Genomic DNA, 227,114 nt, shown 5'->3' with positions numbered 1-227,114 from the left:
ACGCCTTCTACCGGGACCGCTGGAGCCACGACAAGGTCGTGAACTCCACGCACGGGGTGAACTGCACGGGTTCCTGCCGCTGGAAGGTGTACGTCAAGGACGGCATCATCACCTGGGAGACCCAGCAGACCGACTATCCGAGCGTCGGCCCGGACCGCCCCGAGTACGAGCCGCGCGGCTGCCCCCGGGGCGCCGCGTTCTCCTGGTACACGTACTCCCCCACCCGGGTGCGCTACCCGTACGTCCGCGGTGTCCTGCTGGAGATGTACCGAGAGGCGCTCGCGAGGACCGGCGACCCCGTGCTGGCCTGGGCGGACATCCAGGGCGACCCCGAGCGCCGGCGCCGCTACCAGCAGGCCCGCGGCAAGGGCGGCCTGGTCCGCGCCACCTGGGACGAGGCGGTGGAGATCGTCGCGGCCGCACAGGTCCACACGATCAAGACGTACGGCCCCGACCGGATCGCGGGTTTCTCGCCGATCCCCGCGATGTCGATGGTGTCGCACGCGGCGGGCGCCCGCTTCCACTCCCTCATCGGCGCCCCGATGCTGTCGTTCTACGACTGGTACGCCGACCTGCCCGTCGCCTCCCCGCAGGTCTTCGGCGACCAGACCGACGTCCCCGAGTCCGGCGACTGGTGGGACGCCGCGTATCTGATGATGTGGGGCTCGAACGTCCCGGTGACCCGTACGCCGGACGCGCACTGGATGGCGGAGGCCCGCTACCGGGGCCAGAAGGTGGTCGTGGTCGCGCCGGACTACGCCGACAACGCCAAGTTCGCCGACGAGTGGCTGCACCCGCATCCCGGCACGGACGGCGCCCTGGCCCTCGCGATGGGCCATGTGATCCTCAAGGAGTTCTTTGTCGACCGCGAGACGCCGTTCTTCGCGGACTACGTCAGGAAGTTCACCGACCTGCCCTTCCTGGTGACACTCGACGAGAAGGACGGCGGCTACGTCCCCTCGAAGTTCCTGCGCGCCACCGACCTCGGCCACGAGGGGGAGGGCGCGGAGTGGAAGACGGTCGTGCTGGACGCGGCGAGCGGTCGGGCCGTCGTCCCCAACGGCTCCCTGGGCTTCCGCTGGACCGAGTCCGGCAAGGGCCGCTGGAACCTCGAACTCGGCGCGATCGAACCGACGTTGACCCTGCACGGGCAGAGTATCTCCGCCGGCGTCGAGGTCCTCCTCCCCCGCTTCGACACCGAGGGCGGCGAGCACGGCCAGGGTCGCGGTGACGTCGTACGGCGCGGGGTGCCGGCGACCCGGCTGGGCGGGGCGGGCGGCCCCCTGGTGACGACCGTCTTCGACCTGCTGCTGGCGCAGTACGGCGTACGGCGCCCCGACCTGCCCGGCAGCTGGCCGGCGTCCTACGAGGACGCCGAGGCGCCCGGTACCCCCGCCTGGCAGGAGGTGCACACCTCCGTCCCGGCCGCCAAGTGCGTCAAGATCGCCCGTGAGTTCGCGCGCACCGCCGAGCGCTCCAAGGGCCGCTGCATGATCCTGATGGGCGCCGGCACCAACCACTGGTTCCACTCCGAGACGATCTACCGCGCCTTCCTCGCCCTGCTCCAGCTGACCGGGTGCCAGGGCCGCAACGGCGGCGGCTGGGCGCACTACGTCGGTCAGGAGAAGTGCCGTCCGGTCACCGGCTGGGCCACGTTGGCCGCCGCCTCCGACTGGTCCCGGCCGCCGCGCCAGATGATCGGCACGGCGTACTGGTTCCTCAACACCGACCAGTGGCGCTACGACCGGTTCACCGCCGACGTCCTCGCCTCACCGCTCGGTGAGGGCCGGTTCAAGGGCATGACGGGCGCCGACTGCCTCGCCCTGTCGGCCCGTTCGGGCTGGATGCCCTCGTACCCGACCTTCGACCGCAACCCCCTCGAACTCGGTGCCGCCTTCGGCGACCCGGTGTCCAGGGCGGTGGCCGAACTCCGCGCCGGGACCCTGAAGTTCGCCTGCGAGGACCCGGACGCGCCCGAGAACTGGCCGCGGGTGCTGACGTTGTGGCGGGCCAACCTGCTCGGCTCGTCCGCGAAGGGCGCCGAGTACTTCACCAGGCATCTGCTGGGCACCCACTCGTCGTTGAGCGCCGAGGAGGCCGCGGTGGACGAGCGGCCCCGCGATGTGACCTGGCGGGAGGAGGCCCCCGAGGGCAAGCTCGACCTGCTGCTGTCGCTGGACTTCCGGCAGACGTCCTCCACGCTGCTGTCGGACGTGGTCCTGCCGGCCGCGACCTGGTACGAGAAGCACGACCTGTCCAGCACGGACATGCACCCCTACGTGCACTCCTTCACCCCGGCCGTGGACCCGCCCTGGCAGGCCCGCACCGACTTCGACACCTTCAAGGCGCTGGCCGACCGGCTCAGCGAGATGGCGGTCGTGCACCTGGGTGTCCGCAAGGACCTGGTGGCGACCCCGATGCAGCACGACACCCCGGGCGAGATCGCCCAGCCCGGCGGGGTGGTCCTGGACTGGAAGCGCGGCGAGTGCGAACCGGTGCCCGGCAAGACCCTGCCGAACCTGACGGTCGTCGAGCGGGACTACACGGCGATCGGCGCCAAGTTCCGCGCGCTCGGCCCGCTGGTGGAGGAACTGGGGCTGCCGTGCAAGGGGATCGCCCTCAGGCCGGACGAGGAGGTGCGGCACCTGCGCGAGCTGAACGGCACCGGCTACCAGGGGCGCCCCTCGATCGACACCGCCGTGAAGGCCGCGAACACCATCCTCGCCCTGTCCGGCACCACCAACGGCCGGCTCGCCACCCAGGGCTTCCACACCTTGGAGGAGCGCACCGGCCAGGAGATGGCCCACCTCGCCGCCGAGCACGAGGGCAAGCGCATCACCTACGCCGACACCCAGGCGGCGCCGGTCCCGGTGATCACCTCGCCGGAGTGGTCGGGCAGCGAGGCCGGTGGGCGCCGGTACACCGCCTTCACCCTCAACACCGAGCACCTCAAGCCCTGGCACACCCTCACCGGCCGGCAGCACTTCTTCATCGACCACGACTGGATGCACGAGCTGGGCGAGGCGCTGCCCGTCTACCGTCCGCCGCTCGACATGAACAAGCTGTTCGGTGAACCGCGGCTCGGCCCGGACGGGGAACGGGAGGTGACGGTCCGTTACCTCACCCCGCACAACAAGTGGTCCATCCACTCCGAGTACCAGGACAACCTGTTCATGCTCGCCCTGTCCCGGGGCGGTCAGTCGATCTGGATGTCCCCGCAGGACGCGGACGCGATCGGCGTGCGGGACGACGACTGGATCGAGGCGGTCAACCGCAACGGCGTGGTCGTCGCCCGCGCGATCGTCTCGCACCGCATGCCGGCCGGCACGGTCTACATGCACCACGCACAGGAGCGCACGGTGAACGTCCCGAAGGCGGAGGCCACCGGGAAGCGCGGCGGCATCCACAACTCGCTCACCCGACTGATCCTCAAACCGTCCCATCTCGTCGGCGGCTACGCCCAGTTGTCGTGGGCGTTCAACTACCTGGGTCCGACGGGCAACCAGCGCGACGAGGTCACGGTCATCCGCCGCCGCAGCCAGGAGGTCGAGTTCTGATGAGGGTGATGGCTCAGATCGCGATGGTCATGAACCTCGACAAGTGCATCGGCTGCCACACGTGTTCGGTCACCTGCAAGCAGGCGTGGACCAACCGGCAGGGCATGGAGTACGTCTGGTTCAACAACGTCGAGACCCGGCCCGGACAGGGCTATCCGCGCCGCTACGAGGACCAGGAGAAGTGGCGCGGCGGCTGGGAGCTGAACCGGCGCGGGGCGCTCAAGCTCAAGGCGGGCGGCCGCTTCCACAAGCTGCTCGGCATCTTCTCCAACCCCAAGCTGCCGGAGATCAAGGACTACTACGAGCCTTGGACCTACGACTACAAGAACCTCACCGAGGCCCCGCTCGGTGACGACTTCCCCGTCGCCCGGCCGGTCTCGCAGATCGACGGCAAGCCGATGAAGATCGAGTGGTCGTCGAACTGGGACGACAACCTCGCCGGAGCGCCCGCCTACGGCGACCTCGACCCGATGGTCGAACGGACCCGCAGGCAGGCCGCGGACAAGGTCAGGTTCGAGTTCGAGCAGACCTTCATGTTCTATCTGCCGCGGATCTGCGAGCACTGCCTCAACCCGTCCTGCGTGGCGTCCTGTCCGTCGGGCGCGATGTACAAGCGGGCCGAGGACGGCATCGTCCTGGTCGACCAGGACCAGTGCCGGGGCTGGCGGATGTGCGTGACCGGATGCCCGTACAAGAAGGTCTACTTCAACCACCGCACCGGCAAGGCCGAGAAGTGCACGATGTGCTATCCGCGCGTCGAGGTCGGTCTGCCGACGGTCTGCTCGGAGACCTGCGTGGGCCGTCTGCGCTACCTCGGCGTGATCCTCTACGACGCCGACAAGGTCACCGCCGCCGCCTCCACCCCCGACGACCAGGGCCTGTACGAGGCCCAGTTGGGCGTCTTCCTCGACCCCGACGACCACGCGGTGCAGCGGGCCGCCGAGGAGGCGGGGATCCCGTACGACTGGATGGAGGCGGCCCGCCGCTCCCCCGTGCGCGCCCTCATCAGCACGTACCGGGTGGCGCTGCCGCTGCATCCGGAGTACCGCACCATGCCCATGGTCTGGTACATCCCGCCGCTGTCGCCGGTCGTGGACGCGCTCACCGAGACCGGGCACGACGGTGAGGACGCCGGCAACCTCTTCGGCGCCATCGACACCCTGCGCATCCCGCTGGAGTACCTCGCGGAGGTCTTCACGGCCGGTGACACCGCGCCGGTGCGGGCGTCCCTGGAGAAGCTCGCCGCGATGCGCGCCCACATGCGGGCGATCAACCTCGGTGAGGAGCCCGATCCGGCCGTCACCGAGGCGGTCGGGATGACTCCGGGCGAGATCGAGGAGATGTACCGGCTGCTGGCGATCGCCAAGTACGAGGACCGGTACGTGATCCCGACCGCGGCCGTCGGCGACGCCCGCCGGCTGGAGGAGTCGGCGCTGCCGCAGGAGTGCAGCCTCGAGTACGACGGCGGGCCGGGCATGGGCGGCGACGGGCCGTTCGGCCAGGACTCCGGCCGCAAGCTGCTGCCGGTGGTCTCGGTGGAGAACTTCCATGGTCTGCGCAGACGCCAGACCTCCGACGACCCGGCCGACGCCGAGGAGGTCTGATGCCGTCGTACGCCGTTCTGTACCAGGCAGCCGCGCTCTGTCTGACGTACCCCGACGACGACTTCCGCGCCCGGCTGCCGCTGCTGCGTGAAGCGGCCCCGCAGCTGCGGGAGTTCGTGGACCACGCGGCGCTCACCGCGCCGCAGGAGCTGGCCGCGCACTACGTCCAGGTCTTCGACTTCAAGAACCGGCACAGTCTGTACCTGAGTTGGTGGCAGGACGGCGACACCCGGCGGCGCGGTATGTCGCTGGTCCGCTTCAAGGAGGTCTACCGGGCGGCGGGCCTGGAGTTCACCGACGAGGAGCTGCCGGACTTCCTGCCCGCGGTGCTGGAGTTCGCGGCCCGCACCGGCGACACCGGTCTGCTCACCGAACACCGGGGCGGCCTGGAGCAGTTGCGCACCCGGCTGACCGACTTCGGGACACCGTACGCGTCCGTCCTGGACGCCGTGTGCGCCACACTGCCGACCCGCACCGGGGTGCGATCATGACCACACTGCTCTGGGGCGTGCTGCCGTACGTCACCCTCGCCCTGCTCGTCGCCGGACTCTTCTGGCGCCACCGCTACGACAAGTTCGGCTGGACCACCCGCTCCTCGCAGGTCTACGAGTCGAAGCTGCTGAACATCGCCTCGCCGGCCTTCCACTACGGCATCCTCTTCGTGCTGGTCGGGCACCTCATGGGCCTGTTCGTGCCGATGTCGTGGACGGAGACGTTCGGCGTCGACGAGCACACCTACCATCTGCTCTCGCTCTACGGCGGAACCGCGGCCGGCGTACTGGCCGTCGCCGGGATCCTGCTGCTCGTCTACCGCCGCCGCACGAAGGCGCCCGTCTTCCGGGCCACCACCGCCAACGACAAGCTGATGTACCTGGTGCTGCTCGCGGCGATCGCGCTGGGCATGATCGCCAAGCTCACCCATGCCTCCGGCGACGGCTACAACTACCGTGAGTCCATCGCCCCCTGGGCCCGCAGCCTGTTCACGCTCCGGCCGGACATCGACCGGATGTCGGGCGTGCCGGTGCTGTACCAGGTGCACGCGGTGATCGGCATGGCGCTGATCGCGTTCGTGCCGTACAGCCGGCTGGTGCACATGTTCAGCGCGCCGGTGCAGTACCTGTTCCGCCCGTATGTCGTGTACCGCAGTCGCGACCCCAGGCAGCTGGGGCCGCGTCCGGAGCGGCGGGGCTGGGAGAAGACGGACGCGTAGCCCGTGCGGGGCACCGCGAGCCGTCCTCACCAGGGGGACCCCGGCCGGGGTGGCCTCAGGCGGCTCCGCCCTTGTGGTCCTTGTCGTCGTCGACGATCTCCGCGTCCACCACGCCTTCCTCCTCCGGCGGCTCGGACGGCGTCGACTGCTCCGGCCCGGCGGCCGGTTCGGACTGCGCCTGGGCGTACATCGCCTGGCCCATCTTCTGGCTGACGGTGGCGACCTTCTCGACGGCGGTGCGCAGGGCGGCGGTGTCGGCGTTCTGCTCCAGCAGGGTCTTCAGCTCCGCGATCGCCGCCTCCACCTCCGACCGGGTCTCGGCGGGGACGCGTTCGTCGTTGTCCCGGATGAACTTCTCGGTCTGGTACACGAGTTGCTCGGCCTGGTTGCGGGTCTCGGCCGCCTCCCGGCGCTTGCGGTCCTCCTCCGCGTACTGCTCGGCCTCCCGCATCATGCGGTCGATGTCGTCCTTGGGGAGCGCCGAGCCGCCCGTCACCGTCATCTTCTGCTCGCGGCCGGTCGCGATGTCCTTCGCCGAGACGTGCATGATCCCGTTGGCGTCGATGTCGAACGCGACCTCGATCTGCGGGACACCCCGCGGGGCGGGCGGCAGGCCGGTGAGGTCGAAGACGCCCAGCTTCTTGTTGTACGCGGCGATCTCACGCTCGCCCTGGTAGACCTGGATGCCCACCGAGGGCTGGTTGTCGGTGGCCGTCGTGAAGATCTCCGAACGGCGGGTCGGGATCGTGGTGTTGCGCTCGATGAGCTTGGTCATGATGCCGCCCTTGGTCTCGATGCCCAGGGACAGCGGGGTGACGTCCAGCAGCAGGACGTCCTTGACGTCACCGCGGATGACACCGGCCTGGAGTGCGGCGCCGACGGCGACGACCTCGTCCGGGTTGACGCCCTTGTGCGGGTCCTTGCCGGTGAGTTCCTTGACGAGGTCGGTGACGGCGGGCATCCGGGTCGAGCCGCCGACGAGGATGACGTGGTCGACCGCGGCGAGCTTGATGCCGGCGTCCTTGACGGCCTGGTGGAAGGGGGTCTTGCAGCGGTCGAGCAAGTCGGCGGTGAGCTCCTGGAACTGAGCGCGCGTCAGCTTCTCGTCGAGGTGCAGCGGGCCCTCGGCGGAGGCGGTGATGTAGGGGAGGTTGATCGTCGTCTCCGACGAACTGGACAGCTCGATCTTGGCCTTCTCGGCGCCCTCCCGCAGGCGTTGCAGCGCCATCTTGTCCTTGCCGAGATCGACGCCGTAGCTGCCCTGGAACTTCTTCACCAGGTGCTCCACGACCCGTTGGTCCCAGTCGTCGCCGCCGAGGTGGGTGTCGCCGTTGGTCGCCTTGACCTCGATGACCCCGTCGCCGATCTCCAGCAGGGAGACGTCGAAGGTGCCGCCGCCGAGGTCGAAGACGAGGACGGTCTGCTCCTCGCCCCGGTCCAGGCCGTAGGCGAGGGCGGCCGCGGTGGGCTCGTTGATGATCCGCAGGACGTTCAGGCCCGCGATCTCCCCGGCCTCCTTGGTGGCCTGCCGCTGGGCGTCGTCGAAGTAGGCCGGCACCGTGATCACCGCGTCGGTGACGTCCTCGCCGAGATAGGACTCGGCGTCCCGCTTCAGCTTCTGAAGCACCCGCGCCGACAGCTCCTGCGCCCGGTAGCGGGTGCCGTCGACGGAGCCCTGGTCGGGGAAGCGCCACTCCCCGTCGCCCATGTACCGCTTCACCGAGCGGGCCGTGCGCTCCACGTTCGTCACGGCCTGCCGCTTGGCGACCTCCCCGACGAGCACCTCGCCGTTCTTGGCGAAGGCCACGACCGACGGTGTGGTCCTGGCCCCCTCCGCATTGGCGACGACCGTGGGGTCGCCGCCCTCCAGGACGGCCACCACGGAGTTCGTGGTCCCCAGATCGATCCCGACCGCGCGTCCCATCGCTGTCCCCTTCCGCCAGGGCACTTCCCGGACTCCAGCACAAAACTTGAGCGCGCTGTTGTCAATGCCGCCTGCCCCGAAAGGCGCGTATCCCTCGAAACCGCGTTCCCCTCGAAACCGCGCCCCCCGAAGGCTCGTACCCACCGACGCGTACCCCCAAGGCGCGTACCGCCGGGTACCCCGAAACGGCGGATGCCGCGCCCCTCGCGGGGACGCGGCATCAAGGCCGTGGGAACGGACCTCAGGCGAGCTTGGCCGACAGGGTGATCGGCACGGCCTTCAGGGCCTGGCTGACGGGGCAGTTCACCTTGGCCTGCTCGGCCGCGGCGACGAAGCCGTCCTCGTCGAGGCCCGGCACGGTGCCCTCGACGGTCAGGTGGATGCCGGTGATGCCCTCGCCCGGCTGGAAGGTGACGTCGGCGGAGGTGGTGAGCTTGGTGGGCGGGGTGCCGGAGCCCGCGAGGGCGTGCGAGAACGCCATCGAGAAGCAGCTGGAGTGGGCGGCCGCGATCAGCTCCTCGGGGCTGGTCTTGCCGTTCGCCTCCTGGGTGCGGGCAGCCCACGTCACCGGCTGCTGGTCGATGGCGCCGGAGGAGTCGAAGGAGACGACCCCGTTGCCCTCGAGCAGGTTGCCTTCCCAGACGGTGTGTGCGGAGCGCGTGGTAGCCACGGTCAGTCCTTTCATGGTGTCCCGGTTCCGGGTTGTCGGACCCATCCGATCACACTCGGGCTCACCGCACCCTGAAGACCGGCCCGCGGGCGCTGAACGGCAGCCTGGCCCCGTCCGGGATCAGATACGCGTGCTCGCGCCGCACCCGCAGCACGTCGCACCAGCCGTCCGTGATCACCAACACGGGCGCGCCGGGCGGGAAGTCGTCCGCGCGGTGCAGCAGGTCGACCCCGGGTTGCAGGACCGTGCCGCCCCGTCCGCGCACCCGGACCCGGCCCGCGATCTCGGTGACCGGCAGATACCCCGCGTCGTACGGGGCGGCGTCGCAGAACACCACGCGTGCGACCGGTACGTCCCGGGCCTCGGCGTAGGAGGCGATGGCGCCGAGCGCCTTGCCGAGGAGGGTGCGGTCCATGGAGCCGGAGGTGTCCAGAACGACACCGAAGGTGCCGTGGGCGATCTCCTCGGGCGGGAACCAGCGGCCCGCCGGGGGATGTCGGGGGTGGACGACTGGCGGCGGGAGGGCCGGGCGTACGACCGCAGCGGCTCGGGGCGGGGCACGAACTCGTCCAACCAGCGGGCCAGTCGGGCGTCCCAGGGCAGCGGAGGATGGGTGAGCGCGCGGATCTCCTCGACAAGCCCGCCCGGCAGGAAGCCGCGTTCCTGCCGCTCGTGCAGGTCCAGGCCGTGACCGAGGCCGCGGCGGTAGAACTCGTCGAGGTCGACGTAGTCGCGCGGCGAGCCGAGCGGGCCGCCGAGGGCATCACCGAGCCCCTTGCCGCGCAGGGTGGGCCCCCTTCCCGGGGCGCACACGATTTTCCGGGCGCTCGGCGGGAGGAGCCGTCCGGCGGAGCCGCCCACGGGTACGGCGGACCGGGCGGTCACGCCGCCTGTCGGTCCTCGCCCTGACGTACCGTCAGCGGGACCTGAGGGCCGTCCGATTCGCGCAGCCAGCGGCGCAGGACGCGGTGGACGTGCTCGGCGCCGACGAGTTCCTCGTCCTGCGCCACCGGCGCGGACAGGACCACGGGTGACAGCAGGAACGGCTTTCCCTGGGCCCCGCCGAGGCCGCCGTGCGAGCCGATCTGCTCCTCGAAGGCGAGGACTTCGCCCTCGGCCGGGTCGTACCAGGAGTTGACCATGATGTCGGCGGTGTGCGCGAAGCCGTGCGTACGGCGTACGGCGTCGGCGGCGCCCGGTCCGAAGGCGGCCAACGGGCCCGGGTTCCTGTCGAGTTCGTCGACCGGGATCTCGGTGTTGAACGGGCCGAGCACCACGCCCCCGTGCTGCTCGCTGCGCACGAGGAGGAAGCCGATGCCGGGATGGTTGGCGAGGGTCGTCAGCAGGGCGGGGTGCCGGGCGTCGATCTCCTCCTTGCTCATCCGGTGGTGGACGTCCGGGAAGGAGATCAGACCAAGGTTGCCGGAGGCGAGCACCAGGGGTTCCGATCGGCGGCTGGAGGGCCGGTGCTGCTCGCCGCCCTCCTCGACGGGCCGGCGCAGCGCGGCGCGCACGGCGGCGCGGGCCTCGGCTCCGCTGTGGGTGCGGCGCGCCCTGCGCGGCACGGGCAGCCCGCAGCCGGCCCGCACCAGGTCGCCCAGGGAGAGGCCGTAGCGGGTGCGGAAGGTCTCGCCGGGACTCTGGCCGTGGTCGGACAGCACGACGATCCGGTAGGGGCGCGGGGCGTGCTCGACGACGTTCTCGATCAACGCGAGGGAACGGTCGAGGCGTTCGAGGACCTTCTCGGCGTCCCGGCTGTGCGGCCCGGAGTGGTGGGCCACCTCGTCGTAGGCGACCAGGTCGGCGAAGATCGCGGTGCGGCCGGCGAGCATGTCGCCCATCACGGCGGCGACCACGACGTCCCGCTCGACGACGGTGGCGAAGGCGCGGATGAACGGGTAGAGGCCGCCACGCTTGACGCGCGGGCGGACCCGGCGCATACGGGCCCGGGTGGACTGGCCGATCTCCCGGCCGACCTCGGCGAGGAAGGACAGCGCGGTGCGCACGGCGTTGGCGGGGTCGGAGAAGTAGGCGAAGTATCCCGCGCGGGAACGGGTCTCGCGGCTGCGGCGCCGGGTGGCGATGGACAGCACGAGGGCCTGCTCGTCGGCGCCGCCGCTGAAGAGGTTGCCGCGGCTGGCCCCGTCGGCGCTGAGCAGCCCGCCGTCGCCGGTGCGCTCGACCGCCCGGCGCTGGAGTTCGGCGGCGCTGGTGGGGCGGTTGCAGACCATCACCTCCTGGCTGTCCTTCTCGTACCAGCGGAAGGCGGGCACGTCCTCGTTGCTGCCGTGCAGGATGCCGAGCTGGCTGGCGCCGGTCTGGCTGGACCAGTCGGTGCGCCAGGGGGTCAGGCGGTGGCTGCCGTCCAGCCACCGGGCGACGGTGGGCATCAGGCCCTTGTGCACCGCGGCCAGCAGGACGTCGTGGCCGACGCCGTCGAGCTGGAGGAACAGCGTTCCCGGGGTGGAGGGGCCGGCCGGGCCCGATCTGCGGCGGCGGTCGGCGAGCCGGTACAGGCGGCGCCGGTAGGCGTCGTCGTCCCGCACCGCCAGGGCGGCGCCGGTGGCGGAGGCGACGGCCGACATCACCGCGGCCACCACGACCGCGGTCTCCGGTGCGGCCGCACCGCGCTCGGCGGGGTTCAGGCCCAGCGCGACCAGGAGCAGCGCGCCGTTGAGGAAGAAGACCAGCAGCCCCAGGACGAGGGCGGGCACCAGCAGCAGGAGCCGTACCAGCAGCGGCCAGAACAGGGCCGACAGCACACCGAAGGCGCCGGCTCCGAGGGCCGCGGTGACGGCGATGTCGGTGGCGCTGTCGCCGTCCTCGGACCGGAGCCGGAAGTCCGGCAGGATCCCGGCGAGCACGAGCATGGTGACGGTGGAGACCGCCCACACCGCGACGCTCCGCCCCGCCTGACTGGCGACCCGCCGCCAACGCCCGCCTCGCACGCCCCGCACCTCACGTCCCCGGCCCGTCGCCGGTGCGGGCCTGTCCCCACCCTGTCACAACGGATCGAACCGGCCCGGTGTCCCCCAGGGGGTCAGCGCCCGTCGTACCCGGCCGTCGGCATCGACAGCCGGCGGTGGACCCGGGCCTTCATCTGGGCGTCGTACGACGGCTCGGCGCGCCCCACCGTCTCCACGCGCACCCCGCGACGTGCGCACTCGGCGGTGAACTCCTCCACGTCGGACAGGGCGCTCTCCAGGACCCGGCGGCTGGGCGCGACGAAGAGGTCGGTGCCCGGGCGGACGCCGTCCCACAGGACGCAGTGGTCGGCGCGCAGGCCGCGGACGAGCAGTTCCCGGCTGACGGTGTAGCCGCGCTCCGCCGCCCAGCGAGCGCACATCGCGTGCTGGCTGCGGGAGTCCACCAGGAACGGGTCGGCCTCCAGCTCCTCCAGCGGCGTCAGACTCGCGATCGCCGTCACGCGGACCGGTCCCATGGCGTCCCCTCACCTCCGGGTTTCGCCGCCGACCCTACTCCTGCCCGTAGGCTTCGGGGAGTCGCGCGAAGGAGGCAAAGAGGTGCCGGTGGAGATCACCTGGTGGGGTCACGCGACCTGTACGGTCGAGGACTCGGGCGTCCGTGTGCTCACCGATCCTCTGTTCGCCCGCCGGCTCGCGCATCTGCGCCGCCGCCGGGGCGCGGTACCACCGCCGAACGCCTGGCGGGCCGACGTCGCGCTCGTGTCCCATCTGCACGCCGACCATCTGCACGTCCCCTCGCTGCGGCGGCTGGCGCCGGGCACGCGCCTGCTGGTGCCCCGGGGCGCGCCACGGGCCGTACCGGGACTGCGCCGGCTCACCCATCTCCAGGTCAGCGAGGTCTCCCCGGGCGACGAGACGGTGGTCGGGGACGTGCTCGTACGGACCGTGCCGGCCCGGCACGACGGCCGGCGGCTGCCTGTCGGACCGCACCGGTCGCCCGCGCTCGGGTTCGTCGTCGAGGGCGAGGCACGCACCTACTTCGCCGGGGACACCGCCCTGTTCGACGAGATGGCGAAGGAGGTCGGGCCCGTCGACGTGGCGTTGCTGCCGGTGGGCGGCTGGGGGCCGTACCTCGGTGAAGGGCATCTGGACCCGGGGCGGGCGGCCGAGGCCCTGGCGCGGCTGGATCCGGTCAGCGCGGTGCCGGTGCACTACGGCACGTACTGGCCGATCGGGATGGACGCCGTGCGCCCTCATGAGTTCCACGCGCCCGGGGCGGAGTTCGTGCGGCTCGCGGCGGAGCGGGCGCCGGGTGTGGCGGTGCATCTGCCGGCGCACGGACAGACCGTGCGCCCCGGGGTGACGCGGTGAGCTGGCTGGCGGCGGTCCCGACGATCGTGCCGGAGTCCACGCAGCAGGCGCTCGGGTATCCGTCCTTGTTCCTGCTGGTGCTGATCGGGGCGCTGGTGCCGGTGATCCCCACGGGGGCGCTGGTGAGTTCGGCGGCGGTGGTGGCGTTCCATCAGACCGCGCCGTTCGCGCTGGCCCTGGTGTTCGTGACGGCGTCGCTGGCGGCGTTCCTCGGGGACGCGGCGCTGTACTGGCTGGGGCGGCGCGGGATGACGTCGAAGAACGGCTCGCGCTGGCTGGAGGCGATCCGTTCGCGGGCACCGGAGGACCGGCTGGCGCAGGCCCAGGAGAAGCTCGCGGATCACGGGGTGGGCGTGCTGGTGCTGTCCCGGCTGGTGCCGGCCGGCCGGATCCCCGTCATGCTGGCCTGCCTGATGGCGAAGTGGCCGATGCGCCGGTTCGTCCGCGGCAACTTCCCGGCCTGCCTGGCCTGGGCCGTCACCTACCAGCTGATCGGGATCCTCGGCGGTTCGCTGTTCCGGGAGCCCTGGGAGGGCGTCCTCGCGGCGATCGTGCTGACCGTGGTGGTCAGCACGGCACCGAGCGCCTGGCGCCGGGTACGCGGGACCGCCAAGGCCCAGGGGTGAGCGGCGGGCACGATCGGAACGGCCGGGTCGGGGCGCGCGGGTGCGCGTCGGCGGCAGGACCCGCCGGGCCCAGGGGTGAGCAGCGGGCACGATCGGGACCGCCGGGTCGGGGCGCGCGGGTGAGCGTCGCCGGCGGGACCCGCCGGACCTAGGGACGCGCGGCGCGCAGGTGTGCCCCGGCTGTGCGCAGGAGGGCGGCGGTGTCGGGGTGGGGGCCGTTGTCCGCCCAGTCCAGGGGGGCCCAGCCGGTGCCGTGGTCCTCGCGCACGTTCGGGTCGGCGCCGTGGGCCAGCAGTTCCCGCACGGCCTCGGTGTGGCCCCAGCAGGCGGCCGCGCACAGCGGGGTGCCCTGCGAGCCGTCTCCCGCGCTCTCGGTGTCGGGGCTTGCTCCTGCCTCGAGGAGCAGACGGGCCACCCCCGCCTGCCCCTGCACCGAGGCCAGGTAGAGCGGGGTGGCGCCGTCGGCGTACCGTCGCTCCGGGTCCGCGCCGCGCCTGAGCAGCGCCCGCACGCGAGGGAGGTCACCGGCGAGGGTCGCCGTGAAGAGGTGGCGGGAGAGCTTCTTCTGCCGGCGCTGCTTCATGGAGGGCGAGGCTAGCGATCACGGGCGCGGGGCGACCACTGATTTCCGCCCGACCAGAGCCCTCCGCCGCTACTCCAGGACGCGCGACCCGCCCACCGGCAGGTCCCACAGGTCCTCGCGCGCCAGCCCCGCCAGCTCCCACGCCGCCCGCACCCGGGTCAGCGGCTCCAGCACCGGCTCCGCCGAGAGCACGAACGTGCCCCAGTGCATCGGCGCCATTCTGCGCGCCCCCAGGTCCTGCGCCGCCCGCACCGCCTCCTCCGGGTCGCAGTGGACGTCGCTGAGCCACCAGCGCGGGTCGTAGGCGCCGATGGGCAGCAGGGCGAGGTCGATGCCGGGGTAGCGCAGGCCGATGCGGCTGAACCAGTGCCCGTAGCCGGTGTCCCCGGCGAAGTAGACGCGCTGTCCGTCCCGGTCGGTGAGGACCCAGCCGCCCCACAGGCTGCGGCAGGTGTCAGTGAGGGTGCGCTTGGACCAGTGGTGCGCCGGGACGAAGTCGAGGCGGACGCCGTCCAGTTCGGCCGCCTCCCACCAGTCCAGCTCGGTGACGCGGGTGAACCGGCGCCGGCGGAACCAGGCACCGAGCCCGGCGGGCACGAACACCGGGGTGTCGCGCGGGAGGCGGCGCAGGGTGGGGGCGTCCAGATGGTCGTAGTGGTTGTGGCTGATGACGACGGCGTCGACGCGGGGCAGGGCGCTCCAGGCGATGCCGACCGGGGTGATCCGGGCCGGGGTGCCGAGGATGCGGCGGGACCAGACGGGGTCGGTGAGGACCGTCAGCCCGCCGATGCGCACCACCCAACTGGCGTGTCCCGCCCAGGAGACGGCGACCGTGCGGGCGTCGACGCGGGGCAGCGGGCCGGGTTCGAACGGCAGCCGCGGAATGTCGGCGAGACCTTCGGGATCGGGCCGGACGGCGCCCTCGCGGGCGAACCGGGCCATGGCCTTCAGTCCGGGCAGCGGTGCGGTCAGCCGGTCGTGGAAGCTCCGCGGCCACACCCGGCGTTCGCCCAGCGGCCGGGGTTCGGACAGTTGCGGGGGTTCGGACAGCGGCGGGAACGAGGGCGCGAACAGGGGTGCCGGTGCCGCCGCCGGATCGCCGGCCTCCCGGGTGGTCGTACTCGTGCTGGTCGACTCGGACTGCTGCGTCATCGAGGAGGCTCCCATCGCTGAGCGTCGTCGCGGAGATCGTCGAACGCCGACTTCAGACTGATCAACGCACGGTGCAGGTGCGGCAGTTCCAACGGTGCGGGGGAACTGAGGCATTCCTCGAGTTCCGTGTCCGTACCCGCGAGCAACGCGCCCGTGGACAGCCGTACCCGCAGGGCGCCCAGGTCGTCGCCGAAGCGATGGCCGCCGGGTGCGGGCAGACCGAGCCGGGCGGAGAGGAACTCCTCCAGGTCCTGTGCGTCGCCCACGCCGTGCGCGCCGAGCGCGGCGCGCAGGGGGCCGAGGTCGACGTAGATATGCCGGCCGGCCTGCGGGGGCAGGGCGATGGCGCCCGCCGAGACGACGGCGGTGTGCGCGGCGGCGGCCACGCGCGCGTGCAGGCGTACGGTGGCCGCCACGCGCGCGGTGACCGGCTCGGGTTCGGTGAGCGCGTACCGGGCCGCGGCGGCGACGGGGGCCGCGACGCGGGCGCCGAGGGCGGTGAGGACGTCCAGCACGCGTGCGTGCAGGTCCTCGCCCGCCTCGCTCGCGGGGAAGCGGGCGACGGCCGCGGGCCAGCCCGGCGGGAGCAGCGCACCGGCCAGGTCGGTGACGACGGTGACGTGCTCGGGGAGCATCTCCGCGGGGCCGATCAGCACCGTGGCGTGCGGCGCGTGCACGGTGTCGCGCCAGGTCTCGTCGCTGACCAGGTGCAGCCCCTCGGCGGCTGCGGCCTCCACGGTCTCGTGCAGCACCTCGGGCGGTGCCACGGTGGCGGTGGGGTCGTCGGCGACGGACAGCACGAGCAACCGGGGGTCGCCGCCCTCCTCACGGACCCTGCGCACGGTCTCCAGAAGGGCGTACGGGTCCGGGACACCGCCGCACTCCGCCGGGGTCGGCACATGGAACACCGGTCTTCCCAACAGGCGCGCGTACGGCGCCCAGTAGGCCGCGCACGGCCGGGGCACCAGCACGTCACCGCCGATCGCGGCGGTCAGCGCGACCAGCAGCGCGGGCGCGCCGGGGGCGGCCACGACACGCTCCGCCCCGGTGGCCCGTCCGCGCCGGGACCAGTAGCCGGCGGCGGCCTCCAGCAGGGCGGGTCCGCCGCCCACGGGTTCGCTCCCGCCGCGGACGGCGGCCGCGGCGAGCTCGGCGGACAGCTCGGGAAGGACGGGCAGGCCGTCGTCCGGGAGCTGCGGCCCGTAACGGACGGGGCCGTGGCCTTCCGGGTCCGTCCGCCGCATCGGTACCTCCGGGTGAGCTGCTGTTGTCGCGGTGCCGTGGGGCGTGCTCCCCGGTGCCCCTGTGTACGACGGGACGGCGCCCTCGGGGTCCGCGTACCCAGGGTGGCGTACTCCGATAGGGGTCCGCTCGAGTTGCGCCGGTCACACGCCCCGGCTCAGGACTCGGCGCGCGGCCCCCGGCGATGCACCCGGTAGGCGGCCGCGCCGAGAGCGCCCGCGATCAGCAGACCGCCGGTGACGAGGGCGGGTACCGAATCGGTGAAGGCGCCGCCGGCTCCGGCCCGCACGCCGCGCTGGACCGGGGCGGCGGAGCAGTGCTGGGTGGCCGGGTCGGTGCAGGTGTGGCCCGCGTCGGAGCCGGGGCAGTGCTCGGTGCCCGGTTCGGTGCAGGTGTGGCCGGCGCCGGAGCAGTCCTCGCGGCGGGGTTCGGCGCAGGAGGGGACGGCGCCGCCGTGGGTCACCGTGAAGGTCGCGCTCCACTGCTTGCCCTCCCCGCCCGCCGCGCCGGGGCAGGTGCCGTCGACGGTCCAGGCGGAGTCCGGGCCGACCCCTTCGGGACCGGCCTCCAGGTCCTCGGCCGACGCGATGCGGGCGGTGCCGCGGTAGGCGGGCCCGGCCACGTCGTCCTCGTTTCCGGGGACCAGCTGGAGCGGTACGGCCACCTCGTCGAAGGCCTGCGAGGTCGCCTCGATGCTCGGGGGTGCCGCGCTGCCGTCCGGGTCGCAGGAGACCGAGACGGTGACGCTGCCGCCCGGACGGGCACTGCCGGGGCTGACCTCCGCGGCCGGGTCCGCGAAGGCGACCGGCACGGCGACGCCCAGGGCGAGACCGGCCAGAACGGCGACGGACAGGGCACGGGCGGTGCGGCGCATGGGTGGGCTCCTTGAGCCGTCGGCGGTAAGGGCACTCCGCCATCACAGCCCGCCGGGCCGGGGCCCGCGCGCGGCCGGGCCCCATTAGCGGGACCCGCACACCCGATCGGGTGACACCGGGTCCGGCCAGATCCGGCTAGACGACGTCCCTCATCACCTGCTCGCGCACCTGCCCGCAGGAGCGGCTGATCAGCCGGGAGACGTGCATCTGCGAGATCCCCAGCTGCTCCGCGATCCGTGACTGGGTCATGTCGCCGAAGAAGCGCATGTACAGGATCGCCCGCTCCCGTTCGGGCAGGGCGGCCAGCCGTGACCGCACGGCCTCCCGGTCCACCACCGTGTCCAGTGCCGGATCGGGGGAGCCCAGCGCGTCGCTGAGCGAGTAGCCGTCCTCGGTCCCCGGCAGCCCGGCGTCCAGGGACAGCGCCGTGAAGCTCTCCAGCGCCCCCAGCCCGACGAGCACGTCCTCCTCGCTCATCCCCGCGTGCTCGGCGATCTCCGCGACGGTGGGCCTGCGGCCCGAGACGGTCTGCGACAGGTCCTGGGCGGCGAAGCGGACGCGGTTGCGCAGGTCCTGGACCCGGCGGGGCACGTGCAGGGTCCACATGTGGTCGCGGAAGTGCCGCTTGATCTCACCCGTGATGGTCGGCACGGCGTAGCTCTCGAAGGCGTTGCCGCGCTCGGGGTCGTAGCGGTCGACGGCCTTGACGAGGCCGAGCGCCGCGACCTGGCGGAGGTCCTCGTAGCTCTCGCCGCGGCTGCGGAAACGTCCCGCGAGCCGGTCCGCCATGGGCAGCCACGCCTCGACGGTCCGGGCACGCAGGCTGTCGCGCTCCGGGCCGGCGGGCAGCGCGGCGAGCCGGCGGAAGTCCTCCGCGGTGTCGGGGGCGTCGTCGTGCGGGTGGTGCCTCGCGCTCGCTCGAGTGGACATCGTGCGTCCCAACTCCCTTGGTCGCGCTCTGGGTAGGACGGTCACCGTGGGAGCGCGGGCGCGGCCGGACAGAGACAGCCGGGGCGGCCTCACGGGCCTCTCCCACGGGTGTGCCTCCTGTCCGAAGCACTGTTCCTGCGCCTGCCCGCACCCCCCGGCGGCAAACCCGGTCCAGGTTTTCCCGGACCCCGTACGGTCACTCGGCAGGGGCCCATCCCCTGCGTCCGGGAGGTCCCCTTCATGAGCACCAAGGTCTCCGACCACGTCCTGCGACGACTGCGCGAGTGGGGTGTGGACCATGTGTTCGGCTACCCGGGCGACGGCATCAACGGCCTGCTCGCCGCGTGGGGGCGGGCCGAGAACGAGCCGCGGTTCATCCAGTCGCGGCACGAGGAGATGTCGGCCTTCCAGGCGGTCGGCTACGCCAAGTTCAGCGGCCGGCTGGGCGTCTGCGCGGCGACGTCGGGGCCGGGCGCGATCCACCTCCTGAACGGCCTGTACGACGCCAAGCTGGACCATGTGCCGGTGCTGGCGATCGTCGGCCAGACGCACCGCACCGCGATGGGCGGCTCCTACCAGCAGGAGGTGGACCTGCACAGCCTGTTCAAGGACGTCGCCTCGGACTTCGTGGAGACGGTGACCGTCCCCGAGCAGCTGCCGAACGTCCTGGACCGCGCGATCCGCACCGCGTACGCGCGCCGCGCACCCACCGCGATCATCCTCCCGGGAGACGTCCAGGAGCTCGAATACGCCGCGCCCACCCACGAGTTCAAGATGGTGCCCTCCAGCCTGGACCGCAGTTCCTGGACGACGGTGCCGTCCGAGGAGTCGCTGCTGCGGGCGGCGGAGATCCTCAACTCCGGTGACAAGGTGGGGATCCTGATCGGACAGGGCGCCGCGGGCGCGCGGGCCGAGGTGCAGCGGATCGCCGAACTGCTCGGCGCCGGGGTCGCCAAGGCGCTGCTCGGCAAGGACGCGCTCAGCGACGAACTGCCCTATGTCACCGGCGCGATCGGCCTGCTGGGCACCCGTCCCTCGTACGAGCTGATGCGGGACTGCGACACCCTGCTCACCATCGGATCCTCCTTCCCCTACACGCAGTTCCTGCCGGAGTTCGGCAAGGCGCGCGGCGTGCAGATCGACATCGACCCGCACATGATCGGGATGCGCTATCCGTACGAGGTGAACCTCGTCGGCGACGCGAGGGCGACCCTTCAGCGGCTGATCCCGCTGCTGAACGGCGAGGAGCGCGGGCGCGAGTGGTTCGACACGGTGTGCGACAACGTGACGCACTGGCGTGAGGTGACCGGGCGGCGGGCTGAGCTGTCGGCCGACCCGATCAACCCGGAGTACGTGGCGCGCGCCCTCGACCCGCTGCTGCCGGACAACGCGATCATCAGCTCCGACTCCGGCTCGGTGGCCAACTGGTACGCGCGGCACCTGACCCTGCGCGACGGCATGCGCTCCTCGCTCTCCGGCACCCTCGCCACGATGGGCTGCGGGGTGCCGTACGCCATCGGAGCGAAGTTCGCCCACCCGAACCGGCCCGCGATCGCCCTGGTCGGTGACGGGGCGATGCAGATGAACGGGCTGGCGGAGCTGGTCACGGCGGCGAAGTACCGGCATCTGTGGGAGGACCCGCGCCTGGTGGTGGGGATCTGGAACAACCGCGACCTCAACCAGGTGACCTGGGAGATGCGCGCCATGGGGGGCGCCCCGTCGTTCCTGCCCTCCCAGGAGCTCCCGGACGTGCAGTACGCCGCGTTCGCCCGCTCGCTCGGCCTGACCGGCATCCGGGTGGAGAAGCCCGAGGACGTCGAGGCCGCCTGGCGCGCGGGGCTCGAGGCCGACGGGCCGGCGGTGATCGAGTTCCTCACCGATCCCGCCGTACCGCCGATCCCTCCGCATGCCACCTGGGACCAGATGGAGGCCACGGCCGAGTCGATCCTGCGGGGTGACGCGGACCGCGGCTCCATGATCAAGCAGGGGTTCAAGGCAAAGATGCAGGAGTTCCTGCCGGGCCGGGGGAAGAAGTAGCCGGCAGCGCCGCCGGCTCCTCCCGCTCCTCGGGCAGCAGCAGCTCCTCGTAGCGGCCCAGTGCGAGCACCGTGCCGAGCATGAGGAGCGGGATGAGCACGGTGAGCAGCACCATGACGTTTCCCTCCCCGGGATCACGTGGGGGGTGTCCGCCGGGTCTCCTCGCAAGCGGCGCACAAACCCCTGTGTCGGGGTCCGGTCCTCGGGTACGCGGACGCCACTTCCGAAGATCTGGAGGAAGAGCAATGCAGCGAGGCAGTGACCGCCTGAGCGTCCACCGCGACGACGAGATGAAGCACGAGCTCCAGGGCCTGCTGAGGTCCGGGCACCCCACCCGGGCCGAGGAGTGGCACGACCCCGAGCCGACCGCCGACGACGATCCGGTGATCGCGGGCGGGCCGGTGGCACCGGGCCGTTCGGGGGCGTCGCTGGGGGTGGTCCGGCTGGAGCTGGCCCGGCATCTGAGCCGCGGCGCGTTCCCGGCGAGCCCGCGGCACCTGGCCGGGACGCTGCGCCGCGCGTACGCCCCGGACCCCCTGGTCGACGCGGTGGAGGAACTGCCCGACGAGCAGTACACGACCGTCCAGGAACTGGCCGAGGCACTGACCCGGCCGCAGCAGGCGTAGGGCCCTGCCGCACCCGCAGGGGCCGGGCCGGCGCTCGATCCGGCCGCCCGTACAGGGCGCCCGCCGGGCGGGCCCGGCCCCGGGGTGTGGCGGGCGGCTGTCCGGCCGACGTGGCCGGACAGCCCACCGGTCGGGAAGACCCGAGGAAGGGGCCGCGGTGATGGCCGAATTCGTGAAGGACGTCATGACTCCGGGCGTGGTCGCCGTCCGCCCGGACGCCTCGCTCGTCGAGGCGGCGCAGCTGATGCGGTTGCAGGACATCGGTGATGTGGTGGTGGCCGACGGTCAGCAGGTCGTCGGGATGCTCACCGACCGTGACATCACGGTGCGGGCGGTCGCCGAGGGCCTCGACCCGCAGACCGTGAGCGCCGGGTCGGTGTGCACCCGCGATCCGGTGCTGGTCGCCCCGGACGACCCGGCGGCGGCTGCGGCGGCGCTGATGCGGGCGCACGCGGTGCGCCGGCTGCCGGTGGTCGAGGACGGCCTGCCGGTCGGCATGGTCAGCCTCGGCGACCTGGCCGAGGCGGAGAGCCCGGGGTCGGTGCTCGCCGACATCAGCCGGGCGGCCCCGGACCACGAGGACACCGTCTGAGAGACAAGAGAGCCGCACAGGCCCCGGTGGGGCGCCACGGACCGACGTCGGGGCGCCCCTGACGGGCCGGCCACGAAAGAACGAGGAGGACATTCATGCGTATCGCATTTCTGACCGCCCCCGAGGGCGTCGAGCAGGTCGAGCTCACCGAGCCGTGGAAGGCCGCGGTGGACGCGGGTCACGAACCGGTGCTGGTGTCGACCAAGCCCGGAACCATCCAGGCGTTCAACCACCTCGACAAGGCCGACACCTTCCCCGTGCAGGAGGTGGTCGGCGAGACCACTGCGGACTCGTTCGGCGGCCTGGTGCTGCCCGGCGGGGTCGCGAACCCGGACGCACTGCGGATGGACGAGCAGGCGGTCGCCTTCGTACGGGACTTCTTCACCCAGGGCCGGCCGGTCGCCGCGATCTGCCACGCGCCGTGGACCCTGGTCGAGGCGGACGTGGTGAGCGGCCGGGTGCTGACCTCCTGGCCGAGCCTGGCGACCGACATCCGCAACGCGGGCGGCACCTGGGTGGACGAGCAGGTGAAGATCTGCGACCACGGCCCCAACAAGCTGATCACCAGCCGCAAGCCGGACGACCTCAAGACGTTCGGCGAGGCCTTCCTGGACGTGTTCGCCAAGGAGGCCGCCTGACGGACCCGCACCGGGACCGCCCTCCGGCGCGCCCCCAGCCCCTGTCACGCGCGGGCGGAACGTCCGGGCGCGAGGCGCTCTCGTAGAGCGGGCACGGTCGGGGGCGGACCGGGGGCGGGCGGGACCGGGGGCGGACCGAGTGCTCTCGGCGCGCGTAGAGGCACGGCGCGCGTAGGCGCACGGCGCGCGGGCCCTCTCATTCGCGGGGAGTCGCCGACTCCCCGCTTCCGCGTTCCCGGGCGCCTTCGCGGGTACGGCCCGCGGCGACCGGGCGCTGCGGGTTGCGGCGCAGGAACTCGCCCTCCAGTTCGGCCATCCGGCCGTTGTGGGCGCGCAGTGCGTCGTTCGAGCCGTAGAGCAGCGTGTCATGGCGCGTGCGGTGAATGGTCTCCAGCTCTTTCATGAGCTGTTGGTCGTCCAGCCTGCTGGGGTCGACTCCGGTCATGGCGGTGTCCCACTCGTCGTGTTCCTTCATGGCCCCCGAGTACCCGCCCCGGGGGCACCGCCCCGGAGCGGGACCCGGGAGAAGGCACCATGGTTCTCGCCTGTCCGCACCCACTCTACGAACATCCGGGCCCCGGAGCCTGTGCCTGTCACCGCCGGGTGAGCGCGCCCCGGTCCCCCGGCTCAGGCCGGTGGCTCCGCTACCGCGCCCGCTCCACCCGCCGCTCGTCCCACACCGGCTCCGGCGTCTCGCGGACGCGGCCGTCGCTGCCGAAGACCAGGTAGCGGTCGAAGGAGCGGGCGAACCAGCGGTCGTGGGTGACCGCGAGGACCGTGCCGTCGAAGGCCTCCAGGCCCTCCTGGAGGGCTTCGGCGGACTCCAGGTCCAGGTTGTCCGTGGGCTCGTCCAGCAGCAGGGCGGTGACGCCCTCCAGTTCCAGCAGCAGGATCTGGAAACGGGCCTGCTGGCCGCCGGAGAGGCGGTCGAAGGTCTGCTCGGCCTGCTGGGTGAGCTCGTAGCGGCGCAGCCGGGACATCGCCGCGCCCCGGTCCTGGGAGTGTTCCGCCCACAGGATGTCCAGGAGCGTGCGGCCCATCAGCTCGGGGTGGGCGTGGGTCTGGGCGAAGTGCCCGGGCACCACCCGCGCCCCGAGCTTCCACGCGCCGGTGTGCGCGACGTCCTCGCCGGCCAGCAGGCGCAGGAAGTGCGACTTGCCGGAGCCGTTGGAGCCGAGGACGGCGACACGTTCGCCGTAGAAGACCTCCAGGTCGAAGGGTTTCATCAGGCCGGTCAGCTCCAGCCCCTCGCAGGTGACCGCCCGCACCCCGGTACGGCCGCCCTTGATCCGCATCCTGATGTCCTGCTCGCGCGGCGGCTCGGGCGGCGGTCCGGCCTCCTCGAACTTGCGCAGCCTGGTCTGCGCGGCCTGGTAGCGGGAGGCCAACTCATGGCTGATGGAGGCCGCCTGACGGAGACTCAGGACGAGCTTCTTCAGCTGGGCGTGCTTCTCGTCCCAGCGCCTGCGCAACTCCTCGAAACGGGCGAAGCGTTCGCGCCGGGCCTCGTGGTAGGTGGCGAAGCCGCCGCCGTGCACCCAGGCGTCCGCGCCGGTCGGTGAGGGCTCCACCGAGACGATCTTCTCGGCGGAGCGGGCGAGGAGTTCACGGTCGTGGGAGACGAAGAGGACCGTCTTGCGGGTCTCCTTCAGCCGCTCCTCCAGCCAGCGCTTGCCGGGCACGTCGAGGTAGTTGTCCGGCTCGTCGAGCAGCAGCACCTCGTCGGTGCCGCGCAGCAGCGCCTCCAGCACGAGCCGCTTCTGCTCACCGCCGGAGAGCGTGCGCACCTGCCGGAACTGCGCCTTGTCGTAGGGGACGCCGAGCGCGGCCATGGTGCACATGTCCCACAGCGTCTCGGCCTCGTACCCGTGCGCCTCGGCCCAGTCGGAGAGGGCCTGCGCGTACTGCATCTGCGCGGCCTCGTCGTCCACGGTCATGATCGCGTGCTCGGCCTTGTCGACGGCCTTCGCGGCCTCGCGGATCCGGGGCGGCGCGACCGACACGAGCAGGTCCCGTACGGTCGTCTCGTCCCGTACGGAGCCCACGAACTGGCGCATGACGCCGAGGCCGCCGCTGACCGTCACGGTGCCACCGTGCGGCTTCAGCTCGCCGGAGATCAGCCGCAGCAGGGTCGTCTTGCCGGCGCCGTTGGGCCCGACCAGGGCGACGACGGCCCCTTCACCGACCCGGAAGGACACGTCGCCGAGCAGCGCCCTCCCATCGGGGAGGTAGTACTCGAGGTGTGCGGCTTCCAGATGTCCCATGAGGCCGCATTCTGCTGGGCGGCGACCGACCCGGGCAAACGCATATTCGCCACCGCCCCGGCCCCCGCCCTGCCCCGACCGCCGTCCCGAACCCCCGGGTCACCGGCCGCATGTGCATACCGTCGGCAGTCCGACGTACACCCCACCGCCCGGCACCCCACCCGGACACCCGGCCCCGGCCCGACCCAGGCGCCGACCCCGACCCAGGCGCCGGCTCCGCCCTCGGCGCCGACGCGACACCGCGCGGGCTACTCGACCTCGTCGAGCGGTCGTCCCGCGGGGCCGCTCTCCGGGCCGCGGCCCGTGGTCGACACGGCCGCGCCCGCCCACGACAGGGCCTTGAAGCCGTCGGCCGGGGAGCCCTCCAGGATCACCACGCCGGTGTTGTCGAGGGGGCGGGCGGCGGCGAAGTCGACGTCGACGTTGTCGGCACGGGCCGCGGTCCACATGCGGATCGCCGCGCCATGGCTGACCAGGGCGACCGTCCCGGCGCCGCTGTCGGCCGCCTCGGCGACCACGGCGTCGTAACGGGCCAGCGCCTCGGCACCGCTCTCGCCGCCCGGCATGCGCAGCCCGGTGTCGCCGGCCGACCAGGCGAAGATCGTCTCCATGTAGACGCGGCCCGCCTCGGAGTGGCCGTCCCGCATCTCCAGGTCGCCCGCGGAGATCTCCCGGATGCCGTCGCGGACGACGACGTCGAGGCCGCGCGCGGCGGCCAGGGGGGCGGCGGTGAGCTGGGTGCGGATCAGGGTGGAGGCGTAGAGGGCCTCGATGTCCTCGTCGGCGAGGGCCTCGGGCAGGGCGGCCGCCTGGCGTTCGCCGAGGGCCGTCAGACCGGGCCCGGGTACCGCCGTGTCGAGCAGGAAGTCGACGTTGGACGGGGTCTGGCCGTGGCGGACCAGGATCAGTCGCATGCAGCAAGCCTCCGGTGTCATGGCCGCCCCGCGGACAAGAAACGGCCACCTCAGGGTACTCGTCACCGCATGACGCCTGACGTGGACCTCACCGCCCCGCTGCCCGGCCGCCACGCCGTCCGCGACGCGCTGCTGGGGCTGGACTGCCGACTGTTCGAGTACGCCGCCGCACGGAACTGGCCCTTCGCCGAACCCGTGCTGCCGCGGCTGAGCCGCAGTGCCAACCACGGTGTGCTGTGGTTCGCGACAGCGGCCGCGATGACGGCGAGCCGCACCCCGCGGGCCCGCCGGGCGGCCGCCCGTGGTCTCGCCTCGCTGACCCTGGCCTCGCTGACCATCAACACCATCGGCAAGCGTTCGGTGCGCCGGACCCGCCCGGTGCTGGACCCGGTGCCGCTGGTGCGGCAGCTGAAGCGGCAGCCCATCACCACCTCGTTCCCCTCCGGCCACTCGGCGTCGGCGGCTGCCTTCGCGGCCGGGGTCGCACTGGAGTCCCCCGCGTGGGGCGCGGCGGTGGCGCCGGTGGCGTGGTCGGTGGCGCTGTCCCGGGTCTACACGGGGGTGCACTTCCCGAGTGATGTGCTGGCCGGTGCCGCGCTCGGCGTGGGCGCCGCGTACGTCGTACGGCGTCTGGTGCCCACGCGTGCCCAGATCGTGCCGCCCGCCCGGCCCCGGGCCGAGGTGCCCGCGCTGCCCGACGGTGAGGGTCTGATCGTGGTGGCCAACAACGCCGCGGGCAGCGTCGAGCGGGTGCGGGCCCTCCAGGACGCGCTGCCGGGGTGCGAGGTCGTGGAGTGCGAACCGTCCGACGTCCGCGCCGAGTTGGAGAAGGCGGCGCCGCGCGCCCGGGTGCTCGGCGTGTGCGGCGGCGACGGCACGGTGAACGCCGCCGCCGAGGTGGCCCTGCGGCACGACCTGCCGCTCGCGGTGCTGCCGGGCGGCACGCTCAACCACTTCGCCTACGACCTGGGCGTGGAGGACGTGCGCAAGCTGGCCGACGCCGTCCGCAACGGCTCGGGCGTACGGGTCGACGTGGGCCGCTTCAGCTGCGGCGACACCCAGGGCATCTTCCTCAACACCCTGAGCCTGGGCGTGTATCCGGAGCTGGTGCGCGAGCGGGACCGCTGGTCGCACCGGATCGGCGGCTGGCCGGCCGGGGTGCTGGCGGCGACGCGTGTGCTGCGCGCGGACCGGCATCCGCTGGAGGCCGAGTTCCGGGGCCGGGCCCGGCCGTTGTGGCTGCTGTTCGTCGGCAACGGCACCTACCACCGGATGGGGCTGACGCCGGGCCGCCGCCATGACCTCGCGGACGGGCAGCTGGACGTACGGGTGGTGCACGGCGGACGCCGGCCCGCGCTGCGACTGCTCGCGGCGGCCCTCGCCGGCCCGCTGACCCGCTCCCCCGCGCACGCCGCCGTCCAGGTGGGCCGGCTGCACCTGGACGGCGTGGCCCCGGGCTCGCTGCTCGCGTACGACGGCGAGGTCACCGAGGTGGGGGGCGAGGTGACCCTGGAGAAGCTCCCCCAGGCGCTCACGGTCTACCGCCCGCTGCCCGGGGACTGATCCGGAGACCGCTGACGGGCCGGCCGATGCTTGCCCCGCCTGCCCCCTGACGACCCGTCAGTCCAGATGGCAATACGCGAGTCTCATCATTCGACATGCGGGCGTACGCTGCGCTCACCGAGCCGACAGGACGTCGAACAGGGGAGTTCAGCCATGCCGAAGCCGCAGGAGACCGCTGTCTACACGCACGGCCATCACGAGTCGGTGCTGCGCTCGCACACCTGGCGCACCGCCGCCAACTCCGCGGCCTATCTGCTCGGGTCGCTGAAGCCCCACATGCGGATCCTGGACATCGGATGCGGCCCCGGCACCATCACCGCCGACCTGGCGGAACTGGTCCCCGACGGCCACGTCACCGGCGTCGACCACGCGCCGGGCATCCTGGAGCAGGCCCGGGCCACGGCCGCCGCACGCGCTCTGCCCAACGTGGACTTCGCGGTCGCCGACGTGCACGCCCTGGACCATCCGGACGACACGTTCTGCGTGGTCCACGCCCACCAGGTGCTCCAGCACGTCGGCGACCCGATCCAGGCGCTGCGCGAGATGCGCCGGGTGACGAGGCCCGGCGGGCTCATCGCCGTGCGCGACTCGGACTACGCGGCGATGACCTGGTACCCGCGATCCCCGGGGCTGGACGACTGGCTGGACCTGTACCGGCGGGTGGCCCGCGCCAACGGCGGGGAGCCCGACGCGGGGCGGCGGCTGAAATCGTGGGCGCTGGCGGCGGGCCTGACGGACATCACCGCCACCTCGGGCACCTGGACCTACTCCACCGCCGAGGAGCGGGCCTGGTGGAGCGGGCTGTGGGCCGACCGCACCGTGGCCTCGGCCTACGCCGACCGGGCCGTCGAGGGCGGCCACGCCACCCGGGAGCGGCTGGCGGCCGTCTCCGAGGCCTGGCGGGAGTGGGGGACGCACGAGGACGGCTGGTTCGCCGTTCTGCACGGGGAGATCCTGTGCAGGAAGAGTGCCTGAATCTCCGTTGTCGCCCGTCCGGCGCTTTTGTTTTTCGGCGCCGAATTAGCGGGGTATTCCCCGGAGCCTTTCCTTCCCGCTATGTCACTCCCGGGGAAGCAGCGGTCCGAGCGGCCCGAGATCCAGATTCAGGTCCTCGGGCCGCAGGCCGTACCGCTCGCGCAGCTCGGTCATCCGGTCGTCGAGCAGCATCAGGGTGAGCCCGATGCGCTCCTCCTGCTCCTCGCTCAGCCCGCCCTCGTCGAAGCGGCGCAGCGCCTGCCGCTCCATGAGCTGGCGCAGCAGCTCCACCACGGTCAGGACGAGCTTGACGAGGTCGCGCTCGACGGTGTCGGGTTCGAGGTCCAGCCGGTTGCGGGCCTGCGTCACGGCGAGTCTCCCCACGGCGAGGGTACTTGGGCGTTCACGGAACTGATCAGGGCCTTGAGGTCGATGCGGACGAGGTCGACGTCCGCGATGCGCAGGGTGATGTCGCCCGTGATGACGACCCCGCCGGCGAGCAGCCGGTCGAGCAGGTCCACCAGGGCGATCTCTCGGCGTTCGACGACGGTCACGGTTTCTCCCCCGCGAAGGAATAGGTGGCCCACGGGCCGGTGAGCTCCACCCGCATTCCGGGCACTTCTCCCTTGGTCCGGTCGACGAGCTCCACGAATTCCTCGGAATGGGCGCGCGGCACCAGATAGGCGGCATTGAGCACATTGCGGCCCGTCGCGCCGGAGAGCGCGGAATTCTGGGGCGCGTGCAGCCGGGAGTCCTCCGCGTAGTCGGACAGCGTCTCGTGCAGCCGGCTCGCGAAGGCCTCGGCGCGCTGCCAGGCGTCCTCGTTGGCCCGTACCCGCGAGCTGCGCCGGCGCAGATAGTCCCGGCCGCTCGCCGCCTTCTTCTGCGCCGGTGCGGCCTCCTCCTGGGGCTCGTCGGCCTCCAGGTACACCTTGACGCCCCACTCGACGCGGCCCTCCAGCCGGTCGAGGGTGCGCCGGAAGTCGGCCTCGCGGGCCTCCAGCATGGTGCGGACGCCGCTGTCGTCCCGGAAGACGGTGGCCATGCGGAGCGGCAGCGGGGAGGTGACCACGGTGAGGGCGTCGATCACGCTCTGGTGGGCGCGTGCGGTCTCGGTGAGCCAGTCCAGGTCCTCCAGGCGGGCCCGGAGCGGTCCTTCGGCGAAGTCCCGCTCCGGGACGTGGCTCACCACGGCCACGAGACCGTGGTGGTGCAGCAGCCGGGGCGGATCGCCCGCCACGCCCGTCAGCTGGGACTGAAGGGGCGCCTTGAACGGCCGGCAGACGGCGTACACGTAACGCAGTCCGGTCATCAGCTCTCCTTCTCGGTCCCGGCGGGCTCCAGGCGGGCGATCCGCTCGCGCAACTCGGCGTTCTCCCGGGCGAGTTCGTCACGACGGGCCCGGGTGGAGAGGGCGGGGTCGTCCTCCCACCAGTCGATGCCCATCTCCTTCGCCTTGTCGACCGACGCGACGATCAACCGCAGTTTGATGGTGAGCAGTTCGATGTCGAGCAGGTTGATCCGGATGTCGCCGGCGATGACCACGCCCTTGTCCAGGACGCGCTCCAGGATGTCGGCGAGGTTCGCGCTGCCGTCACCGCGGCCGTAGGGGTCGGGCAGCCGTCCGGGGGTCGTCATCGACGGCTCCCGCCCTCGGCGGGCTCGTAGTCCTCGTCGTCCGCCTCCGCCTCCTCGTACTCGGCCTCGGGCTCTTCGTCCTCGGGCTCTACGTCCTCGGGCTCTACGTCCTCGGGCTCCGCGTCCTCGGCCCGGGCCGCACCGTCCTCGTCCTCGTACTCGTCCTGCTCGTACTCGCCCGCTTCCTCGCCCTCTTCCTCGTCCTCGGCGTAGGGGCCCTCATCCTCAGCTTGCTCTTCTTCGCCGTCGTACGCCTCTTCGTCCTCGGAGCCGTCCTCGGCGACCGCGTCCTCGGCGCCCTCTTCCTCGGTGCCCTCCTCCTCGGCGCCCTCTTCCTCGGCGACCGCGTCCTCGTGGCTGCGCACGACCTCGCCGTCGCGGATCTCACCGCGCCAGCCGTCCTCGACCTCGCCCTTGAGCGTGACGAAGCGGACGTAGTTCTTGAGGTCGAGGCGGGCCCGGCGGCCCTGGGCGCGCCAGATGTTGCCGGTCTTCTCGAACAGGCCCTTGGGGTAGTACTCGATCAGCAGCACGACCCGCGTGAGGTTGTCGGTGACGCTGTGGAAGGAGATGACGCCCTTGGTCGTGCCCTTGGCGCCCTCCGAGGTCCACGCGATCCGGTCGTCGGGGATCTGCTCGGTGGTGTGCGCCTTCCAGCTGCGGTTGGACCAGAAGACCTTCATCTGCCAGTCGGACGTCGTGTCGTCGGCGCGGTTCGCGTTCTTGACGCCCTTGGCGAAGGTGCTGAAGTCCTGGAACCGCGTCCACTGGTCGTAGGCCGTGCGCAGCGGCACGCCGACGTCGACGTACTCCAGGATCACCGTCGGCTTCTTGCCGGCGCCCTTCCCCTTGCCCTTGCCGCCGCCCAGGTTCTTCAGCGCGCTGGTCACGCTGTCCTTGGCGCGGGAGGCACCCAGCTCCAGGGCCGTGCGCAGCGGGCCCTTGCCCTCGGCGATCTTGCGACCACCGTCGAGCGCGAGCTTGGCGAAACCGGGGCTCCTGCCCTCGGCGATGTCGTTGAGCTTGCCCGTGCCCTCACCGAGCTTGCGGCCCGCCCCGACGAGCAGGCGCTCGGCCTGCGCGGTGAGATACGCCTGCACCTCGGCCTTGAGCCGGTCGGTGGCCTCGCTCTGGGCGATCGAGCCGAGAGGGCCTGCGTTCTTGGTGGTGTCGCGCGTCGCGGAACCCACGGTGTCGGTCATCACTCACCGCCTTCCTTCGCCACCCGGGACCTGGTGCCGCGTGCGGCGGTACGGGGCGCGGCGGTCTTCTTGCCGGTGGTCTTCTTGGCGGCGGCCTTCTTCGCCGGAGCCTTCTTGGCCGGTGCCTTCTCGGCGGTCTTCTTGGCCGTCTTCCTCGCGGGCGGGGCCTTCTTCTCCGGCGCCTGCTTCCGGGCGGTCCGGCGGCGCGGCTCGGACTCCTCGTCCGGCTCCTGCTCCGGCTCCTCGTCCGCCTCCTCGTCGTAGTCGGCCGCGTACTCGTCGCGCGACTCGTCCTCGTCCTCTTCCTCGTCGTAGGAATCGAGGTCGGGGGCCTCGGGCGCCACGCCCGCGATCCGGTCGCGGACCTGGGCGGTACGGCCGTGCAGCCGGTCGGCGATCGCGTCGATCCGCCGTTCGACCATGGCGCCCGAGGCCGCCTTGCCCACTCCGCGCAGGTCCTCGCGCAGCTGGTCGCCGATCTCTTTGAACTGCGGGTTGTTCTGCAGTTGTCCGGACACCAGGTCCGCGACCGCGCGCGGGCTCAGGTTCATGCGCTTGCCGGCGACCAACGTGCCGACGGCGAACGCCAGTTTCAGCTTCTTGGTACGTCCGAGGACGTACCCGGCCCCTACCGCGAGGCCCAATCCCACTCGGTTCATCCTGATGTCCAGTCGTCCGTACCGGCGGCGTGCGAACGCGAGCCGATCTCCAGTCGGTCGAGGAGTTCGTCCTCCCGGCGGTCGAACTCCTCCTCGTCGATCTCGCCCGACTCCAACTGCTCTTCCAGCCGCCCGAGTTCAGTCCGGATCGCGGCCGGGTCGTAGTAGATCCGCTCCGCCTCGTGCAGCACCTGTCCGATGACCCACGCACTACCGCGCACCGGGGCGAACGGCAGCAGCAGGACCTCTGAGATCAGGCCCACGACCTCACTCTCCCGAACTCTCCGCACCGGCCGTGGCGCCCGCGGGCTCGGCGGAACCGGGCTCGACGAAGCTGTACGGCGGCAGCGGGCCGTTGACCCGCAGCTCCAGATGCGGATGGGAGGAGCGGACCTGCTCCACCGAGGCCAGGAAGGTCTCAGCCGCGTCGCGATCCACCAGGAACGACACGTTGGCGAGCCAGCCGGTGGACTCCGGGCCGGCGCTGACCGCGGCCGAGACGGCCGCGAGGTCGCGCTGCACCTCGGCGGCGTCCGCCGCTTCCCGGGCCTTCACGGCGGCGACCACCATCTCGCCGAGCCTGAGCTTCTCCTCGTAGGAGCCGCCGCCGGCCTGCCGGTTGGCCTCGGTCTGGGCACGCAGGTCGGGGTTCTCGGCCATCACGCGGTGCAGGACGGCCTCCTCGTCGTGCGTGGCCTTGACGTTGTACTCGACCTTGCCGTCCAGGGCCCTGAGCCGTTCCTTGTAGTGCTCGGCGCGCTCGGCGAGGACGTTCGTGACGGTGTCGTCGTCCGGCGCGATGCTGCCGAACCGCATCGGCAGCACACAGCCGCCGGAGCCGAACTCGGCGAGCACGTTCTGGTGCGCGAGCAGGTCCTTGCGCTTGGGCCGCAGCCCCTCGGGCGCGTCGCTGACGACGGCCGCGAGGTCGCCGGCCTTGAGGATGCGCACCGGCAGCGGCGGGTCGCCGACCCCGTCCATGCCGTCGGGCAGCTTGTCCCGGGAACCGTCGGTGATGCCGTAGACGTACGTGCTCATTCCTGCTCCTCCTTCCGGCGCGAGGTCGTCGTCTTGCGGGCCCGCGGCCGCCGTTCGGTCTCGCTGTCCTCGCGCGCCTGCTTGAACGCGTCGGAGACGGTCTGCGCGGCGCCGGACAGCGCGCCCTTGGACTTGCCGCGGGCGCCGGACTCGGTTATCTCGCCCACGAGATCGGGCAGGCCGGGGCTCTTGCGCGGGCCGGCCTCCAGGTCGAGGCGGTTGCACGCCTCGGCGAAGCGCAGATAGGTGTCGACGCTGGCGACGACGACACGAATGTCGATCTTGAGGATCTCGATGCCTACCAGGGAGACCCGTACGAACGCGTCAATGACCAGACCCCGGTCGAGGACCAACTCCAGAACGTCATAGAGGCCACTGCTGCCGCCTCCGCCGCCGCTCTGCTGTGCCGGAACAACGGTCATGCCGACCGCGCCTCCTTAGTCTGTGGGTGTGGCGGGAAGTGAAGGACGGGCCTAACGGCCCCGGTGCGAGTCGGCACGTCCGCGTTCGTAACGACGCACGCGCCGATAGCCGGTCAGCTGGCCCTCCGGGTCCAACTCGACCTGGTAACTGGCCATCAGGCTCATCGTGTCCGGAACCCTGGAGAGTTCCATGACCTCGATCTCCAGGGACCAGCCGTCCTCGCTCTGCTCGAAGGACGACACCGACTCGGCGACCATGCCGGTGAGTTCCTCCAGCTGGGTGCGCGCCTGGCGCAGCACCTGCATGGGGTTCGGCCGGTCCACCGCTGTGTCCTTTTCCGCCTTCTCGGGTGATTCCTGTGAGTCTTGTGTATCTGATGTGTCTTTAGTGTTCGTCATGGCCACCTCTTAACCTCGGGTGGCCGCAAGTCCGTTCGCCAAACCTCTCAGAGCTGCACGGATCATCCACGCAACGCGTCGAGCCTGCGCCGGGCGGGTCCGAGAGCGCGACCCTTGGTCAGCACACCGGCCCACGGCTGGGTGCGGGCCTGCTCGACGGCGTCCTCGATGCTCCAACGGCGGGCGTCGAGACCGGGATCGTCCAACTGGGCCCAGGCCATGGGGGTGGCGACGGGGGCGCCCGGCTTGGCGCGGACGGTGTAGGGGGCGACCGCGGTCTGGGCGTAGCCGTTGCGCTGGATGTCCAGGTAGAGGCGGTCGCCGCGGTCCTTCTTGCGGGCGGCGGTGGTGAACTTCTCCGGATGGGCCTCGACCAGGGTGTCCGCGACGTCCCGGGCGAACGCGCGCACCTCGTCGAAGTCGTCGTGCCCGTTCACCGGCACCACCACGTGCAGGCCGCGCGAGCCGGTGGTCATCAGCGCCGAGGGCAGCTTCAGCTCGTCGAGCAGCTCCGCCAGCAGGACGGCCGCCTCGCGCACCGGGGCGAAGTCGTCGCCGGAGGGGTCGAGGTCGAAGACCATCCGGTCGGGCCGCTCGAGGCGTCCGACGCGGGACAGCCAGCGGTGCAGGGTCACACAGGCCTGGTCGGCGAGGTGGACGAGGGTGGCGGTGTCGCCGCACACGGTGTGACAGACCGTGCCGCCCTCCTTGGGCACCTCGACGCGCTCGACCCAGTCCGGGTAGGACTCCGGGGTGTTCTTCTGCATGAACGTCGGACCGCCCACGCCGTCCGGGAGCCGTTCCAGCATCAGCGGGCGCCCGCGCAGATGGGGCAGCATGAACGGGGCGACGGCCCGGTAGTAGTCGACCAGGTCGGACTTGGTGTACTCCTTGCCCGCCCTGCCACCCGGGAAGAGCACCTTGTCCGGCCGGTGCACCTCGACGGTGCGGCGCCCGGCCCGCACCGTCCGAGCGGCGTCCGCGCTCACCGTACGATCGCCTCCTCCACCAGCAGCCGTACGGCGGCCGCGACGGACTCGGCGTCGATGCCCATGGCGTGCAGCTGCTCTGCGGGCGAGGCCGATCCCGGCATCGAGCGGACGGCCAGGCGCACCAGGCGCGGCACCGGTCGGCCGTCGCTGAACGCGTCGAGGACGGCGTCGCCCAGGCCGCCCTCCTCGTGGTGGTCCTCCACGGTCATCAGACAGCCGGTCTCCTCGGCGGCCTGGCGCAGGGTGGCCCGGTCGACGGGCTTGACGGAGTACAGGTCGACGACGCGCACGGCGATGCCCTGCCCGTCCAGCGCGTCGGCCGCGGCCAGCGCCTCGGGCACGGTGACGCCCGCCGCGACGATCGTCAGGCGGTCCCGGTCCGAGGAGCGCAGCACCTTGGAGCCACCGATCGGGAACTCCTCGTCGGGCCCGTAGATCGCCGGGCCGCCGCCGCGCGAGGTGCGCAGGTAGCGGATGCCCTCCAGGCCCGCCATGGCGGCGACGAGCTGTGCGGTCTGGTTGGGGTCGCAGGGGTAGAGCACGGTCGAGCCGTGCACCGCCCGCATCATCGCCAGGTCCTCCAGGCCCATCTGCGAGGGCCCGTCCTGTCCGATGGCGACGCCCGCGTGCGAGCCGACCAGGTTGATGCCGGCACCGCTGACGGCGGCCATGCGGACGACATCGTACGCGCGCGTGAGGAAGGCCGCGAAGGTGGAGGCGTACGGCACGAACCCGCGTGCGGCGAGCCCGACGGCCGCGGCGACCATCTGCTGCTCGGCGATGTAGCACTCGAAGAACCGGTCGGGGTGTTCCTTGGCGAAGGCCTCCGCGCGCGTGGAGTCGCTCACCTCGCCGTCGAGGGCGACCACGTCACCGCGCGCGGCGCCGAGGGCGGCGAGTGCCTGTCCGTAGGCGTCCCGGGTGGCGGTCTTCTCCTCGGATCCCTTCTCCCACCTGGGCAGTTCCAGGTGCCCGGCGCGTACGGCGTGCAGCATGCGGGTGGCGGGCGGTTCCTGGACCCGGACGCGGTGGTCGCGGGGGCCGCCGAGTTCGGCGATGGCCTGCTCGGCGTCGGGCAGCGGCTTGCCGTGCAGGCCCTCTCGGTCCTGGACGGCCTCGACGCCCTTGCCCTTGAGGGTGCGGGCGAGGATCGCGGTGGGCTGTCCGGAGGTGGAGGCCGCCTCGCCGTACGCGCGGTCGACGGCGTCCACGTCATGGCCGTCCACCTCGACGGTGTGCCAGCCGAAGGCCTGGAAGCGGCGGGCGTAGGCGTCCAGGTCGTGGCCGTGCCGGGTGGGTCCGCGCTGGCCGAGCCGGTTGACGTCGACGATCAGCGTGAGGTTGTCGAGGTGCTCGTGCGCGGCGTGCTCGGCGGCCTCCCACACGGAGCCCTCGGCGAGCTCGCTGTCCCCGCACAGCACCCACACCCGGTACCCGGTGCGCTCCAGCCGCTTGCCGGCGAGCGCGATCCCGACCCCGACGGGCAGCCCCTGCCCGAGCGACCCGGTGGCGGTCTCCACCCACGGCAGTCTGCGGGGCGTGGGGTGGCCCTCCAGTCGGCTGCCCAGCCGGCGGAAGGTGACCAGCTCGGCGTCGTCGATCGCGCCGACGGCCTTGTAGGAGGCGTACAGCAGGGGCGACGCGTGCCCCTTGGACAGCACGAAGCGGTCGTTGCCGGGGTGGGCGGGACGGTCGAAGTCGTAGCGGAGGTGATGGGCGAGCAGGACGGCCATCAGGTCGGCGGCGGACATCGACGAGGTGGGGTGCCCGGAGCCCGCGGCGTCGGCGGCGCGCACGCTGTCCACGCGCAACTGCTGTCCCAGGTCCACGAGTTCGGCGGTCTTCATGAGTCTCCCTCTACGGAGGCGGAGGTGGCGGAGCGGTCGGGGTGACGGGGACGGTCGGGACGGTCGGGGCGCTGGTCGGGACCGTCGGCGGGGCGGGCACCCGGACCGGGGTTCTCGGCGCCTTCAGCGCCGGGGCGGTTCCCGGCAGGCTCACCGCCGGGTCGGTTCGTCGCGGGCTGGTGGCCGGGCACGCGGGACTTCGGGGGACGCCGTGTCCAGCGGGACCGACCAGGAGCGGACGAGGCCCAACTGGACGGCCTGCCGGGGCAGTACGGCGTCCAGCAGCCAGTCCGCGGCGACCCGGACCCGGTTGCCGGGCATCGCGGCGAGGTGGTAGCCGCGGGTCACCGCGCCGGCCGCCCACCCGGACAGCGGGACGTGCAGCGGGTTGGCGGCGGCCTTCGCACCGCCCAGGTCCACGACGAACCCCAGGTCCCGGTGCGCGTAGGCCCGGCTGGTGCCGTCCCCGAGGGAGGCGGCGACGTTGTGGGCGACCGTGCGTCCCTGCCGCCAGGCGTGCTGGGCGGTCATCGGTGTGTACTGCCCCGGCTCCTGAAGATCCGGCACCGCGGCCGCGTCACCGCAGGCGAACACCTCGGGCCGGCCCGGCACCCGCAGCTGGGGGTCGACCAGCAGCCGACCGTGCTCCATCGGCAGCCCGAGCGATGCGGCGAGCGGATCGGGCCGTACCCCCACGCACCACACGAGGGTGCGCGTCTCGACGAACTCGCCGTCGGTCAGCAGCACCCCCCTCGACGTGGCCTCCTTCACGGACGTCCCCATGCGCACCTCCACGCCCCGCTCCCGGAGCGTGCGATCGGCGGTGCGGGAGAGGCGCTCGTCCAGTTCGGGCAGCACCCGGGGCGCGATGTCGAGCAGCAGCCAGCGCGGTCGCATGCCCTCCCGCTGCGGGCGCCCGCGGACCTGGGCGTCGGTGAACAGCTGCCCGTGCGCGGCGACCTCGGTGCCGGTGTAGCCCGCGCCGACCACCACGAAGGTGCGCCGGGCCGCGCAGGTCCCGGGATCGTCGGCGACGGCGGCGAGTTCCATCTGCCGGGTCACGTGGTCGCGCAGGTACAGCGCCTCCGGCAACCCGCGGAAGCCATGGGCGTGTTCGGCCACGCCGGGAACGGGCAGCAGCTTGTTGACGCTGCCGGCGGCCAGCACCAGCCGGTCGTAGGCCAGCGTGCCCTCGCCGCCCTCGGGGTCGGTGTAGTGGACGGTGCGCGCGTCGAGGTCGACGGCGTCGGCCTCGCCGAGCATCAGCCGCACCCGGGGCAGGGTGCCCGACAGGGAGACGGTGACCCGGCGTGGCTCCAGGATCCCGGCGGCGACCTGGGGCAGCAGGGGCAGGTACAGGAAGTAGTCGGTCGGGTTCAGCAGGGTGATCTCGGCCCTCCCCCGGGCCTTCCGGGAGAGTTCTCTGGCCGCTCGGTACCCGGCGAACCCGGCGCCGATGATCACGATGCGGGGTCGACTCACAGTGCGCCTCCGGGGCTTTCGCGTACCTCGGCAGCCTTCCGCGTCCCCCTGGCCGGGTGGCCCAAACGTCTGCCCCGGCCCCCCGCGCACTCGGCCCGGCGTCAGCCGGTTTCCGTCGCCGCCGCCGGGTACCCGGACTCGGCCGTCGCACAGCTGTTGGAGGTACCACCATGCCCGAGTACGGCTATTTCCTGTCCTGCGAGGAGTTCGGCCCCGCAGACCTCGTCGAGCAGGCGAGGATGGCCGAACAGGCCGGGTTCCGCTCCCTGTGGATCTCGGACCACTTCCACCCGTGGAACGACGCCCAGGGCCAGAGCCCGTTCGTCTGGTCGGTCCTCGGCGCGCTCTCGGAGGCGGTGTCGCTGCCGGTGGAGACGGCGGTGACGTGCCCGACCGTGCGCACGCACCCGGCGGTCGTGGCGCAGGCCGCGGCGACCACGGCGGTGATGACGGACGGCCGCTTCCGGCTGGGGGTGGGCAGCGGCGAGGCCCTCAACGAGCACATCCTGGGCCATGTCTGGCCGCCCGCGCACATCCGCCTGGAGATGCTGGAGGAGTCGATCCAGATCATGCGCCGGCTCTTCACCGGCGAGGAGGTCAACCACCACGGCACGCACTACACGGTGGAGAACGCCCGCCTCTACACCGTCCCCGACGAGCCCGTGCCGATCGACATCTCCGGCTTCGGTCCGGCGGCCACCGCGCTCGCGTCCCGGATCGGCGACGGGTACATCACGATGACCCCGGACGAGTCGATGGTGACCCAGTTCCGCAAGGGCGGCGGGGGCGCCAAGCTCGTCAGCGGCGGCACCAAGGTCTGCTACGGCACGGACCGCGACGAGGCGGTACGGACCGTGCACCGGCTGTGGGGGAACCAGTTCCTGCCCGGTGAGATGGCGCAGATCCTGCCCTCGCCGAGCCACTTCGAGCAGCTCCAGCCGCTCGTCACCGAGGAGATGGTGCGCGAGAAGGCGGTGTGCGGGGACGACGTCGACGAGCACGTGGCGGCCCTGTCCGCGTTCGCCGACGCCGGCTTCGACCGGGTCTACGTCAACCAGATCGGCCCCGACCAGCGCGGCTTCTTCGACTTCTACCGCACCAAGGTGCTGCCCCAGCTCCAGCAGGACTGACGTACGCGGTCTCGGCCGCCGCCGGGGCATCGCCTCGGACGCGATCCCGGCGCGGCCGTCTCCCTGGCGTGCCGGTCATGGCCGTCTCGTACGGTGGCGGTCATGGCATGCCGCATCAGTGAACTGGTCATCGACGCCGCGGATCCCGAACTGCTGGCCGCGTTCTGGAGCGGCGTCCTCGGCTACGTCGAGGTGGAGCGGGAGAGCGATGGGAGCATCGCGATCGGCCCGCCCGGCACCGGCTTCGGCGGTCCGCTGCCCACCCTCGTCCTCAGCCCGACGACCGACCCCCGGCCGGCGAAGCTCCGGTTGCACCTCGACGTCAGCGCCACCGACCGCGACCAGGACGCCGAGTTGGAGCGGCTGCTGGCGCTGGGCGCCCGGCGCGCCGACGTCGGCCAAACCGGCACCGAGAGCTGGCACGTCCTGGCCGACCCCGAGGGCAACGAGTTCTGTCTGCTGCGGGACCGTGTGAAGCCTCTGTGAGTCCGGTCGGCGCCTCGGTCAAACGGCCGTAGGCGCCGTCGTCGTAGCCCTACGGCCGGCCCCACAGGTTTGACCTCGTGCGACCCCGGGTCCGGGCGTTACCGCCGGTGGTGCTGCTCGGGGTCGATGTCGTCCTGCTTCGGCGCGCCGGGAGCCGGTGTGCCGGTCGCCGGGGTACCGACGGCGGGGGCGCCGGCCGCTCCGCCGGCCCCGCCGGGTGCGACGGGCGGCATCGGCGGGTACGGCATCCCGGTGCCGCCGGGCGGCATCCCCGGGGCCGAGCCGCCGATGACGTGGTCACGGCTCGCCTCGCCGCGTGCCCCGCGCTCCGGGGTGGGCCGGGACGAGGAGGGCCGGGCGGCGCCGCGCAGCACATAGGCGACGACCCCGAGGACCGCCGCGGTGATCAGGGCGGCGGCCCAGTCGGGCAGGACAAGGGCGAGGGCCAGCCCCAGGGCGAGGGCCACGGCGGCACCCGCGTAGAGGGCGACGGCGCCGGACGCGCCGTAGAGCATGGCCTTGCGGCGCTGCTTGCGCGTCTGCTCGCGCAGTTCCTCGCGCACGGTCTCGCGTGCCACCTGCGCCAACTCGTCGACGAGGTGCTTGTCCAGGTGCTCCAGACGATCCAAGCGGTCCATGCCCGCCGGGTACCCGCACACCCGTACGCATAACGCGCTCCGTGACGGCCGGGACACGCGGCCGAGGCCTGCCGCCGCCCCTCCCCCGCAGGGCCATGGGGATCGCGTGAAAACGATCTCCTGCCCCGCTCGCCCCTACTAGGCTCGTCCGCATGGACATTCTGGGAGCCACGCTGCGTGTCTGCGTCGACGACCTGGAGACGGCGGTCCCCTTCTACGAACGCCTCGCGGGCGGTCCGGCCCTCCGCTTCGAACGCGGCGGCGTCCAGGTGGCCGCCGTCGGCTGCTTCCTCCTGATGAGCGGCCCCGAGGCGGAGTTGGAGATCCTCCGCAAGGTCGCGGCCACCATCGCCGTCAAGGACGTCGACGAGGCCCACCGGGTGCTGACCGAGCTCGGCGCGCACATCGTCGCGGGCCCGGTGGGGACGCCGGTGGGGCGCAATCTGATCGCGATGCATCCCGACGGGATGGTGTACGAGTACGTGGACAAGCGGGGTTAGACCGCCGACGGCAGGAGAGCGCCAGGACGGGCCGCCGGTTGCCGGAGGCCGGTCACCGCATACGGAAGTCGTAGCGCGCCGGCAGCGGTTCGTCGCTCACCCGCTCCCACAGCCGCCCGACCGCCTCCGCCCCTTCCCGCAGATCGGCGACCTCGAAGCCCTCCTCGAACACGGCCCGCGCCTCCTCCCGCCGCCCCTCGGCGGCCAGGATCTGCGCCTCGAGGAACCGGAACCGTCCGCGCGCCCGCGTCCCCGGGTGCAGCCGCTCCCACACCGCACGCGCGTCCGCCGGACGCCGGGCCGTGAGCAGCGCCTCGATCGCCTCGCGCCCCAGCGCCGCCGTGGCCGCGGTCCACACCTCGCCCGCGTCGCGCCGCTCCCGGCACAGGTCGTCGAAGGCCTCGGCGTACCGGTCGGCGGCCCGCTCGTGGTTGCCGCCCTCCTGGTCGGACACGGCCAGACAGCGCAGCAACGGCCAGACGGACGGAGCGAGTTCAGTCGCGCGTTCCCAGCTGCGCACCGCCTGCGCCCGGTCGCCGGCGTGCCACTGGGCGACGCCGAGGTGGTACTCGGTGTGCGGGGTGGCGGGCGCGGTCTCCAGCATGTCCCGCCAGTGCGGGGCGACCAGCGTCCCGCCCGGTGGCCGCACCCGGCGCGGCTCCGGCAGCACCCCGGCGCGCAGCAGCGCCAGCCACGGCTCCTGCTCCTCGCCGAGGGTGTCCTCGGTGAAGGGGGTACCGGGCAACTTCCGGTCGGCGCGCAGCACTTCGAGGGCGCCCCAGCCGGATCCGGCGGCGAGGACCTCGCCGGGTTCGGTGTCGGCACACGGCTTCCACGCCTCGTACGCGGCCTCGACGTCGGCCCGGGGCAGCACCTGTTCCAGCCGCGCCTCCACCGCCCCGGCGTTCTGCGTGGGCGCCCAGAACGGCCCGTACGCCTCCAGCCACGCCACCTCGCTCTCCGCGTCCAGACGCACATGCTCCAACTGGGTGCGGGCGAGCCCCGCCTGGATCTCGCAGTAGCCGCCGCTGCCGGGTTCGGTGAGCCAGTCCTGCCAGCGCCGCCCGCCCGGACCCGCGCCCCACACGAACAGCTTCCGTCCGCGCAGCACGTCCGTGGACGTCTGCACCAGCCCGTACCCGTCGTCGTCCAGGGCGGCGATCCAGCGCCGTCGCCCGTCGGGAAGGTCGTAGAAGTAGTCCGCCGCGTGCGGGTGCCGCCGGATCTCGTCGTACGACGGGACGGGCACCCGGCGCAGGCGCCGCTCGTACCCGAAGTTCCAGGCCTCCTCGGCGGGGACGTGCACCCGGCGTTCCTCCGGCACGGCGGTGTTGGACCACCAGTAGGTCGGCACGGGCCGCTCGTGCGGATTGCGGATGCGGACGCCCGCGTACAGGAAGTCCGACCCCTCCGGCAGCCACAGGTCGACCTGGAAGGGCAGGTCGCGCAGCCGCTCCCACTCCCACAGCCGCAGCATCTCACCGCCGTCGGGGGCGGTCACCCGGGCGGCGTGCAGCGGTGCGCAGGCGAGGGTGGTGTGGCCGGTGGCGCCGATGTTCCATTCGATACCGCCGGAGAACCAGGCGCCGTTGAGGGCGAACGCGGCGGGCTGGAACACCGGGTTGCGGTACAGCAGTTCCCGGCCGGTCGGCTTGTGGTGCAGGGAGGCGATCCGGCCGCCGAGTCCCGGGAACACGGTGACCCGCAACCGGTCGTTCTCGATCACGAGGGCGGCGAGGGCACGCGGTGCACGGGCCCGTCCGTAGCCGTCCCTGAGGTGCACCGGCAGCAGGCTGCGCAGCGGCTCGTACTCGATCTGCCGGGCCATGTCCCGCGGCAGGCCGTCCCGTTCCTCGACGCGGTGGAGCGTGTCGAGCGGTCGCAGCGGGGGCAGCGGATTGTCGGGGCCCAACTCCGCTGCGGGCAGCGTCAGTACCTCACGTCGGATCGTCGTCACGATCGCCATGGAAGCCGCTCGCCGGGGAGCTGAACAGGGGAGCCACCGGTCAGGATTGGGCAAAGGCGGACACCACGACGTCGGCGAGGAGCGCGCCGGCGGTGCCGTCCGGGTCCAGGTCGGGGTCGTAGATGGTCACGTTGAGCCCGACGCAGTGCGGTGATGCGAGCAACGGGCGCAGCAGGGCGACGAGTTCGTCGGGCAGCAGGCCGTTCGGGTCGGGGCTGTCCACGGCGGGCATGACGGACGGGTCGAGGACGTCGGCGTCCAAGTGCACCCAGAATCCTGCGAGTTCGGGGATCTCGAAGGCCTGCGCGGTGGCCCGGGCGAGGGCGTCCGCGCCCCATTCGCGGATGTCGCCGACGGTGACGACGGGGATCTTGAGAGCGGCGAGTTCGGCGCGGTCGTCCTCGAACTCGTCCCGGTTGCCGAGGAGTCGTACGTCCTCGTCGAGCAGATAGGGCTTCAGCCCCTCCAGGTTCGTGAGGTCGTCCTGGCCGCGTCCGGTGGCCAGGGCGACCTCCTCCCCGCCTGCCGCGCCGACCCGGTCGGAGTTGCCGGGGTGGCGGAAGTCGGCGGAGGCGTCCACCGCGGCCAGTCCGTAGCGGCCGAGGCGCCGCAGGGCGAGGGAGGCGCCGAGCTGGATGGAGCAGTCACCGCCGAGAACCACCGGGAACTCCCCGGCCCGCACATGCCGCTCGATGCGGTCGGCGAGACGCACGGTGTACGCGGCGAGCGCGGCCGCGTTGAACACGCCGTCGCCCTCCTGCCAGTCACCGAGGTCGTAGCGGGGCGGCACCACCACCCCGCCCTCCAGGGCGCCGAGCCGCTGGACCAGCCGCTGCTCGCGCAGGGCGCCGGCGAGCTTGTAGACGCCGGGGACGGTGCCCGGCGCGGGCGGGCGCAGCCCGAGGTTGGACGGGGCGTCCAGAACCACTCGCGTACGCATCGGCCTCACTTCCGGATCATCTCGGCGGTGATGGCCCACCGCTCGTGGTCCCGCCACGCCCCGTCGATGTAGAGCATGTTCGGCGAGAAGCCCTCCAGCCGGAAGCCGCAGGAGCGGGCGAGGGCGATCGACGCGGCGTTGCCGGGCTGCACGTTGATCTCGAGCCGGTGCAGCCGCATCCCGCCGAAGGCGTACCGCACCACCATCCCGAGCCCCTCCCGCATCAGGCCGCGCCCGGCGGCGTGCGCGAAGGCGCCGTAGCCGAGCGCCCCGCACAGGAAGGCGCCCTCGACGATGTTGTTGATGTTGATGAACCCGGCGATGGCCCCCGCCCCCCGCTCCCCGTCCTTCTCGCAGACCAGGAACCCGGCCTTGGTCGGGTCCTCGATCAGCCGGCCCGCGTACGCGGCGAACGCGCCCGCGCTGTCCGGCGGGAACAGCCACGGCTGGTGCAGTTCCTTGCTCTCCCGGGCCCGCGCGGTGAACTCGGCACCGTCCTCGTAGGTGATGTGGCGTATGCCCACGCGGGGCCCCTCGACGAGATAGTCGGATGCGGTGTGCGCCATCCGGCCACCTTACGACGGACGGGGAGCGGGCGCGGGGGGTCGGACGCTGGTGCGGGGGCTCCGGCACTGGGTGCTGCGGCTCGGGGCTGGTGCGGCGGCTCCGGCTCTGGTGCGGTGGCCTCGGACCCTGGGCGGTGACTCCGGCACTGGGTGCGGCGACTCGGGAGCTGGGTGCGGCGACTCCGGCGCTGGGGCGGCGGCTCGGACGCTGGCGCGGCGGCTCCGGCGCTGGGTGCGGCGGCAGGCGGCGCTGAGTGCGGCGGGCTCCGGCGCTGGCGCGACGGCCGGCGGCCTTCACACCTCGGCCCGACGCCCGGCCCGCCCTCGCGCCGCACCGGGCGCCGCTCCCGGGGGAGCGGATGCCGCCCGGCCCGGCCCTAGCTCCGGCGCCTCATGAAGTACGCCCCGCACAGGGCGCCGATGACCCCCGTGGCGAGCAGCGCCATCCACAGGGGCATGGTCACCTCGGGGATCAGCAGTCGGATCCTGGTGGCGCGGGTGTTCTCGAAGATGAAGACTAGGGCGAGGAGGGCGAGCAGCAGGACGGCCACCCGGGCGGGCGTCACCGCGCCGCCGCCCTTTTCGCCGGTGGTGGTGCCGCTCTGGGAGGTCTTCGGGCTCATGCGACCAGGGTGAGCCCGAAGCCCCCGGCCCGCGCGACGGAGACCGCCCTGCGGGTGAACGGCGGTCACTGCTCCCGGACCAGCCACCGCCCACGGACGGCTTTCCGTACCCCGGTCCCGCCGAGCGCGCGCTCACGACGGTCACCGGCCTGGTCCGACGGTCCTACAGGCACGCACCGGCTCACCGAGCCGTCAACGCAGCGCCGGTTCCGCCAGCGTCAAAGTGCCCCGGTCCGCGTCGAGTTCGGCCGCCACCCCGAACGGGATCGTCAACGCCCCTTCGCAGTGCCCGAATCCGAACTGCTCCGCCACGGGCACGCCGAGGCCGCCGAGCCTGTCGAGCAGCAGGGCGCGCACCCTCTCGTACGGATCGCACTCCTCCCACGAACCGAGGAGCACCCCGCGCACCCCGTCGAACCAACCCGCGCGCAGGAGTTGGGTCAGGGAGCGGTCCAGGCGGTAGGTCCCCTCCCCCACGTCCTCCAGGCACAGCAGTCCGCCTCGCGCGCCGGGACGGGCGTGCGGGGTGCCCCGGTCCGCGGCGAGCAGGGAGAGACAGCCGCCGAGGGTGACGCCCCGGGCCCGCCCGGGGACCAGCGCGGTACCGCCGGAGGCGATCGTGCGGACCGTCTCCGGCGCGAGGAGGGTGGCCCTGAGGTGGTCCTGCGCCCGCGCGTTCTTGAGGAAGTCGACGGCGGCCGTCATCGGCCCGTGCAGTGTGACCAGGCCCAGCCGGACGGCGAACGCCTCGTGCAGCGCGGTGATGTCGCTGTAGCCGACGAACACCTTGGGACCGGCCGCCCGCATCGCGTCCCAGTCGAGCAGGTCCACCATCCGCTGCGCGCCGTACCCGCCCCGTGCGCACAGCACCGCGTCCACGGAAGGGTCGCACCAGGCCGCCTGGAGGTCGGCGACCCGGTCCGCGTCCGTGCCCGCCAGGTAGTCGAACTCCCCGTGCCGGTCCAGCACATGGGGTGCCGGCACCGGATCGAGGTCCCAGCCGCGCAGGATGTCCAGGCCGGCCTGCAACCGCTCCTCGGGCACCGGTCCACTGGGGGCGACGACGGCCACCCGGGCGCCGGGGGCCAGCCGGGACGGCCGTACGAGTTCCTTCACTTGCTCAGCTCCAATGTCGAGACGCCCGGCGGGGTGAGGCCGAAGACCTGTGCGTACAGGGAGAGTTCTGCCTCCAGCGAGCGGATCATCGTCTCCGCCCGCCGGAATCCGTGCCCCTCCCCCTCGAACGCGATGTACGCGTGCGGCACTCGCCGCCCCGCCATCCGGGCGAGGAACCGCTCGCACTGGACGGGCGGGCAGATCACGTCGTCCAGGCCCTGCAACAGCAGGAAGGGCGCGGTGACCCGGTCGGCGTGCTCGGTGGGCGAGCGCTCCGCGTACCGCGCGGGCACCTCGGCGAGCGGGCCGACCAGGGTCTCCAGGTACTGCGACTCGAAGTCGTGGGTCTCCCCCTCGCCCCAGCCGGTCAGGTCGAGGACGGGGTACACGATGGTGCCGCAGGCGTAGACGTCGGTCCCGGCCAGGGAGGCCGCCGCGGTCCAGCCACCGGCGCTGCCGCCGCGGATCGCGAGCCGGTCCGGGTCGGCGGTGCCTTCGCCGGCGAGGGCCTGCGCGACGGCCGCGCAGTCCTCGACGTCGACCACGCCCCACTGCTCGCGCAGCCGGTTGCGGTACTCCCGGCCGTACCCGGTCGAGCCGCCGTAGTTGACCTCGGCGACGCCGATGCCCCGCGAGGTGAAGTAGGCGATCGCGAGGTCGAGGACGAGCGGGGCGCGGCTGGTGGGTCCGCCGTGCGCCCAGACCACGTAGGGCGGCAGTTCGTCGCCGGGCGCCACACAGGCCGGGTGGTGGGGCGGGTAGATGTGGGCGTGGACGTCCCGGCCGGCGGGGCCGGTGAAGGTGCGGATCTGCGGCTCGGGGTAGTACGCCGGGTCCACGGGGTCGTCGTGGCCGGCGCCGATGACCCGGGCCCGGCCGGTCCGGGTGTCCAGCTCCACCAGTTCGTGGGCGCTGCGCGGACTGGCCCCGACGCCGACGACCCGCTCTCCGTGCACCGCGAGCGTGGGGGCGAACTCGGTCCAGGGGCCCGCCGCGTCCACGACCTCGGCCGTCTCGGGGTCCAGGATCCCGAGTGCGGTGGCGCCGCGGCCGTGCACGACGGCGATCAGTCCGCTGTCCAGCGGGGCGAACCAGCGATGGCCCAGCTTCCACAGCGGGCCGCCGAACTCCTCCTCGCGCGGGCACAGCGGCTCCCCGTCGCGGTACAGGTTCCACCAGCCGGTGCGGTCGCTCGCGTACAGCAGGGCGCCGTCGTGGGCCCAGTCCACCTGGGCGATCGCCTCGTCGGGTCCGCCGGCGACCGTCCGGGCCCCGCCGAGGGTGCCGTCGTCCCGGACGTCCGCGAGCACCAGCTCGGTGCCGTCCCACGGCATCCGCGGGTGGTCCCAGGCCAGCCAGGCCGCGCGCCGCCCGTCGGGGGCGAGCCGGGGGCCGGTCAGGAACCGGTGCCGGTCGGGGGCCAGTTCGCGTACCGCGTCCCGGTCCTGGGCGGCCGAGCCGTCCAGCGGAACGGCGGCCAGGACGCGCCGCACGTCGCTGGGCCCGTCACCGGTGAACTCCTCCAGTACGCACCACACCTCGCCGCGGTCCTGGACCAGCACCGGGTCCGCCCAGCGCAGCCCGCCGCCCACCGGGGAGACCGGGGTGAGGGGTCTGGGGTCGCCGCCCGGCGTGTGGCGGTACAGACGCTGGTCGGCGAAGTCGACGAAGACCACCAGGGGTTCGCCGGCCACGACCGCGCCCGCCCAGGGCTGTCCGCCGTACTCGATGACCCGGCTGCGCACGTCCCACGGCGCGGGCAGCACCGGCTCGACCACGCCGTCGACACGGCGCCGCAGCAGCGTGCGCCGGCCGCCCTCGGCGGGGCGTGGCTCGGTCCACCAGACCTCGTCGCCGACGAAGCCCGCGAACTCGGGGTGCCCGTCGTGCGCGGCGGCCAGGGCCGCGTCGATCGGTGAGGGCCAGGACCCGTACGGCAGCGTCTCCACTTCTCCCCCAGTCGCTCAGGCCGTGCGCAGGAAACGGTCGAGGACCCGGACGCCGAAGTGCAGTGCCTCGACCGGGACCCGCTCGTCCACCCCGTGGAAGAGGGCCTGGTAGTCGAAGCCCTCCGGAAGCTTCAGCGGCGAGAATCCGTAGCCGGTGATGCCGAGCCGCGAGAACTGCTTGGCGTCGGTGCCCCCGGACATGCAGTACGGCACCACGTGTCCCTCCGGCGCGAACTCCTCGACGGCGGCACGCATCCTCGCGTACGTCACCGAGTCGAGCGGCGCCTGGAGGGCCACCTCGCGGTGGTGGAACTCCCAGGTGACGTCCGGCCCGGTCAGCCGGTCGAGGGTGGCGCCGAACTCCTCCTCGCCGCCGGGCAGACAGCGTCCGTCGACGTAGGCCACGGCCTCGCCCGGGACCACGTTGAGCTTGTACCCGGCCTCCAGCATGGTCGGGTTGGCGCTGTTGCGCACGGTCGCCTCGACGAGCTCGGCCGCCGGACCGAGCTTCTCCAGCAGTCCGTCGACGTCGTCCAGGTCGGGCTCGATGCCGTACAGGGCGGCGAGTTCGGTGAGCGCGGCCCGGACGGTCGGGGTGAGGCGCAGCGGCCACTCGTGCTCGCCGATGCGGGCGACCGCGGCGGCCAGGCGGGTGACGGCGTTCTCCGTGTTGACCTTGGAGCCGTGTCCGGCCCGGCCGCGCGCGGTGAGCTTCAGCCAGCTGGTGCCCCGCTCGCCGGCCGCGATCGGGTAGATCTGCCGCCCGGCGCCGTCGTGGAAGGTGAACGCCCCGGACTCGCTGACGCCCTCGGTGCAGCCCTCGAAGAGCCCGGGGTGCCGGTCGGCGAGGAACCCGGAGCCGTCCTCGGCGCTGGCCTCCTCGTCGGCGGTGAAGGCGAGGACGATGTCCCGGCGGGGCCGCACCCCTTCGCGGGCCCAGGACCGGACGACGGCGAGGATCATCGCGTCCATGTTCTTCATGTCGACCGCGCCCCGGCCCCAGACCACGCCGTCGCGGATCTCGCCGGAGAACGGGTGCACGCTCCAGTCGCGCGCCTCGGCGGGCACCACGTCCAGATGACCGTGGACGAGCAGTGCGTCCGCCGAGGGGTCGGTGCCCTCGATGCGCGCCACGACGTTGGTACGGCCCGTGGTGCGTTCGAGCAGCACGGGGTCGAGGCCCGCCTCGGTCAGCCGTTCGGCCGCGTACTCGGCGGCGGGCCGCTCCCGGCAGTCGCCGCCGCCCCGGTTCGTGGTGTCGACACGGATGAGGTCGGAGGTGTAGGTCACGACCTCGTCCAATGCCTGTGCGTCAGCCATACTGCTCCTCCACCGCGGCCGAGGCGATCGTGGTGACCGCCTTGAAGGTGCGAATGCCCTCGTACATGGTGGCGCTTGTGTACCCCACCTTCCGTTCGCCGACCCGGTCCACGCCCGGGACCACGGTCGCGGCCAGGGCCAGATGCTCGGCGTCGAACTCCAGGACGATCGTGAACGGCCCGCCCCGCACGGGTGGGTGACGCACCGCCAGCCCGGCCGCCTCCTTGGCCGCCGCACGGATGTCGGCGGCCGTCCGCGCGGGTGTCCGGCACACCGCCGCGTACCGGGAGACATGGTCCTTGACGGCGACCTTCAGCGCCTCGGGCGCGTACCCGAGGGCGTCCTCGCAGGCCACGTCGTCACCGGTGACGAGGACGACCGGGACACCGTACTCGGCGACCACGTGCGCGTTGAGCAGGCCCTCGCTCGCCCGGACGTCGTTCAGCCACACCCCGGTGATGGAGTTGGCGAGGTAGGTGTGGGCGAGGACGCCCTCGGCGCCCGCGCCCGCGTGGTAGCCGACGAACGCGATGCCGTCCACGTCGCCGTGCTGCACGCCCTCCACCATGGACAGCGACTTGTGCCGGCCGGTGAGCATCTCGGCCCGGTCGTCGAGGTGCTCCAGGAGGAGGTTGCGCATGGTCCAGTGCGCCTCGTTGACCACCACCTCGTCGGCGCCGCCGTCGAAGAAGCCCAGCACGGCGGCGTTCACGTCCGAGGTGAACATCGAACGGCACCGCTCCCACTGCGGCGTCCCCGGCAGCACGTCGGCCGGCCAGGTGACGCCCGTGGCGCCCTCCATGTCGGCGCTGATGAGGATCTTCATGCCGACTCACGCTACGCGGTTCCGCCGCATCCCGGCAGGCCTGTGGATAACTCTCACCGGCCTAGACCAATGCCGGGCGCCCCTCAGGCCGTACGCCCCACCACCAGCCACTTCGAGGGCAGCTCGATACGAGTGCCGTCGGGGGCGTGATCCGTGGTCGCCAGCGGCAGTTCACCGCCGGCGAGGACGGTGAGCCCGGCGGCGCGCACGTAGTGCGGCACCGTGTCGTCGGAGACCTCTCCGGGCGCGATGCCGTGCCGGAAGATCGGTGCCAGCTTGGGCGGCGGGCCGTCGGCCCCCTGGGCGAGGCCCAGCAGAATCGGCTTGGCGGCCTCGGACAGCTCCACGAGGAAGCCCCGGCCGCGCTCACCGAGGAGGGTGGCGACCCCGTCCATCAGCGGCTGCCGGTCGTCGGGCTCGCACTGGTGGAGCACCCCTCGCATGTAGACGTTGCTGTCGCCGAGCTCCGCGTGCAGCGCCGCCGCCTCGTCCTTCTCGACGGCGTCCAGCACCCGGTAGGCGGCCTGTCCGGCCGGATCGGCCTGCCGGGCACGGTCGATCGCCGCCTCCGACAGGTCGACGCCGAGGACGTGGGCGAACCGGTCGGCGAGGAAACGGGTCTGGGTGCCGTTGCCGCAGCCCAGGTCGACCAGCGGCAGGACCGGGTCGCTCACGAAGGGCTCGAACAGGGCGAGGTGCAGACCGGCCGTCACCGTGGGCTCCGCGTCCCAGAGCACCGCTCCCTGCCCGCCGGGGGCCTCCCGCCAGAAGCCCTCCCAGGCCTCCCGGTACCGACTCGTGATGCTCATGCCCAACTCCCCAGGATGCGACCGCGACCCGCCGCGTGTGACGGGCCAGTACGGTCTATCGCGCCCTGGTCGCGCCTACAAGCGTGCGGCGCATACCTTCACGCGGCGTGCGCCTCGGCCACGCCCTCGCCCCCTGTGTGCCCCGGGATCGGTCAGCGCCGCGGCAACGTCAGTTCGAACCAGACGGTCTTGCCGGTCTTCGTTCGGCTCGTGCCCCACTCCCGGGCGAGCGTGGTGACGACGCGCAGACCGCGCCCGAACTCGTCCTCGGGGCCGGCGCTCAGCAGGGTCGGCAGGTCGTGGTCGTCGTCCTCCACCTCGCACAGCAGGGTGTCGCCCCGCACCAGACGCAGCTCGACCGGGCGGCTGTGGGAGTGCCGCACGGCGTTGGTGACGAGTTCGCCGACCATCAGCTCGGCCGTGTCGACCAGCCGGGCCAGGCCCCAGTCGTGGAGCTGCTCACGCACCACGGAGCGCGCCCGGCCGACCTCCAGGGGGTCCAGGGAGAGCCGCCACTCGGCGACGTCGTCGGGCTCGATGCCGTTGAGCCGGGCCATCAGCAGGGCGACGTCGTCCTTGCGTCCGCCGCGGCCCTCTTCCGAGAAGGTCGCGGCGAGGGCGCGGATGATGGTGTCGCAGGCGTCGTCCATGGAGGCGGCGGGGTGAGCGGCGGACTCGCACAGGGTCGCCAGGCCGACGCCGATGTCCTCACCGCGCACCTCGACCAGGCCGTCGGTGCACATGACCAGCCGGTCGCCGGGCCGCACGGGCACGCGCACCGACTCGAAGGCCACCCCGCCGACGCCGATGGGCGCGCCCGTGGGCAGGTCGAGGAGCTCGCTGCGGCCGTCCCCGGCGTGCACGATCACCGGCGGGATGTGGCCGGCGTTGGCGATGTCCAGTTCGCCGGCGATCGGGTCGTACACGGCGTACAGGCAGGTGGCGAGGTAGGTGTCGCCGAGCCGCTGGGCGAGGTCGTCGAGGTTGCGCAGCAGCCGGGCAGGGGGCAGGTCGAGGGCCGCCATGGTCTGTACGGCCGTCCTCAACTGGCCCATCATGGCGGCCGAGTTCAGGCCGTGGCCCATGACGTCGCCGACGACGAGGGCGGTGCGGGCGCCGGGCAGCTTGACGGAGTCGAACCAGTCGCCGCCGACCCGGCCGAGCAGGGTGCCCGGCAGATAGCGGGTGGCGATGTCGCAACCCGCCATGCGCGGCGGAATGTGCGGCAGCATGCTGTCCTGGAGGGTCTCGGCGACCGACTCCTGGTAGGTGTACATGCGCGCGTTGTCGAGCACGAGGCCCGAGCGGGCGGCGAGTTCGGCTCCGGTGACGCGGTCCATGTCGTTGAACTCGACGCGCTCCGGGTGCCTGAGCAGGATCATGAAGCCGAGGACGACGTTGCGTGCCTTGAGCGGTACGACCAGCATCGAGCGGCCGGTGATCAGCGGCCGGATGTCGCGCTTTTCGAACTGTGAGGCGATGGCGTGCCCCATCTGCTCGCTGATGCGCGGCACGAGGACGGGTTCGCCGCTGGTCATGCACTGGAAGAACGGGGTGTGCGCCGGGAACGGCATGGCCTCGCCGACCGGCACGACGTCGTCCCAGCGGCCGGGCTCGTCGGTGTGCTCCAGGGCGACCCGGTGCCACATGGTGGTGGTGTCCGGCACGCCCTCGGGGAACCCCTCGCCGGCGACGACCTGTTCGCGCAGGTAGGTGCCGGCGACGTCGGTGAAGCGCGGCACGACGGCGCGGCTGACCTCGACGATGGTCCGCGACAGGTCGAGGGAGGTGCCGATCCGGCCGCTGACCTCGTTGAGAAACTCCAGCCGCTCGCGGACCGCCGCGTACTCGAGGTCCTCCACCTCGTCGGAGAGTTCCCGCGGGACGGGCAGCCCCTGGGCCGCGGCCCGCGCGGCCCGCTCCCGGCGCGCCTTGCGCTCGACACGGCGCGGCACGCCCCAGTCGGGGGTGACGGGCACCCGGTCGCTCTGGCTGAACTCCAGGACCGGATAGCCCAGTTCGAGGACCTGGGCGACGATGCGCGCGCTTTCCTCGACGCTCATGCTGGGCAGGATCTCGGGCAGGCGCCGGGCCAGCTCCTCGGCGCCCGGGAAGTCGGTGTGCAGCGCGAAGGCGGGCGCGATGCGCTCACCGGGGATCTCCTCGCCCGGTCCGCCGGCGTGCAGGTCCGCCGCGTCGGCGGCGAGCACCAGCAGCCGCTCGCGCCCCGGGCCGACCAGGGGGTACGCCCACCACAGCACGTCCAGCCGGTCGGGCTCGGCGACGGTCAGGCGGGCGCGGCCCGCGGCCGGGTAGGACAGCCCGCCGTCGAGGGACGACTCCAGGTCGGGTCCGAGTCCGTCGTAGGCCGCGTACACGCCGTACGGCGCGGGCTCGTCGGGCTCGGGCAGGGCACCGGAGACGGGCAGCAGGTCGATCGCGGGGCGGCCGATCGCCTCTTCCTTGCCGACGCCGAACAGCCGTCGCGCGCCCGTGCTCCAGTGGGACACGAGAGCGCCGCGGTCCACCACGACCACGGCCAGGGGAATACGCCCGGCCGCGACCTGCTCCACCGCGCCGTTCCCGGCTCCGCGGCTGGGAGGTGCTTCCCTCTCGGTGCCACGGTCGTTGCCGTTTGCCATGGCCCAGGCCCTTTCTCCCCACGGCTCCGCAAGATCTGTGCCGCTCGGTCCACCGTAGGGCCACACGCAGTGGGGATGTGCGGCAATAGGCGAATTGGCCGCGCCGATCACACCCGCGTACGCCCCCGCGCTCCTGGTCCGGACGGGAACCTGCCGGTTGGGGGCGTGTTGGGGTTACTGACGGGTTTTCAGTCCTCGTGTCCGAGTTGCAGATCCCGCTCGGTGCGGCCCCCTCCCGCCATCCGCAGGACCGTGGCGACGGGCGGGTAGCCGGCCGCGATGACGGTGTACTCGCCGGAGGACAGGTCGACGAACCGGAAGGCGCCGTCGGCGCCGGTGGTGAGGGTGTCGACCACGTTGCCGGCCGCGTCCAGCAGCGTCACGCGCGCGTCCTCGACGGGGCGCCCGCCGCCGGCCCGCACGGTGCCGCGCAGCACGGCGCCGCCCGCGAGTTCGACGTCCTGGCGGGTCTCCCGGGAGGCCTGCACGGTGACGGGCAGCGCGGCCGGGCGGAAGGCGGGGGCGCTGGCGGCGAGGGTGTACTCGCCGGCGACGAGTTCGGTGATGACGTAGCCGCCCTCGCGTCCGGTGCGGGTGGTGGCCACGACCTCGCCGTGGACGTTGGTGAGGGTGACGGTGGCCTCGCGCACCGGGGTGCCGTCCGCGGTCCGCACGCTTCCGGCGAGGCGCCCGGCGCCGCCGAGGACGACGTCGAGCTCCACCGGCCGCTCGCCCACGGTCACGGACACGGCCTGCGGCTGGTGTCCGCCGGCCGCCGCGATCAGGACGTACGCCCCCGAGCCGGGCGTCGACAGCGCGTACCGCCCGTCCTCACCGCTCGCCCCGCGTCCGATCTGCTGCCCGACGACGTCGATCAGGGTGAGCGCCGCGCGCGGGACGACCGTTCCGTCGGGGTGCTGGACGGTGCCGCACACCGGGATGCCGGCGACGTGGTGCGAACGAGGCGAGAGGGGGGTCCCCCCGCCCGAAGGGGCCTGCGGGATCCGGGTGTTCACGGGCGCGGGCTCGGTTTCGGCGGCGTTGTGGGACACCAGGGGTCTCTCCTTGAGGAAGAAGGCGATGAGCAGGCCGAGGACGAGGACCGGCACGAGGTAGAGGAAGATCCGCGGCATGGCGTCGGCGTAGGCGCGGATGTAGGCGTCGCGCAGCTCGGGCGGCAGCGCGTGGACGAGCTGGGGTGTGATGGACTCGGCGTCGGGCAGTCCTGTCGCGGTGGGCAGGCGTTCGGCGAGGGCGTCGGTGAGCCGGTCCGCGAAGAGGGTGCCGAAGACCGCGGCGCCGACGGATCCGCCGATCTGCCGGAAGTAGTTGTTCGCGCTCGTCGCCGTGCCGAGGTCGGCGGGTCGTACGGAGTTCTGCACGGCGAGGATGAGGACGGGCATCACCATGCCGATACCGGCGCCGAGGACCGCCATCCAGAGGCTGTAGTGCAGCCGGGGCGTGTCGATCTGGAGGCGGGAGAGCAGCCACATGCCGAGGACGGACAGGGCGCCGCCGAGGACGGGGTAGACCTTGTAGCGGCCGGTGTGGCTGATGAGCTGCCCGGAGATCACCGAGGCGCCGACGATGCCGCCCATCATGGGCAGCATCAGCAGACCGGACTCGGTGGCGCTCGCCCCGTCGACCATCTGCAGGAACGTCGGCAGATAGCTCGCGGCCCCGAAGAGCGCGACGCCGATCACCAGGCCCACGGCAGCGGTGATGTTGAAGACGGAGTCCCTGAACAGCCGCAGCGGGATGAGGGGTTCGGCCGCGACGTGCTCGGCGACCAGGAAGAGCGCGGTGGAGACCACCGCGCCCGCGCCGAGCCCCAGGATGACGCGGGAGTCCCAGGCGTGTTCGGTGCCGCCCCAACTGGTCAGCAGCACCAGGCAGGTGGAGGCGGCGGCGAGCAGCAGCGCGCCGAGGACGTCGAGGCGGGGCTTCGCGGTGGGCTTGGGGAGCTTGAGGACGACGGTGACGACGGCCAGGGTGACGAGGCCGAAGGGGACGTTGACGTAGAAGCACCAGCGCCAGGAGAGGTGGTCGGTGAAGTACCCGCCGAGCAGCGGCCCGGCGACGGAGGCGAGGCCGAAGGCGGCGCCGATCAGTCCCATGAACCGGCCGCGCTCCCGGGCGGGCACGATGTCGGCGATGATCGCCTGCACGCCGATCATGAGTCCGCCCGCCCCGACGCCCTGCACCGCGCGGAAGGCGATCAGCTGGTCCATCGTCCCGGCGCGTCCGGCGAGGGCGGATCCGACGATGAAGACGACGATCGCGAACTGGAAGACGCCCTTGCGGCCGAGGAGGTCGCCGAGCTTGCCGTAGATCGGCAGACCGATCGTGGCGGTGAGCAGATAGGCGGTGATCGCCCAGGACATCCTGTCCAGGCCGTGCAGTTCACCGACGATCTTCGGCAGCGCGGTGGCGACGATCATCTGCTCCAGCGCGGCCAGGAGCAGCGCGAGCATCAGCGCGAAGAAGATCAACCGCACCCGGCGGGGGCCGGGTTCGCCGGCCTGGACGGGTTGGGGGGCGGGAAGTGGCGGGGGTTGCTCGGTGGCCGCCTCCCGTAGCCCGTCCCGCACCGCAGTGGTCCCGCCCATGTGCCGCTCCCCTCGTCGCGCTCGCACAATTCCCGCGTAAAGCGACAACTACGAGCAAGCGCGACGAGTTACGGCAGACCGACCGGGTCCGAGGAGATCCACCCGATCCGGTGAGGGGGTCAACGGCCCCCGCGCACCGGGGACTTACTTCTCGACCTCGGTGGCGAGCCGGTCCAGGACGAGGTCGTAGATCCGGGCGAGGCCCTTGGGCGCGAAGGTCCTCTCGAAGAACCCGCCGATGCCGCCGGCACCGTTCCAGACGGTCGTCACGACGACGCGGGACCTGCCCTCACCGGCCGGGGTGACCCGCCAGGTGGTGACCATGGAGGAGTTGCGGTCCTTCTCGACGAGCTCGCCGTCGGTGGGCTCGGTGACCTCCAGCAGGCAGTCACGGACCCGCTTGCTGGTGGCCTGGAGCTTCCAGTGGACGAGGGTGCCCTCACCGTCGCCGCCCTCGCGGACCTCGTACTCGCTGAAGTGCTCGGGCAGCAGCTTCGCGCGCGTGCCGCTGTAGTCGGCGAGGGCGTCGAACACCTTCTCCGCGTCCGCTGCGACGACCCGTTCCGTGGTGGCCTCGACCTGCGCCATTGCTTCCTCCAGGACCTTGGTTCTCGGGGGCTGGGGCAAGCCAACCACCCCGGTCCCCGGCGGCCCAAATCGGGGTCTCGCGCCTTGCCGAAAACACGCTCGCACGATCAAGGGAACATGTGTTCTATTCTGTGGGCAGTGCTACCGAGGAGGCCACATGCGCTGGGAGAACCTCACGACGGACTCCGGCCACGGCCGGGCCGACGACACCGCGCTGTTCGGCGCGGACGCGGTCGTCACCCGTACCTTCGACACCCCGGAGTTCAGCGGGATCACCTTCCACGAGGTCCGGGCCCGGTCGATCATCAACCGGGTGCCCGCGGTCTCCCGCATGTCGTTCCAGTGGACGGTGAACCCCTACCGGGGCTGCACGCACGCGTGCGTGTACTGCTTCGCCCGCAAGACGCACAGCTACCTGGACCTCGACACCGGGCTCGGCTTCGACTCCCAGATCGTCGTCAAGACCAACGCCCCGGAGCTGCTGCGCCGGCAACTGGGCTCGCCCCGCTGGCACGGCGAGCACATCGCGATGGGCACCAATGTCGACTGCTACCAGCGCGCCGAGGGCCGCTACCGCCTGATGCCGGGCATCATCGGCGCCCTGCGCGACCACGCGAACCCCTTCTCGATCCTGACCAAGGGCACGCTGATCCTGCGCGACCTCGATCTGCTGAAGCAGGCGCACGAGGTGACCGACGTCGGCATCTCCGTCTCGGTCGGCTTCACCGACCCCGATCTGTGGCGCACGGTGGAGCCGGGCACCCCCGCGCCGGAGCGGCGCCTGGAGGTCGTACGGACCCTGGCCGAGCACGGCATCGCGTGCGGGGTGCTGATGGCGCCGGTGATCCCGTTCCTGGGCGACCAGCCCGCCCAACTCCGGGCCACGGTACGGGCGATCGCGGCGGCCGGGGCCACGTCCGTGACGCCGCTGGTGCTCCATCTGCGGCCCGGGGCGCGGGAGTGGTTCATGGCCTGGCTCGGCGAGCACCACCCCCACCTGGTGCGCCGCTACGAGCGGCTGTACGCGGACGGCTCCTACGCGCCGAAGTGGTACCAGCGCCGGATCACCCGCCAGGTCCACGAACTGGCCCGGGAGTACGGCATCGGCCCCGCCGACGGGGGCATGCCGCGACGCCTGCCCGAGCCCGGGCCGGTCACGCCCGATCTGCCCGAAGGGACCCAACTCACATTGATCTGAGAGCATTCGAGGGCATCCCACGCCCCAATCGGGTCAAGTATTGCCAGAACGCGTTCTTCCAGGCGCACTTTCCGGGACGATGCCGCGTGGACCGTGACACTCGCGGCCCGAAACCTCCGTCCTGGGAGGACTCCATGAGAAAACGCGCAGCCGTGCTGTGCGGCGTCTCCGTCGTCGTGGCCGGATCGTTCACGGCCCTGCCCGCCGACGCGAGCACCCCGCGTACCGCGCAGACCGCTCAGGCCGCGAAGCTCACCTGGAAGAGCTGCGGCACCACGAACTACCCGACGCTCCAGTGCGCGTCCCTCAAGGTCCCACTCGACCACCACCACCCGCGCGGGCGGCAGATCACCCTCGCGCTGTCCCGCGTCCCGCACACCGCCAAGAAGTCCCAGGGCCCGCTGCTGGTCAATCCCGGCGGCCCCGGCGGCAGCGGTCTGACGCTGGCCGGATTCGTCGCCGGCGCGCTGCCCGAGGCGGTCGCGGCCCAGTACGACGTCATCGGCTTCGACCCGCGCGGTGTGGGCAAGAGCAAGCCGGCGCTGGACTGCAAGCCCGGTCACTTCAACCCGGTCCGTCCGGACTCGGTGCCGAGCACCCCGGCCATCGAGAAGGCCAACCTCCAGCGGGCCAAGTCCTTCGCGAAGGCCTGCGGCACGAAGTACGCCGATGTGCTGCCGTACATCAACACCGTGCAGGCCGTACGGGACATGGACTCGATCCGCGCGGCCCTGGGCGCGAAGAGGATCAACTACTTCGGCTACTCCTACGGCACCTATCTCGGCGCGGTCTACGCCAAGCTCTTCCCGGAGCGCGTGCGGCGCCTGGTCCTGGACTCGATCGTCGACCCCACGGGCGTGTGGTACGAGGACAACCTCCAGCAGGACCACGCCTTCAACGACCGCCACCGCGCCTTCATGGCCTGGGTCGCCAAGTACGACGCCACGTACAAGCTCGGCACCGATCCGGCGAAGATCGAGGCCACGTGGTACAAGATGCGGGCGGCTCTGTCCAAGACCCCGGCCGGCGGGAAGGTGGGCGCCTCCGAACTGGAGGACACCTTCATCCCGGGCGGCTACTACAACGGCTACTGGCCCTATCTGGCGCAGGCGTTCGCGGCCTACGTCAACGACAAGGACGCCGACCCGCTCGTGGAGGCGTACGAGAACTTCGGCGCCGTCGACGCCTCCGGCGACAACGGCTACAGCGTCTACACCTCGGTGCAGTGCCGTGACGCCGACTGGCCGCGGCACTGGAGCCAGTGGCGCGACGACAACTGGGCGGTGTACAAGAAGGCGCCGTTCATGACCTGGAACAACGCCTGGTACAACGCGCCCTGCGCGTTCTGGCCGACGAGTTCGCTCCAGCCGGTCGACGTGGCCAACGGCCAGCTGCCGCCGGTGCTGCTGTTCCAGGCGACGGACGACGCGGCCACCCCGTACCAGGGAGGCGTGATGGTCCACCGTCTGCTGCACCGCTCCAGCCTGGTGGTGGAGCAGGGCGGCGGGAACCACGGCATCACGCTGAGCGGGAACGCCTGCCTGGACAAGCACCTGGCGGCGTACCTGACCGACGGCACGGTGCCGCGCGGCGGTGGCGAGGCCGACGCGGTGTGCGACGCGCTGCCCGACCCGAAGCCGCTGAGTCCGGCCTCGGCCTCGTCGCGCGGCTCGACGCTGCACGGCATGCTCGGCTTCCGCGGCTGAGCACCATCCGAGAGCCCGTCGGGGGCACTCGGGGCACTGTCAGTGCCATGGTCCACCATGGACGCATGAGTGAGCTGACCAGGATCCCCGCCCCCGACGGGCTCGCCCCCGCCCCCCAGTACGCGCACGTCGTCATGGGCACCGGCACCTTCGTCGCGATCTCCGGCCAGCTCGCCCTCGACGAGGACGGCAAACTGGTCGGCGCGGGCGACCCCGCCGCCCAGGCCCACCAGGTCTTCGAGAACCTGCGCCGCTGCCTGGCCGCCGCGGGCGCCACCTTCGACGACGTCGTCAAACTCACCTACTTCGTCACGGACATGGCGTACATGCCCGCGATCCGCGCGGCCCGCGCCCGACACATGTCCCCCGACCGCCTGCCGGCCGCCTCGGCGGTACAGGTCGCCTCGCTGGTACGGCCGGAGTTCCTCATGGAGGTCGAGGCGTTCGCGGTCGTGGCCCCATGACCGAGGTCCGCGGGATGACCGCGGCCGACTGCCCGCGCGTGGCCGAGATCCGGGTCGGCGGCTGGCGAACGGCGTACCGCGGACTCGTGCCCCAGCCGTACCTGGACGCGATGGACGTGACCGAGGAGACCGAGCTCCTGCGGACCCGGCTGCGGCAGGGCGACGGCAACGTGGTGAACCTGGTCGCCGAGCGCGACGGCGAAGTGCTCGGCTGGGCCGCCCACGGACCCTACCGGGACGGCGAACGGCACACCCCGGACGCCGAGTTGTACGCGCTCTACGTCCACCCCGGGCACCACGGGGCGGGCCTCGGACACGCCCTCCTTCAGGAGTCGATGCGCCGGTGCACGGCCGCCGGTCACGCCCGGATGTACCTGTGGGTCCTCGAGGGCAACCACCGCGCCCGGCGCTTCTACGAGCGCGGCGGCTTCCACGCGGACGGTGCCCAGGCGCCCTTCGAGGTCGCCGGGGTGGCCGTGCCCGAGGTGCGGTACGTGCGGGCGATGGCGGTTCAGCGGCGCTGAGCCGGGATCCGCGCCAGCGCCCGCACCGCGGCCTCCGCCAGCACCGGGTGGGCGAGCGCCTCGTTCAGCACGGTTCGGGCGCGGGCGTCCCCCAGGGCGCCGAGTCCCTCCACGCAGGCGAGCGCCACCCTGCGGTAGGGGTCGTGGGGGCGCAGCCGGCGCTCCAGGGTGGTGATGAGCGCGGGCACCGACTCGGGCGCGCCCAGTTCGGTCAGCAGCCGGACCGGGTGCAGGGCGTAGGCGACGCGCAGTTCGTTGGTGGCGAGGGCGGCAGCCGCGCGGGCGGTGCGGGGGTCGCCCAGGCGGGCCAGGGCGTGGGCGGCGGAGGCGCAGCGCTGCGGGTCGCGGTGGTTGAGCAGCAGGACGAGGGACTCGAAGGCGCGCCGGTCCCCGGCCACCCCGAGCCGGAAGGCGGCGAGCTCCCTCGCCCACAGCGGCTGCCCGGGTTCGGTCAGCACGGCGGCCAGTTCGTCGATGTCCTCGGTCCGCGCCAGCCGCTCGAACGCCGCCGAGGCTCCCGACTCCTGCCGTAAGCGCTCCGTGAGCGATCGCAACTCTTCGTCCATGACACGCAGCCTAGGCGGGCCGCGAGCGGCTCGGGACGTACATCACAAACACGGGGACTGGCGCGCTCGTTACCCGCCGGTTAAGCTCAGACGAGCGAGTTACCCACTCGTGGAACTCCTTGCGGTGGCCTGGTGACGCAGCCGCCGTGAGAGCAGTCGGTTCGGTACCTCAGGTACCTGCACTTCAGTACGGCGTGGCCCCGGGACAGGGCCGGTCGGCTCCACCGTTCGCCGGGCGTGTGCGCGCCCGTGACGACGGCATCGCAACACCGGGCGTGTGCGCTCGCAGCCCGGCCACACCCGCACCTTCCACGCACCCGGTGCGCCGTCGGCGTACCGGGTCGCGCTCCCAGTCGTCACCTCTTCCAGGAGTCCCGCGATGGCCACTCCCCTGTCCGACACCCCTCTGTCCCCGCTCCAGACCATTGCCGTGGTCGGCCTCGGCACCATGGGCACCGGCATCGCCGAGGTCCTCGCCAAGGCCGGCCGCACGGTCGTCGGCATCGACATCAGCGAGGCCGCGGCCGCCAAGGCCGTCGCCGCCCTGGAGACCTCGACCGCTCGCGCCGTGCAGCGCGGCCGGCTGACCGAGCAGGAGCGCGCCGACGTCCTCGCCCGGGTCCGTACCGCCACCGACCTGCGGGCCGCCGCCGACGCGGACCTGGTCATCGAGGTGGCGCCGGAGTCGTACGAGATCAAGCACCAGATCTTCCGGGAGCTCGACGGCATCGTGCGCCCCGAGACGATCCTGGCGACCGGCACCAACGCGCTCTCCGTCACCCGGCTCGCCGCCGACTCGGCCCGCCCCGAGCGGGTGCTCGGACTGCACTTCTTCAACCCGGCCCCGGCGATGAAGCTGGTCGAGGTCGTCTCCTCGGTGCTGACCGCGCCGACCGCCGTCGGCGCGGTCACCGACCTCGCGCTGGCCCTCGGCAAGGAGCCCGTGGCGGTCGGCGACCGGCCCGGGTTCGTCGCCGACGGGCTGCTGTTCGGCTACCTCAACCAGGCGGCCACGATGTACGAGGCGAAGTACGCCTCCCGCGAGGACATCGACGCCGCGATGCGGCTCGGCTGCGGACTGCCGATGGGCCCGCTGGCCCTGCTCGACCTGATCGGCATCGACACCGCGCGCACGGTCCTGGAGGCCATGTACTCCGAGTCCCAGGACCGGCTGCACGCCCCCGCCCCGATCCTCAAGCAGCTCGCCGAGGCGGGCCTGACGGGCCGTAAGGCGGGCCGGGGCTTCTACGCGTACGAGGCGCCGGGCAGCGCGACGGTCGTCCCGGACGCCCTGACCCCGGCCGCCGGCGGGTCCGGCACCGCGGGCCGTCCGGTCCGTTCCGTGGGTGTCGCGGGCTCGGGCACCATGGCGTCCGGCATCGCCGAGGTCTTCGCCAAGGCGGGCTACGAGGTCGTCCTGGCCGCCCGCAGCGAGGAGAAGGCCGAGACCGCCAAGGCCCGGATCGGCAAGTCCCTCGCGCGCTCGGTGGACAAGGGCCGGATGACGGCCGAGGCCGCCGCCGAGACCCTGGAGCGGATCACCGCGGCCGGCTCCTACGAGGCCTTCGCGGACGTCGACCTGGCCGTCGAGGCGGTCGCGGAGGACCTGGAGGTCAAGCAGCAGCTGTTCGCGGCGCTGGACAAGGTCTGCAAGCCGGGCGCGGTCCTGGCGACGACCACCTCCTCGCTGCCGGTGATCGCCTGCGCCCGGGCCACCTCGCGTCCCCAGGACGTGATCGGCATGCACTTCTTCAACCCGGCGCCGGCGATGAAGCTGGTGGAGGTCGTCCGTACCGTCCTGACCACGGAGGACGTCCACGCGACGGTCCGCGAGGTCTGCGTCAGGATCAAAAAGCACGCGGTGGACTGCGGCGACCGCGCCGGCTTCATCGTGAACGCGCTGCTGTTCCCGTACCTCAACAACGCCGTCAAGATGGTCCAGGAGCACTACGCCTCGCTCGACGACATCGACGCCGCGATGAAGCTGGGCGGCGGCTATCCGATGGGTCCCTTCGAACTGCTCGACGTGGTCGGGCTCGACGTCTCCCTGGCGATCGAGAAGGTCCTGCACCGCGAGTTCCGCGACCCGGGCCTGGCTCCGGCGCCGCTCCTGGAGCACCTGGTGGCCGCGGGCTGCCTCGGCCGCAAGACCGGCCGTGGCTTCCGCGAATATGCCCGCCGCTAGCAGGCGTCTCGTGGATCCGGCCGGCCCTGAGGAGCGGCCCGTCTCGAGCGACCCGAGCGGGGTCTGGCGCGTGCAGCTGCAAGGCGGAGGAGGGAGTCGACGCGGAGCCTCGGCGACCGACGACAACGCCGCAGATGCGCGCGCCAGACCCCGCGACGCCGGCAGGATCCACGAGGGGCCTCCTAGGCCGTCCGGCGACTGGTTCAGGGACGCCGAGGACTGGGGCGGACTGCTCGACCCCCAGGGAACGCCCCTGCCCGCACCGGGCGGGGGGTCCCTGGGACAGGAGCGCCAACCTGCGCACATGCAGTACGTTCGGGTCATGTCCCAGTCCGCCAAGTCCTCACGTACACCAGCCACGCCCGACGCACCGGAAAGTGCCGCAGGCAGTCGCGCGGCCGCGCAGCGGCTCAAGATGCGCCGAGAACTGGCGGCCGCGGCGATGGAGCTGTTCTCGACCAAGGGGTACGAGGCGACCACCGTCGACGAGATCGCGGCCGCGGCCGGAGTCGCCCGCCGCACCTTCTTCCGCCACTTCCGCTCCAAGGAAGAGGCGATCTTCCCCGATCACGACGACACCCTGATCCGCGCCGAGGCCGTCCTCAACGCCGCGCCCCCGCACGAGCATCCGCTCGACACGGTGTGCAACGGCATCAAGGAGGTCATGCGGATGTACGCGGCCCGGCCGGAGATCTCGGTCGCCCGCTACAAGCTGACGCGCGAGGTGCCCACCCTGCGTGAGGCGGAGATCGCCTCGGTGGCCCGCTACGAGCGGTTGTTCACCCGCTATCTCCTCGGCCACTTCGACGAGCACGCGCACGACGACGACGCCAACGACGACCCGCTGCTGGCCGAGGTCGCCGCGTCCGCGGTCGTCACGGCCCACAACCACGTGCTGCGGCGCTGGCTGCGGGCCGGCGGGCAGGGCGACGTGGAGGCCCAGCTCGACCACGCCTTCGCGATCGTCCGCAAGACGTTCGGCTCCGGCATAGGAGCCGGCCGCAGCACCGCCGCGAAGCCGGCTGCCGCGACGGTCTCCACCCACGGCGAGGTACTGGTCACGGTGGCCCGTACCGACGCCCCCCTCGACCAGGTCATGCGGACCATCGAGGAGGCGCTCAAGGAGCGCTGAGCCTTACCGCACCGCTGTGACGACGGCCACCCCTCGGGGTGGCCGTTTTCGTCTGTCTCCACCCGATTTCCAGCTGTTCTCCACCCGCGTTCGATCGATCATCGCTCATGTGTTACGTAAAGATTTCACTTGAGAGCAATTCCTGGCACTCAGTGCCTTGCGACGTGACACGCGGTGTCATACGTTGAAGGTGTCCGGGCGGCCGGCGTGCAGAGACCTTTCGCACGTCGGCTGTCCCAACAAGTCATCGACTTGCCCGCCCGGACGCCTGCGTCACAGGCACCCTCCCGCGCCACAAAGCGCTGCCGAAGCACCACCCGCCGAACCGACGGCACCTCTCGACACCACCCTCAGCAGCACCGACGTAACCCTCAGCGTCCCTCCCTCAGGACGCTTCCCCCGTTCTCGGCTCCGCTCGAACCGGGGAAACCCAGACCGCCGGAGGCAACACCGTGACCGTGAAGGACATCCTCGACGCGATCCAGTCGCCCGACTCGACGTCGGCCGACTTCGCAGCCCTGCCGCTCCCCGAGTCGTACCGCGCGATCACCGTGCACAAGGACGAGACGGAGATGTTCGCGGGCCTTCCGACCCGCGACAAGGACCCGCGCAAGTCGATCCACCTCGACGACGTGCCGGTGCCGGAGCTCGGCCCGGGCGAGGCCCTGGTCGCCGTCATGGCATCGAGTGTCAACTACAACTCGGTGTGGACCTCGATCTTCGAGCCGCTGTCGACCTTCGGGTTCCTGGAGCGCTACGGCCGCACCAACGAGCTGGCCAAGCGGCACGACCTGCCGTACCACATCATCGGCTCCGACCTCGCGGGCGTCGTCCTGCGCACCGGCCCCGGCGTCAACGCCTGGAAGCCCGGCGACGAGGTCGTCGCGCACTGTCTGAGCGTCGAGATGGAGTCTTCGGACGGCCACAACGACACGATGCTCGACCCCGAGCAGCGCATCTGGGGCTTCGAGACCAACTTCGGCGGCCTGGCGGAGATCGCCCTGGTCAAGTCCAACCAGCTGATGCCCAAGCCGGGCCACCTCAGCTGGGAGGAGGCCGCCGCTCCGGGACTCGTCAACTCGACCGCGTACCGCCAGCTGGTGTCCCGCAACGGCGCCGGCATGAAGCAGGGCGACAACGTCCTGATCTGGGGCGCGAGCGGTGGACTGGGCTCCTACGCCACGCAGTTCGCCCTCGCGGGCGGCGCCAACCCGATCTGTGTCGTCTCCAGCGACCAGAAGGCGGACATCTGCCGCTCCATGGGCGCCGAGGCGATCATCGACCGCAACGCCGAGGGCTACAAGTTCTGGAAGGACGAGCAGACCCAGGACCCCAAGGAGTGGAAGCGCTTCGGCAAGCGCATCCGCGAGCTCACCGGCGGCGAGGACATCGACATCGTCTTCGAGCACCCCGGCCGCGAGACCTTCGGCGCCTCCGTCTTCGTCACCCGCAAGGGCGGCACCATCACCACCTGCGCCTCGACCTCGGGCTACATGCACGAGTACGACAACCGCTACCTGTGGATGTCCCTGAAGCGGATCATCGGCTCGCACTTCGCCAACTACCGCGAGGCCTGGGAGGCCAACCGGCTCATCGCGAAGGGCAAGATCCACCCGACCCTGTCCAAGGTGTACTCCCTGGAGGAGACCGGCCAGGCCGCCCACGACGTGCACCGCAACGCCCACCAGGGCAAGGTCGGCGTGCTGTGCCTGTCCCCCGAGGAGGGTCTGGGCGTGCGCGACGAGGAGATGCGTGCCAAGCACCTCGACGCCATCAACCGCTTCCGCAACATCTGAGACACCCGGGGTCATAGATGACTGAGCGTCAGCCCGCCGCGGACCAGCGGGAGAAGGACCGGCCGTGGCTCATGCGCACGTACGCCGGCCACTCCACGGCCGAGGCGTCCAACGAGCTGTACCGGCGCAACCTCGCCAAGGGCCAGACCGGCCTGTCGGTCGCGTTCGACCTGCCGACGCAGACCGGCTACGACTCCGACCACATCCTCGCCCGCGGCGAGGTCGGCCGGGTCGGTGTGCCGATCGCGCACCTCGGTGACATGCGCCGGCTGTTCCAGGACATCCCCCTGGAGCAGATGAACACCTCGATGACGATCAACGCCACCGCCATGTGGCTGCTGGCGCTCTACCAGGTCGTCGCCGAGGAGCAGGGTGCCGACATCACCCAGCTCCAGGGCACGACCCAGAACGACATCGTCAAGGAGTACCTGTCCCGCGGCACGCACGTCTTCCCGCCGGGGCCGAGCCTCCGTCTGACGACCGACATGATCGCGTACACGGTCTCCCACATGCCGAAGTGGAACCCGATCAACATCTGCAGCTACCACCTGCAGGAGGCGGGCGCCACGCCGGTCCAGGAGATCGCGTACGCGATGTCGACGGCGATCGCGGTCCTGGACGCCGTCCGGGACTCCGGCCAGGTGCCGCAGGAGCGCATGGGCGACGTCGTCGGCCGTATCTCCTTCTTCGTGAACGCGGGCGTCCGCTTCATCGAGGAGATGTGCAAGATGCGCGCCTTCGGCCGCATCTGGGACCAGGTCACCCGCGAGCGCTACGGCATCGAGAACCCCAAGCACCGCCGCTTCCGGTACGGCGTCCAGGTCAACTCCCTCGGGCTGACCGAGGCGCAGCCGGAGAACAACGTCCAGCGGATCGTCCTGGAGATGCTGGCCGTGACCCTCTCGAAGGACGCACGCGCGCGTGCCGTCCAGCTGCCGGCCTGGAACGAGGCCCTCGGCCTCCCCCGGCCCTGGGACCAGCAGTGGTCGCTGCGGATGCAGCAGGTGCTGGCCTACGAGAGCGACCTGCTGGAGTACGAGGACATCTTCGAGGGCTCGCACGTCGTCGAGGCGAAGGTCGCGAAGCTGGTCGAGGAGTCCCTCGCCGAGATCGAGCGGATCCAGGAGATGGGCGGCGCGATGGCCGCCGTCGAGTCGGGCTACCTGAAGTCGCAGCTGGTCTCCTCGCACGCCGAGCGCCGGGCCCGGATCGAGTCCGGCCAGGAGAAGATCATCGGCGTCAACATCTTCGAGACCACCGAGCCCAACCCCCTCACGGCCGACCTGGACACCGCGATCCAGACCGTGGACCCCGCCGTCGAGGCCCGGGTCATCGAGGGGCTCCAGCACTGGCGCGACACCCGCTACCAGCCGCCCTTCAACCACCCGCGCCCCTGCAAGGCGCTGGAGAAGCTGAAGGAGGCCGCGCGCGGCACCGGCAACCTCATGGAGGCCACCCTGGAGTGCGCCCGCGCCGGCGCCACGACCGGCGAGTGGGCCGGGGCGCTGCGCGAGGTGTTCGGCGAGTTCCGGGCGCCGACCGGGGTCTCCTCGGCTCCGGTGGCGGTCCCCGCGGAGGAGGGCTCGGCGATGGCCGACGTCCGCCGCAAGGTCGACCTGACGGCCAAGGACCTGGGCGTCGGCAAGCTGCGCTTCCTGGTCGGCAAGCCGGGTCTGGACGGGCACTCCAACGGGGCCGAGCAGATCGCCGTCCGCGCGCGTGACGCGGGCTTCGAGGTGGTCTACCAGGGCATCCGGCTCACCCCGGAGCAGATCGTGGACGCGGCGATCGCCGAGGACGTGCACGCGGTCGGGCTGTCCATCCTGTCCGGCTCGCACGCCCAGCTGGTGCCGGACGTCCTGGACCGGCTCCGTGTGGCCGGTGCCACAGATATACCGGTGATCGCCGGTGGCATCATCCCGAATGGTGACGCCGAACAGCTCAGGGCCGCCGGCGTGGCCGCGGTCTTCACCCCGAAGGACTTCGACATCACCGGAATCATCGGCCGGATCGTCGACGAGATCCGGAACGCGAACAAGCTCGACCCCCTGGAGGTCCCCGCATGACCACGCCCGTCAACCGTCTGCGTCCGCGACGCTCCTGTCTCGCGGTCCCCGGGAGCAACCCCCGCTTCCTGGAGAAGGCGCAGGGCCTCCCGGCGGACCAGGTCTTCCTCGACCTGGAGGACGCGTGCGCCCCGCTCGCCAAGCCCGAGGCACGGCACACCATCGTCAAGTTCCTCAACGAGGGCGACTGGACCGGCAAGACGAGGGTCGTACGCGTCAACGACTGGACGACCGAGTGGACGTACCGCGACGTCGTCACGGTCGTCGAGGGCGCCGGTCAGAACCTCGACTGCATCATGCTGCCGAAGGTGCAGACGGCCGAGCAGATCGTCGCGCTGGACCTGCTGCTGACGCAGATCGAGAAGACCATGGGCTTCGAGGTCGGCAAGATCGGCATCGAGGCGCAGATCGAGAACGCGCAGGGCCTCAACAACGTCAACGAGATCGCGACCGCGTCCCAGCGCGTCGAGACGATCATCTTCGGCCCGGCCGACTTCATGGCGTCGATCAACATGAAGTCGCTGGTCGTGGGCGAGCAGCCGCCCGGCTACCCGGCGGACGCCTACCACTACATCCTGATGAAGATCCTGATGGCCGCCCGCGCCAACAACCTCCAGGCGATCGACGGCCCCTACCTCCAGATCCGCAACATCGACGGCTACCGCGAGGTCGCCCAGCGCGCCGCGGCCCTCGGTTTCGACGGCAAGTGGGTGCTGCACCCGGGCCAGGTCGAGGCGTCCAACGAGATCTTCTCGCCCTCCCAGGAGGACTACGACCACGCCGAGCTGATCCTGGACGCGTACGACTACTACACGTCCGAGGCGGGCGGCAAGAAGGGCTCGGCGATGCTCGGCGACGAGATGATCGACGAGGCCAGCCGCAAGATGGCGCTGGTCATCTCCGGCAAGGGACGCGCGGCCGGCATGCAGCGCACCTCCACGTTCGAGATCCCGGAGGCCTGACATGCAGTTCGGACGCACCTACGAGGAGTTCGAGGTCGGGGCGGTCTACAAGCACTGGCCCGGGAAGACGGTCACGGAGTACGACGACCACCTCTTCTGTCTCCTCACCATGAACCACCACCCGCTCCACATGGACGTCAACTACGCCGAGAAGACCACGGACTTCGGCAAGAACGTGGTGGTCGGGAACTACATCTACTCCCTGCTGCTCGGCATGTCCGTCCCGGACGTCTCCGGCAAGGCGATCGCCAACCTGGAGATCGAGTCGCTCAAGCACGTGGCGCCGACCTTCCACGGCGACACGATCTACGGCCAGACGACCGTGCTCGACAAGTGGCCGTCCAAGTCGAAGAACGACCGCGGGATCGTGTACGTCGAGACCAAGGGCTACAAGCAGGACGGCACGCTGGTCTGCGTGTTCCGCCGCAAGGTCATGGTGCCCACCGAGACCTACATCAAGGAGCGCGGCGGCGAGCAGCCCGGCCGCCCGGAACTTCAGGAGGGCTGAGCCCGATGGCACGCCTCGCCCAGACCGCCGGTCTGACCGACATTCAGCAGGAAATCCTCGCCACCGTCCGCGACTTCGTGGACAAGGAGATCCTCCCGGTCGCCACCGAGCTGGAGCACCGCGACGAGTACCCGCAGGCGATCGTCGACGGGCTCAAGGAGTTGGGCCTGTTCGGCCTGATGATTCCCGAGGAGTACGGCGGCCTGGGCGAGTCGCTCCTGACGTACGCGCTGTGCGTCGAGGAGATCGCCCGCGGGTGGATGTCGGTGTCCGGCATCATCAACACCCACTTCATCGTGGCGTACATGCTCAAGCAGCACGGCACGCAGGAGCAGAAGGACCACTTCCTGCCGCGCATGGCGGCCGGCGACATCCGCGGCGCGTTCTCGATGTCGGAGCCGGGGCTCGGTTCGGACGTGTCGGCCATCACCTCCAAGGCGGTGAAGGACGGCGAGGAGTACGTCCTGAACGGCCAGAAGATGTGGCTGACGAACGGCGGAACGTCAAGTTTGGTCGCCGTTCTCGTCCGAAGTGACGAAGGACTCACTCCCGAGGAAGCGGCCGCCAAGCCCCACAAGTCGATGACGACGTTCCTCGTCGAGAAGGAGCCCGGCTTCGGAGAGGTCCGCCCCGGCCTCACCATCCCCGGGAAGATCGACAAGATGGGCTACAAGGGCGTCGACACCACCGAGCTCATCATGGATGGCCTGCGCGTTCCCGCCGACCGGGTGCTCGGCGGCGTCACCGGCCGGGGTTTTTACCAAATGATGGACGGCGTGGAAGTGGGCCGCGTCAACGTGGCGGCGCGTGGCTGTGGCGTCGCTCAGCGTGCCTTCGAACTCGGCGTCTCGTATGCCCAGCAACGCCACACTTTCGGGAAGCCCATCGCCCAGCACCAGGCGATCCAGTTCAAGCTGGCCGAGATGGCTACCAAGGTGGAGGCCGCGCATGCGATGATGGTCAACGCGGCACGCAAAAAGGACTCCGGGGAGCGAAACGACCTTGAGGCTGGGATGGCGAAGTACCTCGCCTCCGAGTACTGCAAGGAGGTCGTGGAAGACGCCTTCCGGATCCACGGCGGCTACGGCTTCTCCAAGGAGTACGAGATCGAGCGCCTCTACCGTGAGGCCCCGATGCTGCTGATCGGCGAAGGTACCGCCGAGATCCAGAAAATGATCATCGGTCGCAGGCTGCTCGAAGAGTATCGATTCCAGGGCTAGATGTCCGGATACGGGGTGTTTTCTTGGAGAAGAAGGTCACACCCCGTCAACGCTCTTCAGCCGCCGACTCGGCTTCCTGGCTTGCCCAGTTGTGGTCAACGACCGGTACGATCCCGGGAAAGCCGCCGTCCCCCGTTACCGCGCGGCGCCATCCGCTACGAAGGTCATCCATGCCCCACAGCCAAACCTCTGCACCACGCGACAGCCAGGTCGGCGGCGTACGCCTCGCGCGCGGAGCATCGCCGTGGCTTCTCCCGACCGTCGCCACCGCAGCCCTCAGCCTCGTGCGCGCGCGCAAGTCCGGCGCCGCCAAGGCCGTCGCCGTGCCCGCCACCGCGCTCGCGGCGGGCATGCTGTGGTTCTTCCGCGACCCCGAGCGCGAGATCGCCACGGGCCGGGTCATCTCGCCCGCGGACGGTGTGGTGCAGAGCATCATGCCGTGGAAGGACGGGCGCACCCGCGTCGCGATCTTCATGAGCCCGCTCAACGTCCACGTCAACCGCGCGCCGCTCTCCGGCACGGTGACGTCGGTCGAGCACATCCCCGGTGGGTTCGTCCCGGCGTTCAACAAGGAGAGCGAGAACAACGAGCGCGTTGTCTGGCACTTCGACACCGAACTCGGCGACATCGAGATGATCCAGATCGCCGGCGCGGTGGCCCGCCGCATCGTTCCCTACGTTCCGCAGGGCACGAAGGTCGAGCAGGGCGACCGCATCGGTCTGATCCGCTTCGGCTCGCGCGTCGACATCTACCTGCCGGAGGGCGTGGACGTCGCGGTCGAGGTCGGTCAGAAGACCGTGGCGGGGGTGACTCGCATTGACCGTGATTGATCCCGAGACACAGGCAGGCTGGGTGCCCGAGGCCGCGGACGTGGACGACGAGGAGGAGATGCCTCTTTCTCTCCGCCTCTCGATAGCGGACACCCTCACCCTCGGCAACGCCACGTGCGGCTTCATGGCGGTGTACTTCACCACCACCGGCATCCTGATCCCGCATCTCACGGACACCCAGGAGTCCGGCATGGCCCGCAACAGCGCGGCCACGGCGGTCATCCTGATGCTCTGTGCGGCGGTCTTCGACCTGTTCGACGGCCTGGTGGCGCGCAAGCTGCGGTCCTCGCCGATGGGCGCGGAGCTGGACAACCTCTCCGACCTGGTCAGCTTCGGCCTGGCACCGGCGTACTTCGTCCTCGTCTACGGCATGGTCGCCGCCGACGCCTCCCAGCGGGTGGCGGCGGTGGGGGCGATCGTGGTGCTCCTGGCGGTGGTGCTCAGACTCGCGCGGTTCTCCTGCGTGACGGTGAAGGACGGCACCTTCCAGGGCATGCCGTCCCCCTTCGGGGCGCTGACCGTGGTCTCGATCGTGCTGCTGGAGCTGCCCTTCGAGGCGACGCTGATGGCGATCCTGGGGACGGCGTGGCTGATGGTGAGCCGTGTCGAGTACCCCAAGCCGCGGGGCATCCTCGCGGTGGCGATGCTCGGCTGGATCGTGTCGGCCATGGGGCTGCTGGCGGCCTGGGCGTTCGACGCCCCGGGCGGACAGCTGCTCCTTCAGACGGGCTGCGCGCTCCAGCTGGTCATGGGCGCGGTCATCCCGCTGTTCGCCACGGCTCGCCGGGTGAACAACTTCCGGGACAACCGTCGTGAGTCGCGGGCGGCACAGCTGCCGTAGGCGCCTGGTGGAAGACCTTCGAGAGGGCCCGAACCGATCTCCCGGTTCGGGCCCTCTGTCGTTGCCGCGCGCCGCCTGGCTCAGGCCTTCGGCGTGTACGCCTCCGCCACCTCGGAGGCGGTCGCCTCCTGCACGACCTTCATGCCGCCGGTGACGCTCTTGTCCGGCTGGAGGATCACGCTCTGCCGGGAGGAGGGGGACTTCGGGTCGGTGAAGTCCTGCTCGGGGCCGAAGCCGACGCTGAAGGAGTCGAGGGTCAGCAGGGCCTTGCCGACGCCCTGCCGGGTGAGGTCCTTGCTCGCGCAGGCCTTCTTCAGGGCCTCGCCGAAGGCCGACGCGGCGGTCCAGCCGGCGACGATCCCGTTGTCGAGGGAGTCCTTCGGATAGGCCGCCCGGTAGTCGGCGACGAGCTTCTTCGCCTCCGGGGTGTCCGCGCCGATGGGCAGCGAGGGCGAGGCGACGTAGTAGTTCTTCATCAGGGCCGGTCCCGCCTGGGTGGCCAGCAGCTGGGGCGCGAAGGCGGAGTTGTTGCCGATGATCGGCACGTCGAAGCCGCCGGCCGCCGCCACGCCGACGAGCGAGGCCGCCTGGCGCGGGCCCGCGCTGATCACGATCGCCTTCACGCCGGCCTGCTTGAGGGCGGCGACCTGGGCGGTCATGTCGTTGTCGGTGGGCTTGATCTTCTGCTCGACGACGGTCAGCCCCTCCTCCTCGCCGATGTGCCGGGAGCCGGCCAGCGCGCTCTCGCCGTAGTCGCCCTCGAAGTACACATGGCCGAGCTTGTCGCCCTTCTTCAGGCCCTTCTCCTTGATCAGGAAGTCGACGGCGTTCATCGTCTCGATGTCGTACGTGGAGCCGATGACCCGGATGTAGGGGCTGCCCAGCAGTGCCGAGGACCATCCCTGCGGGAGCACCAGGCCCTTGTCCTGGCCGTCGACGCGCTGCTTGACGGCGGCGACGAACGGCGAGCCGATGAACTGCGCGAAGCCCAGCACCTTCGGTTCCAGCTCGGTGTAGCCGGAGACGGCCTTCTGCGGGTCGTAGCCGTGGTCGCGGACCGTCAGCTGGACCTTGTAGCCGCAGACGCCGCCCTCGGCGTTCAGCTGCTTCACATACAGCTGCTGGGCCTGGGTGACGCTCTTGCCGAGGGTGGCGTAGACGCCGGTCATGTCGGTGAGGGCGCCGAGAGCGATGGTCTTGCCGGAGACGCCCTCGCCGGTCTTCACCCCGCCGGTGGCCTTGTCGCCGTCGTCGGAGTCCTTGGCCTTGGAGCTGCATCCGGCCAGGACCAGCAGTGCGGCGAGTGCGCCCGCGGCGGCCCTGGCCGCGTACGTCGTGTTCATCGTTCCTCCCCTGAAGGGTTTTCCCCTGAATGGGTTGTGCGGCGCCGGGCGGCCGGTCTGACCAGGCCGCCCGGCAGGAACAGCACCACCAGCACGACGGCGGCGCCGTAGAGGTACCGGGATGCCTCGCCCGGTGCGATCCCGCCCGTACCGGGGGCGGAGACCAGCGGGAGCGCATCGCTGTAGCGGGTGAGCAGTTGGGGCAGCAGCGTGACGAACACGGCCCCGGCGACCGCGCCGGAGACCGAGCCGAGCCCGCCGATGACGATCATGGCGAGGTACTCGAGGGACAGCGTGATGCCGAAGTAGTCGGGCACCGTGCGCTGGAAGACCAGCGCCAGCAGGACGCCCGCGAGACCCGCGTACATCGACGACAGCACGAAGACGGCGGCGCGGTGCCGGGCGACCGGCACGCCGATCACACCGGCGGCGATGCGGTGGTCGCGGATGGCGTTCATGGCCCGTCCGGGCCGTCCGCCCAGCACGCCGCGGGCGAACAGCGCGCCCGCGAGGAGCAGGACGAGCCCGGCGTACCAGAGCTTCTCGGCGGAGCCGAAGGGCACGGCGGCGACGAGGAGTTCACGGTCGTCGAAGGTGAGGCCGAACAGGCTGAGCGGCGGGACGTCGCGGCCGTTGGCGCCCCCGGTCAGGTCGTGGGCGTTGAACATCACGTGCTGGCCGATGAAGACCAGCGCGAGGGTGGCGATGCCGAGGTAGGCGCCGCTGAGCCGCCCGGAGATGGGGCTGAACAGGCCGCCCGCGACGCCCGCGAGGAGGACCGCGAGGGCGGCCGCCAGCCAGGTCGGCAGGCCGAGCCCGGTCAGTCCGTCGCCGCCGTCCGCCGCGAACACGCAGTAGCCGTAGGCGCCGACGGCGAGGAAGAAGGAGTGGCCCATGGAGAGCTGGCCGGTGGCGCCGGTGAGGAGGTTGATGCCGATCGCGCCGATGGCGGCGGCCATGGCGAAGAGCCCGGCCTGGAGCCAGAAGCGGTCGAGGTAGAACGGCAGCACCAGCAGGAGCACGGCGCCGGCGGCCCACAGGGCGGTACGGGTGCGGATCAGCCGCAGCGGTTTCACCAGGACGTCAGACACGGGCGGGCTCCTTCGTGCCGAACAGGCCCGCCGGACGGATCAGCAGGATCGCCACCATCACGAGGTACGGCGCGAGATCCCCGAGACCCCGGCCGAGGAACGTCAGATCGCTCTGGTAGCCGGTCGCCAGCGACTCCGTGACGCCGACCAGCAGTCCGCCCACCAGCGCGCCGGTCGTGGAGTCGAGGCCGCCGAGGATCGCCGCCGGGAAGGCCTTGAGGGCGGCCAGCGAGGTGGCCCGTTCCAGCCCCGGCGTGGGGAAGACGGTCAGGAACAGCGCCGCCACGGCGGCCAGTCCCCCGGCCACGGCCCAGGCGCCGAGCGAGACCCGTCCCAGCCGTACGCCCATCAGGGCGGCCGTCTCCCCGCTCTCCGCGGCCGCGCGCATCGCCACGCCCCAGGAGGTGTACCGGAAGGCCAGCAGGAACACCCCGATGAGCAGGGCCGCCGCCACGAACGCGGCGATCCGGGTGTGGGCCAGCGAGATCGGGCCCAGCCGGAGCACGGAGTCGCCCCACGGGTCGCCGAGGGTCAACACGTCGGTGCCGATACGGCGGGTCAGTTCGGTGGTGAGCAGGATGTCGACGCCGATGGTGACGATGGCCAGCACACTGTGGTCCGAGCCCCGGTACCGCCGCATCACCAGGAACTCCACCGCCGCCCCGACCACTGCGGCGCCCGCGATCCCGACGAGCAGCGCCGGCCAGAACCCGAGGTCGTCGTGGAGGGTCGCGGTGACGTAACCGCCGGCGAGCAGCAGCGAGGCGTGGGCGAAGTTGACGACCTCGGTGGCCCGGAAGATCACCACGAACCCGAGCGCGATCAGCGCGTACACCGAGCCCAACGAGACGCCGTTGAGAAGGATTTCAGCGAAGGTGCTCATGACGCGTCCCCCAGGTAGGCCCGGACGACGGCCGGATCGTTCTGTACGTCGGCGGGGACCCCGTCGGCGATCCGGCGCCCGAAGTCCAGCACGGTCACCGCGTCCGCGAGCCGCATCACCACCCCCATGTCGTGTTCCACCAGCACGATCGAGATACCGAGCCCGTCGCGGACTCCCGCGATGACGGCGGCCGTTCGGCGCCGTTCTCCGGCGGTCATCCCGGCGACGGGCTCGTCGAGGAGCAGCAGGCGCGGCTCCATGCACAGCGCGCGGGCCAGTTCCGCGAGCTTCTGCTGCCCGTACGGCAGGGAGCCGGCCGGGCGGTCCAGGCAGTCCGCGATGCCGACGAACTCGGCGATCTCACGGACGCGTTCACGGTGTGCCCGCTCCTCGCGGGCGGCGGAGGGCAATCGGAGTCCCGCCGCCAGGAAGCCGGTCCGGGTGAGCCGGTGGCGGCCCAGCAGGAGGCTGTCCTCGACCGTGGCGCGGGGCGGCAGGGCGAGGTTCTGGAAGATGCGGGCGACACCGAGGCCGGCGATGCGGTGCGGAGGCATCCCGGTGAGTTCGTGGTCGCCGAAGCGGACGCTGCCCCGCGTGGCCCGGTAGACGCCGGACAGCACGTTGAAGCAGGTGGACTTGCCGGCGCCGTTGGGCCCGATGAGGGCGTGCACGGTGCCGGGGCGGACGGTGAAGCTGATGTCGTCGAGGGCGGTGAGGCCCGCGAACCGGACGGTCAGGCCGCGTACGGCGAGGGTGTCCATCGGTTCACCCCTTCCAGCGGGTCAGCGTGCGGCCCACGACCTGGTCCGCGTCGGCCGCCGCGTCCTCGTCGACCACGCCGAGATAGCGGCGGCGGACCTCGTCGGAGGCGGCCAGTTCGGAGGCCGGCCCGGACAGGGTCACCTCGCCGACCTCCAGGACGTAGGCGCGGGTGGCGAGGCGCAGGGCGAGCGCGGCGTTCTGTTCGACGAGGAGGACCGCGGTGCCCTGTTCGTTGATCTCGCGGACGGTGTCGGCGATCCGCTGGGCCATGAGCGGGGCCAGGCCCAGGGAGGGCTCGTCCAGGAGCAGCACCTTCGGGGCGGCCATCAACGCCCGGGCGACGGCGAGCATCTGCTGTTCGCCGCCGGAGAGCAACCCGGCGCGCTGGTGGGCCCGTTCGGCGAGGACGGGGAAGAGTTCGTGCACCCGGGCGAGGGCTTTCGGACGGCCGGAGCGACTGCCGCCGAGGGCGCCCGCGCGCAGATTGTCGGCGACCGTCATCCGGGCGAACACCCGCCTGCCCTCCGGCACCTGGGACACCCCGGCCGCCACCACCCGGTCCGGCGCGAGCCCGTCCAGGCGGCGGTCGCCCAGGCGTACCTCGCCCTCGGTGACGGCGCCGCCGTGGAAGGACAGCGTGCGGCTGATCGCCCGCAGCAGCGTCGACTTGCCCGCGCCGTTGGAGCCGAGGACCGTCACCACCGTCCCCTCGGGCACCTCCAGGGACACCCGGCGCAAGGCCCGCACGGGCCCGTATCCGACCGACAGCTCCCGCACCACGAGTCCGGGACCATCCATGGACTTCCCCCCTGTGTTCACTCTGTGTGGCGCTCACCCCAGCACCGGTCCGAGCGCGCGTCCACGGCCCCCGGCGATGTCGCTGCGGGTGCCCAGCGGCCCGGCGCCCGCGTTGTGCGTGCGCACAACACCGCGTGTCAGGGGCCTGTGCGCGGGCCTGTCCCGATGACATCCTCCGGTCATGGGTGGGCGAAGGCTGCGGACCGGCCATGACTGGAAACTGCTCGCGGAGTCCTGCACGGCTCTGCTGGAGGGGGTGCCCGAGCTGGTCGACGAGCACCTGCGGCAACTCGCCGAGCACTCCCCCGTCTACGCGGGGGTGCTCGCTCCCGACCTCCAGTGGCGGGAGGCGGAGGAGGCGATCCGGATCGGCATCGAGACCCTGGCGGCGCCACGGGAGTCGCCGCGCCGCGACCTGGAGCACGCCGAGGACCTCGGCCGGCGCCGGGCGCATCAGGGGCTGCCGCTGGACCTGCTGGTGCACGCCTACCGCAACGCCGGCTATCTGGTGTGGGACGCGCTGGTGGAGGGTGCCTCCGGGCGGGAGCCGGAGCGGCTCGCGGCGTTGATGCGCTCGGCGACGGTGGTGTGGTCGGCGGTGGACGCGCAGACCCAGACGGCGTCGGAGGCGTACCGGGCGACCGAGGCGGACCTGCGACGGCGTACCGACGAGCAGTTGCAGGCGCTGCTCGACGCGCTGCTGGAGGGGCAGGCGACACCGGGGCTGGCGGCGCGGGCGGCTGCGGGACTCGATCTGCCGGAGCACGGCCCCTACGCGGTGGTGGTGCTGCGGGCGGTGCGGCGGGACGCGCACGGGCAGCCGCTGCGGGGAGCCGGGTTCCGGTTCATCTGGCGGATGCGGGCGGACTGCGAGATCGGGGTCGTCGCCCTCTCGCCCGGTCAGGGTCTGGACGGGGTGGCCCGGGCGCTCGACGGCCGCTGCTCGGGACCGGGCGGCATCAGTCCGGTGGTGCCGGGACTCGCCGAGCTGGGGCGGGCCCGACGGCTGGCCGAGCTGGCGCTGCGGACGTGCCCGCCGGACGCGACCGCCGTCGTACGGCTGGACCAGCGCATGCCGACGGCGCTCGTGGTGAGCCAGCCGGAGCTGGCCGACCGGCTGGTGGCGGACGTGTTCGGCGCGCTGCTGGAGCTGGAGCCCGCCGACCGTGCGGTGCTGCTGGAGACCCTGGATGTGTGGCTGGCGTGCGAGGGGTCCGCGGGGCGGGCCGCGGGACGGCTGTACTGCCACCGCAACACGGTCTTCAACCGGCTGCGGCGGCTGGAACAGCTGACGTCCCGGTCGCTGGCCCGGCCCCGGGACCTGATCGAGATGACGCTGGCGCTGGACGCCTACCGGCTCTCGGGCGCCCGGCGGTGATCAGGTCAGGAAGTCCCGCGCGATCTGCTCCGCCACCCGCTCCAGGATCGGGCCCGCGTCCGCGATGCACTTGGCCACGTCCGGCTCGACCTCGGTGAGGGGGTACGCCCGCCGGATGCCGGCCTTGCCGAGCGCCTGGGGCGGCAGGGCGAGCCGCCCGCACACCGCGACGACCTCCTTGTCCGCGGCACGGGCCGCGGCGGCGACGCCCGCGGGGGCCTTGCCGTGCAGGGTCTGCTCGTCGAGGGAGCCCTCGCCGGTGATGACCAGCGTGGTCCGTTCCAGCGCGGGGGCGAAGCCCAGGACGTCGAGCATGACCTCGATGCCGGCGCGGAACCGGGCACCGACCAGCAGCGCGCCGTAGCCGATGCCGCCCGCGGCGCCGGCGCCGGGAGCCGCCGCGTACTCGGCGGCCTTCGCGCCGACGGCGGACTCCAGCACGCGCGCGTAGTGCGCGAGCGCCTCGTCGAGGGCCGCCACGTCGTCCGGGGAGGCGCCCTTCTGCGGGCCGTAGACCGCGGGCGCGCCCTTCGGGCCGGTCAGCGGGTTGTCGACGTCGCTGGCGAGGACCAGCTCGACGTCGGCCAGGCGCGGGTCCAGGTCCGAGAGGTCGGCCGTGGCGAGGTCCGCGAGACCGCCGCCGCCCGGGGCGACCGGCTCGCCGTCCTTGTCGAGGAACCGCGCGCCGAGCGCGGTCAGCATGCCGGCGCCGCCGTCGGTGGTGGCGCTGCCGCCCACGCCGAAGACGATCGTGCGGGCGCCCGCGTCGAGTGCGGCCCGCAGCAGCTCGCCGGAGCCGTACGTGGAGGCCGTGAGCGGGGCGAAGACGCCCTGGGGCAGGCGCTGGAGGCCACTGGCCTCCGCCATCTCCACCACGGCCGTGTCGCCGCGCAGCGCGAAGGCGGCCGTGACCTCCTGGCCGAGCGGCCCGGCGGCCTTGATCTCGTGCCGCTCGAAGCCGGCCGCGACCGCCGCGTCCACGGTGCCGTCGCCGCCGTCGGCCACCGGCAGCGCCTCGACGTCGAGCCCCGGCACGATCCGGCGCAGCCCGGCCGTCACCCGCTCGGCGACCTGCACGGCCGTCAGCGACCCCTTGAACTTGTCCGCGGCGATGAGCACCCTCTGGGCACCGTTGCCTGCAGCGTCCGCCACCTTGCATTCCCCTTGCTCTTCGGGCCTGGACGATGTCAGGCCGGTCGCGCCGCTGTGACCATAACCGCAGGCACCCCTCGCCGTCATGCCCCGCCCGGACCGTGAGAACGCGCCGTGACCCCGCTGTGCGCGCCCGTGAAATCGGGTAGACCGGTCCTATGACCCCTGTGGGCACCGCGCCAGAGCTCGCCGACCGCGTCCTCGGAGGCTGGCTGGGCCGGATCGCGGGCAACATGCTCGGCAAGCCGGTCGAGCAGGGCGAGGTGTGGACGCGGGACCGGATCGACCGCTATCTGCGGCGGGCCTCCGCCCTGCCGCTGACCGACTACCTGCCCGAGCCCGTGAGCGAGACCGACGGCTTCGAGCTGCGCCCCGAGTGGCGCAGCTGCGTGCGCGGCCGAATCCACGGCAGCTGCCGCGACGACGACGTGGACTACGCCATCCTCGGCCTGGACCTCCTGGAGACCCACGGCTTCGGCTTCAGCACCGAGCAGGTCGGTGACCTGTGGCTGAGCAGGCTGCCGTACCTCCAGACGTTCACCGCGGAGCGCGCCGCCTACCGCAACCTCGCGGGCGGGCTGAAACCACCGCTGACGGCGACGTACGACAACCCCTACCAGGAGTGGATCGGCGCCCTGATCCGGGCCGACATCTACGGCTGGACCCGCCCCGGCACCCCGCGCCGTGCCGCCGCGCTGGCCCGCCGGGACGCGGTGCTGTCGCACACCGGCAACGGGGTGTACGGCGCGATGTGGGCGGCCGCGCTGGTCTCGGCGGCGTTCACGGCCCCGACGGTGCGCCGCGCCCTGGACGAGGCGCTGGCCGTCGTACCGGCGAGCAGTCGGCTCGCCCGGACCGTGCGCCGGGTGATCTCGCTCCACGACACCCGGATGAGCTGGGAGGACACCCTCGGCACGGTGTCAGAGGAGACCGCGGGGATGGGCTGGATCCACACCGTCCCGAACGCCGCTGTGCTCACCGCCGGGCTGCTGTACGGCGACGGCGACTTCACCCGGACCGTCACCCTCACCGTCCGCGGCGGTCTGGACACCGACTCCAACGGGGCCACCGCGGGGTCCGTGGCCGGCGTGCTGACCGGGGCCGAGGCGATTCCGGCGCAGTGGAAGGACCCGCTGGAGGACACGGTGCGCAGCGCGGTGTTCGGGTTCGACGGGGTGCGGATCAGCGAGCTGGCCGAGCGGACACTGCGGCTGGTGGACGCGGAGTGAGCGGCCCCGGGGCCCTCCTTCGGCCTCCCGGGAGCTGGTTACCCTTCCTGGATGACCAGTGCTCAGGACTTCGCCACGTACATCGCCGGCCTGCCCCGCGTGCTCGCCGGTGCCGCCGCCCTCTTCCGGGACGAGGCAGGCCGGGTGCTGCTCGTGGAGCCCAACTACCGCGAGGGCTGGGCGCTCCCGGGCGGCACCGTCGAGTCCGACGACGGCGAGAGCCCGCGCCAAGGCGCCCGCCGGGAGACCGCGGAGGAGATCGGTCTGGACCGGCAGCTCGGCCGGTTGCTCGCGGTGGACTGGGTGCCCGGGACACCGGCCCGGCCGCCGCTGGTGGCGTACCTCTACGACGGCGGTGTGCTCGGCGAGGAGGACTTCAAGGCGATCCGGCTCCAGGAGGAGGAGCTGCTGTCCTGGCGGCTCGTGCCGCGCGAGGAGCTGACCGCCTACCTGCCGGACGGCCTCGGCCGCCGGGTCCTGGCCGCGCTGGACGTCCTCGCGGGCGGCGCCGGGACGGTAGAGCTGGAGAACGGGCACCGGGTCTCCTGAGTCCGCCGCCGGTGCGCCTCAGTCCTTGCCGCGGGAGTTGAGGCGGGCGGCCTGCCGGGTGAGATGGTCGCGTTCGGCGAGGTCGGAGGCCTTGCGGGCCGCCTCGGCGTACAGCCGTGCCGCGGTCCTCAGGTCGCCGGCGCGCTCGTGGAGGTAGGCGGTCGCCGCGGTGTGGCGGGGCAGGGAGGCGTCCAGCTCGGCGAGCGCCGCGAGGCCCGCCCGGGGTCCGTCGGCCTCGCCCACGGCGACCGCGCGGTTGAGGCGGACCACGGGGCTGTCGGTCAGCCGCGCGAGTTCGTCGTACCACTCGACGATCTGCACCCAGTCGGTCTCCTCGGCGGTGGGCGCGTCGGCGTGCAGGGCGGCGACGGCGGCCTGGGCCTGGAACTCGCCCAGCCGGTCGCGGGCGAGCGCCGCCTGGAGGATCTCGACGCCCTCGGCGATCAGGGCGGTGTCCCAGCGGCCGCGGTCCTGCTCGGCGAGCGGCACCAGGCTGCCGTCGGGCGCGGTACGGGCGGCGCGGCGGGCGTGGTGGAGCAGCATCAGGGCGAGGAGCCCGGCCACCTCGGGGTGGTCGATGACGGCCGCGAGCTGCCGGGTGAGCCGGATCGCCTCGGCGGCGAGGTCGACGTCGCCGGAGTAGCCCTCGTTGAAGACCAGGTAGAGCACGCGCAGCACGGTCGCCACGTCGCCGGGCCGGTCGAACCGTACGCCGGAGACGGTGCGCTTGGCGCGGCTGATGCGCTGCGCCATGGTCGCCTCGGGCACCAGGTAGGCCTGGGCGATCTGGCGGGTGGTGAGACCGCCGACGGCGCGCAGGGTGAGGGCGACGGCGGAGGACGGGGTGAGCGAGGGGTGGGCGCACAGGAAGTAGAGCCGGAGTGTGTCGTCCACCTCGGTGGCCGGGCCGGGCGCGGGCTCCTCCTCGACACGCTCCTCGCGGCGGCGGCGTGCGGTGTCCGCGCGAGTGGCGTCGAGGAACTTCCGCCAGGCCACGGTGACCAGCCAGCCCTTGGGGTCCCTCGGGGGGTCGGCCGGCCATCCGCGGACCGCCTCGACCAGAGCGTCCTGGACGGCGTCCTCGGCCGCCGCGAAGTCTGCTCCGCGGCGGACGAGGACGCTCAGCACACTCGGCGTGAGGCTTCTGAGCAGCGCCTCATCCACCGGCGTGGCAGTCCGTGACGGTGGGCGACGCGGAGAGGAACGGGCGCAGCTCCAGCCACTCGTGGATCGGCTTGCCGCCGGCGCCGGGGGCGGCCGACAGCTCGCCGGCCACTTCGACGGCCCGCTCGTGGCTGTCGACGTCGATCACCATCCACCCGGCGATGAGGTCCTTGGTCTCGGCGAACGGCCCGTCGGTGACCGGCGGGCGGCCCTCCCCGTCGTAGCGCACCCACGTGCCCTCGGGGGCGAGGGCCTGTCCCTCGACGTACTCCCCGGTCTGCTCCAGCCGCTCCGCGAAGTCCCGCATGTACTGCACGTGCGCCGAGATCTCCTCCGGCGTCCACTGCTCCATGGGCACGTCGTTGGCCGGGGCCGGGGCGCCGCGGTAGTGCTTCAGCAGCAGGTACTTGGCCATGGTGGGTCTCCTCGGTCCTGGTGCGACCCATTGTGGTCGCGTTCACTGCCGGGACGGAGCCGGGCGCGCGTTCTCGACATCACCGGCGGAATTTCTTTCGGGAGCCGCGGCAGGGGGTGGCGCCGGCGCGCGTCGGGCGGCTTCAGAAGAGGGCCGCGCCCCGCTCCAGGTCCAGCAGCCGCTGCTTGCGTTCCAGGCCGCCGCCGTAGCCGGTCAGGCTGCCGTCGGAGCCGACGACGCGGTGGCAGGGGACGATGATGCCGATCGGGTTCTTGCCGTTGGCGAGGCCGACCGCGCGGGAGGCGCCGGGCCTGCCGAGGGCGGCCGCGAGGTCGCCGTAGCTGCGGGTCTCGCCGTAGGGGATGCGCCGCAGCTGCTGCCAGACCTCGCGCTGGAACGGGGTCCCACCCAGGTGGAGTTCGAGGGTGAACTCCTTCAACTCCCCCTCGAAGTAGGCGGTCAGCTGGTCGACGGCCTCCCCGAAGGGGCGGTCGTCGCGGGCGCCGAAGTTCTCCTCGGGCGGGCGGTGGCGCTGCTCGGTCATGTAGAGGCCGCTCAGGGCGCCGTCCGTCGCGACCAGCGTCAGCGGGCCGTACGGGCTGTCGATCACGGCGTGCTGTTTCACGGTGCTCACGGAACGTCCTTATACCGGGAGGAAGTTGATCGGGTGGTTGTCGGTCGCCCACAGGTACTGGACCGCGTACGCCCGCCAGGGGCGCCAGGCCGCCGCCCGCGCGGTGAGCGCGGCCGGGGTCGACGGCAGGCCCAACTCCCGGGCCGCCTTGCGGATGCCGAGGTCGGTGGGGAGGAAGGCGTCGGGGTCGCCGAGGGCGCGCATCGCGATGACGTCGACGGTCCAGGGGCCGAATCCGGGGAGGGCGAGGAGACGGGCGCGCGTGTCCGCCCAGTCGGCCTCGACACCCAGGTTGAGCGATCCGTCGGCGAGTTGGGAGACGAGGGTGGTGAAGGTGGCGCGCCGGGTGCGGGGCATCGCCAGGGTCCCGGGGTCGAGCGCGGCGAGCGCCTCGGGTGCCGGGAAGAGGTGGGTGAGGCCGCCCTCGGGGTCGTCCACCGCCTCGCCGTGCGCGGCCACCAGGCGGGCGGCGTGGGTCCGCGCCGCCGCCGTGGACACCTGCTGCCCGAGGACCGCCCGGACCGCGAACTCCGCCTCGTCCACCGTCCGTGGCACCCGCCGCCCGGGCGCCTTGTCGACCAGCGGCGCGAGGACCGGGTCGGCGCGCAGCTGGTCGTCGACGGCGACCGGGTCGGCGTCCAGGTCGAGCAGGCGCCGGCAGCGGCTGATGGCGACGGTCAGGTCGCGCAGGTCGCCGAGGGTGAGACGGCAGGCGATGTGGTCGGGGTTCGGGGTGAGCGTCACGACGCCGTGCCCGTACGGCAGTCGCAGGGTGCGCCGGTAGGCGCCGTCCCGCCACTCCTCCACCCCCGGCACGGCGGTCGCCGCGAGGTGCCCGAAGAGGTTGTCGGGGTTGAGGGGGGCGCGGAACGGCAGTCTCAGGGTCAGGGCGCCGGCCGTGTTCCTGGGTGCGCCGCGGGGCGTGCGGGCGCGCAGGTCGGTCGGGGAGAGCGCGAAGACCTCCCGGACGGTGTCGTTGAAGGTGCGGATCGAGGAGAACCCGGCGGCGAAGGCGATGTCGGCCATCGGCAGCGGGGTCGTCTCGATCAACAGCCTTGCGGTCTGGGCGCGTTGGGCGCGGGCCAGGGCGAGCGGGCCGGCGCCGAGCTCGGCGAGCAGCTGGCGTTCGACCTGCCGGGTGCTGTAGCCGAGCCGGGTGGCGAGCCCGGGCACGCCCTCCCGGTCCACGACACCGTCGGCGATCAGCCGCATCGCCCGGGCAACCAGGTCGGCGCGCTGGTTCCACTCCGGGGAACCGGGGCTGGTGTCCGGGCGGCAGCGCTTGCACGCCCGGAACCCGGCCTGCTGACAGGCGGCGGCGCTCGGGTAGAACGTCATGTTCTCGGGCTTGGGCGGCACCACCGGGCAGCTGGGCCGGCAGTAGATCCGGGTCGTCAGGACCGCCGTGAAGAACCACCCGTCGAAGCGGGCGTCCTTCGACTGGACGGCGCGCACGCAGCGCGATGTGTCGGTGTGCATCCCCTTCTGCATGCGTCCAGCATGGGCCGTCCGCCGGGATCGGGCTGGCGAGAATCCGACATCAACCTCGCGCTTCCTGCGCCGCTCCGGATCGCCATGCCGACTCGCGCAGCAGCCGCAGCCCGTTCAGGCCCACCAGCACGGTGGAGCCCTCGTGACCGGCGACGCCGAGCGGCAGCGGGAGGTGGCCGACGAGGTCCCAGACGACGAGGACGGCGATACAGCTCCCGGCGATGGCGAGGTTCTGCACCACCAGCCGCCGGGCCGCCCGCGACAGCCGTACGACCGCCGGTACGGCCGCCAGTTCGTCCCGCACGATCACCGCGTCCGCCGTCTCCAGCGCCAGGTCCGAGCCCGCGCGGCCCATCGCGACACCGGAGTGCGCGGCGGCCAGGGCGGGCGCGTCGTTGACCCCGTCACCGACGAACAGCACCTTGCGGCCCGCGTCCTGCATCTCGCGCACGGCGTTCACCTTGTCCTCGGGGAGCAGGTCCGCCCGGACGTCGGTCAGCCCGGTGGCCTCGGCGACCCGGGCCGCGGCGTCGGCGTTGTCCCCGGTGAGGAGAACGGGGGCGGCGCCGGTCAGGGCGGTGAGCGCCGCGGTCGCGACGGGGGCCGCGGGACGCAGCCGGTCGGCGAGGGTGAGGGTGCCTACGGGGGTGCCGTCGCGGGTGACGAGGACGATGGTGGCGCCGGGGGTGGGGGCGGGGGGCGCCGGGGTGGTGCCGGGCTCCGTGTCGGGGGTGGCCGTCTCCGCCCGGCCGACCCGGACCAGCCGGCCCTCGACCCTCGCCGTCACCCCACGGCCCGGCTCGGCCACGAACTCCTCCGCGCCCGCGATCCGCAGCCCCCTCCCCCGCGCCGCGCTCACGACGGCCCGCGCCAGCGGGTGTTCGCTGGACCGCTCGACCGCGGCGGCCAGCGCCAGCACCTCGTCCGCGTCCAGGCCGGAGCCCGGCAGCGGCCGTACGTCCGTCACCTCCGGCGCGCCCTCGGTGAGCGTGCCCGTCTTGTCGAGGGCGGTCGCGTCGATCTCGCCCAACCGCTCCATCGCGACGGCCGACTTGACCAGCACACCGTGCCGGCCGGCGTTGGCGATGGCGGACAGCAGAGGCGGCATCGTCGCGAGCACGACCGCGCACGGGGAGGCGACGATCATGAAGGTCATCGCCCGCAGCAGCGCGTCCCTGAGGTCGGCGCCGAACAGCAACGGCACGGTGAACACGGCGAGCGTGGCGGCCACGACGGCGACCGAGTAGCGCTGTTCGACCTTCTCGATGAACAGCTGGGTCGGCGCCTTGGTGCGGGACGCCTCCTCGACCAGGGTCACGATCCGGGCGATGACCGAGTCGGCGGGGTCGCGCTCGACGCGGACGCGCAGGGCGCCGGTGCCGTTCAGCGTGCCGGCGAAGACCTCGTCGCCGGGGCGCTTCGGCACCGGCAGCGGCTCGCCGGTGATGGTGGCCTGGTCGGCCTCGCTGACGCCGTCCAGCACGCGTCCGTCGGCGCCGATGCGCTCGCCCGGGCGGATCAACAGGACGTCGTCTACGGCGAGTTCGGCGGTGGGCACGGTTTCCTCGGCGCCGACCGAGTCGTCGTCCGCGCCGGTGCCGCCCGGACCGCCGTCGCCCGGGACGCGCGTCGCCGTCGTCGGCGCGAGGTCCAGCAGACCCCGTACCGAGTCCGCGGTGCGGGCCGTGGCCAGGGCCTCCAGGGCGCCGGAGGTCGCGAAGATGACGATCAGCAGACCGCCGTCGAGGACCTGGCCGATGGCGGCGGCGCCGAGTGCCGCGGCGATCATCAGCAGGTCGACGTCGAGGGTCTTCTGGCGCAGGGCCCGCAGCCCTTCCAGTGCGGGCTCCCAGCCGCCCGCCGCATAGGCGATCGCGTACGCGGGCCCGTACACCCACGCCGGAGCACCGACGACGGTGTCCAGGATCAGGCCGATCAGGAACGCGGCCGTCGCCACCGCCGCCCAGCGGGCCTCGGGCAGGGCGAGGACGCGGGTGCGGCGGCGGGGGGCCGTCGGGGCGGGCGCGGGGGCACGGCTGGGGGCGAGAGTCGCTGACACCCGGCCCACCATACAGGAACACATGAAGACTCATTCATCTGTTCATGTGCGATGGGTAGGATGACCGCATGGGTCATGGAGCCGTCACCACCACCGCCGAGGAACGCGTACGCCTCGACGCGGGCAACGTCGCGAAGGTCGCCACCACGCTCCAGGCCCTCTCCACCCCCTCCCGGCTGCTGATCCTGGCCCGCCTGCGGGAAGGCCCGCTGCCGGCAACCGAGTTGGCGGCCGAGGTGGGGATGGAGCAGTCGGCGTGCTCGCACCAGTTGCGGCTGCTGCGCAACCTCGGTCTGGTCGTCGGGGAACGGCGTGGCCGCTCCGTCGTCTACGCACTGCACGACCACCATGTCGCCGAGCTGCTCGACCAGGCCGTCTACCACGTGGAACACCTGCGCCTGGGGCTCAGCGACGCCACCGACTGAGGCGCCCGCGCCGCACGTCGGACCGCGGGCTCGCGTGGGCGTTCGTGGAGGGCGGTGGAGGGCGTGCTGTCGCTGCTGCCGCTCGTTCCGCCGGTGCCGCCGTACGGCTGACCCGGCCCCCCTGACGGCGCAATGCCCCGCCGGTATCCGTGAGGAGCCGAGCGCGGCGGAAGGGCCTGGTCAGCGTCGCCGCGGCGGGGCGGGGTGGCGCGCGCCGGGCGTGGGACCGGTTGCGGGGGCTCGGGGCCGTTTCCACCGTGGGCGCATGAACAGCGGCTGACAGCAGCAGCTGGCGTTTCGCGTTTCGGAAGGAATTCAATGCGCGCCCTCGTCTCCCGCGGCCTCCTCGTGCCGCCCCTGGTCTGCGCCGCGCTGGTCTTCGGCCCGGCCGGCACCGCCGCCGCCATCGGTGACTCGGGGCGCGAAGTCCCGGGCCTGAGCGTCACCGAGGCCGCGCCCCGGTCCGGCGCCGCCACCACCTCTCTCGATCACGACCGCGTCCTGGCGCCCCTGCTGGACACGGTGGCCGGGCCGGGCGCGGTCGCGGGCACCCGGCTCGACCCGGACGCGGCCGCCGCGTACGCCGAGGAACTGCGGGCCTGGCACGCCTCGGTCCAGGAACGGCTCAAGGACGCGGCCGCCCAGCGGTCCCTGGCCGCCGACCCCGTCGGTGACCTGCTGACCTCGCTGACCTCCGCCGTGCAGAGCCTGATCGGCTCACTGACCTCGCTCGACCTGGGCGGAGTACTGAGCTCGGTGACCGGCCTGCTCTCCCCGGTACTCGACCTGGTCACCGGCCTGCTCGGCGGCGGCCTGCCTCAGATCCCCGCACCGACGCTGCCCACGACGCCGTAACGACGACAGCACCGCCTGGGCCGCCGGGGGTGGCCCAGGCGGCTCGGCTGCTCGGGGCGGCCCTGGCGGCTCGGCTGCTCGGCGCTTCGGGGCGGCCCGGTGCGGTGGGTCGACCGACGCCTGCGGGGCGAACCGGGGGTGTCAGGCGACGTCGGCGGCCCCGCGCGCCGCCCCCGTCCCGAGGCTCAGTCGGTCTCCGAGGCGAACGTGTCGTACGACCGCTCGTCGAACAGGACGAACCTGACCTCCTCAACGTCCGTCTTCGCGGCCCGGACCGTCGCCACGGCGATGCGGGCGGCGTCCCGCATGGGCCAGCCGTAGACGCCCGTGGAGATCGCCGGGAACGCGACCGTGCCAGCGCCGAGTTCGTCGGCGACGCGCAGGGACTCGCGGTAGCAGGAGGCCAGCAGCTCGGAGCGGTCCTCGTCCGGGCTGAACACGGGGCCGACCGTGTGGATGACCCAGCGGGCGTCCAGGTCGCCCGCCGTCGTCGCGACCGCCCGCCCGGTCGGCAGGCCCTTGCCGTAGTGGGAGGCGCGGAGCCTGCGGCAGTCCTCCAGGATCGCCGGGCCGCCGCGCCGGTGGATCGCGCCGTCCACTCCACCGCCGCCGAGCAGCGAGGAGTTGGCCGCGTTCACGATGGCGTCGACCGACTCGCGGGTGATGTCGCCCTGGACGAGCGTGAGGGTGGTCATGTCTGTCGCAGCCTCCTCCAGACCGCCTTCGCCGCGTTGTGCCCGGACATGCCGTGCACGCCCGGGCCCGGCGGGGTGGCGGACGAGCAGATGTAGACGGCCGGGTGCGGGGTGCCGTAGGGGAACAGGGAGAGTTTCGGGCGCAGCAGGATCTGTAGTCCGGTGACCGCCCCGGTGCCGATGTCGCCGCCGACGTAGTTGGCGTTGCGGACGGCCATCTCGGGCGGCCCGGCGGTGGCGCGGGCCAGGACCCGGTCGCGGAACCCCGGGGCGAAACGCTCCAGTTGGCGCTCGAGGGCGTCGGTGAGGTCCCCGGTCCAGCCGCTCGGGACATGGCCGTAGGCCCAGAAGACCTGCTTGCCCTCGGGCGCCCGGGTGGGGTCCATGACACCGGGCTGCACGGTGATCATGAACGGCTTCTCGGGGGCCCTGCCCTCACGGGACGCCGCGCGCAGGGCGGTGCCGATCTCGGCGGCGTTCGCACCGATCTGCACGGTGCCGGCGGCGCGGGCCTCGGGCGCGGTCCAGGGCACCGGTCCGTCGAGGGCGTAGTCGACCTTGAAGACGCCCGGGCCGTACCGGTAGCCGTCGTAGTAGCCGCCGAAGCCGGCGATGCGGGCCAGGGCGGTGGGTGAAGTGTCGAAGACGTACGCGCGGGCGGGCGGCAGGTCGTCGAGACGCTTGACCTCGTAGTCGGTGTAAATGGCGCCGCCCAGGTCCTTGAGGTACGCCGCGAGCGCGTCGGAGATCGCTTGGGAGCCACCGCGGGCGACGGGCCAGCCGCGGGCGTGTGCGGCGAGGGCGAAGACCAGGCCGATGGCACCGGTGGCGAAGCCGGACAGGGGCGCCATCACATGGGCGACCAGACCGGCGAACAGGGCCTTGGCGCGCTCGTCGCGAAAGCGCCGCAGCAGCCAGGTCGACGGGGGCAGACCGACGAGGCCGAAGCGGGCGAGGGTGACCGGGTCGCGGGGCAGCGCGGTCAGCGGCAGCGACATGAAGTCCCGTACCAGGGCGTCCCACTTGGGCAGGAACGGCTCGACCAGTCTGCGGTAGGTGCCCGCGTCGCGCGGTCCGAACGAGGCGGCCGTCTCGGCGACCGACCGGGACAGCACGGCGGCGGTCCCGTCGGTGAAGGGATGCGCCATGGGAAGGTCGGCGTGCAGCCACTCCAGGCCGTACCGCTCCAGGGGGAGGGCCCTGAACGCCGGGGAGTTGATGCCGAGGGGGTGCGCGGCGGAGCACGGGTCGTGCCGGAAGCCCGGCAGGGTGAGCTCCTCGGTGCGGGCACCGCCGCCGACGGTGTCACGGGCCTCGAAGAGGGCCACGGAGAAGCCGCGACGGGCCAGCTCCACGGCAGCCGTCAGTCCGTTCGGTCCCGCACCCACCACGCACGCATCGAGCATCGACGGCACCTTCGGACTCCTTCGTCAGCCGATGGCCACTGGATCAGGATAGGACGGGGCACGGACGGCACCGGGTCGCGGGGGACTCGAGCGACGGTGGGTGTCCGGGCGGTCACCGCCCAGCGGCCCGCCCGTGCCCGCGCTGTCACCGTCCGAGCCACGGCCGTACGACCGCCCGTCCCTCGGTGCCCTGCCGTACGGCACCCCGCCCCCGACCGCCGCCTCAGCCTGCGCGACCCGGCCCGCGCGCCCGCCTCAGACGCCGCCCGCCAGCAGCGTCATGATCCGCCGCGCCGTCGCCGCGTCCCGTGCCGTGGTGAAGGGCAGGGTGTTGCCGCCGGTGATGCGGAACGGCTCGCCGGTGACGGTCAGATGGGCGCCGCCCGCCTCCTCGACGATGAGCAGGCCGGCCGCGTGGTCCCAGGCCGCCTCCCAGGAGAAGGCGGTGGCATCCGACTGACCGCGCGCGATGGCGAGGTACTCCAGACCGGCCGAGCCGCAGGCGCGCGGCGCGATGCCGTCCGTCCACAGAGCCAGGAGGGCGCGCTTCTGCTCGTCCGTCGTGTAGTCCGGGTGGGAGGTGGCCACTTCGAGGTCCCGGCCGGGCTCGGGCGGACCGGCGAAGAGCCGCTCGCCGTCGAGGAAGGCGCCCTGGCCCCGTACGGCCGTGGCGAGTTGGTCGCGGGCGGCAGCGAAGATCCACGCGGCGTGCACCACACCGCCCTGCGCGAGCGCGACCAGGGTGCTGAAGCCGTCCTCGCCGCGTACGAACTGCCGTGTCCCGTCGACCGGGTCGACGATCCAGACCGGGGCGTCGCCGCGGATCGCCTCGTAGGAGGCCGGGTTGGCGTGCACCGCCTCCTCGCCGACGACGACGGAGCCGGGCAGCAGGCGGCCGAGTTCCTCGGTGAGGTGCTGCTCGGCCAGCCGGTCGGCATCCGTGACCAGGTCGTGCGGGCCGGCCTTCTGGTCGACCTCGTGCGCGGCGAGCCGGCGCCAGCGCGGCATGATCTCGGCCGCGGCGGCCTTGCGGATCGCCTCCTCCACGTCGGTCGAGTGGCGGGCGAGAAACTCGTCGATGGTTTCCGTGTCTTCGATCATGACTCCATGAGAGCACGCGCCACTGACAATCCCCACCCGGTGGGTGGATCCCGGGTGGAATCGGCGTGAACAACCGACAACCCGACCGGCACCTCGACCGATGGCTGGGCGAGTATCCCGCCCGGCACCCCGACCGGCACCTCGACCGATGGCTGGGCGAGCATCCCGACCGGCACTCCGACCGCCAGCCCGACCGCCAGGTCAGCGGCCCACCGCATACCCCTGCATCCCCCGCGGATTGGCCGCCGCCGACAGGATGCCCGTCTCCGGATCCCGGGCGACCGCGCACAGGCGCCCCTCCGACCAGGCGTCCCCCACGATGACGTCATGTCCCCGCCGCCTCAGACCCTCGACGACCGCCGGGTCGGTGCGGGACTCCACCGTGACGCTGCCCGGCCGCATGCCGCGCGGGTAGAAGGAGCCCGGGAAGCTGTCGTTGTGCCAGTTCGGGGCGTCGATCGCGCCCTGGAGGTCGAGGCCGCCGCGGACCGGGGAGCGCAGCGCGACGGCGAGGAAGAAGTGCAGCTGCCACTGGTCCTGCTGGTCGCCGCCGGGGGTGCCGAAGGCCATGACGGGGACGCCGTCGCGCAGGGCGATGGAGGGGGTGAGCGTGGTCCGGGGACGGCGGCCGGGGGTCAGTGAGTTCGGCAGCCCCTCCTCCAGCCACGTCATCTGGAGCCGGGTACCGAGCGGGAAGCCCAGTTCGGGAACGACGGGGTTGGACTGGAGCCAGCCGCCGCTGGGCGTGGCGGCGACCATGTTGCCCCAGCGGTCCACGACATCGAGGTGGCAGGTGTCGCCGCGGGTGCTGCCGTCGTCGCTCACCTCGGGTTCGCCGGGCACCGGGGAGGCCGGGCTCTTGGCGACGGTGGGCTCCCCCGCCCCCATGGGGCTGAACCCGGGCTCCGCCGGGGCCACCACGTGCGCGTTCGCGCTCAGGCGGGGCACGCGGCCGCCGGGGCTGCCGGGGCGCAGCTCGTAGGAGGCCCTGTCGCCGACGAGGGTCCGCCGCTCGGCGTTGTACGCGGGTGACAGCAGGTCGTCGAGCGGTACCTCGGCCGCGTCGCCGTACCAGGCCTCACGGTCGGCCATGGCGAGCTTGCAGCCCTCGATGAGCAGGTGGACGTAGTCGGCGGACCCGTGGGCGGGCAGTTCCGGCGGCAGCAGGGCGAGCTGCTGGAGGAGCGCCGGGCCCTGGCTCCAGGGGCCGGCCTTGCAGAGCGTCCAGCCCTTCCAGTCGTACGTCGCCGGGCTCTCGTACGTCGCGGACCACCCGGCGAGGTCGTCGGCCGTCAGCGTGCCGGTGTGCCGTTCCCCGCTGGTGTCCAGGGTCGGACGTGCCGCCTGCCGGACGAGCGCCTCGCCGATGAACCCGGAGCGCCACACCTCCCGCGCGGCGTCGATCTGCGCGACCCGGTCCCCCGCGTCCTCGACCTCGGCGAGCAGCCGCTTCCAGGTGGCGGCGAGGGCGGGATTGCGGAACAGCTCGCCGGGTCGCGGGGCCTTCCCGCCGGGCAGGTAGATCTCGGCCGAGGAGGTCCACTCGGTCTCGAACAGCTCCCTCACGGTCTCGACGGTCGCCCCGACGTTCTCCACGGGCGCGTGCCCGTTCTCGGCGTAGTCGATGGCATGGGCGAGCACGTCGGCGAGGGTCTTGGTCCCGTGGTCGCGGAGCAGGAGCATCCAGGCGTCGAAGGCGCCGGGGACGGCGGCGGCGAGCGGTCCGGTCCCGGGGACCAGGTCCAGGCCGAGCCCCTTGTAGTGCGCGACGGTGGCGCCGGCCGGGGCGACGCCCTGACCGCACAGCACCCGGACCTCGCCGCCCGCCGGTGCGAGCAGGATCGGCACCTCGCCGGCGGGTCCGTTGAGGTGCGGTTCGACGACGTGGAGCACGAACGCGCCCGCCACGGCGGCGTCGTAGGCGTTGCCGCCGGCCTCCAGCACGGCCATCGCCGACTGCGAGGCGAGCCAGTGGGTGGAGGACACCATGCCGAAGGTGCCTTGCAGGGTGGGGCGGGTCGTGAATTCCATCTCTGACCTCGGTGTGTACGTGTGTCGGTCGGCTCGGAAGGGTCCGTGGTCCGTGGGGAGAACCCGGGGAGGCTGAGCGCGGGGCCATCTGTCCCCAGGTGGACCCCTTGCCGTCTCTTTCGTGGTCGGGTTCTTGCCCGGGGGTGCAGCCCCGCCTCATGGTCAGGTGTCAGGGCCGCAGGGTCAGCACGAGGACGTGGGAACCGCGGTGGCGGGGCTGCGGCCGTCGCCGCCGGGGGCGGGCCGGGTGAAGCGGTAGCACTGGCCGACCGCCGGCCTCGAGCTCGACACGACGGCGGAGACGGTCGTCGTGTCCCCCTCACGCACCACGCGCCTGACGTCGAAGGAACCCCGCCCGGTGGGGTCGAGGGCCTGCTGTACCCCGGCGCGCGTCAGGTCCTCGGCGTACAGGTTCGAGATGCGCTGCAGCGCCAGACGGGCCAGGTGGCCGATCTCGGTGCCCGGACGGCACACGTCGTCGTCCCGCTCGGAGATCCTCGACGTCCAGGCCTGGCCGGGGCGATAGGTGTAGGTGAAGACGAAGCACCGGGTCACCTCGACGGGCCCGCCGCCGGGGAGCAGGAGTTTGTTGTCGTACTCGGCGGTTCTGGCGTCCGTGGCGGTGAACTCGCGACGGGACGCGTCGTAGGTGATCACGGGAGCCTCGGTGTGCCGCCAGACCACCTCGGCGAGGGCGTCGGCGTCGGTGGTGCCGCTCGTACCGAGTGCGCGGGCCGTGTCGTGAGCCGTGGCACGGGCCTGCTTCCCGATGGCGGCGAACGCCTTCTCCTCGCGCTCCCTGTTGACGTCCCCGTCATGCCCGGCCCGGTACCACAGCCAGGAGACGACGATGCCGAGAACGACGATCAAGGCCATCAGGGTGGTCAGGCAGCCGGTGGTCACGAGGCCGTTCGCCCGCCTCGTGACCACCGCACCGCCGGTTGTGTCAGGTCCCACTAGCTGCCTTTGTATCCGATGTCGGCCAGTGCCTGTTCCATGACTCCGGCGTAGCCCGCGGTGCCGGCGTTCTTCGGATGGAACGACTCGAGACTGGCACAGACGTTCTCCCCGGGCCAGGGCAGGCAGGGGGCCTGGTTGGCCGGGTCGCCGTCGTGGAAGTCGCCGTCACCGTTCGGGCCGGCGACGACACGGTTGATCCACTCGTCTTCACAGATCCCGTGTCCCCGGAAGGCGGGTATCGCATCGGCGAACGCCACCCTGGTTCCGACCTGCTTCAGCTCCGCCACCTTGGCCTTCTGCTTGTCCCGGAAGTAGTCGGCCAGCTGGTTCAGGGCATCGAAGTCCGCTGTCAGGCACGGCTGTTCACCGACCAGGCGCGGGTAACCCATGAGGACGATCTGCGCGTTCGGCGCGGCGCTCGCGATTCCCTGGAGCAGCCCCCCGGTGTCCGCGACCGCCTGGTCGACTCTGCCCGTGTAGTCGGCCGCGTCACACGTCCCGAGGACGTAGCAGTTCGTCACGGCTTTGGTGAAGTTGTCCCCGTCGTTGCCACCGATGGTCAGCACGACCAGGGTGGTGTCCGGACTGAGGACACCGGAGTCGAGCTGGCTCTTCTCGTGGTAATTGCCCATCTGTCCCCAGGACGTGGGGTCTCCCGGCGTCATGTGCGATGTCTTCGCGCCGGAGCAACTGACGTCCAGGAAGTCGACGGTGGCGCTCCTGTTGTTCGACAGCTCACCGACGCTGGTGCTCTGACCGGGCAGCTTCATCTTGCGCGGCCAGGAGTTGTCGCTGCGTCGGCAGGCGTTCCAGCTGCTCTTGCCGTGGTCCCTGTTCGACTCGGGCGAGTAGGACCCTGACCCCTCCCCGGAGGTGTAGGAGTCGCCCATGGCGACGACCATGTGCTTCGGCTTGCCCGACAGCGGCTGGAAGGCGACGGCGTCCCAGGCGATGTCCTCGTCCGCGGTGCCGTCGTTGGTGGTGTTCGTCAGCTCCACCCGTGGGGTTCCGGTGAAGCGGTAGACGCCGAGTTCGACCCAGGTGTTCTTGCCGAAGTGGGTGTTGACGTAGCGGTCGCGGTCTCCGCCCGCGACGCCCCTGATCACGTAGTGGGCCTGCTGGGTGTGCGCCCCGGTGTCCGGCATGTGGGCGAAGACGCGCGCCCACTCGACGGTGCGGCCGAGGGTCCAGGTCCCGTCGATGGTCATCCGTGCCTTGGGGCCGCCGAGATGAGCGTTGTCACGGGTGTGCGTGTACCAGAAGTGGCCACCGTGTCCACCGCCGATCTGGTGCAGGTCTCCCTTCGCTTCGTACGGGCCGAGCCCCGGTCCGGTCGCCTCCGGGTTGGGGTGGAAGGTGAACTGGAAGTTCCCGGCGTCGGTGCCGGACGATCCGCAGGAGCTGTAGGTGTCGGTGTCGTCGGGGACGGATTCCACGATCAGCGCCCCGGCCGGGGCAGCGCCGCACTCCGGCGTGCCGTACTGCAGCCGGGTGCCGCGGCCCGGTTCCTCGCGCAGCGTGACGTACTTGATGTTCTCGTTGCCGCAGTCGGCGTCGCAGTTCGGCTTCCACGTCACGTTCGAGCCGCGCCACCAGTACTTCTCGTAGCACGCGGCGTCGGGACAGTCCGGCGGGTTGGCGGCGTCGCAGTTGTTGGTGGCGTTGCAGAACGCGTCCAGCGGCGGCTTGACCCGGTCGCGCTGCCCCGGGTTGTTCCACCAGGCGGGCCGGAAACCGGCGCTGGAGAACCCGGACTCGCCGGGCCAGTCCTGGCGTCCGTCGGTGGCGTAGGAGTAGCCGGTGTCCATGGACCAGGCCGACCAGCCCATCACCTTCTCCTGGTAGGGCCAGTTCTGGGGCTTCGCCGCGTCGCGCGGGTCGGACATGAACGGGTGCCGCGAGGGCGGGTAGACGGGGTTCGCCGGGTTGTTGTACCAGCCCAGGCCCCACGGCTTGCCGTCACCCTTGTTCTCGTTGAAGCCGAGGTTGTAGTTCCACAGCGCGGCGAACCAGTTCTCCGGCTTCGACGGGTCGTCGTTGTTGATCGTGATGGTCTGCCCAGCGGTGTGCACCTGGTTCCACTTGTCCGCGAGGATGTACATCGACGCGGCGATGTTGACGGAGTAGTCCAGGGCCACGGCCTTCTGCTTCGCCGGAGACAGGGACGTCTCGTTGGGCTTCTCGAAGCCGGCCAGGCGCATGCCGTCGGTGACCTGGCCGACCCCGTAACCGCAGTCCGACAGGTTCCAGTTGATCCGCCAGTACGCTTCGGACGTCTCCCCCTTGTGCCCGTAGAACCCCGCGATCGCCGCCTGCGGGTTGCCCATCTGACCGGGGATGGCACCCCCTTCGGCCTGCCACAGGTTCGACTCCTGCGCGAGCACACCCAGCAGCACCTGAGCGGGGATGCGCGCGCCGGTTTTGCCCTTCAGCGTCGGGGGCGGGAACATGCCCTGCGGGTCGACGGTGCCCAGGCCTGAACGCCAGCCGCCCTGCTTGATCCACTTGGACCGCAGCTCACCGCGGATGGCCATGTTGACGGCCCACTCGACCTGGTTCGGTGTCGGTTGCAGCGCGAGCGCTTTGACGTCGTTACGGGGGATGGAGCACCAGCGGTCCGTGTCGACCGGATTGTTCGGGTCGGCCGCCTGCACGGCTCGCGCGCTCTTCCCGGGCGCCTTCCCCGTTCCGCCGGCCGCGCGCAGGGCGGGCGAGAAGGAACCCTTGCCCGTGGCGCCGGTCGTGTCGGTGACCGACTGGGTGAGCTTCTCGCCGGTAGCGGTCACGACACTGCTGACGGTCAGCGCATCGGCCCCCTCACCCGTGGGGTCCTCAGAGGTGTCCGTCCGGGGCGAGGGTTCCGCCTTGGTGAAGCCCTTGCCCGCGTCGCCGATCCGCTCCAGGCCCGCGCGGACGCCGGGCATCAGCACGGGGTCGACGGCCAGCAGGCCGAGGCTGGACACCTGCGTGTCCGCCGCGACGTCCAGGTGAGCCACCGCGGTACCCGCGAGCTTCGTGTTCGTGGCCTTGCCGGTGAGGAACGCCCGTCCTCCCGTGCCCTGTTCGAGGGCCAGGTCCCCGAGCTTCCCCGACGCGAGCGCCGACGGCTCGCCCTGACCCTTCCACAGTTTGGCGTGCGCGGTCTCGCCCTTGCGGTCGAGGAAGGCGATTCCCTTGCCGGTGGGGCGCAGGTCGAAGGGCACGCCGTCCGTGGCAGCCAGCTTCCGGAGCGTGCTGCCGGCCGGGTCGACGTGCACCAGGTGACGGCCGTGTGCGGCGACGAGGCCGTCCTTCGTCGGGACGGCCGAGGTCACCTGTCCGGTGACAGTCGTGTCGGCGGTTGTCCTGCCGCTGGTGTCGACCGTGACGAGCCGGGTCCTGCTGTCGCGGAAAGCGCTGAACGCGGCCGTCCGGGTCTCGGGATTGCAGGACGGGTCGAAGTAGGCCAGCGAGCCGGTGAAGGGCAGTTTCGTCACCCGGCCGGACTTCAGGTCCACGACCGCGGTGAACGCCCCGCCCTGCATCAGGTCCGGCTTGTTCGTGAACGTGCGCGGCGCGTACACGACCGCAGCGTGATCACGGTCCATGACACAGGAGTTGCCGATCCACGTGTCCGCGGGCATGCCGGGCTCCGCCAGTGTGGCAACCGTCCGCCACTCGTAGGCGTCCTTCCTGTCCGCCACGAGGAGCTTGAAGCCGTCGTTGTCCGCCGCGGTGGTCACGGCCCGGTCCGCCGAGGTCTTCCAGTCCTTCCCGAGCCTCTTGCCGGGGCTCTGCACACGTGCCGGCGGATCGGACGACGGACGACCGGAGGGCTTCGACGACGACTTCGGGTCGGGAGGGCTGGTGTCGGCGAACGCCGGCGCGGCTTGTACGAGCCCGGCCAGCACCGCGGTGGCCGCAAGGCCCGCGATCCCAGTACGAGTTAATCTGTGGACTCTCAATTGCCTACTCCACTAGTGGGTTTCAGGGCGCGAGGGAGTGAACCGCCGTGGCCTCCATGGGGCTGAGAGACTGCGGAGGTCGACTCGAGAGTGACGGCGCGGCATCGGCGAGGACTGCCCGCGCGCCCACCGGAAGGTCGGGGCGGGTGACACGGTCGGCCACAGGGGTTGGGCTGATCGCCCCGGGCGGCAGTGCGGGCCCCACTTGTGGCAGTAGCGGGCTGCCAAGGTCATGTACGGGACTGGCAGGCGTGTTCGGGCCTCGTAGGCCAACTCGCCCCCTGATGACGGGTCACGCAGAAGCCGACCAGAGGCACCCCACCGCTTGGCAGCGCAGCTCTGCGGCGACCGGGACGAGAACGCGTGTAGGGCACATGCTGTTGCTCCAGTGAAGCTTGCGTGTCGATGTGTCACAGGGATCCCACAGCAGGATCTGGAGTTCGAGTGCCGATGTGATCGAGAATGTCGAATTCCCGATCACAACCGTCCTAATGTCGGCCTTGCATGCTCACTGCCATCGATGTACTGCGCTGTGTTGCGGAACCTTCCGATCCGCTGGTTGGTTCGCCCGCCTCGGCGAGCAGAGCGCCGGGGTCCGCCGGCAGGGCAGCCAGGAAGCTGCAGGTGCGCCGCAGAGTCCGTTCACTGCCGTCCACCGGCGTGACGGGACCGGATCACCGTGCACAAGCGCCGCCGACGGCCGTCCGCGTGCCCCCGCCCCCGGTCATTCGCGAGGCCGCACCAGCCCCGACTCGTAGGCGAACACCACCAGTTGGGCCCGGTCGCGGGCGCCGAGCTTCGTCATGGCTCGGCTGACGTGCGTCTTGACGGTGAACGGGCTGATGACCATGTGCGCGGCGATCTCCTCGTTGGTCAGTCCTCGCGCCGCCAGGGCCGTGACCTCGATCTCGCGGCGGGTGAGGCACTCCAGGCCGGGGGCGGTGGCGCGGTCCGGGGGTCTGGAGACGAACTCGCCGATCAGGGTGCGGGTGACCGCCGGGGACAGCAGGGCCTCGCCGCCCGCGACCACCTCGATCGCCTGCAACAGGTCCGCCGGATCGGTGTCCTTCAGCAGGAAGCCGCTGGCGCCCGCGCGCAGTGCTTCGAACACATAGCTGTCGAGGCCGTAGTTGGTGAGGATGACCACGCGCACGCCCGTCAGGTCGGGGTCGGCCGCGATGTGCCGGGTGGTCTCGATGCCGTTCATCACCGGCATCTGGACGTCGACCAGGGCGATGTCCGGCACCTCGGCCCGTACCAGCGCCAGCCCCTCCTCGCCGTCCGCCGCCTCACCGACCACCTCGATGCCGTCCTCGGCCTCCAGCAGGGCACGGAAGCCGGCCCGCATCAGCGCCTGGTCGTCGACGAGCGCCACCCGGATCACGCGGCGCCCCCCACCGGCAGTTCGGCCCGCACCGCGAAACCGCCCTCCGCGCGCGGGGCGGCGTGCAGGGTGCCGCCGAGGGCCGTGACGCGTTCGCGCATGCCGGTCAGGCCGATGCCCGGCGCGAAGGGCCGGTCGGGGGCCGCGCTGCCGTCGTCCTCCACGGTCACCGTCACCCGGCCCTCGTCGTAGGCGAGCCGCACCCGCACCTTCGCCGGTCCGGCGTGCCGTGCCGCGTTCGTCAACGCCTCCTGGACGGTGCGGTAGACCGCCTTCTCGACGGTGGCGCCCAGGGCGCGCTCCTCGCCGCTCACCGTGAGGTCCACCGCGAGCCCGGCCGCCCGCGCCCGCTCCACCAGCAGGGCGGGGGTGCCCATGACCTCGTCGGTGCGCAGCACCTCCAGCGTGGAACGCAGCTCCCGCATCGCCTCGCCGCTCGCCTCCTGGATGGCGAGCAGGGCGGGCGGCACCTCCTCACCGCGCTTGCGGGCGAGGTGCACGGCGACGCCCGCCTGGAGCTTGACGATCGAGATGCTGTGGGTGAGGGAGTCGTGCAACTCGCGGGCGATGCGCAGGCGTTCCTCTCCGGCCCGGCGCAGCGCCGCTTCCTCACGGGTGCGTTCCGCCTCCAGGGCGCGCTGTTCGGTCTGGCGCAGATAGGCCTGCCAGTTGCGGTCGGCGAGGCCGGTGACCGCCGCGAACAGGAACCAGCCCGTGAGCAGCGCGGCATTCTCGACGATGTCCCGGGTCGTCGGTCCCGTCACCAGGTACGCCGTCAGGTACAACGCGCTCGCCAGGAGCGCCCAGCCCCGGTGTCCGACCCGGGCGGCGGTGTGCACGGCGGCCAGGACGGGGAGCGCGGCGGGCAGTCCGGGCTGCGCGTGCAGGACATGGGCCGCCCCGAAGGCGGTCGAGACGGCCAGTACCGCTCGGGGGGCCGCCCGGTGGAAGGCCAGCGCGGCGGAACTCACCGCCACCAGGAGGTAGTCGAGGAAGGGCGTGTCGCCGTCGAGGGCGATCGTGGTCATCGCCAGAGCGCCGACCGCGACCGCCAGTGCCGCGTCGGAGAGTTGCCTGCGTGTGACCCTGTGCCCGCCCATGTCCGCACAGTAGAGGCCCGCGCCGACAGCCGCGTCCCCCCTGTGGACAACTCTGCGACTACTCCCGGCGTAGTAGGGGGCGGGCGGGTCCGGCCCGACCGGCGCAGCGGCGACTGCCTTCGGCCGTACGACGACCGCGGGCCGCGGCGCGGGGCACGCTGCTGCCCATGTCCACACCCTTCCGCTACACTTCGCCCCTGCCGCCCAGGGCGGCCACCGGTCACGTCGCCGAGGTCTACGCACAGCTCGCCCGCGACTTCGGCATCGAAGAGCCGGTCACCTTCGTGGTCCTGTCCTCGGCCCCCGAACTCCTCGCCCCCACCTGGGCGCTGATGCGTGAGTCGCTGATCGCGGGCCCCGGCGACCGCACCGGCAAGGAGCTGGCTGCGCTCGGGGTGTCGCTCGCCAACCGGTGCCCGTTCTGCGTGGACGCGCACACCGTGCTGCTGCACGCCACCGGCGACCACGCCCTCGCCGAGCGCCTCGCGCGCGGGGAGCGTCCGGGGAACGAGGTGCACGCGCGCGTGCTCGACTGGGGCGAGCGGACCCGGGTCCCGGGCAGCCTCGGCCATGAGCCGTACCCGTTCCCGGCCGAGCACGCCCCGGGCTATCTCGGCACCGCGCTCGCCTTCCACTTCATCAACCGGATCGTGTCCGCGTTGCTCACCGAGAGCCTGCTTCCGGCCGGCGCGCAGCGGTTCCGCGCGGTCCGCAGCATCGCGGGGCGCGCCCTGTCCCGGACGGTACGCCGTCCCGCCCGGCCCGGTGCCGCGCTCGCCCTGCTCGACCTCCCCGACCCCGGCGAGTCCCCGGCGTGGGCGGGTGGGACATCCGTCGGTCCGGCGTACGCGGCGCTGCTCAGGGCGGCCATGGCGGGGAGCGGCCTGCTCGACGCCGACGACCAGGACCTGGTGGAGGAGGTCCTCCTGGACTGGGACGGCACGCACCCCGACCTCGGCTCCTCGGTCTTCCCCGACCGGCGCGAACGGCCTGGAGCCCGGCTCGCGCTGCTGGCCGCACTCGCGCCGTACCGCATCACGGACGAGGATGTGGCCGCCTGGCGCCGCCCCGAACATTCCGACCGCTGTCTGGTGCAGCTCGTGGCATACGGGGCGTTCCTGGCGGTCGACCGGATCGAATCGGCGTTCACGCGCACCTCCGTGCGGACATGATCCGTGCGGACATGATCCGTGCGGACATAACAGGACACACAACCCGTCAGGACCGGGCCGCAGTCACCGCACATGCACGGAGCGAGTTGGCACTACCGCCCCACAGGGAGTCGTGTGACACTGGCGTCCCCGTCCGCAGTGCGGACACCTCCTCCGCACCGTCCCCCACGGAAAAGTGCGCCCGATGCGTTCCCTGCCTCTGCCGCTCGCCCTGACCGCACGGCTGTCCCCGGTCGTCGTGCTCGCCGTCGCGGGCTGGTCGCTCTCCTCCGGCCCCGCGCCGAGCGCCGACCGCGCCTCCGCGGCGAAGGAGGGCGGCGGCACCCGGTCCGCCTCGGCCCCGGCGACGGCCGCGGCCTCGAAGACGTACGCCTCCGCCCCCGCGCCCTGCGGCAGCGTCTCCGCGAAGACCGTCAAGTCGCTGGTCCCCGGCGCCAAGACTGCCGGCAAGGAGATCCCGTCGACGGACACGAAGCTGCGCCGCACCTGCTCCTGGAACGCCCTCAAGGGGTACGACTACCGCTGGCTGGACGTGTCCTTCGAGATCATGGACTCCGACGACGCGGCGCAGTCGTCGTTCAAGGAGCGCGTGCGGGAGAGGAGCGGCGGCGGGGACGTCCCGGGCCTCGGTGACCAGGGCTACTCCGTCGTGAACCTCACCACGGAGGACAAGCAGCAGACACGTGAGGGCGTGGTGCTGGTGCAGGCCTCCAACGCCCTGGTGGTCGTCACCTACAACGGCAGCGACTTCGAGTCGAAGCAGGCGCCGAGCACCGATCTGATCAACAAGGGCGCCATCAAGGCGGCGAAGGACGCGGTGGCGGCCCTGGAGGGCGGCCAGTAGCACGGACGGCCCCGGAGGGGCGGTCAATAGCGCCGACGGCCCCGGAGGGCGGTCAGCAGCACCGACCGCCCTCCCATTCGCGCGGGTCAGACCTTGACGCCCTCCTGCTCGCGGCCCTTGGGCAGCATCAGCGCGACGTAGAGCAGCATCGAGGCGCCGAGGCCCACGGCCCAGCCGTAGTCGGCCAGCGGCTTGAGGAACGGGATGAGTCCGTCCGTCGGGAAGGGCCCAGACTTGTTCCCGTCCGCGCCGACGGCCGAGTAGGACCCGCCGACCGCGAGCACCCCGCCGACCACGAAGGCCGCGATCGCCCGCCAGTTCCAGCCGTTGGTGTACCAGTAGCGGCCGCCGGGCGTGTACAGGTCCGCCAGGTGCAGCACCGTCCGCCGCACGATCCAGTAGTCGGCGATGAGGATGCCCGCCACCGTGCCGAGCAGACCACCGACCACGCCGAGCCAGGTGAAGATGTAGAACTCGGGCGTGGAGATCAGCTTCCACGGGAAGATCAGGATGCCGACGACACCCGTGATCAGCGCGCCCGTACGGAAGTTGATGAGTTTCGGGGCCAGGTTCGCCAGGTCGTACGCCGGTGAGACGACGTTCGCCGCGATGTTCACGGAGACGGTCGCGACCAGCACGATGACCAGGGCGAAGAGCAGTCCGAAGGCGTTGTCCGTCTTGGCGGCGAGCTCCACCGGGTCCCAGATGGCGGTGCCGTAGACGACCTCGGAGCCGGAGGTGACCAGCACGGCGAGGACCGCGAACAGCGTCATCGTGGTGGGAAGTCCCAGGGTCTGTCCCCAGGTCTGCGCCTTCTGGCTGGCGCCGAAGCGGGTGAAGTCGGGGATGTTGAGCGACAGCGTGGCCCAGAAACCGATCATGCCCATCAGCGACGGGAAGAAGACCGGCCAGAAGTCCGGCCCCCAGCCGAGCTTGGAGGGCTGGTCGAGCAGGGCGCCGAAGCCGTCCGCCTTGACCGCGATCCAGATCAGCAGCACGAGCGCGCCGACGATGACGAACGGCGCCGCCCAGTTCTCGAAGTGCCGCAGAAAGTCCATGCCGCGGTAGATGATGGCGATCTGCACCGCCCAGAAGAGCAGGAAGCACAGCCACAGCGGCCACGGGTTCCCGGCGATCTTCCCCGCGTTCTCCCAGTGCCCGCCGGTGAGTTTGGAGCCCAGCGCGAAGATGCCGCTGCCGCCGATCCAGGTCTGGATGCCGAACCAGCCGCACGCCACGGCCGCCCGGATCAGCGCCGGGATGTTGGCGCCGCGCAGCCCGAACGAGGCACGGGCGAGGACCGGGAAGGGGATGCCGTACTTGGGTCCGGCGTGCCCGGTGGCGAGCATCGGCAGCAGCACGATGACGTTGGCCAGGGCGATGGTGAAGACGGCCTGCTTCCAGTCCATGCCGAGCGCGACGAGGCCGGAGGCCAGGGTCCAGCTGGGGATGCAGTGGGCCATGGAGATCCACAGGGCCGCGAAGTTGTACGTCGTCCACTTGCGCTCGGAGACCGGTACGGGGCGCAGGTCCTCGTTGGCGAAGGGACTGTCGGCGGGGTAGGCGCCGGCGGTGAGTTCGATCCGGCCGTCGGGGCCGGCGTACTGGGATATGGGCGACCCCGTGGGGACTGTGTCGGTCATGGGCAGGCCAATCGATCAGAGCGGGACGGGAAAGGCCGTGCGGGGGCCTTGGGCGGAGCCGGGGCGGGCAGGTGCCCCGGCTCCGCCACCCCTCCCCGGGACGGCGGGAAGGGGGGACAAGGTGTGGGGGGGCGGGGGGAACGGACGGACGGGGCTCAGGAGTTGACGGCAGGAATCACCTTCGAGCCGTAGGCGTCGATGACGGTCTCCTGCGCGTCGTGCATGTCGTAGACGGCGAACTGGTCGACGCCCAGCTCGCGCAGGGCGTTGAGCTTCTCGATGTGCTTCTCCACCGGGCCGATGACACAGAACCGGTCGACGATCTCGTCGGGCACGAAGGCGGTGTCGGGGTTGTCGGCGCGGCCGTGGTGGGAGTAGTCGTAGCCCTCGCGGGCCTTGATGTACTCGGTGAGTTCCTGCGGGACCACGCCGCCGCCGGAGCCGTACTTCGAGACCAGGTCGGCCACGTGGTTGCCGACCATGCCGCCGAACCAGCGGCACTGCTCGCGTGCGTGGGCCAGCGCCTCGGGCGAGTCGTCCTCCGTGACGTAGGCGGGGGCGGCGACACAGATCGTGACCTCGTCGGGCGAGCGTCCGGCGGCGACGGCCGCGTCCTTGACCGCCTTCACCATGTACTCGGTGAGGTACAGGTCGGCCAGCTGGAGGATGAACCCGTCGGCCTCCTCGCCGGTCATCTTCAGCGCCTTCGGGCCGTACGCCGCCATCCATACGGGGAGTCGGGCGTCCTCCTTGATCCACGGGAACCTGACCACCGTGCCGCCGAGATCGGCCTCCTGGCCCGAGCCGAGCGCCCGGATGACCTTCATGGCCTCGCTGATCCGCGCCAGGGTGTTCGGGGTGCGGCCCGCGACGCGCATCGCGGAGTCACCGCGGCCGATGCCGCACACCGTGCGGTTGCCGAACATGTCGTTGAGGGTGGCGAAGGTGGAGGCGGTGACCTCCCAGGTGCGGGTGCCCGGGTTGGTGACCATGGGCCCGACCGTCAACTTGGTGGTGTTCGCGAGAATCTGACTGTAGATCACGAACGGCTCCTGCCAGAGCACGGCGGAGTCGAAGGTCCAGCCGTACGTGAAGCCGTTGCGCTCGGCCCGCTTCATCAGGCTGACGACCTTCGAGGCCGGCGGGTCGGTCTGCAGGACGAGTCCGAAGTCCATGGGCGCCACTCCTAGTTGAGGTACTGACAGGTGGAGCGCGGGGTGTACGTGCCGTGCCCGGCGTGCCCGGTGTACTCCCGCTCGGTGATGACGAGTTCGCCGCGCGAGAGGACCGTCTCGACCCGGCCCGTGAGGCGCCTGCCCTCGTACGCCGAGTAGTCGACGTTCATGTGGTGCGTCTCGGCGGAGACGACCTGCTCGGCGTGCGGATCGTAGATGACGACGTCGGCGTCGGCGCCGGGGGCGATGGTGCCCTTCTTCGGGTACATGCCGAACATGCGGGCCGGGGTGGCGCAGGCGATCTCGATCCAGCGGCGGCGCGTGATGTGCCCGTCGACGACGGCCTGGTGGAGCAGATCCATGCGGTTCTCCACGCCGGGGAGGCCGTTGGGGATCTTGGAGAAGTCGCCGCGGCCGAGTTCCTTCTGGCCGACGAAGCAGAAGGGGCAGTGGTCGGTGGAGACGACCTGGAGGTCGTTGGTCCGCAGGCCTTGCCACAGCTTGGCCTGGTGCTCGCGAGGCCGCAGAGGCGTGCTGCACACGTACTTCGCGCCCTCGAAGTCCGGCTCCGCGAGGTTGTCGGTCGACAGGAACAGGTACTGCGGGCAGGTCTCGCCGAAGACGTTGAGCCCCTCGTCGCGCGCTCGCGCCAGTTCGGCCACCGCCTCCATGGCCGAGACGTGCACGACGTAGAGAGGTGCCCCCGCGACCTGCGCGAGCTTGATGGCGCGGTGCGTGGCCTCGGCCTCCAACAAGGCCTTGCGCACCTCGCCGTGGTAGCGCGGATCGGTCTCGCCGCGCGCCAGCGCCTGCTCGACGAGCACGTCGATCGCGATGCCGTTCTCGGCGTGCATCATGATCAGGCCGCCGTTCTCGGCGGAGCGCTGCATGGCGCGCAGGATCTGGCCGTCGTCGGAGTAGAAGACGCCGGGGTAGGCCATGAACTGCTTGAAGGAGGTGACCCCTTCCTCCACGAGGAGGTCCATCTCCTTGAGCGTCTCCTGGTTCACATCGGAGACGATCATGTGGAAGCCGTAGTCGATGGCGCAGTTGCCCTCGGCCTTGGCGTGCCAGGCGTCCAGGCCCTCGCGCAGGGAGTGGCCGACGCTCTGCACGGCGAAGTCGATGATGGTCGTCGTACCGCCCCAGGCGGCGGCCCGGGTGCCGGTCTCGAAGGTGTCGGAGGCGAAGGTGCCGCCGAACGGCAGCTCCATGTGGGTGTGGGCGTCGACACCGCCGGGGATGACGTACTTCCCCGTGGCGTCGATCGTGCGGTCCGCGATCCAGCTCTGGGTACCGGGCACGGCGAGGGCGGCGATCCGGCCGTCCTCGATCAGCACGTCTGCGTGGATCTCGTCGGACGCGGTGATGACGAGACCGCCGCGGATGAGGGTCCGGCCGACCATGGGTTCACGCTCCAATCGGTTGTCGGAAAGGTGCCGGTCGTCGAGGGCTGGTCGCGCGGTCCCCCGCGCCCTGCGGGGGCGCGGGGGTGCCGGTCGCCCTCAGGGAGCCGTCAGCGGCCCGTACGCGTCCGGACGGCGGTCGCGGAAGAACTGCCAGCGGTCGCGGACCTCCCGCAGCTTGGCCAGGTCCAGGTCGCGGACGACGAGTTCGGTCTCCTTGTCGGAGGCCACCTCGCCCACGAACTGGGCCTCGGGGTCGACGAAGTACGTCGTCCCGTAGAAGTCGTTGTCGCCCAGCTCCTCGACGCCGACCCGGTTGATCGCGCCGACGAAGTACTCGTTGGCGACGGCCGCCGCGGGCTGCTCCAACTGCCACAGGTAGGCCGACAGACCGCGCGAGGTGGCCGACGGGTTGAAGACGATCTCGGCGCCCTCGAGGCCCAACGCCCGCCAGCCCTCCGGGAAGTGGCGGTCGTAGCAGATGTACACGCCGATCCTCCCGACCTTGGTGTCGAAGACCGGCCAGCCCAGGTTGCCGGGGCGGAAGTAGAACTTCTCCCAGAATCCGGGGACTTGGGGAATGTGGTGCTTGCGGTACTTGCCGAGGTACGAGCCGTCCGCGTCGATCACGGCGGCGGTGTTGTAGAGGACGCCGGGCTGCTCCTCCTCGTACATCGGCAGGACCAGGACGATGCCCAGCTCCTTGGCCAGCGCCTGGAACCGCCGGACGATCGGCCCGTCCGGGATCGCCTCCGCGTACTCGTAGAACGCCTTGTCCTGGACCTGGCAGAAATACGGCCCGTAGAAGAGCTCCTGGAAACACAGGACCTGAGCACCCTGCGCGGCCGCGTCCCGCGCCGCCTGTTCGTGCACCTGGATCATCGATTCCTTGTCGCCCGTCCACGCGGTCTGGAAGAGGGCGGCACGGATCACTCTGCTCATCGGGACCTCCGGTCGCTCGGTGTGCGAGAAGGCTAGAAAGTCCGAAAGCAGGCTTTGAGTGGCACGGTGTCACGTCTGCGGGCGTGCGGCGTGGCACGGTGTCACCCTGTCGTGGGCCCATGTTTCACCGCCGTTTTCCCAGGTCGTAGCGTGTTTCAGCTCTGTTGCGCGTCATGCGCGAGGAGCGCGATGTGCACGGAGGCGGCCTGCTCGAAGTCGTCGAGGTCGACACCGAGCCGGGTCTGTATCGCCTCCAGCCGCCGGTAGAGCGCGGGCCGCGAGACGTGGTGGAGCTGGGCGGTGCGGGACTTGTTGCGGCCGGTGGCCAGATACGTCCGCAGGACAGCGAGCAGGTCCTCGCCCGCCCCGCGGAGCAGTCCGTCCAGTTCCCGCTCCGCGAAAGACTGGACCTGCGGGTCGTCGCGCAACAGCCTTATGAGGCCGCGTAGATGAACGTCCTTGAGGCGTACGACGGCCGGGAGGTCGAGCACTCCGGAGGCGACGGCGTCCGCGACATGCCGGGCCTCCCGCATTCCGGCAGGGACGTCGTCCCAGTCCGTGCGGGGGTCGGCCGCCGCCACCACCGTCTCCGTCAGCCGGGCCGCGAAGTTCGCCGTGAGGACCGCGGCGTCCTGGTCCCGGGCCAGGCTCAGCAGTACGGCGGTCGCCCCGTCGGCGAGCTCGGCGACGATGCCGGGCAGCCCCAACAGCCGCAGTACGCGGTCGAGTTCGGCCGGGTCGCCGTCCCGTACGACCAGCGGCACGAACGTCCGCCGGTTCACCGGCAGCCCCGCTGCCCGCGCCCTCGGCAGCAGCTGCCGCGCCGGTACGACCCCGCTGACGAGGTCGGTCAGCAGGCTCTGCGCGGACTGCTCCTCCCAGGTGTGGGCGGAGTTCCCGGCGAGCATGCGGTGCAGGACGAGGGCCTCGGCGGCCCGGTCGGCGAGCAGCCGTCCGGCGGCGGTGTCCCCGCGGTACCCGCACAGCAGGATCTGCCCCCACCGCTCCCCGCGCCCGCCCAACTCGGCGCGGATCCAGCCGTCGCCCTCGCTGCCGCCGGCCTGCCGGGCGATGCGCTCCCAGTCCCGCAGCACGTCGTCCACGGCCGGCCGCTCCCCCGCCGTGGCGAGGACGCGGTGGGCGAGGTTGGTGACGACGACCGGACAGGCGCTGTGCTGGGCGACCTCGTCGAGCAGCCGTTGCAGCGGTGCGCCCGCGGTGATGAGGCCGGTGAGGGTGGTGCGTACGGCCTCGGAGAGGCTGACGGCGGCGAACTTCCGCCGCACGAGCCGGGACTGGACCTCTTCCGTCAACTCCGCGAAGGGGAACGGGCGGTGCAGCACGACCATGGGCAGCCCGCACCGCTCGGCCGCGCGGCGCATCACGTCCGGCGGGGCGGGGAAAGCCCGCCCGAGGCCCAGGACGACGGCGGCCGCCTCCGCCCGGTGCAGGGACTGGATGTACTCGGCCTGCGCCGCCTCATCTCCGGCGAGCAGCACCCCGGTGGTGAGGACCATCTCGCCGCCGCTCAGCATGACGCCGACGTCGGCGGCCTCGGCGACGTGCACCCAGCGCACGGCCCGGTCGAGCTGGGCCGCTCCGGCCACCACCTCGGGCTCCCCGGCGAGCACCCGTTCCAGGGTCAGGACCTGGCGGACGGACAGGGCCGGTTCCAGGTGGTCCAAGGTGGTGGTCATGGCGGTCGTTCCCTTGCTCAGGGTGCTGCTACCGGATGCTCCTCAGAGCGTTCTCGAGGATCGCGGCGCCTTCCTCGGCCTCCGCGACGGTGAGGGACAGGGGCGGCGCGATGCGCAGGGCGCTGGTGTTGTGGCCGCCGCCCTTGCCGAGCAGCAGCCCGCCCTCACGGGCCGCCTCCAGCACCGCGGACGCCGCGTCCGGGTCGGCCTGGTCGGTGCCGGGCCTGGTCAGCTCGACGCCGATCATCAACCCGCGTCCACGCACCTCCCGTACGCCGGGAACCTGCGCGGCGACCGCCCTCAGCCGTTCGATGAGGAGCCCGCCGACCCGCCGGGCGTTGCCCTGGAGGTCGTGCTCCAGCAGGTACGTCAGGTTGGCGAGGCCGGCCGCCATGGTCACCTGGGTGCCGCCGAAGGTCGAGATGCTGTTGGCGTCCAGGCAGTTCATGATCTCGGCGCGGGCCACGACCCCGCCGATGGACATGCCGTTGCCGATGCCCTTGGCGAAGGTGAGCAGGTCGGGCGGGCCGTTGCGGTCGTGTGCCTGCCAGCCCCAGAAGTGGTCGCCGGTGCGGCCCCAGCCGGTCTGCACCTCGTCGGCGATCCACAGGATGCCGTGCTCGGCGAGCACCTCGCGGAAGGCCGCGTACAGCCCGTCCGGCGGTGAGGTGAAGCCGCCGACGCCCTGGACGGGTTCGGCGATCAGGGCCGCGGGCGGCCGGGTGTGGCCGAGCAGGTCCTTGAGGTCGTCGACGCAGGCCGCGATGAACTCGTCGTCGCCGAGGGAGGCGTACGGGCCGCGCGTCCGCACACCGCCGTGGACGTAGAGCGTCTGCAGCGGCGACAGCGAGGTCGGCGACCAGCCGCGGTTGCCGGTGATGCCGACCGCGCTGAAGGAGCGGCCGTGGTAGCTGTTGCGCATCGCCAGGATCGTGTTGCTGCGCCGGTATGTCGTCGCCAGCATCAGGGCGGTGTCATTGGCCTCGGTGCCGGAGGTGGTGAAGAAGACGCGGGCGTCCGGGACGCCCGACAACTGGGCGACGCGCTCGGCGAGTTCGACCATCGGGCGGTTCAGGTACAGGGTCGACGAGTGGATGATCCGCCCGGCCTGCTCGCTCACCGCCTTGGTGACCTCGGGCAGCGCGTGCGCGGTCATCGTGGTGAGGATGCCGCCGAAGAAGTCGAGGTACCTGGTGCCCGCGGCGTCCCAGACGTACCGGCCCTCCCCGTGCGTGATCTCCAGCGGGTCCTGGTAGTAGAGGGCGAGCCAGTCGGGCAGGACGGCCTGGTGGCGGCCCAGCAGGTCCTTGTCGGTCACGGCTGCACCAGCCCTTCGTAGGCGTCGGGCCTGCGGTCGCGGTAGAAGGCCCACTGCTGCCGTACCTCGTCGATGAGGTCGAAGTCGAGGTCCCTGACGACGAGTTCCTCCTCCTTGTCGCTGGCGGTGTCCCCGACGAACTGGCCTCGCGGGTCGACGAAGTACGAGGTCCCGTAGAAGTCGTTGTCGCCCAGCTCCTCGACGCCGACGCGGTTGATCGCGGCGACGAAGTACTCGTTGGCGACGGCCGCCGCGGGCTGTTCCAGGCGCCACAGGTAGGAGGAGAGCCCGCGGTGGGTGGCGGAGGGGTTGTAGACCAACTGGGCCCCGTTGAGGCCGAGTTGTCGCCAGCCCTCCGGGAAGTGGCGGTCGTAGCAGATGTAGACGCCGACCTTGCCGACGGCCGTGTCGAAGACCGGCCAGCCGATGTTGCCCGGCTTGAAGTAGTACTTCTCCCAGAACCCCTTGACCTGGGGGATGTGGTGCTTGCGGTACTTGCCGAGGAAGGTGCCGTCGGCGTCGATCACGGCGGCGGTGTTGTAGTAGAACCCGGACTGCTCGACCTCGAAGACCGGTACGACGATCACCATGCCGGTGTCACGGGCGAGCTGCTGCATACGGACCACGGTCGGCCCGTCGGGCACGGGCTCGGCCCAGCGGTAGTGCTCCGGGTCCTGGACCTGGCAGAAGTAGGGGGCGTTGAACACTTCCTGGAACCCGATGATCTTCGCGCCCTGCCGGGCCGCCTCCCGGGCGTGCTCCTCGTGTTTCGCCACCATGGACTCGGTGTCGCCGGTCCAGGTGGCCTGGACCAGGGCGGCACGTACGACGTTGGCCATGAGCTGCTCCTTCGACGGGACCTCAGAGCCTCTACGCCCGTAGACGCAGGTCGTAGAGGGTCGAAAGTAAGCCTCCCCGGCGGCCTTGCCAAGACCATCGTCGTTAACCCGCTGAGTCGATCACGTTTCACACTCTCGTGGGTGAGCGGTCGGGCCGCCGAGAGGCCTGGCGGCACACCGGTCCGGGCGGCTCAGGCGCTGAATCCGGCGACCCTGAGGGCGTGGACGAGATCCCAGTGGCGCTCCTCCGAGACGCCCCGGGCCGCCTCCAGCAGCAGCGGTACGAGGGTCCCCGGACCGCAGGCGGCGCTGCGGGCGGCCTCCTCGGGGGTGCGGACCCGGACGTAGGCGTCGAGCAGCGCGCGCACCTCGCGGCGGCGACCCTCGGCGGCCAGGGCCATGACGGCGGCGCCGATCTCCTCGGCGGGCCGGGCGACACCCTGGCGCAGGATCTGCTCCCCGTCGGCGCCGCGCCCGGCCTCGACCAGCGCGTCCGCCGCCGCGACCAGCCGCTCGGCGGGCAGCGAGGCGGCCTCCCAGAGCAGGGTGGCCCAGTCGTGCCCGAGCCCCGCGCGCTGGAGTTCACCGGCGAGCAGCGGGAAGCGGGCGGCGGGCCAGTGGGCGGCCTCGACGAGCAGCGCGTGCGCCTCCCCGCTGCGCCCCTGCGCGCGCAGCCGCACCAGTGTCTCGACGACCCGTACGACCTCCTGCCCGGCCCCCGCGTCCACCGGTTCTGCCTGCGGCCGGGGCCCCGCTTCGACCGGCTCGGCGGCACCGGCGAACCGGGCACCGCGCGGGGTGCGGCGGGTCCGGGCGGCGGGCGCGGGCAGCGTGGGCATGACGGCGGGCGGTACGACGTCGGGGGCGGCCTCCTGCGTGGCGCCACCGGCGAAGCGGGCACTGCCGCGGCGACGCTTGCGCTGCTTGGGGGGCTCGGGGGCGGGAGCGGGGCCGGCGCCGGGTTGGGGACCGTCCTCGTCGGCGGGGCTCGCAGCGTCGGCGGGACTGTACCCGCGTGTCACGGCCCACTCGGGGGCGTCGGCACGCGCCGGTCCTGCCCACCCCGCCCCTTCTGCCGCTCCGGCCGATCCCGCCGGCTCCCCGGCCGCCGTGACTCCCCCAGGGCCCACGGGTCCCCCGGGCCCCGCGTGTCCCGTCCGGGTGTCATCGCGCCCGGTGTCCTCACGCCAGGCCGCCGCCTCCGCCGCCGCACGCGTGTCGCGCTGCTGCGGCACGCTCGGGGACCAGCCGTCGCCCCGTCCTGCGCCGCCCGAGGCATCCGCACCGGGCGCGTCCTCGGCGGCAGCCGCGTCACCCGCGTCGCCCGGCCCGTAGGCGCTCTCGATGCGGAACACCCCGCCGCTGCGGCCGCGTTGGATCGCCCGCGCCTGGCCCTCCACCGAGCGATCGTCCAACTGCCTCATACGACTGCGGAGTTCTGCGCACCGCGCGGTTGCCCGCTCGTGGTCGTCGCGGGCCCAGGCGAGGTCGAGGCGGAGGGCGTCGGCCTCCTCGCCGGAGGTGGCGGCGGCCAGGGCGTGCCCCAACTGGGCCTGGCGTTCGGCGGCGTACCGCTGTTCGCGGAGCATCACGTCCAGCCGGTCACCGAGGGCGTCCCGGCCGCCGGGCCGGGCGTCGAACGCGGCCAGCGCCTCGGTGTGCAGGGCGCGGGCCCGACCGGCCTCGGCGGCGACCTCGCTCACGCCGTGCTCGGTGGCCAGGTCCTGCAGCAGCGCCTCCACCACGTCCCAGGGCGGCATCTCACGCCCTTCGAGGCAGGCCCGCATGCCGTCAGGGTCGCGTTGCCAGAACACGGCGCACCAGCCGCCGCCCTGGTCGAGGCGCGCCAGCAGGCCGTTCAGATAGTTCGCGAACTCCCGTACTCGACCTGGGAGTTGATCCACTGCCATCGTTCAACTCCCGCCAGACCGGAGCACTCCGGTCCGTAGAAAACACCAGTTGTGTTACGGCGCGGCTACGGAGGCTTTTCGAACCGGACGCAAAGATCCCTTCCCGCTCGGCGCGAGGATGTGCGCCGTCGCGGTGCCGGGCCCCCCGGCGGGCGGGGTCGGGTCAGACGGGCGCCGGCGCGCACCGGACGACCAGGTCGTCCATGGAGAGTCCGAGGGCTGCCGCCAGGGCGGCGACCGTGAAGAAGGCGGGCGTCGGCGCCCGGCCGGTCTCGATCTTGCGGAGGGTCTCGGCGGAGATGCCCGCGCGAGCCGCGATCTCGGCCATGCTGCGGTCGCCGCGCGCCGCACGCAGCAGCCGGCCGAGCCGTTCGCCGCGTTCGCGCTCTTCCGGGGTCAAGGGGGTACGCACCATGACCCCATTCTAATACCGGTATAGTAATTGGCATGGTGGAGCTGAAGACAGACACATCGATCGACGCCATGTACGAGGCCGGACAGGTCGTCGCACGTGCCCTCACCGCCGCGCGCAAGGCCGCCGACGTGGGCGTCTCCCTGCTGGAGCTGAACGAGGTCACCCACGAGGTGTTGCGCGAGGCGGGGGCCTCCTCCCCCTTCCTCGGCTACCGCCCCTCCTTCGCGCCGACGCCGTTCCCGGCCGTCCTCTGCGCCTCCGTGAACGACGCGATCGTGCACGGCGTCCCGACCCGTTACCGGCTGCGCGACGGAGACCTCGTCTCGCTCGACTTCGGCGCCGAACTCGGCGGCTGGGTCGGCGACTCGGCGCTGAGCTTCACGGTGGGCACCCCGCGCCCGGCCGACCTGCGCCTGATCGACACCGCGGAGCGCGCGCTGGCCGCCGGCATCGCGGCCGCCGTCGTCGGCAACCGCATCGGCGACATCGCGCACGCCATCGGCACGGTGTGCCGGGCCGGCGGCTACGGCATCCCGGAGGACTTCGGCGGACACGGCATCGGCCGCCGCATGCACGAGGACCCGGGGGTCCCCAACGAGGGCCGTCCCGGCCGGGGCATGAGGCTGCGCCACGGCATGGTCCTGGCGATCGAGCCGATGGTGATCGGCGGCGGCACCGACGGCTACCACGCGGACGCGGACGGCTGGACCCTACGCACCAACGACGGCTCCCGCGCGGCCCACGCCGAACACACGGTCGCCATCACGGACGCCGGCCCCCGCATCCTCACGGCCCGGGCGGACTGAGGGCTGCGCGGGGGTCGGGGGGGTGGACGGGGTCGGGGCGCATGTTTCGGGGCCGCGGGCTTCGGGGGTCGCATCGACTTCTGCGGACGCATGGGCTTTGGGGGCCCCACAGACTTCGACGGGCTGACGGGCTTCGGGAGCGCATGCTGCGAGGCCGCACGGGTTTCCGGGGGCGCGCGGACTTCCGCAGGGGGATGCTTTGGGGGCCGCACGGACTTCCGGGTTCGCATCGACTTCCGCGGGCGCACCGACTTCGGGGGAACACCGACTTCCGCGGGCGCATGGGCTCGGGGTGCCCGGACTGCGAGGGTCGCCCAGACCGCAAGGACCGCCGGAGCGGCGAGGGTGGCCGGGACGGCGAGGCCGCCCTGACCTCTAGCGCCGCGGGGATCGAGACCGCCCGCGATCTCAGGGGGCGCCGCGAACCCTCAAGGATCTACACTCCCGTAGCGGCACGCCTCGTAGCAGCACGCACCGCCGGACGGCCCGCCCCCGTAGCGGCAGGCAACTCCGAGGAACCGCCGCCAACCGCCGTACCGCGCCCGGCAGGCACCATGCCCAATGCCCGCATGCCCGCCCAGCTCCTGCTGACCGCGCCCCAGGACGGCCCACCGCGCCGCGTCCGCGCCTCCGCCAGCCACCTCGGACCACCAGGTCCATGTCGCCACCCGCACGGCACCGGCACCCGCCTGCCCGCCCCGCCGCCCACGTCCGCCCGGACCGCCTCGACACCGGACTCGGTCGCCGGATGCCCGCGCCGCCCCCGGCTGCGGCCGAGCGGCCGGCGCACCCCGGCCAGGGCGTCCTCCCGGCCGGAGGTGCTGTGGACCAGCGATCGTGCGATCGTGTTCTACGAGCGCCAACGCGGCCTGCGCACGGCCGAACGCCCGATGCGGCCGGCCCGGGACCTCGTGGCGGACGGGCACCCGCCGCACAGGTGGACGAGTGCCCGCCGCACAGATGGGTCCGCTGGGCGAGGGTGGGCCAGAGGTGTAACCGGCTCCCCCTCGGGTTACCCGGCCCCGGCACGTCGATCGGCGAGGGCGTCCCCCGGGCCCCGCGGGAACGCCGGATGGGAACGGTCATGACCAGCGGCTTCAGCGGACCGGAAGACTACGACGCCTTCGGCGAGTTCCTCGCCCGCTTCTTCGGCGGGCCCCGCCCCGGACCCCGGCAGATCAACATCGGCCGGCTGCTCAGCCAGCCCGCCCGGGAGCTGGTCCGGGGCGCCGCCCAGTACGCCGCCGAGCACGGCAGCCGGGATTTGGACACCCAGCACCTGCTGCGGGCCGCGCTGTCCGCCGAGCCGACCCGGACGCTGCTCAGCCGGGCCGGCGCGGACCCCGACGAGCTGGCCGAGGAGATCGACGAGCGCTCCGGACCGGTGCAGCACCCGCCGGGCGAGGCGCCGCCGCCGACCTCGCTCTCCCTGACCCCGGCCGCCAAGCGCGCCCTGCTGGACGCGCACGACCTGGCCCGGGTCCGCGGCAAGGGGCACATCGGCCCCGAGCACGTCCTGAGCGCGCTGGCCGCCAACCCCGACTCGGCGGCCGGGCACATCCTCAACTCGGCCCACTTCGCACCCGCGAGCCTGCCGCCGGAGCCGGCCTCGGACCCCGGGCAACCCCGTCCCGAGGCGCCCCGCGGCACCGGCACCGGCACCGGCACCCCGACCCTCGACACGTACAGCCGCGACCTCACCGAACTCGCCCGGCAGGGCCGGATCGACCCGGTGATCGGCCGTGACGAGGAGATCGAGCAGACCATCGAGGTGCTCTCGCGGCGCGGCAAGAACAACCCCGTGCTCATCGGTGACGCGGGCGTCGGCAAGACGGCCGTCGTGGAGGGCCTCGCGCAGCGGATCGCCGAGGACGACGTGCCGGACGTGCTGACCGGGCGGCGCGTGGTGGCCCTGGACCTGACCGGGGTGGTCGCGGGCACCCGCTACCGGGGCGACTTCGAGGAGCGGCTCAACTCCATCGTGGGCGAGATCAGCGCGCACTCCGACGAGTTGATCGTCTTCATCGACGAACTGCACACGGTCGTCGGCGCGGGCGGCAGCGGCGAGTCCGCGTCGATGGACGCCGGCAACATCCTCAAACCCGCCCTGGCCCGAGGCGAGTTGCACATCGTCGGCGCGACCACCCTCGAGGAGTTCCGTCGGATCGAGAAGGACGCGGCACTGGCCCGCCGCTTCCAGCCGATCCTGGTGCCCGAGCCGTCCGTCGCGGACACCCTGGAGATCCTTCGCGGGCTCAGCGACCGCTACGAGGCCCACCACCAGGTCCGCTACGCCGACGAGGCGCTGGTGGCGGCCGTGGAGCTGTCCGACCGCTACCTCACCGAGCGGCGCCTGCCCGACAAGGCCATCGACCTCATCGACCAGGCCGGCGCCCGGGTCCGGCTGCGCGCCCGCACGAAGGGCACCGACGTACGGGCCCTGGAGCGTGAGGTCGAGCAGCTCACCCGGGACAAGGACCAGGCGGTCGCCGACGAAGGGTACGAGGAGGCCCTGCGCCTGCGTGACCGCATCACGGAGCTGAAGCGGCGGATCGACGAGGCCACCGGGCACGACGAGGCCGACGAGGGGCAGCACCTGGAGGTGACGGCGGAGGCGATCGCCGAGGTGGTCTCGCGTCAGACGGGCATCCCGGTCGCCAGCCTCACCCAGGAGGAGAAGGAACGCCTGCTGCACCTGGCGGAGCACCTGCACGAGCGGGTCGTCGGCCAGGAGGAGGCGGTGAGCGTGGTCGCCGAGGCGGTGATGCGCTCCCGCGCCGGGCTCGCCAGCCCGGACCACCCGATCGGCAGCTTCCTGTTCCTCGGCCCGACCGGCGTCGGCAAGACGGAGCTGGCCCGCGCCCTCGCCGAGGCCCTGTTCGGCAGCGAGGAACGCATGGTCCGTCTGGACATGAGCGAGTACCAGGAACGGCACACCGTCAGCCGCCTGGTGGGCGCCCCGCCCGGCTATGTCGGCCACGAGGAGGCGGGCCGGCTCACCGAGGTGGTCCGCAGGCACCCGTACGCGCTGCTGCTGCTCGACGAGGTGGAGAAGGCGCACCCGGACGTCTTCAACATCCTGCTCCAGGTCCTCGACGACGGCCGGCTCACCGACTCCCAGGGCCGCACGGTCGACTTCACCCACACGGTGGTGGTGATGACGAGCAACCTCGGCTCCGAGGCGATCGGCCGCCGCGGCGCCGGGATCGGCTTCGGTCCGGGTGGCGCCGAGGCGGACGAGGAGGCGCGCCGCGAACAGGTGTTGCGCCCGCTGCGCGAGCACTTCCGTCCGGAGTTCCTGAACCGCATCGACGAGATCGTCATCTTCCGGCGGCTGACGGAGGAGCAACTGCGGCAGATCACCGACCTGTTGCTGGAGCGCACCCGGCGTCTGCTGCGCGCGCAGGGCGTCACCGCCGACTTCACCGGCGCGGCCGTCGACTGGCTCTCCCGCCGCGGCCACCAGCCGGAGTACGGCGCCCGTCCGCTGCGCCGCACCATCCAGCGCGAGGTCGACAACCGGTTCTCCCGGCTGCTGCTCGACGGCCGGGTGGGCGAGGGCGGCCGGGTGACGGTGGACGTGGTGGACGGGCGGCTCACCTTCGACACCGAGGATCCGCCCGCCCCGGAGTTGTGACTACGGCGCCGGGTGCACCACCTGCGCCGAACCACCCCCGCGCCGCACGGTCTCGGCGGCCGCCAGCCACTTCCCGCCCGGCAGCCGCTGCACACCGGTCGCCGCCCCGATCTCGGCGTTCAGCTTGAACGAGTGCCCGATGGCCTCCAGTCGGGCCCGCAAACCGTTGGGGCTGGTGTCGTTGAAGAGCGCCGGCTCCAACTCCGTCTGCGCGGCGTTGCGCTGGCTGGCCCGCGGCGCGGCGATCGCGTCCACGAGCGGCGTGCCCCGGTCGAGGAACTCCGTCAGCACCTGGAGCACCGTCGTGATGATGGTCGCCCCGCCGGGTGAGCCCACCGCCACCACGGGCTTGCCGTGCCGGTCCAGCACGATCGTCGGTGAGATCGACGAGCGCGGCCGCTTGCCGGGACCGGGCAGGTTCGGGTCGTGTACGGCCGGGTTGGCGGGCACGAAGGAGAAGTCGGTCAGCTCGTTGTTGAGGATGAACCCGCGTCCGGGCACGGTGATCCCGCTGCCGCCGGTCTGCTCGATGGTGAGGGTGTAGGCGACGACGTTCCCCCACTTGTCCGCGACCGTCAGGTGCGTGGTGTTCTCGCCCTCGTACGTCGTCGGCGCGACCGTCCCCCCGGCGCCGCAGCTCGCCGGGTGCCGCGGGTCGCCGGGCGCGACCGGGCTGGTCAGCACCGCGTCGTCCTTGATGAGGCAGGCACGGGAGTCGGCGTACTTCTGCGACAGCAGTTCCGCCGTGGGTACGTCCTCGAAGGCGGGGTCGCCGACCCAGCGACCGCGGTCGGCGAACGCGATCCGGCTCGCCTCGATGTAGCGGTGCAGGTACTGGACCTCGCTCGCCTTGGAGAGGTCGGTTTTCTCCAGGATGTTGAGGGCCTCACCGACCGTCGTGCCGCCGGAGGAGGAGGGTGCGATGGAGTAGACGCCGAGTCCGCGGTAGGAGGTCCTGGTGGGCGCCTGGAGCTTGGCGCGGTAGGCCGCGAGGTCCTTCTCCGACAGGTCGCCGGGTCGGGCGTTCCAGCCGGAGGCCGGGTCCACGGGCGGGTGGTTGACGGTGTCGACGATCTCGTCGCCGAGCCGGCCGCGGTAGAGCGTGTCGACGCCCTTGCGGCCCAACTCGGCGTAGGTGCGGGCGAGATCGGGGTTCTTGAAGGTGGAGCCGACGACGGGGAGGGCGCCGCCCGGCAGGAACAGCTTCGCGGTGTCGGGGAAGTAGCGGAACCGGGTCTCGTTGAGCGCGGTCTGGGCGCGGAAGGTGTCGTCGACGGTGAACCCGTCGCGCGCGATCCGCTCGGCGGGCTTCAGGACCGTGCCGAGTCGTTTGCTGCCCCACTTGCCCAGCGCCGTCGCCCAGGTGGCGGGCGTGCCCGGGGTGCCGACGGCGAGCCCGCTGCTGACGGCGTCGGCGAAGGGGAGTGCCTTGCCGTTCTCGGTGAACAGGTCGGGGCCGGCGGTCAGCGGGGCCGTCTCGCGCCCGTCGATGGTGTGCACCGTGCGCGATGCGGCGTCGTAGTAGACGAAGTAGCCGCCTCCGCCGATCCCGGAGGAGTAGGGCTCGGTGACGCCGAGGGCGGCGGCCGTGGCGACGGCGGCGTCGACCGCGTTGCCACCCTTCCTCAGCACCTCGATGCCGGCCGCGGAGGCGTCGGCGTCGACGCTCGCGACGGCGCCGCCGTACCCGACGGCCACGGGGACCTTGTCCGGGGCGCTGCGAGCGGCGGGCGGCGCCGCCCCCACCGACACCACGGCGGCCGAGACCGCCAGTACCGACAGTTTCCGCGCGACAGGGCGACGCATGCGTACCTCCAGGCCGGGACCGTCCGCGCAGCGTAACCAGAACACCGAGGGCCCGACAGCCCCCTTCCGGGCACCTGCCATGAGAACGCCACACTTCGAACACCGGTACGTACCAACCGTGTCGGCCCGCTAGCATGCGCGCCCATGAACGACGACGTGCGCAACATCGTCCTGGGCGTGATGGCGGCGGGCATCAGCGCCGCACTCGGCTGGGTGGCCCGCACCTACCTGTGGAAGCGCAAACTGCGGCGCAAGCAGGCCTTCTTCGGGCTGCCCGACAACTCCGAGTCGCTGCTCGTCGTCAACCGCGACGCGGGCGGCCCCGACCTGTCCGTGCACCGCTACGACGTCTTCGCGCTGCTCGAGCTGTCCGCCCTCATCAAGGACTGCGGCGCGCACGCCGAGGTGGTCGCCCAGGACGCGGCCCGGCAGGGCTTCGGGGAGCGCACGGAGTTCTGCGTGGGCGGGCCCGGTTCGAATCGGCGCATGGCCGCGCACATGCACGCCATGCTGCCCGGGGTGCGAGTCAACACCGACCCCGAACCGGGCCCGGACCGGCTGGCGTTCCAGATCGGCAGCGAGCGCTACCGGATGGAGAAGGGGCTGTCCGAACACGTACTGCTGGCCCGGCTCACCGCCGGAATGCCCGGCCAGGACCGGCCGGTCTTCCTGTTCTGCGGCCAGACCGCGATCACCAACCAGGCCGCCACCCGCTATCTCGCCCGCAACCACGAGCGGTTGGCCCGCAAGTACGGCAACAACGCGTTCGTGCTGCTGTTGAAGGTGGTCAACTCCCAGGCGTACGGCCCGGACGTGGCCGAGCTGGTCGCGGACGTGACCCGGGCGGCCCAGGCACCCCTGCCCACCCCCGCGGCTCCCCGCAACTCCCACCGCGCCTCCTGACTTCGTTCACATACCAACAATCGTTACTCCCACGTAACTTACCGACGGGTTACCCCCGGTAAAGGCGCGAGGTTACCGTCTGGTCACTTTGCACTGACACGAGTGAGGAGCGACCGATGAGTCCAAGGGGCGCGGAGCACCTTCGAACAGGGGGGTGGCGGGCGACGAAGGCCCTGCGCACCACCGCCGTGGGCGCCGTCTCCGTGACGCTGATCGCCGGTGGCGTCCTCGGGGCGGCCCCCGCCGCGCAGGCCGCCACGGGGAACGTCCGGTTCGTGGACATCTCCGGCGAGGGCGGCACCGTCCTGAAGGCCAACGTCATCACCCCGGCCGGCTCCGACGGCAGCCGCGCCTACCCCCTGCTCGTGCTGCCCACCAGCTGGGGTCTGCCCCAGGTCGAGTACCTCGCGCAGGCCCAGAGACTCGCGAACTCCGGCTATGTGGTGCTCAGTTACAACGTGCGCGGCTTCTGGCAGTCGGGCGGGGAGATAGAGGTGGCGGGCCCGCCCGACATAGCCGACGCCCGCAAGGTCATCGACTGGGCCCTCGCCAACACCCCCGCCGACGCGCGCAAGGTCGGCATGGCGGGCGTCTCCTACGGCGCCGGCATCAGCCTGCTCACCGCCGCCCATGACAAGCGCGTCAAGGCGGTCGCCGCCCTCAGCGGCTGGGCCGACCTGATCGACTCGATCTACTCCGGCCGCACCCAGCACGTGCAGGCCTCGGCCCTGCTGGACGGCGCGAGCGTCGTCACCGGGCGCCAGAGCGCCGAACTCCGGTCGATCTTCAACCACTTCTACGCCTCCGACCTGTCCAAGGAACAGGACATGATCGACTGGGGGAAGAAACGTTCAGCCGATACATACCTGGACCAGATCAACCAGAACGGCGCCGCGGTCATGCTGGCCAACGCCTGGGGCGACTCGGTCTTCGCGCCCAACCAGTACGCCGACTTCTACGAGAAGCTGACCGGCCCGAAGCGACTGGAGTTCCGCCCCGGCGACCACGCGACCGCCGAGCTCACCGGACTGCTGGGCCTGCCCAACGACGTCTGGACCGACACCGAGCGCTGGTTCGACCACTACCTCAAGGGCGAGGACAACGGCATCAACCGCGAACTGCCCGTCCAGCTCACGTCCCGCTCCGGGGGCGCCTACGAGGGCTACCCGGACTGGAAGTCGGTGGGCGCGACCACGAGGAAGCTCGACCTCGCCGGCACCACCACGATCCACACCAACGTCGACTCGGGCGCCAACGGCGGTGTCGTCTTCCTGTCCAGCATCCTCGACCAGATCGCCCGGCTGCCGCCGATCGCCTCGATCCCGCTGCTCCCGCGCACCTGGGCGGCCGTATGGCAGTCGGGGAAGTACGCCACGGCCCAACGGGTGCGCGGCACGGCCACGCTGCACACCACCCTCACCCCGACCAAGGAGAGCGGCACCCTCGTCGCCTACCTGTACGACGTGGGGCCGCTCGGCCTAGGGAAGCTGGTCAGCAACGCGCCGTACACCTTCCACGGGCGGACGCCCGGCGAGCCGTTCGGCGTCGACCTGGAGCTGTACTCCACGGCCTACGACGTCCCGGCAGGGCACCGGCTGGCCCTGGTGGTCGACACGGTCGACCCGCTCTACATCGAGCACAACCCGTCCGGCGCGCGGCTGACCTTCTCCTCGCCGGCGAACGACCCGTCGTACGTGTCGATACCGCTGCGCGAGCAGTGATCTCCGGCCGGCGCCGGGCGGGCAGGGCTCTGTGAGCTGCCACCCCCCTACGGTCTCGGGGCCGTGGGGGGACCCCCACCAGGCAGCAGCGTCCCGGGGTCGGCCGTGGCGACGTCCACGGCCTGGGTCGTGGGATCGTGCCGCTCACGCCCGGCTGACCGGGCGAGCGGCCTGCGCATCCCGGTGCGGATCGGTGAGGTCACCGTCACCACCGGGATGAACGGCACATCGTAGTCGAGGTCCGCGGCGACGGGCCCGCCGGCCTGGCACAACTCCGGGCGGGGGACCCGGCGACGGCGGCTCCGGAACGGCCCTTCGTCCACTTCCGGGCGGTCGGGCCGCGGCCCTGAGGCATGCGATGGTCCTGCGGCCCGGTGGCGGCCGGACGTGGGTTGCCGAACATGGTCGCGCTCCCCCGGTCAGTGCTTGAGGATCTTGGAGAGGAAGTCCTTGGCACGCTCGCTGTCGGGGTGGGTGAAGAACTCCTCGGGGGTGCGGTCCTCGACGATCCGGCCGTCGGACATGAACACCACGCGGTGGGCGGCCGAGCGGGCGAAGCCCATCTCGTGGGTGACGACGACCATGGTCATCCCCTCCCTGGCGAGCTGCCGCATGACCTCCAGGACCTCGTTGATCATCTCGGGGTCGAGGGCCGAGGTCGGCTCGTCGAAGAGCAGGGCCTTGGGCTCCATGGCGAGGGCGCGGGCGATGGCCACGCGCTGCTGCTGGCCGCCGGAGAGCTGTGCCGGGTACTTGTCCGCCTGGGAGGTGAGGCCCACCCGGTCCAGAAGTTGCCGCGAGTGCCGGTCGGCCTCGTCCTTCTTGCGTCCGCGCACCTTGATCTGCGCGAGGGAGATGTTCTGGAGGACCGTCTTGTGGGCGAAGAGGTTGAAGGACTGGAAGACCATGCCGACCTCGGCGCGGAGCCTCGCGAGACCCTTGCCCTCCTTGGGCAGCGGCTGTCCGTCTAGCTGGATCTCACCGGACTGGATGGTCTCCAGCCGGTTGATCGTCCTGCACAGTGTCGACTTTCCCGACCCTGACGGGCCGATGACCACGACCACCTCCCCCTTGCCGACGGTGAGGTTGATGTCCTGCAGGACATGCAGCTCCCCGTAGTACTTGTTGACGTCACGCAGCTCGATCAACGGATCGACGGCCATGCCCAGCCCTACCCACTCTCAGCTGTGTCGCGATTGCCGCAAACTATCCACACAAGACTGGAGTTAGTACACGACACGCACTTTTCGGGCATTAGCCGTATTTACGCCCCGCTTATGTGTGCGCTAGGACTCCGCCACCTCGGCGTACAGCTGGGAGAGTTCGGGCACTCCGCTCGCCGCCCACTCGTGCCCGTCGGCGACGACGTCGAACTCCCGGCCGGAGGCGAGCCTGATCACCGGCTGCCCGTCGGGGCGGATCTCCCACCGGGCCCCCGCCACGGTCCGCACGATCACCGTCCCGAGGTACAGCCCGGCGTCGTTGCCGAGCCAGTCCAGCGCCTCCGCGTCGTCCCGCCAGCGCGGCACCAGCTGGTCGAGCGCCTCCAACGAGTCGACCGTGTCGTTGAGTTGGACACCGTCGCGGTACGCCTGGTGGCGCAGCAGCTCACACTCGGCGAGGAGTTCGGCGATGCCCTCGGCGTCGTGCGCCTCGGGTTCCTTGCGCCGGCTGCCCAGAAAAGGGATCTTCATAGGACCAGCGTGTCATTGGCATGCGCCCCCGCACCACAGGCGCGCGCGGACCGCCGATCCGGGGCGACTTCACGCCGGGTCCGGGCATGGCGCGTTGACGCGTCCCCGGCGCCTCCCTACCTTCACGGAGCGTCTTTCGTCTCGTGGTGAGCAGTGGTGACGGTCGTGTACGGAGTCCTGTACGGGGGGAGTGAGTCGTGCGCCGAGGTGTGCGGATGCCCGCGGTCGTCCTCGCCGTGTGCACGGCACTGGCGCCGGCCGGCCCCGGGCGGGCGGCGGCACAGGCCCCGTCGCGCGCGGAACCGCTGCCGCTGGAGCGGCTCTTCGACAACACGGCGGTCAGCGACGACGCCCGCCCCGGGGAGGCGGACCTCGACGGCTCGGGCGCCTCGCTGTCGGCCCGGGACCTCGCGGCCGCGGGCTGGACGCCCGGCCGGACCCTGACCGTCCAGGGCGCCCGGCTGACCTGGCCGCGCGGCCGGGCGGGCGCGCCGGACAACGTACGCGCCGCCGGTCAGTCCGTGCGCGTCCACGGCCGTGGCGACGCGCTCGCCTTCCTGGTGGCGGGCACGGCGGGCACCGAAGTCAGCGGCTCGGGACGGGTGTCGTACGCGCGGGGCGGCAGTTCCTCCTACCGCCTGACGGCCCCCGACTGGCGCACGGGCCCGCTCGCCACGAAGGCGGTCGCCCTGCCGCATGTGAACACGCCTGGTGGCCAACTCATCGAGACAGTACGGCTGTACGTCGTGACCGTGCCGCTGGCGCGTGGGCGCCGGGTCACCTCGGTACGGCTGCCCTACGCGCCCTCACTGCATGTGTTCGCGGTGTCCGTGCGGGCCGACACGCCCGGCTGGAGCGGGAGTTGGGCGACCGCGACGGGCGGCTGTCCGGCCGTCGGTCCGTGGCGCGACCGGACGCTGCGGCTCGTCGTGCACACCTCGGTGGGCGGGCCGCGGGTGCGCCTGCGCTTCGACAACACCTTCGCGGCGGCGCCGGTACGGATCGGGAGCGCGACCGTGGCAGTACGGGGGACGGGCGCGGCGGCCCGGGACCTGCCCGAGCCGGTGACCTTCCGTGGCGCGACCGCGGTCGAGCTGCCCGCCGGGGCACAGGCGTTCAGCGATCCGCTCGGCCTCCAGGTGCCCGCGGACGCCGACCTGCTGGTGAGCTTCCATCTGCCGGGCACGGTGACGGCGGCTCCGGTGCACCGGCTCGCGCGGCAGCGGTCGTACATCAGCGAGCCGGGTGACCACACGGCGGACGCCTCGGCGACCGCGTACACCACCGTGATCACCAGCCGGCCGCTCCTGACCGGTGTGGACGTGGGCGGCGGGCCGGGGTCCGTGGTGCTGCTCGGGGACTCGATCACGGACGGGGAGCGCTCGACGGTGGACGCGAACCGGCGATGGCCCGACATGCTGGCCGACCGCTTGCTCGCACAGGACGCGGTGCCGCACTACGGCGTGCTCAACCAGGGGATCTCCGCGAACCGTGTGGTCTCGGACCGCTACCCCGGCGACGGGGTCCTGACCGACACGGGCGGGGTGAGCGCCCTGCACCGGTTCGACCGGGACGTCCTCGCGCAGACGTCGGTGCGTACGGCGGTGGTCTTCGAGGGCGTCAACGACCTGCGGTGGGGGACGCCGGCGGACGAGGTGATGGCGGGGCTGCGGAAGCTCGCGGACCGCGGACACGCGCGCGGGGTGCGGATGCTGGCGGCGACGATCCTGCCGTGCGAGGGCGAGGCTCGCTGCACGGCCGCCGTGGACGCCGAGCGGGTCGCGGTGAACCACTGGATCCGGGAGAGCGGCGCGTTCGACGGCGTCCTCGACCTCGACGCCGTGGTGCGCGACCCGGCCCGCCCGGCGCGGATGCTGCCCGCCCTCGACAGCGGGGACCATCTGCACCCGGGGGACGCGGGTCTCGCGACGCTCGCCCGGTCCGTGGACCTGGGGCTCCTGTAGCCCCCTACACGTCCAGGTCGACGACGACCGGCGCGTGGTCCGAGGCACCCTTGCCCTTGCGCTCCTCACGGTCCACGTACGCGTCGGAGACGGCCTTCGCGAAGGGCTCGTTGCCGTACACCAGATCGATGCGCATACCGCGGTTCTTGGGGAAGCCGAGCTGGCGGTAGTCCCAGTACGTGAAGGGGCGGTCGTACTTCAGGGGGCGCGGGACCACGTCCGACAGGCCCGCCTCGCGCAGGGCGGCGAGGGCGGCGCGCTCGGCGGGGGTGACATGGGTGAGCCCCTCGAAGGCGGCCACGTCGAAGACGTCCTCGTCGGTCGGCGCCACATTGAAGTCGCCCAGGACCGCGAACGGGCGGCTGCCTGCCGCGTCGCCCGCGACGGCCGCCCTGAGAGCCTCGAACCACTGGAGCTTGTAGGCGTAGTGCGGGTGGCCGACCTCACGGCCGTTCGGCACGTACACCGACCACACCCGGACCGGGCCGCAGGTCGCCGAGATGGCCCGGGGCTCGGGGGCGCCGTCGTAGCCGGGGTCGCCGGGCAGGCCCTTGACGACGTCCTCCAGGCCGACCCGGGAGATCACCGCCACCCCGTTCCACCGGCCGGTGGCGTGCACCGCCGCCTCGTAGCCCGCCTCGCGCAGCTGGTCGAACGGGAACTGCTCCTCGGCCAGCTTGGCCTCCTGGAGGCAGAGCACGTCGGTGCCGCTGCTCTCCAGCCAGGCCAGGAGCCTCGGCAGGCGGGCGGTGATCGAGTTGACGTTCCAGGTCGCGATGCGCATGTCCGACAACCTACCGGGCCCCACTGACACTCACACGGACGCACTCTCCCCGGGCGCCAGACGCAGGTGCTCGGAGCCGCCGAGGGCGCCGATCTGGTTGTCGTAGATCGGGCGGGCGAGGTCGGTGAGCAGGGCGTCGTGGATGTCGTAGGCCCGCTGCGGCCCGACCTCACGGACGTACTCGATGACCTCGGAGATCTTGCTCCAGGGGGCCATGACCGGGAGCATCAGCGTCTCCACGGCGTGGTCGGGGACGGTGAGGGCGTCGCCGGGGTGGAAGACGCGACCGCCGTCGATCAGGTAGCCGACGTTGGTGATGCGCGGGATGTCGGGGTGGATGACGGCGTGCAGTTCGCCGTGGACCTGGACGTCGAATCCGGCCGCCGTGAAGGTGTCGCCGTGGCCGACGGTGTGCACGCGGCCGGGGAAGGCGGCGGAGACCTTCTCCGCGACGGACCTCAGCGTCCAGATCTCGGCGGCCGGGTTCGCCTCCAGGGCCGCGCGCAGCCGCTCCTCGTCGAAGTGGTCGGGGTGCTCGTGGGTGACGAGGATGGCCTCCGCGCCGACCGCGGCGTCCGCCTCGCTGAACCCTCCGGGGTCCAGGACGAGCGTGCGGCCGTCCTTCTCGAGGCGGACACAGGCGTGCGACTTCTTCGTGAGCTTCATGGGCTCCATCCTGCCGTTCGGGCCGGGCGGGTGCTCACTCCTGCGGGGTCGTCTCCTCGCGGACGACCTGCTGGGCCACCGTGAACGCGCGGCCGGCGGCGGGCATCCCGCAGTAGACGGCCGTCTGCAGCAGTACCTCCCTGATCTCGACCGGGGTCAGACCGTTGCGCAGCGCCGCACGGACGTGGACGGCGAGCTCCTCCAGGTGGCCGCCCGCGACGAGGGCGGTGAGCGTGACACAGCTGCGGGAGCGGCGGTCCAGACCCGGGCGGTCCCAGATCTCACCCCAGGTGTAGCGGGTGAGGAACTCCTGGAAGTCGCCGGAGAACTCGTCCGCCTGCGCCAGCGCGCGGTCGACGTGCGCGTCCCCGAGGACCTCGCGGCGCACCTTGAGCCCGGCGTCGTACGGGTCGGGCCGTCCGCCGCCCGCGACCGGCACCGGGGCGGCGGGGGCGATCTCGGCGATCGGCGCGGGCTGCTGCGGCCCGGCGGGTACCGTCCTGGCCGGGGCCGCCGGGACGGCCGTCTGGCCGGGGGCGGGGTCGAACGGGGGCTGCCAGGCGGTGGAGAAGTGCCGCACCAGCAGGTCGGTGACGGCCGCGGGCTGTTCCACCGGTACGAGGTGGGAGGCGCCGGGCACCACGGCGAGCCGCGAGTCCGGGATGCCGGCGACGAGGGTACGGGCCTCCGCCGGGCCGGTGACCTGGTCGTCGGAGCCGACGAGGACGAGGGTGGGCGCGCCGACCCGGGTCAGGTCGACCCGTACGTCGAAGGCGGCGAGGGCCTCGCAGGCGGCGATGTAGCAGCCCGGGTCGGTGGTCCGGACCATCTGCACGGCCCAGTCGGTGATCGCGGGCTGCGCGGCGGCGAACCCGCCGGTGAACCAGCGGTCCGGCGAGGAACGGGCGATCGGGTCGAGCCCGTTGGTCCGGACGATCACACCCCGCTGCCGGAACTCGTCCGGGGTGCCGAAGCGCGGCGAGGCGGCGATCAGCGCGAGCGAGGCGATCCGCTCCGGGTGGCGCAGGGCCAGTTCGAGACCGACCGCGCCGCCGAGCGCGCATCCCGCGTAGCCGAAGCGCTGGATGCCGAGGTCGTCGAGGGTGGCGAGCAGCCGGGCGGCGAGGTCGATGACCGAGCCCGCGGGGTACGCGGGAGCGCCGCCGTGGCCCGGCAGGTCGTACCGGAAGACCCGCCACTGCTGGGCCAGCTCGGGGACCTGGCGGTCCCACATGTGCCAGGTGGTGCCCAGGGACGGACCGAGGACCAGGACCGGGGCGTCCTCTGGCCCGTCAACGCGGTATTGCAGGGTGTTCGGTGGTGTCTCGCTCACCCGTCCGATCCTCTCATCCGTCATGGGCGGCCCCATGACGTGGGCGAGGGAAGCCGGTCTGACCAGGTCGGACTCCGCGCGGGCCGGGTATCGCCCTCGCCGGCCAAACACCCACCTGTGCCTACTAGTTCGGCGACCCGGGCTGCCCCGCTCTCACCGGAGGTTGGCGGACGGCCCTGCACGTCACTTCGGACCACCGGGCTCAGGAGTGTCCGCATCGGGATCGACGAGGGCCAGGTGAGAGGCCAGGGCGCGGGCGGTGTCGACGAAGTACTGCTCGTCGACACCGTGGGCGAGGCCGAGGAGGACGCCCTGGTTGAGGCCGACGAACAGCGCCCGGAGCGCGGTGACCAGGCGTTTCGCCTGATAGGGCGTGATGACGTCCCCGTGGTGCGCTCTGCCGGTGAACAACGTGACCAGGTGGTTCTCCTGTCCGCCGACGGACGCGGCAAGCCGGGAACCCGTCTCGGGGTCGTGCAGGGCCATGTCCAGCAGGGTGATCTGCAACGACAGGCCGGACAGCGCGTCAGGCGCGTCACAGCTGCGCCAGTAGTACCGGGCGAAGGCGTCGACCGCTTCGAGGAGGTCCATCTCGGCGGAGATCTCCTGTTCGATCTCCGCGTAGTGCGGCCGCAGGTAGTCCGTCACCAGGGCGACCATCAGGCCGCTCTTGCTGCCGAACAGCGAGTAGATGGCGCCGGTGGTCAGTTCCGCGCGCTCGGCGATCTCCTCGAGCCTGGCGCGATACCCGTCTCGGGAGACGACCTGCAACGCGGCCTCCAGCAAGGCGCGACGGTTGCGTTCCTTGGTCTGCGCTCTCGTCATTCTCATAATGACATTACTGTAGTAATCGCGTTACGGAAGAGCAGTGAGACACCCGACAGGGAGGAACGCTCATGACACAGGCCCAGGCTGAGACATCGTCAGGGACGCGCCGGTGGGCGGGAGTTGTCGCAGACGGCGTGGTCAAGGTGTTACTCGGCGCCTCCTTCAGCGCGGGCGCCGCCCCCCTTGGTGATCTGCTCGGTGTGCCCACCTGGCTGATGATCGTCGCGGGCGTCGTCCTGCTGATCGGCGGAGGGATCGAGATCCGGTATGTGCGCCGCCGCCCGCTTCCCACCTACAGGCGGCTCATGGTCGCCTACGACGGCGGCTGGGTGCTGGCGATGCTCGCAGGCCTGCTGGTGGCCTGGCAGGGGGGCACTGCCGGAGGTGAGGTGTGGATCGGATACCAGGCGGTGGCCCCTCTTGCGCTTGCGGCGATGCTGATGGCCGCCGCCCCCGCGCCGTCGGCCACGGACACTCGCGCGGAGAACTCCACACCCTGACCCGGATGCCACGATCGCGTGCCTCGTGGACGAGTTCGAGCGGCGTCGGCTCCGGCGCGGGCCGCTCCCCCGGCACGGCCGGTGCCTCTCACGCACGGCCCGCCTCCCCTCACCCGGCATCGGTGTCCGGGGCGGGCAGGGACTTGCGCAGGCGGTCCAGGAGGGCCCTGGCCGCAGGGCGGGAGGGTCCGTCCGTGCGCCAGGCCAGAGCGATGCGGCCGCGAGGCTGCGGGCGGACGAATTCCATGATCCGCAGGCCGAGGGCCTCGGCGGCGGCCGGCGAGGGAGCCGGCAGGACGGCCACGCCCAGTCCGCGCGCGGCGAGTTGGGCGAGGAGGACCGGGGAGGCGGCCTCGAAGGCGACCCGCGGCGGGATGCCCGCGGCCGAGAAGGCCCGCTCCAGGACGCCGCGCAGACCGGTGCCGCGCGGCAGGCTGATCAGCGGGCGGTCGCGGAGCGCCGTCAGTGGGATGCCGGTGGGTCCGCCGGACTCGAGCAGGGGGTCGTCCGAGGCGACGACGGCGACCAGGGGTACGTCGACCACGATCTGCCAGGAGATGGCCGGGGGCAGGTCCTCGTCCGTGAGCCCGAGCAGCGCGATGTCGAGTTCGCCGTGCTGCAGGGCGCTCAGCATCTGTTCCGAGGTGGTCTCGGCGAGCTCTATCTCGACCTCGGGATGGTCGTCGTGGAAGTCCGCGATGATCGAGGCCACGTCGAGTTCATGCGTGGCGGCGCCGGAGACGAGCCCGATTCTGACGTGCCCGCGCAGCAGCCCGGTGTACTCCTCCACGATCTGCCGTACACCCTCGACCGCGGCGAGCGCGGCGCGTGCGTACGGCAGCACGGCCTCCCCCACTTCGGTGGGGACCACCGACCGGGCCGAGCGGTCGAGCAGGGGCTGGCCCAGCTCCCGTTCGAGCTGCCGGATCTGCGCGCTCACCCCGGGCTGGGCCAGACGCAGCCGGGTGGCGGCCCGGGTGAAGTTCGCCTCTTCCACCACCGCGACGAAGTACTGCAGCTGCCTGAGCTCCATAAGCGACAATGCTAGCAACGAGACGAATTATCTCTTGGACTTCTGATGAGGCCACTGCCAGCCTGAATGCCATGGGGAACGACGCGCACGAGACGCTGCAGAAGGTGCCCTCTTTCACCGGCCCCGCCCTCCGGCCCGGTGACCAGGGCTTCGACGAAGAGGTGGCCGGCTTCCAGGCCGCCTACACCCACCGTCCTGCCCTCGTGGTCGGCGCCGCCGACGCGGAGGACGTCCGTACGGCGGTCGCGTACGCGGCCGGGCGGGACCTGCCCGTGGCCGTACAGGCGACGGGGCACGGGCTGTCGGTGGCGGCCGACGGCGGCGTGCTCATCAACACCCGGAGACTGGACGAGGTGCGGGTCGACGCGGCCGCCGGAACCGCCCGCGTGGGCGCCGGCGTGCGGGCGGGCGCGCTGATCGAGGCGGCCGCGGCCCACGGGCTGGCTCCGCTCAGCGGCTCGGCGCCGACCGTCGGCGTGGTCGGCTACCACCTCGGCGGCGGGATCGGTCTGCTCGCCCGCCAGTTCGGCTACGCGGCCGATCATGTGCGGGCCGTCGAGCTCGTCACCGCGGACGGCCGGTTGAGCCGGCTGACGCCGGGTGACGAACTCTTCGGCGCGGTGCTGGGCAGCGGCGGCAACTTCGGCGTCGTCACCGCCCTGGAGGTGGCGCTGTTCCCGGTCGGCACGGTCTACGGCGGCCAGCTGGTCTTCGACACCCCGCTGGTCGAGGAAGCGCTGGAGACGTGGCGGCGCTGGAGCGCCACGGTCCCCGACGAGCTGACCTCCTCCGTCACCTTGCTGAACTACCCGGACCTGCCGATGGTCCCGGCCCCGCTGCGCGGCCGGTACGTCGCCTCGTTCCGCATCGCCTACAACGGCCCCGAGGAGAAGGGCGAGCAGCTCGTCGCAGCCCTGCGCAAGGTCGGCCCGCGGCTGCAGGACGACCTGCGGACCATGCCGTACACGGAGACCGGCACCATCCACGGCGAACCCGACACCCCACACCCGTACACCGCGACCAACGCGCTGCTCGGCGAGCTCACCGAACAGGCGCTGCGCTCGGTGCGGAAGGTGGCAGGACCGGATTCCCCGGTGCCGTGCATGGTGGACATCCGCCACCTCGGGGGCGCGCTGCGCACGTCCGGCCCGACCGGGGTCGCCGTGGATCACCGCGAGGCCGAGTTCGTCGTCCGCGTGCTGTCCTCACCCGGCTTCGGCGGCGTCGAACCCGAGGCGATCCGGGAGCGGCACGCCCTGCTGCGCGAGGCCCTGGCCCCGTGGACGCTCGGACACAGCCTCGCCTTCCTGTACGGCGACGGTGACCATGCCGACGAGGCGCAGACCCGCGCCGGTTACGAGCCGGGGACGTATGCCCGGTTGGCCGCGCTCAAGACGGTCCACGACCCCGGCAACCTGTTCCGCTTCAACCGCAACATCCGACCCGAGCCGACAAGCTGAGCCGGGGCAGGCGGCCCCGAGGTCCCGCTCGAGTGCGTGACAGCTGACGGCCCGCCCCTGAGAAAACGACGCGCTCACCTGTGTCGATGGGCTTCACCCCGGGCCACACGGCCCCCCGTGCTCCGCGCCGTCCGTGTTCATCCCCCGTCCGCGGGCGGCGCGGTGTCCAGCTCTCGGTGTTCGCGCATCGCCCGGCCGCCGCCTGGGCCCGGTCCGCTGAGCCGGACCGGGTGCCGTCAGCCCGAAGCACCCTGTCGCTCGCGTCGGCGCAACTGACAGGAAGTGCAGGGCCGCCGTGCCGACGAACCGCAGTCGGGAAGCTCCACTTCGTGGAGGAGAGGGGCTGCGACACGAGAGCCGCCGCCCGGGCGGACAACCATGGGAGCCGGCGGGCCCGGCCGCGTCACGCCAGGACGGTGCGCGCGTACTCGATCAGGGCCTGGGCAGCCGGGCTCACCGGGCCATCGGCCCGCCAGGCGAGGGCAAGGCGTCCGCGCAGCAGCGGGCTGGGGATCTCCACGGCATGGAGTCGGCCGGCATTGGCTCCGACGAAGGGTTCGGGAAGGATGGCCATGCCGAGACCGCGCGAGGCGAGTTGCGCCAGGACGCGCGGATCGCTCGCCTCGAACGCGACACGGGGTTTGATGCCCGCGGCGGCCCATGTCGCGTCGGCGACACTGCGCAGGCCGCTTCCCACCGGCAGGCACATCAGCGCATGGGGCTCGATCTCCTCGACGGCGATGCTCCGGTACCGGGCCAGCGGATGCTCGTGGCTGACGGCACCGACGAGCGGCTCGTCGGCGACGATCTGGAGGTCGAGGCCCGCCGGGGCCTTGGCGGACACCCCGATGATGGCCACGTCGATCCGGCCGGAGCGCGCCTCGGCGATCAGCTGGTCGGTGCTTCCCTCGGACAGGGAGATCTCCACGGAGGGGTATTCCTCGCTGAAGTCCGCGATGAGCTCCGTGAGGCTGAGCGACAGGGACGACGGCACGGAACCGATGGCGACCTGTCCGCGCACCAGGCCGGTGAGGTCGTCCACCGCGTTGCGCAGGTGGTCCAGAGCGGCCAGTACGGCCTGGGCGTGCGGGAGGGCCGCGGTTCCCGCGTCGGTCAACCGGACCGAGCGGCCGCCCCGGTCGAGCAGTTCCTGACCCAACTCCCGTTCCAGCCGCCGGATCTGCGCGCTCACACAGGGCTGGGTCACGTGGACGCGTGCTGCGGCCTTGGTGAAGCTGCCCTCTTCGGCAACGGCGACAAGGTACTCCAACTGACGCAACTCCATGAGCCGACCGTATCCGCGCCGCTTCTTCGAACTCCCTTCTCGTATAAGGAATTGACATGCAGCTGACCTTGCTCGGACGAAGTCCGACACAGGCGGTTCGTGCGGGGCGCCGGCCGGGTGCCGCGGCGGCGCCCTCGCCGCGCAGTCGCGGGCACCGCCCTCGGTCCCAGCACGGCCCTTACACCTCGACCGGGTCGCGGTGCGCGCCGAGGCGCCGCAGCGTGCCGGACTCGAACTGCTCGCGGCAGGGGCGGCGCCGCACCTTCCCGCTGGTGGTCTTCGGCAGCGTGCCACGGCGGATCAGCACCACATGCTCCGCCTCGATGCGGTGGTCTCGGCGTATGGCCTCGCGCACCGCGACCACCACATCCTCCTCGGCGTCCAGCCGTAGCACGCGACTGTCGGCCTCGATCACCACGACCAGCGCCTCACCGCTGCCGGTGTCCACGGGGAACGCGGCGGCGGAGGCGGGGCGCAGCAGAGGGTGGCTGTTCTCCGCCGTGTACTCCAGGTCCTGCGGATAATGATTGCGGCCCCTGACGACGATCAGGTCCTTGAGCCGACCGGTGACATACACCTCGCCGTCCCGAACGAAGCCCAGGTCACCGGTGCGCAGGAACGTCTCGTCCGCCGTCTCCCCCCGGATCCGGGCCCGGAAGGTCCGCTCGCTCTCCTCCGGGCGGCGGAAGTAGCCGGAGGCCACACACGGCCCCGACACCCAGATCTCCCCGACCTGATCCTCCGGAACGGCCTTCAAGGTGCGCGGGTTCACGATGCGCACCCTGGTCGCGCCGACGGGGATCCCGCAGCTCAACACCGTGGTCCGGGGCCTGCCGGAATCGCCGTCCGCTCCGGGCACCGGCACGACACGACCGTCGGCCAAAGAGTCGGCGTCCAGGCAGAGGGCGCGCGCTCCGGTCACCGAGGAGGCCCCGCTGACCTTCAGGGTGTTCTCCGCGAGACCATAGGCCGGGACGACAGTGCGCGGACCCAGACCGTACGGGGCGAACTTCCCCGTGAACTCGCGCACCGTGTGCGCCCGCACCGGTTCGGCGCCGTTGATGGCCACCCGCCAGCGCGACAGGTCCAGGGGAACTCGCGGAGCGGCGCCCTGCACGCACAGGTCGTACGCGAAATTGGGCGCGGCCGTATGGGTGCCGCCGAATCGGGACAGTGCCTCCAGCCAGCGGGCGGGACGGCGGATGAACGACTCCGGGGTCATCAGGTACGCCGGCCGTCCGGACCACAGCGGCAGGACCACCCCGAGCATCAGGCCCATGTCGTGGAAGAACGGCAACCACGACACGATGACGCCGTCGTCCCCGACCGGCCACAGCTCGTCCGTCTCCGCCGCGTTGGCCCAGAAGTTGGCGTGGGTCACCATCACACCCTTGGGCCGGCCGGTGGAGCCGGAGGTGTACTGGAGCAGCGCCACGTCCGACAGCTCCGCTGCGGGGAGCGGGGCGCCCGTGACCGGGGTGAGCTCCTCGGTGGCGACCAGGTCGAGCCCGGCCAGTTCGGGCAGTCCGCCGAAGTCGGCGAGCAGCCGGTCGCGGACGGGCCGGGTGGTGAGCACCAGGGTGGTGCCCGCGTCGTCGGCGATGCCGCGCAGCCGCTGCACGGCGTACCGCCGGGTCGGCACCTGCACCGGTGCGGCGGCGATCCCGGCGGTGGCACAGGCCAGCCAGCCCCGGACGAACTCGAGGCAGCTGGGGTACATCAGTACGGCGCTGCGGACCCCGCGGTACCGTTCGGCGAGCGCGTCGGCCCTCGCCGCCACCGCCGAGCGCAGTTCCGCGTACGTGGTGCGCTCGCCGGGTTCCTCCCCGTCCCGGAGATGGGTGTAGGCGATCCGGCCGGGGGTCTCGCGGGCACGCAGCGCGAGCAGCGCGGGCAGGGACAACGGGCGTCGATCAGAACTCATGGCCGTCCGTTCATGGTGGGTGGCACGGATTTCCTCCGCAGGCCCGGTGCGGAGGCGGCGGTGGCTCTCAGGCCAGGTCGGTCAGGCCCGGCCGCAGCGCGTTGACGAGCGCTGCGGCGTTGCCGGGGCGCTGCCGGTTCTCGTGCATCCTCTGGTGGGCCTCCCCTATCTGCTCGAAGGTGAAGGGCTCGGAGAGGCAGGGGTCGACGAGCCCGGACGCCACCAGGTGGATCATCTGCCGGCACTGCGCGGGGTTGAAGCCGTGCGAGCCCTGGAGACGCTTCTGCCGCATCCACAGGAAGCGCAGGTCGACGTCCGCGGCGTAGCCGGACGTGCCACCGCAGATGACGACCATGCCGCCGTTGTCGCACAGGTACATCGACGTGGGGATGGTGTCCTGGCCGCTGTGCTCGAAGACGATCCGCGGCGCCCGCCGCTCGCCGAGGGCCTCCCAGAAGGCCCGGCCGAACGCGCGCACCTGGCTTATCCAGGCGCCGTACGCGGCCAGGTCTGCGGGGTCGGGCATCCGGCCCCAATGGCTGAACCGGGTACGGTCGATGACCCCGGCCGCGCCGAGTCGGCGGCAGTACTCCGCGCGCTCGTCGCTGGAGACCACGGCGATGGGGATGCCGCCCGCGTTGCGCACGAGCTGGATCGCCATCGACCCGAGACCACCCGCGCCGCCCCAGATCAGCACCGGATCCCCGGGCCGCACCGTGTTGCCGTCCCAGCCGAAGAGCTGACGGTAGGCGGTGGCGCCGGTGAGGATGAAGGCCGCCGCGGCCTCCCAGGTCAGGTTCCCCGGCTTGGGGTGGCACTGGAAGTCCTGCACCAGGGCGAACTGGGCGAAGGAGCCGTAGTTGGACTCGTACCCCCACGCCTGCACGCTCGTCGACATCGTCGGGTCGACGCCCAGGCGGATGTCGGCGGCGCGTTCGTCCCACTGGCCGCCGGAGAGCACGACGTGGTCGCCCACGGAGATGCTGGTGACGCCCTCCCCGACGGCGTAGACGACACCGGCGCCCTCCGAGCCGCCGATGTGGAAGTCCTCGGGCTCGCCCCGCTTCTGGCGGGCGGCGACGACGTCCAGCGGACGGCCCAGCCCGGCCCACACGTTGTTGTAGTTGATGCCCGCAGCCATCACCCAGACGAGCGCCTGGCCCGGTCCGGGCCTGGGCACGTCCACGACCTCGGTCGCGAAGGCCTTCGCCGGTTCGCCGTAGCGTTCCGGGCGGATCACGGATGCGTACATCTGCTCGGGAACATGACCGAGAGGAGGGGTTTCCCCGATCTCGTACAGGCGCTTGCCCATCGTCCATGCCTTTCTGTCCAAGTGGCTCTCGGGTGTCTGCCGTCGGCACGCGGTCCGGAAGGGGCGTGCCGGTTCCCGACTCGGGGGAACCAGGGCGTCGTTCAGCTCGTGGGGACGAGGTGTTCCGTGCGCTGGAAGGCGTATCCGGGCAGGCCGGTACGCCGCGGCGTCCGCTGTGGGTGGAGCGCCGGCCAGTCCACCTCGACGCCCGCCGCCCACAGCGCGCCGAGGGTGCTCAGCAGGATCTTCACGTCGGGTGTCGGGTCTGTCGGGTGCGGCAGCGACTGCAGGATGGCGTGGTCCCGCCGCAGCTCGGGGTGACGGCGGGCCAGGGCGGACAGGGTCGAGCCCGGCCCCACCTCGACCAGCGCACTGCCCGGGACGGCCGCGAGCGTGTCGAGGACCTCGTGGTAGCGCACCGCCCTGCGCATGTGGTCGCGCCAGTAGGCCGGGGTGGTGACGGCCTCCGGCCGGGCCCAGTCGCCGGTGGTGTCGGAGATGACGGGGATGGCCGGTTCGCCGAGGTCGACCGTCGCCACGTACGCCTCGAACTCGTCGAGGACCGGTTCGACCAGGGACGAGTGCCCGGCGCCGGGGATCTTCAGCAGACGGGCCTCGAGGCCTTTCCCGCCGGCCTCCTCGACGAACCCCTCCACCAGGTGTTTCGGTCCGGAGATGGTCACCTGGTCGGGTCCGGAGATCGCGCCGATGTCCACCCCTTCGGGCAGCAGCGGGAGCAGGTCGGCCTCCGGCAGCCGTACGGCTGCCATGGCACCGGGCGCGAGGCCGGCGAGCAACTCCGTTCGTTTCACGACGAGTCCGACGCCGTCCATGAAGGAGAAGACTCCGGCGACGCAGGCCGCGGCGTACGCGCCGAGGCTGTGGCCCACCACCGCGGAGGCCCGGACGCCCCACCGCTGGAAGGCGCGTGCCAGGGCGTACTCCACGACGAACACAGCGGTCTGGGCGATCGGCCCGAACGCGAGGTCCCGCTGCGCCTGGGCCTGCGCCTCCTCGCTCACGGGATTGACGACCGTGCGCGGGTCCAGCCCCTGCCGGTCGAGCACCTGCTCGGAGAACTCGTCGACGTCCGCCCGGAAGAGCGGATCGGTCAGGTACAGCTCCCGTGCCATCCCCGGGTGCTGGCCGCCGTGTCCCGGGAAGGTGAAGACCACCGGGGGCGCCTCACGCGACCTCCTGGTGACCGGGCGGCGGGATCGCAGGCCCTCCAGTTCGGCGACGGCGTCGTCGGTGCTGCGGGCCACCACGAAGCGCCGGTGCGGATGCGCCGCACGTCCGGTCTGCAGCGTCCAGGCCGCGTCGGACAGCGCCGGGGCGTCGGCGCGGCGCGGCCGGTCGAGGAAGCGGCTCAGGCGCCCGGCCCACTCCTGCGCGGCCTCCGGGGACTTCGCGGAGAAGGGCAGCAGCTGCCAGCTCTCCTCCCCGGTCCCGTCCCGGGCCACCGCCTGTTCGACGACCACGTGGGCGTGCGTGCCGAAGGGACCGGACGCGCTCACGCCGACCCGGCGCGGATCGGACGCGCCCGGCCGGTCCTCCCCGACCGTCAGGACCGCCTCGACGAGCGCGGCCATGGCGGGCGCGACGTCCGTGACCCGGGTGCCCGAGGCGGTGAGCGTCGCCTCGACGCTGTCCGCCGCCACCCCGCCGGCCGCCAGGGCCGCCCGGACGACCCGGTCGCGGGCGGCGGCCTCCGGCTCAGCGGGCCGCGCCGTGGCGACGGCGGTGGCGCGCACCAGTGCGTACACCCGGTCACCGTCGTCGTGGGCCGCCCGCAGCGGCTTCAGTACGAGGACACCGCAGCCGCCGGTCGCCCCGCCCTGCGCACCGTCGGCTTCCTCGGCCGTGTCCACGCAGACCGCTCCGGCCAGCGCGATGTCGCACTCGCCGCTGAGCAGCGCCTGAACGGCCGTGTGCACGGCCACCGGCCCGGTCGTGCTCGCTGCCTGGACCGTCACAGCGGGCCCGGTGAACCCGAGCTTGTACGCGACCCGTGAGGCGAGGAAGTCCGCCCCCGTGCCGGCCCGGATCTGCCTGTCGTCGACATGCGCCAGCAGATCGCCCCGGCGGCGCAGCCGTGCCGCGTGCGTCGTGGTGCCGCCGCCCGCGTAGACGCCGATGACCGCGTCGTCGCGGGCCGGGTCGTGGGCGGCGTCCTCCAGCGCGTGGTACGCGCACTCCAGGAGCATCCGCTGCTGCGGGTCCATGACGACGGCTTCTCGGGGCGAGATGCCGAAGAAGGCGTGGTCGAACGCGAACGGGTGCCGCAGCCGCTCACCGGCACCGGTCGCCCCGAGCCGCTCCCGGAAGGCGTGGAGATCGTCGGCCTGTCCGAACCGGGCTGCCATCCCGACGACGGCGATGTCCACGTCGCCGTCATCCGCTGCTACGTCCGTCATGACTGTTCGTTCCTGTCCTTCCGTGGGGTCTCGGCTCGGACGGCGGGTTCACGCCGCCGGCGTGCCGGGGCGGACGAAGCGGTCGCTCGCACAGCCCAGGACCGACTCCTGATGCCCGGCGATCAGCTCGTAGGGCTGGCCGAGGCGGGGAGCGCTGACCTGGTCGAGCCGGGCCACATGGGCGTCGTCGAGGGTGATGTCGAGCGCCTGGAGATATGCGTCGAGCTGGTCGACCGTGCGCGGCCCGATGATCGGCACCAGCGCCGTGGCGGACCGGGCGGCCCGCGCCCGGATCCAGGCGGTCGAGACCTGCGCGGCGCTCAGACCGGTCTCCTCGGCGATCGCCAGGACGGTGTCGACGGTCTCGGTGCGCTGCTCGCTGTCCTCGGTCCGGATGGCGAGACCGTCCCAGTCGCTGAGCCGCCCGGTCCGGCTCTCTCGGTACTTGCCGGTGAGCAGACCACCACCGAGCGGGGCCCACAGGGCGGCGCCCAGCCCGAGCGCCTCGGCCATGGGCAGCAGTTCCCGGTCGGCGCCGCGCTCCGCCAGGCTGTACTCGAACTGGACCCCCACGAGCGGCGTCCAGCCGCGCAGTGCGGCGATCGCGGCCGCCCGGCTGACGCGCCACGCGGGGAAGTTCGACAGCCCGGCGTACAGCACCTTGCCCTGGTGGACCAGATCGTCCAGCGCCAGGAGGATCTCCTCGACGGGGGTGACGGAATCCGGCAGATGGGCCCAGTACACGTCGATGTGGTCGGTCCCCAGCCGCTTCAGGCTGGCCTCGAGGGACCTCCTGATGTTCTTGCGGCTGTTGCCGGTGCCCGAGACGCGGGGCCGGCCGGTGCCGAGTGAGAACTTGGTGGTCACCACGAAGTGGTCGCGGTCGGAGGCCAGGAACTCGCCGAGCAGCTTCTCCGCCTCGCCGATCTGGTAGTTGTCGGCCGTGTCGATCAGCGTGCCGCCGGCGTCCGCGAAGCGGTCGAAGATCTTGCGGGCGTCGTCGCGGTCGGCCCCGCCGCCCCACAGGGTGCCGAAGTTGGCGGTCCCCAGGCCGTACTCGGACACCCGCAGGCCGGTGTTGCGGCCGAAGGTCGTGTAGCGCATCGCGATTCCCCTATGTCTCGGCGCACTTGTCGGCGGTGTCTTCCGCGTGCTGCTCCGCGCTCAGGGACCGGGCGACAAGCCGCGTCAGCTCCCGTCGCCGGTCCGGGTCCCGGAAGTAGAAGTGGCCTCCCGGCAGCACGTGGCGGTCCAGGCCGGCCCGGGTGTGGGCCTGCCACTCGAGCTGGCCGGGGTCCTCCTGGTCCCCGCAGAACGCCGTGACGGGGACGTCCAGGGGCTCTTCGGGCACGTACGCGTAGCTGTCCGCCATCTCCGCGTCGGCGCGCAGGTATCCGAGCACGATGCCCCGGATCTCCTCGTCCTCCTGGATCGGCTGCGGCAGTGCGCCCCACCGGTTCTCGATCTCGGCCAGCAGCTCGTCGTCGCTCAGCCGGCGGACCGACTTCCGGGTGGTGATCGGCGGGGGCTGCATGGAGGAGAGCAGCAGCCGCCGCGGCAGCGCCCGGCCCGCCCTCCGCAGAGCCCTGGTGACCTCGAAGGCCACCAGGGCGCCCAGACTGTGCCCGAAGAAGGCGAAGTCCCTGCGGCCGAACTCGATCTCGCCGACCAGGTCGGCCACCAGATCGGTCATCCGGGTGTACGGGGCCTCCGTCTCGCGCGGGGCACGCCCGGGCATGCGGACGGCCCACAGCCTGATCCCCGGCAGGTCGTCGGACCAGCGCAGGAACTCGCTCGCCGAGCCGCCCGCGTGCGCGAAGCAGTACAGATCCAGCGAGGTCTGGGTGCGCGGCCGGCGACCGGAGAGCCAGCGCTGCTCGGACGGGCCGGCCGCTGTCGGCACGGGGTTCGTGGTGCTGCTCATGCGGATTCCTCCTGCGTGCCGTGCGCGTCGTCGTGGCCCTGGAGCTGACGCTCGATCAACTCCGCGAGTCCGGCGGCGGTGGGCGTCGCGAACAGGGCGCGCGCCTTGATCTCCACCGGGTGGACCGCGCGGATCTCGGCGAGCAGCTTCGTGGCGATGAGGGAGTCACCGCCAAGGTCGAAGAAGCTCTCGTCGGGCTCGATGTCCTCCAGGCCCAGGGCCTCGGAGAAGAGCCGCAGCACCAGGGCGAGAGGGGTGCCGTCGGCCGCCCCGTCCCCGCTCCGTGAACCGACGCCGTCCGCGGAGGGCGCCAGTTCGGCGGCGGGGACCGGGCCGTGGTCCTGCGCGGGCGCCGTCGGCTGCGGTGCCCGCCCCTCGCCCCCGCCCCACGCCGCCTCGTCGTCCGGGTGCCGCAGCAGGTAGGGCAACCGTTGGAAGGGATAGCCGGGCAGCGGCACCTTGAAGCGGCGTTCCCCGTCGTGGACTCCCGGCCAGGAGACGGCGTTGCCCGCGAGCCACAGCCTGCCGAGCGCCGTGTAGAGCGCGGACAGCACATCGGTGCCGACCGAGTCGCGCTGGGGGAAGGCGGCGACCAGACGGTGCGCGGCGGCCGGGGTGAGATGTTCCCTCGCCCGCGAGAGCAGCGCCGGCCCGAACCCGACCTGGAGGAGGATCCGGTCGGGATCCTCCAGCAGGGTGGGGAGCGCGAGGTCGGTCGCCATCCGGTCGCCGCCCGGTGCGGCCCACTGGTCCGCGTCGATCACGGCCCCGGCGGCGTGCCGGCGCCCGTCGCCGAGGATCACCGGCACCCGCAGCGGGTGGGCGCGCACAGTGGCCGGCCGTGGTGCGTCCGCGCCGTCCCGCGCCCGCCGCACCACCAGTGCCAGCGCGTCCGGCAGTGTGAGGGCCCCGGCCACCGTGGCCGCGACCAGTGATCCCACGCCGGTGCCGTGCACGACGGCCGGCTGCACGCCCCAGCGCTGCCAGAGCGCGGCGAGGGAGTACTCCAGGGCGAAGACGTACACGTCCCGTGTCGCCGGCTCGTCGGCCCAGGTGAGGCCGCGCGCCACGCGCCGGACACGGCCCGCCAGTTCGGGGCCGACGGTGTCCATGCAGGCGTCGAACGCCTCGCGGAACGCGGGCTCGGTGGCGTGCAGCCGCCAGGTCTCCGCGGGGCCCACCTCTCCGGGGAAGAGAAGAGCCACGGGCCGCTCGCGCGGCGGTTCCACAGCGCGGATCACCCGCACGGCACCGTCGTCGGTCCGGGCCAGGCCTGCCGTGCCGTCCTCGCCGACGACCACGAAGGCGCGGTGCTCGTACTCCCGTCGGCCTGTCTGCAGGGTCCACGCGACGTCGGCCGGCGGCAGGGCGGGGTTGCGCTCCAGGTGCTCGGTGAGCTGACGGATCCGCGCCCGCAGGGCCGGTTCGGTTCGCGCGGAGAGGACCAGCAGCTGGGCGGAGCGCGCGGAGTCACGCGCGGGCCGGGGCGGTGCCTGCTCCAGCACGAGATGGGCGTTGACGCCACCCACCGCGAACGAACTCACGCCGGCCCGGCGCACGGACCCGTACGGCTCCCAGGGTTGCAGGCGGGCGGCCACCCGGAACGGACTGGTCTCGAAGTCGATCTGCGGGTTGGGCTCGGTGTGGTGGAGGCTGGGCGGGATCGTCCCGTGCTCCAGGGCCAGCACCGTCTTGATCAGTCCGGCGGCCCCCGCGGCGGCGTCGGCATGGCCGATGTTGGTCTTCACCGATCCGACCAGGCAGAAGCCCTTGTCCTCGGTGTCGGCCCGGAAGGCCTCGGTGAGCGCCGTGATCTCGATGGGGTCGCCCAGCGGGGTCGCCGTGCCGTGCGCCTCCACGTAGGTGATGGTGCGGGCGTCCGTGCCGGCCGCCAGCTGGGCCTCGCGCACCGCCGCCGCCTGCCCCTGCACGCTGGGGGCGCCGAAGCCGATGCGGTGCGCTCCGTCGTTGGTGACCGCCGATCCCCGCACCACCGCACGGATGTGGTCGCCGTCGGCCAGGGCGTCGGACAGCCGCTTCAGTACGACGATGCCGACGCCGTTGCTCGCGACCGTGCCCGCGGCGCGGGCGTCGAAGGCGCGGCACACACCGTCCGGGGACAGGGTGCCGTCCGGCCCGGTCCAGACGATCCGCTTCGGCGGTACGTGGACGGCGACGCCGCCCGCGAGGGCCAGATCGCAGTCGCCGGCGAGCAGGCCGCGGCCGGCGGTGTGCAGCGCGACCAGCGCGGTGGCGCACGCGGACTGGACCGTGACGGCCGGCCCGCCGAGCCCCAGCCGCTGCGCGGTGCGCGCGGTCAGGAAGTCCGGAGCCGTACCGAGCAGGATGTCCTCGGCGGTGACTCCGGGCAGCCGGTCGCGCTGGGCCCGCAGGGTCTGCTCGTACCGGGTCTCGGTGCATCCGCCGTAGACGCCTATGGCGCCGGGGAAGCGTTCGGGGTCCTGCCCGGCGTTCTCCAGGGCCTCCACCGCGCACTCCAGAAAGACCCGGTGCTGCGGGTCCAACAGAAACGCTTCTTTCGCGGAATAGCCGAAGTGGTCGGCATCGAACCACTCGGCTGCGTCCAGTCGGCCGCGGGCCGGAACATAAGTGTGCGAGGCATTCCCACCGGGGTCGGGAACTTTTTCGGAAGGCCCACGGGAAATCGAATCGATTCCCTCGGTGAGGTTGTGCCAGAACGCGTCGAGGTCGGCGGCCCCCGGAAAACGTCCGGCCATGCCGATCACGGCTATGAACCCGTTGTCGTCCTTGTGCTCGAGGTCAGTCACCGATATCTCCCGAAGCCGTACGGGCGTCGGTGAGGTCCTGACCGCTCAGCTGTGCCCTGCGCCGCCCCAGACGGCTGGTCCCTCTCGTCCGCCCCGCTGCGCGGCCGGTACCAACCGCCGTGCCCGCCGCGCCGTCCAGGAACCGCGCGAGGGACGAGACGGTCGGATGGTTGAAGAAATCGATGAGCTCGACGCTCTTTCCGAGCCGCTCCTGAACACGGTCCCGCACCAGCTGCAGGAGAATGGAGTGGCCGCCGATGTCGAAGAAGTTGTCCTCGATCCCCACCTCCGGAAGTTCCAGCACTTCGCACCAGATCTCGCTGATGACATCGGTGGTCGTCGACCCTTGAGAGTTCTGGTCGGAAATCGGCACGGCAGGAGATTTCTGCCCTTCCTGCGGATTCCGACGGGATGCGTGATCCACTCCACTCCTCCCCGCGAAGCGGGCGCTTTCTCGTGCGTCACCAGAATCATCCGTGGCCCTCGGCCGGGAGTCCAATAAAAAGACTCCCTGATCGGCAGAATGGTCCTTTATGCAAGCGGGCCGGAAGTATGCCGTGGCGGATCGGCGACCAACGGCCGCAGGCCCGGACCGAATGGACGGTCCGGGCCTTTCCGCGGGCGAAAAAGGGGTGTGGCCGGGCGGCGTCCCGGGGACGCGTGCCGCCGGGCGGTCAGATGCGGACGAACGTCTTGCTGCGCATCAGGAACTCACCGAGATAGCCGTCGTGCGGCAGTCCCGGCCGGTGCCAGTGGGTGGCCCGGCTCCCCACGTGCACGTTGCTGATCGTCGGCTCGGCCACGAGGGCGTCGACAAGTTCCTCGTCACGTGTGAGGGCCGTCAGAACGAGTGTGTCGCGCAGCGGCTCGATGCCGTCCTCACGGCTCCAGGGCGCGACCCACACGCAGGGGAAGGGCAGTTCGGCGCCGACCTGCGGGGCGTCCGCCGCATCCACTTGGTGGACCGTCGGGCGCAGCACGGCGCTGCCGTCGCCGAGCGCGTCGACGAAGCCGGTGCCGCCGAGCCAGGCGCGGGTGCCCCGGGCCCGTTCCAGCACGTACTTCTCCGTGGCGCGCGCGGCCTTCTCGTGTTGCACGGGCAGGCACGCCTTCTCGTCGTACGGCGGCAGGCTCGGCAGGGCCGCCAGTCGCTCGGCGAGGGCTCCGGCCACCGGTGCGGGATCCCCCTCGACCAGGACGGCGGTGGCGTTGACGCAGCCGCTGCCGGCGTGGCGGGTGATCGAGTCGACGATCATGTCGATGTGGTCGCGCCATTCGGTGTCGGCGGTCAGAAGGATCTTCGAGCGGCCGGGCTGAAGGGAGAGCACGCCCGGGTCGTCGGCGTACTGGCGGATGATCTCGTCGCCGCCGTAGGCCAGGTCCGCGTTGCGCACGATCGCGTCGGCCGCGTCGTGGCCGCAGGGCAGCAGCACGACGTGGTCCTCGCCGAAACCGGCCGCGCGCAGCGCGAGCACCAGCCGCTGCGCGGTGAAGGGCTCCCGGCGCGCGGGCCGCACCGCGACGCGGTAGCCGACCGCGAGCGCCTCCGGCCAGAAGCCGTGGGTGCCGGGGTGGTTGCCGGGCACGTGCACGGCGAGCACCTCACCGCGCCGGCTCCACACCGCCTGCCCGGTGCGGGCCAGCGGGTCACGCCAGTCGGGCACGTCGCCCTGCGGCCGAGCGAGCTGGACGCTCCGGTAGGACTGGGAGACGCGCTCGGCACAGGTCCGCGCGGCGGTGCGGACGACGTCGATCGGGAGCCCGGAGACCCGCGTGACGGTGGTCTCGTACTCCTGGAGGGTCATACCGCCCAGTTCGGCGGAGAGGAACAGTGCGGCGGCGCGGGCCAGTGCGGCGGCCCGCTCGGTGGCAGGCAGCGGCCGGGCGGCACGCAGCGCCTTCATGGTGCGGTTGACGAACAGCGCGGGGACGAGGCTCAGTTCGGCCAGCAGTGAGCCGGTGACATCGGTGACCTGCTCACGGTTGTGCGTCCGGTAGGGCCCCGAGGGCCCGAGCGCGTCCACCACGCGTGTCGCGGACCCGTCCGCCGTCTGCGGCGCCGTTGCCATCAGTAGACCCCTTCGATGACGGTCTCGTTGTCGAAGCGCGCGACGGGCGCGATGCCGGCGGCCGAATCGCCGACGCGGCCTTCGGGCGCGGGGATCCGGATCGCGGTGTCGCGCTCGAGGTTGTTGGGCAGCAGCAGGGCCTTGCTGACGTGGTGCATGACGACCTGGCCGCGCTCGCCGTGGGCGACCGGACGGCCCGTCGCCGGGTCGACGACCTCGAAGGTGATGTACGGCGAGAAGGTGTCGAAGACGCACGGTTCGTCGAGCGGGGTGCCGTACCGCTCGCCGGCGATGCCGAGGATCATCGTGCTGCCGTAGTGGCCGTAGAGCGCGGTGCCGGGGAAGATCTCGGTGCGGTACAGCTGCGCGGTGTCGGCATCCATCTGGGTGCCGCCCCAGCGGATCGCCCGAACCTTGTCGTTGACGAGGTCGACCAGTTCCTCGCGCTGTGCGATGCGCTCCAGCAGCGGTGGCGTGACCGTCATGACGCCGATGGGCTGGGTGCGCAGGATGTGCGCCGCCTGGTCCACGACGTGCTCGGCGTAGGCGTCGGCCTGGGCGCCCTTGCCCTCGGAGATGAGCCGCTTGACCCAGCGTGGGTCGAGATCGACCTGGAATCCGTACCGGCCGTGGGTGAGCGCGGAGCGGCGGAAGATCTCCCCGACGATGTGCGGTCCCGAGGGGGTGATGCCCAGCCAGTCGACGCCTCGTGGGAAGCCGTGCCTGTCCAGGTTGGCGTTGCTCCAGGCGACGAGCTTGTCCATCCAGTCGCGGGGGCACACCACGCGCTTCGGGGCGCCGGTGGTGCCGCCGCTCTCGTAGACGCCGACGATGTCGGGTGCCGTGCCGTATCCGCGCGGCACGAGGTCGGCGGCCGGTACGTCCCGCAGTTCGTTGGCGACGTTCGGGAACAGGCGCAGGTCGTCGTAGCCCTTGATGTCCGCCAGGGGGTCGAAGTCCAGCGACTCGGCGCGTCGCAGCCAGAACGGGGATCCGGTGTCGGGGTTGAAGTGCCACTCCATCGCGGCCCGAACGACTGCGTCGGGATCCGGGCTCGCATCGTGGGGCAGGTCCAGGATCGACAGATCTGCGCGCGCCACTCGTCCTCCTCAGACGATCAGCCGGCCGCGGGTGGCGGTCCGGCCGTCCCGCTTGCCGGGCTCGGTACTGGATTGACGGACATCTGGTATCTGATCAACGGAAGGAGGCCGGGCACATGAGTGGTTGGTACTCAACTACCCCTGCTTCCAAGGGACTTATCGAGACTTGCACTCCTCGGTCGTCGGATCGGTTCGTACACTGGCGCCATGAAGGCAATGATCGCCTGGTGGGATCTCGACGGGTCCGGACACAGTGTGGAGTCCCTTCGGGGCTTCCTGCGCGAGGAGGCCGAGCAGGCCTGGTCGGACATCCCGGGTCTGCTGCTGAAGGTGTGGGTGGCCGATCCGGAGCACAACCGATGGGGTGCGGTCATGATCTGGGAGTCCGAGGAGGCCGCCGCCACCGCTCAGTTGCCGCGCAGCGCCGGTGAACTGATCGGCCGTCCCCTCGCGTTCCGCGAGTGGTTCGACGTCGAGGCCACCGTCGAAGGCGCCCATGATCTGCCCTCCCTCGCCGGACTCGGCCTGGCCCTGCGCAAGCCGCCGGAGTAGCCGGTCGCGGCCACAACCGTCCACGTCAACCCCCTTCGGACGGCGGGATGTTGCGGTTGCAGCGGAACATGTTGGCCGGGTCCACGGTGTCCTTCAGGGCCGTCAGTCTCCGGTGATCGGCCGGCTCCCAGTAGTCGTCGGCCGCATGGTCGGAGGGGCCCTCCGCGCATCCTCCGTAAACCAGGTTCTGAAAGCGGCCCACCGGCTCGGGTCCGGCCGCGTCGAGCAGCTTGCGGTGGGCGGCCCGCGTCTCCTCCGGGTCCGCGAACTGTGCCGGCGTCAGGACGCGCACGAGGTACCGGGCGTCTCGATGTCCGACCGCGTTCGGCACCCGGGGCGGTCGGCCGAGGGCCCCGCCCAGATGTCGTATGTCGACGACGCACGGCACGGCGGCACCGGGACCGGTGAGCTCCAGGACGAAGGCGGCCAGTTCGACGTCGAACTCCCGCACCAGCACGTTGTCCCCCGTGTAGGCGTGCGGCAGTTTCGGGTCGTCGTAGATGGCACCGCACTCGGTGTACGGCATCTCCGCGACGGTGTCCGCCACCGGCGGGCCCGCCGCGCGCAGCGGCGCCACCAGCTCCGCACCCCGCCGGGAGTCGCCCGTGTAGGCGATCCGTACGTGGGCGAGGTGGCGGCCGCGCAGCCGGCCGGGGACCATCGGCACGTCCGGATACCCGATCAGCGACACGGAAGACGTCAGCTCCTCCGGGAGCGTCACGGTCCACTGCCGGTAGGCGTCCAGGATGCCGGGGGTGCGTACGGCGTCGAAGACGAGCTCGCCGCCGTAGATCCGGCTGACGGGTACCAGGCCGATCTCCATGCCGGTCACCACGCCGAAGTTGGCGCCGGCCCCGCGCAGGCCCCAGAACAGCTCGGGCTCGCTGTCGGCTGTGACGTGCCGCACCCGCGCATCCGCCGTGACGACCTGAAGCGAGGTCACGTGGTCCGCCGCGTAGCCGAACTGCCGGGCCAGCAGCCCCAGTCCGCCGCCGAGGACGTAACCGACCACCCCGACGTCGGGCGCCGAGCCGTTCAGCGGGGCGAGTCCGTACCGTGCGGCGGCGTCGACGACCTCGGCGAAGCGTGTGCCCGGCGCGATCCGGGCGGTGCGGCGCACGGCGTCCACCCTGACCCCCCGCAGCCGGTCGGTGGTGACCAGTACGCCGCCGTCGGCGGGTACGGACAGACCGTGTCCGGTCGCCTGCACGGCCAGGGGCAGCCCGCGTTCGGCCGCGTGGGCGACGGCCGCCACGACGTCCGCGTCCGCTTCCGCCCGCACCACGAGGGACGGGCGATGGCGGTAGGCGGTCTGGAATCCGGCGCACGCGGTGTCGAACCCCTCGTCGCCGGGGGCGAGCACCGCGCCCCGGACCTGTGCCCGGAGCGTGCCGGGCGCTGTCGGCCCTGGGGCCTCTGGGACGCCGTTCATGGTGAGCGTTCCTCTCTCCTGCGGCTCCTTGCCCGGATCGCCGCCGGTCGGTTCACGGGGTGGGGGGACGGCCGGGCCGGCGGTGCGGCCGGTCACAGCGGGAACGGCGCGAGGTCCCCGGACACCACGCGCTCGCGCAGCGTCTTCCGGTCGACCTTGCCGTTGGAGTTCAACGGCAGATCGTCCAGGGGGTGGTAGGTCAACGGGATCATGTACGGGGGCAGGCTGTCGCGCAGCCCCTTGTCCACCGCCGCGATGTCGACGTCGTCGCCGGAGACGACCGCGGCGAGCATCGTGGTGCCCTCCTCGACACCGGGGACCGCGAGGACCACGGCCTGCGCGACCCGCTCCTGCCGCAGCAGGTGCGCCTCGACGTCCCCGGTCTCGATCCGATGCCCCAGGACCTTCACCTGGGTGTCGAGCCGGCCGAGGTATCCGTACTCCCCCGACTCCGTCCTGCGGGCGAGGTCACCCGTGCGGTACCAGCGGCGGGGCGCACCCCCGCCCGGTGCCGTGACGTGGAAGGCACGCGCGGTCAGTTCCGGGTCGTTCCAGTACCCCTTGAACACCTGTGGCCCGTGCAGGCACAACTCGCCGACCTCGCCGACCTCGACGGCGGTGCCGTCCTCGTCCAGGAGGGCGACCTCCATGCCCGGGTACGGCACACCGATCGGCACGATGCCGTTCACGGAGCGTTCCGGAGAGGTCCGGTCGTCCCAGCGGTGCACCATGCAGGCGACCGTCGCCTCGGTGGGGCCGTACAGGTTCTCGAGCACCGAGTCGGCCGCTGCGGCGGCCCAGGCCCGGGCCACGGGCGCCGGGAGGGCTTCGCCGCAGAACAGGCTCCAGCGCAGGGTCGGCAGACTGCCCGGTTCCAGAAGCCCCCGGCGGTGCTGCAGCACCGCCACCGAGGGAACCGAGAGCCAGACCGTGAGGCGCTGTTCCCGGACGAAGTCCAGCGGGGTCAGCAGGTCGAACGAGTCCATGGGCACCAGACACGCCCCGCTGCCCCACGCCATGAACGGGTCGAAGATGGACAGATCGAAGGTCTGGTCGGCCGTGTGCGCGAAACGGTCCTCCTCGGTGAACGCGTACCGCTCGGCGTTGACCCGCAGGAACCAGCCCACGTTGGCGTGCGAGATGGGCACGCCCTTGGGACGGCCCGTCGAGCCGGACGTGAAGAGCACATAGGCCTCGGCGTCGGGGTCCGGGAACACCGGTTCGGCCAGGGGTGCTGCGCGCCGGACGTCCGCGCGGGTGAGGACGGTGACGTCACGGGGCAGGTCCCGGGGTGCCTCATCTGTCTCGGGCAGGACGACGGGCGGAGCCTGCCGGAGCTCGCCGAGCAGCCCGCCCAGTTGTCCGGCGGATCCGTCGTCGGCCAGGATCACGTCCAGCCCCGCGCGTTCCGCGATGTCCTTGTTGCGCGAGACGGGATACCTCTTGTTGAGCGGTATCGCGGTCGCGCCGGCGAACAGGGCTGCCAGGAAGCCCGCGTAGGTGACGAGGCTGCGGTGGCCGAGGATCCCCACCCGCTGGGGCCGGCCGGCCGTGCTCTGAAGCGCCGCGGCCCAGAGCCGGACCACCTCGTCCAGTTCGGCGTAGGACCACGTGTGCCCGTCGAGACGGAGCGCGGGCCGGTCCGGAAAGCGCCGCACGCTGGTGTGGAAGCCGCTGTGGAGGAACTGTGGGTGGGATTCCTGCATGGTGTTCTCGCGATCCGCTCGGGTGTCTCAGAGGTCGGTGGGGAGCAGTTGTCACACGGACTCGCCCCGGTTGCGATCCGTCACGGCTGCAGCCGCACGACGTTCCAGTCGCCGCCGGACCGCTCGTAGCGCAGCCGCTCGTGCAGCCGGTCGGTGCCGTTGGCCCAGAACTCGACCGTGGCGGGCCGCAGTTCGTAGGCGGTGAACGAGTCCGGGCGGGGCAGTGGCTGTCCGCTCCGCCCGAGCTCTTTCGCCCGTTCGCGCAGCATCGCCACGTGATCGAGGCCGTCCAGCGGCTCGCTCTGCCGGGAGACCGCCGACATGGCGTGCGTGAAGACGGGGCGGGCGGCCCACAGGGCGTCGGCCTCGCCGTCGGAGAGCTTCTCCACGGGACCGGCCACGGTGATCTGCTGGCTGGTCTCGCGCCAGTACAGCACGCCGGAAGCCCAGGGGTTGGCCGCCAGTTCGCGGCCCTTCCGGCTGCCCTGGTGGGTGACGAAGACGAGACCGGAGTCGGTCACCCGGTTCAGCACGACGATCCGCGACGAGGTCCGGCCGTCGGTCCCGGCGGTGGCGAGCGCCATCGCCCGGGGCTCGCGGACCTCCTGCCAGGACGTGTCACGCAGCCACTCGACCAGCAGGCCCATCGGCTCCGGCGGCGGGGTCAGGAACTCGGGGAAGTCGATGTCCACGGTCCCGGTGAGGGTTTCGGACCTGTTGCCGTTCACAGGGTCAACCTTCCTTCGATCACGATGACGCCGTCGCCGCCCACTTCCACCGAGCGGACCTCGTCCCCCTCACCCTCCGCCAGCGCGTACATCGGCGACGGACGGCCCATCTCGACGCCCTGGGTGATCCGGATCCGCTGTCCGTACCTGGCCAGCCCGTGCCGGGCGAGATGGATCGCGATGGGGCCGGCCGCGGACCCCGTGGCCGCGTCCTCGACCACGCCGTACGCGGGCGAGAACATCCTGCTGCGCCAGTGCGTGCCGGACCCGGCGAAGCAGTTGGCCGCCATGTCGGGGAACGCGCCGAGCGCCCGGTGGTCGGGGGTGAGAGCCGAGAGCTCCTCGACGCTGCCCAGCGCGACCAGGACGTGGCGCGGCCCGTTGCGGTAGATGTCGACGGGGAGGACGGTCTGCGCCACGCCGAGCGCGGCCAGCAACTCGTCGCGCCGGTCGAAGCGCTCCCAGGTGGGCAGGGGCTGCTGCATGCGCGCGCCGGTGACCACACCGTTCGTACGGACCAGTTCGAAGGGCACCGGCCCCATGGCCGTCTCCAGCTTGAGCTGGTCCACCGGCCCGCGGTTGCCCAGCGCGATGGCGGTGCCGAGGAGCGGATGCCCGGCGAACGGCAGCTCGTTGACCGGGGTGAAGACCCGGACGTGGGCGTCGCCGCCGGACTTGGGGGCGAGCACGAAGGTGGTCTCGGAGAGGTTCATCTCCCGGGCGATGCGCTGCATCTGCTCGGTGGTCAGGTCGTCGCAGCCGAAGTAGACGGCCACTGGATTGCCTTGGAGGGCCTCCGTCGTGAAGGCGTCCACGACGACGTAGGGATACATCCGGTGCTCCCGTTGCTGTGGTGTCATGCGCCCAGCACCGTCCGCACCGCGGTGGCGAGGATGCGTGGGCCCTCCTGGGTGAGGACGGACTCGGCGTGGAACTGCACGGACAGGAAGTGCGGGCCGCGCAGCGCGTACACCTCGCCGGTCTCCCGGTCCCGGCTGATGTCCACCAGGCCGATGTCCTGGACCTTGTGGGTGTCCTGGTCGCTGTGCGCGGCGAAGGTGTTGTAGAAGCCGACACGCTCGCGGACGCCGAAGAGATCGATCTCCTTCTGCACGCCCTGGTGGGGCGCGGGCAGGCGCCTCATCTCCAGGCCGAGCGCCAGGCTCAGCACCTGGTGGCTCAGGCAGACGGCGAGGAACGGGCCGCCCCGCTCCAGAAGCGTGCGCACCGCCTGGTGCAGATGGGCCATCTTCGGATCGTCGGTGTCGGTCGGGTCGCCCGGACCCGGCCCCATCACGACGAGGTCGTGGCCGTCGAGGGTGTACTCGGCGTCGAAACGACGGACCGACACCTTCAGTCCCATGGACCGCAGTTGAAGGTCGATCATGGAGGTGAAGGTGTCCTCGGCGTCGACGACGAGGACCCGTCGGCCCGCGAGTTCGGACAGCGGCGCCGCGCGCCCTTCGCTGTGGCGCAGCCAGAACTCCGCGATGCGCTCGTTGCGTTGTTCCAGGGCGGCCCGGACCCGCGGGTGGTCGGCGAAGCGCCGGGGACCGGCAGGCTCCAGGGCCGCCAGGAGTCCGGATGCCTTGGCACGGGTCTCCGCGGCCTCGGACGCGGGGTCCGAATGCCGTACGAGGGTGGCGCCGACCCCGATGGTCACCCGGCCCGCGCTGTCGATGTCCGCGGTGCGGATGAGGATGGCGGAGTCCATGGCCCGGCCACCGTGCTCGTCGCGTCCGATGAGGGCGACCACACCGCTGTAGTAGCCCCGCCCCTCCGGCTCGTAGGCGTTGATGATCCGGCAGGCGTTCTCCAGCGGCGATCCGGTCACCGTCGGCGCGAACATGGTCTCGCGCAGGATGTCGCGCACGTCGCGGGTGGTGTGCCCCTCGATGAAGTACTCGGTGTGCGCGAGCCGGGCCATCTCCCGCAGGTAGGGGCCGACGACTTGTCCGCCCGACTCGCAGATCCGGGCCATCATCTTCAGTTCCTCGTCCACGACCATGTACAGCTCGTCGGCCTCCTTGCGGTCGGCCAGGAACTCCATGACCTCGGGCAGGGTCGGACCGCCGGGCGGATAGCGGTAGGTGCCGCTGATGGGGTTCATCACGGCCAGGCCGCCGTCGAGGCTGACGTGGCGCTCGGGCGAGGCGCCGACGAAGGTGCGTTCGCCGGTGTGGACGAGGAACGTCCAGTACGCGCCGACTTCCCGCTCCAGCAGCCGGGAGAAGAAGGACAGCGCACTGCGGGGGGTGTAGTCGGTGATGTCCGCGACGTAGGAACGCCTGATGACGAAGTTGGCGCCCTCACCGGTGCCGATCACCTCCTTGACGACGCGGCGGACGATTTCCTGGTAGGTGTCGTCGTCCACGTCGAAACGGCCGTCGCGCAGTGTGGTGGGCACGTCCGGGAGGCGGGGCAGCGCGTCGGAGAGCGGGAGCCGCTGCTGCTCGGTGACCGTCAGAGCGACCAGGGGCGCGCCGTCGTCGGGGGCGAGGAAACCGCGCTCGGATATCTGGCGGTACGGCATGACGACGAGCATCTCGTGGTGCGCGCCGGCCGATGCCGCCTCGTCCGGGAGCGGCAGGTCGGACAGGACGGCGTGGGTCGACACGGTCCCGGAGAGCACGTCCAGGACGCCGGCCCCGGCCGAGCCGGGGCGGTGCAGCAAGGCGAAGGGAGCCTCGCGGTCCGCGAGGACACGGCCGAGCAGGTCGCCGTGGACCTGGTCCGTGGGCTGTCCGCTCACTCGAAAACCTCCTTGACCAGGACGACCTTTGCGCACCGCTCGGCCGCGTAGCTGACGGCCAGTCGGTGGTAGTGCTCGGAGAAGTCGGCGACGGCGTCGGCGACGAGGAACGGCTGGATGTCGTTGGTGAACGCCTCGACCGCGCTCATCAGGACCCCGACGTGCGCGTAGACACCGCAGAGGATCAACTGGTCGCGGCCGGCTTCACGCATGCGCTGCAGGAGCGGGGAGTTGAAGAAGGCGCTGTAGCGCCACTTGGTCAGCCGCCAGTCATGGGCCCGGGGGGCCAGCGCCCCGACGACCTCCCGGTCGGCGGGGTCGGGGCGCATACCCGGACCCCAGAAGTCCTTGAGCAGACCCCGCTGTTCGTCGTTCATGCCACCGGGCTGCGCGGTGTAGGCCACCGGCACCCCCAGGTCGGCACATCGGTCGCGCAGCGCCGCCGCGTTGGCCACCAGCTGTGCGCGGACGACATCGGGGAACGGCTTGAGGAAGTAGCGCTGCATGTCGTGGACGAGCAGCACCGCGCGGGCCGGGTCAGGGGTCCACTGGACGATGTTGGGGGGCAGTTGGCCCGCGGTGGGAAGGGAGTAGGGCTCGATGGGGGGTATGCCGGGCATGGCTTTGCCTTCCAATGCCTGCTTCGGTCGCTTTCGCTCGTGCCGGAAGCCGGGGCGCCGCCGGGTCAGGCGGTCCAGACGGAGACCACGGAGATGGCCTGTTCGGGGTTGAGCCGCGGATCACAGAAGGTCGTGTACTTGTCGCCCACGTGCGCCAGGTCGGCCGCGCCGTGGACGCACTCGGTGACGTCGTCGGGGGTGGTCTCCAGGTGCAGCCCGCCGCAGACGCCGCCCGCGTCGGTCACGGCCTCCTGGAAGCGCACCACCTCGCGGGAGACGGTCTCCACGAAGCGGGTCTTGATGCCGTCCGGTGCCCTGACCGTGTTGCCGTGCATCGGGTCGGTCAGCCAGATGACGGGGTGGCCCGCGACCCGCACTGCCTCGACCAGCCGTGGTAGCCGCTTGGCGACGAGGTCGGCTCCCATCCGGGCGATGAGTGTGAGCCGGCCCGGTTCGCGGTCCGGGTCCAGCCGCTCGCACAGGGCCCGCAGCTCACCGGGCTCCATCGTGGGGCCGACCTTGCACGCCACCGGGTTGCTCACCTGGGCGAGCAGGGCCACGTGGGCGCCGTCCAGTTGACGGGTGCGCTCGCCGATCCACGGCCAGTGCGTGGAGCCGAGATACAGCCTGCCGTGCTCGTCCCGGCGCAGCATGGGGATCTCGTAGTCGAGCAGCAGTGCCTCGTGACTGGTCCACACCGGCGGTGCGATGGGCTCGCGCCCGTGGGGCCACTCGCGCCAGCCCAGGTGCTCCATGATGTCGTCGGCGGCCAGGTAACCACTCAGCAGGCGCAGGGGGTCCGGTCGTCGGGCGTCCGGGGTGGGCTCGGGACCGTTGACCATGTGGCCCCGGAAGGTGGGCAGCACCATGTTCCGCACGGTCTCGGTGGTGCTGGAGCGGGGCTTGGCGAACTGGCCCGCGATGCGCCCGACGCGGAGGACCGGCTTGTGCGCGTTCATCCGCAGCGCCCCGGCGAGCAGGTCGAGGAGCGCCGCCTTCCGCGCCACGTCGCCGGCGGTGCGCTCCTCGGGATCCTCGGCACAGTCGCCGGCCTGTACGACAGTGGCCTCACCGGCGGCCACTCGGGCCAGGACGTCGCGCAGTCGGCGCAGGTCCGCGGGCCGGACCAGGGCCGGCCGGGAGGCCAGCACCTGTGCCACGTAGGTCACCTGGGACACGTCGGCCCACTCCGGCTGATGCAGTGCCGCACGGCTGCGGATGCCGCGCAAGACTTCGTCCACGAGGATCTCCAATGCGGCGATCGGTAGTGCCGTGTCAGGTGGGTATGCCCGCGCGCTTGATCTCCGGGACGGGAATGCCGAGCGCACGCAGCTGCTCGAACGGGTTCATGAACTCCCGCTGCAACGTGATCTTCCCGTTCTCCAGCTCGAACGAGTGCAGGAAGTGGTTCTGGTAATAACCCTCGGGGTAGTCCGCGAAAAGGATCTTGCCCCGGCCGTCGCATTCCACCCAGAATCGGTTGGGGTCCTGGGTCTCGAAAATCTCGACGTTGTACCACTCCCAGTCAGGGAAGGTCTTCAGGGACCACACCGCGTGCTCGCCCAGGCGATCCCGTCCGTTGATGCTGATCGGCTCGCCGGTGTCGGTGGTCCACAGACCACCCCGGCCGTCCTCGGTGAACAGCAGGTGGCGCTCCAGCCGGGCCTGGCCTCTGGCCGCCATGTACTTCTCGACCGTCGCCCGGTTGATTCGGCGGAGTTCGGCGTCGTCGGTGAACTCCTGGGACTGAGCGGCTTCGGGCATACCTGTCCTCCATATCGTTTGACACGGATACCGAAAAGACCTGCTGAAATGTGCGTGAATCTCAGCCCTCAGCTTTTCCGCTCGGCAGCCTCCAGCGCAAGGCCAAGAACGTCAGACCAAGGTCAGATAACCTCAGGGCAGATAACATTCACGGGAAACCGACTGTTCTTTGTGAACCACAGGTCAATCGACGGTCAAATCTTGCGGAAACGCTTCGCAACAGCCGGTGGAAGAACTCAGGATGGCGTTTACGCGCAGAGGGTCAGCAAACGGACGCCTGAGGGACTTGGAATTGCAATCCGACACCACGCACCGTCACGATCCACTCTCTGGTGCCGAGCTTGTTGCGGAGACTGTTCACGTGGGTGTCGATGGTGCGGCGCGACCAGACGTCGCCCCAGACCTGCTCCATGATCCGCCTGCGCGGCACGACCACCCCGGGGTGGGAGGCGAGCAGGTGGAGGAGGTCGAACTCCTTGCGCGTGACCTCGACGCGCCGGCCGTCGAGCGTGACCTGACGCGTGGTCACGTCGATTCTCAGGGCACCGTGCGAGACGACCGACGGCTCGGAAACCGTGTGGGGCCGCACGCGGCGCATCACCGCTTCCAGACGGGCCATCAACTCGCGGAAGCCGTACGGCTTGACAACGTAGTCGTCGGCGCCGGCCTGCAGGCCGAGCACCCGGTCCAGCTCAGTGCCCCGTGCGGTGACGACGATCACGGGGGTGGGTCCCGCCGCGCGGATCCGCCGGCAGACCTCCAGCCCGTCGAGATCGGGCAGGTCGATGTCGAGGAGCACGACGTCGGCGTGCTCGTGCGCCAGTTCGACAGCACTTCCCGTGCCGACGCGAACCACGTCGTGGCCGTTCCTCTCCAGACCACGTGCGAGTAACTCGGCGTCCTCGGCGTTGTCGTCCGCGACGAGCACCCGCCAGGTGCACGGTTCGCTCTCCGCCGCACGCGCCGACCGAGCCACCCTTCTGCCCGGCGCGCGGCGCCCCTGGGACGACACCACCGACGATATGCCACCAGGCCTTGCATTCGATCCTGCCATGGCTCCCCCATCCATCGGTCCATGCAATCTCGGCCCGTACGGAGCGCAGGCATCGCCCTGGCATGCAGCACTTCGGCAGATGGTCAGTCGCAGTCAGGCCACGACACAGCGCACGATGCATGTCCCCCGTCATCAGGCAACGGGGAGACTAACAGATTTTCATGTCCTGTTCTGTGGTATATCCCTGACACCGAAGGCCGAACATCGACCCCCGCATCGGGCCGGACGACCTGCCGGAGCTCGCATTGACGCAGGTAGTTGAAAGACGAGCAGGTGACTGAAGATGGGACCCACAACCATCCTCTGGCCGAATCCATGCGACGGAAATGTTCACGTTCTGGTGTTCCATGGGTCGGCTGTCAAGGAAAGCCCTGCTGATTACCCACGACTTCTCTGCGGCACGCGCAAACTGAGTAGTCATTACTCAGGCATCTCCGCGCCACCGTGTGATCCGCTGGTACTGGAACCCAATAGTGCGCACACTGGGCTGTCCCGGCTTCACGCGGGGCGCCAGAAGGGGGATGGCGATGAAAGCAGAAGGTATCTACCTCTCGAGCATAGGAACGTACATACCGGACCTGGTCACCACGGAGCAGGCCGTGCAGTCCGGCTGGTACGACGCGGAGACCCGGGAAGCCTCTGGCCTCGAGTCCGTCGCGATCAGCGACATCGCGGCCCCGGACATGGCGGTGAAGGCTGCCAGGGTCGCCCTGGAGCGTTCGAGCCACCGGCCGGAGGACTTCGGCGCGCTGATGCACAGCGCCGCGTACCACCAGGGCCCCGACGGTTGGTCGTCGCAGCACTACATCCTCCAGAACACCCTGCGACAGCCGATCACGGCGATGGAGATCCGCCAGGGGTGCCAGGGCATGCTGTCGAGCCTGGCGATGTCGGCTCACCGCCTTGCCTACGAACCGGACAAGTCGGCGGTCCTCATCACCGGTGCGGACAACTACTCGACGCCCCTGGTGGACCGTTGGCGCACCTCGCGCCTCTCCATCCTCGGGGACGGGGCCGCCGCCGTGGTGGTCTCCCGCGTCGAGGGATTCGCCCGGCTGCTCTCCGTGGGGACGCATTCCGCGCCGGCCATGGAGGCGCTGCACCGCGGCAGCGAGCCCCTGTTCCCACCGGCGGTGACCGTCGGACGCCCCATGGACTTCGAGGCCCGCGTGCGGTTCTGGATGGACGAGTGGGCGAAGGGCAACGTGCCGCCCATGGAGCACCCCGGCGAAGTCCTGCAGCAGGCGCTGGACAAGGGACTCAAGGACGCCGGAATCACCTTGGACGACATCAGCCGCGTCTGTCACCCGAGCGCGGCCCTGGGCGCGCTGCGGGACCAGTTCCTGGAGCCTCTCGGTATCGAGCTCGAGCGCGGCATCTGGGACCACACCAAGCGGGTCGGGCACATCGCCTCGGCGGACGTGTTCATCGGCCTCGAACACGTCTGGCGGACCCGGCAGGTGGGCCCTGGGGACAAGGTGCTGCTCTTCACCGGCAGCCCCGGCTTCGAGGCCGGTTGCGCGATCCTGGAGATCATCGCCGCGCCCGAGGACGACTGAGCGGACTCCGCCCCTTGCGCGCCCCTCTTCCGGCGGCCCCTCACGGGCTGTCCGCTCACGCCATCCGCTGTTGCCGCGCCCGCGGCCAGAAGGGACGAACAGGAGCATGAACCCCACTGAACCCACAGTCGAAACGCCTCTCGTCGGCGAGCACTTGAAGGCGTACCTGGCCGAACTGATAGGCATCAGCGCACAGGAGATACCGGACGACGCCAACCTCATCCGCCTGGGCCTCGAGTCCCTCCAGATGATGCGCCTGGTCACGAAGTGGCGCCGCGCGGGCATTCCGGTGAGCTTCGGGGAGATGGCCCAGACCCCGACGTACGCGGCGTGGAACGAGCGGCTGGCGCAAGCGCTGGAGGCCCAGCGGACAGATCCCGCGGCGGGCTGAGGCCGTGAACGTCATCGGCGCCCGCACCCCGAAAGGTGCGGGCGCCGGGACAGCCGCCCTCGGCGTCATCGAGCCTCACAGCCCGATGGCGCCCATGGAGGTGGGGACTTCGAGGGCCTCGGGCCCCATCGGCAACGTGCGCGCGCCCAGCCGCCGTGCGAGTTCCGTGCGTGTGGTGACGCCCAGCTTTCCGTAGGCCCGGTACAGGTGGTTCTCCACGGTGCGTACCGAGAGCACGAGTTGGCGGGCTATCTCCCGGTTGGACAGCCGGGAGACGGCCAGGGTCACCACCTCGCGCTCCCTGGCCGTGAGTTCGCTCCCCTGACCCGACTCACGTCTGCCGCCCTGGACCGCCCACTGCGGCAGGCCGGTACCGCAACGGGCCGTCAGTTCTCTGGCCACCAGCCGGGAGGCGCGGCTCTTGTGGAGGCTGCCGCACGCCTGGTGCGTCTGGGCCGCCTGAGCGGACGCCTCCGCGGCCAGCGGCAGGTACCCCAGGGACTCGAAGCGGGCAGACACCGAGTCGAGGGCGTCACCGTCGTTGTCCACGAGGGCGCGCACGTGGCGGATCCTGGCCTCCGAGAGGCCGTCAACGGTGTTGTGCGGCGTCAGCCGTGCGACGGCCTTGGGCGCGGCCCCGGCCCGGGCGGCCAGGTGCAGGGCGGCCAGGGCAGACGTGCGACGGCCGGAGACGGCAGCTCGCTCCGCGAGCCTCAGCGCGTCGCGGGCCGCCGCGGCCCGGTCGCCGAGACAGGCCCGGACCAGTACGTGTTCCAGCTCATCTGCGTCCGCCGCCGGCGGACAGGGCATCTCACCCTGCCGAGCGACGCGCGCCTCGTCCAGCACGTACATGGCCTGGGCGGTCTCACCCGCCTCGGCCAGGGCGCCGGCGAGCTGGGAGAGGCGCCTCGCCTTCGTCGTGAGCCATTCGCCGGGCGACTGCCGGGCGGCGGCGGCCTCGCGCAGCAGGACGACTGCCTCTGCGGCGCGTCCAGCGCTCCGGTGGATCTCGGCCTCCAGCAAAAGCAGATGGAGCCTGCCCCGCGGCCGGCCGGCAAGGCCGCGCGTCTTCAGGTCGTTCAGCAGAGTCGCCGCGGCGGTCTCGCCCTTGAGGTGCAGAGTGATCCGCGCCCGTACGAGCCACAGGTCGAGCATCCCGTCGTCGTCCCGGGCCGCCGGCGTCACTGGGCCGCCCGGGAGGAGAGCCAGCGCACCCTCGCTGTCGCCCGACTCGTGACGGACGAGCGCACGGGCGGCCAGGCCCCGCCGCTCGCCAGATGTCCGGGCCTCCGTGAGGGGCACGGCCGTATGCTCCGCCTCGGCGAGCCGATCGGTCATCAGCAGCAACACGGAACGCACGCCTGCCAGCGCGCGTCCCTCGTCGGCCGAAGCCGCCCGGGCCGCCTCCACCATGGCGGCCGCCTTCTCCGGTCGGTGCAGTCCGAAAGCCAGGTTGAGCGCCCGCGCCTCGATGAGTTCGGCCGGTGCGGTCGGTCCGGCGGCGCTTCCGGCGGCCTCGGCGTAGTGGGCCTCCGCCTGGGCGTAGTGGGTATCCGCCTCCGCGTGTCGGCCCTGTCCCGCGATCGCCTCGCCCAGCACCAGCATCAGGTCGGGGTCGGGTGGGGTGTCGTGCACAGTGGCTACCCGGCACAGTTGCTCGGCGAGCGCGAAATCCTGGTCGCGGAGCGCCCCGATCGCGGCGGCGCAGGCCTGCTCCGGTCGCGGAATCCATCCCGTGCCGAGCCGGAGTCGCGCGATCCGCGCCGCGTCGTCGGAGCTGCGTGCCCCGGTGTGTTCCAGCGCGTCGGCGATCCGGGTGCGGAGCCGGTGGCTGGTCAGTTCCGACAGCATGCCCCGACGGACGGCGGCGCACAGCGGATGGGCCAGGCGCAGCAACAGGTTGAAGCCGTGCCGTTCGACCACGACGACGCCCCGCCGGTTCAACGATTCCGCCGCGTCGGACAGGTCCGCGACCGGCGCGAGTCCTGCCGCAAGCGGCTCGGCGACGGCCAGCAGGTCGACCAGCTCCTGCTCATCGGGGCTCAGGTCGCCCAGGAACAGCTCGGCCAGCGCGACGAGGCGGTCGTCCGGTGGGCCGCACAGTCCGGGCCAGTGCCAGCTGCCCCGCAGCTTGCGCAGACTGCCTTCGGCAGCACCGTGGTCCACCAACGCCCTCAGGGCGAGGGGGTTCCCCTGCGCGAGGTCCCAGAACCGCTCGGCGGTGTCGGCCGTGACCGGTCCGCGCAGAAGGGCCGTCAGCGCCTTCACGGAGCCCGACCGGTCGAACGCACCGACCTCCAGCTTCTCCATCATCTGTTTGACCAGCATCTGCCGCGCGCCCTCGGGCACCGGCGCCTGGGACGGCACGGCGGCGAGCAGGATGGCTCCCTCGGCCACCAGGCGCCGTATGCGTGCCAGCGGACGAGGGCCGAGGAGATGGAGGTCGTCGACCCCGACGACGCGACGACCGCCACCGTCGGACGGGCCACCCGCCGACGGGCCGACGGGCCGCAGCGGAGCGGGGCCGGCCAGGTCGGCAAGCCGGATTACGTGCGCCCCGCGCTGCTCGGCCCGGGCCAGGGCGGTCCGCAGGAGAGCACTCTTGCCGACCCCCGTGCCCCCGGTGAGGAGAACCCCCACGCCTCTCTGCCACGACCACGCGACGCGGGCGAGTTCGGCCTCCCTCGTCGCCACGACCACGTCGGTGATGTCGGCTGCCGTCATCCCCGTGTTCACGATGCCTGTACCCCCTCGGTCGGTCATGTCTGAGGGGCGCGGGCGCGTATGTACGTGATCGGCACCGGCGTGGTGATGGTCCCGTCCTCGCCCTTCAGGGCGTCGACCCGGCGGGCGACCTCGTCGGCGAGGCCGGGTCCTTCCGTCTGCTCGATCCTGTCCCACAGCCTGCGCATTCCGGTGGTCCTCGTCCATTCGACCCATTGGGCGCCGGACTCGACGACGAGCCGGAACTCCTCCTCGTGGACGACCGCGTCCCGGTATCCGGCCTCGGTCAGCACCTTCTCGATCGACCCGGGTGTCACCAGCCAGTTGTCGGCGAAGTCCGCGAACGGATAGGCGGGACCGGCAGCCTTCTTCGCCGGGGTCATAAAGGGAATGAGCAGGTCGTAGATGCTCTCCGGCAGGAGACCCCACCTGCCGTCGTCCGTGGGGAAGAAGGACGGAGCGCTCAGCGCAAGTACGCCGCCCGGCCGCAGCAGACGCGCGTAGGGGGCGAGGTCGGCCGCGCCACGGGTCCAGATGAAGACGCTGAGACTGCCGATCACGGCGTCGAAGCGGCCAGGGGGGAAATCGGGCTCCTGACCATTCATCACGGACACGGTCACATGGGAGAGTCCGCGTTCGCGAGCGGCTTCCGCAGCGTATTTCGCCATTTCCTCCGAGAGGTCGATGCCCAGGACCTCACCGTCCTCGCCGACGGCCTCGGCGGCGGCCAGAAGGGCGGCGCCCCGCCCGCAGCCGACGTCCAGCACCGAGGCAGCCCGGGAAATGTCCGCGAATTCGACGAGCCTGCGGGCGATCGGCACAAAGAAGGCGACTCCGCTCTGGTCGTACGCTTGGGCCGTTCTATTGAAAAGGCGGTGCATTTCTTCCGCGGTCTCGACATTCGCCATCCGAAATCTCCTCGGGCTGGAACGGAGTGGGGCGCATCGACTTTCCAGTCAGTCAGCTGTCAATACCAACACGCATTCCAGCCACCTGTCCAATACGGATGGCTTCTTCCTGTCAGTAGGAACCGTTATGCGTGACACGACGCGGCAGTGACCAGGCTCGCGGGACTCATGTCCGTCCGACTCCGCTCGATGCGGTCCAGGCACGCCTGGCGGGTGTCCGCACCGAAGCCTCGAGCCCAGCCGGCCGGCACGTCGGCGGCGGACGGCCAGAGCGAGTACTGCCCCTTTTCCGCTCGAAGGCGGCTCGAAAGCGACGATCGGCTGCCACGCCGAGATCAGGCCACTCGCTCGTACGCTTCCCGAGCAGGGCAGGCCCGGATGCCAGCACCGCTCCGACTTTGAGCTGCACGGCCGTACCGCTGGGAATGTCAGCGGATCCGCGGCGAATGTCAGCGCTAGGTCACGCATTTCCGCATGAACGTCAGACAGGTCTTCACACATAAATTCCCCGGGGTATTCACCCCGCCCGGAGGCAGGCCGGGGATACAACGGTTCTGCCGCCGGTGAAGCCTCACGCCGCCTTTAGCGCGCGACGGGCACCGGTGTCGTCGGTTCGGCCCGTACGGTCACCCCGTAGCGGGTTCGCATCCTGCGCATCTCCCACAGCGAGACGGCCGTCACCGAGAGAGGGCCGCCGAGCAGGGAGCAGTACTGCACGGCCGGCGGGCCCTGCGGCATGCCGCTGTCGATCAGGTTGAAGATCGCGAGCACCCACACCAGGGCCACGGTCACCACGGGCGGCAGCATCGGATGGACGTGGGCGGTGTTGAAGGCGCTGCGTGCGGAGTACAGCGACGCCAGGAGGAAGAACGGGATGCCCCAGCCCAGCACGGCCAGCCCCCCGATGCCCACCAGGAAGCCCTGCCAGCCCCGCAAGCCGGCCTGGGAGGCCTGACCGATGCCCAGGAGGGTGCCCGCGAGGACGAGCACGGTCAGCAGGTACCAGCCGACCGCCTTCAGCGGGGCCCGGAGCCTGGAACGCAGGTGGGGCCGCAGGTGCGGGGGCGCGTAGTAGAAGAACCCGAGGACGACCAGCGGGCCGCCGACGATCAGCAGGACCGGGGCGATGATCATGTTGGCGACGCCGCCGGTCGCGACGTCCTCCCAGCCGTCCCGTTCCACGCCGTAGGCCAGGAACAGCCCGACCGTGGCGGCGGCGCCGAGCACCGTGCGGGCCACCTGGACGCGGTCCACGGTGCGGTCCTCGATCCGGCCGTACCCCTCCTGCACGAAGAGGCGGGTCGCGACGCGGTGCGCGGAGCGGATGACGGCGGTGACGAGATAGGGGGCGGAGAGGAACCACAGCCGACTGCGACGGCGCGGGGCCCGCGCGGGCACGGGGGTCGGGGGCACGTAGGGATAAGGGTGCTGGGGCGGGTACGGGTGCGGCGTCTGCGGAGGTACGTACGGGTTGCCGGGCGGCGGGCCCCAGCCCTGTGCCCCCGGTCCGGTGCCGTCGTGCCGGCCCGTGTCCGGACCCCATCCCCCCGTTGCCATACCGCTTCCCCCGTTCGTCCTCGGCCGGTTGTCGTGCCGCAGAGCGACATCGCGGCATCTTAGTGGCTCATGAACCGCCTGCCGGCGCGGTCACTGTGCGGACTGTGTGTGGTCGTCGTGTGAACCGCGCCCTGTGCACCCGGTCAGCCTTCCGGCGAGGCCCCCAGGCCGGTCAGGGCGCCGACCGGATCGAGGTCGGGGGTGCCACGGGGCCACCAGTCGTCGGCGCCGGGGTCCGACTCGTAGGCGTACCACAAGCCGTCGCGGCCCAGGCGGAGTTGGACATGACCGCGGGGGTGGGTCAGACGGTTGCGCCAGGGCCGGAAGGCCGGCAGATCGGCGGCGAGCAGCAGCGGGCGGGCCCGGTCGAAGCGGCCGGCCGGTGGGTCCCAGGGCTCTTCGAGGACGGCGAGGCCCTCGAACCCACCCTGCCGCCAGGCGGCGACGGCCCGTGCCAGGTCGGCCGGGGTGCGATCGGCCGCGGCGGCGAGCGCGGCGTAGAGCGCGCGGGTGGCCGCGGTGAGACCTGATCCGGGGCGGGCCGCGGCCAGCCGCACCGCGTCCTGCCACAGCGTCAGTTCGGCGACCGGGTCACGGCCGGTGACGAGCAGCGCGTGGGCGCGTCCGGCGGCGTCCGTGGCCAGCTGGTCCAGCGCGAAGGGGTCCGGGCCGCCCGGGGCAGCCGGGTACACCGGGGGCTGCTCGGGGTGCGGGGGCGGCGGCAACGGGGCGGGCAGGGGCGGGAGTCGGCGGGGCGCGAGGGCCTCGGAGGCGCGTACGCCGGGCAGCGGCGCCGGTCCCTTCTCCTGGGCGGCGCGGGCCGCGCGGGCGGCGCTCAGCCTCGACAGCGCGTCGAGCAGCTCGCGTTCGCCGCGGCCGCGCAGCAGGAGCAGGACGAAGGGGTCGGCGTCGAGCAGGCGGGCGGTCTGGTAGCAGAGGGCGGCGGCGTGCTTGCAGGGGTGGCCGCGGTCGGGGCAGCTGCACTGCGGTTCGAGGTCACCGGGACCGGGCAGCAGGCGGACGGCGCCCTCGGCCAGCGAGTGCGGCATCTCCTTGTCGAGCAGGGCAGCGATGTGCCCGGTCCGCTCCGCTGCGGCGTCCAGGAACCGCGTCCAGTCGGCGTCGTCCAGCGTCCGCAGCCGCACCTGCACCCGGTACGGGCGGGGGCGGCTGCCCTGCACGTACGCGAGGACCAGGCCCGGCGTCACGGTGATCGCGTCGACGTGCCCCTTCTCCGCGTAAGCGCGGCCGCGCGCCAGCCGCCCGGCGTCCAGCGCGCCCTCCTCCAGAGCCGCCACCCACGCGTTGCCCCACCACGTCTCGGCGAACCCCTCCCCCTCACCGCCGGCCCGCGCGGCGAACGCCGGGAAGGTACGGCGCAGCTCACCGTCCCGACCGGGGGCGGCCATGGAGCGGGGGTGACGAGGGGCGGCGGGTGTGGGCGCGTCCGAGGGGGCGGTCGCTGGAGCGGGCCAGGGGGTGGGCGCGGGTGGGGTTGGCGGGGTGGATGCGGGTGGGTTCGACGGGGCGGTTGCTGTCGCGGGCCAGGACGCGGTCGCGGGCGCGGGCGTGGGAGTGGCCGCCGGTGGGTTGGCGGTAGAGGGCCGCCCGTCCGAGCTGGGGGTCGCGGGTGGGTTCGGGGCGCCCGGGGTCGTGTGGTCCTGGGGTCCCGGGGGCGTGGAGGGCCGTTCGGTCGGGCTCGGGTGGTTCGTGGCGGGGCTGGTGTCCCGAGCCGCCGGCTCGCTCTCGTCGCTGGGCATCCGGAAGGCGTCGGCCGTCAACTCCCGTACGGCACGGGCTCGCTCGGTGGCGGTACGGCCGTGCGTGGCGCCACGCACCGGGGTGACCGGTGCCGTACGGCGTGGCCGGGCCCCGCCCTCCTGTCCCGTGCCGGTGCCGTCCGTCCGGGGCTGCCGCGACTCCTGACGAGCGGCGCGCAGGGCCTCGCGCACACGGTCCGCGGGCCGCGCGCCCTGACGGTCGCCTCCGCCGTCGGTCTCCCCGCCGGCCGGGGCGGGCTTCGTCTCGTCGCCGGGCGCGCCGGTCTCCTGACGGGATTCCACGGTCGCCGGAGGTCGGGTTCCACCGGGTCCACTCGACGACGTCGTGTCGTCATCGCCGGACGCCTCGGCCGACGCGCGGTCGCCGGTGTCCGGGGCGCCCGCCTCGCCTCCGGCCCCGGCCCCGCGCCGCTCGGCCAGGGCACGCCGCAGTGCCGCGCGGGCGACGTCGGCCGGGCGAGGCTCGTGGCGCTCCGGACGCCGGTCATCCGAACCCTCGCACCGACCTGCCTCGGGCTCGGCCGCACCACCCGCCACGCCACCCTGGGACTCCGGGCCTGCGGGGCGCGCCGGATCCGTCCACTCCCGCTCGGCCCCTGCCGCAGACTCCGTACGCGCGGAAGGGGTCCGCTCCTCATCCGACGCGACCCCGGACCCCGCTGCCGTGGAACGCGCCGGACCTGTCCGCACCTCCTCAACCCCTGCCCCGGACTCCCCACGCACCAAAGGAGCCCCCTCCCCCTCCGACACACCCCCGGACCCCGCGCCGGTGGAACGCGCCAGCCCCGTCAGCTCCTCCTCCGCCCCTGCCCCAGACCTCGCGTCCTCGTGGAACCTCTGCTCCGCCCCCGCCGATCCCGCGTCCCGCCCCTGCTCGTCGCGTCGTTCCAGCGCCTCGCGCAGGGCCCGGCGTGCCTCGTCCGCCGGGCGGGGGGTCATGACGTCCTCCGTAGGGAGACCAGGTCGGACAGTTCGCGGTCCGTCAGTTCGGTGAGCGCGGCCTCGCCGGAGCCGAGGATGGCGTCGGCCAGCGCCCGCTTCGCCTCCAGCATCTCGGCGATGCGGTCCTCGATGGTGCCCTCGGTGATGAGGCGGTGCACCTGGACCGGCTGGGTCTGGCCGATGCGGTAGGCGCGGTCGGTGGCCTGTTCCTCCACGGCCGGGTTCCACCAGCGGTCGAAGTGGACGACGTGGCCCGCGCGGGTGAGGTTCAGGCCGGTGCCCGCCGCCTTCAGCGACAGGACGAGGACCGGGGTCGCGCCGCTCTGGAAGCGGTCCACCATGTGCTCGCGCTCCGGCACCGGTGTGCCGCCGTGCAGCAGTTCCACCGGGACCGCGCGGTCCGCCAGGTGCGCGGTGATGAGGCGGGCCATGCCGACGTACTGCGTGAAGACCAGCGCCGAACCGTCCTCGGCGAGCAGGGTGTCCAACAGCTCGTCGAGGAGGGCGAGTTTGCCGGACCGGACAGCCAGGCGGTCGGGCGCGCCGACGCCCTCCTTGAGGTACAGCGCGGGGTGGTCGCAGATCTGCTTCAGCGCGCCCAGGAGCTTGAGCACCAGGCCCCGGCGCGCGATGCCCTCGGCCGTCTCGATGGCGAGCATCGACTCGCGCACCACCGCCTCGTACAGGGAGGCCTGTTCACGGGTGAGGGGGACCGGGTGGTCCGTCTCCGTCTTGGGCGGCAGTTCGGGGACGATGCCGGGGTCGGACTTCTTGCGGCGCAGCAGGAACGGGCGGACCAGGCGGGCCAGTCTCGTCACCGCCTCCTCGTCCTCGCCGTTCTCGACCGCGCGCGCGTGGCGGGCGCGGAAGGACTTCAGGGGGCCGAGGAGTCCGGGGGTGGTCCAGTCGAGCAGGGCCCACAGTTCGGAGAGGTTGTTCTCCACGGGGGTGCCGGTCAGCGCGACGCGCGCGGGTGATGGGATGGTGCGCAGCGCCTTGGCCGTCGCCGAGTAGGGGTTCTTCACGTGCTGGGCCTCGTCCGCGACGACCATGCCCCAGGGCTGCTCGGCCAGCCGCGCCGCCGTCGACCGCATGGTGCCGTACGTGGTGAGGACGAAGCCGCCGTCGAGGTCGTCCAGGGTGCGGTCGGGGCCGTGGAAGCGGCGGACGGGGACGCCGGGGGCGAAGCGGGTGATCTCCCGCTGCCAGTTGCCGAGGAGGGAGGCCGGGCAGATCACCAGGGTCGGTTCGCGGCGGGCCCGCTTCAGGTGCAGGGCGATGACGGTGATCGTCTTGCCGAGGCCCATGTCGTCGGCGAGGCAGCCGCCGAGGCCGAGGGAGGTCATGAGGTCGAGCCAGGCCAGGCCGCGGAGTTGGTAGTCGCGGAGCGTGGCGTGCAGGCCTGGGGGCGGCTCGGCGGGGCGGACGCCTGCCGTCAGCCGGTCGCGCAACGCCGCCAGCGCGCCGACCGGTACCGCCTCCACCGTCTCGCCGTCGACCTCCGCGGTGCCCGAGAGCGCGACGGACAGCGCGTCGACCGGGTCCAGGAGGCCCAGTTCGCGCTTGCGGGCCTTGCGGACGAGCGCCGGGTCGACCAGCACCCACTGGTCGCGCAGCCGGACGACCGGGCGGTGGGCCTCGGCGAGGGCGTCCATCTCGGCCTCGGTGAGGGGGTCGCCGCCGAGCGCCAACTGCCAGCGGAACTGGAGCAGTTCCTCGCTCTCGAAGAAGCCGGTGCCGTCGGTCGCCGAGCCCGGTGCGGGGCGTACCACGGCGGCCGCGCTGAGGTCCTGGGCCAGGTCCCGGGGCCAGTGCACGGCGACCCCGGCTGCCGCGAGCCGGGTCGCGGCGATGCCGAGCAGGTCCCCCAACTCCTCCTCGGACAGGGCGAGTACGTCGGGTACGTCCTGCTCGCAGAGGCGGTCCAGGGGCGGCCAGACGCGGGCCGCGCGGCGCACCGCGAGGGCCGCGTCCACCTGGGCGCGTGGACCGAACACGGCGTCCGCCTCGCCGGACCACAGGGCCGCGGCGTCGGCCACGAGGGTGGGGTCGGCGAGGCTGTGCACCTGGACGATCGCGGCGCCGGCGGCGCGGGTCCCGCGGCCCTCGTCGAACAGGGCGTACGCCGACAGGTCGAGGCGGAGCGAGATCCGCACGCCCGCGTCCATGCCGGCGGCGACCTCGGCGGCCCACTCGTGCGCGTGCGGCAGGCGCTGGGGGCGGCGGTCGGCGAAGGGGCGGCCGGAGGCGAGGGGGGCGGCCGGGGTGCGCGGGAGGGTGTCGGCGACGGCGTCCAGGAAGGAGCGCATCAGCGCTTCCGGCTCGGGCAGCCGCAGCGGGCCGGGGCCGGGCAGCGGGACCGCGTGGCCCTCGTACGGCAGGGCGGCGGCGATCGCGCGCAGGTGCGCGATGTCGTCGGGGTCCAGGGGGCCGGCCCGCCAGGCGTCGTGTCCCGCGGGGGTCAGGCCGGGCAGCAGCCGGCCGCGCGCGGTGAGCCGCAGTGCGTGCAGGGCGGCCGCGCCCCAGCAGGCGGTGGCCGGGTGGGCGGCGGGGTCGCGCCGGGCCCGCACCAGCAGGGGCAGTGCCTCGACCAGGGGCAGTTCGAGGGCGGGGGCGGTCCTGCGGCGCACCTGGGCGCCGTGGGGTCGTACGACGGTGAGGTCCGTGTGGCCCTCGGGCGGTGGGCCGCCTTCGGGGTCCCAGAAGGCCATCCGGCCCTCGCGCGGGAGGGCCGCGGGCAGGAAGACGGCGGCGAGGCGCACGGAGACCGCCTCCGTCGCCCGGTCGGCCGCCACGGCCGTGTCACTCATACGTCCTGCCACCTCCCGTCCCGCGTGTCGGATCAGACGTCTTCGACTCTACGGGCGGGGTCTGACAATCGGCTCCGGCGACGGGCCGGGCCGGTCCCTCGCGGGCCGCGCTCTACGGGACCGTACGGGAGACCACGTACACCATCGGGCCGGCCGGGTCCGCGGTGTTGACCACGATGTCCTGGGTCGGGGCCGGGTTCTTCTGCTTGTGCACGAGGCCGGACCAGGGGCCGGGGCCGGAGAAGTTCCAGCCGGTGATCTTCTGGTCCCGGGTGCCGATGGTGATGTCGCCCGCCTTCAGGGCGTCGCGGTTGACGCCGACGCCGGCGAGGAAGGTGTCGAGGCCCGCGTCGGAGGTGCGGAACTGCACGTAGAGGCGGCTGGTCTTCCAGTTGTTGGTCTCGTAGTAGGCGATCCGGTCCGCGGGGTGCGGGACCGGCACCTGGTAGAGGCGGCGCTGGACCTTCGAGGGCCAGCCCGCGCTGAGGCCGGTCGCGGAGTACTTGGCCTCCTTGTCCTTGCCGCTGCTGCGGCTCTGGTTGGCGGAGATCACCAGATAGCCGGCCGGGACGCCGATGAGCAGGCCGATGATGAGCAGGGTGAGCGCCCGGCGCCGGTTGCGGTGGCGGCGGTCCTCGGCCGGCGGCCTGGACGGCTCGTCGGGGGCATCGCCCTGGCGGGGTACGGAGGGCGTCATGGACGGGCTCACGGCTGCCCCTGGGTCGTACGGCGGGACTCCGTGTACTTCGCGTAGCGCTCGTACCGCTCGACGCGCCGCCGGTTGGCGCGCCGGAAGCGGCGGGCGACCAGCCGGGCGAGGTCGGCGGCGCCGACCATGCCGGCCTCGGGGCCGAGCTGGGCACGGGCGATCCGGGCCTCGGGACGGTAGCCGCGGCCGGTGAGCTGACGCTTGAAGGCGTCCCGCGCGGGGCCGATCAGCAGGTCGTCGGCGGCCGACACACCGCCGCCGATGACGAAGCAGGACGGGTCGAGGGCGGCCGCGAGGTTGGCGATGCCGACGCCGAGCCACTGCCCGATGTCCTGGAGCAGCTCGATGCACATGGCGTCGCCCTCGCGGGCGAGTTCGGTGATCATCGGGCCGGTGATGTCGCCGATCTGCCCCTTGACGTGCTCGATGATCCCGTACGCCACCGGGGAGTCGGCCGCGGCCAGCTCCTTGGCCTCCCGGACCAGTGCGTTGCCGGAGCTGTACTGCTCCCAGCAGCCGCGGTTGCCGCACGGGCAACGGTGGCCGCCGGGGACGACCTGCATATGGCCGAACTCGCCGGCGACACCGAACTTGCCGCGTTTGACCTGGCCGTCCTCCAGGATGGCGCCGCCGATACCGGTGCCGAGCGTGATCATGACCAGGTGGTCCTCGTCGCGGCCGGCGCCGAAGCGCCACTCGGCCCAGGCCGCGGCGTTGGCGTCGTTGTCGACCAGGACGGGCACGGCGAGGCGGCCCGCGAGGCGGTCGCGCAGTGGCTCGTTGCGCCAGGACAGGTGGGGGGCGAACAGGATGCGGTTGCGGTCGGCGTCGACCCAGCCGGCCGCGCCGATGCCCACCGCGTGCACGTCGTGCCGGTCGGACAGGTCCAGGACCAGCTCGCAGATGGTGTCCTCGACGACCTTGGGGCTCTTGGACTTGTCCGGGGTCTCTGCGCGGAGCTTCTCCAGGATGTTGCCGTCGGCGTCGACGACGCCCGCCATCACCTTGGTGCCGCCGATGTCGATGCCGACGGTCGGCACGCGCGGTGCGGTCAGGTGCGAGCGGCGCTCCCTGGTGCCGACGGTGCGCAGGACCGGGGCGCGGCGGGAGCCGATGGGGGCGGTGAAGGTGCCGTAGGTGCTCATCACCGCCCGATTCTGCCGCACCGCGGGTAAGGGTGCTGTGCAGGGGATCGCCGGGGCCGCGCGATCGTCGCCGGGAGCGGGCGGTTTGTGGCTTGTCTCACGCACAAGGCGCCCGTGGAGCACCCTCGGAGCACCCCTGGGTGAGCCTCTGGGGTCGCCCTTTCGTCGCCTGCGGGCCCCGCCCGTTCTCCGCAAGGGTGCGTGCGTCCCGTCTCGCCACAGGCGCATGCGTTTCATTGTCCGGACATTGGGACCAACTCGGCGTCCCAGGCCGACCGCTCAGGGCCGCACGAGCAGCTGGAACTCGAAGGAGTAGCGGGTGGGCCGGTAGGTGTGGGTGCCGAACTCGACCGCGCGGCCGGTGTCGTCGAAGGTGACGCGCTGCATGGTGAGCAGCGGGGCTCCCTCCTCCTCGGCGAGCCGTTCGGCCTCGGCGGCGGTGGCGCCGCGGGCGCCGATCGACTGGCGGGCGCTGTGCAGGGTGATCCCGGCGGACCGCATCATCCGGTACAGGCCGGTGGCCTCCAGCTGACCGGTGTCGAGGTCGAGCAGGTCGGGCGGGAGGTAGTTGCACAGGTACGCCATCGGCTCGCCGTGCGCGAGACGCAGCCGCTCGACGCGGTGCACGTCGCCGCCCTCGGTGACGGCGAGTGCCGCGGCGACCTCGGCGGAGGCCGGGACGACGGTGTTGACGATCACCTTGGTGGCGGGGCGCTGACCTGCCGCCTCCAGGTCGTCGTAGAGGCTGCTGAGTTCCAGCGGGCGCTTGACCTGGCTGTGCACGACCTGCGTGCCGACGCCGCGGCGGCGTACCAGCAGGCCCTTGTCGACGAGCGACTGGATGGCCTGGCGGACGGTGGGCCGGGACAGGCCGAGGCGGGCGGCCAGCTCGATCTCGTTGCCCAGCAGGCTGCCGGGTGTCAGCGTTCCGTGCTCGATCGCGGCCTCCAACTGCTGGGACAGCTGGAAGTACAACGGCACCGGGCTGCTGCGGTCCACACTCAGTTCGAGCGACACGGTCGGGTCCCCATCTGGTTTCGGCACGGGCCCGAGCGTAGCTCCGCGCGGTGTTGACGGGAAGTTGTGTAGTCAGATTGTCCGGACATACGCATTGACAGGGGCGGGTTCCCGGCCACATTTTGGTCCCATGCGCATCGGGGTCATCGGTACCGGCCGGATCGGCACGATTCACGCGAACACGCTCAGTCGCCATCGTGACGTCGGCTCACTGATCCTCACGGACGCGGACGGTTCGCGGGCCCAGGAGCTGGCGAACCGGCTGGGCGAGACCGCGGCGCCGGGCGTGGACGAGATCTTCCGGTGGGGCGTGGACGCCGTGGTGATCACGGCGTCCACCTCGGCACACGCCGAGCTGATCGGCCGGGCCGCGCGGTCGGGGCTGCCGGTGTTCTGCGAGAAGCCGATCGCCCTGGACCTGCCGGGCACGCTCCAGGCGATCGGCGAGGTCGAGTCGGCCGGGACCGTGCTTCAGATGGGGTTCCAGCGCCGCTTCGACGCCGGGTACACGGGCGCCCGGGACGCGGTGCGGGCGGGACGGCTCGGCCGGCTGCACACCGTACGGGCGCTGACCTCGGACCAGGCGCCGCCGCCCGCCGCGTGGCTGCCGCTGTCGGGCGGGCTGTACCGGGACACGCTGATCCACGACTTCGACGCGCTGCGCTGGGTGACCGGGCGCGAGGTGGTCGACGTGTACGCGGCCGGGTCCGACGCCGGGCCGCCGATGTTCCGGGCCGCGGGCGACGTCGACACGGCCGCGGCGGTCCTCGCCCTCGACGACGGCACCCTCGCGACGGCGACGGCGACACGGCTGAACGGCGCCGGGTACGACGTACGGATGGAGCTGGCCGGGGAGCTGGACCAGATCGTCGTCGGGCTGGACGACCGGACGCCGATCGCGTCCACCGAGCCGACGGGGCCGCCGGCCGCGTCCAAGCCGTGGGCCGGGTTCCTGGAGCGCTTCGGGCCTGCCTACGAGGCCGAGCTGAACGCGTTCGTCGAGGTGGTCCGGGGCGAGCGCGCCAACCCGTGCGACGGGCGCGAGGCCTTGCAGGCCCTGCGGATCTCCGAGGCGTGCGAGCTGTCACGAAGGGAGCGCCGGCCCGTACGGCTGGCGGAACTCCCGGGCTGACGGGACGCCCGCTCCCGGCAGGCCCACGGCCCCGCGAGCGCGCCCGCCTCTACCACCGCACCGGCAGACTCCGCAGACCCCGGATCAGCATCCCCGGCAGCCACTCCCCCGGTGGGCCGTCAAGGGCGAGGTGCGGGGCCCGGTCCAGCAGGGTGCGCAGGGCCGTGCCGGCCTCCAGGCGGGCCAGCGGGGCGCCCAGGCAGTAGTGGATGCCGTGGCCGAAGGCGAGGTGGCCTCGGGGGTCGCGGCGGATGTCGAAGTCGTGCGGGGCCGGGTAGCGGGTGTCGTCGCGGTCGGCGGCGGCCAGGCCGATCATCACGTGGTCGCCCTCGGCGACGGCGGTGCCCGCGATCTCCAGGGGCTCGGCGGCGTAGCGGAACGTCGCGTTCTCCACCGGCCCCTCGTAGCGCAGGGTCTCCTCGACCGCGCCGTCGAGCAGGCTCATGTCGGCGCGCAGAAGGGCGAGTTGGTCGGGGTGGGTGAGCAGGGCGTGGACGGCGTTGGTGATGAGGTTGACCGTCGTCTCGTGGCCGGCGATCAGCAGCAGGAAGGCCATGCCGCCGAGCTCCCGCGCGGAGAGGCGGTCACCGTCCTCGGCGGTGGTGCGGATGAGGTCGCTCAGCAGGTCGTCGCCCGGGCCCGCGCGGCGCTTGTCCTCGATCAGCTCGCCGAGGTACGCGTCCAGCCGGACGACGGCGTCGTAGGCGCTCTCGGGGCTGCTCGGCGCGACGACCTCCGTCGACAGCTTGCGGAACTCGGTGCGGTCCAGCTCGGGCACGCCGAGGAGTTCGCAGATCACGGTGATCGGCAGCGGGTACGCGAGGGACTGCACCAGGTCGGCGCGGCCGTACGGCAGCATCGCGTCGAGGAGGTCGTCGGTGATCTCCTGGATCCGGGGCCGCAGCCGCTCCACGCGGCGCATCGTGAAGGCGCGGGAGACCAGGGAGCGCAGCCGGGTGTGCTCGGGCGGGTCGGCGGCCAGCAGATGGCGGCCGATCAGCTCCTCCTCGGGGAACGTCACCCCGATCCGGCGGCCCTCCTTGGACAGCCGGGGGTCGGCGAGCGCCGCCCGCGCCTCCTCGTGCCCGACGACGAGCCAGGCCCAGTAGCCGGGTTCGGAGCCCGGCGGCCGGATCCGGTGCACCGGGCCGCGCTCACGCAGGCGGGCGTACACCGGATGCGGATCCGTGCGGAACGCGTCGCCGTACTCCCCGAGGTCGACCACGTCTGTCATGAAGTCCCCATCCCCTCTTCCCCCTCGCATCGACAACGCGCGGCACGCCCCGCTAGTGCCCGCCGTTCCCAGGTTCCCCGGACTCCTCCAACAGCCCGGCGTCGTACGCGAGCAGGGCGACCTGCACCCGGTTGTTGAGGCCGAGCTTGGCCAGGATGCGCGAGACGTGGGTCTTGACGGTGGCCACGCTCATGAAGAGCTCCGCGGCGATCTCCGCGTTGGACCGGCCCCGGCCGACGGCGACGGCCACCTCGCGCTCGCGGTCGTTGAGGGCGGCGACGCGCTCACGCGCGCGTGCCCGGCGGGTGTCGGCGGCGGTCCCGGCCGCGTGTGCCATCAACTGGCGGGTGACCGTCGGCGACAGGACGGGGTCGCCCGCCGCGACCCGGCGCACCGCCTCGACGATCTCCGCGGGCGGGGTGTCCTTGAGGACGAACCCGGCGGCGCCCGCGCGCAGGGCGCGCAGGACCTGGTCGTCGGCGTGGAAGGTCGTCAGGACCACCACCTGCGGGGCGTCGGGACGCGCGCGCAGCCGCTCGGTGGCGGTCAGGCCGTCCACGGACGGCATCCGGATGTCCATGAGGACGACGTCCGGGCGGGTGCGGTCGACGAGCGCCTCGACGTCCTTGCCGTCGGCGGCCTCCCCGACGATCTCGATGCCGTCGGCACCGCCGATCATCAGGGACAGGCCCGCCCGAACCAGGGGGTCGTCGTCGACGAGGAGCAGTCTGATCGCGGTCATGGGCCCTACGTAATCACGCTTTCGGGGCCGTACCGCACGGCGTCAGCCACGCAGTTGGACGCCGTACCGGGTGCGCAGCCGGCGGATCTCCCACCAGGCCACCGCCGACACCGAGGCGGGACCACCGAGGAACGCGAGGAGCGCGAGAAGCGGCGGGCCGGGCGGCAGTCCGCCCGCGGCCAGGCTGATGAGCGCGAACTCCCACACCAGAACGCCGGTGAGCAGGGCCGGCAAAGCCGCGTGGATGTCGGCGGAGTTGAAACCGCTGCGCACCGCGGGACCGGTGGCGAAGACCACGAAGGCCAGCAGCCAGAACAGCGGCACCAGCAGGGCGACGGCGGGCCAGGGGACGCCCGGGGTGGCCATCGACCTCCGTTGCAGCATCACGACCCCGACCATCACCAGCGGGATCGCCGTCACCGCGCCGACGTACCAGAGGGCGGCCCTCCCGGCGGCACGCACCCGTTGCCCGATGTGCGGCCGCAGGTGCGGCGCCGCCCAGCGGTACAGGACGGCGATGACCACGGGCGCGCTGAGCAGCAGCAGCGGCGGGGTGACCGCGAGCCGCATCATGTACTGCTGCTGCGCCTGGTCGTAGTCCTCCGGCCTGCCGTAGGCGGCCAGCAGGAGCAGGGACATGACGGCGGCGGCCAGGGCTCGTGCCTTCTGCAGCCGCCTCACCTGGGGGTCCTCGTAGCGGTGGCCGCGCGACGGGAAGAGGCGGTGCGCCCGGCTGCGGGCCGAGCGGGCGAACACATAGCCCGCCATCAGGGGCACGGTGACGAACCACAGGCACGGGGCCAGCAGCACGGCCCAGACGCAGCCGTGGATCCCGGGCCGCCCGCCGCGCAACAGCACCCGCAGCGGCGGCCATTCGGCGCCGCGCAGGTTCTGGAGCATCGCGAACGGCGACCTGTAGGGCTGCGGCTGCGGGACGTACGGATAGGGCTGCGGGGGGTAAGGGTGCGGGGGGTAGGGGTACGGCTGTGGCGGGACGTAGGGCCCTGGGTGCGGCGGAGGGCCGTAGGGGCCGCCGTTGGGAGGTGGGTTGTAGGGCCCTGGGTTCGGTGGTGGGCCGTAGGGACCGCCGTTCGGCGGTGGTGGCCAGGGCGGCTGGTACGGGTTGTCGGGTCCCCCGAAGCTCACGCTGCTGTCCTTCCGGTGCTCGTGGTGCGGTGGCCGGACAAGGCCAGCCGATGGGTTCACTCAAGTCAACTCCCTTCACGCCGCCAGGTCATGGGGATATGCGACGGCGACCGGTCCGCGCCCCGGAAACGCCCTGTCCGCGCCCCGCCGTTGCTGGCAGGATCGCCGCATGCGCACCGTGTACGCCCTGTTCGTGGGCATCGACGACTACCCCGAGGGCAGCCGGCTGCGCGGCTGCGTCAACGACGCACGTGACGCCGAGAGTTGGCTGCGGCGGCAGAGCGGCACCTTCGCACCCGTCGTCCGGACCCTGCACGACCGGCAGGCCTCCCGGGCGGCCGTCCTGGACGGCATCCGGCGGCATCTGGGGCGCAGCGGCCCGGACGACACCGCACTGTTCTGGTTCAGCGGGCACGGCAGCGCGTACCGCACGGACGATCCGCGCGAGGCGACCGGCTGGGCCCAGGCGCTGGTGTGCCAGGACAGTCTGGGGCCGGCCGGGCAGCCGCTGCTCCAGGACACCGAACTCGGCGCGCTGCTCGACGACATCGCGGCGCGCGGCACCCATGTCGTCGCGGTCCTCGACTGCTGCCACGCGGGCGGCGCGACCCGCGCCTCCGTCTTCGCGGCGCCGACCGGGGCGAGGGCCCGCGGGGTGGACTGGCAGCCCTGGTGGGGGGTGCCGACCTGCGTCCGCGAAGGGGGCGGCGCGGGCCCGGAGGCGGCTCGGCACGTCCTGCTGGCCGCCTGCCGTCCGTACGAGCGTGCGCACGAGAACCTCGTCGACGGGCGGATCCGCGGCTACTTCAGCCACGCGTTGCTGGGCGCACTGGACCGGCTGGGCCCCACGGCCGCCTACGGCGCGGTGCACGCGCTCGCCGAGGAGCGGGTGCGCACCCTCAGTGTGATCCAGCATCCCGAGCTGCGCGGCCCGGAGAACGGTGCCGTCCTGTCCGGTGCCCCGGTGGAGACCGGGCCCTTCCTGCTCCGGCACACGGAGTACGGCTGGGAGGTCAACTGCGGCCAGGCGCACGGGCTGAGGGCGGCGGGCGCGGAGTTCGCCCTGCTCGGCGGTCCCGCGTCACGGCGGGTCGTCGTACGCCAGGTGCAGCCCGAGTCCAGCCTGGTGGAGCCGGACGGATGGCAACCCGGGGCGCAGGACCGTCGCTTGGCCCATCCCGTGACGCCGACGGCGTTGGCGTTCACCCCCGCCGCCGTGACACTCGCCGGTGATCCCGGTGCGGTGCACCTGCTCTCGGCGGCCATGGCGCACGTGCCGCAACTCGCCCACGGCGGGGGCGGGCTGCCGCTGCGGGTCGATGCGGCGGGCGGATGGGCGCGGGTGTCGGGCGGGGCCGGGCACCCGGTGCCCGACCTGCCGCTGCGGTCCCCGGCGGACGCGGCCCGGGTCGTCGACTGCCTGGCGCATCTCACCCGTTGGCATCACATCCTGGACCTGCGCAATCCCGATCCCTGGCTGTCGTCCCTCGTCCGGGTCACCGTCGAGGGGACCTCGGTGGGCCGGGTGACGTACTCCGCGGACGGGGAGATCGTCTGCGGCTACACCCTGGACGGCCGGCAGCCCCAGGTGAGGATCCGCGTCCACAACACCTCCGACCGCCAACTCTGGTGCGTGCTGTTGGATCTGACCGATCGTTACGCGTGCTCCCCGCACCTCTACGAGGGGGACTTCGTCGCGCCAGGCAGGGCGGGGGAGGCACGGCGCGGGCAGCCGGTGTGGCTGCGGCTGCCGCCGGGACGGGCGCTGGTGCGGGGTGCCTTCGCGCGGGACTGGCTGAAGCTGATCGTGACCGAGAACGAGCTGAACCTCGCCCCGTTCCGGCTGCCCGCCTGGCCTCCGGACACCTCCGTCGAGGGGCCTCGCGACGAGAAGGCGGGCGCCGACGGCGGGTTCCTGCGGCTGGCCATGCCGACGTACGCCCGGGACGCGGGCGGTCCGCCGCACGACGTGGGCCGCTGGGGGACGGCGCAGGTCGTGCTGCGGACGGAGGTCACCTGACGGCTCACCGGCCCAGGTGGGTGAAGCCCGCCCAGGCGGTCAGGTCGGCGCCGCTGATGCGGTGCACGCGGGCCCGCAGGTGGGCCGGCATGCCGGGCGGCGGCTGCCGACGGTCGTCCAGCATCCACAACTGCGCGCTGCGCAGGGCGGGTCCGGGGCGCAGGCCGTCGTGGCTGATGAAGTGGTGGGTCATGTACATCAGCAATGACGTCGCCTCGTCGGGCACCGGCCACAGGGAGCCGATCACCGAACGGGCGCCCGCCACCAGGAACGCCGTGGACAGGCTGTACGCCTCGTCGTAGCCGCGCCCCGACACATTGGTGCGGCAGGCGGCGAGGACGACGAGCTCCAGGTCCGGGAAGCGGCCGGAGCCCTCGGTCAGCTCCTCAGCCGCCAACTTCCCGCCGGACAGGGCGAGATAGGCGCTGTGCCGTTCACCCTGGCGCACCACTCCGTGGCAGGCCAGGTGCAGCACGCCGCCGCGCTGGCGGCGCAGCCAGTCGGTGACGGCGGCGGGGGTGGCGGTGCCGGGGCCGAGGAGGTCGCCGTGCGGGTGGAAGGCGCGGTGGATGGCCTCGGCCTCCTCGCCCGCGTGATGCAGGTCGCGGGTGGGGTTGCCGACGACGAGGGCCTGCCGGGTCGTGGTGACGGGCCGGGCGGCGACCTCGCAGAGCAGCCGGGCGGAGGGCAGATAGGAGACGTCCGCCTCCTGGCAGGCGTGGCGAGGGCCCCGGCCGGGCAGCCGGGCCGCGTGCCAGGGCACGGCGCCGAGTTCGGCCATGGGCACCAGGACGACGGAGGGCACCCGGCCGTAGCCGCGCGGGAGGTGCTGGAGCAGCGGCTGCATCACCGCCGTACCGGCCCAGTCGCACAGCCGTTCAAGCGCTGCGCGGCTGACGTCGGTGCGCGGCGGCGGGATGGGGTCGGGGTCGGTGGGCGGGCCGCCGGCGTCCCGGCCGGGGGTGCCGGTGGCGCGGTACGCGGCCAGTTCGGGGGCCTCGGCGAGGAGGCGCGGCAGGGGCAGCGCGCGGGTCCGGCCGTCGGCGGTGACGATGAGCGCCTGGCCCTCGTCGGCGCGCCGGCCGAAGACGACCTTGTCCGTCAGGCTCGGCTCGTCCGTACTGCCGGGGACGAGGTAGACGAGGGCCGTCGCGCCCATGGTGCGCAGGGCCGCGCCGATCTCCTCGGGGCTGGGGGCGTCCAGGAGTCGCTGTCGCAGCGGGGACGCGGAGAGCACCTCCAGGACGCGGCGGCGCAGCCGGCTCGACGGGCCGGAGACCGGGATCTGCCCGGTGAGCGTCAGTCCGGCCGGCGGCTGGGGTGCCACCGCGGCGCCGGACCGCCGCCATTCGTCCGCCAGTTCCGCATGGCCCGCGGCGGCCAGCAGGTCGGGCACGCCGCTCGCCACGGTCGCCGCGTGCAGGGCGAGTCCGCGTCCGGCGTCCAGGGCGCGGACGGCGTCGGTGTGGGCGCCGTCGGCGATGCACCACCGGGCGACGTCGAGCGCGTTCTCGCCCGCCCGCCGGGCGGTCTCGGCGGCGTGGGCGGTACCGGACTGCAGCAGGACCTGCCAGGCGCCCGCGCGCAGGGCGTCGAGGCCGACGCGCCGGGACTCCTCGTGGTTGCGGCGCTTGGCGTGCCGGTCGCGCGGGTGCAGCAGGTCGCCGCGGAAGCGGTACGCCATGGCGAGCGCCATGCCGTTGTTCCCCCAGGTCGGGTGCTCGGGGCCGCCGGAGAGCCTGAGGGTGTGCCGCAGCCAGGAGATGCCCTGGTCCAGGTGGCGGGGGCAGTCGGCGCGGGGGGCGACGCCGTTGACGGCGATCATGCAGTGGGCCATGCCGAGTGCGCCGGCGTTGCGGAGCCACCGTTCGTCGTCGGGCTCCAGCAGGTCCATGGCCTCCTCGATGAGTCCGAGTGCCTCCAGGGTGCCCCGGTGGTCACCGGCGAACAGGGCGCGTGCCATGCGGGTGAGTCCTACGTCGCCGAGCTGGTCGGTTCGCGCGTTGCGTGGGACCAGGTCGATCTGCCGTCGGACCTCGTCCAGCGGGACGGCGTCCGGGAAGTCCTCCGCCGTGAGGTCGCCGCCCGTGCGGCGTGCGACGAGGATCGTCAGGTTGCTGCGGGCGGCGTCGAGGTAGGCCTCCAGGTTGGGGCGGTCCATCTGGTCGGGCGACATCCGCGCCAGGGCCGCCTCCATCTCCCGGATGCGCAGCGCGAGTTCGGCCTCGTCCTCGCGCCGGGTGGCCTGATGGGAGCGGTACGAGGCCAGTTGTGCGGCCATCGCGAGGCGCTGCTGCTCGTCGAACGCCGGGGAGTCGGCGAGCCGGGCCAGGTCATCGACGGCGGAGTCGAAGTCGTCCTCACCGCCGCCGAGTTGGGCCAGATGGATGCGCACCCCGGCATGGGACACCTCGATCGCGTCCCGCTGGGGGCTGCCGGGCGGCAGCAGGGCGCGGGCCTCCTCCAGCCGGGCGAGCGCCGCCTCCATCTCGGCGGGGTCACCGAGCTGTTGGAGGGCCTGGATCCCGCTCACGCCCAGGATGCCGGCCTGCCATCCCTGGTCCTGCGGCCCGTACTGCCGTGCCTCGGCGAGGAGTTCCTGCCGCCGCCGCGGATCCCCGACCGGCTGGTCGAACATCAGATGCGGCAAGATGCTGATGATCTGCCCCGCCCGCAGCCCGGACATCAGGGTGCCCCGGGGCAGTTCCCGCCAGTCCTCGTACAGCAGGTCGTAGGCCTCGCGTCCCGTGGCACAGCCCAGGTGGCCGAGGACCAGAGCGGTGATCCGGGCCATGTCCTGGGCCTCGTTCATCCCCTGGCTCGCGGCCGACTGCACCTCGTAGAGCAGGGCTTGCAGGTCGTAGGTCCGCTGCGGCACGTCAGATCGTCCGTTCCGGCCGCCGGGGCGCGGCCTGTGTCCTGTAGGGCGCGAGGACGCCGCCCAGCCAGCGCTCGCCCTCCTCGGTCCCGAAGTCGACGGAGGGGGCGCCCGTCTCCTCGAGGACCGGCCCCCCGGTCCGGTCCTCGAACAGGACGGCGACCCGCTCGGCGGGCTCGCGCTTCGACGGCCAGACGAAGCCCTGCGCCCAGGGTTCGGTACGGCGGCGTATCCAGTGCCCCCAGTCGCGGGTCTGCGGGTAGTCGGCGCCCTCGGTGTGCACCAGCCAGGTGTCCTGGGCCACCGCCGCGAGGTCCGCACCGGACATCAGCGACACGACCTCGACGTCGACGGCCAGCCGCAGGAACGACAGACTGCGCCTCTCGAACGCGACCCGCGGCAGCAGCCGGGGGCCGCCGTCACCCTCGAAGGGCAGTGAACGGAGCAGCACTTCGCTCACGGCCGCGCCGACACCGAAGCCGACGTAGAGGTAGCCGTAGGGGTCGTACGGGGTGCTGTCGAACCGTCCGCCGTAGTAGAAGGGGTGCGAGGGACGGGTGTTGTACGCCGTCGGCGCGCGGTGGGTGGAGTGCACCCGGTAGACGGGCGTACCGGCGCGCAGGACCGCGCGGGTGGGTTCGCCGGGCAGCTTCTCGGGAGGCGGGTACTTTCCCATCGGCTACTCCCCCGTCCCGTCGGCGGCCACCAACGCCTCGGCCGCGCCCAGCAGTTCGGCGTCCCGGCCGCGGCCCAGGAGGTCGGCCGGGGTGCCGTCCCACCATGTCGTGCGCGACAGCCACCAGTCGGCCGCACCCCAGGGATCGGTGTCGGCGCGCAACAGGGTGTTGACCTCCGGCACGATCCGCCACGGCATGGTCCCGGCCTCGAACTGGAAGCGCGGGAGGCGTCCGACGCCGTCCTCGCCGGACAGCACGATCAGCCGCGGGTCCGCCTCCGGCCACCAGTCCGACATGGGCTGCGCGAGCAGGCGTTCGCGTACGGGACCGAGGAGGGGGCCGACCATCGGGTTCCGGTCGAGCACGAGCAGACACAGGTCACCGGCGGCGAACCCCTCGACCTGCACGGACGCGGGCGCTCCCCCGGCGAACCGTCCCGGGTCGCCGTCCTGACGCAGCCGTGCCGCCTCCGGGGCGGGCAGGGCGTCGAGCAGGGTTCGGGCCGCCCGCTCGGCGACGGGCTCCTGATCGGCCCCGGCGGCCCGCAGTTCGGCGAGCCGGTCCCCGAGAGTCCGGCGAGCATCCGGGTCGAGCAGCCGCGACAGCCGGCCGTAGTCCGCGGCGAACCCGGCGAGCACCAGGAAGGGATTCATGCGGCTCCGGCCTCCCTTGCGGACGGGCGGTCGGGGCGGCAGGCGTTGTCTCGTGGGAGGGGGTGGATCGCCGTCACGCAGAAGGGCTGGTGCGCCGCCGTCGGGGGCTCGACCGGCACCGGTAAGGGCTTCATCCGCATGTGTTCTCTCCTGTCGAGTCCGGTGCGTGGAGCGGGTGTTGTGCGACCCCGAGCACATCCGCGACCAGGTCGGCGAGCAGGGGTCTGCGGACCAGGAGATGCAGGGCCCGGTCGGCGGCGGCGTCGGCGGCCAGCGCGGACCACAGGGCGCTCACGCTGGTCTGCGCGGGCAGTCCGCCGCGCCCCGCGCCCAGCAGGGGGAAGCAGATCGAGCGCAACGGCGGTACGAAGGCGTCGCGTTCCTCGTCCATCAGCGCCAGTGCGCGGGCCGCGGCCCCGGCGACGTCCTGCGGGGTGACGTCGTAGTCGTTGGTCCCGGGCCGGGGCACGGTGACGGCCGCGTGATAGATACGGCGCACCCCGCGCGCCGCGAGGGCACCCGGCCCGGTCGGCGCGACCGTCCCGGGGAGCACGGGGCGTCCCGAGACGCCGTTCTCCCGTCGCCAGTGCGCCAGTTCCTCGTGCACCGGGTCCCCGGTGACGTCGCCCCGCGCGTCCCGCACGGCACCGGCGCGACGCAGCGCGGCCGGCACGGAGGCCTTGAACATCTCCGGCAGGGCGAGGTGGGTGTTGACCGGCGAGACGATCACGTCCACGTTCCGGACGAGTTCGACGGGGTGGACGTGCAGCGTCACACCGACCGCTCCGACACGCAGGGCGCGATGCTGCAAGTGCGGTGCGAGCAGGGCGGGTCCGGGTCCCGGGAGGCCGCGCACACCGGTGCCGGCGAGCCAGCAGACCTGCTCGGCGATCTGGCCGAGGACCATCTCCTCCTGGCTCTTGCGGAACCGCTCGACGCTGACGCTGTACGCCCGTGCGGCAAGCCTGCGCCGATCCGCCGCGGGGCGGTCGCGCAGCCCCGGTGCCAGACCGAGCGTGAACTCGGCCGCCACCTGCAACGGGCCCCCGCCGAGCCGGGTCACCGCGGCCCGCAGCAGGTTCTCCACCTCGACGGGCCAGGCGTCCGTGACCGCGCCGGAGTGCGGGGCGGCCGCCCGTCGCAACGACGGCAGGTCGAGGTCACGAATGCGGACCAGGCCCTCCACCCGGACCAACTTCACCTCCCTGAGGACCGACGCGACGTCGAACTCCGCAGCAGCAGGGGCCATGCCCCCCATGATCGTGCGCCCGTCGCACCGGCCACAAGTGCCGACCAAAAGTGCGGTACGGCACCTACGCTAACGATCGCCGGGACGGCGAGGCGCGCGCTGACGGGGCGTCACCCGGTCGAGAGCGGGGCGGAGTCGGGGCGGGGCCGCCTCGGGGCGGGGGGCAGGGCCGGGGTGGGTCCCGGGACGGAGTCGGGGCGGATCGCCCCAGAGCGGGGGCAGGGCCGGGGCAGATCTGGGACGGGTCCGGGAGCAGAGCCGGGACGGTCCTGGGGCAATGCCGGGACGGGTGGGTCCGGGCAGATCCGGGGCGGATCCCGGGGCGGACGACGCACGGCCGTCCACCGGCGGTTCACTCACCGCCCATCACACGCCGCGCCCCCTCACCCCCACGGCAACCAAGCCCGGACCTCGAACCCCCCGTCCCCCTCCGGCGCGTGCTCCAGTCGCCCGCCCGCCAGCGTCGCCCGCTCGGCCAGTCCGATGAGCCCCTGTCCGGAGCCCGGTACGGGGGTCACCTCGCCCTCGGGTGGCGGATTGCGGACCGTCACGCTCAGGCCGTCGCCGGGGGCTCCCTGGACGGAGACGGTGACCTCCGCGCCGGGGGCGTGCTTGCGGGCGTTGGTCAGGCCCTCCTGGGCGATGCGGTAGGCGGTGCGGCCGACGGAGGCGGGGACGGCGCCGGCGTCGGTGACGCGGATGTCGAGGACGACCTTCATGCCGGCCTCGCGGGACTCGGCGACCAGCGCGTCCAGCGCGGCGAGGGTCGGCTGGGGGCGCCCGGTGTCGTCGTGCTCGCCGGCCCGCAGGACGCCGATGATCTCGCGCAGGTCCTGGAGTGCCTCGTGCGCGCTCTCACGGATGACGCCGGCCGCGCGGCTGACCTCCGCCGGGGGTGCGTCGGGGCGGAACTCCAGCGCGCCCGCGTGCACGCTGAGCAGGGTCAGGCGGTGGGCGAGGACGTCGTGCATCTCGCGCGCGATGGCCTCACGGGCGAGCTGCTGGGCCTGCTCGGCCCGCAGCCGGGCCTCCGTCTCGGCGCGCCGGGCACGGTCCTGGAAGCTCACCATCAGCAGCCGCTTGGAGCGGACGACCATGCCGCAGGCGATCACGACCACGGTCAGCAGCACGAAGATGATGACCGTGGCCAGGTACGGCAGGTCGGGGTCGGGACGCATCCAGAAGTAGAACGGGATGAGCACGAGGTTCACGCCGCCCACCCAGGCCACGTGCCGGAAGGGCCGGTGCACGGCGAGGGTGAACAGGGCGATCATGCAGGCGCCGCCCGCCGTGTCGGAGATGATCCCGACCGGGAGCGCCGCGATGGCCAGCCCGAAGGGCCAGCGGCGGCGCAGCCACACCGCGGCGCAGGCGACCGCGCCGATCAGCTGGTCGAGGTGGGCGACGTTGTCCGAGACGTGCGGGTTGTGGGTCACGGCGTCCGCGCCGACGAGGCCGAGCCCCACCGCCATTAGGAAGCAGCTGAAGTCGACGAGCCAGTCGCGCGCGGTACGCCGGGGCCGGCGTCCGGGACGCTCACCGTCCGGGTCGAGTTCCTTCAGGACGGCCGAGGGCAGCAGCCAGCGCCGCCCGGTGAACGCCCGGGGCACCGATGCCGCCTTGTCGCCTCTCACGGTCGACAAATCTACGCACGGACGGCGCGCGTCAGCCGCACACGACGGCGATCCGCGACCAAAGTCGGCCCAGCGGCTACTTTCGGCGCGCCCGGCCGGACCGGGCCGGAGACTTCCGTCTAACACGCCGCGCCCCGCGGCCGATGTGCGTGGGGAGATCGCCCGGCGACCGTGTTGCCATGAAGCAACTGCTGGAACTGTTCGGCTTTCTCGCCCTGGTGCAGGGCGTCGCCGGTCTGCTGCACGAGTTCACCGACCTGCACTGGGGGCTCGTCCAGAAGATCGGCTTTCTCGACGGCTACGAGCTGTACGCGAGCGTCACGCTGCTCGTGCTGGCGATCGCGCTGTTCGCCGCTGCGGAGAGCCAGAAGTCCGACTGAACACGGGCCGGCCTGCCGCCCCTCCGGAAGCGTGTGGTGCCGCGGCGGGTCAGGCCGTGGGGTTCGGGCCGAGGGCGATGTCGAGGAGGGCGCCGAGCTGCTCGAGCTGGTCGGGGGTGAGGGCGCTGAACGAGCTCGCGGTGATGGCGTCGAGCGCGGTCTGACCCTCGGCCAGCAGCCGTGCGCCTTCCTCGGTGAGCCGGTGACGGACGGCGCGCCCGCGGCCCGGTACCCGCTCGATCAGGCCGCGTTCGGCCATGCGGGCGGCCAGCGATCCGAAGGACTGGTCGGTCTGGAAGGTCAGCACGGCCAGGTCGTGCAGCGAGGCGTCGGGGTTGGCGTGCAGGTGCCGCAGGGTGTCCCACTGGACCAGCGACAGGCCGAGCGGCGCCAGCGCCCGGTTGGCGGCGCGCTGATGCCGGTGCTGGAGACGCTTGACGGCCAGGCCGACTTCGGAGGGTTTGCGCATGGCCCAAGTCTACGCATGATCCAAGGTTGCTTAGATAAGAGACCTGATCTAAGGTTCCTTATATAAGCAAGCTGATTCATGAGGAGATTGAAGACGATGCACGCCTCCGTTCCGACCGGTATTCCGACCGGTTCCCTCCAGCCCGCCCGCACCCGCGGCCACACCGTCGCGTCCCCCGCCGGACCGGTCGAGATGACCGTCCAGGACCGCGACCGCACCCGCCCCTTCCTGCTCCTGCACGGAGGCGGGGGCGTGCCCACCATGTCCGGCTTCGCCGACCTCCTCGCCGAACGCGCCCACACCCGGGTGCTGCTGCCCACCCACCCCGGTTTCGGCGGCACCCCCAAGGCCGACGGCCTCACCGACGTCACCGCGCTGGCCCGCGCGTACGTCGCCCTGCTGGAGGAGCTCGACCTCACCGACGTCACCGTCGTCGGCAACTCCTTCGGCGGCTGGCTCGCCGCCGAGATCGCCCTTCAGGAAAGCCCGCGCGTCAGCAGCGCCGTCATCGTCGACGGCATCGGCATCGAGGTGGACGGCCACCCCGTGACCAACCTCGCCGGCATGACACCGCAGCAGATCAGCACCTACTCCTTCCACGACCCGAGCAAGGCACCCGTTCCGCCCGCCGGCCAGACAGGGCCGAGCCCCGACCTCCAGGCCCTGATCGGCTACACGGGCCCCACGATGTCCGACCCGACGCTCACCGGCCGACTGGCCGGCCTCGACCTGCCCGTCCATGTCATCTGGGGCGAGAGCGACCGCGTCGTCACCCCCGACTACGGCCGCGCCTACGCCGCCGCCATCCCCGGCGCCTCCTTCACCCTGCTGCCCCGCACCGGCCACCTCCCGCAGCTGGAGACTCCCGAGGAACTCCTCGGCGCCATCCTCGACCTCGACCTCGGCGCCTGACCCACCTCACCGACCGGCCCCGGCACCGTCGCAACCACCGCCCACGGCAAGGGCGTTGGTGCCGTCCGTGCCATCGAGGTACGGGAGACGACCAACAGCCTGTGCGCGGGGTCACCCTGTCGCCCGGCGCCCCCATGCCGTCCCCACGAGCACCAGCGCACCACCCGCCAGGCCGAGCGCGCCGAGCCGTTCCCCGCCGAGCGCGATGCCGGCCAGGGCGGCCCACAGGGGCTCGGTGCCGAGCAGCAGGCTGACCCGGGACGGGGAGGTGCGGCGTACGGCCCACATCTGCACGAAGAAGGCGAACAACGTGCAGCACACGGACAGGAACAGCAGGCCCGTCCACTCGCGCGGCCCGAAGTCCGCGGCCGCTTCCCACGGCGTGGTGTCGGCGCCCGTGGCCAGGAGCGCGAACACCGCTACGGCGGCGCCGAGTTGGACCGTGGTCAGGGAGAGCGCGTCGGCGCCCTGGACGGCCTTGACGCGGGACATGGCCAGGACGTGGACGGTGCGGGCGAGGGCCGCGAGCAGCATGAGCAGGTCGCCGAGGGAGGGCGGGGTGAAGCCGCCGCCCTGGGTGAGCAGGACGACCCCGAGCACCGAGAGGGCGGCGGCACCGAGGAAGGCCCGTGAGGGGCGGGTACGGGTCACCGCGGCCTCGGCGAGCGGGGTGAAGATCATGGTGAGGCTGATGATGAGACCCGCGTTGGTCGCCGAGGTGTGGACGACGCCGTAGGTCTCCAGCAGGAAGATCCCGCTGAGGATGAGTCCGAGCAGTCCGGCCCCGCGCCACTGGGCGGCGGTCAGGGCGCGCAGTGAGCGCCGACCCGCGATGACCAGGACCGGCAGGACGATCGCGAAGCGCAGGACCAGGACGGCGATCACCGTCCGCGCGGTGGTGATGTCCTTGGCGGCGAGATAGCTGGCGCCCCACACGACCGCCACGGCCAGGACGGGCAGGTCGGTCAGCCAGGTGCGGCGGGGCGCGAGGGCCCCCGGTACGGCGATCGAGGACATCTGGGCGGCTCTCCCGGTCTCCATCGGTGAGGTGGAGACGTCGGCGGCTCGCACACGGAGCGATCACCGTACCGGTGCGGCCGCACTTCGCCTAGGCGTTTCCAGGCGTTGCCGGGGATCCGTACGTACGTCCCGTACTCCGGTCGTCCGACCAGGTCGTACGTCTGGATGGAGATGCCCGTGGAGGTGCCTGCCGGGGTGGGGTCGTGAGTCGCGGGGCGACTGCGGGCCCGCCGTCGTCGAGCGCGTAGTTCCCCGCGCCCTGGGCTCAGGCCCCACCGGCACCCGCGACTCATCGACGGTCCGTCATCCGGCGTGCGTCGAGAACAGACCGCCGGTCGGTCCCTGCTTGTCGCCGCCCTGGGCCTTCTTCAGGGCGTTGGCGAGGCTCTCGATGGTGAGCGACTGGAGGATGACCCGGCCGTCGCCCTCCAGGGTGGCCAGGGAGAGGCCCTCGCCGCCGAAGACGGCGTTCATGAGCCCCTGCCGGTTCAGACCGCCGACACGCTGGACGCCGTAGCGGATGCCGTCCTCGAAGGCGACCACGCAGCCCGTGTCGACCTCGACGCGGCCACCGAAGTCGGCCGGGTTCAGGTCGATGAAGTTGCCCGCGCCCGCGATGATCACGGTGCCGCGGCCGGTGAACTTCTCCAGGACGAACCCCTCGCCGCCCTTCATGCCGGTCCTGCCGCCCTGGAAGGCGATGCCGAACTCGACGGTGGACTCGGCGGCGACGAAGGCGTCCTTCTCCGCGAACCACGCGCGCGTGCCGTCGAGCTCCAGGGCGCGCATCTCGCCGGGCAGGACCCCCGCGAAGCCGACGGTGCCCTCGCCGCCGGTGGAGGTGAAGTACTGGAACGCCAACGACTCGCCCGCGAGCGCGCGCTGGCCGACCTGCATGGCGGTGTCCATGGCCTGACGCAGCATGCCGCCCATGCCGCCGGCACCGCCCTGGGGCTGCTGTCCGCCGGCGCTCGACGGACCGCCCAGGCGGGTCTCCATGGTGACGTTCGTGGTCTTGAACAGGAACTTTCCGGCCTCGCAGTACACGGTCTGGCCGGGCTGGAGGCTGACGACCGCCATCTGCATGGCGTTGCCGACGATCTCTTGCTGAAGGGTCACGTGAGAGGAACGAAGGATGCGGAGGAAAGAGTTCCGGTCCGGTCAGCTCGGTGTCCGTTCGCCGCCAGCGTCTGCCCGCGCGGGCCGCTGGGATGGACCCATGACAACGACTCTGAACGGCAAGGTGGCCCTGGTGACCGGCGGCAGCCGCGGCATCGGGGCGGCGACGGTCCTGCGGCTCGCCCGAGAGGGCGCGGACGTGGCGCTGACCTACGTGAATGACAAGGAGGGGGCCGCGGACGTCGTGCGGGCCGTGGAGGCGCTGGGGCGCCGGGCGGTGGCCCTGCGGGCGGACGCGGCGGACGCGACGGAGGCGGCCGGGGCGGTGGAGCGGACGGTCGAGGCGCTCGGTGGCCTCGACGTGCTGGTGAACAACGCGGCCGTGGGAGTGGTCGGGCCGTTGGAGGGCCTGGCGCTCGCGGAGGTGGACCGGGTGCTCGCCGTCAACGTGCGGGGCGTGTTCCTGGCCTCGCAGGCCGCTGCCGCGCGACTGGGGCCGGGCGGGCGGATCATCACGGTCGGGTCCTGCATGACCCAGCGCGTCCCGGGGCCCGGCGGCAGCCTCTACGCCATGAGCAAGTCAGCGCTGATCGGGCTGACGAAGGCCCTGGCGAGGGAGCTGGGCGGGCGCGGCATCACCGCGAACATCGTCCACCCCGGCCCGACCGACACCGACATGAACCCGGCCGACGGCCCCTACGCCTCCGACCAGGCGGCAATGACGGCGCTCGGGCGGTTCGGGACGGCCGACGAGGTGGCGGAGATGGTCGCCTACCTGGCCGGGGCGGATTACGTGACGGGGGCGGAGTTGTCGGTGGACGGGGGGCACGCGGCGTGACGCTGACGGGGCGGGGATGACCCGCGGCGTGACGCCGACGGGTCAGGGATGACACGCGGCGTGACGCCCGTGTGCTGTTCTCACCCCCGCCGCCGCTACCCGGGGCCTGGGGGCGGCAGCCAGCCTCCAGGGCGGGGACCGGTCGGGGCGGCAGACCCCAGAGCGGGGAGCCGGACGGGCTGAAATTCTCAGCCCGTCCGGCGTGTGACGCCCCACGCGTGTCAGCCGCCGAGCTCCTGGTGCCGCGCCGCCAAGGCTGCCGCGCCGGCCTCCGTGAGGGAGCCGAACAGTCGCAGCCGCGAGATGCCGCCGTCGGGGTAGATGTCCACGCGCGCGTGCGTGCCGACCGCCGGGGCCGGCAGGACGAAGCGGTGGTTGGTGTCGGGCTGGAGGCGGGTGCGCGGGACGATGTCGGTCCATTCGCCGTTCTCGCCGTCCTTGACCGACACCGACGCCCAGCCCGCGCTGTTGCCCTTCAGATAGGCCGTGTCGATCTCGATCGCGCGGATCTGGGACTGGGCCACCAGGCGGTAGCGGATCCAGTCGTTGCCCTGGTCGCGGCGGCGGCGGGTCTCCCAGCCGTCGTCCATCTTGCGGGAGCGGCCCGGCTGGATGGTGTTGGAGGCCGGGGAGTAGAACAGGTTGGAGGCGTCCTCGGCCCGGCCGCCGTTCTCCAGGGCGACCACGTCGAAGGTGCCGAGCACCTCCAGCCACCTCGGGTCCGGCACGACCTCGCCGTACACGCGCAGTCGGGCGATGCCGCCGTCGGGGTGCTGGTTGACGCGGAGGTGGGTGAAGCGCTGCTCCACCGACACCGCGAAGCCGTTGGCCGCGTGGCCGCCGACCGCGGTGCGCGGGACGAGCGTCGTCCACTTCACGTCGTCGCCCAGCAGTTCCTCCGGCGAAGGGGCGCCCTCGACCGCGGTGGCCTCGACGGACACGGCCTGCGGGTAGTTGCCGCGGAAATGCGCGGTGTCGACGACGATGCCGCGGATCACGCCCGGGGCACCGAGGCGGACCAGCGCCCAGTCGTGGTCCTCGGCGGTCGGCCACGGGTGCTCGGCGGAGACCCCGCGGCGGCGGCGCGTCTCCCAGCCGTCCATGATCTTGCCCTTGTGCCCGAAGTGCTCGGGGTCGAACTCGGCCCGCTCGGGGATCAGCAGGTTCTCGCGCTGGGCGAAGAACTCGTCGTTGGCGGCGATGACTCCGGCCCCGAGCTGCCGGGCGGCGAGGTCGGCGTACTGGGTGAAGGGGAAGTCGGCGGTGCGGTAGTCGGCGTAGGGGTCACCGCCGCCGTAGGGGTTCGCGTCACCGGTGAAGCTCGGAATCGCCGTCACGGGATAAGTGCCTTTCTGGAGTCGGCCGCTGCGGTGCGGAGGTCTGGATCAGTGGGCGCGGGTGAGCAGTTGTCCCCTCGGGGCGGTGAACTCGCCGTCCGCGAAGACGCGTTCGCCCCGCAGCCAGGTCGACTTCACGACGCCGTGGAGGGTCTTGCCCGCGTACGCCGTGACGCGGTTGCGGTGCTGGAGCTCGGCCGGGTCGACGGTGAAGGTCTCCTCGGGGTCGAGGATGGCGAAGTCGGCGTCGCGACCGGCCTCGATGGCGCCCTTCTGGTCCAGGCCGACCAGCTCCGAGGTCCGCGTGGACATCCAGCGGACGACGTCCTCGAGGGAGTGGCCCCGCTTCCGCGCCTGCGTCCACACCGCCGCGAGGCTCAGCTGGAGACCGGAGATGCCGCCCCACGCGGTGGCGAAGTCGGCCGTCTTGAGGTCGGCCGTGGACGGCGAGTGGTCGGTGACCACGCAGTCGATGGTGCCGTCGGCCAGCGCCTGCCACAGCAGGTCCTGGTTGGCGGACTCACGGATGGGCGGGCAGCACTTGAACTCGCTGGCCCCGTCCGGGACTTCCTCGGCCGACAGCGCCAGGTAGTGCGGGCAGGTCTCGACGGTGATGCGCACGCCCTCCGCCTTCGCCGCGGCGATCAGCGGGAGCGCGTCGCTCGACGACAGGTGCAGCACATGCACCCGCGCGTCCAACCGCTTGGCCTGGGCGATGAGTTGGGCGATGGCCGTGTCCTCGGCGTCCCGCGGCCGGGAGGCGAGGAAGTCGGCGTACCTGGGGCCGCCGTGCTGCGGGGCCGCCTGAAGGTGGTGCGGGTCCTCGGCGTGCACGATCAGCAGACCGCCGAAGGAGGTGATCTCGGCCAGGGACCGGGCCAGCCGGTCCTGGTCGAGGTGCGGGAACTCCTCCACGCCGGACGGCGACAGGAACGCCTTGAAGCCGAAGACCCCGGCCTCGTGCAGCGGGCGCAGATCCTTGAGGTTGTCGGGCAGGGCGCCGCCCCAGAAGCCGACGTCGATGTGCGCCTTGTCGGCGGCGACGTCCTGCTTGACACGGAGATGGTCGACCGTCGTGGTGGGCGGGAGGGAGTTGAGCGGCATGTCCACGAGGGTGGTGATGCCGCCGGCCGCCGCCGCGCGCGTGGCGGTCCAGAAGCCCTCCCACTCGGTGCGGCCCGGATCGTTGACGTGCACGTGGGTGTCGACCAGGCCGGGCAGGACGACATGGTCGCCCACGTCCTCCAGGCAGGCGCCCTCCGGGACGTCGGCGTCGTGCGGCAGGACCGCCGTGATCTTCCCGGCGGCGACCGCGACCGAGGCCGCGCGCGTCCCTTCCGGAGTGATGACCCGCCTGGAGCGCACCACCAGTTCTACGTCGGACACCCGGACCCCTCTCTGTCGCCGTTGTCGCTTCCGGGAAACGGGATGTACGTCCACGTAACGGAATTCAACGTTCTGTTGAAGGAGTCTTCACTCCCGCTTCCGCCCCGTCAAGGGCACACTTCTCCGCAGGGGTCCGATGCGCCACACTCTGGACGTTTCCACAAAGCGGAATTAGAATTCCGGCAGGCAGAACGTAGCTACGTACCAGCGGGGCGTCAACCGACTGGCGGGTAGGCTTCTGCCCCTTCCTGCCACCCCGAAAGGAACGCGCCGTGCCGACGTCCAGCGCCAGCACCACCGACTCCGCCAAGTCCGCCAGTGGCGGGGTTCAGTCCCTCGAGCGCGCCTTCGACCTGCTGGAGCGGATGGCCGACGCGGGTGGCGAGGTCGGCCTCAGCGAGCTCTCCGCGAGCAGCGGGCTGCCGCTGCCCACCATCCACCGCCTGATGCGCACGCTCGTGGTCTGCGGTTACGTCCGCCAGCAGCCCAACCGCCGGTACGCGCTCGGCCCCCGTCTGATCCGCCTCGGCGAGTCGGCGTCCCGGCTGCTGGGCACCTGGGCCCGCCCGTACCTGGCCCGCCTGGTCGAGGAGACCGGCGAGACGGCGAACATGGCCCTGCTCGACGGCGACGAGATCGTGTACGTCGCCCAGGTGCCCTCGAAGCACTCGATGCGCATGTTCACCGAGGTCGGCCGGCGCGTCCTGCCGCACTCCACGGGCGTCGGCAAGGCCCTCCTGGCGAACACCCCGGACCACGAGGTGCGGGCCCTGCTCGCCCGTACCGGCATGCCGGCCGCCACCGAGAAGACGATCACCACGCCGGAGGGCTTCCTCGCGGCCCTGGAGGACGTCCGCCGCGCCGGTTACGCGGTCGACGACAACGAGCAGGAGATCGGCGTCCGCTGCCTCGCGGTGTCGGTGCCCAACTCCCCCACCGCCGCGGCGATCTCGATCTCCGGCCCGGCGGGGCGGGTCACCGAGGCGGCCACGGACAAGATCGTGCCGGTGCTCCAGCAGGTCGCGGGGGAACTCTCCGAGGCGCTGGCCACCCAGAGCCCCGCATGACCGGCTTAACCCGCTGGCCGGGCCGGTACACCGACCGGCACGGCAGCGAGGAGATCGTCTTCGAGACGGACGGCCGGGAGCTGATCCGCACGACGATCAGGGGCGTTCGCTTCGAGGGCGACACGATGGACACCCTCGGCGCGCTGACCGGCGCGCTCCCCGACCCGGCGTTCACCTTCCTCGACGGCGACCTCTGCTCCTGCCTCCTGGAGTGGGGGCTGACGATGCCGATCGAGGTCGCGGGCCAGGGCGAGCGGATCGGGACGCTGCACTGCGCGCTGCGCCTCGGCGACCCGGCCGGCCCCGGCCTGGACGAGGAGCATCTGACCGTCACGCTGCACTTCGACGGCTACGACTTTCCCGCGGGCCGGCTCTACGACTTCGAGGACGCCCTGCACGAGATCGGCCGCGGCCTGCCCCGCTCCGCACGGCTCAAGGCGTGTGTCTCGTGCGCCTGGTCCGACTACCACCCGGTCGGTCACGCCATGATGGGCGGGCTGGCCTGCTTCCGGGGCGTCAAGGACGTCTACCGGCGGTGCGACGGCAAGAAGGGCCCGAACGGCATCCTGACGATCTGGCCCCGGCGCACCGAGTTCGTCCAGGAGACCTGGCTCTGCGCGGAGTTCAAGCACCGTGAGGGGGACCACGGCTACCGCGGTCGGTTCCCGTACCGAGGCCTCCGGTAGCGCTAGCGGCGCGGCTCCCCGAACAGCTCCACCGCGTCCCGTACGTCCGCCAATCCGCGCGACAGCGCGCTGACCGAGCCGATGGCCCCGGCGATCAGCAGCAGCGAGCGCCGCAGCCGGGGGACCTCCGGCGCCCCCTCGATCGTCATGGCGGCCAGCGCCGCGAGCTCGTCCTCGGCGATCCCGCGGTCGGGGAAGTCGGCCGGGTGCGCGGCGAGTTGGCGGCGCAGGCGGGACACCGCGGTCCGCAGTCCCGCCACCCTCGGGTCCTTGTCGCTGCCGGTCACTGGCCTCTGCCCCAAGCTCCGCAACACAGCTCTCCCCCTCCCGGCGCACGCCGGTGAGCGCCGTCGTCGTGATCCGTCCTGTGCGCCCCGTGGTGCTGGTCGGGCGCCGGGGACGGGGGTCAGTAAACGCCAGCCAGGCAGCGCCGCGCCACCGCGCGGACCGAAATTCAGCCCGCGGAAACCGGCCGCTCGCCGGGGCGTCAGGTATGCAGGACGCATGACGGACAACGCACACCAGGTCGCCGGGCTGCTCCTCGCCGCGGGCGGCGGCAGACGGCTCGGCGGGCGCCCCAAGGCACTGCTCGACCATCGCGGCAGGCCACTGATCGAGAACGCGGTGAGCGTCCTGCGCGCGGCCGGGTGCGCGCGCGTGCACGTGGTGCTGGGCGCGCGGGCCGACGTCGTACGCGAACGGGCGCGGCTGGAGGGCTGTGTGCTCGTGGACAACCCCGCGTGGGAGCAGGGAATGGGCAGTTCGCTTCGAGCCGGTCTCGACTCGCTCTCCGGTACGGGGGCACGGGCCGCGCTGGTCTCGCTCGTGGACCAGCCCGGGATCGGGGCGCAGGCGTACGCGCGCGTGCTCGCCGCGTACACCTCCCCGGACTGTCTGGTGTCGGCGGCCTACGACGGCGTCCGCGGGCATCCGGTGCTCTTCGGCTCGGCGCACTGGGCGGGCGTCGCGGCGACTGCCACCGGCGACCAGGGGGCACGCGCGTACCTGAAGGAGCACGCGGACCGGATCACCCTGGTCGAGTGCGGGGACGTGGCCCGGCCGTACGACATCGACACCGTCGAGGATCTGCGCCACCTGGAGTGAACGGGGTGGCACTCAGCGCCACGTTGCCTCGACCCGGAGAATCTCGATATCAACAAACCATTGAACTTCCACGATGAGGAAACTACTATCCACTGATCAGAAGCGCCCTCCCGCTCCAGGGGCGTTGCTCGCCGTACCCGGTTCGACTGGCACCCGGTGCCACGCTCGCTGAAGGAAGTGACAGCTCATGTCCGCACCAGCGCCGTCCCCGCTGGCCATCGTCGACGCCGAGCCCCTGCCCCGGCAGGAGGAGGTGCTCACCGACGCGGCCCTCGCCTTCGTGGCCGAGCTGCACCGCCGGTTCACGCCACGGCGTGACGAGCTCCTCGCCCGCCGCGCGGAGCGCCGCGCCGAGATCGCCCGCACCTGCACCCTCGACTTCCTCCCGGAGACCGCCGCGATCCGCGCGGACGACTCCTGGAAGGTCGCCCCCGCCCCCGCGGCCCTCGACGACCGCCGCGTGGAGATCACCGGTCCCACCGACCGCAAGATGACCATCAACGCCCTCAACTCGGGCGCCAAGGTCTGGCTCGCGGACTTCGAGGACGCCTCGGCGCCCACCTGGGAGAACGTCGTCCTCGGCCAGGTCAACCTGATCGACGCCTACACCAGGAACATCGACTTCACCGACGAGAGGTCCGGCAAGTCCTACGCCCTGCGCCCGAACGAGGAGCTGGCGACCGTCGTCATGCGCCCGCGCGGCTGGCACCTGAACGAGCGCCACCTCGTCGACGCCGACGGCAACGCGGTCCCCGGCGCCCTCGTCGACTTCGGCCTGTACTTCTTCCACAACGCCCAGCGTCTGCTCGACCTCGGCAAGGGCCCCTACTTCTACCTGCCGAAGACCGAGTCGCACCTCGAAGCCCGCCTGTGGAACGAGGTGTTCGTCTTCGCGCAGGACCACCTCGGCATCCCGCAGGGCACCATCCGCGCCACCGTGCTGATCGAGACGATCACGGCGGCGTACGAGATGGAGGAGATCCTCTACGAACTCCGCGACCACGCCTCCGGGTTGAACGCCGGACGCTGGGACTACCTGTTCTCCATCGTCAAGAACTTCCGTGACGGCGGCGCCAGGTTCGTCCTGCCGGACCGCAACCTGGTGACGATGACGGCCCCGTTCATGCGGGCGTACACCGAACTCCTCGTGCGCACCTGCCACAAGCGCGGCGCGCACGCGATCGGCGGCATGGCCGCGTTCATCCCCTCGCGCCGGGACGCCGAGGTCAACAAGGTCGCCTTCGAGAAGGTCCGGGCCGACAAGGACCGCGAGGCCGGGGACGGCTTCGACGGCTCCTGGGTCGCCCACCCCGACCTGGTCCCGATCGCCATGGAGTCCTTCGACAAGGTCCTCGGCGACAGGCCGAACCAGAAGGACCGCCTGCGCGAGGACGTCCACGTCGAGGCGGCCGACCTGATCGCCATCGACTCCCTGGACGCCAAGCCGTCGTACAACGGGCTGGTCAACGCCGTCCAGGTCGGCATCCGTTACATCGAGGCCTGGCTGCGCGGGCTCGGCGCGGTCGCCATCTTCAACCTGATGGAGGACGCGGCCACCGCCGAGATCTCCCGCTCCCAGATCTGGCAGTGGATCAACGCGGGCGTGGAGTTCGAGAACGGCGAGAAGGCCACGCCCGAGCTGGCCCGCAAGGTCGCCGCGGAGGAGCTCGCGGCCATCCGCGCGGAACTCGGCGAGGAGGCCTTCGCCGCCGGCCACTGGCAGCAGGCCCACGACCTGCTCCTTGAGGTCTCCCTCGACGACGACTACGCGGACTTCCTCACCCTGCCGGCGTACGAGCAGCTCAAGGGCTGACGTCCCCCTTCGGGAGCCGCTCCGAGTGGCCCAGGGTCTTTCCCGGGGCCACTCGGTCGCGTACGGCCTTCTTGACCGCCGTGGGCTCGGGAAAGCCGTGCTCGCGGCGGTCCCACACGACCTGGTCACCCACCCGCACCACGAAGACCCCGCCGGTGCCGGGCTTGAGCGCCAGCTCGTCCAGCTCCGCCTCGAAGGTGGTGAGCAGCTCCTGCGCCAGCCAGGCCGCGCGCGGCAGCCAGCGGCACTGTGTGCAGTACTCGATCTCGACACGGCCACTCATCCGAGGTGCACCGTCCAATCCTGTTCGGCCGCGGGCTTGCCGTGCAGGTCGGGGACCTGCTTGAGCCACGCGGGGCGTCCTTGCCGGTTCCTGGCCGCCCGGCGGGTCTCCTCCGCGGCGAGTTCCTCCGGGGTGGGGAAGTCGGCGGGCAGCCACGCCTCCGAGGCCTCCACGCGCGCGTGGAGGTACGTCACGTAGGCCTCGCGGGCCTCGTCGGGCGTGGCGAAGTCGGGCTCCCCCGCCAGCCAGGCGTCGGGGACCGCGGCGACGATCCCGCGCAGCAGTTCCAGGGTGACCTTCGGCGCCAGTTCGGCGTCGGCCGCCGCGACGTCGGGGGCGTAGTGGCCGAGGGCGTGGTGGCGGAAGTCGTAGCGCTTGGCGGGGTCCGAGCCGTCCCAGCGGTGGTGGAAGACCAGCGCCGCGCCGTGGTCGATCAGCCACAGGCGCGCCGGCGCGACGCCCAGGGTCGGCCAGACCATGAGGTTGGAGCTGTGGACCGTACGGTCCACGTTCACCGTGAGCGCGTCGAGCCAGACGATCCGGCCCGCTTCCAGCGGGTCGACCCGGAAGGTCTGCGCGACCTCCGGAGTGAAGTCCGCGGCGCCCGGCAGGTAGTCCATGCCGAGGTTGATCCCGGCGCTGGCGACGTGGAGTTCCCGCACCTCCTGGTGGGGCTCGCTGTCCGCGATCGCCGGGTCGAAGTCCACCAGCACCAGCTCGGGGAAGCGCAGTCCGAGCGCCCGGGCCAGCTCACCGACGATCACCTCGGCGACCAGCGCCTTGCGGCCCTGGGCGGAGCCGGTGAACTTCACGACGTAGGTCCCGAGGTCGTCGGCCTCGACGACGCCGGGGACGGAGCCGCCGGAGCGCAGGGGTTCGACGTAACGGGTCGCTGTGACCTTTCTCAACATGTCCTCAGGCCACCCGCCTCTTCAGCCGTGCGATCCACGGTCGAGCTTGGAGCCCGCACAGCGGACATGGCCGGGCATCGGCCCTGGGGAGATTCTGGGGAGTTTCGACGAGCATGCGGATCTCCCTGCCTCCCCGGCGGTCCGTCGGCGGCCCGTCCGCCCCTTGCTTGTGGCCTCCGGCATGAAGTGAGCATAAACCGAGGGTGATCGCCGGCGAGGAGCGCCCGAGCCACCCCGAGGCGCCCAGCCCCGGTGTCACCCCGATCCCCGATCCCGTCACGGCCGACTCCATGATCACCGAGCTCGCCGGGCCGGGAAGACGGCGGTTCGGCGTCCGTGGAAGCCGTATCGCCCGTATCGCCCGTACCCTCGTGGTACCCACGGCGTCACATAGCGGGCGCCACACCACTGGAGGCAACACCACGTGCTGATCGCTCAGCGTCCCTCGTTGACCGAAGAGGTCGTCGACGAGTTCCGGTCCCGGTTCGTGATCGAGCCGCTGGAGCCGGGCTTCGGCTACACCCTCGGCAACTCCCTTCGCCGGACCCTCCTGTCCTCGATCCCGGGTGCGGCGGTCACGTCCATCCGTATCGACGGCGTGCTGCACGAGTTCACCACCGTGCCGGGCGTCAAGGAGGACATCACCGACGTGATCCTCAACATCAAGCAGCTGGTCGTGTCGTCCGAGCACGACGAGCCTGTGGTGATGTACCTGCGCAAGCAGGGCCCGGGTCTGGTCACCGCCGCCGACATCGCGCCGCCGGCCGGTGTCGAGGTGCACAACCCCGACCTCGTCCTCGCCACGCTCAACGGCAAGGGCAAGCTGGAGATGGAGCTGACGGTCGAGCGTGGCCGCGGTTACGTCTCCGCCGTGCAGAACAAGCAGGTGGGCCAGGAGATCGGCCGCATCCCGGTCGACTCCATCTACTCGCCGGTGCTCAAGGTCACCTACAAGGTCGAGGCGACCCGTGTCGAGCAGCGGACCGACTTCGACAAGCTGATCGTCGACGTCGAGACCAAGCAGGCCATGCGTCCCCGTGACGCCATGGCGTCGGCCGGCAAGACCCTGGTCGAGCTGTTCGGTCTCGCCCGCGAGCTGAACATCGACGCCGAGGGCATCGACATGGGCCCGTCCCCCACGGACGCCGCCCTCGCCGCTGATCTCGCCCTGCCGATCGAGGAGCTGGAGCTCACCGTCCGGTCGTACAACTGCCTGAAGCGGGAGGGCGTCCACTCCGTGAGCGAGCTCCTGGCGCGCTCCGAGGCCGACCTCATGGACATCCGCAACTTCGGTGCGAAGTCCATCGACGAAGTCAAGGCGAAGCTGGCCGGCCTGGGCCTGGGACTCAAGGACAGCCCGCCCGGATTCGCCCCCGCGGCCGCCGCCGACGCCTTCGGCGCCGACGACGACGCGGACGCGGGCTTCGTGGAGACCGAGCAGTACTGACGGCCACGCCGGTCGTAGCGGCACCTCGCGGGCGGGGACAGGTCTGCACGCTCTGTTCCCCGCGCGGTGCCATGGGCCGTGCCACCCGCCACCGTCCCGCCCCCGGCTGACCCGGCACGCGTGCCGGGTTCTGTCGCACCCCGGTGCTGGATGGTGGCCCGGGGCGCGAAGAGTGAGACCATCCGCGTCATGGACGATGCAGACGGTCGCACGACTCGGTGGTGGGTGGCGCTGCGCCGGACGCCGATGACCGTCTGGAACGACGACGTCACGGACTGGGCCGCCGCGCTGACCTACTACGCGGTTCTGGCCCTGTTCCCGTTGCTGCTGGTGATCCTCTCGATCCTGGGCCTCACCATGCCCACGGCCGAGCCGGACGTCATCAACCGCATGACGCAGGCGGCCCCGGCCGAGTCCCGTGCCCTGCTGCGCAGCACCCTGCGGCAGATGGTCGGCCAGCCGACGGCGGCATGGACGCTGGTCTTCGCCGGCGGGGCGGGGGCCCTGTGGTCGGGATGCAGCTATCTGAGCGTCTTCCGCCGGGCGTTGTACTCCATGCACCGGATCAGCGCCGACCGGCCGGTCTGGCGTACCGCTCCGCGCATCATCGCCACGGCGCTCGTCCTGAGCTCCCTGCTCCTGACGTCGACGCTCGCCCTGCTGGTCACCGGCGGCCTGGCCCGGCGTCTGGGGCAGGCACTGGACCTGGGGACGGGCCCCCAGACCACCTGGGACGCGCTGCGGTGGCCGGTCGTGGCCGCGGTGGCCGTCGCCCTGGTGCTCGTCCTGTACCGGTCGGGACCGCCGTCCTCCCGCCCGGTGCGGAGGATGGCGCCCGGCGGCACCCTGGCGGTGGCGCTTCTGCTCACCGTCTCGCTCGGATTCGCCGTCTACACCTCGCTGGTCGGCACCTACGACCGTCTGTACGGCTCACTGGCGGGCGTGGTGGTGTTCCTGGTCTGGCTGTGGCTCTCCAATCTGTCCCTCCTGATCGGCGCTCAGTTCAACGCGGAGCTGACGAACCCCGCGCGCGGGGAATGATCCGGTCTCCTCGAACCCGCGGCAGACCGCCCGTACCCTGGGGACCGGTTCGCCGCGGCCGCGGGGGCGGTGGCGAACTCTGACTACGACATCTGCCGGGCACCTGGCTCGGCGCCCGTCCCTCGCGTCCCGGGCCGGAGCCCTCAGCAGCAAGGAGTCACCGTGACCGTGCACGGGCCTGACGGGACCGGTGGGGCGACCACCGGTACGCCCGCGAACGGGGGTGGCCGGGGCCAGGCGATCGGCCTGGCGGAGACTCTGGCCGCAGCGGAGTCCGCCGCGCCCGTGGAGTCGCTCGACGTGGTCGCGAGCCTGCTCAAGGAGCGTCTCGGGGCCGCGTCCGTGTCGTTCCTCATCACCGACTTCACCGGTGGCTCGGTCGTACGGCTGGGGGCGGCGGGCAGCATCGACACCGATGAACCCGCCCGGCGCATCACGCTGCGGGGCACCCTGTACGACGACGTGATCCGCACCCAGCGGCCGAGCGTGGAGGACAAGGGCGAGGGCACGCTGGTACGGGTCGTCGCCCCGGTGACCAACCGCGGGGACGCCATCGGGCTTCTCGAACTGTTCCTGCCCGCGGCGCCGGACGCGGCGGTGATGGCGGAGATCGGTGAGACCGCGCACGCCCTGGCCTACATCGTCATCGCGAACCGGTCCTACACCGACGTGTACCAGTGGGGCCGCCGTACCGCCCCGCTGAGCCTCGCCGCCGAGATCCAGCACCGGCTGCTCCCGGCGTCGCTGGCGTGTGAGGCGGCGCAGTTCGCGGTGGCCGGGGCACTGGAGCCCGCCGACCATGTCGGGGGCGACACCTTCGACTACGTGATCGACCGGGACACGGTCCAGCTCTCCGTCACCGACGCCATGGGGCACGACGTCGAGGCCGCGCTGCTGGCCACGCTCCTGGTGGGCGCCCTTCGCCGAGCCCGGCGGGGCGGCGCCGACCTCGCCGAACAGGCCCGGCAGGCCGACCAGGCCATGCGCGAACACGGCCGCCAGAGCTACGTCACCGGCCAGCTCCTGCGCATCAGCCTGACCGACGGCAGCACCGAGTTCATCAACGCCGGCCACCCCTGGCCGCTGCGCATGCGGAACGGCCGAGTGCAGGAGTTCACTCCGGAGATCGACATGCCGTTCGGCTTCCAGGTCCCGCACGCCTACCGGGTCCAGTCGCTGGACCTGCGGCCGGGCGACCGGCTGGTGATGCTGACCGACGGCATGCTGGAGCGCAACGCCGACAGCATCGATCTGTCCGACCTGATCGTGAGGACCCGCGCGCTGCATCCCCGCGAGGCCGCCCGCACCCTCATCGCGGCGATCATCGACGCCAACCACGGCCACCTCCAGGACGACGCGACCGTCATGTGCCTGGACTGGCACGGCGTCGGGAACTCCGAGCGGGACGCCGACACCGGCGCGGACCTCTCCGACGCCTCCGCCCCGTCACGGACGGGACTGACCACTCCTGGGTGGTGACCCGACGGTTCTCGGACATCCCGGGCGACGGCGAGGGACTCGTGGGCCACGGGTGGCCCGGCCGGACACACGCTGACGGCTCCCGTCCTGCGCACAGGAAGGGAGCCGTCCAGGTGGGTCCTGAGACTTGGTGACGTCAGCGGGTCGCGTGACGGTGCGAATGCCGGCTGCCGGTGATGAGGCGGTAGAGGGCGAGCAGGATGAGGGAGCCGACGATCGCGGCGATCCAGGTGGAGAGTTCGAAGAAGCCGTCGATGGAGTCGACGCCGAAGATGACCTTGCCGAGCCAGCCGCCGAGCACACCACCGGCGATGCCGATGAGCATGGTGATGATGATGCCGCCCGGGTCCTTGCCCGGCATCAGGAGCTTGGCGATGGCGCCGGCGAGCAGGCCGATGAAGATCCACGCGATGATGCCCATGAGGCCTCTCCACTTCGTCATATAAAGGCTGTGTCAGCTCATCGTGTGCACCGATAGCGGCCGAACAAACATCTTCTTGGCACTCGGCCGTGCCGGATCCCGACACCGCCTCCCGCCGTCATCTGCCCAACAGGGCCTCGGTGGCCCATCGGTTCACGGGCCGGCCAGCGGGTTGGGCAGGGGCAGGTAGCGCGCGTCCGCGCCGTCGGCGCCGGTCCAGCGCAGCAGCAGGTTGGTCTTGCCGGGGAGGGTGGGCGAGGCGAGCAGGGACGGGATCTCGGGAAGGTCGTGGCGGGCCAGTTCGCGGCGTACGGCGGGCCAGGGGTCGAGGCCGGGACGGCGCTCGGCGAGGGCGGCGGCGACCTCGCACAGGTGGTTCACGACGAGGGTGTACACCAGCCGCTCCCAGCCGTCCGCGCGGTCCACGTCCGCCAGCAGCTTGACGCCCTCGGCGTCCCGGAACAGCGCCTGCACGGGTGTTCCGTCGGCGTCCACGGCGACCAGGGTGTTCTGCAGGTGTGCCTCCAGGACGACGCCGTGGTCGGCGAACGCCGTCAGGGCGGGCGGGACGACCGCGCGCAGGTACGCCTCCCACCAGGCCGCGGCCCCGGCCGGGTCCCGGGAGGGGCCGGCGAGCGGGCTGCCGTCGAAGCCCTCCACGAGGCCCGCGGCGAGCAGCGGTGTCGTCCCGGGCAGGAGGTGGCCGTGGAAGCCGTCGCGGACGACGACGGCGAGTTCCTCGAAGGCGAAACCGGCGGTGCGGTAGCCGCGGTCGGAGAGCCACGCCGCCGGGCTCCCGGCGAACGCCCGGGACGCCGCCGTGTCGGTCCTGCGGAGCTTGTCCAGGTCGTGCCGCCACAGCCGGCGGATGTCGTTGGTGATGCGCACGTCCAGGCTGAACTTGAGGAACAGGTCGCGCTCGGGGGCGTACAGCGTGCGGATCGCGGCCGTGGGCCAGGCGTCGAAGGCGGTCGTGCCGAGCCGGATCAGCCGGCCGTCGGCGAAGGCGTCGGAGAGGTCGACCAGGTCGAGCTGCCAGGGGTGGGCGGGCAGCAGACGGTAGCCGGGCGGGGCCTCGCCGAGCGCGTCGAGGGCGGAGGTGTCGCCCTCCTCCACGACCGTGTCCGCGCGGACGCCGAGCAGGGCCAGGGGGAAGCGGGCGTGCGCCTCGGGCGCGTACGGCAGCCATGCGGCCGCCGGGCCGCCGCCGCGCGCCTTCGGGGCGGGGTGGTGGGGGTGGCCGGTGAGCAGGCACTGCTCGGAGCGCAGGTACGGCTCCACGGGCGGCACCGCACGCGCGCGTGCCCCGAGGATCGCGGCGACGGCGTCCCGGCTGTCGAGCATCTCGGCGGGCAGGTCGGGGTTGGACAGGCCGGTGCGGCGGGTCAGCTCCTCGGCGACGAGCTTCACCAGTTCGGTGTGGCCGACGCGCCGCCAGTGGCCGTCCGTGGCCGTCTCGGGTTCGGCGGGCCGCCGCTCGCCGCGCACCCGCAGGAGCCGCCCGCTGGGCAGGCGGTACACCGGCCGCGCACCGGTTCCGGGCAGCCGCTCGGCGACCTCGCGCAGCAGGCAGTTCAGCAGCGGCGCGGCCGCGTACGCGTCGGCGCGCCGGGCGTCGGCGCCGGCCGCGGCGGGTGGGGGGATGACGTCCACGCGATTCACTCGTTCTCTACGGTCCGTTGGGGCGGAGACGATCAGTATCTCTGTGGTCATCCCCCACCCTGACGCCCTACTCGCACCCGAGGAGCCCATCCGTGCACCACTCCCCCACCGCCGAGGCCGAGGTCGCCGAGGAGCTGGCCGACGTGCGCCCCGACCTCGTGTCGCGGTACACCGCCGAGCTCCCGGGCGCCCGGGCCGCCGTACTGACCCGGCTGTGGCGGGCGCTGGCTCATGAGCCGCTGCCGTGGGTCACCGGTCGCGAGACGGCGCGGGACGCCCTCGTGCTGCGGCTCGGCGACGGCCGCCGGCTGACGGGTCCGGCGGCCGACCCGTACGCGACCGCCGCGTACGTCGACGTCGTACGGCTCGACGGGACGGCGTACGGCGAGCCGGCCCGGCTGATGGCCGACCTGGGCGTACCGCACGGCGCGGATCTGGCGGCCGAACTCGACCACAGCGTCGCCTCGTTGGCGCTGTCCCGCGCCGGGCAGCCGAGCTGCGTGGCGGAGTGGCCCGGCACGGACTGGGAGTGGGAGCAGCGGGTGGTCGACGGGCACCCCTTCCACCCCAACTGCCGTTCGCGGCCCGGGTTCTCGGTGGCCGAGCAGTTGGCGTACGCGCCCGAGCACCGGCCGCTCGTGGAGCTGGGTCTGGTGCCGGTACGGGCGGACGAGTGCCTGGTGACGGGCGGGTGGCCGCAGGAGATGCGGGACGGGGAGCGGCTGTTGATCCCGGTGCATCCGTGGCAGGCGGCGCATGTGCTGAAGCGGACGGGTGACGAGGGTCCGGTGGCGCATCCGCTGATGTCGCTGCGCACGCTGGCCCTGCCGGACGGCGGCCCGCAGGTGAAGACCGCGCTGAGCGCCCGGCTGACGTCGTCGGTGCGGGACATCTCCGCCTACTCGATCGGCGTGTCGGCGACCCTGTCGGCGTTCGCGGAGTCCCTGGAGGCACACACGGGCGGCCTGCTGCACTTCACCCGTACGGTGGGCGCGGCGACCGCCGGATCGCCCGATCTGGCGGCGGTGGTGCGCGAGTCGCCGCAGGCGTACGCGACCGGCGGTGAGTGCGTGGTCCCGGTGGCCGCGCTCGCCACCACCGACCTGCCCGCCTCGCCCGAGTGGCTGGCGCGGTTCACCCGGCTCACGCTCACCGCCGGTCTTCGGCTGCTGGAGCTGGGTGTGGCGCTGGAGGCGCACGGCCAGAACCTGCTGGTGGTGCTCTCCCCCGAGGGCGCTCCGCGGCGGCTGGTCTACCGCGACCTCGCCGACATCCGGATCAGTCCGGCCCGGCTGACCCGACACGGGCTGCCCGTACCGGAGTTGACGGGCCGGCTCGTCACCGACGACGAAACGGCCCTGCGGCGCAAGCTGTTCGGGGCGCTGGTGGCGGGCGCCCTGGCGGGGACGGCGGGTTCGGGCCCGGCGTTGGGCGCGGCGCTGGAGACCGCCGTACGGGATCTGCCGCGCACGCCGGATCTCGTGGCGCTCGTCGAGAACCCGCTGCCCGCGAAGGCGTTGACGCTGATGAGGCTGTCGCCGGGGACGCCGGGGGACAGGTGGGCCGCGCTGCCGAACCCCCTGCGGTGAGCGGCCTGTCGCGGGCTCGTTTTGGAGCGTGGCGCTCCTGATCAATAGGATCCGCCGATGATCACACGTAAACGGCTGGCGGCAGGAGTGTGCGCCCTGCTCGCCGCCCTCACGGCCGGGATGGCCTTCCCGGCCGGGGCGGCCGCCGGTGAACCCACGGGCGAGACCGCGCCCCAGGTCGACCTCGTCCTCGACGTGAGCGGCTCCATGCGGACCCGGGACATCGACGGCGGCACCCGGATGGCCGCGGCCAAGCAGGCCTTCAACGAGGTGCTGGACGCGACGCCCGAGGAGGTCCAGCTCGGCATCCGCACGCTCGGCGCCAACTACCCGGGCGACGACCAGAAGACGGGCTGCAAGGACACCGCGCAGCTCTATCCGGTCAGCACCCTGGACCGCACCGAGGCCAAGACGGCGGTGGCGACGCTCTCCCCCACCGGTTGGACGCCGATCGGCCCGGCACTGCTGAAGGCGGCCGGCGACTTCACCGAGGGCTCCGGCTCCAAGCGGATCGTCCTGATCAGCGACGGCGAGGACACCTGCGCCCCGCTCGACCCGTGCGAGGTGGCCCGCGAGATCGCGGCCAAGGGCATCGGCCTGACCATCGACACGCTCGGCCTGGTCCCGAACACCAAGATGCGCCGGCAGCTGAGCTGCATCGCGGAGGCGACGGGCGGCACCTACACCTCGGTGGAGCACACCGAGGAACTCACCGACAAGGTCAACCAGTTGGTGGACCGGGCGGCCGATCCCGTGGTGACGCCGGTGGCCACCGAGGGTGCCGCCGCGTGTGCGAAGGCGCCCACGCTCGAGTCCGGGCTCTACACGGACCGCGAGGAGTTCGGGCAGGAACGCTGGTATCGGGTGGACGTGCTGCCGGGGCAGGAGCTGCGCGCCTCGGTGAGCGTGGCGGCCGACCGGGCCGTGAACCCCGACTACGGAACGCTGCTGCGGGCGGTCACGGTGCACGGCCGGGAGATCGTGCGCGGCGAGGCCGCCGGCAACGGGCGCACCGACGTCATCTCGACCGGGCTGCGCTATCCCAGGCCCGAACGGGACGACGACGACAGCGACAAGCCGGCCGCCGAGACCGTGTGCCTCCAGGTCACCAACTCCTTCTCGGCGGCCTCCGGGGTGAAGACCACACCCGGCCTGCCGCTCGAACTGACCGTGGACGTCGTGGACGGCCCGTCGTCGTCGAGCGACGTCGCCTCCTTCGGTCTCGGCCGGGGCTGGTGGCTGCTCGGTGTCCTGATCCTCGCCGGCTTCCTCGCCGGTCTCGTCTGGGGCTGGCTCTCGCGCTGGCGGTTCGCGGTCTGGAGGACCAACTGATGCGGATCACACGCGTGTTGAGCGCGACCTTCCTGGCGCTGGGCCTGGGCGTGTCCCCGGCGGCGGCCGACTCCTCGCCGTCCCCCTCGGCGTCCGCGGACAGTGCCGCACCGACCTCGGCCGGTACGTCCTTCCGTACGGCGACCGAGATCGAGCAGGGGCGGCAGGCCACCGCGAGCGGCTCCACCGGCGACTACCAGTACTGGTCGTTCCCGGCGGACGCCGGGCAGCGCCCGACCGTGACGGCGACGGTGAAGCTGCCGAAGACGCACGCCGCGCAGACCTGGCAGGTCGACGTGTACGACGGACTGCGCCGCCGCCAGGCCTGCCAGTACGGCGCGCAGACCCGTACCGCCGCCGCGGACGCGGCCTCGGTGGAGCTGGCCTGTGTGCTGCGCACGGTGCGGGCCTGGTCGGAGCCGTGGGCGAACGACCCGCTGCCGGGGACGTACTACGTCCGGCTGACGGTCGTCGACCTCGCCACCGCCGACCTCGGCCAGCCGGTCGACGCCTCGGTGGAGGTCGGCTCCAAGGACATCGGCGGCGCGGCGGCGGTGGACGGCTCCCTGTCCGAGCCGCTGGTGCCGGGCATCGCGTTCAAGCCGGCCTCGGACGAGGGGACTTCGGACTCCTCGGCCGTGCTGTCCGCGATCGAGCCGGAGGACGGCTGGTCGTCGGGCTGGTGGTCCGACCGCTGGGTGTGGACCGCGATCGGTGGCATCCTGGCCGCGCTCGCGGGGGTCGGCGGCCACGCGCTGACGCGCGGGGCGGGCCGGCCGCGACAGGTGCCGCCGGGCGCCTGATGTGACATCCGTCGAGGGCCCGCTGCGTTCAGCAGTGGGCCCTCAGCGTTTTCGCCAGGGTCCCGTCGCCGGTCACCTCGACACGCCCGTCACGGACCGCGTCGGCCAGGGTCGACTCGCCTCGGCTGATGGCGGCACAGGTCCCGGTGTCCAGGACGAGCCGTGCGTCGGGCTCGCGGGGCGCGGGGCCGTCGCCGTGGACCGGCCCGTCCTCGGCTCCGACGTACAGGTGGAAGTGCCCTTCCTCCAGCCGGACCTCGACCAGCCCCTCCCCCCGCAGCGCGCGCAGCAACGGCAGCGCGAACCAGTGCGCCCGTACCGCGTCGGTGGGCCGCAGCTCCCCGAGTTCGGCCTCGCCCCACGCCCCGAGGGCCTGGAGGACGGGCAGCAACTGGCGTCCGCGGCCGGTGAGTTCGTAGACGTACGCCGCCCCCGGCGGGGGCAGCCTGCGCCGGGTGGCGAGCCCGTCCCGCTCCATGTCCTTCAGTCGCGAGGCGAGGACGTCGGTGCTGACGCCGGGCAGGTCCGCGTGCAGATCCGTGTAGCGGCGCGGGCCGCCGAGCAGCTCGCGGACGATCAGCAGGGTCCAGCGGTCGCCGACGGTGTCGAGCGCGCGCGCGGCGGAGCAGTACTGGTCGTAGCTTCGGCGAGGTGACATGCGACGCAGTCTAGACAAGTCATTGGACTTTCCAAGCTGCTACTTGGTAAAACCAAGCAACATCAGAAACCGGAGAGGCGGCAGCGCATGGAGTTCCGGCAGTCCAGCAAGCTCAGCGAGGTCTGTTACGAGATCCGCGGACCGGTGATCGAGCACGCCAACGCGCTGGAGGAGGCGGGCCACAGCGTGCTGCGCCTGAACACCGGCAACCCCGCGCTCTTCGGCTTCGAGGCGCCGGAGGAGATCGTCCAGGACATGATCCGGATGCTCCCCCAGGCCCACGGCTACACGGACTCCAAGGGCATCCTCTCCGCCCGCCGCGCGGTCGCCCAGCGCTACCAGACCCTCGGCCTGGAGGTCGACGTCGACGACGTCTACCTCGGCAACGGCGTCTCCGAACTGATCTCCATGGCTGTCCAGGCGCTGATCGAGGACGGCGACGAAGTCCTCATCCCCGCCCCGGACTTCCCGCTCTGGACGGCCGTGACGACCCTCGCGGGCGGCAAGGCGGTCCACTACGTCTGCGACGAACAGGCCGACTGGAACCCGGATCTGGCCGACATGGAGTCGAAGATCACGGACCGCACCAAGGCGGTCGTGATCATCAACCCGAACAACCCCACCGGCGCCGTCTACTCCAAGGAGATCGTCGAGGGCATCCTCGACCTCGCCCGCCGGCACGGCCTGATGGTCCTCGCCGACGAGATCTACGACCAGATCCTGTACGACGACGCCGTGCACCACTCGGCCGCCGCCCTCGCCCCCGACCTGGTCGTCCTCACCTTCTGCGGGCTCTCCAAGACCTACCGCGTGGCCGGCTTCCGCTCGGGCTGGCTGGTCGTCACGGGTCCCAAGCAGCACGCCAAGGACTACCTGGAGGGCCTGACCATGCTCGCCTCCATGCGACTGTGCGCCAACGCCCCCGCCCAGTACGCCATCCAGGCCGCGCTCGGCGGCCGCCAGTCCATCCGCGAGCTGACGATGCCCGGCGGGCGGCTGCACGAACAGCGCGACGTGGCCTGGGAGAAGCTCAACGAGATCCCGGGGGTCTCGTGCGTGAAGCCCAAGGGCTCCCTCTACGCGTTCCCGCGCCTCGACCCCAAGGTCTACAAGATCCACGACGACGAGAAGTTCGTCCTGGACCTGCTGCTCCGCGAGAAGATCCAGGTCGTCCAGGGCACCGGCTTCAACTGGCCTACCCCCGACCACTTCCGCATCCTGACACTCCCGCACGCCGACGACCTGGAGGCGGCGATCGGCCGGATCGGACGCTTCCTGAGCGGCTACCGGCAGTAGGGCAACGCCGGGCGGCATCCCGGCAGTACGGCCGCTTCGGGCTCGGCCGCGGCTCGTCGGGCTTCGGGGTGCAGCGGGCCCCGCTCGGCTCCGGGGTGCGACGGGTCCGCTCGGCTTCGCGGACGCGGCAGGCGGGCGGGGTGACGTACGGCTGCGGCCGTCTGGCCGAGTCCCTGATGCGGGCCGCGCGCGCCGCGTGGCACCGTGCGGGGAGGCGGGCGCGGTGGGAGGTCGGCGTGGGTGATCTGTTTCTGGTCCGGCACGGGGAGACCGAGTGGTCCCGGTCCGGGCGGCACACCGGATGGACGGACGTGCCGCTGACCGAGCGCGGACGCGAGGAGGCGCGGCGGCTGGTGCCACTGATCCGCTCGCACCGGATCGGCGCGGCCTTCGTCAGCCCGCTGCAACGGGCGCGGGAGACCGCCGAGCTGATCGGGGTGCCGGACGCCCGGGTCGACGTCGATCTGCGGGAGTGGGACTACGGCGGCTACGAGGGGATCACCACCGTCGAGATCCAGCGCACCCGGCCGGACTGGTTCCTGTTCAGCGACGGGGTCGCCCCCGGGCCTCCGGACCACCCGGGCGAGACCGCGGAGCAGGTCGGCGAGCGCGCCGACCGGGTGCTGGCCAAGGTGGACGCGGCCCTCGCCAACACCGAGGGCATGGTGCTGCTGGTCGCCCACGGGCACTTCCTCCGGGTGCTCACGGCCCGCCGGCTCGGGCTGCCGCCGTCGGCGGGAGCGCTGTTCCAGCTGGCGACGGGGACGGTGTGCCGGCTGGGGACGGAGCACGGGCGGCCGGTGATCGCCGGGTGGAATGTCAGACCCCCGTCGTAGCCTTCGGGAAGGGCTGGTCGCACAGCGGCGGGTCGCAGCGGAGCGCAGAACTTATCGAGGGGGCTGGTCGCAGCGGAGCCCAGGCCTTTCGAGGGGGTGCGTCGCAGCGGCGCGCGAGCCCTTCGGAAGGGCTGGTCCGCGGCGGTGCCGGGCCCTCGAACGGTCTGGTGCTGAGCCGTGCCAGGCCCTCGACAGGTCCGGTGCGCAGCGGCATCCAGGCCCGTCGACCAGGCCACCACCGGGGAGGAGCATGCCGTGACCAGACCGCCCACCGCCGCTCAGCGGCGTGTCATCGACGCCGCCGACCCCGTCACCGGCCGGATCCGGGGCACCGAGGCGCAGCTGGCGTCCCTCGTCAGGCACGGGCTCGCCTTCCGACACCCCCGGCCGCCGCACGACCACTTCCTGACACCGGCCGGTCACCGGATACGCGAGGCCGCACCGACGGCACCGACGGCACCGACAGCCGAGCCCGAGGCCGGCGGGGCGGCCGGGGTGTTCACCGCGCGGATCGGCGGGGAGGAGGCGCCGCCGCCCGCCGGGCCGGCCCGGGTGCGTGAGGTGCACAGCGCCTGGCAGGGGCTCCTGGAGCTGCGCCGGATGACGAATCAGGACGGGTCCACGGACCGCCCCTGCGGCTGGGAGCGGACCCATCTGGTGCAGGCCGCGGCGCTCGCGCTGGAGGCCGCCGGGCACCGTCCGGCGACCGGTGCGCAGGCCGAGGGGTACCGGGTGCGCGCGACCCCGCAGCCCGAGGCCGTCGCGGTGCGCGAGCCGGACACCGCGGCCCTCGCGGCCTGCGCCGCCACGCTGGAGGCGGCCGGCTGGCAGGTCGGCGAGTACACCGAGCCGCGGACCAGAGCCCGGTACCTGCTGGCCTCCCCGCGCCGCGTGTAGCGCACACGGACACGCGGGCAACACGGACACGCGGGCTACGAGCACACGGCACGGGCCCACGCGCGCACATGTCAGGATCTTGCCCAGCAACTGCCGTTCCGCGAGAGGGGATTGACGTGAGCGAGCCGTTTTCGGTGCCGGTGACCGTGCGCGGGTACGAGACGGACGTGCAGGGCCATCTCAACCAGAGCGTGTACCTCAACTACGCCGAGCACGCCCGCTGGTCCCTGCTGCGGGCGGCGGGCATCACCCAGGCCGGACTCATCGGCAGCGGGGTCGGCCCGGTGGCCCTGGAGACCACCATCCGCTACCGGCGCGAGCTGCTGGCGGGCGACGAGGTCGAGGTGACGTGCGCCTTCCTCTGGGGCGAGGGAAAGACGTTCCGGATGGAGCAGACCATCCGCAAGGCGGACGGCACGGTGGCGGCGGAGATCACGGCCGTCGGCGGACTGCTGGACCTCAAGGAGCGGCGGCTCGTCCCCGACCCGCGGAAGCACTTCCAGGAACTGGCCGCCGAACCAGCCCTGTTCGGGCTCTGACCGCGCCTACGCGCGGCCACGAAAGCGGCCGGGCGCGCGGCGGCGGGGTTTCGGCCTCGCCGCCGCGCCCGTCGCTCACTCCCCCGCGAAGGCGGCCCCGTGGTCCTCGGCCCACTGCCGGTACTTCCGCGCCGGGCGCCCCAGCACGCGGGGCACGTCCTCGGTGACGACGGCGTTGCCGCCGCCGCGGATGAAGGCGGTGCCGGCCAGGACGCCCGCCGCCTGGGCCTCGCCGAGGCCCCACACGGTCAGCAGGTGCTCGCGGGTCTCCTCCGGCGAGAGGTCCCGCGTGGCCACCGGTCGGCCGAGGACCGAGGCGAGCACGGCCGCCTGTCCGGGGACGCTGATCGTCTCCGGCCCGGTCAGGGTGTACGTCCGTCCCGCGTGCCCGCCCTCGAGGAGGGCCCGGGCCGCGACCTCGGCCACGTCCCGCGGATCGATCACCCCGGACAGCCCGTCGCCCGTCATGTTCGGCACCGGCTCGCTCCGCTGGACGGCGGGCACCCAGCTCAGCGTGTTCGAGGCGAAGGACGAGGGCCGCAGGACCGTCCACTCTGCGCCGCTCTCGCGCACCGCCCGCTCACCGGGCACATGCCAGTCCCCGGACGGGCCGACCGCGGGATCACCGGTCCCGATCGCGGAGAGCTTCACGAGCCGGCCCACGCCCGCCGTCCGTGCCGCCGTCACCAGGGCCTCGTCGTGCGGGGCCGCCGGTCCGGGCGCGCCCAGCAGGAACGCGGCCGTCACCCCCGCCATCGCGGCGTCCAGGGAGCCGGGGTCGAGGTAGTCCCCACGCACCACCTCCACGCCGGCCGGCACCCGGGCCCTGGCCGGGTCGCGGGTCAGGGCGCGGACCTTCTCGCCGCGCGCCGCGAGCTGTCGCAGGAGTTCACTTCCGATGGTGCCCGTGGCACCGGTCACGAGGATCATGTCCCCACGGTGGGCCGCCCGGGGCCCTGAACTCTTGGAAATTCCGGCACGGTTCGGCCGTCCGTCCGCGCGGGCGGGCGTCTACGGTGAAGGGGTGACGAACTCCCGTGCCGAGCAGGCCCTTTCGCTGCCCGAGGCCCTGCGGCCCTGGATCGCGGGGATCAGTACCGTGACCGCGCTCGGGCCGCCCGAGGAGGCGTTCGTCCGCCTTCCGGACACCGGCACCAAGGTCGTCGTGCGGGTGGGGGTGACCGGGCAGCGGGACGTCCTCGCCATCGGCCCCCGGGTGCGGGCCTCGTACCACGAGGGCAAGGCGCTCGCGTCCTGCGTGGAGATGCGCCTCGCACCGGGCACGACCCGCCCCCTGCTGGGCGTCCCCGCGGCGGAACTGGTGGGCCGGATCGTGCCGTTGGGCGAGCTGCCGGGCACCACGGCCCGCCGGCTCGACCGCGAACTGCGCAGACCGGACCCGGAGCGGATCGGGGCCCACCTGGCCGAGGTGCTGCCGGAGCGGCTCACCGACACCGCAGACCGCGACCGCTCCCGGCTGGTCCGGGCCGGGGTCGACGCCATGTCGGTGCGGCTCGGTCGCACGCCTGGACCGGTCGGTGAGGTGGCCCGTCAACTGGCTGTCAGCGAGCGCCAGTTGCGCAACCTTTTCGCGGAGGGCGTGGGGTTGTCCCCCAAGCACTACGCCCGCATCGAGCGGGTCCACGCGGTCCTCGCCCACGCCCCGACCTCGCCCTGGGCCGAACTCGCCGCCGCCACCGGCTACTACGACCAGGCGCACATGACCGCCGACTTCCGCGCCCTGATGGGCGTCCCGCCGCGCTCCTACTTCACCGGCCGTCTCCCCGCGTCCACCCCCTGCCAGGCGGGCCCCCGCCGCTGAATCCGGGATGCGCCGGACGCCCGCCCCCTGCGATGCTCCGGTGCCATGTCCGCACGACGCGTCAGGCCCAGCCTCTACATCTCGGTCGACATCGAGGCCGACGGCCCGATCCCCGGCCCCTACTCCATGATCAGCCTCGGCGCGGCGGTCGCCGGTGTCCAGGACTCCGAGGGATTCACCCCGGCCGATCCGGAGCAGCGGACGTTCTACCGTGAACTCAAGCCGATCAGCACGGAGTTCGTGCCCGAGGCGCTCGCGGTGAGCGGCCTGGACCGGGAGCTGCTGTGCGCGCGGGGCGCCGAACCGGCCGTGGCGCTCGCCGAGTTCAGCGCGTGGGTGGGCGAGGTGAGCGACGGCGCGCAACCGGTGATGTGCGGGTATCCGGCGTCGTACGACTGGACGTTCCTGTACTGGTACCTGATCCGGTTCACCGGGGCCAGCCCCTTCGGGCACTCGGGGTGCCTCGACATGAAGACGCTGTACGCGACGAAGGCGGGGCTGCCGCTGCGGGCGGTCGCGAAGAGGACGATGCCTCGCGCGCTGCTGTCCGGGCGGCGGCACACCCATCACGCCCTGGACGACGCCGTCGAGCAGGCCGAGTTGTTCGCCCGGCTCATGGCGTGGCCCGGCGTCGCGCGGTGACGACGCCCGGCGTACCGGGCTGACCGGTACCGGGGCGAGACCGCCCGGCGTCGCGCGGTGACGGCGCCGGGGGTCCGGCGTACCGGGCTGACCGGTACCGGGCCGAGACCGCCCGGCGGAAGGCGGTCCCGACCCGGGCCTGCCGCTCAGGTGGCCGCCGCGATCTCCTCGCCCGCTTCCATCGGGTGGGTCACGTCCTGGGCGTCCCGGGCGCTGCCCAGGTGGTTGAAGACCAGGTTCAGCGCCACCGCGGCCACGCAGCCCGTGGAGATGCCCGAGTCCAGGACGATCTTCGCCGTCTCGGGGAAGGCGTGGTAGAACTCCGGCGCCGTGATGGGGATGATGCCGACGGCCAGCGAGACGGCCACGATCAGGACGTTGTTGTCCTTGTCCAGACCGGCCCGGACCAGTGTCTGGATGCCGCTCGCCGCGACCGAGCCGAACAGGACCACGCCCGCGCCGCCGAGCACCGGGCGCGGGACGACGGCGATGAGGGAGGCGGCCATCGGGCACAGGCCCATCAGCACCAGGAAGGCGCCGCCGGTGGCGACGACGTACCGGCTGCGGATCTTCGTCATGGCGACCAGGCCGATGTTCTGGGCGAAGGCGCTGCACATGAACCCGTTGAACAGGGGGCTGAGGGCCGAGCCGAGGGTGTCGGCGCGCAGGCCGGCGGCGATGGTCCGCTCGTCCGCCGGGCGGTCGACGATCTCGCCCAACGCCAGCATGTCCGCGGTCGATTCGGTCATGGAGACCACCATCACCACGATCATCGAGACGATCGCGGCGATCTGGAACTGCGGTGCGCCGAAGTGGAAGGGGGTGGGGAAGCCCACCACGTCGGCGTCCGCGACCGGGCTGAAGTCGGTGACACCGAAGGGGATCGCGAGGAGCGTGCCGAGGACCAGGCCGAGCAGGACGGCGATCTGCTTGACGAAGCCTCGGGTGAAGCGGCGCAGCAGGAGCACGATGACCAGCGTCGCGGCGGCCAGCCCGAGGAAGGTGGTCGAACCGTAGTCGTCCGCGGCGGGGTTGGGCCCCTGCGCCCAGCCGAAGGCGACCGGCAGCAGGGAGATGCCGATGAGGGTGATGACCGTGCCGGTGACCACCGGTGGGAAGAAGCGGACCGCCTTGCTGAAGAAGGGGGCGGCGAGGAAGCCGAGCAGGCCCGCGACGATCACCGCGCCGAAGATGATCGGCAGGGCGTCGGACCTGTCGTCGGTGGCGGCGACGATCGCGGTCATCGGGGCGACACCGGCGAAGGTGACGCCGTTGACGAAGGGGAGCCGGGCGCCGATCTTCCAGATGCCCAGGGTCTGCAGGAAGGTGGCGAGGCCCGCGGTGAACAGACAGGCGCCGGTCAGGAAGGTCAGCTCGGTGCCGGAGAGGCCGATGGCCGCCCCGACTATCAGGGGCGGGGCGACGACCCCCGCGTACATGGCGGCCACGTGCTGGAGGCCCGTGGTGGCCATTTTGAGTGCGGGGAGTTTTTCGTCAACGGGGTGGGCGGTCACGGCGGTTCCTCCGGGTCAGCTAACACGTCGGCTCTGACGTGGGTTTCTTGGAGGTGGTGCACGGGCATGGGGGCACCTCCCGCTCGAGCGAAGCCGAGAGTGGGGGAGGGACCGGGGGACGGATCCCCGTGTCGGGGGCGCCATCAGGGGCGACGGAGGCCGTTCCGGGGCGCACGCGTGTGACGTGCGCCCCGGAGACGGCCGCCATGGACCCCGCTCGGGTCCACGGCCACCGGTCGAGGGCCGTCCCCCTCGACCGGAGCTCAAGTGCGGTACGGACGCGGATTCCGTACGCGGCTCAGTGGCCGGCGATCTTCGCCAGCCGCTGGGCCTGCTCGCGCGTGGAGACGGCGATGGCGTCCTCGTCGACGTGCAGCAGGCGGTTGTCCGCCACGATCTGGCGGCCGTTGACGAAGGACGCCGTGACCGGGGCCGCCGCGCCGAAGACCAGCGCGGTCACCGGGTCGGCGATGGAGGCGTGGGCGAGCGTGTCCAGCTTCCACAGCACCAGGTCGGCGAGCTTGCCCGGCTCCAGCGAGCCGATCTGCGTGGCGCGGCCGAGGACCTGGGCGCCCCCGAACGTGCCGAGGCGCAGGGCCTGTCGGGCGTTGAGCGCGGCCTCGCGGTGTGCGCCGAGGCGGTTGATGAGCAGCGCGTTGCGCAGTTCGGTGTGGAGTTCGCCCGACTCGTTGGAGGCGGTGCCGTCGACACCGAGGCCGACCGGGACGCCGGCGGCCAGCATGTCCGGGACGCGGGCGATACCGGCCGCCAGGCGGGCGTTGGACGAAGGACAGTGGGCGACGCCCGTCCTGGTGCGGGCGAAGGCGGCGATGTCGGAGTCGTTCATGTGGACGCAGTGCGCCATCCACACGTCCTCGCCCAGCCAGCCGGTGGACTCGAAGTAGTCGGTCGGTCCCATGCCGAACAGTTCGTGGCAGAACTTCTCCTCCTCGACCGTCTCCGAGCCGTGGGTGTGCAGCCGCACGCCGAGGCGGCGGGCCAACTCGGCGCCCTGCTTGAGCAGTTCGGTGGAGACGGAGAACGGGGAGCAGGGCGCGACAGCGACCTGGGTCATGGCGTCGAAGGAGGGGTCGTGGTGCTCCTTGACGGTCGCCTCGGTCGCGGCGAGGGCACCGTCCAGGGTCTCGACGGCGAAGTCCGGGGGCAGGCCGCCGTCCTTCTCGCTGCGGTCCATGGAGCCGCGGGCGAGGGTGAAGCGGACGCCCATCTCGCGGGCGGCGCGGATGATCGAGCCGGACAGGTCGCCGGAGCCCTGCGGGAAGACGTAGTGGTGGTCCATGGCGGTCGTGACGCCACCGCGGGCCATCATGGCGAGCGAGCCCTGCGCCGCCGAGTAGGTCATCTGCTCGTCGATGCGCGCCCAGGTCGGGTACAGCGCCACGAGCCAGTTGAAGAGGTTGTGGTCGGTGGCCAGGCCCCGGGTGATCCACTGGTAGAAGTGGTGGTGGGTGTTGACCAGGCCGGGGGTCACGAGATGTCCGGAGGCGTCGATACGGCGTACGACGTTCTCCAGGCCCTCGGGGGCCCTGCCCGCGCCGAGCGACTCGATGCGCTGGTCGGCGATGACGACATGACCGCTCGCGTACTCGGTGTCGTGCGCGTCGACGGTCGCGATCGAACAGTTCTCGATGACGATGCGCTGGGCTGCTGCCATGGTTCGCCCCTTTGTACTGAGGGTGTGCTGGTGTGGAGAGGGCACGGCAGGACCCTGGTGATTTGAGTGCCGCGGCCGGATCGGAGGCCTCTCCGGCCGCGGGTGCCGATGGTGTCGGTTGTTACAGGTTGGTCAGGTCCACCGGGATCTTCGGCTCGCAGCCGTCCCGCAGGATGGTCGCCTCGATCAGGCCGTAGGGCCGGTCGGCGGCGAAGTAGACCTCGTTGTCGTTCTTGAGCCCGAACGGCTCCAGGTCCACCAGGAAGTGGTGCTTGTTCGGGAGCGAGAAGCGCACCTCGTCGATCTCGCTGCGGTGGTTGATGATCCGCGAACCCATCTGGTACAGGGTCTGCTGGAGGGAGAGCGAGTAGGTCTCGGCGAAGGCCTGGAGCATGTGCTTCCTGGTCTGCTCGTAGGACTTCTCCCAGTTGGGCATCCGCTGCTCGTCGTCGGTCCAGTTGAACCGCCAGCGCCCGGAGACCTGGGTGGCCAGGATGCGGTCGTACGCCTCCTGGAGCGTTGTGTACTTGTCCTTGACGTAGCCCCAGAACTCGGAGTTGGTCGAGTTCATCACGACGAGGTCCTTGAGGCCGGAGATGACCTCCCACTTCTCACCGTCGTAGGTGATCTGGGTGACCCGGGTCTCCTGGCCCTTGCGGACGAAGGAGTGCTTGACCTCGTCCGCGCCGATGAACCGGGAGTTGGCGTCGGAGGCGTCGATGCGCTCCCAGGCGTACTCCTCGATGCGGATGCGGGCGACCTCGATCGGCTCCTGCGAGGTCACGAAGTGCCGGGCGAGGTGGATGCCGAACTGCTCGGCCGACTCGATGCCGTGCTCCTTGGCGAACGCGTACACCGTGTTCTTGGTGGTGTCGGTCGGCAGCACGTTGGCGTTGGAGCCGGAGTAGTGGACCTCGTCCATGTCGCCGGAGAGGGCGACGGAGACGTTGAGGTCCTTGATGTGGTGGGTGGCGCCGTCCCGCGTGATCTTTACGACTCGGTTCTCGGCCTTGCCGTACTGGTTCTGTCCCAGGATCGTGGGCATTTAGCTAGCTCCCTCGGTAAACGGAGTAGCCGAACGGGTTGAGCAGCAGCGGTACGTGGTAGTGCTCCCCGGGCTCGACGGCGAAGGTGATCGCCACCTCGGGGAAGAACACGGCACCGCTGTCCCGACTCGCGGGGGCGTCCTGCTGCGCATCGGCTTGCTTCTTTTCGAAGTACGCCTCGACCGCGAAGTCGAGCCGTACGTGGGTGGTCCCCGCCGGCAGGTCCGGGAGGTCCTTGCACCGCCCGTCCGCGTCGGTCGCCGAACCGCCGAGCGTCCGCCAGTCGGCGTCGCGGCCCGAGCGGGCCGCGAGTTGGATGGCGACGCCCTGCGCGGGGCGGCCGATGCTGGTGTCCAGGATGTGTGTGGACACCGAATTCCTCTGCACGGCAGCGGTGCTGGTGCTCATACTGCGTCAGTCCTCTTCGACGAGTCGGGCGAGCCGGATACGGTTGATCTTGCCCAGCTCGGTGCGGACGATCTCCCGCTCCTGCTCCGGCGAGTTGCCGATCCGCTCCTTGACGGCGTCGCGCATCTGCTCGCCGGTCCGGCCGGTGGCGCAGATGAGGAAGACATGGCCGAACTTCTCCTGGTAGGCCAGGTTCAGTTCCAGCATCTCCGCCTTGAGGTCCTCGGAGGCGCCGGCCATGCCGCGCTGTTCCCGCGCCGAAGTCGGGTCACCCTCCTTGGGGCGGCCGATGGGCGGGTGTCCGGCCATCGCCTCCGCCAGGTCCGCCGCCGTCAGCTCGGCCGTGGCGGCGTCGCCGGTGGCGTACAGGTCCTCGGCGGTGGCGTACGGGCGGGCGGCGAGCAGCCGCTTCGCCCAGGCCGTGGAGGCACACACCTCGAGGAGTGCGGCGGACGCCGCGTCCTCCTCGGCTGCGTTGAACCGGGTCAGGCCCGGCGGCGTGGAAGTCGAAGTCACGGGAGCCTCCGTGGCCGCGGACGGCCTTCGTGCTGAAGCGGGCTTCCGTTAGCTAACGCCCTTCGAAACACCACGTCAACACTTTGTTGAAAATTCGGGGTGAACGAACGCCGCGCGGTGCGGGTCAGGCGTCTTTGTCGCGATTGAGGTAGTTGTACACGGTGAAGCGGCTGACCCCGAGCGCGCTCGCCACGGTCTCCACGCCGTGCCGGACCGAGAAGGCGCCACGCGCCTCGAGTATCCGCACGACCTCCTGCTTGGCCTTGCGGTCCAGGTCGGCCAGCGGTCTGCCCTGCTTGCGCTCCATGGCGGCGAGGATGTGGTCGAGGGAGTCCGCGAGCTGCGGCAGCCGCACGGCGACCACGTCGGCGCCCTCCCAGGCGAGCACGACGTCGTCGGGTCCGGCCTCGTCCGGCGGGACCATCTCCCCGCCCATGGCGTCGACCAGCGGCTTCACCGCCGTGATGAAGGGCTCGTCCCCCGCGCCGGTCACTTCTCGCCCTCCCCGATCACGTTGACCTGGAGCGAGACCCGGGTGGCGCCGGCCGCCAGGGACCTGCGCAGCAGCGCGTCCACGGCGCTCAGCACGGCGTCGGCGTCACCCTCCGCGGTGTTGCCGAACGGGCCGACGTCCACCGCGTCCAGGGTGGCGGCCTCGACCACCTCGCGGGCCACCAGCGCGTGCGCGGGCGCCTCGTCGAGGTCGAAGGGTTCGGTGGTGAACTCCACTCTCAGTCGCATCGCGCCCCCATTTCTGTCGGAACTGCACGTCCTCGCGGCCCTCCGGTACGCGAGGGCGCATCCGGGGCACGTCGGTGACGGCGGGACACGGTCAACGGCGCCCGGACCGACCTTAACGGACCACCCCCGCCACCAGCACGACTTCCCGGGGCCGGCCTGCGCGAACGCGCGGGCCCGTGCCTCCCGGACGCGTCCCGCTGGACCGACCACCTCTTGACAAGCCTGGACCCCCACCGGCTATCTTCCATTAAGCAGAAACGAACTTCCGCATTACGGAATCACTCGACACGGAAGGGAGCGCCTGGTCCACATGGGATTCGCAGAGCAGCGCTTCAACGTCAACCTGTCGATCCTCTTCACGGAACTCCCGCTCCTGGAGCGCCCCGCGGCCGCCGCCGCGGCCGGCTTCACCGCGGTCGAGCTGTGGTGGCCCTGGATCGACTCCCCCACCCCCGAGCCGTCCGAGCTCGACGCCCTGAAGAGGGCGATCGAGGACGCGGGCGTCCAGCTCACGGGCCTGAACTTCTACGCCGGCCGGCTGCCGGGCCCCGACCGCGGCGCCCTGTCGCTGCCGGGCGAGGAGTCGGAGAGGTTCCGCGCCAACATCGACGTGGCCGCGGACTTCGCCCAGTCCCTGGGCTGCACGGCCCTCAACGCCCTGTACGGCAACCGCGTCGACGGCGTGGACCCGGCCGAGCAGGACGCGCTCGCGCTGGAGAACCTGGTCCTCGCGGCCCGGGCCGCGAGCCGGATCGGCGCGATCCTGCTGGTCGAGGCGCTCAACAAGCCCGAGTCGCCGCTGTACCCGCTGGTCAGCGCGCCCGCCGCGGTGGGCGTGGTCGACAAGGTGAACGCGGCGACGGGGCTCGGCAACGCCAAGTTCCTCATGGACCTCTACCACCTGTCCATGAACGGCGAGGACCTGCCGGCGGTGATCGAGGAGTTCGCCGCGAAGACCGGCCATGTGCAGATCGCCGACAACCCGGGCCGTGGCGCCCCGGGCACCGGGACCCTGCCGCTGGAGGAGCTGCTCGACCAGCTGAGGAAGGCCGGTTACGAGGGCTATGTCGGCCTGGAGTACAAGCCGGGCGACCGTCCGAGCACCGAGGCCTTCGACTGGCTGCCCGCCGAGGCCCGCGCGGCCCGCTGAGGGCCACCCACACACGTAGCGAAGTACGCAGAGAGGCACCCCCCGTCATGAGCACTCTTCCCAAGATCGCGTGGATCGGCCTCGGCATCATGGGCTCCCCCATGTCCGAGAACCTCGTCAAGGCCGGTTACGACGTCACCGGCTTCACCCTGGAGCAGGACAAGCTGGACCGCCTGGCCGCCGCGGGCGGCAAGGCCGCCGCCTCGATCGCCGAGGCCGTCAGGGACGCCGACGTGGTCATCACGATGGTCCCGGCCTCCCCGCAGGTCGAGGCCATCGCCTACGGCCCCGACGGCATCCTGGAGAACGCGAGGTCCGGCGCGCTGCTGATCGACATGTCCTCGATCACCCCGCAGACCTCGGTCGACCTGGCGGAGGCGGCGAAGGACAAGGGCATCCGCGTCCTGGACGCCCCGGTGTCCGGCGGCGAGGCCGGCGCGATCGAGGCCGTGCTGTCCATCATGGTCGGCGGCGAGCAGGCCGACTTCGACACCGCGAAGCCGATCCTCGAAGCCCTCGGCAAGACCATCGTGCTGTGCGGTCCGCACGGCTCGGGGCAGACCGTGAAGGCCGCCAACCAGCTCATCGTCGCCGTGAACATCCAGGCGTGCGCCGAGGCCGTGGTCTTCCTGGAGAAGTCCGGGGTGGACCTCAAGGCCGCGCTCGACGTCCTGAACGGCGGCCTCGCCGGCTCGACCGTGCTGACGCGCAAGAAGGACAACTTCCTCCAGCGCGACTTCAAGCCGGGCTTCCGCATCGACCTGCACCACAAGGACATGGGCATCGTCACCGACGCCGCCCGCAACGTCGGCGCGGCCCTGCCCGTCGGTGCCGTGGTCGCCCAGCTCGTCGCGTCCCTGCGCGCCCAGGGCGACGGGGGCCTGGACCACTCCGCGCTGCTGCGCGCGGTCGAGCGCCTCTCCGGCGCCCAGATCTGACGCACCCCCAGACCCCGGGCGGCGCCGCTGCTGACACCTGTCCTGTCGCGCCCAGGCGGCGGCGCCGCCCGGCACCACACCTCAACACACCGTTGAACAAGAACTTCAACAAACTGTTGACGTCCAGATCGCCCCATACCTAGGCTCCACAAAGCGGAAGCCGTCTTCCGAAGGATTTCGCTGCCCCTCGTACGGAAGGTCCCCGATGTCGAAGCGCGTGCTCACGACAGAGTCCGGCGCCCCGGTCGCCGACAACCAGAATTCCGCCTCCGCCGGCGTCGGCGGCCCGCTCCTCCTCCAGGACCAGCACCTGCTGGAGAAGCTCGCCCGCTTCAACCGTGAGCGCATCCCGGAGCGCGTGGTGCACGCCCGCGGCTCCGGCGCGTACGGCTACTTCGAGGTGACGGACGACGTCACCGGCTTCACGCACGCCGACTTCCTCAGCTCGGTCGGCAAGCGCACCGAGGTCTTCCTGCGCTTCTCCACCGTGGCGGACTCGCTCGGCGGCGCCGACGCGGTGCGGGACCCGCGCGGCTTCGCGGTCAAGTTCTATACCGAGGAGGGCAATTACGACCTCGTCGGCAACAACACCCCGGTGTTCTTCATCAAGGACCCCATCAAGTTCCCCGACTTCATCCACTCCCAGAAGCGCGACCCGTTCACGGGCCGTCAGGAGCCGGACAACGTCTGGGACTTCTGGGCGCACTCCCCCGAGGCCACCCACCAGATCACCTGGCTGATGGGCGACCGCGGCATCCCGGCGTCGTACCGCCACATGAACGGCTACGGCTCGCACACCTACCAGTGGACGAACGCCGAGGGCGAGGCCTTCTTCGTCAAGTACCACTTCAAGACCAACCAGGGCATCCGCTGCCTGTCCGCCGAGCAGGGCGCCGAGTTGGCCGGCAAGGACCCGAGCTCCCACCAGACGGACCTGCTCCAGGCCATCGAGCGGGGTGTGAACCCGTCCTGGACGCTGTACGTGCAGCTC

General features: G+C 72.2%; 199 protein-coding genes and 2 pseudogenes (2 of these 201 only partly in view). 69 read left to right on the top strand and 132 right to left on the bottom strand.

All coding sequences use genetic code 11. The annotated features are described in order from the left end of the window. The 4 genes in view from ACH41F_RS10230 to narI are tightly spaced (each overlapping or abutting the next) and all read left to right on the top strand, a layout consistent with a single transcriptional unit that may run on beyond the window. Positions 1-3,557 carry the 3' portion of a nitrate reductase subunit alpha gene (locus ACH41F_RS10230; RefSeq protein ID WP_398834220.1) on the top strand. It extends 136 nt beyond the left edge of the window, so only the last 3,557 of its 3,693 coding nucleotides appear in the window; its start codon lies off the left edge, out of view; it ends in the stop codon at positions 3,555-3,557. Then, complete coding sequence (narH, locus tag ACH41F_RS10225) at positions 3,557-5,161, top strand: nitrate reductase subunit beta (RefSeq protein WP_391239483.1); 1,605 nt, start codon at positions 3,557-3,559, stop codon at positions 5,159-5,161. The genes ACH41F_RS10230 and narH overlap by 1 nt, the downstream gene beginning before the upstream one ends. Then, positions 5,161-5,652 carry a nitrate reductase molybdenum cofactor assembly chaperone gene (gene narJ, locus ACH41F_RS10220; protein WP_391239480.1) on the top strand — a complete coding sequence of 164 codons (492 nt, stop codon included), beginning with the start codon at positions 5,161-5,163 and terminating at the stop codon, positions 5,650-5,652. The genes narH and narJ overlap by 1 nt, the downstream gene beginning before the upstream one ends. Next, positions 5,649-6,371, top strand: a complete 723-nt coding sequence (narI, locus tag ACH41F_RS10215) for a respiratory nitrate reductase subunit gamma (RefSeq protein WP_398834217.1) — start codon at positions 5,649-5,651, stop codon at positions 6,369-6,371. Before narJ ends, narI begins: the two co-directional genes overlap by 4 nt. A 55-nt stretch (positions 6,372-6,426) precedes the next feature. Here the strand turns inward: narI and dnaK are convergent, their stop codons facing one another. From dnaK to ACH41F_RS10190, 5 genes and pseudogenes are all read right to left on the bottom strand, one after another. Further along, the gene (gene dnaK, locus ACH41F_RS10210; protein ID WP_391239473.1) at positions 6,427-8,295 is read right to left on the bottom strand and encodes a molecular chaperone DnaK; all 1,869 of its coding nucleotides are present in this window, start codon (positions 8,293-8,295) and stop codon (positions 6,427-6,429) included. Positions 8,296-8,536: 241 nt separating this feature from the next. Continuing rightward, positions 8,537-8,965 carry an OsmC family peroxiredoxin gene (locus tag ACH41F_RS10205; protein ID WP_391239470.1) on the bottom strand — a complete coding sequence of 143 codons (429 nt, stop codon included), beginning with the start codon at positions 8,963-8,965 and terminating at the stop codon, positions 8,537-8,539. Positions 8,966-9,026: 61 nt separating this feature from the next. Further along, positions 9,027-9,754 (bottom strand): annotated as a pseudogene (locus tag ACH41F_RS10200) (hypothetical protein); the annotation flags it as partial. A gap of 92 nt (positions 9,755-9,846) precedes the next feature. Beyond that, positions 9,847-11,922 carry a phage holin family protein gene (locus tag ACH41F_RS10195; RefSeq protein WP_391239467.1) on the bottom strand — a complete coding sequence of 692 codons (2,076 nt, stop codon included), beginning with the start codon at positions 11,920-11,922 and terminating at the stop codon, positions 9,847-9,849. An 83-nt stretch (positions 11,923-12,005) separates the two neighbouring features. Beyond that, on the bottom strand, positions 12,006-12,407 hold the full coding sequence (locus ACH41F_RS10190; RefSeq protein ID WP_391239465.1) for a hypothetical protein: 402 nt from the start codon (positions 12,405-12,407) through the stop codon (positions 12,006-12,008). Between the two features lie 82 nt (positions 12,408-12,489). Here ACH41F_RS10190 and ACH41F_RS10185 point away from each other — a divergent pair, with 82 nt between their 5' ends. Further along, positions 12,490-13,263 carry an MBL fold metallo-hydrolase gene (locus tag ACH41F_RS10185; protein WP_398834214.1) on the top strand — a complete coding sequence of 258 codons (774 nt, stop codon included), beginning with the start codon at positions 12,490-12,492 and terminating at the stop codon, positions 13,261-13,263. Continuing rightward, positions 13,260-13,889 (top strand): DedA family protein, encoded by a 630-nt coding sequence (locus tag ACH41F_RS10180; protein ID WP_398834212.1) that lies wholly within the window; start codon positions 13,260-13,262, stop codon positions 13,887-13,889. Before ACH41F_RS10185 ends, ACH41F_RS10180 begins: the two co-directional genes overlap by 4 nt. A 148-nt stretch (positions 13,890-14,037) precedes the next feature. Here ACH41F_RS10180 and ACH41F_RS10175 read toward each other — a convergent pair whose 3' ends face one another. The 5 genes from ACH41F_RS10175 to ACH41F_RS10155 all read right to left on the bottom strand — a co-directional run bounded on the left by ACH41F_RS10175 (position 14,038) and on the right by ACH41F_RS10155 (position 18,671). Continuing rightward, positions 14,038-14,472 carry an ankyrin repeat domain-containing protein gene (locus ACH41F_RS10175; protein WP_398834210.1) on the bottom strand — a complete coding sequence of 145 codons (435 nt, stop codon included), beginning with the start codon at positions 14,470-14,472 and terminating at the stop codon, positions 14,038-14,040. Between the two features lie 69 nt (positions 14,473-14,541). Next, a complete protein-coding gene (locus ACH41F_RS10170) occupies positions 14,542-15,624 on the bottom strand; it encodes an MBL fold metallo-hydrolase (RefSeq protein ID WP_398834208.1) in 1,083 nt (360 codons plus the stop codon). After that, positions 15,621-16,868, bottom strand: a complete 1,248-nt coding sequence (locus ACH41F_RS10165; RefSeq protein ID WP_398834206.1) for an aminotransferase class I/II-fold pyridoxal phosphate-dependent enzyme — start codon at positions 16,866-16,868, stop codon at positions 15,621-15,623. Before ACH41F_RS10165 ends, ACH41F_RS10170 begins: the two co-directional genes overlap by 4 nt. A 155-nt stretch (positions 16,869-17,023) precedes the next feature. Continuing rightward, positions 17,024-17,740: a hypothetical protein gene (locus ACH41F_RS10160; RefSeq protein ID WP_398834204.1), complete on the bottom strand. Its 717-nt coding sequence runs from the start codon at positions 17,738-17,740 to the stop codon at positions 17,024-17,026. Positions 17,741-17,876: 136 nt separating this feature from the next. Further along, entirely contained in the window at positions 17,877-18,671 is a 795-nt protein-coding gene (locus tag ACH41F_RS10155) for a SigB/SigF/SigG family RNA polymerase sigma factor (RefSeq protein ID WP_391239443.1), read from the bottom strand. A gap of 240 nt (positions 18,672-18,911) precedes the next feature. Here ACH41F_RS10155 and ACH41F_RS10150 point away from each other — a divergent pair, with 240 nt between their 5' ends. Beyond that, positions 18,912-20,708, top strand: coding sequence for a thiamine pyrophosphate-requiring protein (locus ACH41F_RS10150; protein ID WP_398834202.1), 1,797 nt, complete (start codon positions 18,912-18,914; stop codon positions 20,706-20,708). Here ACH41F_RS10150 and ACH41F_RS10145 read toward each other — a convergent pair. Next, positions 20,662-20,823 carry a hypothetical protein gene (locus ACH41F_RS10145; protein WP_391239437.1) on the bottom strand — a complete coding sequence of 54 codons (162 nt, stop codon included), beginning with the start codon at positions 20,821-20,823 and terminating at the stop codon, positions 20,662-20,664. The two genes, ACH41F_RS10150 and ACH41F_RS10145, sit on opposite strands and share 47 nt — an antisense overlap. Positions 20,824-20,953: 130 nt before the next feature. Here ACH41F_RS10145 and ACH41F_RS10140 point away from each other — a divergent pair, with 130 nt between their 5' ends. The 3 genes from ACH41F_RS10140 (at position 20,954) to ACH41F_RS10130 (ending at position 22,564) form a co-directional block, all read left to right on the top strand. Next, positions 20,954-21,334, top strand: coding sequence for a DUF2795 domain-containing protein (locus tag ACH41F_RS10140; RefSeq protein WP_391239434.1), 381 nt, complete (start codon positions 20,954-20,956; stop codon positions 21,332-21,334). A 160-nt stretch (positions 21,335-21,494) separates the two neighbouring features. Beyond that, positions 21,495-21,926, top strand: coding sequence for a CBS domain-containing protein (locus tag ACH41F_RS10135; protein WP_398834199.1), 432 nt, complete (start codon positions 21,495-21,497; stop codon positions 21,924-21,926). 95 nt (positions 21,927-22,021) lie between these two features. Beyond that, positions 22,022-22,564: a type 1 glutamine amidotransferase domain-containing protein gene (locus ACH41F_RS10130; protein ID WP_398834197.1), complete on the top strand. Its 543-nt coding sequence runs from the start codon at positions 22,022-22,024 to the stop codon at positions 22,562-22,564. 196 nt (positions 22,565-22,760) lie between these two features. Here the strand turns inward: ACH41F_RS10130 and ACH41F_RS10125 are convergent, their stop codons facing one another. The 3 genes from ACH41F_RS10125 to ACH41F_RS10115 all read right to left on the bottom strand — a co-directional run bounded on the left by ACH41F_RS10125 (position 22,761) and on the right by ACH41F_RS10115 (position 25,742). Beyond that, positions 22,761-23,039 carry a DUF6158 family protein gene (locus ACH41F_RS10125; protein ID WP_391239424.1) on the bottom strand — a complete coding sequence of 93 codons (279 nt, stop codon included), beginning with the start codon at positions 23,037-23,039 and terminating at the stop codon, positions 22,761-22,763. Positions 23,040-23,208: 169 nt separating this feature from the next. Continuing rightward, a complete protein-coding gene (locus ACH41F_RS10120; protein WP_391239421.1) occupies positions 23,209-24,828 on the bottom strand; it encodes an ATP-binding cassette domain-containing protein in 1,620 nt (539 codons plus the stop codon). Positions 24,829-25,076: 248 nt separating this feature from the next. Beyond that, positions 25,077-25,742 (bottom strand): histidine phosphatase family protein, encoded by a 666-nt coding sequence (locus ACH41F_RS10115; RefSeq protein WP_391239418.1) that lies wholly within the window; start codon positions 25,740-25,742, stop codon positions 25,077-25,079. A gap of 69 nt (positions 25,743-25,811) precedes the next feature. On the opposite strand from ACH41F_RS10115, the gene ACH41F_RS10110 reads away from it, so the two are divergent. Both ACH41F_RS10110 and ACH41F_RS10105 read left to right on the top strand, forming a co-directional pair. After that, positions 25,812-27,305, top strand: a complete 1,494-nt coding sequence (locus ACH41F_RS10110; protein ID WP_391239415.1) for a phosphatase PAP2 family protein — start codon at positions 25,812-25,814, stop codon at positions 27,303-27,305. A gap of 153 nt (positions 27,306-27,458) precedes the next feature. Beyond that, on the top strand, positions 27,459-28,280 hold the full coding sequence (locus ACH41F_RS10105) for a class I SAM-dependent methyltransferase (protein WP_398834194.1): 822 nt from the start codon (positions 27,459-27,461) through the stop codon (positions 28,278-28,280). A gap of 84 nt (positions 28,281-28,364) precedes the next feature. Here the strand turns inward: ACH41F_RS10105 and ACH41F_RS10100 are convergent, their stop codons facing one another. From ACH41F_RS10100 to ACH41F_RS10040, 13 genes are all read right to left on the bottom strand, one after another. Continuing rightward, the gene (locus ACH41F_RS10100) at positions 28,365-28,649 is read right to left on the bottom strand and encodes a gas vesicle protein GvpK (RefSeq protein ID WP_391239409.1); all 285 of its coding nucleotides are present in this window, start codon (positions 28,647-28,649) and stop codon (positions 28,365-28,367) included. Next, entirely contained in the window at positions 28,646-28,834 is a 189-nt protein-coding gene (locus tag ACH41F_RS10095; protein ID WP_391239406.1) for a gas vesicle protein GvpJ, read from the bottom strand. Before ACH41F_RS10095 ends, ACH41F_RS10100 begins: the two co-directional genes overlap by 4 nt. Further along, complete coding sequence (locus ACH41F_RS10090) at positions 28,831-29,592, bottom strand: GvpL/GvpF family gas vesicle protein (RefSeq protein ID WP_398834192.1); 762 nt, start codon at positions 29,590-29,592, stop codon at positions 28,831-28,833. The genes ACH41F_RS10095 and ACH41F_RS10090 overlap by 4 nt, the downstream gene beginning before the upstream one ends. Beyond that, positions 29,592-29,918, bottom strand: coding sequence for a gas vesicle protein GvpJ (gvpJ, locus tag ACH41F_RS10085; RefSeq protein ID WP_391239401.1), 327 nt, complete (start codon positions 29,916-29,918; stop codon positions 29,592-29,594). Before gvpJ ends, ACH41F_RS10090 begins: the two co-directional genes overlap by 1 nt. Next, the gene (locus ACH41F_RS10080) at positions 29,915-31,120 is read right to left on the bottom strand and encodes an SRPBCC family protein (protein WP_398834189.1); all 1,206 of its coding nucleotides are present in this window, start codon (positions 31,118-31,120) and stop codon (positions 29,915-29,917) included. The genes gvpJ and ACH41F_RS10080 overlap by 4 nt, the downstream gene beginning before the upstream one ends. Next, on the bottom strand, positions 31,120-31,779 hold the full coding sequence (locus tag ACH41F_RS10075) for a DNA primase (RefSeq protein WP_398834187.1): 660 nt from the start codon (positions 31,777-31,779) through the stop codon (positions 31,120-31,122). Before ACH41F_RS10075 ends, ACH41F_RS10080 begins: the two co-directional genes overlap by 1 nt. After that, on the bottom strand, positions 31,776-32,042 hold the full coding sequence (locus ACH41F_RS10070; RefSeq protein WP_391239394.1) for a gas vesicle protein GvpG: 267 nt from the start codon (positions 32,040-32,042) through the stop codon (positions 31,776-31,778). Before ACH41F_RS10070 ends, ACH41F_RS10075 begins: the two co-directional genes overlap by 4 nt. A gap of 4 nt (positions 32,043-32,046) precedes the next feature. Next, positions 32,047-32,817, bottom strand: coding sequence for a GvpL/GvpF family gas vesicle protein (locus ACH41F_RS10065; RefSeq protein ID WP_391239391.1), 771 nt, complete (start codon positions 32,815-32,817; stop codon positions 32,047-32,049). Continuing rightward, the gene (locus ACH41F_RS10060) at positions 32,814-33,239 is read right to left on the bottom strand and encodes a gas vesicle protein GvpJ (RefSeq protein WP_391239389.1); all 426 of its coding nucleotides are present in this window, start codon (positions 33,237-33,239) and stop codon (positions 32,814-32,816) included. Before ACH41F_RS10060 ends, ACH41F_RS10065 begins: the two co-directional genes overlap by 4 nt. A 51-nt stretch (positions 33,240-33,290) precedes the next feature. Further along, a complete protein-coding gene (locus tag ACH41F_RS10055; RefSeq protein WP_391239386.1) occupies positions 33,291-33,638 on the bottom strand; it encodes a gas vesicle protein GvpO in 348 nt (115 codons plus the stop codon). 62 nt (positions 33,639-33,700) lie between these two features. Further along, positions 33,701-34,627, bottom strand: a complete 927-nt coding sequence (gene ligD / locus ACH41F_RS10050; RefSeq protein ID WP_398834184.1) for a non-homologous end-joining DNA ligase — start codon at positions 34,625-34,627, stop codon at positions 33,701-33,703. Next, positions 34,624-36,477: a transketolase gene (locus ACH41F_RS10045; protein WP_398834182.1), complete on the bottom strand. Its 1,854-nt coding sequence runs from the start codon at positions 36,475-36,477 to the stop codon at positions 34,624-34,626. Before ACH41F_RS10045 ends, ligD begins: the two co-directional genes overlap by 4 nt. Positions 36,478-36,627: 150 nt before the next feature. Then, the gene (locus ACH41F_RS10040; protein ID WP_398834180.1) at positions 36,628-37,959 is read right to left on the bottom strand and encodes an NAD(P)/FAD-dependent oxidoreductase; all 1,332 of its coding nucleotides are present in this window, start codon (positions 37,957-37,959) and stop codon (positions 36,628-36,630) included. A 170-nt stretch (positions 37,960-38,129) separates the two neighbouring features. Here ACH41F_RS10040 and ACH41F_RS10035 point away from each other — a divergent pair, with 170 nt between their 5' ends. Continuing rightward, positions 38,130-39,089, top strand: a complete 960-nt coding sequence (locus ACH41F_RS10035; protein WP_398834178.1) for an LLM class F420-dependent oxidoreductase — start codon at positions 38,130-38,132, stop codon at positions 39,087-39,089. A gap of 102 nt (positions 39,090-39,191) precedes the next feature. Further along, positions 39,192-39,575 carry a VOC family protein gene (locus ACH41F_RS10030; RefSeq protein ID WP_391239371.1) on the top strand — a complete coding sequence of 128 codons (384 nt, stop codon included), beginning with the start codon at positions 39,192-39,194 and terminating at the stop codon, positions 39,573-39,575. 98 nt (positions 39,576-39,673) lie between these two features. Here ACH41F_RS10030 and ACH41F_RS10025 read toward each other — a convergent pair whose 3' ends face one another. After that, a complete protein-coding gene (locus tag ACH41F_RS10025) occupies positions 39,674-40,213 on the bottom strand; it encodes a phage holin family protein (protein WP_391239369.1) in 540 nt (179 codons plus the stop codon). A gap of 152 nt (positions 40,214-40,365) precedes the next feature. Here ACH41F_RS10025 and ACH41F_RS10020 point away from each other — a divergent pair, with 152 nt between their 5' ends. Then, on the top strand, positions 40,366-40,713 hold the full coding sequence (locus ACH41F_RS10020) for a VOC family protein (RefSeq protein WP_398834175.1): 348 nt from the start codon (positions 40,366-40,368) through the stop codon (positions 40,711-40,713). A gap of 52 nt (positions 40,714-40,765) precedes the next feature. Here ACH41F_RS10020 and ACH41F_RS10015 read toward each other — a convergent pair whose 3' ends face one another. The 12 genes from ACH41F_RS10015 to ACH41F_RS09960 form a co-directional block, all read right to left on the bottom strand. Continuing rightward, on the bottom strand, positions 40,766-42,679 hold the full coding sequence (locus tag ACH41F_RS10015; RefSeq protein ID WP_398834173.1) for a DUF5107 domain-containing protein: 1,914 nt from the start codon (positions 42,677-42,679) through the stop codon (positions 40,766-40,768). Between the two features lie 40 nt (positions 42,680-42,719). Further along, positions 42,720-43,619 (bottom strand): arginase family protein, encoded by a 900-nt coding sequence (locus ACH41F_RS10010; RefSeq protein WP_391239359.1) that lies wholly within the window; start codon positions 43,617-43,619, stop codon positions 42,720-42,722. Between the two features lie 5 nt (positions 43,620-43,624). Further along, positions 43,625-44,185 (bottom strand): GNAT family N-acetyltransferase, encoded by a 561-nt coding sequence (locus ACH41F_RS10005; RefSeq protein ID WP_391239356.1) that lies wholly within the window; start codon positions 44,183-44,185, stop codon positions 43,625-43,627. Between the two features lie 377 nt (positions 44,186-44,562). After that, a complete protein-coding gene (locus ACH41F_RS10000; RefSeq protein WP_391239353.1) occupies positions 44,563-44,808 on the bottom strand; it encodes a LapA family protein in 246 nt (81 codons plus the stop codon). A 192-nt stretch (positions 44,809-45,000) separates the two neighbouring features. Further along, positions 45,001-45,924: an LD-carboxypeptidase gene (locus tag ACH41F_RS09995; protein WP_398834170.1), complete on the bottom strand. Its 924-nt coding sequence runs from the start codon at positions 45,922-45,924 to the stop codon at positions 45,001-45,003. Next, a complete protein-coding gene (locus ACH41F_RS09990) occupies positions 45,921-47,873 on the bottom strand; it encodes a prolyl oligopeptidase family serine peptidase (RefSeq protein WP_398834168.1) in 1,953 nt (650 codons plus the stop codon). Before ACH41F_RS09990 ends, ACH41F_RS09995 begins: the two co-directional genes overlap by 4 nt. Before the next feature lie 15 nt (positions 47,874-47,888). After that, entirely contained in the window at positions 47,889-49,193 is a 1,305-nt protein-coding gene (locus tag ACH41F_RS09985) for a M20/M25/M40 family metallo-hydrolase (protein ID WP_398834166.1), read from the bottom strand. Continuing rightward, on the bottom strand, positions 49,186-50,019 hold the full coding sequence (locus ACH41F_RS09980; protein WP_398834164.1) for a M55 family metallopeptidase: 834 nt from the start codon (positions 50,017-50,019) through the stop codon (positions 49,186-49,188). The genes ACH41F_RS09985 and ACH41F_RS09980 overlap by 8 nt, the downstream gene beginning before the upstream one ends. Positions 50,020-50,102: 83 nt before the next feature. Continuing rightward, complete coding sequence (locus ACH41F_RS09975) at positions 50,103-50,828, bottom strand: class I SAM-dependent methyltransferase (RefSeq protein WP_398834162.1); 726 nt, start codon at positions 50,826-50,828, stop codon at positions 50,103-50,105. Positions 50,829-50,980: 152 nt separating this feature from the next. Further along, positions 50,981-53,470 (bottom strand): SpoIIE family protein phosphatase, encoded by a 2,490-nt coding sequence (locus ACH41F_RS09970; protein ID WP_398834160.1) that lies wholly within the window; start codon positions 53,468-53,470, stop codon positions 50,981-50,983. Positions 53,471-53,658: 188 nt separating this feature from the next. Then, positions 53,659-56,079, bottom strand: a complete 2,421-nt coding sequence (locus ACH41F_RS09965) for a DHA2 family efflux MFS transporter permease subunit (RefSeq protein ID WP_391239330.1) — start codon at positions 56,077-56,079, stop codon at positions 53,659-53,661. Positions 56,080-56,223: 144 nt separating this feature from the next. Beyond that, positions 56,224-56,667: an SRPBCC family protein gene (locus ACH41F_RS09960; protein ID WP_391239327.1), complete on the bottom strand. Its 444-nt coding sequence runs from the start codon at positions 56,665-56,667 to the stop codon at positions 56,224-56,226. A gap of 157 nt (positions 56,668-56,824) precedes the next feature. Here ACH41F_RS09960 and ACH41F_RS09955 point away from each other — a divergent pair, with 157 nt between their 5' ends. From ACH41F_RS09955 to ACH41F_RS09940, 4 genes are all read left to right on the top strand, one after another. Then, positions 56,825-57,865 carry an Rv2578c family radical SAM protein gene (locus tag ACH41F_RS09955; RefSeq protein WP_391239324.1) on the top strand — a complete coding sequence of 347 codons (1,041 nt, stop codon included), beginning with the start codon at positions 56,825-56,827 and terminating at the stop codon, positions 57,863-57,865. Between the two features lie 134 nt (positions 57,866-57,999). After that, positions 58,000-59,571: an alpha/beta fold hydrolase gene (locus ACH41F_RS09950; RefSeq protein WP_391239321.1), complete on the top strand. Its 1,572-nt coding sequence runs from the start codon at positions 58,000-58,002 to the stop codon at positions 59,569-59,571. Between the two features lie 65 nt (positions 59,572-59,636). Continuing rightward, positions 59,637-60,035 carry a Rid family hydrolase gene (locus tag ACH41F_RS09945; protein WP_391239318.1) on the top strand — a complete coding sequence of 133 codons (399 nt, stop codon included), beginning with the start codon at positions 59,637-59,639 and terminating at the stop codon, positions 60,033-60,035. Then, positions 60,032-60,559 (top strand): GNAT family N-acetyltransferase, encoded by a 528-nt coding sequence (locus ACH41F_RS09940; protein ID WP_391239315.1) that lies wholly within the window; start codon positions 60,032-60,034, stop codon positions 60,557-60,559. Before ACH41F_RS09945 ends, ACH41F_RS09940 begins: the two co-directional genes overlap by 4 nt. On the opposite strand, the gene ACH41F_RS09935 is transcribed toward ACH41F_RS09940, so the two are convergent. Beyond that, on the bottom strand, positions 60,547-61,125 hold the full coding sequence (locus ACH41F_RS09935) for an adenylosuccinate lyase (protein ID WP_391239311.1): 579 nt from the start codon (positions 61,123-61,125) through the stop codon (positions 60,547-60,549). The genes ACH41F_RS09940 and ACH41F_RS09935 overlap by 13 nt on opposite strands. 379 nt (positions 61,126-61,504) lie before the next feature. Between ACH41F_RS09935 and ACH41F_RS09930 the strand changes: the two genes are divergently transcribed. From ACH41F_RS09930 to pssA, 9 genes are all read left to right on the top strand, one after another. Continuing rightward, on the top strand, positions 61,505-63,310 hold the full coding sequence (locus tag ACH41F_RS09930; protein ID WP_398834156.1) for a 3-hydroxyacyl-CoA dehydrogenase family protein: 1,806 nt from the start codon (positions 61,505-61,507) through the stop codon (positions 63,308-63,310). Positions 63,311-63,632: 322 nt separating this feature from the next. Then, positions 63,633-64,442, top strand: coding sequence for a TetR family transcriptional regulator (locus ACH41F_RS09925; protein WP_391239303.1), 810 nt, complete (start codon positions 63,633-63,635; stop codon positions 64,440-64,442). A gap of 458 nt (positions 64,443-64,900) precedes the next feature. Further along, positions 64,901-66,238 carry a crotonyl-CoA carboxylase/reductase gene (ccrA, locus tag ACH41F_RS09920; RefSeq protein WP_391239629.1) on the top strand — a complete coding sequence of 446 codons (1,338 nt, stop codon included), beginning with the start codon at positions 64,901-64,903 and terminating at the stop codon, positions 66,236-66,238. A 17-nt stretch (positions 66,239-66,255) separates the two neighbouring features. Then, positions 66,256-68,304 (top strand): protein meaA, encoded by a 2,049-nt coding sequence (locus ACH41F_RS09915; protein WP_398834153.1) that lies wholly within the window; start codon positions 66,256-66,258, stop codon positions 68,302-68,304. Next, positions 68,301-69,266 (top strand): aldolase/citrate lyase family protein, encoded by a 966-nt coding sequence (locus ACH41F_RS09910; RefSeq protein WP_391239297.1) that lies wholly within the window; start codon positions 68,301-68,303, stop codon positions 69,264-69,266. The genes ACH41F_RS09915 and ACH41F_RS09910 overlap by 4 nt, the downstream gene beginning before the upstream one ends. A 1-nt stretch (position 69,267) precedes the next feature. Further along, positions 69,268-69,774: a MaoC family dehydratase gene (locus tag ACH41F_RS09905; protein WP_007385824.1), complete on the top strand. Its 507-nt coding sequence runs from the start codon at positions 69,268-69,270 to the stop codon at positions 69,772-69,774. Between the two features lie 5 nt (positions 69,775-69,779). Further along, the gene (locus ACH41F_RS09900) at positions 69,780-70,994 is read left to right on the top strand and encodes an acyl-CoA dehydrogenase family protein (protein WP_391239293.1); all 1,215 of its coding nucleotides are present in this window, start codon (positions 69,780-69,782) and stop codon (positions 70,992-70,994) included. Between the two features lie 170 nt (positions 70,995-71,164). After that, positions 71,165-71,824: a phosphatidylserine decarboxylase gene (locus ACH41F_RS09895; RefSeq protein WP_391239626.1), complete on the top strand. Its 660-nt coding sequence runs from the start codon at positions 71,165-71,167 to the stop codon at positions 71,822-71,824. Between the two features lie 22 nt (positions 71,825-71,846). After that, a complete protein-coding gene (gene pssA / locus ACH41F_RS09890; protein WP_391239623.1) occupies positions 71,847-72,665 on the top strand; it encodes a CDP-diacylglycerol--serine O-phosphatidyltransferase in 819 nt (272 codons plus the stop codon). An 80-nt stretch (positions 72,666-72,745) separates the two neighbouring features. Here pssA and ACH41F_RS09885 read toward each other — a convergent pair whose 3' ends face one another. From ACH41F_RS09885 to ACH41F_RS09865, 5 genes are read right to left on the bottom strand one after another with little or no spacing between them, the layout of a single operon-like run. Next, entirely contained in the window at positions 72,746-74,008 is a 1,263-nt protein-coding gene (locus tag ACH41F_RS09885; RefSeq protein ID WP_398834150.1) for an ABC transporter substrate-binding protein, read from the bottom strand. Next, a complete protein-coding gene (locus tag ACH41F_RS09880) occupies positions 74,005-75,099 on the bottom strand; it encodes a branched-chain amino acid ABC transporter permease (protein WP_391239288.1) in 1,095 nt (364 codons plus the stop codon). The genes ACH41F_RS09885 and ACH41F_RS09880 overlap by 4 nt, the downstream gene beginning before the upstream one ends. Then, complete coding sequence (locus tag ACH41F_RS09875) at positions 75,092-75,982, bottom strand: branched-chain amino acid ABC transporter permease (protein WP_391239285.1); 891 nt, start codon at positions 75,980-75,982, stop codon at positions 75,092-75,094. The genes ACH41F_RS09880 and ACH41F_RS09875 overlap by 8 nt, the downstream gene beginning before the upstream one ends. Further along, positions 75,979-76,743 carry an ATP-binding cassette domain-containing protein gene (locus ACH41F_RS09870; RefSeq protein WP_391239282.1) on the bottom strand — a complete coding sequence of 255 codons (765 nt, stop codon included), beginning with the start codon at positions 76,741-76,743 and terminating at the stop codon, positions 75,979-75,981. Before ACH41F_RS09870 ends, ACH41F_RS09875 begins: the two co-directional genes overlap by 4 nt. A 4-nt stretch (positions 76,744-76,747) precedes the next feature. After that, positions 76,748-77,542, bottom strand: coding sequence for an ATP-binding cassette domain-containing protein (locus tag ACH41F_RS09865; RefSeq protein WP_391239279.1), 795 nt, complete (start codon positions 77,540-77,542; stop codon positions 76,748-76,750). A gap of 181 nt (positions 77,543-77,723) precedes the next feature. On the opposite strand from ACH41F_RS09865, the gene ACH41F_RS09860 reads away from it, so the two are divergent. Further along, positions 77,724-78,920 (top strand): helix-turn-helix domain-containing protein, encoded by a 1,197-nt coding sequence (locus ACH41F_RS09860; RefSeq protein WP_391239276.1) that lies wholly within the window; start codon positions 77,724-77,726, stop codon positions 78,918-78,920. Here ACH41F_RS09860 and ACH41F_RS09855 read toward each other — a convergent pair whose 3' ends face one another. Further along, positions 78,921-80,039: a glycerate kinase gene (locus ACH41F_RS09855; RefSeq protein ID WP_398834291.1), complete on the bottom strand. Its 1,119-nt coding sequence runs from the start codon at positions 80,037-80,039 to the stop codon at positions 78,921-78,923. Positions 80,040-80,230: 191 nt separating this feature from the next. Between ACH41F_RS09855 and ACH41F_RS09850 the strand changes: the two genes are divergently transcribed. Both ACH41F_RS09850 and ACH41F_RS09845 read left to right on the top strand, forming a co-directional pair. Further along, a complete protein-coding gene (locus ACH41F_RS09850; protein WP_398834146.1) occupies positions 80,231-81,301 on the top strand; it encodes an ADP-ribosylglycohydrolase family protein in 1,071 nt (356 codons plus the stop codon). A gap of 51 nt (positions 81,302-81,352) precedes the next feature. Then, positions 81,353-81,850 (top strand): NUDIX domain-containing protein, encoded by a 498-nt coding sequence (locus ACH41F_RS09845; protein WP_391239271.1) that lies wholly within the window; start codon positions 81,353-81,355, stop codon positions 81,848-81,850. An 18-nt stretch (positions 81,851-81,868) separates the two neighbouring features. On the opposite strand, the gene ACH41F_RS09840 is transcribed toward ACH41F_RS09845, so the two are convergent. The 5 genes from ACH41F_RS09840 to ACH41F_RS09820 all read right to left on the bottom strand — a co-directional run bounded on the left by ACH41F_RS09840 (position 81,869) and on the right by ACH41F_RS09820 (position 87,625). After that, complete coding sequence (locus ACH41F_RS09840; RefSeq protein WP_391239268.1) at positions 81,869-83,014, bottom strand: sigma-70 family RNA polymerase sigma factor; 1,146 nt, start codon at positions 83,012-83,014, stop codon at positions 81,869-81,871. Beyond that, on the bottom strand, positions 83,007-83,429 hold the full coding sequence (locus tag ACH41F_RS09835; protein ID WP_391239266.1) for a YciI family protein: 423 nt from the start codon (positions 83,427-83,429) through the stop codon (positions 83,007-83,009). Before ACH41F_RS09835 ends, ACH41F_RS09840 begins: the two co-directional genes overlap by 8 nt. Positions 83,430-83,571: 142 nt before the next feature. Further along, complete coding sequence (locus tag ACH41F_RS09830) at positions 83,572-84,054, bottom strand: methylated-DNA--[protein]-cysteine S-methyltransferase (protein WP_398834289.1); 483 nt, start codon at positions 84,052-84,054, stop codon at positions 83,572-83,574. Between the two features lie 18 nt (positions 84,055-84,072). Further along, a complete protein-coding gene (locus ACH41F_RS09825; protein WP_398834143.1) occupies positions 84,073-85,554 on the bottom strand; it encodes an AlkA N-terminal domain-containing protein in 1,482 nt (493 codons plus the stop codon). Positions 85,555-85,603: 49 nt separating this feature from the next. Beyond that, the gene (locus ACH41F_RS09820; protein WP_398834287.1) at positions 85,604-87,625 is read right to left on the bottom strand and encodes a heavy metal translocating P-type ATPase; all 2,022 of its coding nucleotides are present in this window, start codon (positions 87,623-87,625) and stop codon (positions 85,604-85,606) included. 56 nt (positions 87,626-87,681) lie between these two features. Here ACH41F_RS09820 and ACH41F_RS09815 point away from each other — a divergent pair, with 56 nt between their 5' ends. After that, positions 87,682-88,038, top strand: coding sequence for a metalloregulator ArsR/SmtB family transcription factor (locus ACH41F_RS09815; RefSeq protein ID WP_391239260.1), 357 nt, complete (start codon positions 87,682-87,684; stop codon positions 88,036-88,038). A 318-nt stretch (positions 88,039-88,356) separates the two neighbouring features. Beyond that, positions 88,357-88,893, top strand: a complete 537-nt coding sequence (locus ACH41F_RS09810) for a hypothetical protein (RefSeq protein ID WP_398834141.1) — start codon at positions 88,357-88,359, stop codon at positions 88,891-88,893. Between the two features lie 185 nt (positions 88,894-89,078). Here the strand turns inward: ACH41F_RS09810 and ACH41F_RS09805 are convergent, their stop codons facing one another. The 8 genes from ACH41F_RS09805 to ACH41F_RS09770 form a co-directional block, all read right to left on the bottom strand. After that, positions 89,079-89,588 (bottom strand): O-acetyl-ADP-ribose deacetylase, encoded by a 510-nt coding sequence (locus ACH41F_RS09805; RefSeq protein ID WP_391239254.1) that lies wholly within the window; start codon positions 89,586-89,588, stop codon positions 89,079-89,081. Then, positions 89,585-90,994 (bottom strand): FAD-dependent oxidoreductase, encoded by a 1,410-nt coding sequence (locus ACH41F_RS09800; RefSeq protein WP_391239251.1) that lies wholly within the window; start codon positions 90,992-90,994, stop codon positions 89,585-89,587. The genes ACH41F_RS09805 and ACH41F_RS09800 overlap by 4 nt, the downstream gene beginning before the upstream one ends. Positions 90,995-91,249: 255 nt before the next feature. After that, positions 91,250-92,095 carry an inositol monophosphatase family protein gene (locus tag ACH41F_RS09795; RefSeq protein WP_391239248.1) on the bottom strand — a complete coding sequence of 282 codons (846 nt, stop codon included), beginning with the start codon at positions 92,093-92,095 and terminating at the stop codon, positions 91,250-91,252. Between the two features lie 201 nt (positions 92,096-92,296). After that, positions 92,297-94,126 (bottom strand): gamma-glutamyltransferase family protein, encoded by a 1,830-nt coding sequence (locus ACH41F_RS09790; RefSeq protein WP_398834138.1) that lies wholly within the window; start codon positions 94,124-94,126, stop codon positions 92,297-92,299. Between the two features lie 183 nt (positions 94,127-94,309). After that, positions 94,310-95,083 (bottom strand): hypothetical protein, encoded by a 774-nt coding sequence (locus ACH41F_RS09785; protein ID WP_398834136.1) that lies wholly within the window; start codon positions 95,081-95,083, stop codon positions 94,310-94,312. Beyond that, on the bottom strand, positions 95,083-98,808 hold the full coding sequence (locus ACH41F_RS09780; RefSeq protein ID WP_398834134.1) for an SGNH/GDSL hydrolase family protein: 3,726 nt from the start codon (positions 98,806-98,808) through the stop codon (positions 95,083-95,085). Before ACH41F_RS09780 ends, ACH41F_RS09785 begins: the two co-directional genes overlap by 1 nt. A gap of 946 nt (positions 98,809-99,754) precedes the next feature. Next, on the bottom strand, positions 99,755-100,414 hold the full coding sequence (locus tag ACH41F_RS09775; protein ID WP_398834132.1) for a response regulator: 660 nt from the start codon (positions 100,412-100,414) through the stop codon (positions 99,755-99,757). After that, positions 100,411-101,514 carry a sensor histidine kinase gene (locus ACH41F_RS09770; protein ID WP_398834130.1) on the bottom strand — a complete coding sequence of 368 codons (1,104 nt, stop codon included), beginning with the start codon at positions 101,512-101,514 and terminating at the stop codon, positions 100,411-100,413. The genes ACH41F_RS09775 and ACH41F_RS09770 overlap by 4 nt, the downstream gene beginning before the upstream one ends. Before the next feature lie 167 nt (positions 101,515-101,681). Here ACH41F_RS09770 and ACH41F_RS09765 point away from each other — a divergent pair, with 167 nt between their 5' ends. Together ACH41F_RS09765 and ACH41F_RS09760 are read left to right on the top strand one after the other, a co-directional pair. Beyond that, a complete protein-coding gene (locus ACH41F_RS09765) occupies positions 101,682-102,686 on the top strand; it encodes a carboxymuconolactone decarboxylase family protein (protein ID WP_398834128.1) in 1,005 nt (334 codons plus the stop codon). A gap of 184 nt (positions 102,687-102,870) precedes the next feature. Beyond that, positions 102,871-103,530 carry a hypothetical protein gene (locus ACH41F_RS09760; RefSeq protein WP_391239229.1) on the top strand — a complete coding sequence of 220 codons (660 nt, stop codon included), beginning with the start codon at positions 102,871-102,873 and terminating at the stop codon, positions 103,528-103,530. An 86-nt stretch (positions 103,531-103,616) separates the two neighbouring features. Here the strand turns inward: ACH41F_RS09760 and ACH41F_RS09755 are convergent, their stop codons facing one another. From ACH41F_RS09755 to ACH41F_RS09715, 9 genes are all read right to left on the bottom strand, one after another. After that, on the bottom strand, positions 103,617-105,173 hold the full coding sequence (locus ACH41F_RS09755; RefSeq protein ID WP_398834126.1) for an NCS1 family nucleobase:cation symporter-1: 1,557 nt from the start codon (positions 105,171-105,173) through the stop codon (positions 103,617-103,619). 155 nt (positions 105,174-105,328) lie between these two features. Further along, positions 105,329-106,348 (bottom strand): TIGR03842 family LLM class F420-dependent oxidoreductase, encoded by a 1,020-nt coding sequence (locus tag ACH41F_RS09750; protein ID WP_398834124.1) that lies wholly within the window; start codon positions 106,346-106,348, stop codon positions 105,329-105,331. Positions 106,349-106,359: 11 nt separating this feature from the next. Continuing rightward, positions 106,360-107,754 carry a dihydropyrimidinase gene (gene hydA, locus ACH41F_RS09745; protein WP_391239220.1) on the bottom strand — a complete coding sequence of 465 codons (1,395 nt, stop codon included), beginning with the start codon at positions 107,752-107,754 and terminating at the stop codon, positions 106,360-106,362. A 99-nt stretch (positions 107,755-107,853) separates the two neighbouring features. Further along, complete coding sequence (locus tag ACH41F_RS09740; RefSeq protein WP_398834121.1) at positions 107,854-108,696, bottom strand: nitrilase-related carbon-nitrogen hydrolase; 843 nt, start codon at positions 108,694-108,696, stop codon at positions 107,854-107,856. A 155-nt stretch (positions 108,697-108,851) separates the two neighbouring features. Beyond that, positions 108,852-110,393: a PucR family transcriptional regulator gene (locus ACH41F_RS09735; RefSeq protein WP_398834119.1), complete on the bottom strand. Its 1,542-nt coding sequence runs from the start codon at positions 110,391-110,393 to the stop codon at positions 108,852-108,854. A gap of 28 nt (positions 110,394-110,421) precedes the next feature. Continuing rightward, positions 110,422-111,711 (bottom strand): aspartate aminotransferase family protein, encoded by a 1,290-nt coding sequence (locus ACH41F_RS09730; RefSeq protein WP_398834117.1) that lies wholly within the window; start codon positions 111,709-111,711, stop codon positions 110,422-110,424. Beyond that, positions 111,708-112,550: a nitrilase-related carbon-nitrogen hydrolase gene (locus ACH41F_RS09725; RefSeq protein WP_391239209.1), complete on the bottom strand. Its 843-nt coding sequence runs from the start codon at positions 112,548-112,550 to the stop codon at positions 111,708-111,710. The genes ACH41F_RS09730 and ACH41F_RS09725 overlap by 4 nt, the downstream gene beginning before the upstream one ends. A 191-nt stretch (positions 112,551-112,741) precedes the next feature. Continuing rightward, positions 112,742-114,460: a hypothetical protein gene (locus ACH41F_RS09720; RefSeq protein ID WP_398834115.1), complete on the bottom strand. Its 1,719-nt coding sequence runs from the start codon at positions 114,458-114,460 to the stop codon at positions 112,742-112,744. Positions 114,461-114,623: 163 nt separating this feature from the next. Further along, positions 114,624-114,875, bottom strand: a complete 252-nt coding sequence (locus ACH41F_RS09715; RefSeq protein ID WP_391239204.1) for a helix-turn-helix domain-containing protein — start codon at positions 114,873-114,875, stop codon at positions 114,624-114,626. A 32-nt stretch (positions 114,876-114,907) separates the two neighbouring features. Between ACH41F_RS09715 and map the strand changes: the two genes are divergently transcribed. Next, positions 114,908-115,681 carry a type I methionyl aminopeptidase gene (gene map, locus ACH41F_RS09710; protein ID WP_391239201.1) on the top strand — a complete coding sequence of 258 codons (774 nt, stop codon included), beginning with the start codon at positions 114,908-114,910 and terminating at the stop codon, positions 115,679-115,681. A gap of 1,084 nt (positions 115,682-116,765) precedes the next feature. Then, entirely contained in the window at positions 116,766-119,318 is a 2,553-nt protein-coding gene (locus tag ACH41F_RS09705; RefSeq protein ID WP_391239199.1) for an AAA family ATPase, read from the top strand. On the opposite strand, the gene ggt is transcribed toward ACH41F_RS09705, so the two are convergent. After that, a complete protein-coding gene (ggt, locus tag ACH41F_RS09700) occupies positions 119,319-121,124 on the bottom strand; it encodes a gamma-glutamyltransferase (RefSeq protein WP_391239197.1) in 1,806 nt (601 codons plus the stop codon). A gap of 144 nt (positions 121,125-121,268) precedes the next feature. On the opposite strand from ggt, the gene ACH41F_RS09695 reads away from it, so the two are divergent. Both ACH41F_RS09695 and ACH41F_RS09690 read left to right on the top strand, forming a co-directional pair. Continuing rightward, positions 121,269-122,027 (top strand): hypothetical protein, encoded by a 759-nt coding sequence (locus ACH41F_RS09695; RefSeq protein ID WP_391239195.1) that lies wholly within the window; start codon positions 121,269-121,271, stop codon positions 122,025-122,027. A gap of 116 nt (positions 122,028-122,143) precedes the next feature. Continuing rightward, on the top strand, positions 122,144-123,748 hold the full coding sequence (locus ACH41F_RS09690; protein WP_391239193.1) for a CocE/NonD family hydrolase: 1,605 nt from the start codon (positions 122,144-122,146) through the stop codon (positions 123,746-123,748). 419 nt (positions 123,749-124,167) lie between these two features. Here the strand turns inward: ACH41F_RS09690 and ACH41F_RS09685 are convergent, their stop codons facing one another. Together ACH41F_RS09685 and ACH41F_RS09680 are read right to left on the bottom strand one after the other, a co-directional pair. Beyond that, positions 124,168-124,911 carry an ATP-binding cassette domain-containing protein gene (locus ACH41F_RS09685; protein WP_391239191.1) on the bottom strand — a complete coding sequence of 248 codons (744 nt, stop codon included), beginning with the start codon at positions 124,909-124,911 and terminating at the stop codon, positions 124,168-124,170. Positions 124,912-125,034: 123 nt separating this feature from the next. Further along, positions 125,035-125,442 carry a DUF6278 family protein gene (locus ACH41F_RS09680; RefSeq protein ID WP_391239188.1) on the bottom strand — a complete coding sequence of 136 codons (408 nt, stop codon included), beginning with the start codon at positions 125,440-125,442 and terminating at the stop codon, positions 125,035-125,037. 215 nt (positions 125,443-125,657) lie between these two features. On the opposite strand from ACH41F_RS09680, the gene ACH41F_RS09675 reads away from it, so the two are divergent. Next, the gene (locus ACH41F_RS09675; RefSeq protein WP_391239186.1) at positions 125,658-127,406 is read left to right on the top strand and encodes a GDSL-type esterase/lipase family protein; all 1,749 of its coding nucleotides are present in this window, start codon (positions 125,658-125,660) and stop codon (positions 127,404-127,406) included. A 4-nt stretch (positions 127,407-127,410) separates the two neighbouring features. Here the strand turns inward: ACH41F_RS09675 and ACH41F_RS09670 are convergent, their stop codons facing one another. From ACH41F_RS09670 to ACH41F_RS09655, 4 genes are all read right to left on the bottom strand, one after another. Next, positions 127,411-128,190: an exodeoxyribonuclease III gene (locus tag ACH41F_RS09670; protein WP_391239184.1), complete on the bottom strand. Its 780-nt coding sequence runs from the start codon at positions 128,188-128,190 to the stop codon at positions 127,411-127,413. Between the two features lie 30 nt (positions 128,191-128,220). Then, positions 128,221-128,856 (bottom strand): MBL fold metallo-hydrolase, encoded by a 636-nt coding sequence (locus ACH41F_RS09665; protein ID WP_391239181.1) that lies wholly within the window; start codon positions 128,854-128,856, stop codon positions 128,221-128,223. Positions 128,857-128,890: 34 nt separating this feature from the next. Further along, positions 128,891-130,189 carry an alpha/beta fold hydrolase gene (locus tag ACH41F_RS09660; protein ID WP_391239611.1) on the bottom strand — a complete coding sequence of 433 codons (1,299 nt, stop codon included), beginning with the start codon at positions 130,187-130,189 and terminating at the stop codon, positions 128,891-128,893. A gap of 183 nt (positions 130,190-130,372) precedes the next feature. Then, entirely contained in the window at positions 130,373-131,014 is a 642-nt protein-coding gene (locus tag ACH41F_RS09655; RefSeq protein WP_398834109.1) for a TetR/AcrR family transcriptional regulator, read from the bottom strand. Between the two features lie 71 nt (positions 131,015-131,085). Between ACH41F_RS09655 and ACH41F_RS09650 the strand changes: the two genes are divergently transcribed. Then, positions 131,086-131,517: a hypothetical protein gene (locus ACH41F_RS09650; RefSeq protein ID WP_398834107.1), complete on the top strand. Its 432-nt coding sequence runs from the start codon at positions 131,086-131,088 to the stop codon at positions 131,515-131,517. Positions 131,518-131,626: 109 nt separating this feature from the next. Here the strand turns inward: ACH41F_RS09650 and ACH41F_RS09645 are convergent, their stop codons facing one another. Further along, a complete protein-coding gene (locus ACH41F_RS09645) occupies positions 131,627-132,550 on the bottom strand; it encodes a LysR substrate-binding domain-containing protein (RefSeq protein ID WP_391239173.1) in 924 nt (307 codons plus the stop codon). Between the two features lie 71 nt (positions 132,551-132,621). Here ACH41F_RS09645 and ACH41F_RS09640 point away from each other — a divergent pair, with 71 nt between their 5' ends. Next, complete coding sequence (locus ACH41F_RS09640) at positions 132,622-134,010, top strand: FAD-binding protein (RefSeq protein WP_391239170.1); 1,389 nt, start codon at positions 132,622-132,624, stop codon at positions 134,008-134,010. A 403-nt stretch (positions 134,011-134,413) separates the two neighbouring features. On the opposite strand, the gene ACH41F_RS09635 is transcribed toward ACH41F_RS09640, so the two are convergent. From ACH41F_RS09635 to ACH41F_RS09590, 10 genes are all read right to left on the bottom strand, one after another. Beyond that, the gene (locus tag ACH41F_RS09635) at positions 134,414-135,295 is read right to left on the bottom strand and encodes a LysR substrate-binding domain-containing protein (protein ID WP_391239168.1); all 882 of its coding nucleotides are present in this window, start codon (positions 135,293-135,295) and stop codon (positions 134,414-134,416) included. Between the two features lie 178 nt (positions 135,296-135,473). After that, positions 135,474-137,219, bottom strand: a complete 1,746-nt coding sequence (locus ACH41F_RS09630) for an AMP-binding protein (RefSeq protein ID WP_391239165.1) — start codon at positions 137,217-137,219, stop codon at positions 135,474-135,476. A 67-nt stretch (positions 137,220-137,286) separates the two neighbouring features. Next, positions 137,287-138,531 carry a crotonyl-CoA carboxylase/reductase gene (gene ccrA, locus ACH41F_RS09625; protein ID WP_391239161.1) on the bottom strand — a complete coding sequence of 415 codons (1,245 nt, stop codon included), beginning with the start codon at positions 138,529-138,531 and terminating at the stop codon, positions 137,287-137,289. Positions 138,532-138,632: 101 nt separating this feature from the next. Continuing rightward, a complete protein-coding gene (locus tag ACH41F_RS09620) occupies positions 138,633-140,948 on the bottom strand; it encodes an acyltransferase domain-containing protein (RefSeq protein WP_391239157.1) in 2,316 nt (771 codons plus the stop codon). Positions 140,949-140,996: 48 nt separating this feature from the next. After that, positions 140,997-142,052: an aldo/keto reductase gene (locus ACH41F_RS09615; RefSeq protein WP_391239155.1), complete on the bottom strand. Its 1,056-nt coding sequence runs from the start codon at positions 142,050-142,052 to the stop codon at positions 140,997-140,999. 10 nt (positions 142,053-142,062) lie between these two features. Further along, positions 142,063-142,872 (bottom strand): alpha/beta fold hydrolase, encoded by an 810-nt coding sequence (locus ACH41F_RS09610; RefSeq protein WP_391239152.1) that lies wholly within the window; start codon positions 142,870-142,872, stop codon positions 142,063-142,065. Then, positions 142,869-145,661 (bottom strand): beta-ketoacyl synthase N-terminal-like domain-containing protein, encoded by a 2,793-nt coding sequence (locus ACH41F_RS09605; RefSeq protein ID WP_391239149.1) that lies wholly within the window; start codon positions 145,659-145,661, stop codon positions 142,869-142,871. The genes ACH41F_RS09610 and ACH41F_RS09605 overlap by 4 nt, the downstream gene beginning before the upstream one ends. After that, the gene (locus tag ACH41F_RS09600) at positions 145,654-146,085 is read right to left on the bottom strand and encodes a phosphopantetheine-binding protein (RefSeq protein WP_391239146.1); all 432 of its coding nucleotides are present in this window, start codon (positions 146,083-146,085) and stop codon (positions 145,654-145,656) included. The genes ACH41F_RS09605 and ACH41F_RS09600 overlap by 8 nt, the downstream gene beginning before the upstream one ends. A 250-nt stretch (positions 146,086-146,335) precedes the next feature. Next, positions 146,336-147,730, bottom strand: coding sequence for an aldehyde dehydrogenase family protein (locus ACH41F_RS09595; protein WP_398834102.1), 1,395 nt, complete (start codon positions 147,728-147,730; stop codon positions 146,336-146,338). Beyond that, positions 147,730-148,830 carry an AMP-binding protein gene (locus tag ACH41F_RS09590; RefSeq protein WP_391239140.1) on the bottom strand — a complete coding sequence of 367 codons (1,101 nt, stop codon included), beginning with the start codon at positions 148,828-148,830 and terminating at the stop codon, positions 147,730-147,732. The genes ACH41F_RS09595 and ACH41F_RS09590 overlap by 1 nt, the downstream gene beginning before the upstream one ends. Positions 148,831-149,037: 207 nt before the next feature. On the opposite strand from ACH41F_RS09590, the gene ACH41F_RS09585 reads away from it, so the two are divergent. Beyond that, positions 149,038-149,382 (top strand): hypothetical protein, encoded by a 345-nt coding sequence (locus ACH41F_RS09585; protein WP_391239137.1) that lies wholly within the window; start codon positions 149,038-149,040, stop codon positions 149,380-149,382. Between the two features lie 25 nt (positions 149,383-149,407). On the opposite strand, the gene ACH41F_RS09580 is transcribed toward ACH41F_RS09585, so the two are convergent. From ACH41F_RS09580 to ACH41F_RS09540, 9 genes are all read right to left on the bottom strand, one after another. Next, positions 149,408-150,814, bottom strand: coding sequence for an FAD-binding oxidoreductase (locus tag ACH41F_RS09580; protein WP_398834099.1), 1,407 nt, complete (start codon positions 150,812-150,814; stop codon positions 149,408-149,410). 92 nt (positions 150,815-150,906) lie between these two features. After that, entirely contained in the window at positions 150,907-152,520 is a 1,614-nt protein-coding gene (locus tag ACH41F_RS09575; protein ID WP_391239132.1) for an amino acid adenylation domain-containing protein, read from the bottom strand. Between the two features lie 80 nt (positions 152,521-152,600). Next, positions 152,601-153,248, bottom strand: coding sequence for a phenazine biosynthesis FMN-dependent oxidase PhzG (gene phzG / locus ACH41F_RS09570; protein ID WP_391239129.1), 648 nt, complete (start codon positions 153,246-153,248; stop codon positions 152,601-152,603). Beyond that, entirely contained in the window at positions 153,245-154,108 is an 864-nt protein-coding gene (locus ACH41F_RS09565; protein WP_391239126.1) for a PhzF family phenazine biosynthesis isomerase, read from the bottom strand. The genes phzG and ACH41F_RS09565 overlap by 4 nt, the downstream gene beginning before the upstream one ends. Then, positions 154,105-156,000 (bottom strand): chorismate-binding protein, encoded by a 1,896-nt coding sequence (locus ACH41F_RS09560; RefSeq protein ID WP_391239123.1) that lies wholly within the window; start codon positions 155,998-156,000, stop codon positions 154,105-154,107. Before ACH41F_RS09560 ends, ACH41F_RS09565 begins: the two co-directional genes overlap by 4 nt. Next, positions 155,997-156,620 (bottom strand): isochorismatase family protein, encoded by a 624-nt coding sequence (locus ACH41F_RS09555; RefSeq protein WP_391239120.1) that lies wholly within the window; start codon positions 156,618-156,620, stop codon positions 155,997-155,999. Before ACH41F_RS09555 ends, ACH41F_RS09560 begins: the two co-directional genes overlap by 4 nt. A gap of 65 nt (positions 156,621-156,685) precedes the next feature. Continuing rightward, a complete protein-coding gene (locus ACH41F_RS09550; protein ID WP_391239117.1) occupies positions 156,686-157,861 on the bottom strand; it encodes a 3-deoxy-7-phosphoheptulonate synthase in 1,176 nt (391 codons plus the stop codon). 34 nt (positions 157,862-157,895) lie between these two features. After that, positions 157,896-158,384 (bottom strand): PhzA/PhzB family protein, encoded by a 489-nt coding sequence (locus ACH41F_RS09545; protein ID WP_391239114.1) that lies wholly within the window; start codon positions 158,382-158,384, stop codon positions 157,896-157,898. Between the two features lie 262 nt (positions 158,385-158,646). Further along, positions 158,647-159,312, bottom strand: a complete 666-nt coding sequence (locus tag ACH41F_RS09540; protein ID WP_391239111.1) for a response regulator — start codon at positions 159,310-159,312, stop codon at positions 158,647-158,649. 653 nt (positions 159,313-159,965) lie between these two features. Between ACH41F_RS09540 and ACH41F_RS09535 the strand changes: the two genes are divergently transcribed. Continuing rightward, positions 159,966-160,997, top strand: coding sequence for a 3-oxoacyl-[acyl-carrier-protein] synthase III C-terminal domain-containing protein (locus tag ACH41F_RS09535; RefSeq protein ID WP_391239108.1), 1,032 nt, complete (start codon positions 159,966-159,968; stop codon positions 160,995-160,997). A 106-nt stretch (positions 160,998-161,103) separates the two neighbouring features. Then, positions 161,104-161,388, top strand: a complete 285-nt coding sequence (locus tag ACH41F_RS09530; protein WP_391239105.1) for a phosphopantetheine-binding protein — start codon at positions 161,104-161,106, stop codon at positions 161,386-161,388. A 75-nt stretch (positions 161,389-161,463) separates the two neighbouring features. Here the strand turns inward: ACH41F_RS09530 and ACH41F_RS09525 are convergent, their stop codons facing one another. From ACH41F_RS09525 to ACH41F_RS09485, 9 genes and pseudogenes are all read right to left on the bottom strand, one after another. Then, complete coding sequence (locus tag ACH41F_RS09525) at positions 161,464-164,112, bottom strand: LuxR C-terminal-related transcriptional regulator (RefSeq protein WP_391239102.1); 2,649 nt, start codon at positions 164,110-164,112, stop codon at positions 161,464-161,466. A 35-nt stretch (positions 164,113-164,147) separates the two neighbouring features. After that, on the bottom strand, positions 164,148-165,020 hold the full coding sequence (locus tag ACH41F_RS09520; RefSeq protein WP_391239099.1) for a methyltransferase domain-containing protein: 873 nt from the start codon (positions 165,018-165,020) through the stop codon (positions 164,148-164,150). 125 nt (positions 165,021-165,145) lie between these two features. Continuing rightward, positions 165,146-165,298, bottom strand: a pseudogene (locus ACH41F_RS09515) (MbtH family NRPS accessory protein); the annotation flags it as partial. Between the two features lie 304 nt (positions 165,299-165,602). Next, a complete protein-coding gene (locus tag ACH41F_RS09510; protein WP_391239096.1) occupies positions 165,603-166,433 on the bottom strand; it encodes a hypothetical protein in 831 nt (276 codons plus the stop codon). 287 nt (positions 166,434-166,720) lie between these two features. Further along, entirely contained in the window at positions 166,721-168,640 is a 1,920-nt protein-coding gene (locus ACH41F_RS09505; RefSeq protein ID WP_391239094.1) for an SWIM zinc finger family protein, read from the bottom strand. Between the two features lie 653 nt (positions 168,641-169,293). After that, positions 169,294-172,110 (bottom strand): SNF2-related protein, encoded by a 2,817-nt coding sequence (locus ACH41F_RS09500; protein ID WP_391239091.1) that lies wholly within the window; start codon positions 172,108-172,110, stop codon positions 169,294-169,296. Positions 172,111-172,222: 112 nt separating this feature from the next. Next, on the bottom strand, positions 172,223-172,807 hold the full coding sequence (locus tag ACH41F_RS09495) for a sugar kinase (RefSeq protein WP_391239088.1): 585 nt from the start codon (positions 172,805-172,807) through the stop codon (positions 172,223-172,225). An 8-nt stretch (positions 172,808-172,815) separates the two neighbouring features. Continuing rightward, complete coding sequence (locus ACH41F_RS09490) at positions 172,816-173,964, bottom strand: ROK family glucokinase (protein ID WP_391239085.1); 1,149 nt, start codon at positions 173,962-173,964, stop codon at positions 172,816-172,818. 279 nt (positions 173,965-174,243) lie between these two features. After that, entirely contained in the window at positions 174,244-174,981 is a 738-nt protein-coding gene (locus ACH41F_RS09485; RefSeq protein ID WP_391239607.1) for a UTRA domain-containing protein, read from the bottom strand. A gap of 130 nt (positions 174,982-175,111) precedes the next feature. Between ACH41F_RS09485 and ACH41F_RS09480 the strand changes: the two genes are divergently transcribed. Further along, positions 175,112-176,113 carry a Gfo/Idh/MocA family oxidoreductase gene (locus tag ACH41F_RS09480; protein WP_391239082.1) on the top strand — a complete coding sequence of 334 codons (1,002 nt, stop codon included), beginning with the start codon at positions 175,112-175,114 and terminating at the stop codon, positions 176,111-176,113. Positions 176,114-176,162: 49 nt separating this feature from the next. Here ACH41F_RS09480 and ACH41F_RS09475 read toward each other — a convergent pair whose 3' ends face one another. From ACH41F_RS09475 to ACH41F_RS09465, 3 genes are read right to left on the bottom strand one after another with little or no spacing between them, the layout of a single operon-like run. Next, positions 176,163-177,347 carry a cytochrome P450 gene (locus ACH41F_RS09475; RefSeq protein WP_391239079.1) on the bottom strand — a complete coding sequence of 395 codons (1,185 nt, stop codon included), beginning with the start codon at positions 177,345-177,347 and terminating at the stop codon, positions 176,163-176,165. Positions 177,348-177,399: 52 nt separating this feature from the next. Beyond that, the gene (locus tag ACH41F_RS09470; RefSeq protein ID WP_398834091.1) at positions 177,400-178,089 is read right to left on the bottom strand and encodes a response regulator; all 690 of its coding nucleotides are present in this window, start codon (positions 178,087-178,089) and stop codon (positions 177,400-177,402) included. Positions 178,090-178,131: 42 nt separating this feature from the next. Then, the gene (locus ACH41F_RS09465; RefSeq protein WP_398834089.1) at positions 178,132-178,989 is read right to left on the bottom strand and encodes a hypothetical protein; all 858 of its coding nucleotides are present in this window, start codon (positions 178,987-178,989) and stop codon (positions 178,132-178,134) included. 415 nt (positions 178,990-179,404) lie between these two features. Between ACH41F_RS09465 and ACH41F_RS09460 the strand changes: the two genes are divergently transcribed. Beyond that, entirely contained in the window at positions 179,405-181,255 is a 1,851-nt protein-coding gene (locus ACH41F_RS09460; RefSeq protein ID WP_391239070.1) for a caspase family protein, read from the top strand. 4 nt (positions 181,256-181,259) lie between these two features. On the opposite strand, the gene ACH41F_RS09455 is transcribed toward ACH41F_RS09460, so the two are convergent. From ACH41F_RS09455 to ACH41F_RS09435, 5 genes are all read right to left on the bottom strand, one after another. Then, positions 181,260-184,133: a CHAT domain-containing protein gene (locus tag ACH41F_RS09455; protein ID WP_391239067.1), complete on the bottom strand. Its 2,874-nt coding sequence runs from the start codon at positions 184,131-184,133 to the stop codon at positions 181,260-181,262. 1 nt (position 184,134) lies between these two features. Beyond that, a complete protein-coding gene (locus tag ACH41F_RS09450) occupies positions 184,135-184,809 on the bottom strand; it encodes an RES domain-containing protein (protein ID WP_391239064.1) in 675 nt (224 codons plus the stop codon). A 3-nt stretch (positions 184,810-184,812) separates the two neighbouring features. Further along, complete coding sequence (locus ACH41F_RS09445) at positions 184,813-185,463, bottom strand: hypothetical protein (protein ID WP_391239061.1); 651 nt, start codon at positions 185,461-185,463, stop codon at positions 184,813-184,815. A gap of 130 nt (positions 185,464-185,593) precedes the next feature. After that, positions 185,594-186,712, bottom strand: a complete 1,119-nt coding sequence (locus ACH41F_RS09440) for a hypothetical protein (RefSeq protein WP_391239059.1) — start codon at positions 186,710-186,712, stop codon at positions 185,594-185,596. Between the two features lie 383 nt (positions 186,713-187,095). Then, complete coding sequence (locus tag ACH41F_RS09435; protein ID WP_398834085.1) at positions 187,096-188,355, bottom strand: sensor histidine kinase; 1,260 nt, start codon at positions 188,353-188,355, stop codon at positions 187,096-187,098. Between the two features lie 170 nt (positions 188,356-188,525). Between ACH41F_RS09435 and ACH41F_RS09430 the strand changes: the two genes are divergently transcribed. Further along, entirely contained in the window at positions 188,526-188,726 is a 201-nt protein-coding gene (locus tag ACH41F_RS09430; RefSeq protein ID WP_391239053.1) for a hypothetical protein, read from the top strand. Positions 188,727-188,775: 49 nt separating this feature from the next. Here ACH41F_RS09430 and ACH41F_RS09425 read toward each other — a convergent pair whose 3' ends face one another. Next, positions 188,776-189,195, bottom strand: coding sequence for a MarR family winged helix-turn-helix transcriptional regulator (locus ACH41F_RS09425; RefSeq protein ID WP_398834083.1), 420 nt, complete (start codon positions 189,193-189,195; stop codon positions 188,776-188,778). A gap of 96 nt (positions 189,196-189,291) precedes the next feature. On the opposite strand from ACH41F_RS09425, the gene ACH41F_RS09420 reads away from it, so the two are divergent. Further along, the gene (locus ACH41F_RS09420; protein ID WP_398834081.1) at positions 189,292-190,107 is read left to right on the top strand and encodes an alpha/beta fold hydrolase; all 816 of its coding nucleotides are present in this window, start codon (positions 189,292-189,294) and stop codon (positions 190,105-190,107) included. Between the two features lie 111 nt (positions 190,108-190,218). Here the strand turns inward: ACH41F_RS09420 and ACH41F_RS09415 are convergent, their stop codons facing one another. Next, positions 190,219-191,124, bottom strand: a complete 906-nt coding sequence (locus ACH41F_RS09415) for an EamA family transporter (protein WP_391239604.1) — start codon at positions 191,122-191,124, stop codon at positions 190,219-190,221. 306 nt (positions 191,125-191,430) lie between these two features. Next, positions 191,431-192,246 carry an AIM24 family protein gene (locus ACH41F_RS09410; protein WP_391239043.1) on the bottom strand — a complete coding sequence of 272 codons (816 nt, stop codon included), beginning with the start codon at positions 192,244-192,246 and terminating at the stop codon, positions 191,431-191,433. 100 nt (positions 192,247-192,346) lie between these two features. On the opposite strand from ACH41F_RS09410, the gene ACH41F_RS09405 reads away from it, so the two are divergent. Further along, on the top strand, positions 192,347-193,084 hold the full coding sequence (locus ACH41F_RS09405; RefSeq protein ID WP_398834078.1) for an SDR family oxidoreductase: 738 nt from the start codon (positions 192,347-192,349) through the stop codon (positions 193,082-193,084). Positions 193,085-193,305: 221 nt separating this feature from the next. Here the strand turns inward: ACH41F_RS09405 and alc are convergent, their stop codons facing one another. Then, positions 193,306-194,421 (bottom strand): allantoicase, encoded by a 1,116-nt coding sequence (alc, locus tag ACH41F_RS09400; RefSeq protein ID WP_391239037.1) that lies wholly within the window; start codon positions 194,419-194,421, stop codon positions 193,306-193,308. A 48-nt stretch (positions 194,422-194,469) separates the two neighbouring features. Continuing rightward, positions 194,470-195,807, bottom strand: coding sequence for an allantoinase AllB (gene allB / locus ACH41F_RS09395; RefSeq protein WP_391239034.1), 1,338 nt, complete (start codon positions 195,805-195,807; stop codon positions 194,470-194,472). Between the two features lie 272 nt (positions 195,808-196,079). On the opposite strand from allB, the gene ACH41F_RS09390 reads away from it, so the two are divergent. Further along, on the top strand, positions 196,080-196,874 hold the full coding sequence (locus tag ACH41F_RS09390) for an IclR family transcriptional regulator (RefSeq protein WP_398834076.1): 795 nt from the start codon (positions 196,080-196,082) through the stop codon (positions 196,872-196,874). Next, entirely contained in the window at positions 196,871-197,560 is a 690-nt protein-coding gene (locus ACH41F_RS09385) for a DUF6304 family protein (protein WP_398834074.1), read from the top strand. The genes ACH41F_RS09390 and ACH41F_RS09385 overlap by 4 nt, the downstream gene beginning before the upstream one ends. A 2-nt stretch (positions 197,561-197,562) precedes the next feature. On the opposite strand, the gene ACH41F_RS09380 is transcribed toward ACH41F_RS09385, so the two are convergent. Next, positions 197,563-197,847, bottom strand: coding sequence for a DUF5955 family protein (locus ACH41F_RS09380; protein WP_391239025.1), 285 nt, complete (start codon positions 197,845-197,847; stop codon positions 197,563-197,565). A 217-nt stretch (positions 197,848-198,064) separates the two neighbouring features. On the opposite strand from ACH41F_RS09380, the gene ACH41F_RS09375 reads away from it, so the two are divergent. Together ACH41F_RS09375 and aceB are read left to right on the top strand one after the other, a co-directional pair. After that, entirely contained in the window at positions 198,065-198,664 is a 600-nt protein-coding gene (locus tag ACH41F_RS09375; RefSeq protein ID WP_391239022.1) for an NTP transferase domain-containing protein, read from the top strand. Between the two features lie 187 nt (positions 198,665-198,851). Further along, positions 198,852-200,477, top strand: a complete 1,626-nt coding sequence (gene aceB / locus ACH41F_RS09370; protein ID WP_391239019.1) for a malate synthase A — start codon at positions 198,852-198,854, stop codon at positions 200,475-200,477. Here aceB and ACH41F_RS09365 read toward each other — a convergent pair. Continuing rightward, positions 200,467-200,760, bottom strand: coding sequence for a SelT/SelW/SelH family protein (locus ACH41F_RS09365; protein ID WP_391239016.1), 294 nt, complete (start codon positions 200,758-200,760; stop codon positions 200,467-200,469). The genes aceB and ACH41F_RS09365 overlap by 11 nt on opposite strands. Further along, positions 200,757-201,671, bottom strand: coding sequence for a HipA family kinase (locus ACH41F_RS09360; protein ID WP_391239014.1), 915 nt, complete (start codon positions 201,669-201,671; stop codon positions 200,757-200,759). Before ACH41F_RS09360 ends, ACH41F_RS09365 begins: the two co-directional genes overlap by 4 nt. A 424-nt stretch (positions 201,672-202,095) precedes the next feature. On the opposite strand from ACH41F_RS09360, the gene ACH41F_RS09355 reads away from it, so the two are divergent. From ACH41F_RS09355 to ACH41F_RS09345, 3 genes are all read left to right on the top strand, one after another. After that, positions 202,096-203,118 carry a DNA-directed RNA polymerase subunit alpha gene (locus ACH41F_RS09355; RefSeq protein WP_398834070.1) on the top strand — a complete coding sequence of 341 codons (1,023 nt, stop codon included), beginning with the start codon at positions 202,096-202,098 and terminating at the stop codon, positions 203,116-203,118. A 189-nt stretch (positions 203,119-203,307) separates the two neighbouring features. Beyond that, positions 203,308-204,159: a YhjD/YihY/BrkB family envelope integrity protein gene (locus ACH41F_RS09350; protein WP_391244927.1), complete on the top strand. Its 852-nt coding sequence runs from the start codon at positions 203,308-203,310 to the stop codon at positions 204,157-204,159. 246 nt (positions 204,160-204,405) lie between these two features. Then, positions 204,406-205,638 (top strand): SpoIIE family protein phosphatase, encoded by a 1,233-nt coding sequence (locus ACH41F_RS09345; RefSeq protein WP_391244939.1) that lies wholly within the window; start codon positions 204,406-204,408, stop codon positions 205,636-205,638. Between the two features lie 136 nt (positions 205,639-205,774). Here the strand turns inward: ACH41F_RS09345 and ACH41F_RS09340 are convergent, their stop codons facing one another. Together ACH41F_RS09340 and ACH41F_RS09335 are read right to left on the bottom strand one after the other, a co-directional pair. Continuing rightward, on the bottom strand, positions 205,775-206,059 hold the full coding sequence (locus tag ACH41F_RS09340; RefSeq protein ID WP_391244936.1) for a GlsB/YeaQ/YmgE family stress response membrane protein: 285 nt from the start codon (positions 206,057-206,059) through the stop codon (positions 205,775-205,777). 153 nt (positions 206,060-206,212) lie between these two features. Further along, the gene (locus ACH41F_RS09335; RefSeq protein WP_391244925.1) at positions 206,213-207,721 is read right to left on the bottom strand and encodes an IucA/IucC family protein; all 1,509 of its coding nucleotides are present in this window, start codon (positions 207,719-207,721) and stop codon (positions 206,213-206,215) included. 92 nt (positions 207,722-207,813) lie between these two features. Here ACH41F_RS09335 and ACH41F_RS09330 point away from each other — a divergent pair, with 92 nt between their 5' ends. The 3 genes from ACH41F_RS09330 to ACH41F_RS09320 are packed head-to-tail and all read left to right on the top strand — an operon-like array spanning position 207,814 to position 211,445. After that, positions 207,814-209,310: an IucA/IucC family protein gene (locus ACH41F_RS09330; protein ID WP_391244922.1), complete on the top strand. Its 1,497-nt coding sequence runs from the start codon at positions 207,814-207,816 to the stop codon at positions 209,308-209,310. A gap of 57 nt (positions 209,311-209,367) precedes the next feature. After that, positions 209,368-210,642 (top strand): VWA domain-containing protein, encoded by a 1,275-nt coding sequence (locus ACH41F_RS09325; protein WP_391244919.1) that lies wholly within the window; start codon positions 209,368-209,370, stop codon positions 210,640-210,642. Next, the gene (locus ACH41F_RS09320) at positions 210,642-211,445 is read left to right on the top strand and encodes a hypothetical protein (protein ID WP_391244916.1); all 804 of its coding nucleotides are present in this window, start codon (positions 210,642-210,644) and stop codon (positions 211,443-211,445) included. Before ACH41F_RS09325 ends, ACH41F_RS09320 begins: the two co-directional genes overlap by 1 nt. A gap of 28 nt (positions 211,446-211,473) precedes the next feature. Here ACH41F_RS09320 and ACH41F_RS09315 read toward each other — a convergent pair whose 3' ends face one another. Then, positions 211,474-212,103: a winged helix-turn-helix transcriptional regulator gene (locus ACH41F_RS09315; protein ID WP_391244914.1), complete on the bottom strand. Its 630-nt coding sequence runs from the start codon at positions 212,101-212,103 to the stop codon at positions 211,474-211,476. An 87-nt stretch (positions 212,104-212,190) separates the two neighbouring features. On the opposite strand from ACH41F_RS09315, the gene ACH41F_RS09310 reads away from it, so the two are divergent. The 4 genes from ACH41F_RS09310 (at position 212,191) to ACH41F_RS09295 (ending at position 215,671) form a co-directional block, all read left to right on the top strand. Continuing rightward, complete coding sequence (locus ACH41F_RS09310; RefSeq protein ID WP_391244911.1) at positions 212,191-213,399, top strand: aminotransferase class I/II-fold pyridoxal phosphate-dependent enzyme; 1,209 nt, start codon at positions 212,191-212,193, stop codon at positions 213,397-213,399. Between the two features lie 236 nt (positions 213,400-213,635). After that, the gene (locus tag ACH41F_RS09305) at positions 213,636-214,235 is read left to right on the top strand and encodes a histidine phosphatase family protein (RefSeq protein ID WP_391244908.1); all 600 of its coding nucleotides are present in this window, start codon (positions 213,636-213,638) and stop codon (positions 214,233-214,235) included. A gap of 255 nt (positions 214,236-214,490) precedes the next feature. Beyond that, the gene (locus ACH41F_RS09300; protein WP_391244905.1) at positions 214,491-215,132 is read left to right on the top strand and encodes a hypothetical protein; all 642 of its coding nucleotides are present in this window, start codon (positions 214,491-214,493) and stop codon (positions 215,130-215,132) included. A gap of 116 nt (positions 215,133-215,248) precedes the next feature. Beyond that, complete coding sequence (locus ACH41F_RS09295) at positions 215,249-215,671, top strand: thioesterase family protein (RefSeq protein WP_391244902.1); 423 nt, start codon at positions 215,249-215,251, stop codon at positions 215,669-215,671. A gap of 75 nt (positions 215,672-215,746) precedes the next feature. Here the strand turns inward: ACH41F_RS09295 and ACH41F_RS09290 are convergent, their stop codons facing one another. Then, on the bottom strand, positions 215,747-216,601 hold the full coding sequence (locus tag ACH41F_RS09290; RefSeq protein ID WP_391244899.1) for an NAD(P)H-binding protein: 855 nt from the start codon (positions 216,599-216,601) through the stop codon (positions 215,747-215,749). 94 nt (positions 216,602-216,695) lie between these two features. Here ACH41F_RS09290 and ACH41F_RS09285 point away from each other — a divergent pair, with 94 nt between their 5' ends. Continuing rightward, positions 216,696-217,493 carry a helix-turn-helix domain-containing protein gene (locus ACH41F_RS09285; RefSeq protein WP_391244896.1) on the top strand — a complete coding sequence of 266 codons (798 nt, stop codon included), beginning with the start codon at positions 216,696-216,698 and terminating at the stop codon, positions 217,491-217,493. Positions 217,494-217,538: 45 nt separating this feature from the next. Beyond that, positions 217,539-218,135: an exonuclease gene (locus tag ACH41F_RS09280; protein ID WP_391244893.1), complete on the top strand. Its 597-nt coding sequence runs from the start codon at positions 217,539-217,541 to the stop codon at positions 218,133-218,135. Positions 218,136-218,281: 146 nt separating this feature from the next. Here ACH41F_RS09280 and ACH41F_RS09275 read toward each other — a convergent pair whose 3' ends face one another. From ACH41F_RS09275 to ACH41F_RS09245, 7 genes are all read right to left on the bottom strand, one after another. Then, positions 218,282-219,649, bottom strand: coding sequence for a nucleobase:cation symporter-2 family protein (locus tag ACH41F_RS09275; protein ID WP_398834064.1), 1,368 nt, complete (start codon positions 219,647-219,649; stop codon positions 218,282-218,284). A 298-nt stretch (positions 219,650-219,947) separates the two neighbouring features. After that, on the bottom strand, positions 219,948-221,324 hold the full coding sequence (locus ACH41F_RS09270; protein ID WP_391244888.1) for an 8-oxoguanine deaminase: 1,377 nt from the start codon (positions 221,322-221,324) through the stop codon (positions 219,948-219,950). A 121-nt stretch (positions 221,325-221,445) separates the two neighbouring features. Further along, positions 221,446-222,369, bottom strand: a complete 924-nt coding sequence (gene pucL, locus ACH41F_RS09265) for a factor-independent urate hydroxylase (RefSeq protein ID WP_391244885.1) — start codon at positions 222,367-222,369, stop codon at positions 221,446-221,448. A 4-nt stretch (positions 222,370-222,373) separates the two neighbouring features. Next, a complete protein-coding gene (gene uraH, locus ACH41F_RS09260; RefSeq protein WP_391244882.1) occupies positions 222,374-222,778 on the bottom strand; it encodes a hydroxyisourate hydrolase in 405 nt (134 codons plus the stop codon). A gap of 6 nt (positions 222,779-222,784) precedes the next feature. Continuing rightward, positions 222,785-223,294: a 2-oxo-4-hydroxy-4-carboxy-5-ureidoimidazoline decarboxylase gene (gene uraD / locus ACH41F_RS09255; RefSeq protein WP_391244879.1), complete on the bottom strand. Its 510-nt coding sequence runs from the start codon at positions 223,292-223,294 to the stop codon at positions 222,785-222,787. 124 nt (positions 223,295-223,418) lie between these two features. Beyond that, complete coding sequence (locus tag ACH41F_RS09250) at positions 223,419-223,787, bottom strand: helix-turn-helix domain-containing protein (protein WP_391244877.1); 369 nt, start codon at positions 223,785-223,787, stop codon at positions 223,419-223,421. Beyond that, complete coding sequence (locus ACH41F_RS09245; RefSeq protein WP_391244874.1) at positions 223,784-224,035, bottom strand: hypothetical protein; 252 nt, start codon at positions 224,033-224,035, stop codon at positions 223,784-223,786. The genes ACH41F_RS09250 and ACH41F_RS09245 overlap by 4 nt, the downstream gene beginning before the upstream one ends. Positions 224,036-224,345: 310 nt before the next feature. Between ACH41F_RS09245 and ACH41F_RS09240 the strand changes: the two genes are divergently transcribed. The 3 genes from ACH41F_RS09240 to ACH41F_RS09230 all read left to right on the top strand — a co-directional run. After that, positions 224,346-225,185, top strand: coding sequence for a TIM barrel protein (locus ACH41F_RS09240; protein ID WP_398834060.1), 840 nt, complete (start codon positions 224,346-224,348; stop codon positions 225,183-225,185). A gap of 47 nt (positions 225,186-225,232) precedes the next feature. Further along, entirely contained in the window at positions 225,233-226,123 is an 891-nt protein-coding gene (locus ACH41F_RS09235; RefSeq protein ID WP_391244868.1) for a 2-hydroxy-3-oxopropionate reductase, read from the top strand. 205 nt (positions 226,124-226,328) lie between these two features. Next, positions 226,329-227,114, top strand: the 5' portion of a protein-coding gene (locus tag ACH41F_RS09230) for a catalase (RefSeq protein WP_398834057.1). It continues 672 nt past the right edge of the window; 786 of the gene's 1,458 nt are visible here — the first part of the coding sequence; the start codon lies at positions 226,329-226,331; the stop codon falls past the right edge of the window.

Source organism: Streptomyces sp. NPDC020489, assembly GCF_044386545.1.
Classification (GTDB): domain Bacteria; phylum Actinomycetota; class Actinomycetes; order Streptomycetales; family Streptomycetaceae; genus Streptomyces.
The sequence above is the reverse complement of the archived record's forward strand: the minus strand, read 5'-3'. Positions and strand labels throughout refer to the sequence as shown.

What these genes read in the sequence shown, in the direction of transcription:
- ACH41F_RS09810 (WP_398834141.1), top strand. Translation starts at nt 88,357, where the DNA reads ATGCGCGCCCTCGTCTCCCGCGGCCTCCTCGTGCCGCCCCTGGTCTGC.
- ACH41F_RS10145 (WP_391239437.1), bottom strand. Translation starts at nt 20,823, where the DNA reads ATGGTGCTGCTCACCGTGCTCATCCCGCTCCTCATGCTCGGCACGGTG.
- ACH41F_RS10125 (WP_391239424.1), bottom strand. Translation starts at nt 23,039, where the DNA reads ATGAAGGAACACGACGAGTGGGACACCGCCATGACCGGAGTCGACCCC.
- ACH41F_RS09795 (WP_391239248.1), bottom strand. Translation starts at nt 92,095, where the DNA reads ATGATCGAAGACACGGAAACCATCGACGAGTTTCTCGCCCGCCACTCG.
- ACH41F_RS09900 (WP_391239293.1), top strand. Translation starts at nt 69,780, where the DNA reads ATGGCACGCCTCGCCCAGACCGCCGGTCTGACCGACATTCAGCAGGAA.
- ACH41F_RS10140 (WP_391239434.1), top strand. Translation starts at nt 20,954, where the DNA reads ATGCAGCGAGGCAGTGACCGCCTGAGCGTCCACCGCGACGACGAGATG.
- ACH41F_RS09350 (WP_391244927.1), top strand. Translation starts at nt 203,308, where the DNA reads ATGGACGATGCAGACGGTCGCACGACTCGGTGGTGGGTGGCGCTGCGC.
- ACH41F_RS10120 (WP_391239421.1), bottom strand. Translation starts at nt 24,828, where the DNA reads ATGGGACATCTGGAAGCCGCACACCTCGAGTACTACCTCCCCGATGGG.
- ACH41F_RS09610 (WP_391239152.1), bottom strand. Translation starts at nt 142,872, where the DNA reads ATGAGCAGCACCACGAACCCCGTGCCGACAGCGGCCGGCCCGTCCGAG.
- ACH41F_RS09340 (WP_391244936.1), bottom strand. Translation starts at nt 206,059, where the DNA reads ATGGGCATCATCGCGTGGATCTTCATCGGCCTGCTCGCCGGCGCCATC.
- ACH41F_RS10010 (WP_391239359.1), bottom strand. Translation starts at nt 43,619, where the DNA reads ATGCGTACGCGAGTGGTTCTGGACGCCCCGTCCAACCTCGGGCTGCGC.
- ACH41F_RS10055 (WP_391239386.1), bottom strand. Translation starts at nt 33,638, where the DNA reads ATGACGAACACTAAAGACACATCAGATACACAAGACTCACAGGAATCA.
- ACH41F_RS09645 (WP_391239173.1), bottom strand. Translation starts at nt 132,550, where the DNA reads ATGGAGCTCAGGCAGCTGCAGTACTTCGTCGCGGTGGTGGAAGAGGCG.
- ACH41F_RS09845 (WP_391239271.1), top strand. Translation starts at nt 81,353, where the DNA reads ATGACCAGTGCTCAGGACTTCGCCACGTACATCGCCGGCCTGCCCCGC.
- ACH41F_RS09450 (WP_391239064.1), bottom strand. Translation starts at nt 184,809, where the DNA reads ATGGGAAAGTACCCGCCTCCCGAGAAGCTGCCCGGCGAACCCACCCGC.
- ACH41F_RS10075 (WP_398834187.1), bottom strand. Translation starts at nt 31,779, where the DNA reads ATGAACCGAGTGGGATTGGGCCTCGCGGTAGGGGCCGGGTACGTCCTC.
- ACH41F_RS09910 (WP_391239297.1), top strand. Translation starts at nt 68,301, where the DNA reads ATGACCACGCCCGTCAACCGTCTGCGTCCGCGACGCTCCTGTCTCGCG.
- ACH41F_RS09940 (WP_391239315.1), top strand. Translation starts at nt 60,032, where the DNA reads ATGACCGAGGTCCGCGGGATGACCGCGGCCGACTGCCCGCGCGTGGCC.
- ACH41F_RS09930 (WP_398834156.1), top strand. Translation starts at nt 61,505, where the DNA reads ATGGCCACTCCCCTGTCCGACACCCCTCTGTCCCCGCTCCAGACCATT.
- ACH41F_RS09365 (WP_391239016.1), bottom strand. Translation starts at nt 200,760, where the DNA reads ATGAGTGGCCGTGTCGAGATCGAGTACTGCACACAGTGCCGCTGGCTG.
- ACH41F_RS09755 (WP_398834126.1), bottom strand. Translation starts at nt 105,173, where the DNA reads ATGACCGACACAGTCCCCACGGGGTCGCCCATATCCCAGTACGCCGGC.
- ACH41F_RS09270 (WP_391244888.1), bottom strand. Translation starts at nt 221,324, where the DNA reads ATGGCAGCAGCCCAGCGCATCGTCATCGAGAACTGTTCGATCGCGACC.
- ACH41F_RS09915 (WP_398834153.1), top strand. Translation starts at nt 66,256, where the DNA reads ATGACTGAGCGTCAGCCCGCCGCGGACCAGCGGGAGAAGGACCGGCCG.
- ACH41F_RS09430 (WP_391239053.1), top strand. Translation starts at nt 188,526, where the DNA reads ATGAAGCAACTGCTGGAACTGTTCGGCTTTCTCGCCCTGGTGCAGGGC.
- narI (WP_398834217.1), top strand. Translation starts at nt 5,649, where the DNA reads ATGACCACACTGCTCTGGGGCGTGCTGCCGTACGTCACCCTCGCCCTG.
- narH (WP_391239483.1), top strand. Translation starts at nt 3,557, where the DNA reads ATGAGGGTGATGGCTCAGATCGCGATGGTCATGAACCTCGACAAGTGC.
- ACH41F_RS09925 (WP_391239303.1), top strand. Translation starts at nt 63,633, where the DNA reads ATGTCCCAGTCCGCCAAGTCCTCACGTACACCAGCCACGCCCGACGCA.
- ACH41F_RS10020 (WP_398834175.1), top strand. Translation starts at nt 40,366, where the DNA reads ATGGACATTCTGGGAGCCACGCTGCGTGTCTGCGTCGACGACCTGGAG.
- ACH41F_RS09520 (WP_391239099.1), bottom strand. Translation starts at nt 165,020, where the DNA reads ATGGCGAATGTCGAGACCGCGGAAGAAATGCACCGCCTTTTCAATAGA.
- ACH41F_RS09525 (WP_391239102.1), bottom strand. Translation starts at nt 164,112, where the DNA reads ATGACGGCAGCCGACATCACCGACGTGGTCGTGGCGACGAGGGAGGCC.
- ACH41F_RS09245 (WP_391244874.1), bottom strand. Translation starts at nt 224,035, where the DNA reads ATGCGACTGAGAGTGGAGTTCACCACCGAACCCTTCGACCTCGACGAG.
- ACH41F_RS09675 (WP_391239186.1), top strand. Translation starts at nt 125,658, where the DNA reads ATGCCCGCGGTCGTCCTCGCCGTGTGCACGGCACTGGCGCCGGCCGGC.
- ACH41F_RS10060 (WP_391239389.1), bottom strand. Translation starts at nt 33,239, where the DNA reads ATGACCGTTGTTCCGGCACAGCAGAGCGGCGGCGGAGGCGGCAGCAGT.
- ACH41F_RS10115 (WP_391239418.1), bottom strand. Translation starts at nt 25,742, where the DNA reads ATGCGACTGATCCTGGTCCGCCACGGCCAGACCCCGTCCAACGTCGAC.
- ACH41F_RS09720 (WP_398834115.1), bottom strand. Translation starts at nt 114,460, where the DNA reads ATGGCAGTGGATCAACTCCCAGGTCGAGTACGGGAGTTCGCGAACTAT.
- ACH41F_RS10015 (WP_398834173.1), bottom strand. Translation starts at nt 42,679, where the DNA reads ATGGCGATCGTGACGACGATCCGACGTGAGGTACTGACGCTGCCCGCA.
- ACH41F_RS09580 (WP_398834099.1), bottom strand. Translation starts at nt 150,814, where the DNA reads ATGAACGGCGTCCCAGAGGCCCCAGGGCCGACAGCGCCCGGCACGCTC.
- ACH41F_RS09685 (WP_391239191.1), bottom strand. Translation starts at nt 124,911, where the DNA reads ATGGCCGTCGATCCGTTGATCGAGCTGCGTGACGTCAACAAGTACTAC.
- ACH41F_RS09360 (WP_391239014.1), bottom strand. Translation starts at nt 201,671, where the DNA reads ATGTTGAGAAAGGTCACAGCGACCCGTTACGTCGAACCCCTGCGCTCC.
- ACH41F_RS09765 (WP_398834128.1), top strand. Translation starts at nt 101,682, where the DNA reads ATGTCCACACCCTTCCGCTACACTTCGCCCCTGCCGCCCAGGGCGGCC.
- ACH41F_RS09815 (WP_391239260.1), top strand. Translation starts at nt 87,682, where the DNA reads ATGGGTCATGGAGCCGTCACCACCACCGCCGAGGAACGCGTACGCCTC.
- ACH41F_RS09465 (WP_398834089.1), bottom strand. Translation starts at nt 178,989, where the DNA reads ATGCTCCAGAACCTGCGCGGCGCCGAATGGCCGCCGCTGCGGGTGCTG.
- ACH41F_RS09800 (WP_391239251.1), bottom strand. Translation starts at nt 90,994, where the DNA reads ATGCTCGATGCGTGCGTGGTGGGTGCGGGACCGAACGGACTGACGGCT.
- ACH41F_RS09425 (WP_398834083.1), bottom strand. Translation starts at nt 189,195, where the DNA reads ATGCGCAAACCCTCCGAAGTCGGCCTGGCCGTCAAGCGTCTCCAGCAC.
- ACH41F_RS09740 (WP_398834121.1), bottom strand. Translation starts at nt 108,696, where the DNA reads ATGAGCAGAGTGATCCGTGCCGCCCTCTTCCAGACCGCGTGGACGGGC.
- ACH41F_RS09535 (WP_391239108.1), top strand. Translation starts at nt 159,966, where the DNA reads ATGAAAGCAGAAGGTATCTACCTCTCGAGCATAGGAACGTACATACCG.
- ACH41F_RS10105 (WP_398834194.1), top strand. Translation starts at nt 27,459, where the DNA reads ATGCCGAAGCCGCAGGAGACCGCTGTCTACACGCACGGCCATCACGAG.
- pucL (WP_391244885.1), bottom strand. Translation starts at nt 222,369, where the DNA reads ATGCCCACGATCCTGGGACAGAACCAGTACGGCAAGGCCGAGAACCGA.
- ACH41F_RS09595 (WP_398834102.1), bottom strand. Translation starts at nt 147,730, where the DNA reads ATGGCAACGGCGCCGCAGACGGCGGACGGGTCCGCGACACGCGTGGTG.
- ACH41F_RS10065 (WP_391239391.1), bottom strand. Translation starts at nt 32,817, where the DNA reads ATGAGCACGTACGTCTACGGCATCACCGACGGTTCCCGGGACAAGCTG.
- ACH41F_RS09970 (WP_398834160.1), bottom strand. Translation starts at nt 53,470, where the DNA reads ATGGCAAACGGCAACGACCGTGGCACCGAGAGGGAAGCACCTCCCAGC.
- ACH41F_RS09650 (WP_398834107.1), top strand. Translation starts at nt 131,086, where the DNA reads ATGACACAGGCCCAGGCTGAGACATCGTCAGGGACGCGCCGGTGGGCG.
- ACH41F_RS09825 (WP_398834143.1), bottom strand. Translation starts at nt 85,554, where the DNA reads ATGCAGAAGGGGATGCACACCGACACATCGCGCTGCGTGCGCGCCGTC.
- dnaK (WP_391239473.1), bottom strand. Translation starts at nt 8,295, where the DNA reads ATGGGACGCGCGGTCGGGATCGATCTGGGGACCACGAACTCCGTGGTG.
- ACH41F_RS09725 (WP_391239209.1), bottom strand. Translation starts at nt 112,550, where the DNA reads ATGGCCAACGTCGTACGTGCCGCCCTGGTCCAGGCCACCTGGACCGGC.
- ACH41F_RS09640 (WP_391239170.1), top strand. Translation starts at nt 132,622, where the DNA reads ATGGGGAACGACGCGCACGAGACGCTGCAGAAGGTGCCCTCTTTCACC.
- ACH41F_RS09770 (WP_398834130.1), bottom strand. Translation starts at nt 101,514, where the DNA reads ATGGGCGGGCACAGGGTCACACGCAGGCAACTCTCCGACGCGGCACTG.
- ACH41F_RS09670 (WP_391239184.1), bottom strand. Translation starts at nt 128,190, where the DNA reads ATGCGCATCGCGACCTGGAACGTCAACTCGATCACCGCCCGCCTGCCG.
- ACH41F_RS10045 (WP_398834182.1), bottom strand. Translation starts at nt 36,477, where the DNA reads ATGAAGACCGCCGAACTCGTGGACCTGGGACAGCAGTTGCGCGTGGAC.
- ACH41F_RS10150 (WP_398834202.1), top strand. Translation starts at nt 18,912, where the DNA reads ATGAGCACCAAGGTCTCCGACCACGTCCTGCGACGACTGCGCGAGTGG.
- ACH41F_RS09955 (WP_391239324.1), top strand. Translation starts at nt 56,825, where the DNA reads ATGCGCTGGGAGAACCTCACGACGGACTCCGGCCACGGCCGGGCCGAC.
- ccrA (WP_391239161.1), bottom strand. Translation starts at nt 138,531, where the DNA reads ATGGGCAAGCGCCTGTACGAGATCGGGGAAACCCCTCCTCTCGGTCAT.
- ACH41F_RS10035 (WP_398834178.1), top strand. Translation starts at nt 38,130, where the DNA reads ATGCCCGAGTACGGCTATTTCCTGTCCTGCGAGGAGTTCGGCCCCGCA.
- ACH41F_RS09420 (WP_398834081.1), top strand. Translation starts at nt 189,292, where the DNA reads ATGCACGCCTCCGTTCCGACCGGTATTCCGACCGGTTCCCTCCAGCCC.
- ACH41F_RS09375 (WP_391239022.1), top strand. Translation starts at nt 198,065, where the DNA reads ATGACGGACAACGCACACCAGGTCGCCGGGCTGCTCCTCGCCGCGGGC.
- ACH41F_RS10005 (WP_391239356.1), bottom strand. Translation starts at nt 44,185, where the DNA reads ATGGCGCACACCGCATCCGACTATCTCGTCGAGGGGCCCCGCGTGGGC.
- ACH41F_RS09705 (WP_391239199.1), top strand. Translation starts at nt 116,766, where the DNA reads ATGACCAGCGGCTTCAGCGGACCGGAAGACTACGACGCCTTCGGCGAG.
- ACH41F_RS09985 (WP_398834166.1), bottom strand. Translation starts at nt 49,193, where the DNA reads ATGGCTGACGCACAGGCATTGGACGAGGTCGTGACCTACACCTCCGAC.
- ACH41F_RS09905 (WP_007385824.1), top strand. Translation starts at nt 69,268, where the DNA reads ATGCAGTTCGGACGCACCTACGAGGAGTTCGAGGTCGGGGCGGTCTAC.
- ACH41F_RS09325 (WP_391244919.1), top strand. Translation starts at nt 209,368, where the DNA reads ATGATCACACGTAAACGGCTGGCGGCAGGAGTGTGCGCCCTGCTCGCC.
- ACH41F_RS09945 (WP_391239318.1), top strand. Translation starts at nt 59,637, where the DNA reads ATGAGTGAGCTGACCAGGATCCCCGCCCCCGACGGGCTCGCCCCCGCC.
- ACH41F_RS09690 (WP_391239193.1), top strand. Translation starts at nt 122,144, where the DNA reads ATGAGTCCAAGGGGCGCGGAGCACCTTCGAACAGGGGGGTGGCGGGCG.
- ACH41F_RS10130 (WP_398834197.1), top strand. Translation starts at nt 22,022, where the DNA reads ATGCGTATCGCATTTCTGACCGCCCCCGAGGGCGTCGAGCAGGTCGAG.
- ACH41F_RS09655 (WP_398834109.1), bottom strand. Translation starts at nt 131,014, where the DNA reads ATGACGAGAGCGCAGACCAAGGAACGCAACCGTCGCGCCTTGCTGGAG.
- ACH41F_RS09630 (WP_391239165.1), bottom strand. Translation starts at nt 137,219, where the DNA reads ATGAGTTCTGATCGACGCCCGTTGTCCCTGCCCGCGCTGCTCGCGCTG.
- ACH41F_RS09865 (WP_391239279.1), bottom strand. Translation starts at nt 77,542, where the DNA reads ATGGATGGTCCCGGACTCGTGGTGCGGGAGCTGTCGGTCGGATACGGG.
- ACH41F_RS09635 (WP_391239168.1), bottom strand. Translation starts at nt 135,295, where the DNA reads ATGGAGTTGCGTCAGTTGGAGTACCTTGTCGCCGTTGCCGAAGAGGGC.
- ACH41F_RS09980 (WP_398834164.1), bottom strand. Translation starts at nt 50,019, where the DNA reads ATGAAGATCCTCATCAGCGCCGACATGGAGGGCGCCACGGGCGTCACC.
- hydA (WP_391239220.1), bottom strand. Translation starts at nt 107,754, where the DNA reads ATGGTCGGCCGGACCCTCATCCGCGGCGGTCTCGTCATCACCGCGTCC.
- ACH41F_RS10170 (WP_398834208.1), bottom strand. Translation starts at nt 15,624, where the DNA reads ATGACGCAGCAGTCCGAGTCGACCAGCACGAGTACGACCACCCGGGAG.
- ACH41F_RS09735 (WP_398834119.1), bottom strand. Translation starts at nt 110,393, where the DNA reads ATGACCACCACCTTGGACCACCTGGAACCGGCCCTGTCCGTCCGCCAG.
- ACH41F_RS09320 (WP_391244916.1), top strand. Translation starts at nt 210,642, where the DNA reads ATGCGGATCACACGCGTGTTGAGCGCGACCTTCCTGGCGCTGGGCCTG.
- ACH41F_RS09385 (WP_398834074.1), top strand. Translation starts at nt 196,871, where the DNA reads ATGACCGGCTTAACCCGCTGGCCGGGCCGGTACACCGACCGGCACGGC.
- ACH41F_RS10155 (WP_391239443.1), bottom strand. Translation starts at nt 18,671, where the DNA reads ATGTCCACTCGAGCGAGCGCGAGGCACCACCCGCACGACGACGCCCCC.
- ACH41F_RS09405 (WP_398834078.1), top strand. Translation starts at nt 192,347, where the DNA reads ATGACAACGACTCTGAACGGCAAGGTGGCCCTGGTGACCGGCGGCAGC.
- ACH41F_RS09280 (WP_391244893.1), top strand. Translation starts at nt 217,539, where the DNA reads ATGTCCGCACGACGCGTCAGGCCCAGCCTCTACATCTCGGTCGACATC.
- ACH41F_RS10110 (WP_391239415.1), top strand. Translation starts at nt 25,812, where the DNA reads ATGACGCCTGACGTGGACCTCACCGCCCCGCTGCCCGGCCGCCACGCC.
- ACH41F_RS09545 (WP_391239114.1), bottom strand. Translation starts at nt 158,384, where the DNA reads ATGCCCGAAGCCGCTCAGTCCCAGGAGTTCACCGACGACGCCGAACTC.
- ACH41F_RS10080 (WP_398834189.1), bottom strand. Translation starts at nt 31,120, where the DNA reads ATGACCGACACCGTGGGTTCCGCGACGCGCGACACCACCAAGAACGCA.
- ACH41F_RS10135 (WP_398834199.1), top strand. Translation starts at nt 21,495, where the DNA reads ATGGCCGAATTCGTGAAGGACGTCATGACTCCGGGCGTGGTCGCCGTC.
- ACH41F_RS09665 (WP_391239181.1), bottom strand. Translation starts at nt 128,856, where the DNA reads ATGAAGCTCACGAAGAAGTCGCACGCCTGTGTCCGCCTCGAGAAGGAC.
- ACH41F_RS09315 (WP_391244914.1), bottom strand. Translation starts at nt 212,103, where the DNA reads ATGTCACCTCGCCGAAGCTACGACCAGTACTGCTCCGCCGCGCGCGCG.
- ACH41F_RS09475 (WP_391239079.1), bottom strand. Translation starts at nt 177,347, where the DNA reads ATGACAGACGTGGTCGACCTCGGGGAGTACGGCGACGCGTTCCGCACG.
- ACH41F_RS09480 (WP_391239082.1), top strand. Translation starts at nt 175,112, where the DNA reads ATGCGCATCGGGGTCATCGGTACCGGCCGGATCGGCACGATTCACGCG.
- ACH41F_RS09850 (WP_398834146.1), top strand. Translation starts at nt 80,231, where the DNA reads ATGACCCCTGTGGGCACCGCGCCAGAGCTCGCCGACCGCGTCCTCGGA.
- ACH41F_RS09790 (WP_398834138.1), bottom strand. Translation starts at nt 94,126, where the DNA reads ATGGAATTCACGACCCGCCCCACCCTGCAAGGCACCTTCGGCATGGTG.
- ACH41F_RS09715 (WP_391239204.1), bottom strand. Translation starts at nt 114,875, where the DNA reads ATGGTGCGTACCCCCTTGACCCCGGAAGAGCGCGAACGCGGCGAACGG.
- ACH41F_RS10160 (WP_398834204.1), bottom strand. Translation starts at nt 17,740, where the DNA reads ATGCGCCGCACCGCCCGTGCCCTGTCCGTCGCCGTTCTGGCCGGTCTC.
- ACH41F_RS10190 (WP_391239465.1), bottom strand. Translation starts at nt 12,407, where the DNA reads ATGGGACCGGTCCGCGTGACGGCGATCGCGAGTCTGACGCCGCTGGAG.
- ACH41F_RS09240 (WP_398834060.1), top strand. Translation starts at nt 224,346, where the DNA reads ATGGGATTCGCAGAGCAGCGCTTCAACGTCAACCTGTCGATCCTCTTC.
- ACH41F_RS09820 (WP_398834287.1), bottom strand. Translation starts at nt 87,625, where the DNA reads ATGGTGGGCCGGGTGTCAGCGACTCTCGCCCCCAGCCGTGCCCCCGCG.
- ACH41F_RS09935 (WP_391239311.1), bottom strand. Translation starts at nt 61,125, where the DNA reads ATGGACGAAGAGTTGCGATCGCTCACGGAGCGCTTACGGCAGGAGTCG.
- ACH41F_RS09835 (WP_391239266.1), bottom strand. Translation starts at nt 83,429, where the DNA reads ATGGCCAAGTACCTGCTGCTGAAGCACTACCGCGGCGCCCCGGCCCCG.
- uraH (WP_391244882.1), bottom strand. Translation starts at nt 222,778, where the DNA reads ATGAGCACCAGCACCGCTGCCGTGCAGAGGAATTCGGTGTCCACACAC.
- ACH41F_RS09575 (WP_391239132.1), bottom strand. Translation starts at nt 152,520, where the DNA reads ATGCAGGAATCCCACCCACAGTTCCTCCACAGCGGCTTCCACACCAGC.
- narJ (WP_391239480.1), top strand. Translation starts at nt 5,161, where the DNA reads ATGCCGTCGTACGCCGTTCTGTACCAGGCAGCCGCGCTCTGTCTGACG.
- ACH41F_RS10175 (WP_398834210.1), bottom strand. Translation starts at nt 14,472, where the DNA reads ATGAAGCAGCGCCGGCAGAAGAAGCTCTCCCGCCACCTCTTCACGGCG.
- ACH41F_RS09565 (WP_391239126.1), bottom strand. Translation starts at nt 154,108, where the DNA reads ATGACACCACAGCAACGGGAGCACCGGATGTATCCCTACGTCGTCGTG.
- ACH41F_RS09445 (WP_391239061.1), bottom strand. Translation starts at nt 185,463, where the DNA reads ATGAATCCCTTCCTGGTGCTCGCCGGGTTCGCCGCGGACTACGGCCGG.
- ACH41F_RS09500 (WP_391239091.1), bottom strand. Translation starts at nt 172,110, where the DNA reads ATGAGTGACACGGCCGTGGCGGCCGACCGGGCGACGGAGGCGGTCTCC.
- ACH41F_RS09870 (WP_391239282.1), bottom strand. Translation starts at nt 76,743, where the DNA reads ATGGACACCCTCGCCGTACGCGGCCTGACCGTCCGGTTCGCGGGCCTC.
- ACH41F_RS09585 (WP_391239137.1), top strand. Translation starts at nt 149,038, where the DNA reads ATGAAGGCAATGATCGCCTGGTGGGATCTCGACGGGTCCGGACACAGT.
- ACH41F_RS09530 (WP_391239105.1), top strand. Translation starts at nt 161,104, where the DNA reads ATGAACCCCACTGAACCCACAGTCGAAACGCCTCTCGTCGGCGAGCAC.
- ACH41F_RS09470 (WP_398834091.1), bottom strand. Translation starts at nt 178,089, where the DNA reads ATGACCGCGATCAGACTGCTCCTCGTCGACGACGACCCCCTGGTTCGG.
- ACH41F_RS09965 (WP_391239330.1), bottom strand. Translation starts at nt 56,079, where the DNA reads ATGGGCGGGACCACTGCGGTGCGGGACGGGCTACGGGAGGCGGCCACC.
- ACH41F_RS09555 (WP_391239120.1), bottom strand. Translation starts at nt 156,620, where the DNA reads ATGCCCGGCATACCCCCCATCGAGCCCTACTCCCTTCCCACCGCGGGC.
- ACH41F_RS10165 (WP_398834206.1), bottom strand. Translation starts at nt 16,868, where the DNA reads ATGCGGCGGACGGACCCGGAAGGCCACGGCCCCGTCCGTTACGGGCCG.
- map (WP_391239201.1), top strand. Translation starts at nt 114,908, where the DNA reads ATGGTGGAGCTGAAGACAGACACATCGATCGACGCCATGTACGAGGCC.
- ACH41F_RS09495 (WP_391239088.1), bottom strand. Translation starts at nt 172,807, where the DNA reads ATGACGCCCTCCGTACCCCGCCAGGGCGATGCCCCCGACGAGCCGTCC.
- ACH41F_RS09950 (WP_391239321.1), top strand. Translation starts at nt 58,000, where the DNA reads ATGAGAAAACGCGCAGCCGTGCTGTGCGGCGTCTCCGTCGTCGTGGCC.
- ACH41F_RS09620 (WP_391239157.1), bottom strand. Translation starts at nt 140,948, where the DNA reads ATGACGGACGTAGCAGCGGATGACGGCGACGTGGACATCGCCGTCGTC.
- ACH41F_RS09440 (WP_391239059.1), bottom strand. Translation starts at nt 186,712, where the DNA reads ATGGCCCCTGCTGCTGCGGAGTTCGACGTCGCGTCGGTCCTCAGGGAG.
- ACH41F_RS09310 (WP_391244911.1), top strand. Translation starts at nt 212,191, where the DNA reads ATGGAGTTCCGGCAGTCCAGCAAGCTCAGCGAGGTCTGTTACGAGATC.
- ACH41F_RS10025 (WP_391239369.1), bottom strand. Translation starts at nt 40,213, where the DNA reads ATGGACCGCTTGGATCGTCTGGAGCACCTGGACAAGCACCTCGTCGAC.
- ACH41F_RS09415 (WP_391239604.1), bottom strand. Translation starts at nt 191,124, where the DNA reads ATGTCCTCGATCGCCGTACCGGGGGCCCTCGCGCCCCGCCGCACCTGG.
- ACH41F_RS09460 (WP_391239070.1), top strand. Translation starts at nt 179,405, where the DNA reads ATGCGCACCGTGTACGCCCTGTTCGTGGGCATCGACGACTACCCCGAG.
- ACH41F_RS09695 (WP_391239195.1), top strand. Translation starts at nt 121,269, where the DNA reads ATGAACGACGACGTGCGCAACATCGTCCTGGGCGTGATGGCGGCGGGC.
- ACH41F_RS09860 (WP_391239276.1), top strand. Translation starts at nt 77,724, where the DNA reads ATGGGTGGGCGAAGGCTGCGGACCGGCCATGACTGGAAACTGCTCGCG.
- ACH41F_RS09290 (WP_391244899.1), bottom strand. Translation starts at nt 216,601, where the DNA reads ATGATCCTCGTGACCGGTGCCACGGGCACCATCGGAAGTGAACTCCTG.
- ACH41F_RS09750 (WP_398834124.1), bottom strand. Translation starts at nt 106,348, where the DNA reads ATGGACTTCGGACTCGTCCTGCAGACCGACCCGCCGGCCTCGAAGGTC.
- aceB (WP_391239019.1), top strand. Translation starts at nt 198,852, where the DNA reads ATGTCCGCACCAGCGCCGTCCCCGCTGGCCATCGTCGACGCCGAGCCC.
- ACH41F_RS09805 (WP_391239254.1), bottom strand. Translation starts at nt 89,588, where the DNA reads ATGACCACCCTCACGCTCGTCCAGGGCGACATCACCCGCGAGTCGGTC.
- ACH41F_RS09615 (WP_391239155.1), bottom strand. Translation starts at nt 142,052, where the DNA reads ATGCGCTACACGACCTTCGGCCGCAACACCGGCCTGCGGGTGTCCGAG.
- ACH41F_RS10090 (WP_398834192.1), bottom strand. Translation starts at nt 29,592, where the DNA reads ATGACCGGACTGCGTTACGTGTACGCCGTCTGCCGGCCGTTCAAGGCG.
- ACH41F_RS09895 (WP_391239626.1), top strand. Translation starts at nt 71,165, where the DNA reads ATGCCCCACAGCCAAACCTCTGCACCACGCGACAGCCAGGTCGGCGGC.
- ACH41F_RS09235 (WP_391244868.1), top strand. Translation starts at nt 225,233, where the DNA reads ATGAGCACTCTTCCCAAGATCGCGTGGATCGGCCTCGGCATCATGGGC.
- ACH41F_RS09490 (WP_391239085.1), bottom strand. Translation starts at nt 173,964, where the DNA reads ATGAGCACCTACGGCACCTTCACCGCCCCCATCGGCTCCCGCCGCGCC.
- ACH41F_RS09760 (WP_391239229.1), top strand. Translation starts at nt 102,871, where the DNA reads ATGCGTTCCCTGCCTCTGCCGCTCGCCCTGACCGCACGGCTGTCCCCG.
- ACH41F_RS09975 (WP_398834162.1), bottom strand. Translation starts at nt 50,828, where the DNA reads ATGAGCATCACGAGTCGGTACCGGGAGGCCTGGGAGGGCTTCTGGCGG.
- ACH41F_RS10000 (WP_391239353.1), bottom strand. Translation starts at nt 44,808, where the DNA reads ATGAGCCCGAAGACCTCCCAGAGCGGCACCACCACCGGCGAAAAGGGC.
- gvpJ (WP_391239401.1), bottom strand. Translation starts at nt 29,918, where the DNA reads ATGACGACCCCCGGACGGCTGCCCGACCCCTACGGCCGCGGTGACGGC.
- ggt (WP_391239197.1), bottom strand. Translation starts at nt 121,124, where the DNA reads ATGCGTCGCCCTGTCGCGCGGAAACTGTCGGTACTGGCGGTCTCGGCC.
- ACH41F_RS09875 (WP_391239285.1), bottom strand. Translation starts at nt 75,982, where the DNA reads ATGAGCACCTTCGCTGAAATCCTTCTCAACGGCGTCTCGTTGGGCTCG.
- ACH41F_RS09680 (WP_391239188.1), bottom strand. Translation starts at nt 125,442, where the DNA reads ATGAAGATCCCTTTTCTGGGCAGCCGGCGCAAGGAACCCGAGGCGCAC.
- ACH41F_RS10030 (WP_391239371.1), top strand. Translation starts at nt 39,192, where the DNA reads ATGGCATGCCGCATCAGTGAACTGGTCATCGACGCCGCGGATCCCGAA.
- ACH41F_RS09960 (WP_391239327.1), bottom strand. Translation starts at nt 56,667, where the DNA reads ATGGCGCAGGTCGAGGCCACCACGGAACGGGTCGTCGCAGCGGACGCG.
- ACH41F_RS09885 (WP_398834150.1), bottom strand. Translation starts at nt 74,008, where the DNA reads ATGAACACGACGTACGCGGCCAGGGCCGCCGCGGGCGCACTCGCCGCA.